At 67.8% G+C, this 164565-nt stretch carries 161 protein-coding genes, 1 tRNA gene and 4 pseudogenes (1 of these 166 cut by a window edge); 71 read left to right on the forward strand and 95 right to left on the reverse strand.

All coding sequences use genetic code 11. The features are described from left to right. The 3 genes from BLV97_RS05690 to BLV97_RS05700 form a co-directional block, all read left to right on the forward strand. Nucleotides 1-4, forward strand: the final stretch of a protein-coding gene (locus BLV97_RS05690; protein ID WP_035843463.1) for a toxic anion resistance protein. It extends 1193 nt beyond the left edge of the window; only the last 4 of its 1197 coding nucleotides appear in the window; the start codon falls outside the window, past its left edge; it ends in the stop codon at nucleotides 2-4. 95 nt (nucleotides 5-99) lie between these two features. Further along, nucleotides 100-1233, forward strand: coding sequence for an SPFH domain-containing protein (locus tag BLV97_RS05695; protein ID WP_035843458.1), 1134 nt, complete (start codon nucleotides 100-102; stop codon nucleotides 1231-1233). Nucleotides 1234-1372: 139 nt separating this feature from the next. Further along, a complete protein-coding gene (locus BLV97_RS05700) occupies nucleotides 1373-2527 on the forward strand; it encodes a TFIIB-type zinc ribbon-containing protein (protein ID WP_035843455.1) in 1155 nt (384 codons plus the stop codon). Between the two features lie 56 nt (nucleotides 2528-2583). On the opposite strand, the gene BLV97_RS05705 is transcribed toward BLV97_RS05700, so the two are convergent. Next, nucleotides 2584-4125, reverse strand: coding sequence for a helicase HerA-like domain-containing protein (locus BLV97_RS05705; protein WP_035843539.1), 1542 nt, complete (start codon nucleotides 4123-4125; stop codon nucleotides 2584-2586). Between the two features lie 512 nt (nucleotides 4126-4637). Here BLV97_RS05705 and BLV97_RS05710 point away from each other — a divergent pair. Then, entirely contained in the window at nucleotides 4638-5354 is a 717-nt protein-coding gene (locus tag BLV97_RS05710) for an invasion associated locus B family protein (protein ID WP_051646111.1), read from the forward strand. 139 nt (nucleotides 5355-5493) lie between these two features. On the opposite strand, the gene BLV97_RS05715 is transcribed toward BLV97_RS05710, so the two are convergent. Continuing rightward, nucleotides 5494-6639, reverse strand: coding sequence for a Ppx/GppA phosphatase family protein (locus tag BLV97_RS05715; RefSeq protein ID WP_035843454.1), 1146 nt, complete (start codon nucleotides 6637-6639; stop codon nucleotides 5494-5496). 247 nt (nucleotides 6640-6886) lie between these two features. Between BLV97_RS05715 and glpX the strand changes: the two genes are divergently transcribed. The 6 genes from glpX (at nucleotide 6887) to BLV97_RS05745 (ending at nucleotide 13054) form a co-directional block, all read left to right on the forward strand. Further along, nucleotides 6887-7855 carry a class II fructose-bisphosphatase gene (gene glpX, locus BLV97_RS05720; RefSeq protein WP_035843450.1) on the forward strand — a complete coding sequence of 323 codons (969 nt, stop codon included), beginning with the start codon at nucleotides 6887-6889 and terminating at the stop codon, nucleotides 7853-7855. Next, entirely contained in the window at nucleotides 7852-8403 is a 552-nt protein-coding gene (locus tag BLV97_RS05725; protein ID WP_035843447.1) for a cysteine hydrolase family protein, read from the forward strand. The genes glpX and BLV97_RS05725 overlap by 4 nt, the downstream gene beginning before the upstream one ends. A gap of 60 nt (nucleotides 8404-8463) precedes the next feature. Next, a complete protein-coding gene (locus BLV97_RS05730; protein ID WP_035843445.1) occupies nucleotides 8464-9564 on the forward strand; it encodes an alpha/beta hydrolase family protein in 1101 nt (366 codons plus the stop codon). Nucleotides 9565-9669: 105 nt separating this feature from the next. After that, nucleotides 9670-11499, forward strand: a complete 1830-nt coding sequence (locus BLV97_RS05735; RefSeq protein ID WP_035843444.1) for a M3 family oligoendopeptidase — start codon at nucleotides 9670-9672, stop codon at nucleotides 11497-11499. Between the two features lie 149 nt (nucleotides 11500-11648). Beyond that, nucleotides 11649-12560 (forward strand): pirin family protein, encoded by a 912-nt coding sequence (locus tag BLV97_RS05740; protein ID WP_035843443.1) that lies wholly within the window; start codon nucleotides 11649-11651, stop codon nucleotides 12558-12560. A 143-nt stretch (nucleotides 12561-12703) separates the two neighbouring features. Next, entirely contained in the window at nucleotides 12704-13054 is a 351-nt protein-coding gene (locus BLV97_RS05745) for a GNAT family N-acetyltransferase (protein WP_081825083.1), read from the forward strand. Nucleotides 13055-13177: 123 nt separating this feature from the next. On the opposite strand, the gene BLV97_RS05750 is transcribed toward BLV97_RS05745, so the two are convergent. The 3 genes from BLV97_RS05750 to BLV97_RS05760 form a co-directional block, all read right to left on the reverse strand. Beyond that, nucleotides 13178-13630, reverse strand: coding sequence for a GFA family protein (locus BLV97_RS05750; protein ID WP_035843441.1), 453 nt, complete (start codon nucleotides 13628-13630; stop codon nucleotides 13178-13180). A 150-nt stretch (nucleotides 13631-13780) separates the two neighbouring features. Next, on the reverse strand, nucleotides 13781-14020 hold the full coding sequence (purS, locus tag BLV97_RS05755; protein ID WP_035843439.1) for a phosphoribosylformylglycinamidine synthase subunit PurS: 240 nt from the start codon (nucleotides 14018-14020) through the stop codon (nucleotides 13781-13783). 10 nt (nucleotides 14021-14030) lie between these two features. Beyond that, nucleotides 14031-14792, reverse strand: a complete 762-nt coding sequence (locus BLV97_RS05760; RefSeq protein ID WP_035843436.1) for a phosphoribosylaminoimidazolesuccinocarboxamide synthase — start codon at nucleotides 14790-14792, stop codon at nucleotides 14031-14033. A gap of 342 nt (nucleotides 14793-15134) precedes the next feature. Here BLV97_RS05760 and BLV97_RS05765 point away from each other — a divergent pair, with 342 nt between their 5' ends. Together BLV97_RS05765 and bmt are read left to right on the forward strand one after the other, a co-directional pair. Continuing rightward, entirely contained in the window at nucleotides 15135-15449 is a 315-nt protein-coding gene (locus BLV97_RS05765; protein ID WP_035843434.1) for a DUF1476 domain-containing protein, read from the forward strand. Between the two features lie 326 nt (nucleotides 15450-15775). Beyond that, nucleotides 15776-16789, forward strand: a complete 1014-nt coding sequence (gene bmt, locus BLV97_RS05770) for a betaine--homocysteine S-methyltransferase (protein WP_035843432.1) — start codon at nucleotides 15776-15778, stop codon at nucleotides 16787-16789. 104 nt (nucleotides 16790-16893) lie between these two features. Here bmt and BLV97_RS05775 read toward each other — a convergent pair whose 3' ends face one another. Next, nucleotides 16894-18012 carry a PA0069 family radical SAM protein gene (locus BLV97_RS05775; protein WP_081825089.1) on the reverse strand — a complete coding sequence of 373 codons (1119 nt, stop codon included), beginning with the start codon at nucleotides 18010-18012 and terminating at the stop codon, nucleotides 16894-16896. 155 nt (nucleotides 18013-18167) lie between these two features. Between BLV97_RS05775 and BLV97_RS05780 the strand changes: the two genes are divergently transcribed. The 5 genes and pseudogenes from BLV97_RS05780 to BLV97_RS21520 form a co-directional block, all read left to right on the forward strand. Beyond that, nucleotides 18168-18863, forward strand: coding sequence for a corrinoid protein (locus tag BLV97_RS05780; RefSeq protein ID WP_035843430.1), 696 nt, complete (start codon nucleotides 18168-18170; stop codon nucleotides 18861-18863). A gap of 99 nt (nucleotides 18864-18962) precedes the next feature. Beyond that, nucleotides 18963-19130, forward strand: coding sequence for a hypothetical protein (locus BLV97_RS21150; protein ID WP_160169185.1), 168 nt, complete (start codon nucleotides 18963-18965; stop codon nucleotides 19128-19130). After that, nucleotides 19127-19762 carry a DUF1638 domain-containing protein gene (locus BLV97_RS05785; RefSeq protein WP_035843428.1) on the forward strand — a complete coding sequence of 212 codons (636 nt, stop codon included), beginning with the start codon at nucleotides 19127-19129 and terminating at the stop codon, nucleotides 19760-19762. Before BLV97_RS21150 ends, BLV97_RS05785 begins: the two co-directional genes overlap by 4 nt. A gap of 203 nt (nucleotides 19763-19965) precedes the next feature. Further along, nucleotides 19966-20496 (forward strand): annotated as a pseudogene (locus tag BLV97_RS05790) (tyrosine-type recombinase/integrase); the annotation flags it as partial. Continuing rightward, nucleotides 20489-21049 (forward strand): annotated as a pseudogene (locus BLV97_RS21520) (transposase); the annotation flags it as partial. The pseudogenes BLV97_RS05790 and BLV97_RS21520, both read left to right, overlap by 8 nt. 68 nt (nucleotides 21050-21117) lie before the next feature. Here BLV97_RS21520 and BLV97_RS05795 read toward each other — a convergent pair. The 8 genes and pseudogenes from BLV97_RS05795 to BLV97_RS05830 form a co-directional block, all read right to left on the reverse strand. Beyond that, nucleotides 21118-22484 (reverse strand): annotated as a pseudogene (locus BLV97_RS05795) (transposase). 283 nt (nucleotides 22485-22767) lie between these two features. Next, nucleotides 22768-23286, reverse strand: coding sequence for a peptide-methionine (S)-S-oxide reductase MsrA (gene msrA, locus BLV97_RS05800; protein ID WP_035843427.1), 519 nt, complete (start codon nucleotides 23284-23286; stop codon nucleotides 22768-22770). Beyond that, nucleotides 23283-23738, reverse strand: a complete 456-nt coding sequence (gene msrB, locus BLV97_RS05805) for a peptide-methionine (R)-S-oxide reductase MsrB (RefSeq protein WP_035843423.1) — start codon at nucleotides 23736-23738, stop codon at nucleotides 23283-23285. The genes msrA and msrB overlap by 4 nt, the downstream gene beginning before the upstream one ends. 221 nt (nucleotides 23739-23959) lie before the next feature. Then, entirely contained in the window at nucleotides 23960-24682 is a 723-nt protein-coding gene (locus BLV97_RS05810) for an RlmE family RNA methyltransferase (protein WP_035843528.1), read from the reverse strand. Nucleotides 24683-24875: 193 nt separating this feature from the next. Beyond that, nucleotides 24876-26084, reverse strand: a complete 1209-nt coding sequence (locus BLV97_RS05815) for a beta-ketoacyl-[acyl-carrier-protein] synthase family protein (RefSeq protein WP_035843421.1) — start codon at nucleotides 26082-26084, stop codon at nucleotides 24876-24878. A 3-nt stretch (nucleotides 26085-26087) separates the two neighbouring features. Further along, nucleotides 26088-26354 (reverse strand): acyl carrier protein, encoded by a 267-nt coding sequence (locus BLV97_RS05820; RefSeq protein ID WP_035843419.1) that lies wholly within the window; start codon nucleotides 26352-26354, stop codon nucleotides 26088-26090. Nucleotides 26355-26412: 58 nt separating this feature from the next. Next, entirely contained in the window at nucleotides 26413-27495 is a 1083-nt protein-coding gene (locus BLV97_RS05825; RefSeq protein WP_035843417.1) for a UDP-3-O-(3-hydroxymyristoyl)glucosamine N-acyltransferase, read from the reverse strand. Nucleotides 27496-27543: 48 nt separating this feature from the next. Continuing rightward, complete coding sequence (locus BLV97_RS05830) at nucleotides 27544-29061, reverse strand: L,D-transpeptidase family protein (protein ID WP_176992634.1); 1518 nt, start codon at nucleotides 29059-29061, stop codon at nucleotides 27544-27546. Between the two features lie 569 nt (nucleotides 29062-29630). Between BLV97_RS05830 and mepK the strand changes: the two genes are divergently transcribed. Beyond that, nucleotides 29631-30197 carry a peptidoglycan L,D-endopeptidase MepK gene (mepK, locus tag BLV97_RS05835; RefSeq protein WP_035843388.1) on the forward strand — a complete coding sequence of 189 codons (567 nt, stop codon included), beginning with the start codon at nucleotides 29631-29633 and terminating at the stop codon, nucleotides 30195-30197. A 114-nt stretch (nucleotides 30198-30311) separates the two neighbouring features. On the opposite strand, the gene BLV97_RS05840 is transcribed toward mepK, so the two are convergent. Beyond that, the gene (locus BLV97_RS05840; protein WP_035843387.1) at nucleotides 30312-30497 is read right to left on the reverse strand and encodes a hypothetical protein; all 186 of its coding nucleotides are present in this window, start codon (nucleotides 30495-30497) and stop codon (nucleotides 30312-30314) included. Next, the gene (hpt, locus tag BLV97_RS05845) at nucleotides 30494-31012 is read right to left on the reverse strand and encodes a hypoxanthine phosphoribosyltransferase (RefSeq protein WP_035843410.1); all 519 of its coding nucleotides are present in this window, start codon (nucleotides 31010-31012) and stop codon (nucleotides 30494-30496) included. Before hpt ends, BLV97_RS05840 begins: the two co-directional genes overlap by 4 nt. Before the next feature lie 99 nt (nucleotides 31013-31111). Between hpt and BLV97_RS05850 the strand changes: the two genes are divergently transcribed. From BLV97_RS05850 to BLV97_RS05860, 3 genes are all read left to right on the forward strand, one after another. Further along, nucleotides 31112-31582: a type II toxin-antitoxin system RatA family toxin gene (locus tag BLV97_RS05850; RefSeq protein ID WP_035843385.1), complete on the forward strand. Its 471-nt coding sequence runs from the start codon at nucleotides 31112-31114 to the stop codon at nucleotides 31580-31582. A gap of 179 nt (nucleotides 31583-31761) precedes the next feature. Then, nucleotides 31762-32229, forward strand: a complete 468-nt coding sequence (locus BLV97_RS05855) for a c-type cytochrome (protein WP_035843383.1) — start codon at nucleotides 31762-31764, stop codon at nucleotides 32227-32229. A 17-nt stretch (nucleotides 32230-32246) separates the two neighbouring features. After that, entirely contained in the window at nucleotides 32247-33137 is an 891-nt protein-coding gene (locus BLV97_RS05860) for a cytochrome c (RefSeq protein ID WP_035843381.1), read from the forward strand. Between the two features lie 387 nt (nucleotides 33138-33524). On the opposite strand, the gene lipA is transcribed toward BLV97_RS05860, so the two are convergent. Beyond that, entirely contained in the window at nucleotides 33525-34475 is a 951-nt protein-coding gene (gene lipA, locus BLV97_RS05865; protein WP_035843378.1) for a lipoyl synthase, read from the reverse strand. 357 nt (nucleotides 34476-34832) lie between these two features. On the opposite strand from lipA, the gene BLV97_RS05870 reads away from it, so the two are divergent. Further along, a complete protein-coding gene (locus BLV97_RS05870) occupies nucleotides 34833-35528 on the forward strand; it encodes a M48 family metallopeptidase (RefSeq protein ID WP_035843377.1) in 696 nt (231 codons plus the stop codon). A 9-nt stretch (nucleotides 35529-35537) separates the two neighbouring features. Here the strand turns inward: BLV97_RS05870 and BLV97_RS05875 are convergent, their stop codons facing one another. From BLV97_RS05875 to BLV97_RS05885, 3 genes are all read right to left on the reverse strand, one after another. Then, on the reverse strand, nucleotides 35538-36077 hold the full coding sequence (locus tag BLV97_RS05875; RefSeq protein WP_035843375.1) for an RSP_2648 family PIN domain-containing protein: 540 nt from the start codon (nucleotides 36075-36077) through the stop codon (nucleotides 35538-35540). Beyond that, nucleotides 36074-37285: an RSP_2647 family RNA methyltransferase gene (locus BLV97_RS05880; protein ID WP_035843373.1), complete on the reverse strand. Its 1212-nt coding sequence runs from the start codon at nucleotides 37283-37285 to the stop codon at nucleotides 36074-36076. Before BLV97_RS05880 ends, BLV97_RS05875 begins: the two co-directional genes overlap by 4 nt. Before the next feature lie 238 nt (nucleotides 37286-37523). Continuing rightward, the gene (locus BLV97_RS05885) at nucleotides 37524-37706 is read right to left on the reverse strand and encodes an RSP_7527 family protein (RefSeq protein WP_035843371.1); all 183 of its coding nucleotides are present in this window, start codon (nucleotides 37704-37706) and stop codon (nucleotides 37524-37526) included. 188 nt (nucleotides 37707-37894) lie between these two features. Here BLV97_RS05885 and edd point away from each other — a divergent pair, with 188 nt between their 5' ends. Next, nucleotides 37895-39700, forward strand: coding sequence for a phosphogluconate dehydratase (gene edd, locus BLV97_RS05890; RefSeq protein ID WP_035843369.1), 1806 nt, complete (start codon nucleotides 37895-37897; stop codon nucleotides 39698-39700). 266 nt (nucleotides 39701-39966) lie between these two features. Beyond that, nucleotides 39967-40608: a bifunctional 4-hydroxy-2-oxoglutarate aldolase/2-dehydro-3-deoxy-phosphogluconate aldolase gene (eda, locus tag BLV97_RS05895; protein WP_035843367.1), complete on the forward strand. Its 642-nt coding sequence runs from the start codon at nucleotides 39967-39969 to the stop codon at nucleotides 40606-40608. 24 nt (nucleotides 40609-40632) lie between these two features. On the opposite strand, the gene BLV97_RS05900 is transcribed toward eda, so the two are convergent. The 3 genes from BLV97_RS05900 to BLV97_RS05910 all read right to left on the reverse strand — a co-directional run bounded on the left by BLV97_RS05900 (nucleotide 40633) and on the right by BLV97_RS05910 (nucleotide 44191). Continuing rightward, nucleotides 40633-40908, reverse strand: a complete 276-nt coding sequence (locus tag BLV97_RS05900) for a hypothetical protein (protein ID WP_092163984.1) — start codon at nucleotides 40906-40908, stop codon at nucleotides 40633-40635. A 22-nt stretch (nucleotides 40909-40930) separates the two neighbouring features. After that, nucleotides 40931-43723, reverse strand: a complete 2793-nt coding sequence (locus BLV97_RS05905; protein WP_035843362.1) for a [protein-PII] uridylyltransferase family protein — start codon at nucleotides 43721-43723, stop codon at nucleotides 40931-40933. A gap of 81 nt (nucleotides 43724-43804) precedes the next feature. Further along, the gene (locus BLV97_RS05910) at nucleotides 43805-44191 is read right to left on the reverse strand and encodes a nuclear transport factor 2 family protein (protein ID WP_035843361.1); all 387 of its coding nucleotides are present in this window, start codon (nucleotides 44189-44191) and stop codon (nucleotides 43805-43807) included. A 190-nt stretch (nucleotides 44192-44381) separates the two neighbouring features. Between BLV97_RS05910 and BLV97_RS05915 the strand changes: the two genes are divergently transcribed. From BLV97_RS05915 to BLV97_RS05940, 6 genes are all read left to right on the forward strand, one after another. Then, complete coding sequence (locus tag BLV97_RS05915; protein ID WP_035843360.1) at nucleotides 44382-44852, forward strand: YbaK/EbsC family protein; 471 nt, start codon at nucleotides 44382-44384, stop codon at nucleotides 44850-44852. Nucleotides 44853-44986: 134 nt separating this feature from the next. After that, the gene (locus BLV97_RS05920; RefSeq protein ID WP_035843357.1) at nucleotides 44987-45412 is read left to right on the forward strand and encodes a DUF2852 domain-containing protein; all 426 of its coding nucleotides are present in this window, start codon (nucleotides 44987-44989) and stop codon (nucleotides 45410-45412) included. 59 nt (nucleotides 45413-45471) lie between these two features. Next, entirely contained in the window at nucleotides 45472-45948 is a 477-nt protein-coding gene (locus BLV97_RS05925; protein WP_051646107.1) for an RDD family protein, read from the forward strand. A 269-nt stretch (nucleotides 45949-46217) separates the two neighbouring features. Continuing rightward, nucleotides 46218-47255, forward strand: a complete 1038-nt coding sequence (gene obgE, locus BLV97_RS05930) for a GTPase ObgE (RefSeq protein WP_035843355.1) — start codon at nucleotides 46218-46220, stop codon at nucleotides 47253-47255. After that, nucleotides 47243-48376 (forward strand): glutamate 5-kinase, encoded by a 1134-nt coding sequence (proB, locus tag BLV97_RS05935; RefSeq protein WP_035843353.1) that lies wholly within the window; start codon nucleotides 47243-47245, stop codon nucleotides 48374-48376. Before obgE ends, proB begins: the two co-directional genes overlap by 13 nt. A 172-nt stretch (nucleotides 48377-48548) precedes the next feature. Continuing rightward, complete coding sequence (locus tag BLV97_RS05940; RefSeq protein WP_035843350.1) at nucleotides 48549-49814, forward strand: glutamate-5-semialdehyde dehydrogenase; 1266 nt, start codon at nucleotides 48549-48551, stop codon at nucleotides 49812-49814. A gap of 27 nt (nucleotides 49815-49841) precedes the next feature. On the opposite strand, the gene BLV97_RS05945 is transcribed toward BLV97_RS05940, so the two are convergent. Beyond that, on the reverse strand, nucleotides 49842-50486 hold the full coding sequence (locus BLV97_RS05945; RefSeq protein ID WP_051646106.1) for a histidine phosphotransferase family protein: 645 nt from the start codon (nucleotides 50484-50486) through the stop codon (nucleotides 49842-49844). Nucleotides 50487-50513: 27 nt separating this feature from the next. Between BLV97_RS05945 and BLV97_RS05950 the strand changes: the two genes are divergently transcribed. From BLV97_RS05950 to olsA, 3 genes are all read left to right on the forward strand, one after another. Continuing rightward, nucleotides 50514-50696 carry a DUF3553 domain-containing protein gene (locus BLV97_RS05950; RefSeq protein ID WP_035843348.1) on the forward strand — a complete coding sequence of 61 codons (183 nt, stop codon included), beginning with the start codon at nucleotides 50514-50516 and terminating at the stop codon, nucleotides 50694-50696. Between the two features lie 156 nt (nucleotides 50697-50852). Next, nucleotides 50853-51638: an L-ornithine N(alpha)-acyltransferase gene (olsB, locus tag BLV97_RS05955; RefSeq protein WP_035843343.1), complete on the forward strand. Its 786-nt coding sequence runs from the start codon at nucleotides 50853-50855 to the stop codon at nucleotides 51636-51638. Next, nucleotides 51635-52513, forward strand: coding sequence for a lyso-ornithine lipid O-acyltransferase (olsA, locus tag BLV97_RS05960; protein WP_051646105.1), 879 nt, complete (start codon nucleotides 51635-51637; stop codon nucleotides 52511-52513). The genes olsB and olsA overlap by 4 nt, the downstream gene beginning before the upstream one ends. A 49-nt stretch (nucleotides 52514-52562) precedes the next feature. On the opposite strand, the gene BLV97_RS05965 is transcribed toward olsA, so the two are convergent. Together BLV97_RS05965 and BLV97_RS05970 are read right to left on the reverse strand one after the other, a co-directional pair. Continuing rightward, nucleotides 52563-53183, reverse strand: coding sequence for a thiamine phosphate synthase (locus tag BLV97_RS05965; RefSeq protein WP_035843341.1), 621 nt, complete (start codon nucleotides 53181-53183; stop codon nucleotides 52563-52565). Between the two features lie 103 nt (nucleotides 53184-53286). Beyond that, entirely contained in the window at nucleotides 53287-53547 is a 261-nt protein-coding gene (locus tag BLV97_RS05970; protein WP_035843340.1) for a DUF7218 family protein, read from the reverse strand. A gap of 104 nt (nucleotides 53548-53651) precedes the next feature. Between BLV97_RS05970 and BLV97_RS05975 the strand changes: the two genes are divergently transcribed. Together BLV97_RS05975 and BLV97_RS05980 are read left to right on the forward strand one after the other, a co-directional pair. Continuing rightward, nucleotides 53652-55265, forward strand: a complete 1614-nt coding sequence (locus BLV97_RS05975) for a peptide chain release factor 3 (RefSeq protein WP_035843337.1) — start codon at nucleotides 53652-53654, stop codon at nucleotides 55263-55265. A gap of 81 nt (nucleotides 55266-55346) precedes the next feature. Next, nucleotides 55347-56078 carry a C40 family peptidase gene (locus BLV97_RS05980; RefSeq protein ID WP_035843334.1) on the forward strand — a complete coding sequence of 244 codons (732 nt, stop codon included), beginning with the start codon at nucleotides 55347-55349 and terminating at the stop codon, nucleotides 56076-56078. Here BLV97_RS05980 and BLV97_RS05985 read toward each other — a convergent pair. Next, complete coding sequence (locus BLV97_RS05985; protein WP_035843331.1) at nucleotides 56075-57223, reverse strand: pyridoxal phosphate-dependent aminotransferase; 1149 nt, start codon at nucleotides 57221-57223, stop codon at nucleotides 56075-56077. The genes BLV97_RS05980 and BLV97_RS05985 overlap by 4 nt on opposite strands. 458 nt (nucleotides 57224-57681) lie before the next feature. Here BLV97_RS05985 and BLV97_RS05990 point away from each other — a divergent pair, with 458 nt between their 5' ends. Further along, complete coding sequence (locus tag BLV97_RS05990; RefSeq protein WP_092163980.1) at nucleotides 57682-57984, forward strand: DUF1344 domain-containing protein; 303 nt, start codon at nucleotides 57682-57684, stop codon at nucleotides 57982-57984. Nucleotides 57985-58057: 73 nt separating this feature from the next. On the opposite strand, the gene BLV97_RS05995 is transcribed toward BLV97_RS05990, so the two are convergent. Beyond that, on the reverse strand, nucleotides 58058-59431 hold the full coding sequence (locus tag BLV97_RS05995) for a M20/M25/M40 family metallo-hydrolase (protein WP_035843325.1): 1374 nt from the start codon (nucleotides 59429-59431) through the stop codon (nucleotides 58058-58060). Between the two features lie 334 nt (nucleotides 59432-59765). Between BLV97_RS05995 and BLV97_RS06000 the strand changes: the two genes are divergently transcribed. The 5 genes from BLV97_RS06000 (at nucleotide 59766) to BLV97_RS06025 (ending at nucleotide 65736) form a co-directional block, all read left to right on the forward strand. Next, the gene (locus BLV97_RS06000) at nucleotides 59766-60374 is read left to right on the forward strand and encodes a hypothetical protein (RefSeq protein ID WP_035843321.1); all 609 of its coding nucleotides are present in this window, start codon (nucleotides 59766-59768) and stop codon (nucleotides 60372-60374) included. 135 nt (nucleotides 60375-60509) lie between these two features. Next, complete coding sequence (gene hemA, locus BLV97_RS06005; protein WP_035843317.1) at nucleotides 60510-61739, forward strand: 5-aminolevulinate synthase; 1230 nt, start codon at nucleotides 60510-60512, stop codon at nucleotides 61737-61739. Nucleotides 61740-61931: 192 nt separating this feature from the next. After that, complete coding sequence (locus BLV97_RS21525) at nucleotides 61932-63386, forward strand: helix-turn-helix domain-containing protein (RefSeq protein ID WP_035843314.1); 1455 nt, start codon at nucleotides 61932-61934, stop codon at nucleotides 63384-63386. A gap of 223 nt (nucleotides 63387-63609) precedes the next feature. Next, nucleotides 63610-64797, forward strand: coding sequence for a flavodoxin-dependent (E)-4-hydroxy-3-methylbut-2-enyl-diphosphate synthase (gene ispG / locus BLV97_RS06020; protein WP_051646103.1), 1188 nt, complete (start codon nucleotides 63610-63612; stop codon nucleotides 64795-64797). 87 nt (nucleotides 64798-64884) lie between these two features. Continuing rightward, nucleotides 64885-65736: a DUF1236 domain-containing protein gene (locus tag BLV97_RS06025; protein ID WP_081825081.1), complete on the forward strand. Its 852-nt coding sequence runs from the start codon at nucleotides 64885-64887 to the stop codon at nucleotides 65734-65736. 134 nt (nucleotides 65737-65870) lie between these two features. Here the strand turns inward: BLV97_RS06025 and BLV97_RS21930 are convergent, their stop codons facing one another. Continuing rightward, nucleotides 65871-66191: a YciI family protein gene (locus BLV97_RS21930; protein WP_425285084.1), complete on the reverse strand. Its 321-nt coding sequence runs from the start codon at nucleotides 66189-66191 to the stop codon at nucleotides 65871-65873. Between the two features lie 84 nt (nucleotides 66192-66275). Here BLV97_RS21930 and BLV97_RS21935 point away from each other — a divergent pair. Together BLV97_RS21935 and BLV97_RS06035 are read left to right on the forward strand one after the other, a co-directional pair. Beyond that, nucleotides 66276-66377: pseudogene (locus tag BLV97_RS21935) on the forward strand (hypothetical protein); the annotation flags it as partial. 84 nt (nucleotides 66378-66461) lie between these two features. Further along, the gene (locus BLV97_RS06035; RefSeq protein ID WP_244520972.1) at nucleotides 66462-67100 is read left to right on the forward strand and encodes a LysR substrate-binding domain-containing protein; all 639 of its coding nucleotides are present in this window, start codon (nucleotides 66462-66464) and stop codon (nucleotides 67098-67100) included. A gap of 271 nt (nucleotides 67101-67371) precedes the next feature. Here the strand turns inward: BLV97_RS06035 and BLV97_RS06040 are convergent, their stop codons facing one another. Next, nucleotides 67372-68154, reverse strand: a complete 783-nt coding sequence (locus BLV97_RS06040; RefSeq protein ID WP_035843312.1) for a DsbA family protein — start codon at nucleotides 68152-68154, stop codon at nucleotides 67372-67374. 256 nt (nucleotides 68155-68410) lie between these two features. Between BLV97_RS06040 and BLV97_RS06045 the strand changes: the two genes are divergently transcribed. Next, nucleotides 68411-68857 carry a GNAT family N-acetyltransferase gene (locus BLV97_RS06045; RefSeq protein WP_035843310.1) on the forward strand — a complete coding sequence of 149 codons (447 nt, stop codon included), beginning with the start codon at nucleotides 68411-68413 and terminating at the stop codon, nucleotides 68855-68857. Between the two features lie 28 nt (nucleotides 68858-68885). Here the strand turns inward: BLV97_RS06045 and BLV97_RS06050 are convergent, their stop codons facing one another. From BLV97_RS06050 to BLV97_RS06155, 22 genes are all read right to left on the reverse strand, one after another. Continuing rightward, nucleotides 68886-69770: a transglutaminase family protein gene (locus BLV97_RS06050; protein ID WP_035843309.1), complete on the reverse strand. Its 885-nt coding sequence runs from the start codon at nucleotides 69768-69770 to the stop codon at nucleotides 68886-68888. Nucleotides 69771-69773: 3 nt separating this feature from the next. Then, nucleotides 69774-72173 carry a circularly permuted type 2 ATP-grasp protein gene (locus tag BLV97_RS06055; protein WP_035843307.1) on the reverse strand — a complete coding sequence of 800 codons (2400 nt, stop codon included), beginning with the start codon at nucleotides 72171-72173 and terminating at the stop codon, nucleotides 69774-69776. Nucleotide 72174: 1 nt separating this feature from the next. After that, complete coding sequence (locus BLV97_RS06060; protein ID WP_035843389.1) at nucleotides 72175-75534, reverse strand: transglutaminase family protein; 3360 nt, start codon at nucleotides 75532-75534, stop codon at nucleotides 72175-72177. Nucleotides 75535-75700: 166 nt separating this feature from the next. Further along, complete coding sequence (locus tag BLV97_RS06065) at nucleotides 75701-77347, reverse strand: amidase (RefSeq protein WP_035843304.1); 1647 nt, start codon at nucleotides 77345-77347, stop codon at nucleotides 75701-75703. Between the two features lies 1 nt (nucleotide 77348). Continuing rightward, entirely contained in the window at nucleotides 77349-79151 is a 1803-nt protein-coding gene (locus BLV97_RS06070; protein WP_035843302.1) for a gamma-glutamyltransferase family protein, read from the reverse strand. A gap of 88 nt (nucleotides 79152-79239) precedes the next feature. Continuing rightward, complete coding sequence (locus tag BLV97_RS06075; protein WP_035843301.1) at nucleotides 79240-80109, reverse strand: ABC transporter permease; 870 nt, start codon at nucleotides 80107-80109, stop codon at nucleotides 79240-79242. Further along, nucleotides 80106-81050 carry an ABC transporter permease gene (locus BLV97_RS06080; RefSeq protein ID WP_035843298.1) on the reverse strand — a complete coding sequence of 315 codons (945 nt, stop codon included), beginning with the start codon at nucleotides 81048-81050 and terminating at the stop codon, nucleotides 80106-80108. The genes BLV97_RS06075 and BLV97_RS06080 overlap by 4 nt, the downstream gene beginning before the upstream one ends. A gap of 70 nt (nucleotides 81051-81120) precedes the next feature. Next, nucleotides 81121-82632, reverse strand: coding sequence for an ABC transporter substrate-binding protein (locus BLV97_RS06085; RefSeq protein WP_035843296.1), 1512 nt, complete (start codon nucleotides 82630-82632; stop codon nucleotides 81121-81123). Nucleotide 82633: 1 nt separating this feature from the next. Then, the gene (locus BLV97_RS21760) at nucleotides 82634-83755 is read right to left on the reverse strand and encodes an ABC transporter ATP-binding protein (protein ID WP_035843294.1); all 1122 of its coding nucleotides are present in this window, start codon (nucleotides 83753-83755) and stop codon (nucleotides 82634-82636) included. Beyond that, a complete protein-coding gene (locus BLV97_RS06095) occupies nucleotides 83752-84732 on the reverse strand; it encodes an ABC transporter ATP-binding protein (protein ID WP_092163981.1) in 981 nt (326 codons plus the stop codon). The genes BLV97_RS21760 and BLV97_RS06095 overlap by 4 nt, the downstream gene beginning before the upstream one ends. Continuing rightward, nucleotides 84729-85415, reverse strand: coding sequence for a FadR/GntR family transcriptional regulator (locus tag BLV97_RS06100; RefSeq protein ID WP_051646095.1), 687 nt, complete (start codon nucleotides 85413-85415; stop codon nucleotides 84729-84731). Before BLV97_RS06100 ends, BLV97_RS06095 begins: the two co-directional genes overlap by 4 nt. 231 nt (nucleotides 85416-85646) lie before the next feature. Continuing rightward, entirely contained in the window at nucleotides 85647-87398 is a 1752-nt protein-coding gene (ggt, locus tag BLV97_RS06105) for a gamma-glutamyltransferase (protein WP_035843164.1), read from the reverse strand. Between the two features lie 210 nt (nucleotides 87399-87608). Further along, nucleotides 87609-88604: a branched-chain amino acid ABC transporter permease gene (locus BLV97_RS06110; protein WP_176992635.1), complete on the reverse strand. Its 996-nt coding sequence runs from the start codon at nucleotides 88602-88604 to the stop codon at nucleotides 87609-87611. Between the two features lie 10 nt (nucleotides 88605-88614). After that, entirely contained in the window at nucleotides 88615-89508 is an 894-nt protein-coding gene (locus BLV97_RS06115) for a branched-chain amino acid ABC transporter permease (RefSeq protein WP_092163987.1), read from the reverse strand. A 65-nt stretch (nucleotides 89509-89573) separates the two neighbouring features. After that, entirely contained in the window at nucleotides 89574-90314 is a 741-nt protein-coding gene (locus tag BLV97_RS06120) for an ABC transporter ATP-binding protein (protein WP_051646094.1), read from the reverse strand. Further along, nucleotides 90311-91075, reverse strand: coding sequence for an ABC transporter ATP-binding protein (locus BLV97_RS06125; protein ID WP_081825075.1), 765 nt, complete (start codon nucleotides 91073-91075; stop codon nucleotides 90311-90313). The genes BLV97_RS06120 and BLV97_RS06125 overlap by 4 nt, the downstream gene beginning before the upstream one ends. Before the next feature lie 108 nt (nucleotides 91076-91183). Beyond that, nucleotides 91184-92401, reverse strand: a complete 1218-nt coding sequence (locus BLV97_RS06130; RefSeq protein ID WP_035843158.1) for an ABC transporter substrate-binding protein — start codon at nucleotides 92399-92401, stop codon at nucleotides 91184-91186. A gap of 436 nt (nucleotides 92402-92837) precedes the next feature. Next, nucleotides 92838-94475: an OFA family MFS transporter gene (locus tag BLV97_RS06135; RefSeq protein WP_035843156.1), complete on the reverse strand. Its 1638-nt coding sequence runs from the start codon at nucleotides 94473-94475 to the stop codon at nucleotides 92838-92840. A 584-nt stretch (nucleotides 94476-95059) separates the two neighbouring features. Continuing rightward, nucleotides 95060-97066: a sensor histidine kinase gene (locus tag BLV97_RS06140; RefSeq protein WP_035843152.1), complete on the reverse strand. Its 2007-nt coding sequence runs from the start codon at nucleotides 97064-97066 to the stop codon at nucleotides 95060-95062. Between the two features lies 1 nt (nucleotide 97067). Continuing rightward, nucleotides 97068-98444 carry a sigma-54-dependent transcriptional regulator gene (locus BLV97_RS06145; RefSeq protein WP_035843149.1) on the reverse strand — a complete coding sequence of 459 codons (1377 nt, stop codon included), beginning with the start codon at nucleotides 98442-98444 and terminating at the stop codon, nucleotides 97068-97070. A gap of 286 nt (nucleotides 98445-98730) precedes the next feature. Beyond that, nucleotides 98731-100557 carry an ABCB family ABC transporter ATP-binding protein/permease gene (locus BLV97_RS06150; RefSeq protein WP_035843146.1) on the reverse strand — a complete coding sequence of 609 codons (1827 nt, stop codon included), beginning with the start codon at nucleotides 100555-100557 and terminating at the stop codon, nucleotides 98731-98733. 381 nt (nucleotides 100558-100938) lie between these two features. Then, nucleotides 100939-102375, reverse strand: coding sequence for a LysM peptidoglycan-binding domain-containing protein (locus BLV97_RS06155; RefSeq protein ID WP_051646093.1), 1437 nt, complete (start codon nucleotides 102373-102375; stop codon nucleotides 100939-100941). A 102-nt stretch (nucleotides 102376-102477) separates the two neighbouring features. Here BLV97_RS06155 and BLV97_RS06160 point away from each other — a divergent pair, with 102 nt between their 5' ends. Beyond that, nucleotides 102478-103035 carry an LOG family protein gene (locus BLV97_RS06160; protein ID WP_035843144.1) on the forward strand — a complete coding sequence of 186 codons (558 nt, stop codon included), beginning with the start codon at nucleotides 102478-102480 and terminating at the stop codon, nucleotides 103033-103035. On the opposite strand, the gene rarD is transcribed toward BLV97_RS06160, so the two are convergent. The 10 genes from rarD to BLV97_RS06205 form a co-directional block, all read right to left on the reverse strand. Continuing rightward, nucleotides 102972-103904, reverse strand: coding sequence for an EamA family transporter RarD (gene rarD, locus BLV97_RS06165; protein ID WP_035843142.1), 933 nt, complete (start codon nucleotides 103902-103904; stop codon nucleotides 102972-102974). The two genes, BLV97_RS06160 and rarD, sit on opposite strands and share 64 nt — an antisense overlap. A gap of 264 nt (nucleotides 103905-104168) precedes the next feature. Beyond that, nucleotides 104169-104555, reverse strand: coding sequence for a VOC family protein (locus tag BLV97_RS06170; RefSeq protein ID WP_035843140.1), 387 nt, complete (start codon nucleotides 104553-104555; stop codon nucleotides 104169-104171). A gap of 195 nt (nucleotides 104556-104750) precedes the next feature. Then, nucleotides 104751-105350, reverse strand: a complete 600-nt coding sequence (locus BLV97_RS06175; protein ID WP_035843138.1) for a superoxide dismutase — start codon at nucleotides 105348-105350, stop codon at nucleotides 104751-104753. 194 nt (nucleotides 105351-105544) lie between these two features. Further along, entirely contained in the window at nucleotides 105545-105952 is a 408-nt protein-coding gene (locus tag BLV97_RS06180) for a hypothetical protein (protein WP_035843136.1), read from the reverse strand. Continuing rightward, a complete protein-coding gene (locus BLV97_RS06185) occupies nucleotides 105949-106518 on the reverse strand; it encodes a sarcosine oxidase subunit gamma (protein ID WP_035843133.1) in 570 nt (189 codons plus the stop codon). Before BLV97_RS06185 ends, BLV97_RS06180 begins: the two co-directional genes overlap by 4 nt. Beyond that, the gene (locus BLV97_RS06190) at nucleotides 106511-109525 is read right to left on the reverse strand and encodes a sarcosine oxidase subunit alpha family protein (protein WP_035843130.1); all 3015 of its coding nucleotides are present in this window, start codon (nucleotides 109523-109525) and stop codon (nucleotides 106511-106513) included. Before BLV97_RS06190 ends, BLV97_RS06185 begins: the two co-directional genes overlap by 8 nt. Next, nucleotides 109522-109845 (reverse strand): sarcosine oxidase subunit delta, encoded by a 324-nt coding sequence (locus tag BLV97_RS06195; protein WP_035843127.1) that lies wholly within the window; start codon nucleotides 109843-109845, stop codon nucleotides 109522-109524. The genes BLV97_RS06190 and BLV97_RS06195 overlap by 4 nt, the downstream gene beginning before the upstream one ends. A gap of 117 nt (nucleotides 109846-109962) precedes the next feature. Next, entirely contained in the window at nucleotides 109963-110130 is a 168-nt protein-coding gene (locus tag BLV97_RS21155; protein WP_160169184.1) for a hypothetical protein, read from the reverse strand. Nucleotides 110131-110298: 168 nt separating this feature from the next. After that, entirely contained in the window at nucleotides 110299-110679 is a 381-nt protein-coding gene (locus BLV97_RS06200) for a hypothetical protein (protein ID WP_051646092.1), read from the reverse strand. Between the two features lie 97 nt (nucleotides 110680-110776). Continuing rightward, nucleotides 110777-112021, reverse strand: a complete 1245-nt coding sequence (locus BLV97_RS06205; RefSeq protein WP_092163982.1) for a sarcosine oxidase subunit beta family protein — start codon at nucleotides 112019-112021, stop codon at nucleotides 110777-110779. Nucleotides 112022-112231: 210 nt separating this feature from the next. Between BLV97_RS06205 and ccmI the strand changes: the two genes are divergently transcribed. The 10 genes from ccmI (at nucleotide 112232) to BLV97_RS06255 (ending at nucleotide 120626) form a co-directional block, all read left to right on the forward strand. Further along, the gene (gene ccmI, locus BLV97_RS06210; RefSeq protein WP_051646091.1) at nucleotides 112232-113830 is read left to right on the forward strand and encodes a c-type cytochrome biogenesis protein CcmI; all 1599 of its coding nucleotides are present in this window, start codon (nucleotides 112232-112234) and stop codon (nucleotides 113828-113830) included. After that, entirely contained in the window at nucleotides 113827-114306 is a 480-nt protein-coding gene (gene ruvX / locus BLV97_RS06215; RefSeq protein WP_035843121.1) for a Holliday junction resolvase RuvX, read from the forward strand. The genes ccmI and ruvX overlap by 4 nt, the downstream gene beginning before the upstream one ends. Continuing rightward, complete coding sequence (locus BLV97_RS06220; RefSeq protein WP_035843118.1) at nucleotides 114303-114533, forward strand: DUF1289 domain-containing protein; 231 nt, start codon at nucleotides 114303-114305, stop codon at nucleotides 114531-114533. The genes ruvX and BLV97_RS06220 overlap by 4 nt, the downstream gene beginning before the upstream one ends. A 173-nt stretch (nucleotides 114534-114706) precedes the next feature. Next, entirely contained in the window at nucleotides 114707-115165 is a 459-nt protein-coding gene (locus BLV97_RS06225; protein WP_081825074.1) for a CAP domain-containing protein, read from the forward strand. 110 nt (nucleotides 115166-115275) lie between these two features. Beyond that, nucleotides 115276-115842: a CAP domain-containing protein gene (locus BLV97_RS06230; protein WP_051646089.1), complete on the forward strand. Its 567-nt coding sequence runs from the start codon at nucleotides 115276-115278 to the stop codon at nucleotides 115840-115842. Nucleotides 115843-115912: 70 nt separating this feature from the next. Then, nucleotides 115913-116332 (forward strand): PaaI family thioesterase, encoded by a 420-nt coding sequence (locus BLV97_RS06235; protein WP_035843115.1) that lies wholly within the window; start codon nucleotides 115913-115915, stop codon nucleotides 116330-116332. Nucleotides 116333-116432: 100 nt separating this feature from the next. Next, nucleotides 116433-117443, forward strand: a complete 1011-nt coding sequence (gene pdhA, locus BLV97_RS06240) for a pyruvate dehydrogenase (acetyl-transferring) E1 component subunit alpha (RefSeq protein WP_035843112.1) — start codon at nucleotides 116433-116435, stop codon at nucleotides 117441-117443. A gap of 13 nt (nucleotides 117444-117456) precedes the next feature. Further along, on the forward strand, nucleotides 117457-118863 hold the full coding sequence (locus BLV97_RS06245) for a pyruvate dehydrogenase complex E1 component subunit beta (protein ID WP_035843109.1): 1407 nt from the start codon (nucleotides 117457-117459) through the stop codon (nucleotides 118861-118863). A gap of 5 nt (nucleotides 118864-118868) precedes the next feature. Continuing rightward, on the forward strand, nucleotides 118869-119297 hold the full coding sequence (locus BLV97_RS06250; RefSeq protein ID WP_143037497.1) for a hypothetical protein: 429 nt from the start codon (nucleotides 118869-118871) through the stop codon (nucleotides 119295-119297). A 15-nt stretch (nucleotides 119298-119312) separates the two neighbouring features. Continuing rightward, nucleotides 119313-120626, forward strand: coding sequence for a pyruvate dehydrogenase complex dihydrolipoamide acetyltransferase (locus BLV97_RS06255; protein WP_035843103.1), 1314 nt, complete (start codon nucleotides 119313-119315; stop codon nucleotides 120624-120626). A 90-nt stretch (nucleotides 120627-120716) separates the two neighbouring features. Here BLV97_RS06255 and cysE read toward each other — a convergent pair whose 3' ends face one another. From cysE to fabD, 24 genes are all read right to left on the reverse strand, one after another. Then, nucleotides 120717-121541, reverse strand: a complete 825-nt coding sequence (gene cysE / locus BLV97_RS06260) for a serine O-acetyltransferase (protein ID WP_035843100.1) — start codon at nucleotides 121539-121541, stop codon at nucleotides 120717-120719. 184 nt (nucleotides 121542-121725) lie between these two features. After that, nucleotides 121726-122019, reverse strand: coding sequence for a DUF7742 family protein (locus BLV97_RS06265; protein ID WP_051646088.1), 294 nt, complete (start codon nucleotides 122017-122019; stop codon nucleotides 121726-121728). An 11-nt stretch (nucleotides 122020-122030) separates the two neighbouring features. After that, on the reverse strand, nucleotides 122031-125927 hold the full coding sequence (locus BLV97_RS06270) for a baseplate multidomain protein megatron (protein ID WP_035843095.1): 3897 nt from the start codon (nucleotides 125925-125927) through the stop codon (nucleotides 122031-122033). After that, nucleotides 125927-126364, reverse strand: coding sequence for an NlpC/P60 family protein (locus tag BLV97_RS06275; protein ID WP_035843093.1), 438 nt, complete (start codon nucleotides 126362-126364; stop codon nucleotides 125927-125929). The genes BLV97_RS06270 and BLV97_RS06275 overlap by 1 nt, the downstream gene beginning before the upstream one ends. After that, on the reverse strand, nucleotides 126361-127230 hold the full coding sequence (locus BLV97_RS06280) for a DUF2163 domain-containing protein (RefSeq protein WP_051646087.1): 870 nt from the start codon (nucleotides 127228-127230) through the stop codon (nucleotides 126361-126363). Before BLV97_RS06280 ends, BLV97_RS06275 begins: the two co-directional genes overlap by 4 nt. After that, nucleotides 127227-127859 carry a DUF2460 domain-containing protein gene (locus BLV97_RS06285; RefSeq protein WP_035843090.1) on the reverse strand — a complete coding sequence of 211 codons (633 nt, stop codon included), beginning with the start codon at nucleotides 127857-127859 and terminating at the stop codon, nucleotides 127227-127229. Before BLV97_RS06285 ends, BLV97_RS06280 begins: the two co-directional genes overlap by 4 nt. A 1-nt stretch (nucleotide 127860) precedes the next feature. Next, nucleotides 127861-128514: a phage tail tape measure protein gene (locus tag BLV97_RS06290; RefSeq protein ID WP_035843195.1), complete on the reverse strand. Its 654-nt coding sequence runs from the start codon at nucleotides 128512-128514 to the stop codon at nucleotides 127861-127863. Next, nucleotides 128429-128737, reverse strand: a complete 309-nt coding sequence (locus BLV97_RS21940; protein ID WP_092163983.1) for a rcc01693 family protein — start codon at nucleotides 128735-128737, stop codon at nucleotides 128429-128431. Before BLV97_RS21940 ends, BLV97_RS06290 begins: the two co-directional genes overlap by 86 nt. Beyond that, on the reverse strand, nucleotides 128734-129054 hold the full coding sequence (locus BLV97_RS06300; protein ID WP_035843190.1) for a gene transfer agent family protein: 321 nt from the start codon (nucleotides 129052-129054) through the stop codon (nucleotides 128734-128736). The genes BLV97_RS21940 and BLV97_RS06300 overlap by 4 nt, the downstream gene beginning before the upstream one ends. Nucleotides 129055-129068: 14 nt before the next feature. Beyond that, nucleotides 129069-129482, reverse strand: coding sequence for a phage major tail protein, TP901-1 family (locus tag BLV97_RS06305; protein WP_035843088.1), 414 nt, complete (start codon nucleotides 129480-129482; stop codon nucleotides 129069-129071). A gap of 77 nt (nucleotides 129483-129559) precedes the next feature. Then, entirely contained in the window at nucleotides 129560-129967 is a 408-nt protein-coding gene (locus BLV97_RS06310; protein WP_035843085.1) for a DUF3168 domain-containing protein, read from the reverse strand. Then, nucleotides 129964-130302, reverse strand: coding sequence for a head-tail adaptor protein (locus BLV97_RS06315; RefSeq protein WP_035843083.1), 339 nt, complete (start codon nucleotides 130300-130302; stop codon nucleotides 129964-129966). The genes BLV97_RS06310 and BLV97_RS06315 overlap by 4 nt, the downstream gene beginning before the upstream one ends. Nucleotides 130303-130310: 8 nt before the next feature. Then, nucleotides 130311-130913 carry a head-tail connector protein gene (locus BLV97_RS06320; protein WP_308430843.1) on the reverse strand — a complete coding sequence of 201 codons (603 nt, stop codon included), beginning with the start codon at nucleotides 130911-130913 and terminating at the stop codon, nucleotides 130311-130313. A gap of 144 nt (nucleotides 130914-131057) precedes the next feature. After that, nucleotides 131058-132263 carry a phage major capsid protein gene (locus BLV97_RS06325; protein WP_035843080.1) on the reverse strand — a complete coding sequence of 402 codons (1206 nt, stop codon included), beginning with the start codon at nucleotides 132261-132263 and terminating at the stop codon, nucleotides 131058-131060. A 33-nt stretch (nucleotides 132264-132296) separates the two neighbouring features. Continuing rightward, entirely contained in the window at nucleotides 132297-132854 is a 558-nt protein-coding gene (locus BLV97_RS06330; protein WP_081825073.1) for an HK97 family phage prohead protease, read from the reverse strand. Between the two features lie 18 nt (nucleotides 132855-132872). Further along, nucleotides 132873-133121, reverse strand: coding sequence for a GTA head formation protein, RCAP_rcc01685 family (locus BLV97_RS06335; RefSeq protein WP_035843073.1), 249 nt, complete (start codon nucleotides 133119-133121; stop codon nucleotides 132873-132875). After that, nucleotides 133118-134290, reverse strand: coding sequence for a phage portal protein (locus tag BLV97_RS06340; RefSeq protein WP_244520973.1), 1173 nt, complete (start codon nucleotides 134288-134290; stop codon nucleotides 133118-133120). The genes BLV97_RS06335 and BLV97_RS06340 overlap by 4 nt, the downstream gene beginning before the upstream one ends. Nucleotides 134291-134406: 116 nt before the next feature. Next, on the reverse strand, nucleotides 134407-135804 hold the full coding sequence (locus tag BLV97_RS06345; protein WP_081825072.1) for a DNA-packaging protein: 1398 nt from the start codon (nucleotides 135802-135804) through the stop codon (nucleotides 134407-134409). Next, on the reverse strand, nucleotides 135701-136186 hold the full coding sequence (locus tag BLV97_RS22075) for a hypothetical protein (RefSeq protein ID WP_051646086.1): 486 nt from the start codon (nucleotides 136184-136186) through the stop codon (nucleotides 135701-135703). The genes BLV97_RS06345 and BLV97_RS22075 overlap by 104 nt, the downstream gene beginning before the upstream one ends. 79 nt (nucleotides 136187-136265) lie before the next feature. Continuing rightward, nucleotides 136266-137453: an endolytic transglycosylase MltG gene (mltG, locus tag BLV97_RS06355; RefSeq protein WP_035843067.1), complete on the reverse strand. Its 1188-nt coding sequence runs from the start codon at nucleotides 137451-137453 to the stop codon at nucleotides 136266-136268. After that, entirely contained in the window at nucleotides 137453-138715 is a 1263-nt protein-coding gene (gene fabF, locus BLV97_RS06360) for a beta-ketoacyl-ACP synthase II (protein ID WP_035843064.1), read from the reverse strand. Before fabF ends, mltG begins: the two co-directional genes overlap by 1 nt. Nucleotides 138716-139113: 398 nt before the next feature. Then, on the reverse strand, nucleotides 139114-139347 hold the full coding sequence (locus BLV97_RS06365; RefSeq protein ID WP_035843061.1) for an acyl carrier protein: 234 nt from the start codon (nucleotides 139345-139347) through the stop codon (nucleotides 139114-139116). Nucleotides 139348-139535: 188 nt separating this feature from the next. Next, complete coding sequence (gene fabG, locus BLV97_RS06370) at nucleotides 139536-140273, reverse strand: 3-oxoacyl-[acyl-carrier-protein] reductase (RefSeq protein WP_035843060.1); 738 nt, start codon at nucleotides 140271-140273, stop codon at nucleotides 139536-139538. A 165-nt stretch (nucleotides 140274-140438) separates the two neighbouring features. Beyond that, entirely contained in the window at nucleotides 140439-141371 is a 933-nt protein-coding gene (gene fabD / locus BLV97_RS06375) for an ACP S-malonyltransferase (protein ID WP_035843058.1), read from the reverse strand. 593 nt (nucleotides 141372-141964) lie between these two features. Here fabD and rpsF point away from each other — a divergent pair. Genes rpsF through rplI form a run of 3 tightly spaced genes read left to right on the forward strand, consistent with a single transcriptional unit; the run spans nucleotide 141965 to nucleotide 143173 of the window. Beyond that, nucleotides 141965-142321: a 30S ribosomal protein S6 gene (gene rpsF, locus BLV97_RS06380; RefSeq protein WP_035843056.1), complete on the forward strand. Its 357-nt coding sequence runs from the start codon at nucleotides 141965-141967 to the stop codon at nucleotides 142319-142321. 24 nt (nucleotides 142322-142345) lie between these two features. Continuing rightward, nucleotides 142346-142573 carry a 30S ribosomal protein S18 gene (gene rpsR, locus BLV97_RS06385; RefSeq protein WP_035843054.1) on the forward strand — a complete coding sequence of 76 codons (228 nt, stop codon included), beginning with the start codon at nucleotides 142346-142348 and terminating at the stop codon, nucleotides 142571-142573. A 12-nt stretch (nucleotides 142574-142585) separates the two neighbouring features. Then, a complete protein-coding gene (gene rplI / locus BLV97_RS06390; RefSeq protein ID WP_035843052.1) occupies nucleotides 142586-143173 on the forward strand; it encodes a 50S ribosomal protein L9 in 588 nt (195 codons plus the stop codon). Nucleotides 143174-143283: 110 nt separating this feature from the next. Here the strand turns inward: rplI and BLV97_RS06395 are convergent, their stop codons facing one another. The 4 genes from BLV97_RS06395 to BLV97_RS06410 form a co-directional block, all read right to left on the reverse strand. After that, entirely contained in the window at nucleotides 143284-143631 is a 348-nt protein-coding gene (locus BLV97_RS06395) for a MarR family winged helix-turn-helix transcriptional regulator (protein WP_081825071.1), read from the reverse strand. Between the two features lie 357 nt (nucleotides 143632-143988). Beyond that, on the reverse strand, nucleotides 143989-144384 hold the full coding sequence (locus tag BLV97_RS06400; RefSeq protein ID WP_035843050.1) for a DUF3775 domain-containing protein: 396 nt from the start codon (nucleotides 144382-144384) through the stop codon (nucleotides 143989-143991). A gap of 119 nt (nucleotides 144385-144503) precedes the next feature. Then, entirely contained in the window at nucleotides 144504-145838 is a 1335-nt protein-coding gene (gene tig, locus BLV97_RS06405) for a trigger factor (protein ID WP_035843047.1), read from the reverse strand. A 22-nt stretch (nucleotides 145839-145860) separates the two neighbouring features. Further along, nucleotides 145861-145945: transfer RNA gene (locus BLV97_RS06410), tRNA-Leu, on the reverse strand. Nucleotides 145946-146133: 188 nt separating this feature from the next. On the opposite strand from BLV97_RS06410, the gene BLV97_RS06415 reads away from it, so the two are divergent. Beyond that, on the forward strand, nucleotides 146134-146613 hold the full coding sequence (locus BLV97_RS06415) for a Hint domain-containing protein (protein ID WP_035843044.1): 480 nt from the start codon (nucleotides 146134-146136) through the stop codon (nucleotides 146611-146613). Between the two features lie 181 nt (nucleotides 146614-146794). On the opposite strand, the gene BLV97_RS06420 is transcribed toward BLV97_RS06415, so the two are convergent. Further along, a complete protein-coding gene (locus tag BLV97_RS06420; protein WP_035843041.1) occupies nucleotides 146795-148441 on the reverse strand; it encodes a bifunctional ADP-dependent NAD(P)H-hydrate dehydratase/NAD(P)H-hydrate epimerase in 1647 nt (548 codons plus the stop codon). 176 nt (nucleotides 148442-148617) lie between these two features. On the opposite strand from BLV97_RS06420, the gene BLV97_RS06425 reads away from it, so the two are divergent. The 3 genes from BLV97_RS06425 (at nucleotide 148618) to BLV97_RS06435 (ending at nucleotide 151857) form a co-directional block, all read left to right on the forward strand. Further along, nucleotides 148618-148956, forward strand: a complete 339-nt coding sequence (locus tag BLV97_RS06425) for a P-II family nitrogen regulator (RefSeq protein ID WP_035843038.1) — start codon at nucleotides 148618-148620, stop codon at nucleotides 148954-148956. Between the two features lie 99 nt (nucleotides 148957-149055). Next, entirely contained in the window at nucleotides 149056-150462 is a 1407-nt protein-coding gene (gene glnA, locus BLV97_RS06430; protein WP_035843034.1) for a type I glutamate--ammonia ligase, read from the forward strand. Nucleotides 150463-150768: 306 nt separating this feature from the next. Then, nucleotides 150769-151857: a hypothetical protein gene (locus tag BLV97_RS06435; protein WP_035843031.1), complete on the forward strand. Its 1089-nt coding sequence runs from the start codon at nucleotides 150769-150771 to the stop codon at nucleotides 151855-151857. 40 nt (nucleotides 151858-151897) lie between these two features. Here the strand turns inward: BLV97_RS06435 and BLV97_RS06440 are convergent, their stop codons facing one another. Further along, nucleotides 151898-152698, reverse strand: coding sequence for a heme-dependent oxidative N-demethylase family protein (locus tag BLV97_RS06440; RefSeq protein WP_035843172.1), 801 nt, complete (start codon nucleotides 152696-152698; stop codon nucleotides 151898-151900). Between the two features lie 188 nt (nucleotides 152699-152886). On the opposite strand from BLV97_RS06440, the gene BLV97_RS06445 reads away from it, so the two are divergent. The 3 genes from BLV97_RS06445 to ndk all read left to right on the forward strand — a co-directional run bounded on the left by BLV97_RS06445 (nucleotide 152887) and on the right by ndk (nucleotide 155647). Continuing rightward, on the forward strand, nucleotides 152887-154137 hold the full coding sequence (locus BLV97_RS06445; RefSeq protein WP_035843028.1) for a bifunctional alpha/beta hydrolase/OsmC family protein: 1251 nt from the start codon (nucleotides 152887-152889) through the stop codon (nucleotides 154135-154137). Between the two features lie 138 nt (nucleotides 154138-154275). Next, a complete protein-coding gene (locus BLV97_RS06450; protein WP_035843025.1) occupies nucleotides 154276-155058 on the forward strand; it encodes a 23S rRNA (adenine(2030)-N(6))-methyltransferase RlmJ in 783 nt (260 codons plus the stop codon). A 166-nt stretch (nucleotides 155059-155224) separates the two neighbouring features. Further along, nucleotides 155225-155647 (forward strand): nucleoside-diphosphate kinase, encoded by a 423-nt coding sequence (ndk, locus tag BLV97_RS06455; RefSeq protein WP_035843022.1) that lies wholly within the window; start codon nucleotides 155225-155227, stop codon nucleotides 155645-155647. 56 nt (nucleotides 155648-155703) lie between these two features. On the opposite strand, the gene BLV97_RS06460 is transcribed toward ndk, so the two are convergent. From BLV97_RS06460 to BLV97_RS06470, 3 genes are all read right to left on the reverse strand, one after another. Continuing rightward, nucleotides 155704-156027, reverse strand: a complete 324-nt coding sequence (locus tag BLV97_RS06460) for a TfoX/Sxy family DNA transformation protein (protein ID WP_035843019.1) — start codon at nucleotides 156025-156027, stop codon at nucleotides 155704-155706. Nucleotides 156028-156061: 34 nt separating this feature from the next. Beyond that, nucleotides 156062-156256 carry a hypothetical protein gene (locus tag BLV97_RS06465; protein WP_035843016.1) on the reverse strand — a complete coding sequence of 65 codons (195 nt, stop codon included), beginning with the start codon at nucleotides 156254-156256 and terminating at the stop codon, nucleotides 156062-156064. A gap of 115 nt (nucleotides 156257-156371) precedes the next feature. Next, nucleotides 156372-156866, reverse strand: a complete 495-nt coding sequence (locus tag BLV97_RS06470; RefSeq protein WP_051646085.1) for an RrF2 family transcriptional regulator — start codon at nucleotides 156864-156866, stop codon at nucleotides 156372-156374. A 220-nt stretch (nucleotides 156867-157086) separates the two neighbouring features. On the opposite strand from BLV97_RS06470, the gene BLV97_RS06475 reads away from it, so the two are divergent. From BLV97_RS06475 to BLV97_RS06500, 6 genes are all read left to right on the forward strand, one after another. After that, nucleotides 157087-158154, forward strand: coding sequence for a dipeptidase (locus tag BLV97_RS06475; RefSeq protein ID WP_035843013.1), 1068 nt, complete (start codon nucleotides 157087-157089; stop codon nucleotides 158152-158154). Between the two features lie 186 nt (nucleotides 158155-158340). Beyond that, nucleotides 158341-159903, forward strand: coding sequence for an ABC transporter substrate-binding protein (locus BLV97_RS06480; protein WP_035843010.1), 1563 nt, complete (start codon nucleotides 158341-158343; stop codon nucleotides 159901-159903). Between the two features lie 88 nt (nucleotides 159904-159991). Continuing rightward, nucleotides 159992-161023, forward strand: coding sequence for an ABC transporter permease (locus BLV97_RS06485; RefSeq protein WP_035843007.1), 1032 nt, complete (start codon nucleotides 159992-159994; stop codon nucleotides 161021-161023). After that, nucleotides 161020-161982, forward strand: a complete 963-nt coding sequence (locus BLV97_RS06490; protein WP_035843004.1) for an ABC transporter permease — start codon at nucleotides 161020-161022, stop codon at nucleotides 161980-161982. Before BLV97_RS06485 ends, BLV97_RS06490 begins: the two co-directional genes overlap by 4 nt. Next, entirely contained in the window at nucleotides 161979-163025 is a 1047-nt protein-coding gene (locus BLV97_RS06495) for an ABC transporter ATP-binding protein (RefSeq protein ID WP_035843000.1), read from the forward strand. Before BLV97_RS06490 ends, BLV97_RS06495 begins: the two co-directional genes overlap by 4 nt. Then, nucleotides 163009-164370: an ABC transporter ATP-binding protein gene (locus tag BLV97_RS06500; protein WP_081825070.1), complete on the forward strand. Its 1362-nt coding sequence runs from the start codon at nucleotides 163009-163011 to the stop codon at nucleotides 164368-164370. Before BLV97_RS06495 ends, BLV97_RS06500 begins: the two co-directional genes overlap by 17 nt. Nucleotides 164371-164565 lie beyond the last annotated feature (195 nt).

Raw genomic sequence — 164565 nt, forward strand, 5'->3', positions numbered from 1 at the left:
CTAGCCCGCGCCCCACCGCCGGCGCGGAACGGATTGCATCGTCCCGGGCGGCGGGCCAGACTTGCCGCCGCCCGACCTGACCCCGAGGAGACAGAGAGCATGGCCATCTTCGACTTTCTCAAAGGCGAATTCATCGACGTCATCGCCTGGAGCGACGACACCCGCGACACCATGGTCTGGCGCTTCGAACGCGAGGGCCACGCGATCAAATACGGCGCCAAGCTGACGGTGCGCGAGGGCCAGTCGGCGGTGTTCATCAACGAAGGCCAGCTGGCCGATGTCTTCACCCCCGGCCTCTACATGCTGGAAACCAACAACATGCCGGTGCTGACCACGCTGCAGCATTGGGACCACGGCTTCCAGTCGCCGTTCAAGGCCGAGGTCTATTTCCTTTCGACCACCCGGTTCAACGATCTGAAATGGGGCACCAAGAACCCGATCATCTGCCGCGATCCGGAATTCGGCCCGGTGCGGCTGCGCGCCTACGGCACCTATTCGATGCGGATCAAGGACCCCGCCAAGTTCATGACCGAAATCGTCGGCACCGACGGCGAATTCACCTCGGACGAGATCAGCTTTCAGATCCGCAACATCATCGTGCAGGAATTCAGCCGGGTGGTGGCCTCCTCCAACGTGGCGGTGCTCGACATGGCGGCGAACACCGCCGATCTGGGCAAGCTGGTGACCAACGCGATCGCCCCGACGATCGCGGCCTACGGGCTGGAACTGCCCGAATTCTACATCGAGAACATCTCGCTCCCCGAAGAGGTCGAGAGGGCGCTCGACAAGCGCACCTCGATCGGCATCGTCGGTGATCTGAACAAATACACCCAGCTCTCGGCGGCCGAGGCGATGACCGCCGCCGCCGCCACCCCTGGCTCGTCCATGGCCGCGGGGCTGGGCGCGGGCATGGGCATGGGCATGGCCGCCCAGATGGCCCAGCAGGGCCCCTGGGGCGCAGTACCCCAACAGCCGCAACCGGCGGCCGCCGCGCCGCCACCACCACCGCCACCACCGGTGGAAAAGGTCTGGCACATCGCCGAGAACGGCCAAACCCATGGCCCCTACGGTCGCGGCCACCTGGGCCGGATGGTGGCCGAGGGCGGCCTCACCCGCGACACGCTGGTCTGGACCGCGGGCCAGGACGGCTGGCAGAAGGCCGGCCAGATCCCCGAACTGGCCCAGCTCTTCACCGTGGCGCCCCCGCCCCCACCCCCGCCACCAACCGCCTGACCCTCCTCTTCATCTTGGCGGAAATACTCTCGGGGGGTATGGGGGGCAGACGGCCCCCCATCGCAGCAAGACCGCGCGCCGCAGGCGCACCGCATCCCCCCGCGCAACATGAACCCCGCGCAACCCCCACGGCCCCGGCATGAGCGAGACCCAGCACAATTACCCCTGCCCCCAATGCGGCGCCGAAATGCGCTTCGCCCCGCGCGAAGGCATGCTGCGATGCGACCATTGCGGATATGAGGAACCCGCGGCCCTTCCCGGCACACCGCCACCGCCGCCGCAATCGCTTGCCAGCGTGCCCTCGACCCGCGCGCGCCACCACGCCACCAGGGCCGCGCTGACCGAGCACGACCTGCACGCGGCGCTCGCCAACGCCCTGCCCGCCGTCGCGATGGAGGAACGCCGCACCGTCACCTGCCCCTCCTGCGGCGCCACCTTCGAATTCGATCCCGCCACCCATGCCTCCGAATGCCCGTTCTGCGCGACGCCGATCGTCACCGACACCGGGGCCACGCGACAGATCAAACCCCAGGCCGTGGTGCCCTTCAAACTATCGCAAGAAGACGCGCGCGCGGCGATGAACCGTTGGCTTGGCAGCCTGTGGTTCGCGCCGGGTGGCTTGCAAGATTACGCCCGCAAGGGCCGGGCGCTGAACGGGATCTATGTCCCCTACTGGACCTTCGATGCCGATACCCGCACCGATTACACCGGCCAGCGCGGCGAGGCCTATTACGAAACCCAATATGTCACCGTGAACGTCAACGGCCAGATGCAGCAACAACAGCAGCAGGTGCGCCGCATCGCCTGGTATCCGGCCTCGGGCACGGTGGCGCGCAGCTTCGACGACGTGCTGGTGATGGCCTCGAACAGCCTGCCCGCGCGTTATGTCGAGGCGTTGGAGCCCTGGGATCTGGGCGCGCTGATGCCCTACAGCCCCGATTACCTGGCCGGCTTTCGCGCCGAGGGCTACACGATCGGGCTGGAGGACGGCTTCGCCACCGCGCGCCAGAAGATGCAGCCGGTGATCGAAGGCACGGTCCGCGACGATATCGGCGGCGACGAGCAGATGATCCAGTCGATGAACACCGAGACCTCGAACGAGACCTTCAAGCATCTGCTGCTGCCGATCTGGATGGCGGCCTACAAATACCAGGGCAAGACCTACCGCTTCGTCGTCAACGGCCAGACCGGGCGGGTGCAGGGCGAACGCCCCTGGTCGGCGTGGAAGATCGCCGGCGCCGTCGCCGCCGCGCTGATCGCGATCGCGATCTTCGTCCTGGTGACCCGCCGCTAGACGCGCACGCCCGATCCGGCCTGGCCCCGGCGGGCGGGGGCCCTAGCGCGTCGCCCCTAGCGCGCCTTGAACAGCGACCCCAGGATCCCGCGCACCAGCGCCCGACCCGACCGCGATCCCAATTGCCGCGCGAAGCTCTTGGCGAAGGCTGTGGCCACGCTGTCCGACCGGCTTGAGGCCGCGCGCCGGGGCCTTGACGCGGCCTTCGGATCGTAACGCCGGGCCGAGGTGAGGCCCTCGTCCGCGGCCGCCTCCGCCCCTGCGGGGGCCGCGGCCTTCTCGGCCGCTTCCGCCGCCGCCTTGGCGCGCCTTTGCAGCCGCTCGAAAGCGCTGTCGCGGTCGATCGCCGTGTCGTATTTCCCCGCCACCGGCGAAGCCGCGAGCGCCGCCGCGCGCTGGTCCGGCGTGATCGGCCCCAGATGCGAGGCCGGCGGCCGGATCAGCGTGCGCTCGGCCACGCCGGGCACGCCCTTGTCTTCCAGGAAAGAGGTCACCGCCTCGCCGGTGCCGACCTCCTTGATCGCGTCCTCGATGGAAAAACGCGGGTTGTCGCGGTAGTTCTGCGCCGCCATGCGCAATTCCTTGCGGTCCTTGGCGGTAAAGGCGCGCAGCGCGTGCTGCACCCGGTTGCCAAGCTGGCCCAGGATATCCTCGGGCACGTCGGCCGGGTTCTGGGTGATGAAATAGACCCCCACCCCCTTCGACCGGATCAGCCGCGCCACCTGCTCGACCTTGTCGACCAGCGCCTTGGGCGCGTCGTCAAAGAGCAGATGCGCCTCATCAAAAAAGAACACCAGCTTCGGCTTTTCCGGGTTGCCGACCTCGGGCAGTTCCTCGAACAGTTCCGACAGCAGCCACAAAAGGAAGGTGGCGTAAAGCTTCGGCGCCCCCATCAGCTTGTCGGCGGCCAGGATGTTGATCCGGCCGCGCCCATCCGCGTCGACGCGCATCAAGTCCGAAAGCTCCAGCGCCGGTTCGCCGAACAGCTGCGCCGCGCCCTGGTTTTCCAGCACCAGAAGCCGGCGCTGGATCGCGCCGATGGTGGATTTCTCGACATTGCCGTAGCGCAGCCCGATCTCGTCGGCATTCTCGCCGATGAAGACCAGAAGCGCGCGCAGATCCTTCAGGTCCAGAAGCGGCAGCTGTTCCTCGTCCGACAGCCGGAAGGCGATGTTCATCGCGCCTTCCTGCGCCTCGGACAATTCCAGCATCCGCGACAGCATCAGCGGGCCCATTTCCGACACCGTGGTGCGGATCGGATGACCCTGTTCGCCGTAAAGATCCCAGAAGGTCACCGGAAACGCGCGGTAATGGTAATCGGCATAGCCGATGGTGGCGGCGCGCTTCATGAAGGCATCATGCAGCTTGAAACTGTCCGAGCCCGCGACCGCCAGCCCCGCCAGATCGCCCTTCACGTCGGCCATGAACACCGGCACGCCCGCATCCGACAGCCCCTCGGCCAGGATCTGCAGCGTCACCGACTTGCCGGTGCCGGTCGCCCCTGCAATCAGGCCGTGGCGGTTGCCGAATTTCAGAAGCAAGCGCTGCGCCTCTTCATAGCCCGCGCCGCCGCCGCCCACGAAAATTCCATCGCCCATCTTGTCCCCCGAATTGTTCCCCGAAACCGCCGCCTCTGTCACGACTTCTTAACTCTTTTCGATCAATCTGGCCACGACCGGAACGCTACGGCACCGGTCATGACTTCCTCCCTGTTAGACTGGCCGCACCGTTTCCAACGGTGCGGCACCTTTCATTGTAAAGAGCCACCTTCATCACGACATTTCACTGTTGACGCGCGCCGATCAAGGCAATAGCGTGCCTGCAATACAAAGTCGGCCAGTCCGACGGGGAGAAAAAATATACCGGAGAGGGCCCTTCGCGGGCCCTTTTCTTATGGCCGCTCCCCTGCCCGCGCCGCGCCCGTCCGGGCCGTCGGCAGCCCCCTTTGCCGCCCCATCTGCCGCCCCATCTACCGCCCGGTCCGCCGCGCGCCGCTCACGTTGGCGAGAAACCGCGCGTCCGGCCGCGATCCGCGGGGAATTCTCCCCTGACATCGGCGGTGCCGCATGATACACCCGCCGCCGACCCAACGACCCTTACGGGAGCCAAGATGTCGAAATTCGCCCATGCCCTGACCCTCGTGCTGGCGCTGCCCTTCGCGCAGACCGCGATGGCCCAGACCGCAACCACCCCCGCCGCGCCCGCCGCGACCGGGACCGCGCCCGCCACTTCCGACGCCGCCGGCGCCCCCGCGACCGGCGCCGACAAGACCCCTGCCCCGGACGCCGCCGGCGCCAAGGCCGATTCCGGCGCGCTTTCAATGGGCAAGTCCGTGAAGAACAAGATGTATGTGAAGGACAAGCAGGGCGACTGGACGGTGCGCTGCTTCCGCGCCAAGGACAACAAGGACCCGTGCGAGCTGTATCAGCTGCTGACCGACGAGAAGGGCAACCCGGTCTCGGAATTCAGCATGGTGCCGCTGCCGCCGGGCGGCCAGGCGGTCGCCGGCGCGACCATCGTCACCCCGCTTGAGACCCTGCTGACCCAGGACGTGACCATCGCCATCGACGGTGGCGGCGCCAAGCGCTATCCGTTCATGCTGTGCAACCCGGTCGGCTGTTTCTCGCGAATCGGGCTGACCCAGCAGGATCTGGACGGCTACAAGAAGGGTGCCAAGGGTTCTTTGACCATCGTCGCCGCCAGCGCGCCGAACGCGCCGATCACGTTGCCGATCTCGCTCAAGGGCTTCACCGCCGCCTATGAGGAGGTGCAGAAGAACAACAAGGCCAATGGCATCAACACGGCGAAAGCCCCGGTGAAGAAATAAGCCCGGATCGCCGGCCGCGATCGGCGCCGGTCCACGCGAGGCCGGGTCCGGTCATGCGAACCGGCCCAAGACACCAACGCCGCCCTTCCTGGGGCGGCGTTCCGCGTTTCGACCGCCGCGCGGCGTCGGATGCGGGCCTCTAGTAGGGGCCTTCCTCCAGTACGCCATCGGCGCACATCTGCGCGTAAAGCAGCCCCTCGCGCAGCCCGCGGTCAGCGACCGAAAGGCGATCGGTCGGCCAGACCCGCATCAGCGCCTGCAAGATCGCCGCCCCCGACATGATCAGCGCGTGGCGGTCGCGCCCGATGCGCGGATCACGCCGCCGGCCTTCCGGCCCAAGCGCCAGATAGTCGCGGATCACGTTGTCGATCTGGGCCGAGGTCATGCGCAGCCCGTCGACCTTGTTGCGATCATAGCGCTTCAGCCCCAGGAACGAGGCCGCCACCGTCGTCACCGTGCCCGAGGTGCCGATGATCTGGAAATTCTCGCGCTTGGTCTCGGCGTTGTAGGGGCTGAAATCGGCCAGCTTTTCCTCGAAGAACCAGCTCATCAGCGCGAAGCGGGCCGAATCGTCCTCGACATCCATGAACTGGTCGCGCAGCGTCGCCACCCCCAGCGGCACCGAAATCCAATCCACCATCCGCGCCACCGGCCCGTCCTGCACCTTCGGAGAAAAGCCCGCATGCAGCCGCATGATCGAGCGCGCATGTTCGTGTGGCGGAACCTCGGACAGGTCCAGCCACACCAGCTCGGTCGAGCCGCCGCCGATGTCCACGACCAGCAATTCCTCGGTCCGCCGGCCGACCAGGGGGGCGCAGGACACCACGGCCAGGCGGGCCTCTTCCTCGGGGGCGATGATTTCCAACGTCAGCCCGGTCTCGCGCTGCACCGTGCGGATGAAATCGCGCGCGTTGCGGGCGCGGCGGCAGGCCTCGGTCGCGACCAGACGCATCCGCACGACGCCGTGCTTCTCGATCTTCTTCTGACAGATTCGCAGCGCCTGCACCGTGCGCCCCATCGAGCCGCGCGACAGCCGCCCCGAGGCCTCCAGCCCGATGCCAAGCTGCACCGTCTTGGAAAAGCTGTCCAGTACGTGGAACTGGCTGCCGCGCGGACGCGCGATCAGCATGCGGCAACTGTTCGTGCCAAGATCCAGCGCGGCATAGAGCGCGGGATCCGATAGCAGGGGCCGGGGGCGTTCGACCGGGTCGGGGCCAGCGACCGCAAGGTGCGGCTCATCCGAGTCCGGGAACGCGCCCTCCCCCTCGGGACGCTCGGGCGTCATCGCGTCGCCCTCCAACTCAAGTTGCGACCAAACTAGCCCCGACCGCCACGGGGCGCAAGCTCTGGCAACGGGGTGGCGCCCGATCTGCGCCGCCCTTGCGCCCCTGCCCGCGCGCGCCCTTTGCCAACCCGCCGCCCCGCCCCGTCATGGGCCTGTAGCAGATTTCCGTTAGCGTTACCGTCGTTGCCCGCCGCCCGTGCTCGGGCTAGGACGGGACCGACCCAATTGCGCACGAAGGACCCAAGCCATGGCCGATCCCGATATCTTCAACGACCGCATGCTGTCCCTGGGCCTCGCGCGGGTGTCCGAGGCGGCGGCCGTGGCCTCGGCCCGCCTGGTGGGTCGCGGCGACGAGAAGGCCGCCGACCAGGCCGCGGTGAACGCGATGCGCGATCAGCTCAACCAGCTTGACATCGCCGGCACAGTGGTCATCGGCGAGGGCGAACGCGACGAGGCCCCGATGCTGTACATCGGCGAAGAGGTCGGCACCGGCAACGGCCCGGCGGTGGACATCGCGCTGGACCCGCTGGAAGGCACGACGCTGACCGCCAAGGACATGCCCAACGCGCTGACGGTGATCGCGATGGGACCGCAGGGCTCGATGCTGCACGCGCCCGATGTCTACATGGAAAAGCTTGCCATCGGGCCGGGCTATGCGCCGGGCACCGTCGGTCTGGACATGCCCCCGGCGGAACGGGTGCGGGCGCTGGCGAAAGCCAAGGGTTGCGACGCGCAGGACATCACCGTGTGCATCCTGGAACGTCCCCGGCATCAGGAGATGATCGCCGAGGTCCGCACCACCGGCGCGGCGATCCGGCTGATCACCGATGGCGACGTGGCCGGCGTGATTCATTGCGCCGAGGCGGCAGTGACCGGGATCGACATGTACATGGGCTCGGGCGGGGCGCCCGAGGGGGTGCTGGCGGCGGCGGCGCTGAAATGCATGGGCGGGCAAATCTTCGGCAAGCTCCTGTTTCGCAACGATGACGAACGCGGCCGTGCGGCGCGCGCCGGGATCGAGGATTTCAACCGCATCTATACCCGCGACGAGCTGGTCACCAAGGACGTGATCTTCGCGGCCACCGGGGTCACCGACGGCTCCTTGGTACGCGGATTGAAGCGCGAACCGGGCTGGGTGACGACCGAAACCCTTCTGATGCGCTCGAAAACCGGGTCTGTGCGGCGGATGATCTACCGCACGCCGGTGGACAAGTGAGCCAGGCCGCACTGATCTTGATCGACATCCAGCGCGGGTTCGACGATCCGCGCTGGGGCGCGCGCAACAACCCGGGCGCAGAGGCGGCGGCGGGCAGGCTGCTGGCGCGCTGGCGGGCGGCCGGGGCGCCGCTGGTCCATATCCGCCATGTCAGCCTTTCGCCGGGCAGCCCACTGGGGCCCGGCCCGGGCGCGGCGTTCAAACCCGAGGTCGCCCCCCTGCCCGGCGAGACGATCATCGAGAAATCCGTGAATTCGGCCTTCATCGGCACCCCGCTGGAGGCCCATCTGCGCGGCCTCGGCGTCACACGGCTGGTGGTCTGCGGGCTGACCACGCCGCATTGCGTCTCGACCACCTGCCGGATGGCCGCCAACCTCGGCTTTGGCGTGGTCCTGGCCCATGACGCCTGCGCGGCCTATGACACCAGCGCCGATTGTTCCTGGGGCGGCGCGGCGCCGATGCCCGCCGAGGCGATCCATGCCAGCGCCGTCTCGCATCTGCATGGAGAGTTCGTCACCGCCCGCGCGGCGGATGAAATCGCGGCTTGACCAGAACCACGCGCTGGGTTTCAACCGGATTGGCGCCGTCGCGCCCGACCGGAGTCAGACATGAAAGTCCCGCTTCCCGCCCTGGTCTTCGGTGCCCTGTTGCCGGCCCTGGGATTGGCCCCCCTGGGCGCGCGAAGCGACACCGTCCCCGCCCCCGCCACCGCTCCGGCCGAGAACCCCGCGACCTCGGGCAGTTCGATCGTGGTGCCGGTGGGTGTGTTCACGGCGACCTATACCGATGCGGTGACCGGGCGGCAGATCGACCTGACGCTGTGGTATCCCGCCACCGGCCCGGGCACGCCGGTGACCATCGGCGGCAATGCGGTGTTCGAGGGCACCTCGGGCGAGCGCGGCGCACCGATCCCGCCGGGCCGCCACCCGCTGGTGGTGCTGTCGCATGGTGGGCTGCGGTCGTCATCGAACAACGGCGCCTGGTTGGCGAAACGGCTGGCGCGGGCGGGCTATGTCGTGGTCGCCGAACATGGGCCGATGCTGGGACCGAAGGATGCCCAGCTGGCGATCGAGGAGATCGCCAACCGCGCCCGCGACCTCAGCGGCGCGCTGAACGCGATCCTGGCCAATCCCGATTGGGACAAGAGCATCGCCGAGAACAAGATCGCGGCGGTGGGCCTGTTCCTGGGCGGCACCGCTGCGCTGTCGGTGGCGGGGGGACGCATCGATCCGGCCGCCTTCGCGCAAAGCTGCGACAAGGGCGGCCCCGGCATGGATTGCCCCTGGCTGAAAGCCGGTGGCATGGATCTTCACAGCGCCGATCTGACCCCACTGACCAAGCTGCGCCGCGATCCGCGGATCGGCTTCGCGATCGCGGTCGCGCCCGAATACGCGGCCAGCTTCGACGCCGACAGCCTGGCGAAGGCGCCGGTGCCGGTCGCGATCGTCGATCTGGGCAAGCCAGGCAGCAACCCCAAGGGGATGCAGGGCGCGGCCCTGAAAGGCGCCGGCGCCAATGTCAGCTATACCGACCTGCCGGGCGTAAGCCGCTATGACACCTTTCCCCAATGCACCCCCAAGGGTGGCGCGATCTTGAAGGATTCGGGCAGCGACGCGCCGATCTGCGGCGACAGCGGCAAGGCCCGCAGCGCCGCCCATGCCGCGCTGGCCCAGGCGCTGGTCAATCTTCTGGAAGTGCAGTTCCACTAGCCCCCCCGGCCCCGCGCCATCCGAAACGCCCGGATTTCCCCGCCCCGCCTTGAACCCCGGGGGGCTTCGCGCCTAGATGAAGGACGAACCGTAAAGAGGAACGCCATGACCCTGCCCCTGTCCCGCCCCGCCTTCGACGCCGAGCCCAAGGGGGCCAAGGCCCTGGGCACCCTGCCCGACTGGGATCTGAGCGACCTTTACGCCGCCCCCGACGCGCCCGAATTCTCCCGCGATCTGGCTTGGCTGGAAACCGAATGCGCCGCCTTCGCCGCCAGCTACGAGGGTAAGCTGGCCGATCTGGACGCGGCCGCCATGCTTGATTGTGTCAGGCGCTATGAACGTATCGACGTGGTCGCCGGGCGGATCATGTCCTTCGCGGGGCTGCGCTATTACCAGAACACCACCGATCCCTCGCGCGCCAAGTTCATGGGCGACGCGCAGCAGAAGGTGACCGATTACACCACGCCGCTGGTGTTCTTCGGGTTGGAATTCAACCGCCTCGACGAGGCCCACCTGGGGAACCTTCTGGCGGCCAATGCCGATCTGGCCCGCTACCGGCCGGTGTTCGACCGCATGCGCGCGCTGCGCCCCTATCAGCTGTCCGATGAGCTGGAAAAATTCCTGCATGATCAATCCTCGGTCGGCGCCTCGGCCTGGAACAAGCTGTTCGACGAAACCCTGGCCGGTCTGACCTTCGAGGTCGCGGGCGAGGACGAGGCCCTGAACCTGGAAGCCACGCTGAACCTCTTGACCGACAGCGACCGCGCGAAGCGCGAGGCCGGCGCGCGGGCATTGGCGGGCGTGTTCGAAGGGAACCTCAAGCTGTTTTCGCGGGTCCACAACACGCTGGCCAAGGAAAAGGAGATCGAGGACCGCTGGCGCAAGATGCCCACCGCCCAGACCGCGCGGCACCTGTCGAACCATGTCGAGCCCGAGGTCGTCGAGGCGCTGCGCGATGCCGTGGTGGCGGCCTACCCCAAGCTTTCGCACCGCTATTACCGGCTGAAGGCGAAATGGCTGGGGCTGGAGAAGCTGGAAATCTGGGACCGCAACGCGCCGCTGCCCACCGAGGCGCCGAAGACGGTGGCCTGGGACGAGGCGAAGGATACGGTTCTGACCGCCTATTCCGCCTTCGATCCGCGCATGGCCGAGATCGCCCGGCCGTTCTTCGACAAGGGCTGGATCGACGCTGCGGTGAAGCCAGGCAAGGCCCCCGGCGCCTTCGCTCATCCCACCGTGACCGAGGTGCATCCCTATGTGATGCTGAACTATCTGGGCAAGCCGCGCGACGTGATGACCCTGGCGCATGAGCTGGGCCATGGCGTGCATCAGGTGCTGGCCGCCGGACAGGGAGAGCTTCTGTCCTCGACGCCGCTGACCCTGGCCGAGACCGCCAGCGTCTTCGGCGAGATGCTGACCTTCCGCAAGCTTCTGGAAGGCGCCAGGACCCAAGCCGAGAAGAAGACCCTGCTGGCCGGCAAGGTCGAGGACATGATCAACACGGTGGTGCGCCAGATCGCCTTCTACGATTTCGAATGCAAGCTGCACGCCGCGCGCCGCGAAGGAGAGCTGACCCCCGACGACATCAACGCGCTGTGGATGTCGATCCAGGCCGAGAGCCTGGGCGACGCGTTCAATTTCATGGACGGGTATGAAACCTTCTGGGCCTATGTGCCGCATTTCGTCCATTCGCCCTTCTACGTCTACGCCTATGCCTTCGGCGACGGGCTGGTGAACGCGCTTTACGCCGTCTATGCCGAGGGCGACGCGGGCTTTCAGGAGAAGTATTTCGAGATGCTGAAAGCCGGCGGATCGAAGCACCACAAGGAATTGCTGGCCCCCTTCGGCCTAGACGCGTCCGACCCGAAGTTCTGGGACAAGGGGCTGAGCATGATCGCCGGCTTCATCGACGAGCTGGAGGCAATGGAGGACTGATCCTCCGCGCCTCGGCCTTTCCGGCCGGGGCTGTGACCCGCCGCACAGGATCTGCGCGCGCCCGGGGCTTGAGCGGCGCACGCCCCGCGCCCATCTTCGCCGCAAGGGTTCCGGCCGCTTTCCGGCCGGGCCATCAAGGAGACGCGCCGATGTCGATCAGACCGATTTCATACCAGACCACCGCCCACCCGACGCTGGAGGGCGCGGGCGTCCACCTGCACCGCGCCTTCGGCTTCGACAATCCCGACCGGATGGATCCGTTCCTGCTGTTCGACGATTTCCGCAACGACCGCCCCGAGGATTTCCGCGCGGGTTTCCCCTGGCACCCGCATCGCGGCATCGAGACGATCACCTATGTGCTTTCCGGCACGGTGGACCATGGCGACAGCCTGGGCAACGCGGGCTCGCTGGGCGCGGGCGATGTGCAGTGGATGACCGCCGGGTCGGGCATCCTGCATCAGGAGATGCCCAAGGGCAACGCGCAGGGCCAGATGCACGGCTTCCAGCTATGGGCCAACCTGCCCTCCGGCCTGAAGATGACCGCGCCGCGCTATCAGGACGTGCGCGGCACCGACATCCCCGAGGTGATCGACGACGACGGCACGCGGGTGAAGGTGGTGGTGGGTGCGTTCTGGGGCAAGCGCGGCCCGGTCGATGGCATTGCCGCCGACCCGCAATATCTGGACATCTTCGTGCCTGCCGGGGTGAAGAAGACCTTCCCGGTCGACACTTACCGGCGCGCCTTCGCCTATGTGTTCGAGGGTGCGGGCGCCTTTGCCGATGCGTCACAGCCAAAGGGCGTGCTGCTGGAGAAGGAGGTGATGGGCCAGGAGGTGAACATCCGCGACCTGTCGGGCAACCGCACGCTGATCCAGTTCGGCACCGGCGACGAGGTGACGGTGCAGGCAGGGCCCGAAGGGGTGCGCTTCCTGCTGGTGTCCGGCGCGCCGATCCAGGAGCCGATCGCCTGGCACGGGCCGATCGTGATGAACACCCAGGCCGAGCTGATGCAGGCGGTGGCGGAACTGCGCAACGGGACCTTCATCAAGCCGGCGCATTGATCTGAAACGCGGCAAGGGGCGTTGAAAGGACCCCTTTCGCCGGATGAGGGACGGAGGGCAACGGGCGGCCGCGCTTTGCCCATTGAAGACGCTGCGCGGGGTCCTAACGTTGTGCGGATTGGAACAGGCTATCCGGGCACATCATGATTAGAAGGGCAGCCACGGGTGATGAGGCCAACATTCGGGCCTGCACAGAGCAGGCCTATGACCGCTACGTTGCGACCATCGGTCGAAAGCCCGCGCCGATGGTCGCAGACTATGCAGCGCAGATCGCCGCAGGCGACGCGCATGTCGCGATCGACGAACAAGGGGCAATCCTCGGCTTCATGGTCTTCTTTCAGGAAGCAAACTACATGATGCTAGAGAACGTGGCGGTTCTTCCCCGCGCCGCCGGTCAGGGCGTGGGCAGGGCGCTTGTCGAATACTGCGAAGATGCGGCGCGCCGAAACGGGCTGGCATCGGTGCGCCTCTACACGAACGGAGGACGGCTTTGATCGCGTCTACTTCGAGAAGCCATTGCAATAGCCACCCCGCCGGGGGGTACTGCCGCATCGCCGTATGAGCGAACGACAGTTCCCGCGTCGTGGAGCGCGCCCGTTCTCGCGCGCCCGGCGCGATCACTGCTTCGCGTAGGCGTCCATGAGCGCCTGCAAGTCTTCCGCTGTCTGCGGAAACCTGGCGAAGCTAAATGCCGCCGGGACCTGCGCCCATGGCATCTTGTCCTCGGTCATCAACTCGACGAAGGGTGTGAAGGCCGCCGCGTTCTCTAGCACGCTGGTCCGAAGATTGACGCGCTGATCGGCGCCAGTGATCTCGGAAAAGATGAAATTCAGGCATGACTTGCAGAAGAAATGCCGCCGCCCGTGAGAGCAGAGACCGCCCCGGATCACCTCGCCCGTGAGAAAGAAGCCATCCATCGGGAACATCGTGGTCAGGGAATAGGCGCTTGCCGTCAGCTTCTGACAGTCGCGGCAATGGCACGCGAGCGTCAGAAGCGGGGGCGCGGTCACGCGGACCCGCACCGCCCCGCACAGGCAGGCGCCCTCGAAGGGAGGCTTGGGAGGCGTCATCGTCGGCCCTTCCTTTGTCCGTGATCACCCGCGGATGCCGCAAGCCTGGACCGAAACACCCGATGGCGGAAAGATCTGCGCCGCCGACACCCCGGGGCTATGCCTTCCAGCCCTCGCCACGGGCATGACCTCAGAGGTGCCGCACCAGCCTCAGACGATCTCGATGTCGTATTTCTCGATCACGGTGTTGGCCAGCAGCTTCTCGCACATCCGGGCGACCTCGGCCTCGGCGGCGGCGCGGTCGGTGGCGGTCAGGTCCAGCTCGATCACCTTGCCCTGACGCACGGCCTCGACGCCGGTGAAGCCCAGCGTGCCAAGGGCGTGTTTCACCGCCTCGCCCTGGGGGTCCAGAACCCCCGTCTTCAGCATCACATGCACCCGCGCTTTCATCACCCGTCCCTCAGTTGATCAGTGTCGGTTTCGTCGAATGGGTCACATTGGTGGGCAGCACGCCCAGCCGCCGCGCCACCTCGGCATGGGCTTCGGACAGAAGCGACGGATCCGCGGCCCCCGCATCCTTGCCGAAACGCTCGCCGGTGCGCATGTCCCACAGCCGGCACGAATCCGGGCTGATCTCGTCCGCGACGATCAGGCGCTGGAAATCGCCTTCCCAGATGCGGCCCACCTCGATGCGGAAATCCACCAGACGGATGCCCACGCCCATCATCACGCCCGACAGGAAATCGTTCACCCGCAGCGCCAGCGCCACCATGTCATCCAGGTCCTGCTGCCCGGCCCAGCCGAAGGCGATGACGTGTTCCTCGGTCACCAGCGGATCGCCCAGTGCCTCGTCCTTGTAGTAGAACTCGACGATCGGGCGCGGCAGGGCGGTGCCCTCGGCGATGCCCAGCCGTTCGGTCATCGCACCGGCGGCGAAGTTGCGCACCACCACCGCAAGCGGGATGATCTCGACCGCGCGGATCAGCTGCTCGCGCATGTTGATGCGGCGGATGAAATGCGTGGGCACGCCGATCGCGTTCAGACCGGTCATGAAGAATTCAGACAGGCGGTTGTTCAACACGCCCCGGCCCTCGACGATGTCCGGGCCGCCGGCCTCGGCCACCATGCCCTCGTCCTTGAAATACTGCACCAGGGTGCCCGGCTCGGGGCCTTCGTACAGGATCTTGGCCTTGCCCTCGTAGATCTTCTTGCGCCGTGCCATGGGCCCTCCGGGGATGCGCGAAAAGGGTGCCGACGCGCGATCGGCCCCAACCCTGCCTGCCCTATAGTCGAGCCGCGCCGCTGCCGCAAGGCAAAGCCCGCGGGGCCGGATCCGGAGGCCGCGATACCGGGGCCCGGCGGCTTGCGTCCCCCCAGGCCTTGGCCCAGATCCGACCCGTCCAGGCGCACAGGGCGCCGAATGCTTGCGCGGGCGTGGCCGTTCCCTCGCCCCGGCGCCGGGCAATCTGACCCACCCCCTCTGGCGGGTCTTGCGATAGCGCGGCCGTGGGGGCATATCAGAAAGTATAGGGTCATGTGACCCGCCAGATCCGAGAGGCCCCTGATGACCACATTCGACGACCGCGAAAACGCCTTTGAGAGCAAATACGCCCACGACGCCGAGATGCAGTTCAAGGCCGAGGCGCGGCGCAACAAGCTGCTCGGCCTCTGGGCCGCCGAAAAGCTGGGGATGAGCGGCGCCGAGGCCGACGAATATGCCCTGAGCGTGATCCGCGCCGATTTCCAGGAACCGGGGCACGAGGACGTGGTGCGCAAGCTGGTCGAGGATCTGGGCGGCAGGTCCAACGTTTCCGAGATCCGCCTGAAGATGGCAGAGTTCCTGTCCGTCGCCAAGGCGCAGCTGGTCACCGAGAACTGAATCCGGCACCGCCGGCCGGCGGCCGGGCAATGGGCGCCGGGCCGTTGGCATCAGGTCGTGGGCGCCGGGTCATCGGCGCCGGGTCGGGCGGGCCGGGTCGTGGGCTCCGGGTTGTGGGCGCCGGGGAATGGGCGCCGGGGAATGGGCGCCGGGCCGGGCGTGACGTGGCGGACGGGACGGCAACTTGTGGCCGCCCACATGATCTTCATGTGTAATATCCATTTGCCCCGGGCTGCCCGGCATGGCACACCCGGCCCGGCGCCAACGGCCCGGCCGCCGGCGCCGACCGATCGGCCCAGACCGCCCCAGACCCAAGGGAGACCCCGATGAGCGACCTTCTGTCCAAGCTGCTAAGCACGCGGGACTGGCTGATGGCCGACGGTGCCACGGGCACCAACCTGTTCAACATGGGCCTTGGATCGGGCGAGCCGCCGGAATTGTGGAATATCGACAAGCCCGACAACATCCGCAAGCTTTACAAGGGGGCGGTCGACGCGGGCTCGGACATCTTCCTGACCAATTCCTTCGGCGGCAACGCCGCGCGGCTGAAGCTGCACGACGCCCAGGGCCGGGTGCGGGAACTGAACCGCGTCGCCGCCGAACTGGGCCGCGAGGTGGCCGATGCCGCCGGACGGCCGGTGGTGGTGGCCGGCTCGATCGGCCCGACCGGCGAGATCATGGCGCCGATGGGCAATCTGACCCATGCGCTGGCGGTCGAGATGTTCCACGAACAGGCCGAGGGGCTGAAGGCCGGGGGTGTCGACGTGCTGTGGGTCGAGACGATCTCGGCCGCCGAGGAGTACAAGGCCGCGGCCGAAGCGGCGCGGCTGGCGGGCATGCCCTGGTGCGGAACGATGAGCTTCGACACCGCCGGGCGCACGATGATGGGGGTGACCTCGGCCTCGATGGCCGCGATGGTCGACGCGCTGGACAATCCGCCGCTGGCCTTCGGCGCCAATTGCGGTGTCGGCGCGTCGGACCTGATGCGCACGGTGCTGGGCTTCACCGCCCAGGGAACCGAGCGGCCGATCATCGCCAAGGGCAATGCCGGCATCCCGAAATACCACGACGGCCATATCCATTACGACGGAACGCCCGAGCTGATGGGCAAATATGCGGTGCTGGCGCGCGACGCGGGCGCGCGCATCATCGGCGGCTGCTGCGGCACCATGCCCGAGCATCTGGAGGCGATGCACCGCGCGCTGGTCGAGACGCCCCCGGGACCGCGCCCCACCCTGGACACCATTGCCGCGACGCTGGGGGGGTTTTCCTCGGCCTCGGACGGGACCGGGGACGAGGTCGGGCCGTCGCGCGAAAGACGCGGGCGGCGGCGGAGCTGAGGCGCAACGGGCGGGGGGCTGTCTGCCCCCCGCGTCCCCCCGAGAGTATTTTTGCCAAGATGAAGGAGGATCGGTGCCGCCGGGGCGCCGACGGTGCGGCCATGTCACAAACCGAGGCTCAACTGATCGCCGGGGCGCGGGGGCGGCGCGAAGAGGTCGCGGCGCAGCGGTGCGAGCTTGCCGTCAAGGCCAAGCCGTCGGGTGGCCCGGTCGAAGCGCTGGGCGGCGAGATCGGCCCAGACCCCCTGCCCGCGCATCCGCTGGCCCCATTGCGGATCGTAGTCCTGGCCGCCGTGCAGGTCGCGCACCCGTCCCATCACCCGCGCGGCCCGGTCGGGGTAGTGCGTGGCCAGCCAGTCGCGAAACAGCGCCGAGACCTCACGCGGGAGGCGCAGCATGATCCAGCTTGCCGCGCGGGCGCCGGCGTCGCGGGCGGCGGTCAGGATCGCCTCGGTTTCGGCATCGGTCAGGCCCGGCACCACCGGCGCCACCATCACCCGCACCGGAACCCCGGCCTCGGCCAGCCGCGCGATCACCTGCAGGCGGCGGGCCGGGCGCGGCGCGCGCGGCTCCAATTTGCGGCTCAGGCCGTCGTCCAGCGTCGTGATCGAGATGCCGACATGCAAGAGGCCCTGCGCCGCCATTGGCGCCAGCAGGTCGAGATCACGTTCGATCAGCGCGCCCTTGGTGACGATCGTCACCGGGTGGCGGAAGGCGGCAAGCACCTCCAGCAGTTCACGCATCACCCGATACTCGGCCTCGATCGGCTGATAAGGATCGGTATTGGTGCCGATCGCCACCGGTGCCGCGCTGTAGCCGGGTTTGCGCAGCTCGCGTTCCAGCACCGCGCCCAGTCCGGGGCGGGCGATCAGCCGGGTTTCGAAATCCAGCCCGGGAGAGAGGTTCAGATAGGCGTGGGTGGGACGCGCGAAGCAATAGATGCAGCCGTGCTCGCACCCGCGGTAGGGGTTGATCGAGCGATCGAAGGCAATGTCGGGAGAGGTATTGCGGCGCAGCGCCGAGCGCGGGGTTTCCTGCCGGACCTCGGTGCGCAGCACCCGGGCTTCGAGGGTCAGATCCCAGCCGTCGTCGAATACCTCGCGCCGGGTGGCCTCGAAGCGCCCGCAAGCATTCGACCCGGCACCACGGCCGCGGGCGTGCAGCCCAGAAGGCAGGCTGGTAGGCAGGCTGAGGGGCAGCTTGGCGCGCGCGTTGTCCGACATCGCGCCAGAATGGAACACACCATGAACATTTACAAGCCCCCGCGGCCGGCGTCCGGTGCCGCGGGTCGGAGAATGCGCGGGCTATGTCGCAATCCGGACAGTGCCCTGCGGGGAATGGACGCATGTAGACCGAAACACAGGCGCGGGAGTTAGCCATGGCCGATGACGACGACGAGATCATCCTGTCCGAGCTTGGGGATGACGAGCTTGTGCTGCAGATGCACGACGATCTTTACGATGGCCTCAAGGAAGAGATCGAGGAGGGTGTGAACATCCTGCTCGAACGCGATTGGGCGCCGTATGACGTGCTGACCAAGGCGCTTGTCGGCGGGATGAAGATCGTCGGCGACGACTTCCGCGACGGCATCCTCTTCGTGCCCGAGGTCCTGCTGGCGGCAAATGCGATGAAGGCGGGGATGTTCATCCTCAAGCCGCTTCTGGTCGAGACCGGCGCGCCGCGCATGGGCAAGATGGTGATCGGCACGGTGAAGGGCGACATCCACGACATCGGCAAGAACCTTGTGGCGATGATGATGGAGGGCGCGGGTTTCGAGGTCCTGGATCTGGGCATCAACAACTCGGTCGAGAAATACCTGGAAGCGCTGGAGGCCGAACGTCCCGATATCCTGGGCATGTCGGCGCTGCTGACCACGACCATGCCGTACATGAAGGTGGTGATCGACACGCTGAAGGAAAAGGGTATGCGCGACGATTACATCGTGCTGGTCGGCGGCGCCCCCCTGAACGAGGAATTCGGAAAGGCGATCGGCGCCGACGCCTATTGCCGCGATGCCGCGGTGGCGGTGGAAACCGCGAAAAGCTTTGTCGCGCGCAAGCACAACCAGACCTGACCGCCGGCCCCGACCGCTTCGCCCCGGCGTCTGCCTAGCGCGCCGGGGTTGTCATCTTGCCGCCCGGCCCCCAGATTCTTCGAAGAAAGGAGTTTCGCGATGTCAGCCTTCCGCTTCTCCTCGATCCTCATGCTGGTTTTCGCGGCCGCCGCCGCGACCCTCGGGGTGGCCTATTGGGTCCAGGGCGCCTTGGGGCTAGGGGGCGGTCTTTTCATTGCGATCGCGGCGCTTGTCTTCCTGCGCCTGGCCTTCGGGCGGGGCCGATGATCCCCGACGACCGCCACCTTGCGCAAGAGGGCCTCGCGCCCGCGCGCAAGGGCCGGATCCTGTTGCTTGCCTGCGGGGCGCTTGCGCATGAAATCCTGGCGCTGAAGCGCGCCAATGGCTGGGACCACATGGATCTGCACTGTCTGCCGGCCAATCTGCATCTGCGACCCGACCGCATCCCCACCGCCGTAGAGGCCGCGGTGACCGAGGCCAGGGGCCGGTACGAAACCATCTTCGTCGTCTATGCCGATTGCGGCACCGGCGGCCTTCTGGCGGCGAAATGCGCGGAACTGGGCGTCGAGATGATCCCCGGCCCGCATTGCTACGCCTTCTTCGAAGGCAACGCGGCCTTCGCGGCCCATGCGGAAGACGAGATCGCCGCCTTCTACCTGACCGATTTTCTGGTGCGCCAGTTCGATGCCTTCGTGTGGAAGCCCATGGGCCTCGACCGCCACCCGGAACTGCGCGACATGCTGTTTGGCAATTACGAAAAGCTCGTCTACCAGGCCCAGACCGACGATCCTTCCCTGGACGCCAAGGCCCGTGACGCGGCCCGCCGCCTCGGTCTTGCCTACGAGCGGCGGTTCACCGGCTATGGCGACCTTGCGACGGAACTGAAACGCCTCTCCTGAACCTCCAGCCCTTTGCAGAGAGCGGTGCACGTGAGAACCACGAAGGTTCGAAGCGCATGACTGCTCCGGACCCAGGGCCGAAGCCGCTCGCGCGGCATTGGCGCCTGTGGCTGGTGGTCCGCGATGATCTGAACGCTGTGCATTTGGGCCTGTCCGTTCTGTCCGACGATTGGGGTCGCTCAATTGTCAGACAGGAGGTTCGCATGGCGAAGGAGAGAACCACACTGCTTCGCGAGCGGATGATCGAAGGCATGCGTATCCGCGGGATGGGCGAGAAGGCCCAGCAGGCCCACATCCGGGCGATCAAGGACTTCGCGGGGTTCCTGAAGCGATCCCCTGATACGGCGACGCCGCAGGAGCTTCGCGCCTATCAGCTGTACATGACCGACGCCAGGATCACGCCGACCACGTTCAACGCGCGCATCGTGGCGCTGAGGTTCTTTTTCGGCATGACCTGCGGGCGCGAAGACATGAAGCGCTACATGCAGTTCCGCAGCCAACCACGGAAGCTGCCAGTCGTCTTCAGCGTCGAGGAGGGGTCCGATCCTCTGATGGCCGCGCCGGGGCCAGGTCTCAAGTACCGCGCGGCGCTCAGCATCTCCTACGGCGCCGGGCTCCGGGCGGCGGAGGTCTGCAACCTGAAGGTCAGCGACAGTGACCGGATGCTGATCCATGTCGAGCAGGGCAAGGGCCGCAAGGACCGCAAGGTCATGCTGCCGCCGGGGCTGCTGGACCAAGGCGCTCGGCGGCCATGTCGCCGCCCGCACGCGCTGCAGCCACAAGCGCATCGTCTGTAATTCCCGCAAGAACCGGCCTGACCCAAATGCCAGGGTGAGCCAATGGAACGCCAATGATCCGAGAGACATTGGCGAACGAAGCCGGCCTACGACCTGCTGCCCGCGCCTCGGCTGAGACGGTGCTGACCATTGCTGACGATCCGATGCGCCTTGGCGCAAAGGTCTGCCGGACGGCGGCCCTGCATGCCTGGGGCTCGGCGTCGTGCTGCAAGCACGCCTTGGGCGCGACGACCCACCATCCCCATGTCCGCATGTTCGTCCCCGGCGCGGGCTATCACTCGATGGCGCCCGCTGGGTCGCCTGCCGCCCCGGCTTCTTCCTGCATGTCCGGGTTCTCTCCCGCCTGTTCCGCGGCCTCTTTCTGTAGGGGCTGGCCACGCTCCATCGTACCGACAAGCTCACCTTCTTCGATGATCTCGCCGGGCTCGCCGAGCCCCAGACCTTCACCGCCTGGTTTGCCCCTCCCCGCAAGTCCGAATGGGTGGTCTATGGATAGTGTTGAAAAATTCGACCCGGATTTCCAACCGGCGCGCCATGCGGCGCGATCTTCCCGATGCCTTACGCCGTTGACTGTTTCAGCTTGGCGAGTTCGCGGAGGTTTTGGACGATTGCGGCGATGTGGAACCCGTCCTTGGCGGCGCTCGGAGGCGAAGACGGTCGAGACCGAGTATGCGCTTGAGGTGGGCGAAGAGCATCTCGACCTTCTTGCTGGCGCAACTGGAAGAGACATACGCATCGTTCGTGGCGATCTCCCGCGCCTTCTGGCGCGCGCGCTTCTGTCTTGACCGAGAGATTTTACGGGTCGCCTGGTTGGGTGTGCACCGGGGTTTCAGGGCACAGGCTGCCCAATCCCGCTTTCGGGCGAAGTATTTCTTGAAGCCGTCCTTGCCGAACTCCGGTCGCCCCTTCGAGATGTCTCGCCCATAGGGCTTCAGCGCATGGCTTCCGGGGGCAGCGGTATTCGTCTGCCGTTTCATCGAAGCTGAATCCAGTCGCCGGATACCCCCCGTCTTTGCGATCGGATTTGTCGAAGACCGGGATGTGCGGCTCTATGTCCTGGTCGTCGACCAGCCAGCCGGGCATTTCTGCGGCGCCGCAGGCGGTATCGGCGGCCAGCCGTGTCCGGGTGAAGGTCGAACCGTTCCCTGGTTCTCGTCAGCATGTCGCGGACGGCTCCGACCTCAGCCTGCCGGATCGGCACGGTGGCCTCAACGTCGACGATTATCGCGTTGTCCAGATCGACCAGGTAGTTGGTGCTGTAGGCGAAGAAGGGCCGGTCACCGTTGGCTCCGGTGAACCGCGCAGCGGGATCGGTGGGCGAGATCGCCTTCGGCTTTACCGGCGTCGCATCCCCGAATGCGGCGTCGTCGAGCATATCGAGGTATTCCTGCGTCGCTCGGCTGGCCCCATCTTCCGCCGGCCATTCCGAGAAGTCCGCCTTGGTGTAACGGCTGGCATCAGCCTTGATCAGCGAGGTGTCCGCCCCAAAGCTCTCGCCCCCCACGAGGCCCGCGGCGAGGCAGCGCGCCAGCACTGCCTGGAAGAGATGTCGGAACAGATTGCCCTCACGGAACCGCCCGCGCCGATTCTTCGAAAAGGTCGAATGATCGGGCACCGGGTCGGCCACGTCGAGCCGACAGAACCAGCGATACGCGAGGTTCAGATGGACCGCCTCGCAGAGCCGCCGTTCCGATCGAATGCCGAAGGCGTAGCCGACGATCAGCATCCGGACAGCATCCGGACCCTCAACTCGGGGGCGACCGATGGCCGCCCGGCTGTGCTGTGGAACGGCGTGAGATGGCGCCGCATATCGCCAAGAACGACAAAGCGGTCGACGCTTCTGAGCAGATGTCCGGCAGGGCATGGTCTTCTATCGTGAACTCGTAGAAGAGCGCCCCCTGCGCAACTTGCCGCGGCCCTATCATCGTCAATTCTCCCATGCCTCGGGAGAAGTGAAACACCAGCCGGGCCCTCGCTCAAGCGGAGCTTTTCAACACAATCTCCGCACAGCCGACATCCCTCGCAGACAGCCCCAGAAGATTCCGTCGGGAGCTGCTCTGTTCTACATGGTTTTCTGCCTACAAGACGTTCAGCCCCGAGCTGCACCATTCACTACAAACGCCTCTCCTGATCCTTTCATTGTTCCACAAATACGCCTGTGGCGCTGCAAATGCCGCAGGCGTATTTGTGGAACAATGAAAGCCAGGGCTATTCGGCCGCGTCGCGCCGCGGCAGCACCCAGTCGGGGCGCGGGTAGTGGCAGGTATAGCCGTTCGGGATCCGCTCCAGGTAATCCTGATGCTCGGGCTCGGCCTCCCAGAACTCGCGGGCGGGTTCGACCTCTGTCACCACTGGGCCGGGCCACAGCCCCGCGGCGTTGACATCGGCAATCGTATCCATCGCCACGGCCCTTTGCTCGGCGCCGAGATAGTAGATCGCCGACCGGTAGCTGAGCCCGCGGTCATTGCCCTGGCGGTTCGAAGTGGTCGGGTCGTGGATCTGGAAAAAGAATTCCAGAAGCCTGCGATAGCTGAGGGTATTGGGGTCGAATATCACCTCGATCGCCTCGGCATGGGTCCCGTGATTGCGGTAGGTGGCGTTGGGCACGTCGCCGCCGCAATAGCCCACCCGGGTGCGGATCACGCCGGGCAGCTTGCGGATCAGATCCTGCATCCCCCAGAAGCAACCACCCGCCAGAATCGCGGTTTCGGTATTGGCGTCGCTCATGTGGCGTCCTCCTGAAAAAGATGGCTAAAGGCACCGTAACCCTCGGCCTCCAGCTCCGCGGCCGGAATGAAGCGCAGCGCGGCGGAGTTGATGCAATAGCGCAGCCCCCCCCGCTCTCGCGGGCCATCGGGGAAGACATGGCCCAGATGGCTGTCACCATGGGCCGAGCGCACCTCGGTACGGATCATGCCAAGGCTGCGATCGGACAGTTCGACCACATGCTCGGGTTCGACGGGGCGGGTGAAGCTAGGCCAGCCACAACCTGAATCGAACTTGTCGCGGCTGGTGAACAAGGGCTCCCCGGAGACCACATCGACATAGAGGCCTTCGCCCTTGAAATCATGAAATTCGTTGGCAAAGGGCCGTTCGGTCCCGCTCTCCTGCGTCACCCGGTACTGCTCGGGGGTGAGGCGGGCGATGGCCTCGGCGGATTTGGCATAGGTCTTGGTCATGGCGCTTCCCTTCCCTGCTGGCCCATATGTGGGGCGACACGGCGGCTTCGTCCAGTGCGGATGCCGCAAGACAAGGAGGCCGCCCGCGCCGCGCCCAACCTCGTGCGAGGCGATCGCGCCGCCCGTGGGGTATTTTTCCCAAGGTGAAAGCAGAAGATGTCTTGCTGCCCTTCATCTTGGCGAAAATACTCCGGGGGTGCAGGGGGCAGCGCCCCCGCCGCCTATTCGGGACGACCGCGAAAGCCCTGGGCGACCACGAACTTTTCCGAACTGTCGGCGCGGCTGGCGGGCGGCTTCACGTTCACGACCTTGCGGAAAGCGCGCTTCAACTTGGCCTGCAGCGCGTTTTCTGCCCCGCCGGCCAGAACCTTGGCGACAAAGGTGCCGCCCTCTTCCAGAACGTCGAAGGCCAGCTCCGCCGCCGCCTCGCACAATGCCACGATACGCAGATGGTCGGTCTGCTTGTGCCCCGAGGAGGCCGCCGCCATGTCCGACATCACCACGTCCGCGCGGCCGCCCAGCCAGGCCTTGACCTTGTCGTCGGCGCCGTCCTCGAGAAAATCCAGTTGGTGGATCTCGGCGCCGGCGATCGGCTCGACCTCTTGCAGATCGACGCCCAGAACGGTGCCCACCGGCTTGCCCGACATTTCACCCAACGCATTGACGCGCGGCACCGCCACCTGGCACCAGCCGCCCGGCGCACAGCCCAGATCGACGATCCGTGCCCCGGGCACGAGGAAATTGAACTTCTCGTCCAGCTCCAGGATCTTGAAGGCGGCGCGCCCGCGAAAGCCCTCGGCCCGGGCGCGCTTGACGTAGGGGTCGTTCAACTGACGTTCCAGCCAGAGGGTCGAGCTGAGCTTGCGGCCCCGCGCGGTCTTGACCTTGACCCGCAGATCGCGCGCGCCGCGCCCGCTAGAGCCCTTGCCCGCGGTTCCGCCTATCCCCTTGCCGCCCTTCTTCGCGCTCACGTTCTTTCCCTTCGCCGCTGCCGCCGCCTACTAGCGCAAAGCCGCGCGGACAAGCCCCAAGCTAGCCCATATCGGCGCCCGGGTCGAAAAAATCCAGGCCCTGGCGCAGCGCCACCCGCCGGGGCCAGGGCCCGACGCCCGATGCCGGGCGCCCTGCCCCCGCCGATCACACCCGGCGCAGCGCCAGCACCGCGTTCATGCCGCCAAAGGCGAAGGCATTCGACAAGACCACCTCCACCTTCGCCTCGCGCGCCTCGTTCGGGACCACGTCCAGCGCGCATTCGGGATCGAATTCCTCGTAGCCGATGGTCGGCGCGATCACGCCCTCACGCAGCGCCATGATGCAGGCCAGCAATTCCACCGCCCCCGTGCCGCCGATCAGATGGCCATGCATCGACTTGGTGGACGAGATCATCAGCTTGTCGGCATGGTGGCCAAAGACATCGGCGACCGCGGCGCATTCGGTCTTGTCGTTCGCCGCCGTGCCGGTGCCATGGGCGTTGATATACCCCACCTCCTCACCGTTCAGGCGCCCGTCGCGCAGCGCCCCCGAGATCGCCCGCGCCGCCCCCTGCATCGAGGGCATGACGATATCGCCCGCGTCCGAGGTCATGGCGAACCCCACCACCTCGGCCAGGATCTCGGCGCCGCGGGCGCGGGCGTGTTCGTATTCCTCGAACACGAAGATCCCGGCGCCCTCGCCCTGGACCATGCCGTTGCGGTTGGCGCTGAACGGACGGCAGGCGTCGCGCGACATCACCCGCAGCCCTTCCCAGGCCTTGATGCCGCCAAAGCACAGCATCGATTCCGACCCGCCGGTGACCATCACCTTGGTCAGCCCCGAGCGGATCATCATGAAGGCCTGGCCCATGGCGTGGTTGGAACTGGCGCAGGCCGTGGCCACGGTGAAGCTGGGGCCCTTCAGGTTGAACGCCATCGACACATGGCTGGCGGCCGCGTTGTTCATCAGCTTGGGCACGACAAGGGGATGGACGCGGTTCTTGCCCTCTTCATAGACGGCGCGGTAATTCTCGTCCGAGGTGGTCAGCCCGCCGCCCGCCGTGCCCAGCACGACGCCTGCCTCGTAGCCCAGCCTGCCGTCGAAATCGAGCCCCGACTGGGCGATCGCCTCGCGCGCGGCCAGCAGGGTGAACTGGGTGAAGCGGTCGTAAAGCACGATCTGCTGGCGGTTGAAATGCGCCTCGGGGTCCCAGTCGTGGACCTGACCGCCGATGCGGATCGACAGCCGCTCGACATCGCGCAACTCCAGCGCGCCGATGCCGCAACGCCCCGACCGGAAGGCCGCCAGCGTGCCCGGCACGTCATGCGCCAGCGCATTGATCGTGCCCGCCCCGGTGATGACAACCCTGGCCACGCGTCAGCCCTTCTGGGCCTGAACCAGCCCCTCGACCGCCGCGATGATCGACGCGACGGAGGAAATGTCGAACGCGCTCTTGTCGGGTTCGTTGGCGTTGAAGGGAACCGTGATGTCGAAGCTTTCCTCGATCGCAAAGATCGATTCCACCAGGCCCAGGCTGTCGATCCCCAAGGTTTCGAGGGTCGACTCCATCTTCACGTCGCCGGGTTCCAGCACAGCCTGCTCGGCAATGATCGCGATCACCCTGTCCCTGACGCTCTCGGCCATGTTCTTCCTGTCCTTCCCTGCCCTGCATGCGCCCCGCGGCAGGCCCCGTTTACCCAGCCTAGCCGTCCTTTGAAACAGCTTTTTGCAGCTTCGCAACCTGCGCAAACAGGCGCGGCAGACGGCGCAGCGCCTTGTAGGCCTCGATGTTGGTTTCCATCTTCATCGCCGGATAGCCCATCACCGCGCGCCCCGACGGCACGTTCGACAACACCGCCGAGCCGCCGGCGCAGATCACGTCGTCGCCGATCAGCAGGTTGTCCGCGATCCCCGCCTTGCCGCCCATCACCAGCCGGTCGCCGGTGCGGGTGGATCCGGCGATGCCCGACTGCCCGGCCAGCAGGCAGTCGCGCCCCATGATGACGTTGTGGGCGATGTGCACCAGGTTGTCGATCTTGCAGCCCGATCCGATCTGGGTGTCGCGGATGGTGCCGCGGTCGATGCAGGCGTTGGCGCCCACCTCGCAATCATCGCCGATGGTGACGGCGCCCAGCGAATGGATGCGGGTCCAGCTTTGGGGGCGGATCTCGGTGCGCTCGTGCAGGGTGGCGCGAACCTCCTCGACGCCGGAACGTTCAGGGGTGACGAAGGAAAAGCCGTCGGCGCCGATCACCGCGTTGGGATGGGCGATGAAGCGCGCGCCGATCCGCACATGATGGCCGATGCGCACCCCGTCGAGCAACAGCGCGTCGTCACCGATCCGCGCCCCGGCCCCGATCGAGACATGCGCCGCGATGCGCGCGCGCGCGCCGATCACCGCGCCGGCCTCGACCACCACGAAGGGGCCGATGGCCGCATCTGCCCCGATCACCGCGTCGGGGGCGACGATCGCGGTCGGATGGATGCCCGGCGCGATCGCGGGGCCGGGATCCATCAGCCGCGTCAGCCCGGCCAGCGCATAGCGCGGCCGCGGCACATAGATCGCCGCCGCCAGCCCCAGCGCGCGCCAGTCCGCGCCCTCCCACAAGATCGCGGCGCGCGCCCGGCCCCGCGCCAGGCCCTCGGCATATTTGGGATCCATCGCCAGCGCGATCTCGTCCGGGCCGGCGGCGGCGGGTTCCGCCGGCCGCGTCACGATCAGGGCGGTGTCGCCCTCGGCCCGCGCGCCCAGGGCGGCGGCGATGTCTGCGATGCGGTAACCCATGGCTGTCCTCTTGCGCGGGGCGGGGCGTGGCGGCCCGTTGCGCAGGATTTAGCCCTGAACGTCGCCAAGCGCCACCCCGGCCTCGGACAGAGCGTTCCAGATCAGCGCGTCGCGGCCGTAGATGTCGTGCCGGTAGGTCATGCCGCCCTTGGGCGTCGGCCAGGCGGTGAAATAGGTCAGATGCACCGGCACCGGCTTTTCCAGCATGATCGTGGTTTCGCGGCCGGTGCGCAGCGCGCGCTGGAACACGCCCTTGGGGTCGCTGGTCTGGGGCGCCAGCAGCGTATAGGCCAGATCGAAGGGATCGTTCAGCCGGATGCAGCCGTGGCTGAAGGCGCGGGTTTCATGCCGGAACAGCGATTTCGCCGGGGTGTCGTGCAGATAGATGTTGAAGCGGTTGGGGAACATGAACTTCACCAGCCCCAGCGCGTTGCGCCGCGACGGCGGTTGCTTGATCTCGTAGGGAAAGGTCTTCTGGGTGTATTGGGAAAAGTCGATCGTGCTGCGATCGACGACCTGCCCCTTGGCGTTGACGATGTTGAGATAGCTCACCGCGTTGGGGTTCTTCTGCAGCATCGGCAGATATTCCTTGGTCGCGATCGAGCGCGGCACGTTCCACACCGGATTGACGATCATGAACTTGATCGAATTTGAAAATTCCGGGCTGCGGGTATCGCCGTCATTCTTGCCCACGATCGCCCGGGTCGAGAAGACGGTCTTGCCGTCATCCACCACGCGGGCGGTGAAATCGGCCTCGTTCACCCAGACATAGCGCTTGCCCCAGGGCATGTTCAGCCAGCGCAGGCGTTCCAGCGCGACGACGATCGATTTCAGCCGGTCGGTGGCCGAGGTGTTGATCTCGCGCAAGGTGTCGGGCCCGGCCACGCCGTCGGGGTCAAGCCCGTGATCGTCCTGGAACAGCTGCACCGCGGCCTGCAGGTCGCCGTCATAGCTGGCCAAGGCCGTGCGGCCCAGATAGCCCATCGCCATCAGGCGGTTGCGCAGCGCCACCACCGCCGGGCCGGTATCGCCCGGGCGCAGCTTGTCGGCATGCACGGTCGGGCCCCAGCCGCCCTCGGCGATCAGCCGCTGCATGTCCAGCTTGGCCTTCACCAGACGGCGGTATTGCGGCATCTGCGGCGGCAGTTCCGCCAGATAGGCCGCCGGGTCGGAGGCGGCGAAATTCTCGATCGTCTTCAGCGGATCGCGCAGCGGCACATCCATCGCCAGATCCGGGCTGACCGAGGCCGGACGCAGCACCCCGGTCTGCACGTCATGGGCATAGCGCAGGAAGGCGCGGCTCATCCGGGCCTCCAGCCGCGCGCGGTCGCCCTCGGTCTGGACGGCGCGGAAATCCTGGGCCAGCTTGACCGGATCGTAGCGTTCCTGCGGCAGGCCCTGGGCGCCGGCGGTGGCGATCGCGTCGAAGAAGGCCTGACGGCGGGGCGCGTCGCCCATGCCCGTCCAAAGCGGGCGGTCGTCGCGGGCGCGGTAGAAATCGACCAGCACCCTGTCACCGGCGATCGCCACGGCCAGCGCCTGCCGGAAGGCGGAAATCCGGGGCATCGCCTCGGATCCCGGCACACCGGCTTGGGTCAATCCGGATTGCGCGGACACCTGGCCAACCCCATCCGCCGCCAGGGCCGGGCCGCCGGCTAGCAGGGTGCACAACGCAAACGCTGCGGTCCGGCGGCTGAAGAGGGAAGCGCGGATCGACATGGCGGCCTCGCTGAAAGGTTCAAGTTCGTCAGCGCAGAGTCCGGCATTTACGCGGCCAAGTCCATGGCTTACGGGCCGTGGCTGCTTGCGCTGTCGCGTTTTCGCAACGCCCGCCGGCAGATGCGCCCCGGGGGCGGCGTGCCCGGGCAACTGCCATGGCCGACGACCCGGCTGCCCGGCCAGATGCGCCGATTGCGCATCCGTCGTCGCCCCTTGGTGAGCGCGACCGGATAGGGCTACTGCTTTCGGGTTAAGCAAATTTTTGCCGATTCGGCGCTAGGGTGCAAAAATATGGAAACCCCGTGTTGGGAATGCAAGATCTCTGTGTCATACCAGTGTCGCGACTTGGGGAAAACGGCCACAGACCCTGAAACAACAGGGCCTTGACGACTTAGCAGACTGGACAGGCGATCCACATGACCAAACAGAATTCGGGCCTCACCCGGCGAGGCTTGCTAGGTGCGTTCGCGCTGACGACCGTTGCCGCCGCACCGACCTATGCGAACGCTTTCGGCCTGTTGCGCGGGGCCGGTGACGTCCGGCGGATAAAGATGTATTCCGGGCGCACCGGCGAAAGCATCGATACGATCTATTGGGTGGATGGCAAGTACATCCCCGAAGCTCTGGACGAAATCACCTATTTCATGCGCGACTGGCGCACCGACACGATCAAGCGCATCGATCCCCGCACCGTTGACATCGTCGCGGCCACCCATGCGCTGCTGGATGTAGACGAAAGCTATATGCTTCTGTCGGGGTACCGATCGCCGCAGACCAACGCGATGCTGCGCCGCCGGTCGCGTGGCGTGGCCAAGCATTCACTGCACATGAAGGGCGAAGCCGCCGATCTGCGCCTGCAGGACCGCACGGTCGCCCAGATCTACCGCGCCGCACTGTCATGCCGGGCGGGGGGCGTGGGCAAATACACCCATTCCGACTTCGTGCACATGGATTGCGGCCCGGTCCGCACCTGGGGCGCCTGACGCGTTCGTCCGCCCCAACCTACACATCGGGCGCCCTTGGGCGCCTTTTTTCTTGCCCCGCGACCCTGCCGGCGCCGACACCGCGCGATACGCGCCTCCGTCGCGGGCGGCCCGTCAAGGCCGGTGCCAGCCTCCGCGCCAGCCGCCATGCAGCCGCGCCCAGTCAGGCCACAGCCCGGACCGCGCCAACGCCACGATCACCAGGCAGATCACCACCACGGCGATCACGAACACCACCTGCCGCCCGCCCGGCGGATGCCGCGCCCAACGCGCCAGACGGATCAGCCAGAACGGGTTCATTCCCCGTCCCCGGTGAACCGCACCTTGCCGATATAGGGCAGGTTGCGGTTGCGCTGCGCAAAGTCGATACCGTAGCCCACGACAAATTCATCGGGGATCTCGAACCCGGTCCAGGTGGCGCGCACATTCGCCTCGCGCCGCGAGGGCTTGTCCAGCAGCGCGCAGACCTCCAGCCGCGCCGGTTCGCGGCTGCGCAGCAGCCCCACCACATGCTGCAACGTGAATCCGGTGTCGACGATATCCTCGACCACCAGCACGTCGCGCCCATGAACTTCGCCCCGCAAGTCCTTGAGAATACGAACCTCGCGAGAGCTTTCCATGCCATCCCCATAGGATGAGGCCTCAAGAAAATCGACCTCGACCGGCAGGTCGATCTCGCGTACCAGATCGGCGATGAAAACGAAGGAGCCGCGCAACAACCCCACCACCACCAGCTTGTCCGTACCCTGAAAATGACGCGTGATCTCGCGCGCCAGGGCTTCGACCCGGGCGGCGATCGCCTTGGCCGAGATCATCTCGTCTATCACATAGGGTTTCGACACTGGAACCGCCCCTTGATTTCGGGGGTAGAACTAAAGACATTCCCCCCTCACGTCACGAAGAACGATTGCCACATGCCGACACATCAGGAAACCCGGGTCCTGCCCTACAGCGCGCAGGAAATGTATGATCTCGTCGCCGATGTGGGCTCTTACCCGAAATTTCTGCCCTGGACGGCGGCGGCGCGAATCCGCAAGCGCTGCCCGCGACCGGACGGATCCGAGGTAATGGAGGCCGATCTGGTCATCGCCTTCAAGGTGTTTCGCGAACGCTTCGGCAGCCGCGTGGTGCTGTGGCCCGAGCAGATGAAGATCGACACCGAATATCTGGATGGCCCGTTTCGCTACATGAAAAGCAACTGGGCCTTCCGCGACCGCCCGGGCGGCGGCTGCGAGGTGGATTTCTTCGTCGATTTCGAATTCAAGAACGCGATCTTGCAGAAGGTGATCGGCGTGGTCTTCAATGAGGCCGTGCGGCGCATGGTGCGCGCCTTCGAAGCCCGCGCAGAGGTCCTGTACGGCAAGCGCCCCGCCCCCGAAGACTAAGCGCCGCCGCCCCTGCCCGCCGGGTTTTGCCCCCCCTGCCCGCCGCCCCGTTACCACGCGGGGCGCACATCGCCTGTGCGGGCATGCACAATGCCGCGCCGCGTAATGTGATCGGGGCTTTCCCAGTGCCTGTTAGACTATGCGGACCGGACCGGATCGGATGACAGGGAGGATCTGCAATGAAGCTTCTGAACCCCGCGATCATCGTGGCGGCTGTCCTTACCGCGGGCAGTGCCATGGCCGGCCCCTTCGACCGTGCGATCGAGGCGCGTCAGGGGCTGATGGACAACCTCGCCTTCAACCTTGGCATCCTGGGCGGAATGGCCAAGGGGGCGATCCCGTATAACGCCGCCGCGGCCAAGACGGCGGCGGACAACCTGGTGACGCTGACCACGTTGAACATGGGTGCCTACTGGCCCAAGGGCAGCGACGACGAAGCCCTGAAGAACAACGACGTCAAGACCCATGCCCTGCCCGCGATCTGGGAAAAAGAGGGCGCGTTCATGGATCATTACAAGACCCTGCATGATGCGAGCCTGAAGATGCAGGCCGCGGCCGGCTCTGGCCAAGCGGGCATCCAGGGTGCGATCCGAGCGGTGGGCGGAGCCTGCGGCGCCTGTCACAAGGCCTTCCGCGCGCCCGAATAAGCCGAAGGGTGCCCGCGATGCGCCGCCTGCTTGTGCTGCTGGCCTCGCTTTTGCTTCTGGGCCTGGTGGCGTTCTGGTACGTCACCCGTCCCGATCCGCTGCCGCCCCGGGCGATGGCGGGGCTGACCGGGGATCCGCAGCATGGAAAGCTGGTGTTCTGGGCCGGCGGCTGTGCGTCGTGCCACGCGGCCAAGGGGGCCACGGGGGCCGATCTGTTGAAGCTGGGGGGCGGACGGGCGCTGGTGACGGCCTTCGGGACGTTCCATGTGCCCAACATCTCTCCGGACCCGAAGGACGGGATCGGCGACTGGACCTTGCAGGATTTCGGCAATGCCCTGCTGCGCGGGCTGCGCCCCGACGGCGCGCATCTGTATCCCGCCTTTCCCTATACCAGCTACAACAAGATGACGCGGCAGGACGTGGCCGATCTTTGGGCCTATCTGCGCACGCTGCCGGCGATCGCCAAGCCCGACAAGCCGCACGACCTGCGCTTCCCCTTCAACATCCGGCGCCTGGTGGGGGGCTATGATTTCCTTTACGCGTCGAAGGCCTGGGTGGTGACCGGCGAACTGACCCCGCAAGAGATGCGCGGCCGCTATCTGGCCGAGGCGGTGACCCATTGCGGCCAGTGCCACACCCCGCGCAACATGCTGGGCGCGATGGAAACCTCGCGCTGGCTGGCGGGCGCGCCGAACCCCGACGGCCAGGGCCGCATCCCCAACATCACGCCGGCACATCTGAAATGGTCGACGACGGATATCGAGGCCTTCCTGACCACCGGCCTGACGCCGGATTATGACAGCGCCGGCGGCCAGATGGCCGATGTGGTGCAGAACCTGGCGCATCTGCCGAAATCCGACATCGCCGCGATCGCCGCCTATCTGAAGAAGGTGCCGCCGGTGAAGTGAGGCGCCGTCGTCGGATCGGCGCAGGTCGGTCTGTTTCGCGCAGTGTCGCGAAGCCGAAGGGCCAAGCCCATACCCCGGCTTTTCGAGACTTTTGCATCGCGCGTCACGGGGAACGGCGCACAGGCTGCGCCGGCCGTAAAACCAGCGCGATCTTGAGCAACGGTATGGTTATTCCATTTGAACTTGTCGTTCCGGGCCACCCTCATCTGAAAGGGTTCCTTTCGCGCCCCGCCCGCGCTTGGCGCGCATCAGACCCTGCGTTTGAAGATCAGGGTCGAGCCGGCCGACGCATAGCCCGCCCGGCCGTCCCCAAAGCATCGCGCGCTCTGCACACATATGCAGCCAACCCGTCCTTCCGTGGGCCGCGGGGCGTGCCGGCCCCCGTGCCTAGGCCTGCCCCAGCTTCTTCAGACGGGTCTCGCGCATGCGGGCGAAATCATCGCCAGCGTGATAGCTGGACCGGGTCAGCGGCGTGGCCGAAACCATCAGGAAACCCTTGCCCCAGGCGGCCTTCTCATAGGCCTTGAATTCCTCGGGCGTGATGAAGCGCGCCACCGCGTGGTGCTTGGGCGTGGGCTGCAGATATTGCCCGATGGTCAGGAAATCGACCCCGGCCGAGCGCATGTCGTCCATCACCTGGCGCACCTGCGCGGGTTCCTCGCCCAGGCCCACCATCAGGCCCGACTTGGTGAACATCGCCGGGTCCAACTCCTTCACCCGCTGCAACAGGCGCAGGCTGTGGAAATAGCGCGCCCCGGGCCGGACCGACGGATAAAGCCCCGGCACGGTTTCGAGATTGTGGTTGAAGACATCGGGGCGCGCCTCGACCACCATTTCCAGCGCCGAGGGCGCACATTTCAGGAAATCCGGCGTCAGCACCTCGATCGTGGTGCCGGGTGCGCGGTGGCGGATGGCGCGGATCGTCTGGGCGAAATGCTCGGCGCCGCCGTCTTCCAGATCGTCGCGGTCGACCGAGGTCACCACCACATGTTTGAGGCCCAGTTGTTCCACCGCATGGGCCACCCGGCCGGGCTCGAACGCGTCCAGCGTGTCTGGGCGTCCGGTGGCGACGTTGCAGAAGGTGCAGCCGCGGGTGCAGATCTCGCCCATGATCATCATGGTGGCGTGGCCCTGAGACCAGCATTCGCCTACATTGGGACAGCCGGCCTCTTCGCAGACGGTGACCAGCTTTTGGTCGCGCATGATGTCGCGGGTCTTCTTGTAGCCCTCGCTGGTCGGGGCCTTGACGCGAATCCAGGCGGGTTTCCTGGGCTGGGCGTTGTCGGCGCGGTGGGCCTTTTCGGGATGGCGCTGGCCGGGGATGCTGAGGTCGCGCATCGGGCGCTCCTGATCGCTGGGGGTTCGCGCCAGACATAGGCCCTTTGGCAGCAAAGGGCAATTGCGCGGCGCGCATGGCGGGTGGCCGGCGAAAGGGGGGACACCTGACACCAAGCCCAATGCAGCCCGATGCACGCCGGGACACGCCGGGACACGCCCCGCACAAGCGTGCCTCCGACGCGGTCGGCTGGCGCTTCGATGCTCTCGAAACCGCCCGGGCGAAGGGGGATGCTGAACCATACATGGCGAAGCGCCCCCGCCGAGGCGCGCTACCCCACGGGCATGCGCGCGCCCTGCTCGCTCCAAGCCCGGAACTCCACACTGGCGTCAGCGTCCGCGAGGCGCCATATCTTGTCCATGATCCGATTTCTTCCGCTTCTGATCGCCCTGATCGTCGGCTATGCGACCTGGCGGCTGTCGGCCTGGCAGACGGCCAAGACGCTTGACCGCCAGTCCGAACCGCTGCGCGACCCCACCCTGGCGCCCCTGCTTGAACGCATGGCGCAGGCGCTGGGGGTCAAGCGCATCGCGGTGAACATGTACCGCATCGCGCCGGTGAACGGCCTGGCGGCGCCGGACGGGCGGATCTTTCTGACCCAGGGCTTCGTCGACCGCTACCGGGCCGGCGAGGTGACGGCCGAGGAACTGGCCAGCGTCATCGCGCATGAGCTGGGCCATGTCGCGCTGGGGCACGCGCGCCGGCGGATGATCGATTTCTCGGGCCAGAACGCGATGCGCATGGCGCTGGGGATGGTGCTGTCGCGGATCCTGCCGGGGGGCGGGATGTGGCTGGCGAACATGGCCACCCGGCTGCTGGCCGCCACGCTGAGCCGCAAGGACGAATACGAGGCCGACGCCTATGCGAGCGCCCTGCTGACCAAGGCCGGGATCGGCACCGCGCCGCAGAAATCGCTGTTTCGCAAGCTAGAGGCCCTGACCGGCGGCCCGGGCGGCGGCCCGGTGCCCGCCTGGCTGATGTCGCATCCCCACACCCGGGATCGCATCCGCGCCATCGAGGCGATGGAGGACCGCTGGGCCAAGGTCACGGGCTAGGCCAGCGCTTCAGGCCAGCGCCTTGCCCAGCCGCGGCAGCCGCGCGCGCTTCATCAGCGGGCGCAGGGGTTGCGAGGTGCCCGACAGGCGTTCGGCCTCGGCCCGGACAGCTTCGACCACCTCGTCCACCGCATCCGGCGCGGCCTCGTGCAGCGCCAGCAGGAACTGGTCGGGATCGCGGCGGTCAAGGCCTTCCTCGGCCAAGGTGGCGCGGGGGAAATCGCGCGCGTTGAAGGTGACGATCAGATCGGCATTGCCGGCGATCGCGGCCCCCAGCACATGCACGTCATCGGGATCGGGCAGGTAAAGGCGCCGCTCCAACCCCGGCGCGGCGACCACCTCGGCCCCCGGAAACCGGACCCGAAGGGCGGCGATCTCGCCCCGCGCGACGGTCTCGGCGCCGGGGCCCAGCTTTACCGTGGCGCGGGCCCATTCCTCAAGGATGCGCGCCGACCACAGCGGCGTATAAAGGCCGCGCGCGGCGCAACCGGTCAGGATCTCTCGCAGTACCGTGGGGTAAAGTACGCAGGCGTCCAGCACCGCCCTCACGGTAGCAACCGGTAGAACAGCGCCTTGAGATACCCCGATTCCGCCAGATGCGGCATCAGCGGATGGTCCGGCCCGGCGAACCCGGTGTAGACGATCTGCCCGGTGCGGCCCGCGCGCCCGATACCACGGGTGCAGGCGGTCCGGAAAGCCCCCAGATCGGCGGCATGGGAACATGAACACAGCCCCAAAACGCCGCCCGGCGCCACCAGCGGCGCGGCCAGCTTCGCCACCCGCTCATAGGCGCGCAAACCTGCCTCCAGCGCCTGTTTCGAGGGTGCGAAAGCCGGCGGGTCGCAGATCACCAGATCGAATTGCGCACCCTCCGCGGCCAGGGCCTCCATCTGCGCGAAGGCGTCGCCCTGGCGGGTGGTAAAACGCGCCTCTGCGCCCATCGCCCGCGCCCCCTGCCCGGCCAGATCCAGCGCCGGCGCAGAGCTGTCGACCGCGGTCGCGGCCTCGGCCCCGGCGGCCAGCGCGGCCAGCGAGAAGCCGCCCACATGGGAAAACACATCCAACATGCGCGCGCCCTTGGCAAAGCGCTGCGCGAAGGCGTGGTTGGGGCGCTGGTCGAAGAACAGCCCCGTCTTCTGCCCACCCGTCACATCGGCCATGTAGGTCGCGCCGTTCATCGCCACCGGCACCGGCCCGGCGACCGCGCCTTGCAGCACCACGGTCTCTTCCGCCAAGCCTTCCAGCGTGCGCGACCGTCCGGTGCCGTTCTTGACGATGGTGGAAACGCCGGTGACCTCGGTCAGGGCCTCGGCCAGCGGCGCGATCAGGCGCTCGGCCCAGGCGGCGTTGGGCTGGATCACGGCAGTGTCGCCAAAACGGTCGATCACCACGCCGGGCAGGCCGTCGGCCTCGGCATGGACGAGGCGATAGAAGGGCGCGTCGAACAGCGTCTCGCGCAGCGCCAGCGCCCGGGTCAGGCGCCGGGCGAACCAGGCCCGGTCGATCTCGGCGCCGGGGTCGGCATCCAGCATCCGCGCGATGATCTTCGAATTCGGATTGACGGTGACCAACCCCATCGCGCGCCGGTCGGCATCCTCGAGCACCGCCAGCACGCCGGGTTCCAGCGCCCGGCTGCGCCGGTCGAGGACCAGCTCATCGGCATAGATCCAGGGAAAGCCGTGCCGCACGGCCCGCGCCCCCGCCTTGTTGGGACGCAGTCGGACGATAGGGCGGGCGGGGTGGGTTGCTTCGTTCATGGCCCCGTCCTAGCTGCTTCCGCCAGCGGCGGGAAGAGGTGGCATGATCTGCCTGGCCCTGCCCGCACAACAACGTGTCGCCCCCATGCCGGTTTCCACCGGAACGGCCCCCCGTCGCTCGCGCCTTCATCTTGGCAAAAATACTGAACGGGGCCGCCATTTGGCGCGCCATTGGTCCGAGCGACACTGGCGACGGGGTGTGAAACCCCCTGCCCCGCGCAGGCAGAGATCCCGCCGCCTAAGCCGCGCGCGGCTTACTTGCGATCGGCCTGGCAACCGGCGCAGTTCGCGCTGCGCGGTGGGCTGCCATACGGGCACGAAGCCCGGCGATCATCTCGGCCAAGGCCCGGGCGCGCAATTGCCGCGCCTCGCGCTCGATCGCAGCGTAATCCCGGCTGCGAAGAGTGTCAAAGCTGTTCATCGCAATTCTCCTGTGGAGTTCTCGCCTCCCTGGGCGCAATTTAGGTCATAATTGCTGACCTTGCTACGGCCCAACGGACAAGCCCGCCATGCAGTTCCCACATGGCGGCGCGACTTTCGCTTGCGCCCGCCTCAAGGATTTGTTAGCGCTAACGTATCCCAACAGACCTGCGACCCCAGGAGGATGCCATGCCGCTTCAATCCACGATCGCGCGGGTGACCGATCGGATCCGCGCCCGGTCGGCCGGACCGCGCCGGGCCTATCTCGACAAGATCGCCCGCGCGGCCCAGGAAGGCCCCCGCCGCGCCCATCTGAGCTGCGGCAACCAGGCCCATGCCTATGCGGCGACGGGGCCCGACAAGGACGCCCTCGCCCGGGGCCGCGCGCCGAACATCGGCATCGTCACCGCCTATAACGACATGCTCTCGGCGCACCAGCCGTTCGAGCGGTTCCCCGCGCTGATCCGCGAGGCCGCCCGCCGCGCCGGCGCCACCGCGCAGGTCGCGGGCGGGGTGCCGGCGATGTGCGACGGTGTCACCCAGGGTCAGCCGGGGATGGAGCTGTCGCTGTTCTCGCGCGACGTGATCGCGCTGGCGGCAGGCGTCGCGCTAAGCCACAACACCTTCGACGCGGCGCTTTACCTCGGCGTTTGCGACAAGATCGTGCCGGGGCTGGTGATCGCCGCGGCCACCTTCGGCCATATCCCGGCGCTGTTCCTGCCCGCCGGCCCGATGACCTCGGGCCTGCCCAATGACGAGAAATCCGCCGTCCGCCAGCGCTTCGCCGCCGGCGAGATCGGGCGCGACGAACTGATGGCGGCCGAGATGGCAAGCTACCACGGCCCCGGCACCTGCACCTTCTACGGCACTGCCAACACCAATCAGATGCTGATGGAATTCATGGGCCTGCACCTGCCCGGCGCCAGCTTCGTCAATCCGAACACGCCCTTGCGCGACGCGCTGACCGTGGCGGGCACAGAACGCGCAGCCGCGATCACCGCGCTGGGCAACGCCTATACGCCGGTGTCCGAGGTGCTGGACGAACGCGCCTTCGTCAACGGCATCGTCGGGCTGATGGCGACGGGCGGCTCTACCAATCTGGTGATCCACCTGCCCGCCATGGCCCGCGCCGCCGGGGTGATTCTGGATATCGAGGATTTCGCCGAGATCTCGGCGGTGACGCCCTTGATGGCCAAGGTCTATCCCAACGGCCTGGCGGATGTGAACCACTTCCACGCCGCCGGGGGCCTGGCCTATATGATCGGCGACCTGCTGGACGAAGGCCTGCTGCACCCCGACACCCGGACCGTGGCGGGCGAGGGCCTGGCGCTCTACACCCGCGAGCCGAAGCTGGCGGGCGGCGCGCTGGCCTGGCACGAGGGGCCGCGCGAAAGCCTGAACGACAAGATCCTGCGCCCGGCCGCGACGCCGTTCCAGCCCGAGGGCGGGCTGAAACAATTGTCGGGCAACCTCGGGCGCGGGGTGATCAAGGTCTCGGCCGTGGCGCCCGAACGCCATGTGATCGAGGCCAAGGCGCGCGTCTTCCACGACCAGGCCGAGGTAAAGGCCGCCTTCCAGGCCGGCGCGTTCACCGAGGACACGATCGTCGTCGTCCGCTTCCAGGGGCCGCGCGCCAACGGCATGCCGGAACTGCATTCGCTGACCCCGATCCTGTCGGTGCTGCTCGACCGCGGGCTGAAGGTGGCGCTGGTGACCGACGGGCGCATGTCCGGCGCCTCGGGCAAGGTGCCCGCGGCGATCCATGTCTCGCCCGAAGCCGCCACCGGCGGGCCGATCGCACGGCTGCGCGATGGCGACCGCGTGCGCCTTGACGCGGCCGCCGGAACGCTGATGGTGCTGGAACCCGATTTCGACGCACGCCCCCCCGCGACCGCCGATCTGTCGGATTACCACTCCGGGCTCGGGCGCGAATTGTTCGATACATTCCGCGCCAACGTCGGCCCTGCGACCGAAGGCGCCGGCGTCGTCGTCTGATCGTGCGGCACCGCCGGGACGCCCAAGGTTTACCGCCTTTGGCGAGGATCGGAGACCAGGATGAAAGGCATGGCAGCAAGGGCTAGCACGGCAACACGGGCGGAAAGACCGATGACAGCCCAAAAGGAATGCTTGCACTATCCCGCGCGCCCCGGGACAGGTCGAGCACCGCCGGCCCGCACTTCACCTTTCATCTTGGCACAAATACTCTCGCCGAAGGCTTCCGCCGTCACAACCCGCCCGCATTTCCGACGAAAGGCCCCGACATGACACCCCACGATGCCTCAACCCGAGCCGCCGAGATCTGCCGGCGCGCGCCCGTCATTCCCGTGCTGGTGATCGACGATCCCGCCCATGCCCGCCCGCTGGCCGAGGCGCTGGTCGCCGGCGGATTGCCTGTGCTGGAGGTGACGCTTCGCACCCCGGCCGCGCTTGAGGCGATCGCCGAGATGGCGCGCGTGCCCGGCGGCATCGTCGGCGCGGGCACGCTGATGGGCCCCGCCGATGTCGCCGCCGCGCAGGCCGCGGGCGCGGTCTTCGGGGTGTCGCCCGGGGCGACCGACCGGCTGCTGGACGCCTGCGAGGGCGCCGATCTGCCGTTGCTGCCCGGCGCGGCCACCGCAAGCGAGGTCATGGCCCTTTATGAGCGCGGCTACTTCATTCAGAAATTCTTCCCCGCCGAAGTGGCCGGCGGGGCCAAGGCGCTGAAGGCCCTGGGCGCACCGATCCCGCAGGTCAGCTTCTGCCCTACCGGTGGCGTGGCGCCGGCCAACGCGCGCGATTATCTGGCGCTGGAGAACGTGATCTGCGTCGGCGGCTCTTGGGTGGCCCCGAAGGCCATGATGGAAAGCGGCGATTGGGCCGGGATCACCGCCCTTGCGCGCGAAGCCGCCCGCCTTCCGGCCTGAGCCGCTTTCTCCGCCGACGCGCCCTCAGACCGGGTGGGAAGTGCGCCCGCCGCGCCCTCCCCGGCGGCGCGGCGCGGGGCCGTCCTGCAGCCCCTCGGTCAGCACCTTGGTCATCGGGTGGTCGGGGGTCTCCAGCCCATAGGTGGCAAGCAATACGCGCATTGCCTCGCGCGGATCGACCTGCGCATCCAGGCTCAGCGCCCAATCCACGAAGATCGAGCGGCACTCGCTGTCCGTGATCGTCTCGATCCGGTAACTTTCGCGCACCAGCCCCTTCGGGTCCGCCAAGTCGAGCCGCATCATGCCATGTCCCATCTGGTCCTCATCCGTCATCTTCCGCCCCCGGCAAGAGCCCAGAAATCGCACGGTCCGCCGCCGCCGTCCGCTCTGCCAGCGCCGCCGCAAGGTCTGATATCGACGCCGCGCCGGTTTCGCGCAGCAGAAAGGCACGCGCGCCGTCGCCGATCGTCCCGGGGTCAAGCGGGCGGGCGGTCAGCAGCCGATGCGCGGCGGTGATCCGCCAGCACAGCCGGTAGGCCGCCAAAAGCGCGCCTTCGGCCGCGGCGTCGATCAGCCCGGCGCGGCGCGCGGCGGCGATCTGCATCTCGACCCGGCGCGCCGGGCTGCCGGCGATCAGCGCGCCCATCTGCGCGGCCAGTTCCACCTCCATCATCCGCCCCGGGCCCAGCCGCGCCTCCCAGGCGCCCCGGCCCGGCTTGGCCGCGCGCAGCCGGGCGCGCATGTCGGTCACGTCGCGCCGCACCGCGCCGCCCTGCCCCTTTGCCGCCAGCAATTCGCGGCGGAAGGCCTCGATATCCGCGCCCAGGCCGGCGTCGCCCGCGATCGGGCGGGCGCGGGTCAGGGCCAGATGTTCCCAAGTCCAGGCCTCGGTCTGCTGATAGTCGCGAAACGCGGCCCAGGAGGTCGCCACCGGCCCCTGCCGCCCCGAGGGGCGCAGCCGCATGTCGACCTCGTATAGCCGGCCTTCCGCCATCGGCGCGGTCAGCGCGGTCACCAGCGCCTGCGTCAGCCGCGCGTAATAGGGCCGCACCGCCAGCGGGCGGCGCCCGTCCGAGGCCTCGGCGCCCTGGGCGTCGTAGATCACGATCAGGTCCAGATCGGAGGCCGCGTTCAGCCGCCCGGCGCCCAGGCTGCCCATGCCCAGCACCGCCGCCCCCCGGCCCGGCGGCGCACCATGCTTGGCCGCGAAATTGGCCACGCAGGCGGGCCACAGCGCGGCCAGCACCGCCTCGGCCAGTTCGGCATATTGCTTGCCGGCCTCGACGGCGTCGATCAACCCGCGCAGATGATGCACGCCGACGCGGAAATGCCATTCCTTGGCCCAGCGGCGCGCGGCATCAAGCTGACCCTCGTAATCCGCGGCCGTGGCCAGCCTTTCGGACAGCTCTGCCCGCAAGGCCGCGCCCCCAGGCCACGGCGCGAAAAAGCCGCCCCCCAGCACCGCGTCCAGCACACCCGCGTTGCGCGACAGGTACATCGCCAATTGCGGCGCGGTCGCGCAGATGTCGACGATCAGGTCGATCAGCGAGGGGTTGGCCTCGAACAGCGAAAACAGCTGCACCCCGGCGGGCAATCCGGCAAGAAAGCCGTCGAATGCACGCAGCGCTTCGGCGGTGTTCGCGGCCTGGGTCAGCCGCTGCAGGATCACCGGGCGCAGGCGATCGAAGATCTGTACCGCGCGAGAGGACCGCAGCGCCGGGTAATTCGCCCAGCCCTCGGCGATCTTGGCGTCCTCTGGGTCAAGCGGCGGCGCCTCGGGGCCGTCGTCAGGGGCAAAGAAGCCTTCGGTCAGCGTATCGACCCGTTCCAGCCGTTCGCGCAGCGCCGCGCGGAAGCGGGCGGTATCGGCCTGGCCGCACATGCACGCCAGACGGTCGAAGCCCTCGGGATTTGTGGGCAGCAGATGGGTCTGGGCATCCTGGACCATCTGCACGCGATGTTCGATTTCGCGGTGGGCGCGGTACTGGGCGGCCAGGTCCTGGCCGTCCTCGGCCGGCACCCAACCCGCCGCGACCAGCCGCGCCAGGCCCTCGACCGAGCCGCGCACCCGCAGGCTGGGGTCGCGCCCGCCGGCGATCAACTGGCGCGTCTGGGTGAAGAACTCGATCTCGCGGATGCCGCCGCGGCCAAGCTTCATGTCATGGCCTTCCAGCGCGATCGGCCCGGCCAGGCCCTTGTGGGCGCGGATCCGCAGGCGCATGTCATGGGCGTCCTGGATGGCGGCGAAATCCAGATGCTTGCGCCACACGAACGGGGTCAGCGAGGTCAGGAACCGCGCGCCCGCCGCCAGGTCGCCGCCGCAGGGACGGGCCTTGATATAGGCCGCGCGTTCCCAGGTGCGCCCGACGCTTTCATAATAGCTTTCGGCGGCGGCCATGGACAGGCAGACCGGGGTGACCGAGGCGTCGGGGCGCAGCCGCAGATCGGTGCGGAAGACATAGCCCCCGGGGGTGAGGTCCGACAGAAGCGCGGTCATCTTGCGGGTGACGCGGATGAAGGCCGCGCGGGCTTCTTGCGCGGCGACCGCGTCGTCGAAACGGGTCTCGTCGTAAAGGCAGATCAGGTCGATGTCGGAGGAATAGTTCAGCTCTGCCGCGCCCATCTTGCCCATCGCCAGCGCGACCATGCCCGCGGCGGTTTCGGCATCCTGCGCGCGGGCGCCGGGGATCTTGCCGCGCCGGATCTCATCGGCCACCAGGCGTTTCAGCGACAGATCCACCGCGCGGTCGGCCAGCCGGGTCAGCGCGCCGGTCACCTCCTGCAGCGCCCAGACCCCGCCCAGATCGGCCAGCGCCACCAGCAGCGCGATCCGCCGCTTGGCCTGGCGCAGTGCCTCGGCCAGCGCGTCCAGGGGCACGGCGCCAAGTGCGCGCAACTCGTCGTCGAGCGCGGCTTCGGGGGCGGCGAGAAGGGCGGCGCGGATCCAGTCGGCCTCGCGCGCGAGAAGGCCGCGCAGAAAGGGGCTGCAGCCGGCGGTGCCCGCGATCAGGTCGCCGATCTCGGGGGTCAGGTCGGCAAACGGCGCGCGCGCCTCCTGCCCCGCCTGGGGGTCGAAGGGGATCGGGCAGCGGGTCAGGCGGGCGGCGAATTCCATGCCGGCAAGATGGCGGCCGGGACGGATGGGGTCAATCGGGATCGGGGCGTTCCTTGGACCTGCTGCGACCGGCCGCCGCCCTCAAACCGGAGCAAGCCCGCCCTCCGGGGTGTCCTGGCTGAAGATGTTGCGCCAGCCTTGCGCGCCCCGCCGCCAGACCGAGGCCACATACATTGCCTCTGGCGTGCTTTGCCCGACCCGCGTGAATTCCGCCCGGTAGGCATGCAGCACCACGCCCGGCGCCAGTTCCAGCACCCGCGACCCGGAAAGTGCGTAGCGCAGGACGGTCGGGCCGTTGGCAAGCTGGCCCACATGTTCGGCCTTGTCGGCGAAACCAGTGGTATAGAGGCCAAGGAACCCGTCCTCCAGCAGTTCCGCGTCCACCGCGGCATCCCCCGCGACCAGAGCCGCCCACACCCGGCGCTCGAGGCCGAGGATCGTGTCGAAGATCTGTTCGGAATTCGTCATCGGCCCTCCTGCGCCCTGCCCCCGCTGGCCGATCCTAGGCGGTCAAGCCCGGCCTCGCCGTCACCCTACGCAAAGCCGGCGCAAGGCGCCCGCCCTGAACGCTCCGGGTTTCGTGAGCACCGCGTGCGCCGCGTCCCCTTGCCCTGCTCGCCCCGTCCGCGCAGGCTGACGTCGCAACAAGGAGACCGCGATGAGCAAAAGCCTGAAACGCGTGCGCGCCGCGCTGGACGCCGCGGGGGTGGCCTATGACCTGCGCGAGATGTCCGCGCCGACCCGTACCGCGCAGGAAGCCGCCGATGCCGCTGGCTGCCATATCGACCAGATCGCCAAGTCGATCATCTTCCGCGGCGAGACCTCGGGCCATGTGAAACTGTTCCTGACCGCCGGCGGCAACCGCGTCAGCGCCGCCAAGGCCAGCGCGGTGGCGGGCGAGCCCCTGGGCAAGGCCGATGCCGACCTGATCCGCGCCCAGACCGGATTTGCCATCGGCGGCGTCGCTCCGGTCGGTCATCTGACCCCGGTCACCGCCTATCTGGATCCGCGGCTGATGGATTTCGATCTGGTCTGGGCCGCCGCCGGCACCCCGCGCCATATCTTCTCGATCGCACCCGCCGCGTTGAACGACCTTGCCGGCGCGGCGATTTCGGATTTCACGGATTGATCGTAACGGACTGACCGGAAACGCTGATTCGCCCCCATGTGAAAAACGTTCACATGGCCACTTGAAAAATTCGGCGGTGCCTCCGATCTTGGATATGTGAAACGCATTCACATCCCTTTTGACGGAGTTCGCACATGACCGCCCTCACCGCCTGGCCCGGCCAGGCCCAGGACTGGCTTGATGAACGCGGCAAGCCCGCCTGGATCGCCGCCATGGTTCTTGGCTTCATCTTCTTCTGGCCCGTCGGCCTTGCCCTTCTGTTCTACATGATCTGGAGCAAACGCATGTTCACCGGTTCCTGCCGCCATTCCCGCCATCACGGCCATCACCGGCACGGTCGCAGCTATGGCATGCCGTCCTCGGGCAACAGCGCCTTCGATGCCTACAAGGCCGATACGCTGAAGCGCCTCGAGGAAGAGCAAGAGGCCTTCTCGGCCTTCCTGCAGCGTCTGCGCGAAGCCAAGGACAAGCAGGAATTCGACGCCTTCATGGACGATCGCGCCCGCGCCGCGCGCGACGGCGCCGGCCCCGATACGCCCTCCGCCGACCCCGCCGCTTGATACCGGCACCGCCAGGGCGGGCCCTTCCCCGGCCCGCCCCAAGCACCTATGTTCCCCCCATGACCTGGTCCGATCCCTTCCCGCCCCGTCGTCCCGGCCCCGCCGGCTTGCCCGACCCCGCGCTGAACGCGGGGTTCTATGCCGATGTCGCCCCCAAACGCCTGCTGGCCTGGGTGGTGGATACCGTCCTGGTCGTGCTGGCGACGCTGGCGGTGGTGGTGCTGACCGCGCTGGTGGGGCTGTTCTTCCTGCCGATCATCTTCCTGACGCTCAGCTTCCTTTACCGCTATGTCACGCTGGCGCGCGGCTCTGCCACCTGGGGGATGCGCCTGGCGGCGATCGAGTTCCGCACCCTTCAGGGCACCCGGCTCGACGCCGCCACGGCCTTTGCGCATACGTTGGGCTATACGCTGTCGATCGCCTTCGTGCTGCCCCAACTTGCGTCGATGGCATTGATGCTGACCACCCCGCGCGGCCAGGGGTTGAGCGATCTTGTACTTGGTACCGCCGCCATCAATCGCGCCGCGCGGGACTGATCGGCGGCGCCCCTTGCCGGCGCCGCATGAGTATTTGGACCAAGATGAAGACAAGACGTCTTTCCCTTCATTGCGGCGCAGATGCTCCGCCGGGGGCGCCGTGGTCGTGCCGCGGCCATCCTGCCCCGACCGCAGCCGCGAGCCATGGTGCCTTTGATCGCCGGCGCGGCAGGGTATGACGCCCCCGCCGTCTGGGCCCGGCCCCACGCCACCCTTGTGAACTGTCCCGAAACCGCCTATTTCAGCGCGCTGAACCAAGGGGCCGTACCATGAAATTCCTCGATCTCGCCAAAGTCCATATCCGCTCTGGCGGCGGCGGCTCGGGCTGTGTCTCTTTCCGGCGCGAGAAATTCGTCGAATTCGGCGGCCCGAACGGCGGCGACGGCGGCAATGGCGGCTCGGTCTGGGCCGAGGCGGTCGACAACCTCAACACGCTGATAGACTTCCGCTATCAGCAGCATTTCTTCGCCAAGTCCGGCCAGGCCGGAATGGGCAGCCAGCGCACCGGCAAGACCGGCGAGGATATCGTCCTGAAAGTGCCCACCGGCACCGAGATCCTTGACGAGGATCAGGAAACACTGATCGCCGACTTGACCGAACCGGGCCAGCGCGTGCTGCTGGCCAAGGGCGGCAACGGCGGCTGGGGCAATGTGCATTTCAAGACCGCGACCAACCAGGCGCCGCGCCGTGCCAACCCGGGCCAGGAAGGGGTGGAACGCACGCTTTGGCTGCGGCTGAAGCTGATCGCGGACGCGGGCCTTCTGGGCCTGCCGAACGCCGGCAAGTCGACCTTCCTTGCCGCTACCTCCAACGCGCGCCCGAAGATCGCCGATTACCCGTTCACGACGCTGGTGCCGAACCTCGGCGTGGTCGGCGTCGACGGGCGCGAATTCGTCATCGCCGATATCCCTGGCCTGATCGAGGGCGCCTCCGAGGGCCGAGGCCTGGGCGATCTGTTCCTGGGCCATGTGGAACGCTGCGCGGTGCTTCTGCATCTGGTCGACGCGACCTCGGAAAGCGTCGTCGAGGACTGGCGCACCATCCTTGCGGAATTGGCCGCCTATTCCCCCGAACTGGCCCGGAAACCCCGGATCACCGCGCTGAACAAGATCGACGCGCTCGACGCCGACACCCTGGCCGAGCGCCGCGCCGCGCTGGCGGCGGCGATACGGGCCGATGACGACGGCCCGCTGCTGGAGATGTCGGGCGTCACCGGTGCCGGCGTGACCGAGGTGCTGCGCGCCCTGCAGGCGCGCATCGCGCCGCCCCAGGCCGCCCCCGCGGAGCAAGAGCCATGGCAGCCCTGATCCCCGATCTCGCCCGCGCCCGGCGGCTGGTGATCAAGATCGGGTCGGCCCTGCTGGTCGACGGCCGCGCCGACACGCGCGAGGCCGGGGGCCTGCGCGCCGGCTGGCTGCGCGCCCTGGCCGAGGACGTGGCCATGTTGCGCGCCCGTGGCACCGCGGTGATCCTGGTCTCCTCGGGGTCGATCGCGCTGGGGCGGGGCGTCTTGCAGCTGCCCGCGGGCGCGCTGCCGCTGGAACAGAACCAGGCGGCAGCAGCGGTGGGCCAGATCCGGCTGGCCCGCGCCTATGAAGAGGCTCTGGCCCCGCACGGCATCACCGCCGCGCAGGTGCTGATAACGCTGGAGGACACCGCCGACCGGCGCCGTTACCTGAACGCGCGCGCGACGCTGGAAACGCTGCTGGCCCTCGGTACGGTGCCGATCGTGAACGAGAACGACACCGTGGCCACCGACGAGATCCGTTTTGGCGACAACGACCGTCTTGCGGCGCAGATCGCGGTGACGGTGGGGGCCGACCAGCTGGTGCTGCTGTCGGATGTCGACGGGCTTTACACCGCCAACCCGATGACCGACCCGGCCGCGCGCCATCTGGCGGTGGTCCCCGAGATCACGCCCGAGATCGAGGCGATGGCGGGCGATCCCGTGTCGGGCATGTCGAAAGGCGGCATGAAGACCAAGCTGATGGCGGCGCGCGTGGCGGTGGCGGGCGGCTGCGCCATGGCGATCACCACCGGCGCGGTGCCGCGGCCCCTGAAGGCGGTCGAGGACGGCGCACGCTGCACCTGGTTCCTGGCCCAAGACGACCCGCAGGCCGCGCGCAAACGCTGGATCGCCGCGATGAAGCCGCGCGGCAGCATCACCGTGGACGCGGGGGCGGCGCTGGCGCTGGCACACGGCAAGTCGCTGCTGCCCGCCGGTGTCACCGCCGTCAACGGCTCCTTCGGGCGCGGCGAGCCGGTCACCGTCCACGCCCCCGACGGCGCCACCATCGCCAAGGGCCTTTCCCGCTATACCGCCGACGAGGCGCGCCAGCTGCTGGGCCACCACTCGGGAGAGATCGAGACACTGCTGGGTTATGCCGGCCGCGCCGCGCTCATCCACCGAGACGACATGGTGGTGTGAGCGCCCGCTTCGCGCTATATCCCCTCGGCACGGGCCCGACGGGCGGGACGCCTCCGGCGGGAGTATTTCGGCCAAGATGAAGGGAAAGGCCCTGTCCTTCATCTTGGTCCAAATACTCCGGGGGGTTTAGGGGGGCGGCGCCCCCCCTGCGGCGAATGCAAGGACCGATGACATGAAGGACGGACACGATATCGCGGGGCTGATGGCCGGAATCGGAGCGCGCGCGCGCGCGGCGGCGGCGGAGCTGGCCTTTGCCCCGGCGGCGGCGAAGCGCGCCGCGCTGGAGGCCGCGGCAAGGGCGATCGAGGCGCGCGCGGCCGAGATCGCCGCCGCGAATGAGCGCGACATGGATTTCGGCCGCGACAAGGGGCTGAGCCCGGCGATGCTCGATCGGCTGATGCTCGATCCCGCGCGCATCGCGGGCATCGCCCAAGGGCTGCGCACGGTCGCGGCGCAAGACGATCCCGTGGGCGCGGTGATCGCGGAATGGGACATGCCCTCGGGGCTGCATATCCGGCGCGTGCGCACGCCGCTGGGCGTGGTTGGCGTGATCTTCGAAAGTCGCCCCAATGTCACCGCCGATGCCGGCGCGCTGTGCCTCAAGGCCGGCAACGCGGCGATCCTGCGCGGCGGCTCGGAAAGCTTCCATTCCTCGCGCGCGATCCACGATTGCCTGGCCGAGGGGTTGCGCGCCGCGGACCTGCCCGAAGACGCGATCCAGCTGGTCCCCACCCGTGACCGTGCCGCGGTGGCCGAGATGCTGAAGATGACCGGGATGATCGACGTGATCGTGCCGCGCGGCGGCAAGGGACTGGTGGGCCTGGTGCAACGCGAGGCACGGGTGCCGGTCTTCGCCCATCTTGAAGGCATCGTGCATGTCTATGTCGACGCCGCCGCCGACCCGAAGAAGGCATTCGAGGTGGTGCTGAACGCCAAGACCCGCCGCACCGGCATCTGCGGCGCCGCCGAATGTCTGCTGATCGACCGGCCGCTGGCCGTGGGGCTGGGCGCCGACCTGATCGCCGCGCTGGTCGAGGCCGGTGTACGGGTGCATGCCGACGAGACCCTCGCGGCCCTGCCCGGCACCCTGCGCGCGACCGAGGCGGATTGGGGCCGCGAATATCTGGACATGGATATCGCCGCCAGGATCGTCGATGGCGTCGATGGCGCGATCGACCACATCCGCCGCTATGGCTCGCAGCATACCGACGCGATCCTGACCGAGGATGACGCGGCGGCCGAGCGCTTCTTCACCCGGCTCGATTCGGCGATCTTGATGCGCAATGCGTCGACGCAATTCGCAGATGGGGGCGAATTCGGCATGGGGGCCGAGATCGGCATCGCCACCGGAAAGATGCACGCGCGCGGGCCCGTCGGCGCCGAGCAACTGACCAGCTTCAAGTATCTGGTCACCGGCGATGGTGCGGTACGAAATTAAGGTATCGGATCAAAAACACGCCACAACCTACCAGGCAATAACGATTTCCTGCCCCGTTCTTTGAACCGAAATCCGGCATCCCTGCGCCCCGGCCTGGGCCCGCGCCAGGGCGAATTGAGCCTGTGCGGGGGTGATCTTGTCCGCGACGCTATCGGCCCCCGTTGCAGTCCCGCCAAGCCAGTCCCACAGCGGCGCCTCGATGCGCAGCTTTTCATGGCTGGCCCGCGCAGTCCAAACCCCGCCTTCGCACCCGATGACGATGCGACCGCCGAAGGCCAGGGCGCTTTCGCAGCACAGCACGATCAGGAAGCCAAGCTTTGCCTCGGGACGAGAGACATCGCCGACGGCGGACCAGTCCACCGTGACCCGCCCGCCGCGGGTCAGGTCGTCGAGGATGGCGACGATCTCGGCCCGGCTTAGCCGCGCATCGGCCCCGGCCTGGCCGAAGGCGATGCGGAAGAACCGCACGCGGGCCTTGGCGCTGGCCACGCTTTCCTCGATCAGCGCAAGTTCCGGCCCCGTCGCGCCTTCCGCCATCGCCAGCAATTCCAGCCCGTTGGCGACCGCGCCCAGCGGGCTGACCAGATCATGGCAGATGCGCGAGCCGACCAGCGCCGCAAGATCCATCGGCGGCTCGGCGGGAGAAACGGAAAGCGCGGGATCGACAGTCATGCAGGCACCTCTTACAACGATCGGGACATGAACGGATTCAATGATCTTTTCGAACCAGGGATGCTGGTGCGCCATCCGGACAGGCCGGACTGGGGCCTGGGGCAGGTCCAGTCCAGGATCGGCGACCGCATCACGGTGACCTTCGAACATGAGGGCAAAGTGGTGATCGATGGCAACCGCATACAACTTTTGCCTGAATTTCGCCGATGAAGCAATCTTCTGGTGGATCGGGGCGTCCTGGGCGGCCAGCCGGCTTTTGGTTGCAATGTGCCGGCGCAGCGCCTAAAAGCCGGCGATACGCCCGGCGCCGCGCCGCCGCCCCCCCTGCCGGAAGCCCCCGCCGCAAGGCCCGACGCCCCCCTGCCCATGATTTCTGACGACACGCATTTCCAGCTGCGCCTTGCCCGTGACGAGGAAGACCTTCTCGCCGCGCAGCGCCTGCGGTATCGGGTGTTCGTCGAGGAGCTGGGCGGATCGGGCAGCCTGGTCGACCATCAGCAAAGGCTGGAACGCGACGCCTTCGACCCGGTCTTCGATCATCTGATCCTGGTCGACACGCGGCGCGACCGGGCGTCTCTTGATCACGTCGTCGGGGTCTACCGATTGCTGCGCAGCGACGTGGCGGGTGAATTCGGGCGCTATTATTCGGAAACCGAATATGACCTGACGCCGCTGAAGGCCAGCGGTCGGCGGATGCTGGAACTGGGACGTTCTTGCGTGGCGGCCGGGTACCGCGGCGGCACCGCGATGTATCATCTGTGGAACGGGCTGGCCGATTACGTCCTGGAACACCGGATCGAGGTGCTTTTCGGCGTGGCCAGCTTCCACGGCACCGATATCGAGGCATTGCGGATGCCGCTGGCCTATCTGCATCATCACCACCTGGCGCCCGAATCGATTCGCGTCCGCGCCCAGCCGGATCATTTCCAGCGCATGGATCTGGTGGCGGAACAGGATCTGGATCGCACGGCCGCCATGGTCGGCACGCCGGCGCTGATCAAGGCCTATCTGCGGCTGGGCGGCTTCGTCGGCGAGGGCGCCTTCATCGACCACGAATTCAACACCACCGACGTGTGCCTGTTGATGGATACCGACAAGATGTCAGCCCGCCACAAGGGTTTCTACACCCGCAAGCACGGAGCCAGGGGATGACCTGGCGCGGCGGCGACGATCCGCCCGCGGGGCGGATCGGGCTGGCGGGATGGGTGCGCGTGGCACGGCGCGGCACGGTCCTGGCGCTGGTCACCTATGGCGGGCTGGCGCTGTTGCTGGCGCTGCGGCTGGTCGAGCGCCCCCTGTGCGGGATGAACCGGCCCTGGACGCCGCATATCACGCAGATGGTCTGCCGCGCCGCGCTGCGGATCCTGGGGCTGCGTCTTAGCGCGCGGGGCAAGCCGATGCGGAAGAAGGGCGCGGCGGTGGCCAATCATGCCTCGTGGCTGGACATCTTCACCCTGAATGCGGCGCAGCGGATCTATTTCGTGTCGAAATCCGAAGTCGCGCGCTGGCCCTTCATCGGCTGGCTGGCGCGGGCCACGGGCACCGTGTTCATCAATCGCCGCGGGCGCGAGGCCAGGGCCCAGAAGGAGATCTTCGAGGCCCGCCTGCGCCAGGGCCACAGGCTGCTGTTCTTCCCGGAAGGAACCAGCACCGACGCGCTGCGAATTCTTCCTTTCAAGTCAACGCTTTTCGAGGCTTTCTTCAGCGAAAACCTCAAGCACGTCATGCATCTTCAGCCGGTCACGGTGATCTATCATGCGCCGCCGGGCGAGGATCCGCGATTCTACGGCTGGTGGGGCGACATGGATTTCGGACGCCATCTGCTGAAAGTGCTGGCCGCCCCGCGTCAGGGCCGGGTCGAAGTCGTGTTCCACCCGCCCGTCGCGGTCGAGGCCTTCACCGGACGCAAGGCGCTGTCGGCGCATTGCGAGCGTCTGGTGCGCGTGGCCTTTCCCCGCGACCGCCTGCCGCAAGATCCCGGCCCCGCATCGCCCGCCTGCGCCGCCGGCCTGTCCAGAGACCATTGAAGGCCGCGTCCACGGCCCCGCCGGCATCGCCGCCGCGCCCCGGATCCCGTCAGGCCAGGGCCGCGGACAATTCCCTGAGCGCGGCCAGAGGATCTTCGGCGCGCCAGATCTCTTCGCCCAAGGCAAAGAAATCGGTGACCGGTGCCAGCGCCGCGACGCGTTCCGGCGTCAGCGCGCCTTCGGCCACGACCGGCACCTCGATCATCTCGGACCACCAGGCGAACAGATCGTCCGGGGCCTGGCTGCCGTCGCCCAGGGGCGAGGCGCCGACCGGCCCGAAGGAGACATAATCGGCCCCCGCCTCGCCCGCGTTAATGCCGTCATGGCGCGAGGCACCGCAGAAGGCGCCGACGATGGCGTCCTCTCCCAGTTCCTTGCGCGCCTTGCGCACCGAGCGCGCCCCGTCGGGCAGATGCACCCCGTCGAGGCCGTGGCGCGCCGCCAGCAGGAAATGCCGGTCGATCACCAGCGCCACGTCGCGGGCATGGGCGACGGCGCGGACGGCATCGGCGGCGCGGCCAAGCTCTTGCTCGTCGCCAGTCGCAAGCGAAAGCCGGACGCAGGCGATCTCGGCCCCGTCAAGGACGCGGGCCAGGCGGTCGGGGAAGTCTACCAGCGACGGCGCCGGCGGGGTGATCAGGTAAAGCTGCGGGCGATCGGGATCGGCCATGGAAAACCTCTTTCCGGGATTCCCGCCCCTTACCGGGTTTTGCCGCGCTTGGCTACCGGCGGCGTCACCGCGGCGCGGGGCCGCCGCCGGCCGGATCACGCCCCTAGTGGTCGCGCAGCGCCGCGATCAGTTCGTCCTTGCGCATATGCGAGCGCCCCTTGATCCCGATCTCCCGTGCCCGGGAATAAAGCGCGTCCCTGGTCCATTGCTCATAGGGGGGCTGCTTGCCGCCCTTGTGCGACGGGTGCATGTCCGGGTTGGCCTTGGCATTGGCGATCCGGGCGGCCTTTTCCTTGGAATAGCCGCGCTCCCGCAGGTCTCCGTACAGCTTGTCGTCCTTGATGCTGGGCCCGTGGTCGACCATGGCCTTTCTCCCTTGTCGCTGATCCGGGGTCTTGGGGAAAACCCTCGACCACGGCCCCCGGTTCCCCATGGACAGCCGCCCCGGCTGGCCTTATGAGGCGGCCCATGCTCGACACCAACCGCCCCGCCCTGCCCCCGGAAATCGGCCGCCGCCGGACCTTTGCGATCATCTCGCATCCCGATGCCGGCAAGACCACCCTGACCGAGAAGTTCCTGCTGTATGGTGGCGCGATCCAGATGGCCGGCCAGGTCCGCGCCAAGGGCGAGGCCCGGCGCACGCGCTCTGACTTCATGAAGCTGGAGCAGGACCGCGGCATCTCGGTCTCGGCCTCGGCTATGTCGTTCGACTATCATTCCGGCCAGCGCGATTTCCGCTTCAACCTGGTGGACACGCCCGGCCACTCGGACTTCTCCGAGGACACCTACCGCACGCTGACCGCGGTGGACGCGGCGATCATGGTGATCGACGGCGCCAAGGGGGTGGAAAGCCAGACGCGGAAGCTGTTCGAGGTCTGCCGGCTGCGCGATCTGCCGATCCTGACCTTCTGCAACAAGATGGACCGCGAAAGCCGCGACACCTTCGAGATCATCGACGAGATCCAGGAGAACCTGGCGATCGACGTCTCTCCGGCATCCTGGCCGATCGGGGTGGGGCGCGAGTTCCTGGGTTGCTACGACATGCTGCGCAACCGGCTGGAACTGATGGACCGGGCCGACCGCAACAAGGTGGCGGAATCGATCAAGATCGAGGGGCTCGATGACCCCAAGCTTGCCGATCACGTCCCCGCAGATCTGCTGGCACGCTTGCGCGAAGAGGTCGAGATGGCGCGCGAACTGCTGCCCGCCTTCAACGCGCAAAGCTTCCTGGAAGGCCATCTGACACCGATCTGGTTCGGCTCGGCGATCAATTCCTTCGGGGTGAAGGAATTGATGGACGGGCTGGCGAATTACGGCCCGCCCCCCCAGATCCAGAAGACGGACAGCCGCCAGATCGCGCCCGAGGAAGACAAGGTCACCGGCTTCGTGTTCAAGGTGCAGGCCAACATGGACCCAAAGCACCGCGACCGGGTGGCCTTCGTGCGCCTCGCCTCGGGGCATTTCCAGCGCGGCATGAAGCTTTTGCATGTGCGGTCGAAAAAGCCGATGGCGGTGTCGAACCCGGTGCTGTTCCTGGCCGCCGACCGGGAATTGGCCGAAGAGGCCTGGGCCGGCGATATCATCGGCATTCCGAACCACGGGCAGTTGCGCATCGGCGACGCCCTGACCGAGGGCGAGGCGCTGCGCTTCACCGGCATCCCCAGCTTCGCGCCGGAACTGTTGCAGGGCATCCGCGCGACCGATCCGATGAAGGCCAAGCATCTGGAAAAGGCGCTGATGCAATTCGCCGAGGAAGGTGCCGCCAAGGTATTCAAGCCGATGATCGGCTCGGGCTTCATCGTCGGCGTGGTGGGGGCGCTGCAATTCGACGTTCTGGCCAGCCGGATCGAGCAGGAATATTCCCTGCCGGTGCGCTTCGAGGCGTCACAATTCACCTCGGCCCGCTGGGTCACCGGGCCGAAGGCCGAGCTGGAGAAGTTCATCAACGTGAACAAGGGCCATCTGGCGACCGACCATGACGGCGACAGCGTCTACCTGACCCGCCTGCAATGGGATATCGACCGGATCGAGCGCGATTATCCCGACCTGAAGCTGAGCGCGACCAAGGAGATGATGGTCTAGCGCCGCCCCTTTCCCCCCGCGCGCCCTTTTCTTGTGTCCCCATCCGGCCCATGTTCGGCGCGGGCGGCAAGGGAGGACATCATGCAGCGCGTCAGCACCTGGCTGGGCAATGCGATCGCACGATACCTGCAGGTGCCGTCGCGCGATTACGTGCCTTTCAACGTCACCCCCGCCAACCGGCTGCGCGCCGCGCTGGTGCCGGGCGACGTGCTGCTGGTCGAAGGCAATTTGCGCATCTCCCGCGCGATCAAATATCTGACCCACTCGACCTGGTCCCATGCCGCGTTCTACACCGGCGGCCCGCCGGGGGCGGAACTGATCGAGGCCGATCTGACCGAGGGCGTGCAGCGTGTCGGCCTGTCGGAATACAGCCACCTCAACACCCGCATCTGCCGCCCCGTGCGCCTGCTGCCCGAGGACCTGGCGCGCGTGATCGACTACATGGAGGCCAGCCTGGGGCGCAGCTATGACCTCAAGAACGTGATCGACCTGGCGCGCTATCTGTTCCCCACACCGCCGGTGCCCGTGCATTTCCGGCGCCGGATGCTGGCGCTGGGGTCGGGCGATCCGACGCGGGCGATCTGCTCGACCCTGATCGCCGAGGCCTTCCAGGCGGTGCGCTACCCGATTCTGCCCGAAAAGCACTACATCACCGACGGCGCGGCGCGGCGCGAACTGCTGCACATCCGGCACCATTCGCTGTTCACCCCGCGCGATTTCGATCTGTCGCCCTATTTCGAGGTGATCAAGCCGACCCTCGCGCTGGGCTTCGACTACCGCCAGGTGGAATGGGATGGCGGTCCACCCGGCTAGCGCCGCGCCGCCATGAACGCGGCCAGCCGGCGCAGGCCTTCTTCGATATCCGCCGTGGCCCGGGCATAGGAAAACCGCAAGCTGCGCGCCCCGCGCACCGGATCGAAATCCAGCCCCGGGGTGACGGCAACATCGGCCTCGCGCAGGATCTCGGCGGCGAAGGCCAGCGAATCATCGGTGAAATCCGAAACGTCCGCATAGATGTAGAAGGCCCCGTCCGGTGGCGCGATCCGGGTGAAACCGGCCTTGGGAAGCCCCGCCAGCATCAGCGCGCGATTCTTCGCATAGACGGCAAGGTTCGCCTCCAGCTCGTCGATCGATTCCAGCGCGCCCAGGGCCGCCACCTGGCTTGCATGCGGCGGGCAGATGAACAGGTTCTGCGCCAGCCGCTCGATCCCGCGCACATGGTCCTCGGGCACCACCATCCAGCCGATGCGCCAGCCGGTCATCGAGAAATACTTGGAGAACGAGTTGATCACATAAAGATCGTCCGAAACCTCCAGCGCCGAGACCGCCCGGTCGCCGTACTGGATGCCATGATAGATCTCGTCAGAGACGAAGCTGATTCCGCGCTCGGCGCAATGGCCGATCAGCGCCCCCAGCGCCGCGCGGTCCAGCATGGTCCCCGACGGGTTGCCCGGCGAGGCGACGATCAGCCCGTCCAGCGCCCCCGCCGCCGCCAGATCGGCGGGCACCGGCTGATAGCGGTGTTGCAGGGCGGTCGGAATGCCCACCGGCTCCAGCGACAGCGCCTTCAGGATCTGCCGGTAAGAGGGATAGCCCGGCTCGCCCAGCCCCACCCGCGCGCGCGCGTCAAAGAGCGCGGTGAAGGCCAGCACGAACCCCGCCGAGGAGCCCGAGGTGACGATCACCCGGCCGGGATCCAGATCCACCCCGTACCAGCGCGCGTAAAGCCCGGCGATGGCGGCGCGCAGTTCGGGCAGTCCCAGCGCGACCGTATAGCCCAGCGGCCCCGCTTCCATCGCCCGCGCCAGGCGCTTGCGGGCGCCCTCGGGCGCGGCAGTGCCGGGCTGGCCCACCTCCATGTGGATGATATCGCGGCCCGCGGCCTCGGCCGCGCGCGCCTGGTCCATCACGTCCATCACGATGAACGGGTCCACCGCGCCGCGCGCTGACAATTCCATATGCCACCTCCGTTTCGGCCGTTGTGGCGGCGCGCTCGCCGAAGGTCAACCCGGCCCCGGCGCCGCCGGTTTCACACCCCGCCGCCATCGTCACTCAGGGTTGCCCACGGATGCGCCATCCCGTTCTGGCGCCTTTCGCGACGGCGCGGCGATGACACCCCCGTGGGGTGTTTTCCAGCCCGAAGGCAAGGCCCTCGCGCTGCTTTCATTGTTCGACAAATACGCCGGGGGCGCAGGGGGCGGAGCCCCGGCAAGACGCTGTCTCAAACACGCGCGACTCACCGCAGATCACACCGGCGTGTAGACGCTTGATCCCTCTTTATCGGCGCCGCGATTGGAGTATGAGCAACTTTGCATCCGGGGCGTCCGGGGTGGCCCGCTGGTTCGGGCCGCGGGCCCGAACCGCCACGACGGATGTGTTGCCCGCAGCCGATGGCCGGGCTTTTTGGAGCTACGCGATGCGTAAAGTTCTGCTTCCCCTTGCCACGATCGCGGCCCTCGGCTTCGCCGGTGCCGCCATCGCCAAGACCGAAATCACGAAGGGCGACGTCAAGGCCTTCGACGCCAAGACCCACACGCTGACGCTTGCGGACGGGATGAAGTTCCGTCTCAAGCAGCGCTACAAGCCGCATGCCTTCAAGGCCGGCGAGAAGGTCGAGGTGAAATGGGAGATGAAGGGCAAGACCCACGAGGCCCTGCACGTCTACGCCCTCAAATCCGCACCGATGAAGAAGAAACCGGCACCGGCGAAGAAAAGCTGAGACCGTTTTTCAGGGTCGCTTGCGAACGGGGGCCGTTGCGCCCCCGTTTTTTGTTGCCGTGGCCGCCGATCGGCTAGCCGGCGATGCGATCCAGGATGCGGGCCCAGCTGCGGATGCCGTGGTGGAAACTCGCCAGGTCGTATTTCTCGTTCGGCGAATGGATCTGGTCGTCGTCGCGGCCAAAGCCGATCAGCATCGCGTCCATCCCCAGGATCTGCTGGAAGAACCCCGCGATCGGGATCGAGCCGCCGCAGCCCACATAGGCCGCCGGCACGCCCCATTCCTCGGACAGCGCGGCGCGCGCCGCCTCGAAGGCGGGGTTGGTGATCGCCATGGTCGAGGCCGGGCTGCCCTCGGGTTCGGACCAGACCAGTTCGCAATCGGCGGGCAGTTGCGCCGAAATCCAGTCGCGGAAGGCCGACAGGATCTTTTCGGGATCCTGGCGCGACACCAGACGGAAGCTGACCTTGGCATGCGCCTCGGCCGGCAGCACGGTCTTGAAGCCCGCGCCGGTATAGCCGCCCCAGATGCCGTTGATCTCGGCCGTAGGGCGCGACCAGATCATTTCCAGCGGGGTGCGGCCGGCCTCGCCCGCCGGCTCGGACAGCCCGACGCCGCCCAGAAAGGCCGCATGATCGAAGGCCAGCGCCTGCCATTGGGCGCGCACCGTGTCGGGCAATTCGTCCACATCGTCGTAAAAGCCCGGCACCTGACAGCGGCCCTGATCGTCGAACAGCCCGCCCAGGATCCGCGTCAGCACCCGGATCGGGTTCTGCGCCAGCCCGCCATACATGCCCGAATGCAGATCGCGGCTGGCGGCCTTGACGGTGAATTCCACCTTGGCCAGACCGCGCAGCATGGTGGTGATCGCGGGGATCGCGGATTCGAACAATCCGGTGTCGCAGATCAGCGCCAGATCGGCCTTCAACTCATCCCCGTGCTCCTTCAGATAGGGGATCATCGAGGGCGAACCGCTTTCCTCCTCTCCCTCGAAGAACAGGGTCAGGTTGCCGGGCAGCGTGCCGTGGACATCCTTCCAGGCGCGGCAGGCCTCGACGAAGGTCATCAACTGGCCCTTGTCGTCCGAGGCACCGCGGGCGCGGATCACCTTGCCGTTGGGTCCGTCCTGCAATTCGGGATCGAAGGGGTCGCGGTCCCAAAGCGACAGCGGGTCGACCGGCTGCACGTCGTAATGCCCGTAGAACAGGATATGCGGCCCCGCGCCGCGGTGGTGTGCCACCACCATCGGATGGCCGGTCGTCGGACGGGCGCTGGCCTCGAACCCCAGATCGGTCAGCTCCTTCACCAGCCAGTCGGCGGCGCGGGCAGTGTCGGCCTTGTAGGCGGGATCGGTGGAAATCGACGGGATCCGCAGCAGCGCCATCAATCGCTCGACCGCCTCGGGCATGGTTTCGTCGATCCGCGCTAGCACCTTGTCGATGGGCATCGAAGCCTCCTGTCAGCCTGTATCGCGCGAACCCTAGCACCGGGCGAAGCGCTGTCCAGAGGCGGCGCCGGGGGTTTCACACCCCGTCGCCATCGTCGCTCGGACCGGTGGCGCCAAATGGCGACCCAGCGGAGTACTTGCGCCAAGATGAAGGAACACAAGCCTTGACGGGGCTTCTTGCCGGCGGGGAATGGTCGGGGAGGCGCCCGTGTCGCGCGCCGGCCGGGGCAAGACGGCGCCGCGGGCCGGCCCCGGCGGGGCGCCTGCGGTCGCGGGGGGCTGTTGTTCGGGGGGCGACTCGGCCTAGACTTGTGCCAGCAAGACGGAGGGCAGCATGCGCAACGTGATCTTCACCCTGGTTCTGGCCGTCGCGGCCCCGACGGCGCAGGCCGCCCTGGCCGCGCCGCTGCACGGCCGGGCGGCCGCGAAGGCGCTTTACGCCCCCCAGGGCGCGCAGGTTCGCGTGCTGAAGGTGAAGGGGGTGACCGCGAAGGACGCCCGCATCCTGAAGCAGGTTGGCGCGATGCAGAAATACTATGGCGCGATCGCGTTTTCGCCCGGCGACGGGCTGGTCAATGCCGCCACCGTCGCCGCCGCCAATTTCCATTCCCTCGAAGCCGCCGAACGTTCCGCCCTGAAGGCCTGCGACGCGCGGCGCAGCGCCAAGGCGCCCTGCGTCGTCGCCGCCCTGATCGAGCCCAAGGGCTATCGCCCGGGCGGCGCGCTCGGTCTTTCGTCGGAAGCCACCGAAGTCTTCGATCAGGTCTACCGCAAGCAGCACGCGCCGAAGGCGATGGCGATCTCGCGGTCGACGGGGCAGTTTGGGGTGGCCCAGGGCCGTGACGCCGAACGCCGGGCGCTTGCGACCTGCCGCGCCAAGGTCGAGAAAGCTGAGAAAACGGCCGGAACACGCCCCGATTGCACAATTGTGATCGCAGATTGACGCACATTTGCGGTCCCTTCACGCGGAAAGCGGCATTTTGTACACTGGCCAGCGCCGGATTTGATGAATATCAAGGCAACACGCGAAAAGGACCGATAGGCCCGCACCCAGCCGCCCAGGGCAAGGGAGATGACGATGGACTATTCGAAGGCACTCGACGGGGCGTTGCAGGCCCTGCATGACGAGGGGCGCTACCGCGTCTTCATCGACATCGCCCGCGAGAAAGGCGCCTTTCCCAAGGCCTGCTGGACCCGCCCGGACGGGTCGAAGAAGGACATCACCATCTGGTGCGGCAACGATTATCTGGGCATGGGCCAGAACCCGGCCGTGCTGGCCGCGATGCACGAGGCGCTGGATGCGACCGGCGCCGGATCGGGCGGGACGCGCAACATCTCGGGAACCACGATCTATCACAAGCGGCTGGAGGCGGAACTGTCCGACCTGCACGGCAAGGAGGCCGCGCTGGTGTTCTCGTCGGCCTATATCGCCAATGACGCGACGCTATCGACCCTGCCGAAGCTGTTCCCCGGGCTGATCATCTATTCGGACGCGCTCAACCATGCCTCGATGATCGAGGGCATCCGGCGCAACGGCGGCGCCAAGCGGATCTTCAAGCACAACGACATCGCCGATCTGCGCGCCAAGCTGGAAGCCGACGACCCGGCGGCGCCGAAGCTGATCGCCTTCGAATCGATCTATTCGATGGATGGCGATTTCGGCCCCATCGAGGCAATCTTGGATCTGGCCCGGGAATTCGGCGCCCTGACCTATATCGACGAGGTCCACGCCGTCGGCATGTACGGCCCCCGCGGCGCCGGCGTGGCCGAACGCGACGGGCTGATGGGCCGGATCGACATCATCAACGGCACCCTGGGCAAAGCCTTTGGCGTGTTCGGCGGCTATATCGCGGCCAGCGCGAAAATGGTCGATGCGATAAGGTCCTACGCGCCTGGTTTCATCTTCACGACCTCGCTGCCGCCGGCCGTCGCCGCGGGGGCCGCGGCCTCGATCGCCTTCCTGAAATCGGCAGAGGGCCAGAAACTGCGCGATGCCCAGCAATTGCATGCCAAGATCCTGAAGACACGGCTTCGGGCATTGGGCATGCCGACCATCGACCACGGCAGCCACATCGTGCCGGTGCATGTCGGAGACCCGGTACATTGCAAGCAATTGTCCGATCTTCTGCTTGAGGAATTCGGCATCTACGTCCAGCCGATCAACTTCCCCACCGTGCCGCGCGGAACCGAACGGCTGCGCTTTACCCCCTCGCCGGTGCATAACCCCGGCGAGATCGACCACCTGGTGCGCGCGATGGACGCGCTCTGGGCCCGCTGTGCGCTAAATCGCGCCGACATGACCGCCTAAGACCCCATTGCTGGTGTTAATCTACCTTACCTGTGCTAGACTTGATCACAATAGCTCGACTGGGGATGAGTCGGGCGGGATGAGCTAGCGGATAAGCGTGGACGAAGCGCAACATGCCGTAGGTTGATCCGGCTTTGACGCGAATGTCGGGCAGATCCTGAAGGGCGTGCAGGCAGGCATGGGGCAGGTTGTATGATCGGGCGAAGGGGAACTCCTTCGGCGGGAGACGGGGTAAAACCCAGAGGGTTCGACGATTTCGAACTGCGCCTGGGCGATGTCATGCGCGGAGAACGCGCGACACTCGGCAAGTCGCTTCTAGATGTTCAGCGCGAATTGAAGATCAAGGCGACCTATGTCGCGGCGATCGAGAATTGCGATGTCTCGGCCTTCGAGACACCTGGCTTCGTCGCGGGCTATGTGCGTTCCTACGCGCGCTATCTGGGAATGGATCCGGAATGGGCCTATGGCCGGTTCTGCGAAGAGGCCGACTTTTCCGTCGCCCATGGCCTTTCCGGTGCCGTCGGCGGCAAGACCAGCACGGCCGGCGGCGGCGCGACGGGCTGGGGCGCGAAGGCCGCGAATTCCAAGCCGGGGGCCAAATCGGGGACCAAGGCACTGCCCGGATCGCTGGGCGGATTTGGCTTGGGCGGGCGCGGCGCACCGAAGGACGGCGCGAAATCCGTGCGCGCGGCCCCACAGGCCAAGCGCATGACCCATCGCGACCCGTTGGCCAACCCCAATGCCACCTTCGTTCCACGCTCTCCGGCGCTGCTGACCGAATTCGAACCCCGCGCGCTGGGTTCGCTTGCCGTGCTGATCGCGCTGATCGCGGGCCTGGGCTACGGCGGCTGGGCGGTATTGCAGCAGGTGCAGCGCGTGCAGCTTGCCCCGGTCGATCAGGCCCCGGGCGCGGTGGCCGATCTGGACCCGCTGGCCAATGTCGCCGCCGCCCCGGACCAGCCCCAGGGCAAGACCGCCGACGTGACCCTGCCCTCGAACGACCAGATGGACCGGCTTTATCGTCCGCAGGCGCTGCAGGTGCCGGTGATGGTGGCCCGCGACGGCCCGATCGCCGCGATCAAGCCCGGCTCTCTGGGGGCGCTTTCGGCCTCGGCGGATGATTCCGCAATGGATCTGGCCGATGGCGCGTCTACTACCTCTGCCACTACCTCTGCCACGCAGACCGCCAGCGGCCAGGATGCCGTCGCGGCCGCGGCCAATGCCGCGGTGGCCTCGCTTGCTGCCGGCGCGGCAGTGGGCGACGGACAGATCAAGGTGGTCGCCGACGCCGCCCCCGCCGTGCAGGTACTGGCGGTGCGCCCGGCCTGGGTGCGGGTGCGTGCCGCCGACGGCACCGTGCTGTTCGAGAAGATCCTCGACGCGGGCGAGCGCTACACCGTCCCCCAGAATGCCGAGCCCGCGACCCTGCGCGCCGGCAATTCCGGCGCGGTCTATTTCATCCTCGACGGCAAGGCCTATGGTCCGGCCGCCCCGGGCGCGCAGGTGATCAAGAAGCTGACACTGACGGCCAAGAACCTCGAGGACAGGTACAAGATCGCCGACCTGGCCCGCAACCCGGATCTGGCCGGGGCCGTCGACGTGGCCCAGGCACAGCCGCAAAAGACGCCGGGCCAGGCCTCGCAATAGGGTCTGGCGCGCCGCCGGGGTCTTCGACCGCCACCCTGGGCGCGCTCGGCGTGGTGATTTACCTGCCGGGTGAACGCGCCCGGGGCCGTGCTCCGGCCCGGGCCATGGCGGTGGCAACATTCACCCAAAGAATAAGAGCACGGCGGATGGCAAGGCCCGGTTGATGGCGGCGCCGTGCCGGGCTATCTGGGGGGCAGCGCCGCCGCCATTGCAGGAGCCCGACATGAGCCACAACCCCGTCCGCCCCTGGCGCGACATCGCGCGCCGCAAATCGCGCCAGATCATGGTGGGCAATGTCGCCGTGGGCGGCGATGCGCCGATCTCGGTGCAGACCATGACCAACACCGTCACCTCGGACGTCAAGGCCACCATCGAACAGGTGCAGCGCTGCGCCGACGCGGGCGCCGACATCGTGCGCGTCTCGACCCCCGACGAGGCCAGCACCCGCGCCCTGCGCGAGATCGTGGCCGAAAGCCCGGTGCCGATCGTCGCCGACATCCATTTCCACTACCGTCGCGCGATCGAGGCCGCCGAGGCCGGCGCCGCCTGCCTGCGCATAAACCCCGGCAACATCGGCGACCAGAAGCGCGTGAAGGAGGTCATCAAGGCCGCCCGCGACCACGGCTGTTCGATCCGCATCGGCGTGAATGCCGGCAGCCTGGAAAAGCACCTGCTGGAGAAATACGCAGAGCCCTGCCCCGACGCGATGCTGGAAAGCGGGCTCGACCATATCAAGATCCTGCAAGACAACGATTTCCACGACTTCAAGATCTCGATGAAGGCCTCGGACGTGTTCATGACCGCCGCCGCCTATCAGCAGTTGGCCGACGCCACCGACGCGCCGATCCACCTGGGCATCACCGAGGCCGGCGGGATGCTGTCGGGCACGGTGAAATCGGCGATCGGGCTGGGCAACCTGCTGTGGATGGGGATCGGCGACACGATCCGCGTGTCGCTGTCCGCCGACCCGGTGCAAGAGGTCAAGGTCGGCTACGAGATCCTCAAGAGCCTGGGCCTGCGCCACCGCGGCGTCACCATCATCTCCTGCCCGTCCTGCGCGCGCCAGGGCTTCGACGTGATCAAGACGGTGGCGGAGCTGGAGGACCGGCTGGCACATGTCACCACCTCGATGAGCCTGTCGATCATCGGCTGCGTGGTGAACGGCCCGGGCGAGGCGCTGATGACCGATCTGGGCTTTACCGGCGGCGGGGCGGGCAGCGGCATGGTCTATGTCGCGGGCCGGCAGAGCCACAAGATGTCGAACGACCGGATGATCGACCAGATCGTCGAGATGGTAGAGAAGCGCGCCGCCGAGCTGGAGGCCGAAGCCGCCGCCGAGGCCGCCAAGACCGCCGAAGCCGCGCCGGATGCGGATCCGGTCGCGCGGGTTCCGCAGAAATCCGCTCTCTAAGGGACTATTTCGCGCCGGACGGCGGGAACCTGCCGGGTCCGCCCCCGCGGGACCGGCAACTTGGCGCCGATCCGCCGGGGGCCTGCCATGGACCCGGATCCGGGGCAGCCGGTCGCCGGTTGTGGCAGCATCGAGGCGCGGATGTTCCGTCGCCTGAAACGGAGGATGCTAGTTATGTCCACGATGTCAAAAAAGAATATCCTGCTGGCCACCGCGGCCGTCTCGGCGATGGCGCTGTCGGGCGTTTCCGTCGCCCAGGCAGAGACGGTGAACATCACCCAGCATGCAGACGGCAGCACCACCTCGCGCACCGTCAACAATGACGGCTCGGTCACCACCACGACCACGACCCGCGCCATGGTGGTCAGTCCCTCGGTGATCATGGCCGGCCCGGGTACCACCTATACCCAGATCGAATCCGTGCCCTCGAACGCCGATCTGGCGCTGCAGGGCTGCCTGGCCAGCAATGACTGGTGCGAGGTCAGCTATGGCGGCAAGACCGGCTGGGTCTCGGCCCAGAACATCCAGGTGGTGTCGGACGGTCAGGCCTATGCCGTAGGCCAGGCGCCTTCGAAGGTGCAGATCGAGACGCTGCACTACAACAAGAAGCGCGTGCGCAACGACGCTGCCGCCGGTGCGATGGCGGGCGCGGTGACCGGGGCTGCCGTCGGCGGGCCTGTCGGCGCGGCCGTGGGCGGGCTGGTCGGTGCCGCGACCGGCGCGATCGCGACCGGTCCGGACAAGACGGTGACCACCTATATCACCGAGCACCCGGTTCCCGCGGCGCAAATCTCGGGCACCATCCGCGAAGGTGTGGAAATTCCCTCGGGCGTCGCGCTGACGCCGGTGCCGCAATCGAACTACGCCTATTTCTATGCCGACGGGCGGCCGGTTGTGGTGAACCCGCAGACCCGCACCGTGGTGCGCGTGATCCACTGATCCGCCCCGCGGAAGCAAGACAGGAATGCGTCGCGTCGGACCCGGACGCTTGCGGCGGAAGCCCAAGGCCCCACCCCCGCGACAGCATTCCCAGCTGAACAGCTTGGCCGCCGAGACAGTCTCGGCGGCCATTTTCATGCTGCACCCTGGTGAACCCGGTTCCAGGCAAGGATCCGGTGCGTCGCGCGCAAGCCCGAGGGCCAGAACGGATCCCGGCGGATCAGGGTTTCGATGTCCCGCGCGTCGTCGGCCTCTACCAGCCACAGGCCGCCCGCCGGATTGCCGGCTTCGGCCAGCGGGCCGGCGGCCTTGATCTGCGGGTTGGCCTGCAGAAACTTCAGATGCGCCGCCATATGTCGGCGCCGCAGGTCGGATGGCGCATCCGGATTGTCCTTGAAAAGCACCACATAGATCATCTTGCATCCCTTCGCGTCGGCGGCAGTTTCCGAAAACATCGCACTGCATGAACGCAGCTTGAAGAAGCTTTCGTGCAGTTGCAGACTGCGTTGATGCAGGATTGGGACGATCTCAGGCTGATCATGGTTGTTGGGCGACGCGGCGGGCTGGCGCCGGCCGGGCGCGATCTTGGCCTGCATCCGACGACGGTCGCGCGCCGGCTCAATGCGCTCGAAGCGCGTCTCGGAGCGGCGCTGACCATCCGCGCGCACGACGGGCATATCGCGCTGACCGATGCCGGCCGCAGCCTTGCCGAACATGCCGCGGTGATGGAGACCGAGGCGCGCAAGGCTCATGAGGCGCTTGGCCGGTCCGTCGCGCGGATCGAGGCCGTCGTGCGCCTCACCGCCGTTCCCGTCCTGACGGACAGGTTCCTGGCACCACGTATTGGGACGCTCCTGGCGGCGCATCCCGGGCTGCGCGTGGAACTCGTCGCCGATGCCCGCGACCTCAACCTGACCCTGCGCGAGGCCGATCTTGCGATACGCCTGGCGCGGCCCACGGCGGGTGGGGCACAGGTTACGGCGCGCCGCATCGGCGATCTGACCTATGGGGTCTTCGGCACCCCCGATGCACCGGCCAGGTGGATCAGCTATGACCCGTCGCTTGCACATCTTCCGCCCGCAGGCTTCATCGCGGCGCAGGGCGGAACGTCGGCCGCTGTGGCGGTGACAGACGCCAATACCGCCCAGGAAGCCGCGGCCGCCGGGCTTGGCTGGGCGGTCCTGCCGGTGATCGTCGGCGCCGCCGATCCAAGGCTGGTGCGGATCGCCGCGGCGCGCCCGCCGGCGCGCGAAGTCTGGCTTCTGTCGCATGTCTCGCAAAAGGGGCTGGCGGGCGTCGCCGCCGTGGCCGACTGGCTGGCAGGGCTCGACTGGTCCGCGCGCCAGATGACATCCGGCGCGTAGAGGCGCGCCGCAGCCGCCCCTGGACACGCCCCGGGCCGGGCACACCGCGGTTCGCCGACGGCGCCTTGGCAAGCCGCCCGGATCAAGGGCGACGCCGGCCCTTCCGGGGTGCCAGCGACCTGTCCCGCCAGAGCCGGCCTTTCAATGCCCCCTTCCCCCGCTGCGCCGCGCTCGACGCCGCGCCGGTGGTCACACCCGTCCGCGGGATCCTTCCGCCCCGGGGGAATGCGCCCGACGATCTTGGCTGCCAGCCTGCGGGCGAGATGCCCCGTCAGCCGTCCTCGCGCCGGGTCTGGGCGATCAGACCCCGCAGTTGCGCATAGGGCACATAGCCACGCAGCAGCTGGTCGCCCAGCACGAAGGTGGGCGTTCCGTTGATCTGCAACCGATCCGCCAGGGCGCTGTTGCGCGCCAGGATATGCGCCACCTCCGGGCCCGCCATCGCCGTCTTCACCGCGTCGAAATCGACGCCGATCTTGCCGGAAAGACGTGTCAGCGCGGCGTCGTTGATTGGGCCGGTCAGTACCATCAGCGCATCATGGGCCTTGGCATAGGCCGCGTCCCCCGCCACCTGACGCACCGCCAGCGCATAGCGTGCGCCGACCACCGAATCCGGCGTCAGGATCGGCAATTCCTTGACGATGAAGCGAACCTTGCCATCCGCCTTCAGCAGCCGGGTGATGTCGGGAAGCGCCTTGCGGCAATAGCCGCATCGGTAATCCATGAACTCGACCAGCGTGACGTCGCCATCCGGATTGCCGCCGACCCAGGAGGTCGGGTCGTCGAAGATCGCCTTGGCATTGGCCTTGATCAGCGCCGCGTCATCGGCGGCCTGGGCCTCGGCCTGGCGCGCCTGCAGCTTGTCGATCGCCTCGACCAGCACTTCGGGATGTTCGAACAGATAGGCCCGCACCGCCCGGCCGAAATCGGCCTTCTGTTGCGGGGTCATATGCTTGAGATCGAACCCGTCGGCGGCCGCGGCGGCCCCGGCCGACAAAGCCAGTCCCAGTGCCGCGGCCAGCAGCGCGCGGTGGGGGGGCCGGAAACGGATCATGCGCTTTCTCCCTCTTGGTCGCGTCCGGGACAGCCAGGCCCGAATCCGCCTTTTCCCAAGCATCGCAGATCGGCGGGACAGGACAATCCCTGCGCGGCTTTGCCGCAAAAGCGCACCCCCGGCATCCGCCTTCGCGCCCCCCCCCGCGCACTGCCCCATTTGCCCCACGGCTTTCTGTGGTGCCCCAGCACCCTGCCCGGCCCTTGCCGATCCCGCCGCGTCCGCCTAGCAAGGGCCAAACCACCGGAGGGAGACCATGCCGCAGACCGAGATCCGCTTTGCCGAGGCCGGGGACGAAGCCGCCTGGCGCGCGCTGTGGGCCGCCTATCTGGCGTTCTACGACACAAGACTGCCCGAAGCCGTGACCGACGCCACCTGGGCGCGCATCCTTGACCCCGCCCATCCGATGGGGCTGCGGCTGGCACTGGTCGACGGGGCGCCTGCAGGCTTTGCGCTGCACCTGCCGCATGCCTCCAGCTGGTCGCCGGGCGACGATTGCTATCTAGAGGACCTGTTCGTCGATGCAAGCGCGCGCGGCCGGGGCCTGGGCCGGGCGCTGATCGAGGATCTGGTTGCATTGTGCCGCGACCGGGGCTGGGCGCGGCTTTACTGGCTGACCGATCGCGACAACCAGCGTGCCCGCGCGCTGTACGACAGCTTCACGCCCAGCGACAATCACCTGCGCTACCGGCTGAAACCCTGATCGGCCCCCCGGCGCGCGCAACCGGCCGCTAGGCCGGATCCAGCGGCACCACATCCACCGCATGTTCGGTATGCTGCCCGCCGGTGGACCGCAGCGTGCCCCGCACCGGCGCGACATCGGCATAGTCGCGCCCATAGGACACCACGATGTGGTCGTCGCGCACGAAGGTGTCGTTGGTGGGGTCGAATTCGACCCAGCCCATGTCGGACCCGCACCAGGCGCGCACCCAGGCATGCATCGCATCCGCGCCCTCCAGCCGCGGCTGGCCCGGCGGCGGCAGGGTGCGCAGGAACCCCGACACATAGCCCGCCGGAATGCCCAGGCCCCGCAGGCAGGCGATCATCACATGGCTGAAGTCCTGGCACACCCCGCGGCGCTGCGCGAAGGCCTCGGCGGTGGGCGTGCGCGCATCGGTCGCCGCGGCGTCGAAGGCCATTTCCCGGTGCAGCGCGCCCCCCACCGCCTGCACCGCCTGCAGCGCGCTTTGCCCGGCGCCGGCATGGTCGCGCGCGAAGGCGGTCATCTCGGGGTCCGGCGCCACCCGGGCGGAACGGCCGAGGAAATGGTGCGGCGCCTCGGGGCCCAGGTCCTGGCAGGCGCCGATCTCGGCCTCCAGCCCGGCCAGGCGCGGCGACAGGTCCATCCCCATCGCCGGGGTCGTCTGCACCGTCTGCGCCTTGAGCGAAAGCGAAATGCTGTCGATCGGCTCGTGATAGGCGATCCAGGTGGCGCCATTGCCGAAGAAATCGAGACCGTCCCAGCGCTCTTGCGGGGCGGGATCGACCGTCAGCAGGCTTGCGACCACGCCTTGCCGCCCCGGCACGACCCGCGGCAGCAGATGCAGCAGGTTGCGCGCCTGGTCCGAGGCGAAATCATAGGCGTAATCGACCCGCAGCGTGATGTCGTAGCGCATGGCCTACCTCAGATACTCCGCCGACAGCAGGTCCGACACTACCGCCAGCTCATTGCGCAGCCCCGAAAGGGCCTCATCCGTCAGCGCGTCGGGCGCGGCCACGGCAAGGCGGGCCTGCAGGGGCAGGATCGCCCGCATCAGTGCCGAGGGGCGGCCGTCGCGCCCGGCCCCGGGCATCCGGGCGGCGAGGTCGAGCATCTCCGTCAGTTGAAACAGGATCGCGCGGGGGTTGTTGGGGTCCAGCGCCAGCAGGTCGATGACGCTGTCGCGCGTAGCCTCGCCACGGTAGCGGCGGCGGTGGGTCATGACGCTGTCGCCCAGTTCGACCACGATCTCGGCCGCGCCCTCGGGCGCCCCCTCGGCGACCAGGCCGGCCAGGATCGCCGCCAGCGCATCGCAACGCTCGACCGCGCGGCCGAAGGCCAGGAAGCGCCAGCCGGCGAAGCGGTACATGTTCTCGTGCACCAGACCCGCGAAACCGGTGAGCTTGCGCAACAGCACCCCGGTCGCGCGGGCGGCGTCATCGCCCGGCCGCACCGTGGCCGCCATCTGATCCAGTGTGCGCGACAAATCCTGCAGCGCCGCCCAGCCGTCGATCGAGAAACGGTCGCGCACCTTGCCCGCGCAGGCCCCCGCCGCCGCCAGCGCCGCGGCCACGCCCGAGGGGATCGCCTGGGCGGCGTCCAGGTCCACCTCTGCCATGAAGGCCGACAGATGGGCCGGATGCGGATCGTCCGGGCTGCCCGCTTCCAGCAGGCGCAGCTGATAGGCGCGCGCCAGCCGCAGCGCGGTCTCGGCGCGTTCGACGTAGCGGCCCAGCCAGTAGAGGTTTTCCGCCGCGCGGCTGGGCAGCGATTCGGGATCGGCCAGCTGCCGGGTGCCGGGCGGCAGCAGCGTCTCGTGCGGGACCGGGCCGTCGGCGACGATCCAGACATCGGCCACCGCGCCGCCGCGCTGCATCGCCAGCGCCGTCGCGTCGTCCGAAGCCCCGATCCGCGCATAGCCGCCGGGCATGAAGGTCCAGCCTCGCGGCGTGCGCGCCGCCGTCACCCGCACGGTCATCGGATGCGGCACCAGCCGCCCCTCGTACCAGGCCGGCGCGGTCGACAGCGTCACCAGTTCCTGCCCGACCAGCAGCGCGCCCTCCTCGTCGATCCAGGCGTCGATCGAATCGCGCGCGCCCGAGCGGAACTCGCCCCCCACCGCCGTCGTCGCGCCGATATCCAGCGGCAGGTCATGCGCCAGGGCGCCAGCGATCATCATGCGGCCGGCGTTTTGCTTGACATAGGCGCGCTCGGTGGGCTGGCCGCACCACCAAGTGGCGATGTTGGGCAGGCGCAGGGCCTCGCCGGTCAGCACCGTGCAGACCTTCGGCAAGAAGGCCATCAGCGCGCGCATCTCCAACACGCCCGAGCCCAGCGCATTGATCAGGTTCACGCGGCCCAACCGCGACGCATTCACCAGCCCCGGCGTGCCAAGCTGGGATTCCTCGTGCAGTTCCAGCGGGTCCGTGTAATCGGAATCGACCCGCCGCCACAGCGTTCCCAGCGGCTGCGGCCCCTCGATCGTGCGCACCATCACCTGGCCGTCGCGCACGGTGATGTCCTCGCCCTCCAGCAGCAGGGCGCCCAGATAGCGCGCGATATAGGTATGTTCGAAATAGCTGGCGTTGTTCGGCCCCGGGGTCAGGATCGCGGTGCGGCGGTTGGCGGTGCCGGGCAATCCGTCCATCGCGTCGCGGAAGGCGCGGAAGAAGCCGGCCAGCCGGTGGATGTTCTCGCGCGGGAAGAGGTCATTGAAGATCCGCGTGGTGGCCATGCGGTTTTCAAGCGCGAAGCCCGCCCCCGAGGGCGCCTGCGTGCGATCCCCGATCACGAACCACGATCCATCGGGATTGCGGCTGATCTCGAACGACACGAGATGCAGGAAATGCCCCGAGGCCGGCCGCACCCCCACCAGCGGGCGCAGCCATTCAGGGCTGCGCGCCACCAATTCCGCCGGCAGATGCCCCTGGCGCACCAGATCGGCGGGGCCGTAGAGATCGGCCATCACCGCTTCCAGCAGATCGGCGCGCTGGGTCAGCCCGTCGCAGATGTCGGCCCATTCGCCTTCATGGATCAGCACCGGCACCGGGCTGAGCGGCCAGTCGCGTTCCGGCGCGGGCGTGGTGGCATATTGGCGGAAATAGACGCCCGCGTCGCGCAGATAGGTTCGGCCGCGCGCGAAATGTTCCTCGATCTGTTCAGGCGTCAGCTTTGCCAGATGGTCGATCAGCGGCCGCCAGACCGGACGCAGGCCGCCGCCGGCGTCGAACAGTTCATCCGCCACCCCGGGCTTGGGAACATAGCCCGCCAGCAGGGGCGGCAGATCGGGGGCCGGGCTTGGCGCGTTCCCCCCGGTCATATCAGTTCAGTCCCGGCGCGCGGCGCAGATCGAGGGTCATCGGAAACTCCGGATGCGTCCGCTCCGGCAGGGGGCGGTAGCTGCCGGCAGAGTGACCGAACGCCTCGAACCGCGCAAGACGGCGCGCGCCGGCCTCGTTGCCGTTCACCGGGAAGGTATCGTAATTGCGCCCGCCCGGATGGGCGACGTGATAGGTACAGCCGCCGATCGCCCGTCCCGACCAGTCGTCGTAGATGTCGAAGGTCAGAGGCGCGTTCACCGGCAGCACCGGATGCAGCGCCTCGGGCGGCTGCCAGGCCTTGAAACGCAGGCCGCCGACCGCCTCGCCCGCCGTGTCAGTACGGGTCAGCGGCACCGGGCGGCGGTTGCACATCACCCTGTAGCGGTCGGGATACTGGGTGGTCAGCTTCACCTGAAGCCGCTCGACCGAGCTGTCGGTATAGCGCACGGTGCCGCCGATCGCGCCGGTTTCGCCCAGCACATGCCAAGGCTCCAGCGCCTGTTTCAGCTCCAGCTTGGTGCCCTCGGCCTCGACCTCGCCGCAGAAGGGAAAGCGGAATTCGGCCTGGGCCTCGTACCAGATCGGATCCATGGGGTAGCCGTGGGCGGAAAGATCGGCCAGCAGATCCAGAAAATCCCGCCACAGGAAATGCGGCAGCATGAAGCGGTCGTGCAGCAAGGTGCCCCAGCGCACCGGGGTGCCGGTGATGGGCGCCTTCCAGCAGCGCGCGATGATTGCCCGGATCAGAAGCTGCTGGGCCAGGTTCATGCGGGGATGCGGCGGCATCTCAAACCCGCGGAACTCGACCAGGCCCAGCCGCCCGGTGGGACCGTCGGGGGAAAAGAGCTTGTCGATGCAGATCTCGGCGCGGTGGGTGTTGCCGGTCACGTCGGTCAGCATGTTGCGCAGCAGGCGATCCACCAGCCAGGGCGGCGGCGTCTTGGCCGCGTCCGCCGGCGCCGGGATCTGGGCCAGCACGATCTCCAGCTCGTAAAGCGTGTCGTGGCGGGCCTCGTCGATTCTGGGCGCCTGGCTGGTCGGGCCGATGAACAGGCCCGAGAACAGGTAGCTGAGCGACGGGTGCCGCTGCCAGGTCAGGATCAACGAGCGCAGCAGGTCCGGGCGACGCAGGAAGGGGCTGTCGTTGGGGGTCGCGCCGCCCACCACCACATGGTTGCCGCCCCCCGTTCCGGTGTGGCGGCCGTCGATCATGAACTTGTCGGCGCCCAGGCGGCACAGGCGCGCCTCATCGTAGACCGCCTCGGTGGTGGCGACGCAATCTTCCCAGCTGTGGGCGGGGTGGACGTTCACCTCGATCACGCCCGGATCGGGGGCCACGCGGATCACGTTCATCCTTGGATCATCGGGCGGTGCGTAGCCCTCGACATGGACCTTGAGGCCGGCGTCGCGGGCGGCGTCCTCGGCGGCGGCAAGCAGATCGAGGTAATCCTCAAGCGATTCCACCGGCGGCATGAAGACGCAAAGCCGCCCGGCGCGCGGCTCTACCGACAGCGCGGTGCGAACGGCGCCCGCGCCCAATTCCTGCGCGACGATGTCCTGCACCGGGCGGGTGGGCGCCGGGGCCGAGACCGGCTGGCGGTGTTCGGGGGTGGCCTTTGGCAGGCCGCCTTCGGTGCCGGCCTCGGCGTGGTAATCGGGCAGCGGACCGCGCGGTGCGCTGGGATCGGTGATATAGGTATAGGGGAATTGCGCCGGCGGCACATGCGGCAGCGTGCCCAGCGGCAGCCGGTAGCCCACCGGGCTGTCGCCGGGGACCAAATAGAGGTGGCCACGCCGCGGTTTCCATTTCTCGGACCGCCAGCGCGGGCCCGTGGCCTTGGCCTGCCAGCGCTGGATCGGCAGGATGTAGCCCGAGGGTTCGGTCAGCCCCCGTTCGAAGACCCGGGCAATGCGGGCGCGTTCCTCGGGGTCCTTGAGCTTGCTGTTCTCGGGGGTCACGTTCTCGGGCAGGTTGCCTTCCTTGATGATCCACTCGGCCGGATCCTCGTAGGCCGGCACCACCAGATCCGGCGCCACGCCCAGCCGTTCGGCCATGCCCGCCAGCAGTTGCGCGGCCTGATCCGGGCCGGCGCCGGTCTGTTCGGCTTCCCGCGCGATCAGGCCTTCGTCGCGCCACACGGGCCGGCCGTCGCGCCGCCAGTAAAGCGAGAAGGTCCAGCGCGGCAGGCTTTCGCCCGGATACCACTTGCCCTGGCCGTAATGCAGAAAGCCGCCCGGCGCGAAGCGGTCGCGCAGGCGCCGGATCAGCCGGTCCGCCAGCCCCCGCTTCATCGGGCCGACAGCATGGGTATTCCACTCGGCGCTCTCGAAATCGTCGATCGAGACGAAGGTGGGCTCTCCGCCCATGGTCAGGCGCACGTCGCCCGCCGCAAGATCCGCATCGACCTTGCGGCCCAGATCGTTCAGCCGCGCCCAGGCCTCGTCCGAGAACGGCCTGGTGATGCGCGGATGTTCCGCGACCCGCCGCACCTGCATGTCGAAATCGAACGTGACCTCGGGGGTGCCCGCGCTTTGGTAGCCGCCCGAAATCGGCGCGGCATTGCGAAAATGCGGCGTCGCGGCCAGCGGGATATGGCTTTCGCCGGCCAGCAGGCCGCTGGTCGGATCAAGGCCGACCCAGCCCGCGCCGGGGATGTAGACCTCGACCCAGGCGTGCAGGTCGGTAAAGTCGTGATCCGTCCCCGAGGGCCCGTCGAGCGCCTTCACATCCGGGGTCAGCTGGATCAGGTAGCCCGACACGAAGCGCGCGGCAAAGCCCAGATGGCGCAGCGCCTGCACCAGCAGCCAGCTGGAATCGCGGCACGATCCGCGCCCCGCCGTCAGGGTTTCCTCGGGGGTCTGCACCCCCGGCTCCATCCGGATGGTGTAGTCGATGCTGCCGGCCACATGGCCGTTCAGCGCGACCAGGAAATTCACCGTGCCGCGTTCGTCCTTCGGGACGGTTTCAAGGAACTGCGCCAGCTTCGGGCCCACGGGTTCGGGCGCGCGGTAGATCGTCAGATCGTCGCGCAGATCGTCGGGATAGTCGAACGGCCAGGTCTCGGCCGCCTCCTCGACGAAGAAGTCGAACGGATTGTAGACGGTCATGTCCGCGACCAGGTCGACCTCTATCTTCAGTTCGCGCACCGGCTCGGGGAAGACGAAGCGCGCCAGCCAGTTGCCATAGGGATCCTGCTGGTGGTTCACGAAATGCCCGCCGGGCGAGACCTTTAGCGAATGCGACAGCACCCTTGTGCGGCTTTGTGGTGCCGGACGCAGGCGGATGATCTGCGGCGAAAGCCTGACCGGGCGATCATAGCTGTAATGCGTCCGGTGGTAGAGACTTGCATAGATGGCCATGATCCGCCGCCGATCGGGTTGGTGAGCCCTCCCTGTATGGGCGAAATCGCGGCGTTCGCCCATAGCGGCCTGCGGTTCTTTGCCGACCGGGATCGTTTTGGCGGCGAAGATGCCTGCGGATCGATCATTTCGCCGGATCCGGGCCGGCCCCGGCGACCGATGGCGATCACTCCGGCAGGCCCGGCCGTTGCGCCGCCACGCCCAGGCGGGCCTCCAGCGCGCGGCCCAGGCGCAGGATCGTGCCCTCGTCGAACAGCCGCCCCCAAAGCGAGATGCCATGCGGCACCCGGTAGGGCGGCCCCGGCGCGATCATCCGCGCCTGCGCGCCCAGCGTGTTGCGCGGCCGTGTCCCCGATTGCACGAAGCCCGCGCGCAGATGCAGGCAGGGATGGCCGGTCATGTTGGTGATCAGCAGCATCGGTCCCGTGTTGAACGGTCCGATCACCGCATCGACATCGCGAAACACCGCGTCCATCGCCTGCATGACCCGATAGCGCAGCCGGTCAAGCTGTACGTGATCCACCGCCGACAGGAACCGCGCCATGCGGAACCGGTTGGGCCAGGCGCCCGCGTCCTGGCGCGTCAGCTGGTCGTCGACATCGCCCAGCGTCAGATCCTCGAAGATCGCGGCGGCCTCGGCGCTGAGGATCTCCATCAACGCGGCATAGGGCAGATCGGGCAGCCGGATTTCCTTCAGCGTCACGCCCAGGCCGCGCGCGGCCTCCAGCGTGGCGCGGTCCAGCTCGATCGCGCCCGCCGCGTCGTCGAAGGCCTCGGGCAGATAGCCCAGGCGCAGGCCTTCCACCCCTGCCCCGGCGTCGTAGGAAAACGGCGCCTCGATGCCGTCGCGATCGCCCGGCTCGGCCCCGTTCAGCGCCGCCAGCACCATCGCCGTGTCCTCGACGCCCCGGCAGATCGGCCCGATCTTGTCGAGCGAGGGACACAGCGCCATCGCGCCGCGGCGCGGCACCCGGCCGAAGGTGGGCCGCAGGCCGGTGGCGCCGCAGCGCTCGCTGGGGTTGGTGATCGACCCCAGCGTCTCGGTCCCGATGGCAAAGCCGCACAGCCCCGCCGCGACGGCCGAGGCCGACCCCGCCGACGACCCGCCCGAGCCTTCGTTCAGGTTCCAGGGGTTGCGTGTCGTGCCGCCGTACCAGACATCGCCCATCGCCAGCGCGCCGAGGGTGGATTTGCCCAACAGCACCGCGCCGGCGTCGCGCAGCCGTTCCACCACCGCGGCATCGCGGTCGGGGATGCAGTCGCGGAAGGGCTCGGCGCCCCAGCCGGTGGCGATGCCCTCGGTGTCGAACAGATCCTTCAGCGCATAGGGAATGCCATGCAGCGGCCCCAGATCCGTGCCGGCGGCGCGCAGCTGGTCGGCGCGGTCGGCCTCGGCCAGCGCGCGGTGCGGGGTGACGGTGGCAAAGCAGAACAGCCGCGGGTTCAGCGCCTCGATCCGGGTCAGGTAGATCTCGGTCAGCGCGCGGCTGGTCAGCGCGCCCCGCGACAGCCAGGCCGAAAGCACCGGCAGGGGGGCGAAGGCGATATCCTCGGGGTCGTCGGGCAGCGGGCCGGGATCGACCTGCGAGAACCGCAAGGGCCCGGGATCTGGCATGCGGAAATCGCCCAGCCGCGGGTCGAAGCGCAGCGCCGGCGGATCGGCATTGTCGAAACGCACCGCGCGGCGCGCGGCGGCGGACAGGATCTGCGCCTCGATGCCTTCCGCGATCAGGGCGCGCTCGTCCTCGGTATAGCTGACGCCGGCCAGCACCTCGGAGGCGGCGATGTCCCTTGTCCCGATCCTGCCCGCCATGTCAGCGCCCCACCGCATAAGCCTGCATCAGCCGCGGCGTGGCGGCGGCGCGCATCAGGCCGGAGGCATCGCGCTGCGCCGCGGTCAGGCGGCCCACGGTCCAGGGTTCGGCCACCTCGACGCGGTGGCCGCGGGCGCGCAGATCGGCGATCGCGGCCTCGCCCAGCGCCGGTTCGACCATCAGATGCCCGGGGTTCACCCCGCGCGGGTAGAACGAGGCCTGGAAGCTGGTGGTGTGGAACAGCGGCGCGTCGATCGCCTGCTGCAGATTGGCGCCCGAATGCACCAGCCGCAGCAGGAAGATCAGCTGCCACTGGTCCTGCTGATCGCCGCCGGGGGTGCCGAACGCCAGCCGCGCCCCGCCCGGCCGCGCCGCCATCGAGGGCGACAGCGTCGTGCGCGGCCGCGCGCCGGGCTTGAGCGAGGTCGCCAGCCCCTCGTCCAGCCAGAACATCTGCGCGCGCGAATTCAGCGGCATCCCCAGCCCCGGCACCACCGGAGAGCTTTGCAGCCACCCGCCCGAGGGCGTGGCCGAGACCGCGTTGCCCCAACGGTCGATCACGTCGATATGGACGGTGTCGCCCCTCTTCTCGGTCGGGTGCTTTTCGGTCAGATGGGCCATCGTCGGCTCTCCCGCGCCGACGCCGGCCTCCAGCGTCTCGCGCGCCGCGCGCGCCACCGCCGCCGCGGCCCAGGCCTCATACCCCGCGATCGCGCCGGGGCGCTGTTCCAGCGAAGCGGACGCGCCGATCAGCGCGCTGCGGCTGCGGGCATAATCGCGCGACAGCAGCGTCTCGACGGGGATCTCGGCGAAGTCCGGGTCGCCGTAATAGGCCTCTCGGTCGGCGAAGGACAGCTTCATCGCCTCGGCCACGGTATGGACGAACTCGGCGCCGTTGGGATCCATCGACGCAATCTCGGTGCCTTCCAGCGTGCGCAGCGATTGCAGAAGGCTTGGGCCCTGCGACCAGGGGCCGGGCTTGAACACCTCCCAGCCGTGGTAATCGACCGAGACCGGGGCCTCGTAGCTGGCCTGCCAGCCCGCCATGTCCTGGCCCGTCAGCACGCCCTTGCGGCGCCCGCCGGCGGCATCCATCACGCAGGCGTCGCGCATCCAGCCGTCGATCGCCTCGGCGATGAAGCCCTGGGAAAACGCCGCGCGGGCCGCGTCGATCTGGGCGGCGCGGGCGGATTTGGCCTCGGCCTCCGTCAGCAGGCGCTCCCAGGTGTCGGCCAGGTCGGGGTTGCGAAACAGCGCCTCGGGCCGGGGCACCTGCCCGCCGGGCAGCCAGGTGGCGTAGGACGTGGGCCATTCCTCGCGGAAGAAATCGGCCAGACCGGCGATGGTGTTGGACACCCGCGGCAGCATCGGATGGCCGGCGCGGGCGTAGTGGATCGCCGGTTCCAGCACCTCGCGCAGCGACAAACGGCCATGGTCGCGCAAGATCAGCATCCAGCCGTCGAAGGCACCCGGCACCACCGTGGCCAGAAGGCCCGAGCCGGGGATCATCTGCAGCCCCTCGGCGCGGTAATGGGCGATGGTGGCGCCGGCGGGCGCCGTGCCCTGGCCGCAGACCACGGTGGGGCGATCGTCCTCCGCAGGCCAGATCAGCGCGGGCAGATCGCCCAAGGGCCCGTTCAGATGCGGTTCCACCACATGCAGCACGAAGGCCATGGCGACGGCCGCGTCGAAGGCGTTGCCGCCCTGTTCGAGCATCCGCATCCCCACGGCGGAGGCGATCCAGTGGGTCGAGGTGGCGACGCCGAAGCTGCCCAGGATCTCGGGTCTTGTGGTGAAGCTCATGTTCTGTGTCCCTGCGTCTGCCGGCCGGTGGATCGGGTTTCGTCCCGCCTTGGTTCCCCGGCCGCTTGGTTCGGTCTTTCGGTTCGGGTCAGGTATCGCGCGGGTCGAGCGCGTCGCGCAACCCGTCACCGACCAGATTGAAGCCCAGCACGACCAGGAAGATCGCGATGCCGGGCCACAGCGCCATCCACGGCGCCTGATCGAGAAAGTTCTTCGCCACGTTCAGCATCGACCCCCAGGACGGCGCCGGTGGCTGCTGGCCAAGGCCCAGGAACGACAGCGACGCCTCGGCGATGATCGCGGTGGCGATGGAAAGCGTCGCCTGCACCAGGATCGGCGGAAAGATGTTGGGCAGGATGTAGCGCCAGATCAGCGCGGCGTGACCGATGCCGATCGCATGGGCGCTTTCGACGTAATCCTCGGTCAGCACATCCATCGTCTGGGCCCGCGACAGCCGGATGAACACCGGCATCGCAGAAAGGCCGATGGCGATCATCGCATTGGTCAGCGACGGCCCCAGGAAGGCCGCCAGCGCGATCGCCAGGATCAGGAAGGGCGCGGCCAGCAGCGCCTCTGTCATGCGGCTGATGGTGGCGTCGGTCCAGCCGCGCAGATAGCCCGAGACCACCCCCAGGGGCACCCCCAGCACCACCGCGATCGCGACCGAGATCACCCCCGCCAGCAGCGAGGCGCGCGCGCCCCAGATCATCCGCGACAGGATATCGCGGCCGATGTCGTCGGTACCCAGCCAGTGCAGGGCCGAGGGCGGCTTGCGGATCTGCGACCAGTTGGTGGCGATCGGGCTGTCGATCGGCAGGATCGGCGCGGCGATCGCGATCAGGATGAAGAAGGCCACCAGCACGAAACCCACCATGGCCGCCGGATTGGCGCGCAGCTTCTTCCAGGCGCGGTTTTCACGCCGGGGCAGCGGCGCAAGCTCGGTCGAAACGGTGCTCATTGGTCCCTCATGCGCGGGTTCAGCAGCCGATAGGCGATGTCGGCCAGCAGGTTCATGGCGATGAAGGCGACGCCGGTGCATAGCACGATCCCCTGCACCACCGCGTAGTCGCGGGTAAAGACCGCATCCACCACCAGCTTGCCGAAGCCGGGGATGGTGAAGATCTGCTCGGTCAGCACGGCGCCACCCAGGAGTTCCCCGAACAACAGCGTGGTCACCGTGACCACCGGCACCAGCGCGTTGCGCAACGCGTGCTTGATCAGCACCGTGCGTTCCGACAACCCCTTGGCGCGGGCGGTGCGGACGTAATCGGATTTCAGCACCCCCAGCATCGCCGACCGCGTGTGCCGCATCAGCGAGGCCGCAAGTCCCGTACCCAGCACGAAGGCCGGCATCAGCATGGTCTCGATCGAGCGCCAGGGATCCACCCAGGGCGACACATAGCCCGACGCCGGCAGCCATCCCAGCCGGACCGAGACCAGCAAAATCAGCATGATCCCCAGCCAGAAGTTCGGGATCGACAGCCCCGACAGCGCCACCGCGTTCGACAGCCAGTCGACCCAGGTGTTGCGCCGATAGGCCGAAAGCACCCCCGCCGGCAGGCCGATCACCAGCGCCACGATCATCGCCATGATCGCCAGCTGGATCGTCACCGGCAGCTTTTCCTCGATCAGCTGCAAGACCGGCTGGTTGGTGCGCAGCGAGATCCCCAGATCCCCCCGCGCCGCGTTCAGCACCCAATGGACATATTGCACCGGCACCGGATCGTTGAGGTGATATTTCTGGCGCAGGAAGGCGATGGTCGCCGGGTCGCGCTCTTCCCCCGCCATGGCCAGCACCGGATCCCCGGGCAGAAGCTTTTGCAGGCTGAACACGAAGACCGAGATCATCAGGATCGTCGGGATCGCGATCAGAAGGCGGCGCAGGATGAAACCGAGCATGGGGCGTTTCTCGAAACTCTTAGGAAAGGGCCCGGCGGCGGGGCTGCCGCCGCCGGGTCCGGTCGCGTGATCAGCCGGTGAACTTGACGCCCTTGAGGCGGATCATGCCGTCGGGATAGGGGGTGAAGCCCTCGATCTTCTTGTCCAGCGCCCAGATCCACACCGGATGGTAGAGGTAGATGATCGGCAGTTGCTTCAGCAAGATCGCCTGCGCCGCGTCATAGGATTGCTTGCGCACCGCGTCGTCGGTGGTCAGCCGCGCCTTGTTCAGCAGCGCATCCACCTGCGGGTCGGAATAATGCCCATCGTTCAGGCCCGCCCCGGTGACGACGAAGCCGTAGATGTTGCCGTCCGGGTCGATCCGGCCCGACCAGCCGATCTGGCTGGCCTCGAAATCGCCGGTGGTCTGGTCCTTCAAGAGGGTCGCGAATTCCTTGGCGACGATCTTGATCTTGATCCCGGCCTGCGCGGCCATCGCCTGGATCACCTGCATCAGCTGCATCTGCACCGGGTTGTTGGTGACCTGCACCGTCAGCTCGGGATGGGGATCGCCGGCTTCCTGCAGCAGTTTCTTGGCCTCGGCGATGTTCTGCGGCTGGACCGGGAAGGCCTTGTCATACCATTTGGAACCCGGCGGGAACGGCTGGTTGCCCGGCTCGAACGCGCCGTTGAACACCACCTGGTTGATGGCATTGCGGTCGATCGACAACGACAGCGCCTGACGCAGCTTTTCCTTTTCGCCGAAGGGGGTCTTCGCTTTCGGGCCGTTGCCGATGTTGAAGGTGATGCCCTGGTAGCCCAGCGATGTCGCCTTCTTCACCTGCAGCTTGGGGTCCTTCTCGGCGGTCTTCACGTCGGTCGCGGCGAGGCGCTCGATCATGTCCAGATCGCCGGCGCGCAGGTTGGCCAGACGCACGGTGGTGTCGGGGATCGGCAGGAAGGAGACCTTGTCGAAATGGTAATCCTTCGCGTCGTAATAGCTCGGGTCCTTGACCAGCACGATCTTGTCCTGGGCGACCCGGCTTTGAAACTTGTAGGGGCCCACACAGACCGGATGCAGGCCGAACTTGTCGCCCTCCTTCTCGGCCACCTTCGGCGCCACCATCATGCCGGCGCGGTCGGCCAGCTGCGCCAGCAGCGTCGCGTCCGGGGCCTTGAGGTGGAAAACCACCTGATAGGGGCCCTTGACCTCGACCGAGGCGATCGACTTCACCTCGTTCTTGCGGCGGCTTTCGGGCAGGGTCTGGCTGCGGTGGATGTTGTATTTCACCGCCTCGGCGTCGAATTTCTCGCCGTCCTGAAAGGTCACGCCCTTGCGCAGGTCCATGGTCAGCGCCTTGCCGCCATCGGACCATTTCCAGCTGGTCGCCAGCGCCGGGATGATCTTCAACTCTGGCGTGATATCGACCAGCTTGTCGCACATCGAGGCAAAGACGATGCGGCCGACGAAGGTGCGCCCCTGATCGGGATCTAGCGTGTCAGGGTCGTCCTGCAGCCCGATGCGCAGATCGGCGGCATGGGCGAGATGGCCCATCACCACCAGGGCCGAGGCAAGCCCGAGGGTTAGCGAATATCGTCTCATGTCAATCTCCTTGCTGGATGGGGCCGCCTTCTGCGGGCGGTTGATCGGTTTGCGCCTGGGCCGCGCGGGCCTGGCGATAAAGGTCGAACCGCTTGCGGGCGGCGGGGCTGCGGGCGGCGGCGACACTGCCCAGCCCGGCCAGCGCCAATTCTTCCGCGCGGTGGCAGGCCACCTGGCGGCCGCCAGCGTCGCGGGGTGACAGTTGCGGCGCGTCGGTCCGGCAGCGACCGATCGCGTAGGGACAGCGCGGGTGGAAACGGCAGCCGGCGGGCGGCGCAGTGGGATCGGGCAATTCGCCCGCCACCCGCGCGCGGGCCCGCCGCGCGCCCGGATCGGGCAGCGGAATGGCCGAAACCAGCGCCTCGGTATAGGGATGGCGCGGCACCTCGAACAGATCGGCGGCAGGGGCCAGTTCGACGATCTGGCCCAGATACATCACCGCCACGCGGTCGGCCATGTGCCGGATTACCGCCAGGTCATGGGCGATGATCACCAGCGTCAGGCCGAATTCGCGCTTCAGATCCGCCAGCAGGTTCACCACCTGCGCCTGGATCGACACGTCCAGCGCCGAAACCGGTTCGTCCCCCACCACCACCTTCGGCCCCGAGGCCAGCGCCCGGGCGATGCCAATGCGCTGACGCTGCCCACCCGAAAATTCATGCGGATAGCGGCCGGCGGCCTGCGCCGGCAGACCCACCCGTTCCAGAAGCTGCGCGACGCGGGCGCGGCGCTCGGGCCCGGTGCCGATGCGGTGGATGCGCAGCGGTTCCTCGATCAGCGCGCCCACCGTCATGCGGGGATTGAGCGACGAGAACGGGTCCTGAAAGATGAATTGCACTTCGCGGCGCAACGCCCGGATCTGGGCCGGTTTCAGCCCGCCCAGATCGCGGCCGGCATAGCGCACCGACCCGCCCGAGGCCGGGATCAGCCGGGTCAGCACCCGCGCCAGCGTGGACTTGCCGCAACCCGATTCGCCGACGATGGCAAAGGTCTCGCCCTCTTCCACCGCCAGATCGACGCCGCTGACGGCATGCACGACGGTGGCCTCCCTGAACAGCGGCCTGGCGGTGACGAAGCGCCGTTCCAGCGCGCGGGCCTCGAGGATCACCTGACGCGGGCTCATGCGGTGACCTCCAGCGCATCGAGGGGCGCGCGCCAGCAGGCGGCCTGGTGATCGCCCGCCTGCACCAGCGGCGGCGGCGCCTCGCACCGCGGCAGGCGGAACGGACAGCGGCTGGCGAAACGGCAGCCCGGCGGCATGGCCGAAATCGGCGGCACCATGCCGGGGATGGTCACCAGCCGGCCCGCGCCGGCGCCGAAGGCGGGCATCGAACTCATCAACCCGATCGTGTAGGGATGCTGGGGATCGCCGAAAACCTGCGCCATGGTGCCAGTCTCGACCACGCGGCCAGCATACATCACCGCCACCTTGTCGGCCATCTCGGCCACCACGCCCAGATCATGGGTGATCATGATCAGCGCCGTACCGGCCTCGTCGCGCAGGCGCCGCATCAGATCGAGGATCTGCGCCTGGATCGTCACATCCAGCGCGGTGGTAGGTTCGTCCGCCACGATCAGCGCCGGATCGTTGGCCAGCGCCATGGCGATCATCGCGCGCTGCCGCATACCCCCCGACAGCTGATGCGGAAACTCGTCAAGCCGGGTTTCCGGCGCCGGTATACGGACCTTTTCCAGCATCTCCAGCGCCCGGGCGCGCGCCGCGCGATGCGAAGCGCCGCGATGCCTGCGCACCGATTCCGCGATCTGCTCGCCGATGCGCAGCGCCGGGTTCAGCGCGCTCATCGGTTCCTGGAAGATCATCGCCAGGCGATCACCGCGCAGTCGCGAGAACTGCGCCCGTGTCAGCCCCAGCAGATCCTGGCCCTGAAACAGCGCCTTCCCGCCCGCGATCTCCAGCGGAGGGCTGGCCAGCAGGCCCATCAGCGCCAGCGCCGTCAGGCTTTTGCCGCAGCCGGATTCTCCGACGATGCACAGCGTTTCTCCCGGCATAACGCCGAAGGACACGCCGTCGACCAGATTGCGCCCCGTCCCGCGGATCCGAATTGCCAGATCCTGCACCTCCAGCAAGGGTTGGCTCATTGCGCGGCCTCCTGTGCGCGATCGTCAAGCGTACCCGCCAGGCGGCGCAGGTGGGCCTCCATCCTGCGGCGCGCGCGCGCGCCGTCGCCGGCCTCGATCGCATCGATCACCGCGCGGTGCTCGGTATCCGACAGGTGCATGGATTCAGGCGATCGCGCGCGATCGCGCAGCGCCTGCCAATCCTCGCGGATGCGCACCTCGTCGATCAGCTGAAAGGCGGTCAGGAGGATCGGATTGCCCGCCACGCGCGCGATCATCCGGTGCAGCGCGCCATCCCACAATTCGGCGGCCTCGGTGTCAGGGGTCATCGCGATGTGATCCACCAGCCGCCGCATCTGCGCGATATCCTCGGTGCTGGCGCGGGCGGCGGCCAGCGCGGCCAGCGCCGGTTCCACGCAAATCCGCGCCTCCATGATCGCGGCGGCATCCGCCACGCGCACGATATCGGCAGCGATCTGGCCATGGGGGTCCGGCGGCTGGCCGATGAAGGTGCCCTTGCCCTGCCGGCGCCACAAAAGCCCCTCTTCCTCCAGCACCTCAAGCGCGGCGCGCAGGGCCCGCCGCCCGATCCCCAGTTGTCCGGCCAGGGCACGCTCGGTCGGCAATTGGCCGCCCTCTCCCAAGGTGCTGGAGGTGATCAGACGACGCAATTTCGTCAGTGCTTTCTGGGCATCTGCTGACATGGGGGTCCCGGCGCTATGGGAAGAACGGTGATTGGGTTCGGGCGACTCGCTACGTTCTGGATCAATATTGAATTGGTTTGCAAACCATTGAGGAAAAGGTTCGCGGACCTGTCAAGCTTTGATCCGGCTTCTTCGCGCGGAGCGGCATGGATGTTGAAAAATTGTTCAGATGCGGCCGCAATGCCGCGCAATGCCGCGCCCTGTCCACCCGCGCGCCGCGGCGATTCGGGGTCAGTCGCCCTTCGCCAGGCCCGCGGGGCGACGGCTGTCGTTGGCGCCTTCCCACAGGCCGGTCGCGGGGTTGCGCAGGATGGCCTCGTCGGCGCCCCAGGGCGCGCGCGAGGTGAAATGATGCCCCATCGCCTCCAGCGCGGCACGGGTTCGGGGCATCAGATAGCCCGGCTCGACAAACACCGTATCGGGCAGCCATTGGTGATGCAGGCGCGGCGCATCCACCGCCTGCTGCATGTTCATCCCGAAATCCACCACGTTGAGGATGCTTTCCAGCGTGGTCGAGATGATCGTCGATCCCCCGGGACTGCCGGTGACCATGAAGACCCGGCCACCCTTCAGCACGATTGTCGGCGTCATCGACGACAGCGGCCGCTTGCCCGGCGCGACCGCATTCACGTTGCCCTGGACTAGGCCGAAGGCGTTGGGCACCCCGGGCTTGGCAGTGAAATCGTCCATCTCGTTGTTGAGGAAAAACCCGGTGTCGCCGGCGATCCGGCCCGTGCCGAAGAAGAAGTTCAGCGTGTAGGTCAGCGCGACCGCGTTGCCCTGGGCGTCGACGATGGAATAATGGGTGGTGTGCTGCCCCTCATCGGCGCCGAGGCTGCCCTTGACCTGCGACGACGGCGTGGCGCGGTCGGGCCGGATGGTCGCGCGCAGCGCTGCGGCATGGGCAGGAGAGATCAGTCTTGCCACCGGGTTCTTCACGAAGGCCGGATCACCGAGATAGGTATTGCGGTCGGCGAAGGCGCGGCGCTCGGCCTCGATAAGATAATGGCTCGCCTTGACCGAGGCATAGCCCCAGTCGCCCAACGGATAGGGGCGCAGGATCTGAAGGATCTCGCACAGCGTGGTGCCGCCAGAACTGGGCGGCGGCGCAGACACGATCCGGTAGCCGCGATAATCGCAGGCGACGGGGGCGGTCCAGGGCGCGGTATAATCTGCGAAATCGCGCATCGTCAGCAGGCCGCCGCCCGCCTGGCTGGCGGCGACGATCGCGCGCGCGATCGGACCGCGATAGAAGGCGCGGCTGCCCCCCTTTTCGATTCGCTCCAGCGTCTTCGCCAGATCGGGCTGCACCAGCCGGTCGCCGGCCTTCAGCGGCGCGCCATCGGGGCCCAGGAAGGTTCGCGCCACGTTCGGACGGCTTGCGAACAACTTGGCGCGCAGGGCCAGCAGCCGGGCGTCGGCGGCATTCAGCACGAAGCCCTCGCGCGCCAGCCCGATGGCCGGGGCCATCACCTGGGCGCGGCTTAGGCTGCCATAGGCGGCGCGTGCCTCTTCCAGCCCCATCACCGTGCCCGGCACGCCGGTAGCAAGCCAGGAATCGCGGCTCAGCTTCGGGTCGGCCTGGCCGCTTGCGTCCAGAAACATCCCCGGCGTCGCCGCCAGCGGCGCTTTTTCGCGGAAATCGAGAAACAGGTTGCGCCCGTCGGCCAGATGCAGCGTCAGAAAGCCGCCGCCGCCCAGATTGCCGCAACAGGGGTGGACCACGGCCAGCGCATATCCCACCGCCACTGCCGCATCGACGGCATTGCCACCTTCGCGCAGGATCTGCAGCCCGACATCGGTGGCCAGATGCTGGGCGGTCACCACCATCGCATGCGGCGCCGTCACCGGCCTTGCGCGGGCCAGTTTTGCCCGCGTCACTGCCGCCATGCCCAGATCGGGCAGCGCCGCACCGGGCGTCCCCTGCGCCGCCGCCGCATGTCCCAGCAAAAGGGCAATGAGAAGACTTCCGGCGCGGCGCATCAAGACCTCTCCTATAGTGGCGTGAGGTCAGTCTAGCGCGACCGCCCGGAAGCGAAACCCCGAAGCAAGGACCATGTTGCCAGCATCCGCGCCGGGGGTTTCACACCCCCGGACCCCCGTGGAGTACTTTTTCCAAGATGAAAGACGAAGACAGCGCTCTTCATCTTGGCATAAATACTCCGGGGGTGCAGGGGGCAGCGCCCTCGCCCGTCAGAGCGAGCCGACCTTCAACCACCGCGCCAGTTCTCCCACCACACCACGGCGGAACAGCAGCACGCAGGCGATGAAGGTCGCCCCGATCACCACCTGCACCCAGGAGCCGATGGCGCTGAGGAATTGCTGCAGCGCGACCACGATGAACGCCCCCACCACCGGGCCGAAGATCGTGCCAAGGCCGCCCAGCAGCGTCATCAGGATCACCTCGCCCGACATCTGCCAATGCGCGTCGGTGAGCGAGGCGAACTGGAAGACGATGCTTTTCGTCGATCCGGCCACCCCGGCCAGCGTCGCCGACAGCACGAAGGCGATCAGCTTGTAGCGGTCGGTGTTGTAGCCCAGCGACAGCGCGCGCGGCTCGTTCTCGCGGATCGCCTGAAGGACCTGGCCGAAGGGCGAATGGATGATGCGGTAGATGATCAGGAAGCCGACCAGGAATACCGCCGCGACGAAGTAGTACATGTTGAGCGTCTGGTTGAGGTCGATCAGCCCGAAGAGATGGCCGCGCGGAATGCCCTGAAGGCCGTTCTCGCCGCCGGTGAAGGGCAGTTGCAGCGCGAAGAAATAGACGATCTGCGCCAGCGCCAGGGTAATCATCGCGAAATAGATCCCCTGGCGGCGGATCGCCAGCGCCCCGACCACATACCCCAGCGCCGCCGAGAAGGCCGCGCCCAGCAGGATGCCGGGGATCGGTGGCACGCCCCAGGCGGTCAGGGCGTGTCCGGTGATATAGGCCGCGCCACCGAAGAAGGCGGCATGACCGAAGGACAGAAGGCCGGTGAAGCCGATCAGCAGGTTGAAGGCGCAGGCGAACAGCGCAAAGCACAGCAACTGCATCACGAAGACCGGATACAGCATCGTGGGCGCCAGCAGCACGAAGCCGATCAGCAGCACCCAGAACACCGCCTGCAGGACGCGCCCGCGCGTCTGGCCCGCGGGGCCGGACAGCGCATCGAATTCGGCGATCTCGGAATGTGTCGTCACGTTCATCGTCCCTGCCCTACCGCGTCCGTCCGAAAAGGCCCGCCGGACGCACCAGCAGCACCACGACCATCAGAAAGAAGATCACCGTATTGGCGGCGGGGGCGTAGAACACCTTGGTCACCCCCTCGATCAGCCCCAGCGCGATGCCGGTGGCCACCGCCCCCATGATCGAGCCCATGCCGCCGATCACCACAACCGCGAAGATGATGATGATCAGATCCGCCCCCATCAGCGGCGAGACCGAATAGATCGGCGCCGCCAGCACCCCCGCCAGTCCCGCCAGACCCGAGCCGAAGCCGAAGGTCAGGGTGATCATCAGCGGCACGTTGATGCCGAACGCCTTGACCAGTTCCGGGTTCTCGGTGCCCGCCCGCAGCATCGCGCCGATCCGGGTGCGTTCGATCACGAACCACACCGCCAGGCAGACCACGATCGAGAACACGATCACGAACAGCCGGTACTTGGGGAACATCATGAAGCCCAGGTTGACCACGCCGCGCAGGCTTTCGGGCTGGCCCGGATAGGGCGTGCCCGAGGCGTTGAAGAAGTTGATGAACAGGCCCTGCAAGACCAGCGTCACCCCGAAGGTCAGAAGCAGGCTGTAGATCGGATCCAGCCCGTACAGCCAGCGCAGCATGTAGCGTTCCATCAACATGCCGAAGCAGCCGACGATGATCGGCGCCAGCACCAGCGCGGGCCAAAAGCCGATGTGCAGCCAGCTCATCCCGATCCAGATGCCGAAATAGGAATACAGGATCAACGCCACGAAGGCACCGGTCATGTAAAGCGCGCCATGGGCGAAGTTCACCACGTTCAGCAGCCCGAAGATGATCGCCAGGCCAAGGCTGAGCATGGCGTAGAACACGCCGTTGTTCAGCCCCAGCATGCCCTGCGCGAGGATCAGTCTCATCATAGGATCCATGTCGCCCTCCGCCCGCTTTCGATGTTGGTCTTGTGCTTGGTCACGCCATCCCCCTAGACGCTGAGGTAATGGTTCAGCCGGTCCATGCTGGCGCCGACCTCGGCGGCCTCGATCCGGTCGATCACCGTGCCGTGCTCGATGATGTAATGCCGGTCGGCCAGCGGCGCGGCAAAGCGGAAGTTCTGCTCGACCAGTACGATGGTATAGCCGCGCTCCTTCAGCTTGCGGATCGCGGTGCCCATTGCCTTGACGATCACCGGCGCCAGGCCCTCGGTGATTTCGTCCAGCAGCAACAGCCGCGCCCCGGTGCGCAGGATACGCGCCAGCGCCAGCATCTGCTGTTCGCCCCCCGACAGCCGCGTACCCATCCGGTTGCGGACCTCGCGCAGGTTGGGGAACATCTCGAAGATCTCTTCCAGGCTCATGCCGCCCTCGCCCACCGCCGGCGGCAGCATCAGGTTCTCGCCCACCGTCAGGCTGGCGAAGATGCCGCGTTCCTCGGGGCAATAGCCGATGCCGCCCAGCGGCGCGATGCGATGCGCGGGCTTGGCGATGAATTCCTGCCCGCGGATCTGGATGGATCCGGTGCGGCGATCCACCATGCCCATGATCGCGCGCAGCGTCGTGGTGCGGCCGGCGCCGTTGCGGCCCAGCAGGGTAATCAGCTGGCCCTCGGCCAGTTCCAGATCAATCCCGTGCAGGATGTGGGATTCGCCGTACCAGGCGTGCAGGTCGCGGATGTGCAGCAGCGGCGCGGCCGCGGCAGCCGTGGTCTGTTCCATCGTCTGGCTCATGCCTCGGCCTCCTCGGCGCTGACGCCCATGTAGGCCTCCATCACCGCCTGGTTCTTCGAGACCACCTCATAGGGTCCCTCGGCCAGAACCTCGCCGCGGTTCAAGACGGTGATCGTGTCGGCCAGTTTCGACACCACCCCCAGATTGTGTTCCACCATGATGATCGTGCGCCCCTTGGACACCTTGCGGATCAGATCGGTCACGGAGCCCACGTCCTCGGTGCCCATGCCCTGGGTGGGCTCATCCAGCAGCATCAGCTCGGGCTCCAGCGCCAGGGTGGTGGCGATCTCCAGCGCGCGCTTGCGGCCATAGGGCAATTCGACCGCGCGCAGATGGGCAAAATCCTTCAGCCCAACCTGATCGAGCCGCGCGACGGCCTCCTGGTCAAGGCTTTCGAGCACCTTCTTCGAGCGCCAGAAGTGATAGCTGACGCCCAGCCGGCGCTGCAGTGCCAGGCGGACGTTTTCCATCGCCGTCAGATGCGGGAAGACGGCCGAGATCTGGAACGAGCGCACGATGCCGTGGTTGGCGATCTCGGCGGGTTTCCAGCTGGTGATGTCGGTGCCGTTGAACAGGATCCGGCCGGCGGTGGGGGCGTGGAACTTGGTCAGCAGGTTGAAGACCGTGGTCTTGCCCGCGCCGTTCGGGCCGATGATCGCGTGGATCGTGCCGCGGGCGATCTTCAGGTTGACGTTCTTCACGGCCAGGAAGCCGCCGAAGCTGATCTGAAGGTCCCGGGTCTCAAGGATAATGTCGGTCATGCGCGCGTTGGTTCCCTGCAGGGAAGGCGGGGGCCGCCTTCCTGACACCTCATGCGGTGCGGTGCCGGACGCGGCGGCAAGGTGCCGCCGCGTCCGTGTCCGCAAGCGTTACGATTTCACCAGCGGGCAGCCGCCCTTGGCCAGGGTGAAATAGGCGTCCTTGCCGGGGATCGTGCGCACCACCTTGGCCACGTCCCACGGCCCGTCCTTGGGCTGTTGCACCTTCAGCAGGTACATGTCGTGCACCAGAAGGCCGTCCTGACGGATCTGGCCGCCCTTGGCGAAGAAGTCGTCGATCTTCATCTTGCCCAGCTCGGCGCGCACCGCGTCGGCATTGTCGGTGCCCGCGGCCTTGATCGCCTTCAGATAGGCCATGGTCAGCGAATAATCCGCCGCATGCGGGAAGGTCGGCGCCGCGCCGTTCGAGAATTTCTCGTATTCCTTCATCCACTTGCGCGAGGCCGCGTCCTGGTTCCAGTACCAGGCCGAGGTGAACTGCAACCCCTTGGCGACATTGGTGCCCAGGCTTTTCACGTCCGAAATCAGCACCAGCATGCCGGCCAGCTGCTGGCCGCCCTGAACGATGCCGAACTCATGCGCCTGCTTGATCGCGTTGACGGTGTCCTGGCCGGCATTGGCCAGACCGATCACCTGCGCGCCCGAAGCCTGCGCCTGCAGCAGATAGGATGAGAAGTCGTTGCTTCCCAGCGGCACGTCCGAGGCCCCCACGACCTTGCCGCCCAGCGCCTTCACCACCTGGGCGGTGTTGTTTTGCAGCGCATGGCCGAAGGCGTAATCGGCAGTGATGAAATACCAGCTCTTGCCACCGTTCTTGACGATCGCCGTCGCGGTGCCGACCGGCAGCGCATGGGTGTCATAGCCGTAGTGGATGCCGTATTTCGTGCAGGCCTTGCCGGTCAGCGCGCTGGTCGCGGCGCCGGTCGTCATGGTGATGACATGTTTATCGGACGCCAGCTTCTGCACCGCCAGCGCCACGGCCGAGTTGGTCAGGTCGGCGATCATGTCGACGTGATCCTCGTCGATCCACTTGCGCGCGATGGAAGAGGCCACGTCGGCCTTGTTCTGGTGATCGGCCGAGATCACCTCGATCGGCTTGCCCAGCACCTTGCCGCCGAAATCGCGCACCGCCATCTTCACCGCGGCCACGGCGCCCGGGCCGCTGAAACCGGTCGAATAGACGCCGGACATGTCGCCCAGCACGCCGATCTTGACGACGCCGTTGGAAATGCCGCCCGCCGCCAGCGCGCCGGTCGCCGAAAAGGCGACCATCGCCGCCGTGGCGCAAAGTTTGGTAATGGCTTTCATTGATTTCCTCCCAGTCCTGCCGCCTATCGCGGCACATTGGTCTCTCGAACGCGCGCCCCCGATCGAGGCTGAACGCGCCAGGCTATGGTGTCACGACCTCCTGCCCGGCACGCCGGGAGGGGAATCGAAATCTGGGGATACAACACACCGACCGCACAACGATACTTGGCGAAAACGGGTGCGGCGGCCTCCCCCCTACGCGCCGAACGGAACCACCTCTTGCGCGCGCGGCCCTCGGGTCGCGAATCGGTCAAGGCGGCATGGCGTCTCTGCGCGACCCTTTGCCGGTGGTCGGGTTAATGCGATCTTTCCGGCATGTCCAGAGCGATTGCACCCGGTGCGGCGCGCGAAACATGTCGCGCCTTTGCGGCTGCGGGCGACACAGAGGCGCCGGGCGGGATCACCGCCCGGCGCCTTGATCATCGGCAACGCGACGTCAGAACAGCGCGGCGCCCTTCGACAGCGCGATCCACACCCCGATCAGGAACGGGATGCCGACGGCCAGCCAGAACACCACGCCCAGCGCGCCGAACTGCCCGCGCGCCGCGGTCGAGGCCACGGCCCCGCGCGCGGTGTTGTCGTGCTGCAACGCGCGCTCCTGTGCCAGTTCTTCGTCGCTCATGTAGTGCTTGTCGTCGACCGGCTTGATCATCGCGTTGAAGATCAGGCCCAGCAGCAACAGCCCCGCCATGATGTAGAGCGTGCGGTCGTAGACCAGGTTGTGCGGCACGCCGTGGTCAAGCTGGTACTGGCGCACGCTGGCGATCAGCACCGGGCCGATGATACCCGCCGCCGACCAGGCGGTGATCAGCCGGCCATGGATGGCGCCGACCATCTGCGTGCCGAAGATGTCGGCCAGATAGGCCGGCACGGTCGAGAAACCGCCACCATACATCGTCAGGATGATGCAGATCGACAGCACGAACATGCTGGCCATCCCCAGGTGGCCCCAGGTCGGCAGCAGGATGTAGAGCGCCATGCCCAGGATGAAGAAGGTGGCATAGGTCGTCTTGCGGCCGATCTTGTCGCTGAGCGAGGCCCAGAACAGCCGCCCGAGAGAGTTGAACAGGCTGATCAGGCCGACCAGACCAGCGGCGGCGGCGACGATCGCGGCCTTCTGCGCGGTGGGGCTCATCCCCGCGCCCTCGTTGCCCAGCAGGTGATTGCCGAACACGTCCTGCAGCATCGGGCTGGCCATCGAGATCACGCCGATCCCGGCGGTCACGTTGAGGCACAGAACCAGCCAGATCAGCCAGAACTGACGCGTGCCCGCGACACGGTTGAGGTGCACATGGCGCTTGGTGATCATCGCCTTCGAGCGCGCAGCGTCGGCGTCGGACCAGCCCTCGGGGCGCCAGCCGGTGGGCGCCACGCGGAACGAGAACGCGCCGATCGACATCACCGCGACGTAGATCAGGCCAAGGATGACCATCGCCTGCCAGACGCCCTGCACGCCGTTATGCGAGAACTTGCCCATCAGCCAGACCGCCAGCGGCGCGCCGACCATGGCGCCGCCGCCATAGCCCATGATGGCAAAGCCCGTGGCCATGCCGCGCCGGTCGGGGAACCATTTGATCAGCGTGGAAACCGGGGTGATGTAGCCAAGCCCCTGCCCAATTCCCCCGAGTACGCCGGTACCGAGGTAAAACAGCCAAAGCTGGTGCCACATGACGCCAAGTCCGCCCAGCACCATGCCGCCGCCCCAGCACAGCGCGGCGATGAAGCCCGCCTTGCGTGGCCCGGCATGTTCCAGCCAGCCGCCCCAGATCGCGGCCGAGATGCCGAGAATGGCGATGAAGGTTTCAAAAACATGCGTTTCAGCCGGCACCGACCAGTTGCACTGGGTGGTGGTCAGCATGCCGAAGAAGCCCAGATTGCCGCAATCGGCGGCCGGCTGGGCGATCAGATGCGCCATCGGCAGCCAGAAGACCGAAAAGCCATAGGCCATGCCGATGCTCAGATGGATACAAAGCGCGGCTGGCACCACGAGCCAGCGGTTATACCCGGGCCCTGCGATGGTTGCCTCGCGGCTAAGAATGGACGACGCGGGTGCGCCGTCGGCGATGGAAGCCATGGAGTCCCTCCCTGTTACCCTTGCACCCGCCCCGGTCCGCGCTGTTGCCGCGCGGTGGGGCTCCCCGGATGCCGGCGGCACCTGCCGCCGGGGCGCACAATGCTGCGTGACCTCTGCATCGTCAAATATTTTTTTGTTTGTTTTCAATGCGATAGATGGACTTTCTGTCCAAATGGTGCGGCTGGAAAGGCGGTGATCTGGACATTCTGTCCATCCCGCATCCGCAGGACGGCCTGAATTGGGACATTTTGTCCATTTCGGGGGAAGTCGGGCGGGCGGCCTGCGCCACGGAACCCGTTCCAGCTTTGTGCCGTTCCGCGCACCCGGCGGCAAGGGGAAAGCTGGCGATGCGCGCTTTCTTGCCAGGTGCAAGCTTGGGGCGCGGGCCCAGCCCGGCGCACCTTGCCCGCAGGGGGGAGGCGACGCCGCCCAGGGACCCGCAGCCCTTCGCCTCGGCGGGGTCGGCGGCGTCAAAGCGCCTGCCCGTCCTGCCCGAAGCCGCCGCCATTCGTCGGCACGCCTCCGGCGCGACGGGACGGGTACGCGCGCCGTTTGCCTGCCGTACCTACCGGGCGGGCGCCCCCTTATTCGGCCGCGGGCAGCCAGAGGGTGAAGCGCGTGCCCTGCCCCGGCGTGCTTTCGACCTCGATCGCGCCGCCGGCCTCGTCGATCAGCATGCGGCTGATCGACAGGCCCAGCCCGGTGCCCTCGGCCCGCTTGGTGGTGAAGAAGGGATCGAAAATCCGGCCCAGCGCCTCGGGCGCGATGCCCTGGCCGGTATCGGCGACGATGATCTCGGCCCCGGCGCGGCCGGTGTGGCCCTCGCGCGGGGCGTCGCGGGTGGTGATGGTCAGTGTCCCGCCCCCGGGCATGGCGTGCAGCGCGTTGACGATCAGGTTGATCAGCACCTGCTGCAGCCCGGTGCGTTCGATCCGCATCCGCCGCGTGGCGCTGTCCGCGCGCCGGACCTCGACCCGCGCATCCCGCAGCCGGTGCCGCGTCAGCGCCAGGCAATCCGAAACCACCTCGGCCGGCGCCACCCGGTCGGCCGAGCCTGAAAATTCCGCCGGCCGCGCGAATTGCAGCAGCTTGGTCACGATCGAGGTGATCCGGTGGACCTGTGCGTCGATCAGGTCGAATTCGGTCTTCGCCGGCGCCGCCGCCGGGCCCAGGGTCTGGCGCGCGACATCCAGGTTGCCCTGGATCACCGCGACCGGGTTGTTGATCTCATGCGCGATGCTTGCGGTGATCTCGCCCACCGCGGCCAGCTTTTCCGACATCACCAACTGCTGGGTGGTCTGTTCCAGCCGGCGGTTGACCTCGCGCAGGTCGCGGGTGCGCTCGTCGACCTTGTCGTTCAATTCGGCCGCCCAGTCGCGCAGCCGCTGGTCGCGTTCCTGCACCTGATCCAGCAGATGGTCCAGATGGCGCGCGACGCGGCCGATCTCGTCCTCGGCCTGTGCCTTGCCGATGCGGGCCGACAGATCCCCCGCCTCGACCCTGGCGATCGTGTCGGTCATGCTTTCCAGAGGGCCGAAGATGCGCCCCGCCCAGCGCAGGAACACCGGCACCGAGATCGCCGCGATCGCCAGGAAGGCCAGCAGCGACAGGATCATGGATTGCGCCTTGGCCTGGGCGAAGGGCCTGGCCAGGAAGCCGACATACAGCATCCCCACCCGCCGGCCCAGACTGTCGGTGATCGGCTCATAGGCCGAGATGTACCAGTCGTTCACCACGAAGGCCCGGTCGAGCCAGACCTTGCCCTCGCCCAGCACCCGCTTGCGCACCACCGCCGACACCCGGGTGCCCAGCGCACGGACGTTTTCGAACAGCCGCACGTTGGTCGACACGCGCACGTCGTCGAGAAACAGCGTCGCCGTGCCGACCGATCCGGCGGGCAGGCTGCGGCTGCGGTAGACCAGCGCGTTGATGCGGTCGATGAAATGCAGGTTGCGGTTCAGCAGGATGCCGCCCACCAGCGCGGCGCGGGTGCCGTCGGGCAGCACCACCGGCGCGGCGGCGTGCAGCACCATGCCGTCGTCCTCGACTTTGCGGGTGGTGGGGCGCGCGGCGCGGGTCGGCACCAGCGGGATGCGCGCGCGCGCGGCCAGCGCCGGCGACAGCGCCGCCAGGGTCTTGGGCCCAAACACGTCGACCGCCGCCATGCGCTTGCCCGCCAGGGCGCTGTCGACCACCTTCCAGTCGCCCGGCACCCTGGGCGCCACCGGCGTGGTCGAGGCGATCACCCCGCCCCCCGGCCGCGCGACATAAAGGAAATCCAGCCCCAGCGCGCGGCGCTCGCGCTCCAGATAGGCGCGGGCGCCGGGGGCCTCGACATGCCGGGCGAAGGAGACCGAGTTGCCCAGCGCCGCGATCCGCTCGCCGGAATTGGCCAGCAGTTGCGCCATGTATTGATGCGCGATGGTCAGGTCGCCGTTGACCTTGACGATCAGCAGGTTGTCGACCTTGCGCGCCCAGCGCAGCGTGGTGAAACCCAACAGCGCCGGCAGCAGCACCAGCATCGGCAACAGCGCGATGACCAGCAGTCGCAGCCGGACCGAGCCGCGCCTGGGCCGCCACAGCCGCCGCATCCTAAAGGCCCCAGGCCGCGCATTTGCGGTCGATCGTCTTGCGCGACACGCCCAGCCGGCGGGCGGCCTCGGACCGGTTGCCGCCGGTGGCCTCCAGCGCGGTCAGGATATGGCGGCGCTCGAGGCTGTCCAGCGGCTCGATCTCGGCCGCCGCCGGGGGGCTGAGCGTCTCTAGCGGGAAGCGGTCGAAGATCAGCGCGCGTTCGATGAAATTCGACAATTCGCGGATGTTGCCGGGCCAGCCGTGGCGCAGGATGGCGCCGCGCGCCGCCGGGGTGAAGGCCAGCGGGCGCAGGCGCAGCTGGGCCGAAAGTTCATCCATGAACAGTTCCGCCAGATCGAGCACGTCATGGCCGCGCTGGCGCAGCGGCGGCATCTGCACGTCGATCACGTTGATGCGGAAGAACAGATCCTCGCGGAAGCGGCCGGCGGCGACCTCGGCCGACAGGCTGCGCGAGGTGGCGAAGAGATAGCGCAGATCGAACGGCGCGCCGGCGGCGCGGTCCTCCAGCAGCCGCAACAGCGCAGGCTGGGCGGCTGCGGGCATCTCTGCGACCTCGTCGAAGAAGATCGTCCCGCCCCGGGCCGAGGCCAGCAGCCCATCATCGCGCCCGCCCTCCGGCGCGCCATCGCGCCCGCCGCCGGAACTGGCGCCGCCCGAGGCCTTTCCGAACAGCTCTTCCTCCAGCAGATCGGCGGGAACCGCGGCGCAGTTGATCGCCACGAAGGGCCGCGCGGCGCGCGCCGACAGCGCATGCAGATGCCGCGCCGCCACCTCCTTGCCGGTGCCGGATTCGCCGCGGATCAGCACCGGGGACGGCATGTCCGCCACCCGCGCCAGCAGCGCGCGAAGCGCTTCGATCTGGGGGGAATTGCCGATCAGCCGGTCGCGCCGGGGCCGCCAGATGCCGGTGGCGCGCAATTCGTGGCGCAAAAGGGCGTTTTCCTGGCGCAGATGGGCGAATTCCAGACAACGCCGCACCGCGTTCAGTACCTGGTTGGACCGCACCGGTTTCAGCACGAAATCCGCCGCCCCCGCGCGCATCGCCTCGATCGCGGTTTCCAGGTCGGCATAGGCGGTCAGCATGATCGTGTCGGCCAGGCTGCCCTGGCGGCGGCGCCCGGCCAGCCATTCGATGCCGCTTTGCCCCGGCATCATGTTGTCCAGGATGACCACGTCGAAATGGCGCTCGGCCAACAGCGCCTCGGCGGCGGCGGTGCTGTCGGCCTCGGCCACATGCCGGCAATGCGGCGCCAGGGTCTTGCGCAGGAAATTCCGCATCCCCGGTTCGTCGTCGACCACCAGGATCGCGGCACCGGCCAGCCGCGCGGTGAGCCCGCCGGCTTCGACAGCCCCCTCGGGTTGCGCTTGCTCCATTCGTTCCTCCGCCGGGCCTCCGCCGGGCCTCCGCCGAGCCTTGTCTCGCGTCGCGTCCGGGCTGGCCCCTGTAGCACCGCGCCGCCCGCCGGCACGCGCGGCCGTTTCCTGCCCCCTTGTCGCCGGGCGGGGAACGGCTTGGCAAGAACCAATTGACGGCAAAGGCCGCGGCGCGCGGTGCAAGGGCGCAAGCCCGGCCCAGGGGCGCCAGACATCACCCCCCCCTGTCGCCGCCTCACCGTCGCCCCGCCTGTTGTCGGGGGCGCGGAAGAGGCCAGAGGCGCGCTCAGGCTGCCTCTTCCTCTTCCTCCTCGGCCGATTGACGCTGCCACATCGCCGCGTAGCGGCCGTTATGGGCCAGCAATTCCTCATGCCGGCCCTGTTCGACGATCTCGCCCTTTTCCAGCACGATGATCCGGTCGCTGTCGGCGATGGTCGACAGCCGGTGGGCGATGGTCAGCACCGTGCGTCCCTCGCCGACCTTGTGCAACGCCTCCTGGATGTCGCGTTCGGTCTGGGTGTCAAGCGCGCTGGTCGCCTCATCGAGCAGCAGGATCGGCGGGTTCTTGAGGATCGTGCGCGCGATGCCCACGCGCTGCTTCTCGCCGCCGGACAGCTTCAGCCCGCGCTCGCCCACCATGGTGTCGTAGCCCTCGGGCAGGCCTGCGATGAATTCGTGGATATGGGCGGATTTCGCCGCCGCCACGATCTCGGCCTCGGTCGCGTCGGGGCGGCCGTAGGCGATGTTGTAGCGCACCGTGTCGTTGAACAGCACCGTGTCCTGCGGCACCACGCCGATCATCTGGTGCAGGCTGTCTTGGGTGACGTCGCGCACGTCCTGGCCGTCGATGCGCAGCGCGCCGCCGGTGACGTCGTAGAACCGGAACAGAAGCCGCCCGATCGTCGACTTGCCCGCCCCCGACGGCCCGACCACCGCGACCTTCTGGCCCGGCTTCACCGTCAGCGTCAGATCCTTCAGGATCGGCCGCGCCGCATCATAGCCGAAGGCCACATGGTCGAATTCCACCTGCCCGCCGGTGACATTCAGATCCCGCGCACCGGGCTTGTCGTTCACCTCGGTCGGCTGTTCGAGCAGGTCGAACATCTCTCCCATGTCGGTCAGCGCCTGGCGGATCTCGCGGTAGACGGTGCCGAGGAAACCCAGCGGCTGGGTGATCTGCATCATGTAGGCGTTGACCATGACGAAATCGCCGACGCTCAGCTTGCCCTGCTGCACGCCCATCGCCGCCATCACCATCACGATCACCAGCCCGGTGGTGATCAACAGCGACTGGCCGAAGTTCAGCAAGCTCAGCGATTGGCCGGTCTTGACCGCAGCGCGTTCATACCCCGCCATGGCGACGTCGTAGCGGCCGGCCTCGCGCTTCTCGGCGCCGAAATACTTCACCGTCTCGAAGTTCAGCAGGCTGTCGATCGCCTTCTGGTTGGCGTCGGTGTCCTGGGCGTTCATCTCGCGCCGGATCTGCACCCGCCATTCGGTCACCTTGAAGGTGAACACGATGTACAGCGTGATCGTCACCACCACGACGGCGGCGTACCAGACGTTGAACAGCGTCAGGAACACCACCGTCACCATGATCAGTTCCAGCAACAGCGGGCCGATCGAGAACAGCGTGAAGCGCAGCAGGAAATCCACCCCCTTCACGCCGCGCTCGATGATCCGGCTCAGGCCGCCGGTCTTGCGGGTAATGTGGTAGCGCATCGACAGCCGATGCATATGGGTGAAGGTTTCCAGCGCCAGCGCCCGCAGCGCCCGCTGCCCGACGCGCACGAACAGCGCGTCGCGCAACTCGCCAAAGCCCACGTTGCCGAGCCGCGCCACGCCATAGGCCACCGTCAGCCCGACAGCGCCCAGCCCCAGGGTCCAGCCGTCGCCCTTGTGGGCATTGGCCAGCCCGTCCACCGCGCCCTTGTAGAACCACGGGATGATCAACGAGAACACCTTGGCCAGCACCAGCGCGCCGAGCGCCAGCACCACGCGGCGCTTGACCCAGGTTTCGCCCTTGGGCCAGAGATAGGGGATGACCCGGCGGATCGTGCGCAGGCCCTGCGCCCGCTCACCATCCTTCACGGAAGCTGTGGTCTTTGTCATTCGTGATCCCTCGTGTTGCCCCCCACATAGGGCGGCAAAGGGGATTTGGCCAGAGCCGCCCCCGCGCGGGAGGCCGGCATGCAGGCGCCGGGCGACGCCTTCCCTGGGTCCGGCGCCGGCCGGCCGGACGGGCCGATGCGCCCGATCCAGCGCCCTTTTCGCCACGCACGCGCAGCGGTGCCCGGCAGGCGCCCGCCCATCGCGACGGGCAGGCGCGCAAAGGCCCAGTCACGGCGGCGGCCCAGTCACGGCGGCGGCGCAGGCACGGCGGCGGCGCAGGCAATCCCAACGCACCAGGGCGGCCCCAAGGACGGCGACGCTTCCCGGCCCGGGGCGCCGCCCTACGGGTCGCGACCGCCCGGCCGGCCGGCGCAAGGCCGGTCAGGGCCTTGGCGGGACCGAGAAGACCTGACCGGGATAGATCAGGTTGGGGTCGCGGATCTGCCCCTTGTTGGCCGCGAAGACCTTCACATAAAGCAGCCCGTCGCCATAGTTGCGCTTGGCGATGCCCCACAGCGTATAGCCGGGCTGCACGGTGATGATCTCGGCCCGCACGGCGGCGGAACTGCCTTCCGCCCCCGGCCCGCCGCCGCCCTGACCGCCGGATGCCGCCTTGCCGCCCGGCGCGAGGGCCGCGGCCGCCAGCGCCGCCGGCGCCTCACGCTTGAAGGGCGTCTCGAACCGCGCAGTCACCTGGCCGCCGGGGTCCAGCTGATCGGCGCGCAGCTTGTAAAGCCCCGCGCCAATTCCGCTTAGCTTGGCCGACCAGCTTCCATCGGCGCCGACCGGCGTCGTCGCGACCGACCTGTTGTCCAGATAGATCCGAACCGTGTCGCCCTTCGCGCCCCGGCCGGTCAGCTCGACCTCGCCGTCCGCCCCGTAGGAGATCGCCGAAATCTCGACCTCGCCCGCGGGCGCCGCGCCCAGACTGCCGCCCGATTGCAGCACCTTGACGCCGTCGCGCCCGGCCAGCAGCACCGTGGGCACCTGCGGCCCGGCGCCCAAGCCCACGGCCGGCGGCGGCGGCGGCGCCTGGCTCGCGGGCATGGATCGGGGGATCTGCGCGCCCTGCCCGGCCGAAGGCGCCTCGGCCACCGCCTCGGGGGCGGGCGGCGGCACCTGGGGTTCCGGCGTGGGCGACAGGATCACATCGCCGGACGAGGCCTGGGCCTTGCCGTTCTTGCCGGTGGCCTGCAACCGCATCACCCGCGGCTTGTCGGACTCGGGCAGCGAAAAGATCGACACGAAGCGCCCCTGGCGGTCGGCCGCGACCGAGGCCACCTGCTTGCCGCCCACCTCGATCCCCACCTTGGCGCCGGGCGCGGCCCGGCCGGCCACCAGGGCCTCGCCGTTGGGGCTGACGCGGACCACGTCGAAGGACGGAACGTCGGGCGCAGCCGGCGCGGCCGGGGTCTTGGGCGCCGCCGGGGCCGGGGCCAGGGCCGCCGCGACGCCGGCTGTCTGCCCCGCCGCGCGCGTCTCGGACGGAGTCGCCCCGGGCACGGGCGCCGCCCCCGACGCGGCTTCGCCCGAGGTGCCATTCTGCGCCGTGCCGGCCGCCGGCTTGGCTGCCGCGGGCTGCGTCTTCGAAACGGCCGCGCCGCCTGTGCCCGGGGCGATACCCGTGCCAGCGCCAGCGCCCGCAGCCGTGCCGGATCCGCCGCCTTCGCCGCCGACCGGGCCTGCGGTCACGGCAACCTTCACCGGCTGCTGACGGGTCGCATACCACGCCCCGCCCAGCACCGCGGCGGCAACTACCGCAATCCCGGACACCAGGGCGGCCTTGCCACCCTTTCCCAGCTTGTCCCAGCCTGCCATCCCAACTCCCCGTTGCGGGGCGCCTTTTCCCGGGCCCGCGCTTGAGTGACCATAGCAACCCCGATATCACGGGTCAAAGAAACCCTTCACGCGGAAGTTCCCATGCCCCGTCCGACCCGTTCGATCTGTGTCTTCTGCGGCTCGCGCAGCGGGACGCGCCCCGAATATGCGGCCCAGGCCCATGCCCTGGGCAGCCTGATCGCCGCCGAGAACTGGCGCCTCGTCTACGGCGCCGGCGATGTCGGGCTGATGGGCGAGGTCGCCCATGCCGCCCAGGCCGCGGGGGCGGAAACCTTCGGCGTCATCCCGGTGCATCTGCTGGGGGTCGAGCGCGGCAGCCGGGATCTGACCACCTTCATCGTGACCGAGGACATGCACGAGCGCAAGAAGGTGATGTTCATGAATTCCGACGCGGTGGTGGTGTTGCCCGGCGGCGCGGGATCGCTGGACGAATTCTTCGAGGTGCTGACCTGGCGCCAGCTGGGGCTACACGCGAAACCGATCCTGTTGCTGGACACCGAGGGCTACTGGCAGCCGCTGATGGGGCTGATCGACCATGTCATCGCCGAGGGCTTCGCCGATCCGGGCATCCGCGATTACGTCACGCTGATCCCCGACATTCCGGCGCTGGCGGCGGCCCTGCGCGCCGCCCTGTCCTGACGCAGCGCGGCGGCCGAATAGATCGCCAGCGCCGTCCAGATCAGCGCGAAGGCGATCAGGTGCCAACGCGTGAACGGCTCGGCGAAGACCAGAGTCGCCACCACGAATTGCAGCGTCGGGTTGATGTATTGCAACAGCCCCATCGTGGCCATGTTCACCCGCCGCGCGGCATAGGAAAACAGGATCAGCGGCCCGCCCGTCAGCACGCCCGAAAACGCCAGCAGCAGCGCGGTCCGCGCATCTGCGCCGAACACCGGCGCCGGCCCGCCCGGCCAAAGCCCCGCGCCCAGCCCCGCCAGATAGGCCAGCGCCAGCGGCGACAGCATCAGAACCTCGGCGGTGACCGAGACCACCGGACCGGCATCGAGCCACTTCTTGATCAACCCGTAGCAGCCGAAACTGCCCGCCAGCGCAAGCGAGATCCACGGCGTGACCCCAAGCCCCAGCGCCAATACCAGCACCGCCGCCCCGGCCAGCGCGACCGCCAGCGCCTGGGCCATGCCGATGCGTTCGCGAAACACCACCACACCGATCAGCACGGCGACCAGCGGAAAGATGTAATAGCCCAGGCTGGCCTGCATCACATGGTTGATCTGCACCGAGAAGATGAACAGGAACCAGTTGGCCGATATCATCAGCGCGGCGGTCAGCGTGATCGCCGCGCGCCGCCCGCGCAGCAGCCGCGCCACCTGGCCCAGCCGACCCTGAAAGGCCAGCACCACGCCGAAGAACAGCGCCGACCACAGCGTGCGATGCGCCAGTACCTCGATCGCCGGAAGACCGTCCAGCAAGCGGTAATAAAGCGCCGAAGCCCCCCAGAATGTACAGGCGGCGATCATCGCCAACACGCCTTTTCCCGCCTCGCTCATCGTTTGCCCCCTGCTCTTGCGCAGGCCTGCTCTAGCCCTTCGCGGGGCGGAAGGTAAGGGGGCGCCGCACCGGACCGGCCGGCGCGGGCGTGGCGATGGCGCGCCACCGCCCCCAAGCCCCCGCGTCGGACTTTCGCCAGACCGGCAAGCCAAAAGAACCCCTGGCCCTTCACCTTGGCGCAAATACTCCGCGGGGGCCGCCATGCGTCGCGTCATTGGTCCGAGCGACGATGGCGTCGGGGCAGCGCCCCCGCCGCCGCGGCCTTAGCTTGCCGGACGGTAGAGGCCGCAGATCTTGTTGCCGTCGGGGTCGCGGAAATAGCACAGCCACATCCCGTGCGGACGCTGGCCCGGCGGGGATTCGATCGAGACGCCGCCATTGGCCACCGCGGCGTCGTGCAGCGCCTGCAGTTGCTCGGGCGAGCCGCATTTGAACGCGACCGTGCCGCCGTTGGCCACCGTCGCCGCATTGCCGTCGATCGGTTCGGTGACCGAGAAGGTGCTGCCGTCGTGGCGGTAGAACAGCCGCTGCTGACCGGTGGCGTTGGTATTGCGCGCGGGTTCCCCCGCGCCCAGCACCCCAAGCACCGCGTCGTAGAACGACTTGGACCGCTCGATGTCGTTGGTGCCGACCATGATGTGATTGAACACTGCGTGTTTCCTTTTCGCTTCGGTATGACGTCCTGCGCCGGCGCCGGACGCTATCCGCGCCCCCCCGCGACCGCAATCGTGGCGCCGCACGGGGCCGGCCGGCGCCGATCACGACCGCGTGCGCCCACAATGCCGCGCACAACAAAAAGGCCGGGGAAAACCCCCGGCCCGTGCCGTTGAAACGTCGTCCTGGGATCAGAGCCGCGAGGCCACGTTTTCCCAGTTCACCAAATTGTCGAGGAAGTTCGTCAGATACGCCGGGCGCTTGTTGCGGAAGTCGATATAGTAGGAATGCTCCCACACGTCGCAGCCCAGCAGCGCGGTCTGGCCAAAGCACAGCGGGTTCACGCCGTTTTCGGTCTTCGTCACCTTCAGGCTGCCGTCCGCGTCCTTCACCAGCCAGCACCAGCCCGAACCGAACTGGCCCGCGCCGGCGGCAGAGAATTCGTCCTTGAACTTCTGTACCGAGCCGAAGCTTTCGGTGATCGCACTCTCCAGCTCACCCGGCATCGCCTGGCTGCCCGGGCCCATCATCTCCCAGAACTGGGTGTGATTCCAATGCTGCGAGGCGTTGTTGAAGATGCCGTTCTGCGCCACGGCGCCCTTCTGGTAGGTGCCCTTGACGACATCTTCCAGCGGCTTGCCTTCCCATTCCGTGCCGGCGATCAGCTTGTTGCCATTGTCCACATAGGCCTTGTGGTGCAGGTCGTGGTGGTATTCCAGCGTCTCCTTCGACATGCCGAAGGCGGCGAGCGCATCATGGGCGTAGGGAAGATCGGGGAGTTCGAAAGCCATGGCTTTGTCCTTTCGCGCTTTGGTCAGGGTTCAGGTCTTGAGGGGAATAAGAGCGCGGATCGGTCCCACGTCAAGGGCCGATCGGCGGTGATGAGCGAAGCTTCGCGGGCGTTGCGCCCGACACTGCCGCCCGATACCGCCCTCCGGTACTGCAACTTGGCGCTCCCCCCGGTATTGCCCCTCCGGTGTGGCGCTCAGGGCGCGGGCTGCGGCCAGCACTGGCCGCGGGCGCGATAGGTGGTGCCCGCGCGCCCCGCCCGCGCGGTGATCGCCAGCGCGCCGTCGCGCAGCCGCGCGTCGTAGTGCAGCACCCGCGGCGCCGCGCCGGCGCGCTGCACGCCGTCCAGCCGCCAGCTCAGGCGCCAGCCCTGGCCCGCGCGCGCCAGCCTCGCCGCTACCGGACCGCCGGCATAGAACCGGGTCAGCGGATCGGCCACCTGCGCGGTGCCGCGATCGGGGTCCAGGCGCAACACCAGCGGCCCCGCGATCGCGCCGCCGGGCGGCGCCTGCGTCAGCCCGCAACGATAGGTCGGCGGCGCCGCGCCCGCCGCCCCCGCCAGCAGCAAGGCGGCCAGCACGGCGGTCGGCGCCGCGCGGATCACGCGAAGACCCCGACCTCGCCGCCCGGCGCGGCGGCCGCCGTCAGCAGTCCCATCACATAGCCCGCGACCGATCGGAACGCGATCAGGGTGAATTCTTCCTCGCCGCTCATCCAGATCGCGGCCGCGACCTGGGCGGCGCGGGTGCGGCGCATCTCGCCCGGGCCGAAGGCGTCGGGGGCCAGATCCACGGGGCAAAGCTTGGCAAGAACCTCGCGCGCGCCGGCGCCCGACACGGTGAGGACCGCCCGCGCATCCGACACGTCGACCACCAGCGCATGTTCCCCCGCCAGCGCCTCGGTCAGCCGGGTCCGGACGGCGGCAAGTTCGGCATGCGGCAGGATCAGCAACACTTCGTCGGGCGACATCCAGGCCAGGGAACGATCGCCCTCGGTCACGATGGCGCGGACCTTCGGCATCGCGACACCTACACTTGTTTTTACCGCATTTACAAATACTTGCGATGCAAAGTTGCCGCGCAGGGTGAGCATCCCGACGGGGCCTGCCTCCTGTACCTTGCAGAACCCCTGATACGCCGCGCCGCCCAAGGCCGAAACCGGTTCAGACATTCTGCTTCTCCCCTTGCTTGTCGTAGAAGACCGGATCGACGATCCGCGCCTTGATCACCGCGCCGCCGGGTTGGGGGAAGTCGATCACCTCGCCCATCCGTTCCGGCCCGCGCCGCACCAGCCCCATCGCGATCCCCTTGCGCAGCGTCGGTGACCAATAGGTCGAGGTCACCCGTCCTTGCGTGTTGCGCTGGCCATTGGCGTTCACCCCCTCGGCCGCCGCGTAAGAGCCGTCGGGCAACACCGTGCCGTCCAGCGTTTCCAGCCCCACCAGTTTCCAGCGGTCGGGCGACGACAGATAGCTGCGCTGCTGTCCCCGCTTGCCCAGGAAATCCTCTTTCTTCTTCGAGATCGCCCAGTCGAGGTTCAGATCCTGCGGCGTCACCGTGCCGTCGGTCTCGTCACCGATCATGACAAAGCCCTTCTCGGCGCGCATGATGTGCAGCGCCTCGGTGCCGTAGGGCGCGATGCCGAATTCCTGCCCCGCGTCGTGCAGCGCCCCCCACAGCGCGCGGCCCTGGCCCGCCGGCACCGCGATCTCATAGCTCAGTTCGCCCGAGAACGAGATCCGGAAGATCCGCACCGCGAAACCGCCCAGGTGGCCATCCTGCCATTCCATGAACTTGAAGTTCTCGGCGGAAACGTCCATTCCGCCAAGCTTTTCCAGAACCGCGCGCGCCTTCGGGCCGACCACGGCAATCTGCGCGAATTGCTCGGTCAGGTTGGCGGTGTAGACCTTCCAGTCCCACCATTCGCATTGCAGCCAATCCTCCATCCAGGCGTGGATGCGGTCGGCGCCGCCGCTGGTCGTGTGGCACAGCCAGCTGTCCTCGTCGATGCGCGCCACCACGCCGTCATCCATCAGAAAGCCGTTTTCCGAACACATCAGCCCATAGCGGCACCTGCCCGGCTTCAGGTTGCTCATCATGTTGGTGTAGAGCATATCCAGAAAGCGCCCCGCGTCGGGCCCCTTGACCAGGATCTTGCCCAGCGTCGAGGCGTCCAGCAGCCCGACCTTTTCGCGCGTATTCAGCACCTCGCGGTTGACGGCGGCGGATGTTGCCTCGCCCGGCTGGCGGTAGCAGAACGGGCGCCGCCAATGGCCGACGGGTTCCCATTCGACGCCGTGCGCGGCGTGCCAGTCGTGCATCGGCGTGCGGCGCAGCGGCTGGAAGATCTCGCCCCGCGCCTCGCCCGCCAGCGCGCCGATCGTCACCGGCGTGTAGGGCGGGCGGAAAGTGGTGGTGCCGACCTCTGGGATCGGCAGGTTAAGTGCGTTAGAAAGTGTCGCCAATCCGTTGATATTACTCAACTTACCCTGATCCGTTGCCATGCCGAGCGTGGTGTAGCGCTTGGTGTGCTCGACGCTTTCATAGCCCTCGCGCGCGGCAAGCTGCACGTCGGAAACCTTCACGTCGTTCTGGTAATCCAGCCACATCTTCATACGCAGATCCGGCCCGGCGCCCTGCGGCATGATCCATACCGGCAGAAGCGGCGCCTCGGCCTCGGCATGGGACTCGGGGGTGGCGGGGGCGCCGGCCTGCTTGCCCATCGCCGTCAGGGCCGCCTCGGCCGCCGCGGTCGCGTCGCCCATCACCTGGTCCGCCAGCAGCGCGCCGTTGGCGGAACCGGCGGCGAAGACGAAGCCGGTGCCATCCGCGCCCAGCGGCGGGCGCGCGGGATCGGGGCGGAACATCGCCGCGCCCTCGTCCCACACCAGCTTGCCGCCGCAATGCGACCACAGATGCACCACCGGCGACCAGCCGCCAGACATCGCCACGGCCTCGCAGGCGATTTCCTGTGTGACTGCGCCGCCCTCGCCAGCCTGGGGGCAAAGCTGCACACCGCTGACCCGCCCGCGGCCCTTGACGCCGGCCACGGCGGTGCCCGTCAGCACCGTGATCCCCGCGGCGCGCGCGGCTTCGGGCAGCGCGCCGCGCGCCTCGGGCCGGGCGTCGATCACCGCGGGCACCGCAAGCCCGGCCTGTTTCAGCGCGATCGCCGTGCGGTAGGCATCGTCGTTGTTGGTCACCACCACCGTGCGATCGCCCGGGCTGATCGCCCAGTTCACCACATAATCGCGAACCGCCGAGGCCAGCATCACGCCGGGCACGTCGTTGCCCGCGAAGGCCAGGGGCCGCTCGATCGCGCCCGTCGCGGTGACGATCCTGCCCGCCCGGATACGCCAGAGCCGGTGCTTGGGGCGCCCGTCGCCCGGCGTGTGATCGGCCACCTTCTCGTCGGCCAACACATAGCCGTGATCATAGACCCCGGCCCCCGTCACTCGGGTCCGAACGGTGACATTCTCCATCCTTTCAAGGGCTTCGACGGCGTTCCTGATCCAGTCGTCGGCAGGTCTTCCATCGATCTGCACCCCATCCACCGGAGCGCGGCCACCCCAATGCGCGGTCTGTTCCAAGACCAGCACCCGCGCGCCCGCCGCCCCGGCCACCAGCGCCGCCTGCAGCCCGGCGATGCCGCCGCCGATCACCAGCACATCACAGAAGGCATAGAAATATTCATAGCGGTCGGCGTCGCGTTCCACCGGCGCGCGGCCCAGGCCCGCGGATTGGCGGATCAGCGGCTCGAACAGGTGTTTCCAGGCCGCGCGGGGGTGGATGAAGGTCTTGTAATAGAAACCCGCAGGCAGGAAGCGCGCCACCAGCCCGTTCAGCGCGCCGATGTCGAATTCAAGGCTGGGCCAATGGTTCTGGCTGGTGGCCGACAGCCCGTCGAACACCTCGGTCGTGGTGGTGCGCTGGTTCGGCTCCAGCCGAGAGCCCTGCCCGAGGTTGACCAGCGCATTGGGCTCCTCGACGCCCGCCGCCACCAGCCCGCGCGGGCGGTGGTACTTGAAGCTGCGACCCAGCAGCATCTGGTCCGCGCCCAGCAGCGCCGAGGCCAGCGTATCGCCCGAAAAGCCGCGCAACCGCTTGCCGTTGAAGGTGAATTCCAGCGCCTTCGTGCGGTCGATCAGGCGACCGCCAGAGGACAGACGGGTGCTCATTCGTAGCCCTCCCAGTGGGGTCGTTTCGCCTTGATCGCCGCGATCAATTCGGCGGGGGGCGCCTTGGTCTGGGCCGGATAGGTGCCGAAGACCTCCAGCGTGGCGGTGTCGCGCGCGGCCAGGAACCACTTGCCGCAGCCATGGGCGTGGCGCCAGCGCTCGAAATGCACGCCCTTGGGGTTCTTGCGGGCGAACATGTAGGCCTCGAAGTCTTCGTCGCTCGCGCCCGCGCCGAAGCGCTTCAGATGGGCCTCGCCGCCCGGGGCAAGTTCGGATTCCTCGGCGCGGACGCCGCAGCAGGGGCATTCAAGGATCAGCATGGGCGGGCCCTCAAGTATGACGAATAATCTGGGCATGACGAAAGGGCCGAGGGGCGCTGACGCCCCCGGCCCTTCGCGGTGGATTTAACGATTTGAGGCGCCGGGGCGCCTGCGCACCTAGCCGCCCTTCTTGACCGAAGGCAGCTCGATGGTGATGGAATTGTTCTTGTGCTGAGGCGAAAAGCTGTCGCCGTTGTACAGGTACCACACGATCCCGCCGACGACGACGACAACCGCCCCCAGGACGAAGCCGATAGCGGTGTTGGATTTACGCTGAATGGCCATGCGAATGCCTCCGGTTGCTGTGCAATCGCTTTGGTAACGCAGCGGTTACCACATTGGTTCCATTGCGAAAACTCAATTTCTAGACGGATCGGCGCGCGGATCGGGGCGGACATGCGGAAGGCGGGTGCCGTCTGGCACCCGCCCCGCGCGGCCGGCTTTTGCGCCGCGCTAGTTGCTGCCGGTCGACGAGGAAGCCCCGGCCTGAGCGCCGCTGCCGCCGGCCGAAGCGCCGGCCTGCGCACCACCGCCGCTGCTTGCGCCCGCCTTGGCGGCGCTGCCGGCCGCGGGTTTCGTGCTGCCCGAGCCGCCCGAGCCGCCGACATTGACGCTGACCGAACTGGAGCTTTTGCCGCCCCCGTCAGGTCCCATCTTGCCGCTGGTATGGTCGCCCATGCCGCCAAACAGCAGCCAGGCGATGAGGCCCACCGCGACGACGAGGCCGCCGACGATAAAGGCGAGGCCGGTGCCGCTGCTGCCGGTTCTGGTTTCGCGAATCTCGGTGCGCTCGCGCACCGTGCTGTCATGACTGTCGTGGTTGTGTTCAACCATGTCGTCGCCTCCAATCGAACTGTCTTCGAAAGGAGAACTCGGACCCGTGCGCGCCGGTTCCCGCCACCGGCGAGGGCTTGTGTGACCTTGCCAGCCATCAGTGCGCCACCCCCGCCGCGACGCTTTCGTCGATGAAGCGGCCCTCGCGGAAGCGGTTCAGGCCGAATTCGGCGGCCAGCGGCGAATGGCCCTTGGCCATCAGTTCCGCCATCGCCCAGCCCGAACCGGGGATCGCCTTGAAGCCCCCCGTACCCCAGCCGCAGTTGATGAACACGTTCTCGACCGGCGTCTTCGACAGGATGGGCGAACGGTCGCCCGTCATGTCCACAATGCCGCCCCATTGGCGCAGCATCTTCAGGCGGCTGATCATCGGGAAGGTCTCGACCAGGGCGCGCAGGGTTTCCTCGACATGGTGGAAAGAGCCGCGCTGGGTGAAGTTGTTGAACCCGTCGGTGCCGCCGCCGATCACCATCTCTCCCTTGTCGGATTGCGACATGTAGCCATGCACGGTGTTGGCCATGACGACCACGTCCATGCAGGGTTTCACGGGCTCCGACACCAGCGCCTGCAGCGCCACCGCCTCGATCGGCAGCCGAAAGCCCGCCATCTCGGCCAGCTGCCCCGAATGGCCCGCCACGATCATCGCAAGCTTGCCGCAGCCGATATACCCGCGCGAAGTCTCGACGCCCGCGACCTTGCCGGCCTCGGTGCGCACGCCGGTGACCTCGGTCTTTTGCAGAATGTGCATCCCCATGGCCGAACAGGCCCGCGCATAGCCCCAGGCCACCGCGTCGTGGCGCGCGGTGCCGCCGCGCCGCTGATAAAGCGCGCCAAGCACCGGATAGCGCGGCCCGTCGATATTGATGATCGGCACGATCTCCTTCACCTTGGCGGGCTCGATCCATTCGGTCGCCACGCCCTGCAGGGCATTGGCCTGCACCGTGCGCAGATAGCCGCGCACCTCGTGATGGGTCTGGGCCAGCATCAACAGGCCGCGCGGGCTGAACATGACGTTGTAATTCAGGTCCTGGCTGAGGTTCTCGTACAGCTTCAGCGCCTTGTCGTAGATCGCGGCCGAAGGATCCTGCAGGTAGTTCGAGCGGATGATCGTGGTGTTGCGTCCGGTGTTGCCGCCGCCCAGCCAGCCCTTTTCGATCACCGCGACATTGGTGATGCCGAAATTCTTGCCCAGGTAATAGGCGGTGGCCAGGCCGTGGCCGCCGGCGCCCACGATCACCACGTCGTAATGCGCCTTGGGTTCGGGCGACGCCCAGGCACGTTCCCAGCCCATGTGGTGGCGCATGGCCTCGCGGGCGAGGGCGAAGACGGAATAGCGTTTCATCGGCGGGACCTTCTTCGGGGGGCGGCTTCCTACCCGGGTTCTATCGGGCATGAGGCTTGCCCCACTGCCGGCAGCGGCACAATAGGGCAAAATGCGACATCGCGCGCGCCGGCGCCGGGCGCCCCCCGGGCCCCGGCTGCGGCGACAAGGGCCTTTCGTCTGCGGCCACGAAGCCTTAGATGAAAGAACGCCGCGGCGAAGGGAGAGGTCATGGGACTCACCGGCATTCTGGATGATTGGGGCTTTTGGCTGGCGGCGGCCTTCATGGTTGCGGCGGTCTCGGCGCTGATGCTCCTGGCGCTGGTGCGCGGCCGCCACCGTTCCGACCCGGCCGCCGCCTACGATCTGCAGGTCTACCGCGACCAGCTGCGCGAGGTTGATAAGGACCTTGCCCGCGGCACGATGTCCGAGGCCGAGGCCCAGCGTGTGCGCACCGAGGTCTCGCGCCGAGTGCTGGGGGCCGACCGCGCCCTGGCCGCGCCCGGCGGCCCCCGCCCGGCGCCGCGCGTTGCAAGCTGGATTGCGGGGGGCGTGATCGTGGCTTCGCTTGCGGGGGCCTTCGCGCTGTACCTGCGGGTCGGTGATCCGGGGCGGCCCGACGATCCGATGGCCGCGCGGCTGGCGGAATCGCGCAAGCTGGCCGTCGACCGCCCCAGCCAGGCCAAGATCGAGGCGCTGGCCGCCAAAAGCCTGATCCCGCCCACGCCCGACCCGCAATATGCCCGCCTGATCGACCAGCTGCGCGCCGTGGTCAAGCAGCATCCCGTCGATCTGAAGGGGCAGGAGTTGCTGGCCCAGAACGAGGCCCGGCTGGGCCATTTCATCGCCGCCTATCACGCCCAGGAGGCGGTGATCCGGATCAAGGGCAATGCGGCCACCGCCCAGGACCACGCCAAGCTGGCCGAGCTGATGGTCTATGCCGCGGCGCGCTATGTGTCGCCGGCCGCCGAACGCCAGTTGAACATCGCGCTGAAGATGGATCCGCAGAACCAGACGGCGCGGTTCTTCATGGGGGTGATGATGTCCCAGATCGGCCGCCCCGACATCGGCTTCCAGATCTGGGAAACCCTGCTGCCGCAGCTTCCCGCGGGATCGCCGTGGATCGCGCCGCTGCGCGCGCAGCTGCCGCAGATGGCCGAACTCGCGGGCGTGCGCTATGAACTGCCGCCGCCGAAAGGGGTCGGGCCTGGCCCCTCGGTGGCGCAGATCGACGCCGCCAAGGACATGACCCCCGCCCAGCGCAAGGACATGATCCGCGGCATGGTCGAGGGCCTGGCCGAGCGGCTGGATACCAAGGGCGGCACGCCGCAGGAATGGGCCCGGCTGATACGCGCCTATGGCGTGCTGGGCGAGGCCGGCAAACGCGACGCGGCGCTGCAAAGGGCGCGCGCGGACTACAAGGGCAATCCCCCCGCGCTGCAGATCATCGACGCGGCCGCGGCGGTGCCCGGCGCCGGCACCACGCCCGCCGGCGCCACCTCTTCCGGCGCCGCGCCCGCCGCCCTGCCCGGCCCCAGCGCCGACGATATCCGTGCCGCCGGCCAGATGAGCCCGGCCGAACGCCAACAGATGATCGAGGGCATGGTCTCGCGCCTGGCCGAGAAGCTGGCAACCCAGGGCGGCCCGGCGCCCGAATGGGCGCGGCTGATCGGCGCCTATGGCGTGCTGGGCCGCAAGGACCGCGCGCGCGCGATCTGGGACGAGGCCCAGACCCGTTTCAAGGATCATCCGACGGAACTGGCGCAGATCCACGCGGCGGCGGCCAGGGCCGGGGTCGCGCCGGATGGCGCCTCGGGGGTCACGCAATGAGCGTGATCGAGCCGATCGAGGAGTTCGCCGCCGCGCTGCCGCCCCGGCGGGCGCTGGCGGGGCTCGACTTCGGCGACAAGACCATCGGGGTGGCGGTGTCGGACGCGATGCTTGGCGTCGCCTCGCCGCTGGAAACCATCCGCCGGGTGAAGTTCACCCGCGATGCCGAGGCACTGATGGCGATCCTGACCAGACGCGCGATCGGCGGGATCGTGATGGGACTGCCGCGCAACATGGACGGCTCGGAAGGGCCGCGCTGCCAGAAGAGCCGGGCCTTCGCGCGCAACCTTTCGGGCGTGACGGACCTGCCGATCACCTTCTGGGACGAGCGTCTTTCCACCGTCGCGGCCGAGCGCGCGCTGCTGGAGGCCGACACCTCGCGCAAGCGCCGCGCCGAGGTGATAGACCATGTCGCCGCGGCCTATATCCTGCAAGGCGTGCTGGACCGGCTGCGCCACCTTCGGGGCGCGGCATGAGCGACGAGATCTGGCGCCGCGACGAGATCGAGAGCCCCTGCGTGAAGATCTGCGTGCTGCACCCGGAGGCGAAAATCTGCATCGGCTGCCACCGCAATGCCGACGAGATCGCCGCCTGGTCGCGGATGTCACCTCAGGAACGCCGCGCGGTGATGGCCGAATTGCCCGGCCGGGCGCCGCTGCTGGCCCGCCGGCGCGGCGGCCGCGCCGGGCGGCGGCGTGGCTGAGCCGCGGCTTTCCGGCTGGTTGCGCGGCCGCGGGCGGGGGCGATGCCCCCTGCACCCCCGGCGTACTTTCGGAACAATGAAAGGGCGCCGGGGTCGTCGGGATCTGGTGTCGTCGACCGGCGCGTCGCGGGAAACGGCTGACAGGCGGGGTGGTGCTGCGTTAGGTTGGGGTCATGCGATGTCTTCTACCCCTGCTCCTGCTATTGCTCGGCGGCCCGGCGCTGGCCTGTGTTCCGGCCCGGGGCAGCGCCGCGATTTCGCGGAGTTTTCTGACGCAGGTCAATGATTTGCGCGGACAGTCGGGGTTGCGGAAGTTGCATGTCGAGGCGCGTCTGGCGCGCGCCGCCCTGGCCCATGCCTGCGACAACGCCAGGCGGCGCAGCTATGGCCACCGCGGCGGCGACGGTTCGACCCTTGCGCAACGGCTGGCCCGGGTGCAGTACCCCTATCGCGCGGCGGCCGAGAACACCGGTTGGGGGTTTCGCAGCGCCACAAGCGCGCTGCGCTGGTGGTTGCGTTCGCCCCCGCACCGCGCCAATCTGATGAACCCCGCCCTGCGCGACATCGGTATCGGCATCGCGCTGGGCGGCGATGAGAAATTGTACTGGGTGCTGGATCTTGGCACCCGCTAAGGGGTTGTCACTTCGGTGACACCCATGTGCATTGCACCGCGTGCCGGCCACCGATAACGTCCGGCGCCAACGAGGTGTCACGACACGCCGTTCAGGAGATCAAGAGGCCAATGAAGAAGACCCCCAGCGCCCGGACCAAATCCCGGCTTGCCACCGCCACGCTATTTCTTGCGGCGCTCAGCGCCTGCGCCCCTGCGCCCAAGCCCAAGCCGACCCCCCCGGCGCCGCCGCCGATCGTCGGCTCGACCCCCGGGCATTGCTCGGTCCCCGCCGATATCGACATCTTCCGCGAGAAGCTGCTCGCCGGTATCAACGCCGAACGGGTCAAGAAGGACCTCTCTCCGCTGAGCGTCTCGCCCAAGCTGGAGCAGATCGCCCAGCAGCAGGCATGCGACGACGCCGTGCAGGGGATCTACAGCCACACCGGGCTGGATGGGTCCAGCTATGCCGACCGGCTGAAGCGGATCGGCTATCCCACCAAGGGCGCGCATGAAAACACCGGCATGGGCGCGCCGGCCGAGGGCAACGACACCGTCAAGACGATCGTCGGCTTCTGGATGCTGTCGATCTACCACCGCAACAACATGCTCGACCCGAAGATCACCCAGGCCGGCATCGGCCGGGCGCATGGCTCGAACGGCAACGACTTCTGGGTGGTGGACTTCGGCCGCCCCTGACGATCCCGCGCCGGCGGCCCCGCGCGGGGCCGCCGGCCTGCCGGCCGAACCGAAGAAGGCAGGACCCGCGATGACACCCGACGACCTTCTGTCCTTTGCCAGGCGCATCTTCGCGGCACAGCCGTTCTCATCCTATCTGGGGGCCGAATTGCGAAGCGTGGGCCCCGGCCGCGCCGAGATCACCCTTGCCCTGCGCCCGGAACTGACCCAGCAGCATGGCTTCGCCCATGGTGGGGTGATCAGCTATCTGGCCGACAACGCGCTGACCTTCGCCGGCGGCCTGGCCCTGGGCGGCGACGCGCTGACTTCTGAATACAAGCTCAACTACCTGCGTCCGGCCAGGGGGCTGTCGCTTCTGGCCCGGGCGGAAACCCTGTCGGTCGGCAAGCGGCAGGCGGTCTGCCGTTGCATCGTGCTGGCATGTGACGACCGGGGCGACGAGACCGCCTGCGCCGCGGCGCAGGGCACGATAATCCGCGCCGTCCCCTGACCGGGGCGCGGCGGGGATTTCCACTCGCAACCCGCCCCCCTTTCCTGTATAGGGTAGTTTAATATTGAACTATCCCCATTCCGCCGTGGAGGAGACGCCGATGGCCACCCGGAAAACCCCTGCAAAATCGAATACTTCGAAAGAGGATCTGCTGCATTTCTACCGTCAGATGCTGCTTATACGACGATTCGAGGAAAAGGCGGGGCAACTGTATGGCATGGGGCTGATCGGCGGCTTTTGCCACCTCTACATCGGGCAAGAGGCCGTGGTCGTCGGGCTGGAGGCCGCCGCCGATGAGGGCGACAAGCGGGTGACCAGCTACCGCGACCATGGCCATATGCTGGCCTGCGGCATGGACCCCAAGGGGGTGATGGCCGAACTGACCGGGCGCCGCGACGGCTATTCCAAGGGCAAGGGCGGCTCGATGCACATGTTCTCGAAAGAGAAGCATTTCTACGGCGGCCACGGCATCGTCGGCGCCCAGGTGCCGATCGGCGCGGGGCTGGCGCTGGCCGACAAGTACAAGGGCACTGACCGGGTCACCTTCACCTATTTCGGCGACGGCGCCGCGAACCAGGGCCAGGTGGCCGAGACCTACAACATGGCCCAGCTGTGGGATCTGCCGGTGGTCTTCGTGATCGAGAACAACCAGTATGCGATGGGCACCAGCGTCAAGCGCTCGACCCGCTCGCCCGATTTCTGGGAACGTGGCGCGGCCTACGGCATCAAGGGCGAGGCGGTCGACGGCATGGACGTGCTGGCGGTGAAGGCCGCGGGCGAGAAGGCCGTGGCGCACTGCCGTTCGGGCAAGGGCCCCTATATCCTGGAGGTCATGACCTACCGCTACCGCGGCCATTCGATGTCGGACCCGGCCAAGTACCGCACCCGCGAAGAGGTGCAGAAGATCCGCGAGGAGCGCGACGCGATCGAACATGTGCGCGAATTGCTGTTGCAGGGCAAGCACGCCACCGACGACGAGTTGAAGGCGATCGACAAGGAGATCAAGTCGATCGTCAACGAGGCCGCCGAGTTCGCGAAGGAAAGCCCCGAGCCGGATGTCTCGGAGCTTTGGACCGACATCTACGCCGAAGAAGCGCCGCAGGAAGCCTGAGGGGGGAACGGATATGGCAACGGAAATTCTCATGCCGGCACTCAGCCCCACGATGGAAGAGGGCACGCTGGCGAAATGGCTGAAGGCCGAGGGCGACACGGTCAGCGCCGGCGACATCATCGCCGAGATCGAGACCGACAAGGCGACGATGGAATTCGAGGCCGTCGATGAGGGCGTGCTGGGAAAGATCCTGATCGCCGAGGGCACCGAGGGCGTGAAGGTCAACACACCGATCGCCGTGCTGGTCGAAGAGGGCGAAGACGTGGACGCCGCCGTGGCCGATGCCCAGGCCGGATCGGATGGCGGATCGGATGGCGGATCGGGTTCCAAGGCCTCCGCCCCGGCGGAAAGCGCGGCGAAACCCGCCGCCGCCTCTGCCCCCGCCGCCCCCGCCGCGCCGCGATCGAAGGCCAGCCCCGATTGGCCCGAAGGCACCGTGATGAAGGAGATGACCGTCCGCGAGGCGTTGCGCGAGGCCATGGCCGAAGAGATGCGCCGCGCCGAGAACGTCTTCCTGATGGGCGAGGAGGTCGCCGAATATCAGGGCGCCTACAAGATCAGCCAGGGCCTGCTGGATGAATTCGGGCCCGCGCGGGTGCGCGACACGCCGATCACCGAACACGGCTTCGCCGGCGTCGCCGTCGGCGCGGCCTTCGGCGGCCTGCGCCCGATCGTCGAATTCATGACCTTCAACTTCGCCATGCAGGCGATCGACCAGATCGTCAACTCGGCGGCCAAGACGCTTTACATGTCCGGCGGCCAGATGGGTGCGCCGATGGTGTTTCGCGGCCCCAACGGCGCCGCGGCCCGCGTCGGCGCCCAGCACAGCCAGGACTACGCCGCCTGGTATGCGCAGATCCCCGGCCTCAAGGTCGCGATGCCCTATTCGGCCTCGGACGCGAAGGGGTTGCTGAAGACCGCGATCCGCGATCCGAACCCGGTGATCTTCCTGGAAAACGAGATCCTCTACGGCCACAGCTTCGAGGTGCCGCAGCTTGACGATTTCACCGTGCCCTTCGGCAAGGCCCGGATCTGGCGCGAAGGCTCGGACGTGACCATCGTCAGCTTCGGCATCGGCATGCAATATGCGCTGGAAGCGGCCGAACGGCTGGCCGGCGACGGGATCGAGGCCGAGGTGATCGACCTGCGCACGCTGCGGCCCATCGACTACGACACGGTGCTTGCGTCGGTGATGAAGACCAACCGCTGTGTGACCGTGGAAGAGGGCTTCCCCGTGGGGTCGATCGGCAACCACCTGGGCGCCACGATCATGCAGCGTGCGTTCGATTACCTCGACGCGCCGGTGATCAATTGCACGGGCAAGGACGTGCCGATGCCCTATGCCGCGAACCTTGAAAAACTGGCGCTGGTGACCACCGACGAAGTCGTCGAGGCGGTCCACCAGGTGACCTATCGGTGAACGACATGGCAAATCTCTCGAGCTCTCGTAAGAAGGTGAATATTTCTACGGCCATTATGGGTCCACCTGTAGTGATGCTGATAATCGACTGGTTTGCGCTGATGGTACCGGTAGTTACTCTTTATGGCGCTGAAATCGTCGTTTCTTGGCTCGGAGCAATATATGGCTGCATAATTGCTGGCGGCTTGCTCAGCGGCCCACTTACTTCAATGAAAGATTTCGAAGACTACGAACCTAATGACATCGCCTGGCTAGCCACGGGGATTGCGGTTGGAGTCTTCGTACCGTTCGCGGTCGTTCCGCTGATGCAGTTGACGAGCAACTTTCACAGCCTTCTGGCCTATTTCTTGGTAGCAGTCTTCGCCGCAACCGCTCCGAGCGATTGCATCACTATCGTGCGCTCCATTGCGAAGCGTCTCGCGAAGCATTCTTGAACAGCGGAGGAATACATGGCCACTGAAATCCTGATGCCCGCGCTCTCGCCCACGATGGAGGAAGGGACGCTGGCGAAATGGCTGGTGAAGGAGGGCGACACCGTATCGTCCGGCGACATCCTGGCCGAGATCGAGACCGACAAGGCGACGATGGAATTCGAGGCGGTGGACGAAGGCACCATCGGCCGCATCCTGATCGCCGAGGGCACCGAGGGCGTGAAGGTCAACACCCCGATCGCCGTGCTGCTCGAAGAGGGCGAGGACGCCTCGGCCATCGACAGCGCCTCCAACCCCTCCGAGCCCGCGAAAGCGGCGGCGAAGGCCCCTGAGGCGGTCCCCGATGCCCCCGCCAAGGAGGCCCCGAAAGACACCGCCGCCGCCAAGGCCCCATCCGCGCCCAGCGCCGACGGCAAGCGCATCTTCGCCTCGCCGCTGGCGCGCCGGATCGCCGCCGACAAGGGCCTCGATCTGTCGCAGCTGACCGGTTCGGGCCCGCATGGCCGCATCGTCAAGGCCGATGTGGAAGCTGCCAAACCCGCCGCCAAGGCGGCCGAGGCCCCCGGCGCCAAGGCCCCTGCCCCCGCCGCGGCACCGGCCGGCCCGTCGACCGACGCGGTGCTGAAGATGTATGCCGACCGCGACTTCGAGGAGGTCAAGCTTGACGGCATGCGCCGCACCATCGCCGCGCGGCTGACCGAGGCCAAGCAGACGATCCCGCATTTCTACCTGCGCCGCGATATCCGGCTGGACGCCTTGCTGAAGCTGCGCGCCGATCTGAACCACCAGCTTGCGGGCCGCGGGGTGAAGCTGTCGGTGAACGACTTCATCATCAAGGCTTGCGCGCTGGCGCTGCAGGAGGTGCCCGATGCCAACGCCGTCTGGGCCGGCGACCGGATCCTGAAGCTCAAGCCCTCGGACGTGGCGGTGGCCGTGGCGATCGAGGGCGGGCTGTTCACGCCGGTGCTGCACGACGCGCAGCAAAAGACGCTCTCGGCGCTGTCGGCCGAGATGAAGGACCTGGCCGCTCGCGCCAAGGAGCGCAAGCTGGCGCCGCATGAATATCAGGGCGGCAGCTTCGCGGTCTCGAATCTGGGCATGTTCGGCATCGACAATTTCGACGCGGTCATCAACCCGCCGCATGGCTCGATCCTGGCGGTCGGCGCGGGGGTGAAGAAGCCCGTCGTGACCGAGGCCGGCGCGATCGAGGTGGCGACGGTGATGTCGGCCACGCTTTCGGTCGACCACCGGGTGATCGACGGCGCGCTCGGCGCCCAGTTCCTCAAGGCGATCGTCGAGGCGTTGGAGAACCCGATGCTGATGCTGGCCTGACCCCCCCTGGGGGAAACCGACAAATCAGAACGCCCGGACCAAAAGGCCCGGGCGTTTCTCGTTCCGGTTCAAGGCTGTCGGCGCCAACCCTTACCCCTTGAAGCAGTCGCAATCCTTGTCGAGCGTCTGGTCCATCCGGACCGAGGGCTGATCGCAGCCCGCGTCGCCCACCACCCGCGCCGGCACCCCGGCAACCGTCTTGCAGCAGGGCACGTCCTGCAACACCACCGATCCCGCGGCGATGCGGCTTCGGTCGCCCACCTGAATGTTGCCCAGCACCTTCGCCCCGGCGCCGATCAGCACCCCGTCGCCGATCTTCGGATGACGGTCGCCATCCTCCTTGCCGGTGCCGCCCAGCGTCACCGAATGCAGCAAGGAAACGTTGTCGCCCACCACCGCCGTCTCGCCGATCACGATCGCATGGCCGTGGTCGATCATCAGCCCCTTGCCGATCGCCGCCGCCGGGTGGATGTCGATCGAGAACACCTCCGACACCCGCATCTGGATGAACAGCGCCATGTCGCGCCGCCCCTGGCGCCACAGCCAATGCGCCACCCGATAGGCCTGCACCGCCTGGAACCCCTTGAAATAAAGGATCGGCTGCAGGTAGCGGTGGCAGGCCGGATCGCGCTCAAAGATCGCGACCAGATCGGCGCGGGCGTTCTCGCCCAGGGTGCGGTCGCTGCGATAGGCCTCGTCGGCGATCTCGCGCAGGATCTGCTCGCTCAGTTCGTTCGAGGCCAGCTTCAGCGCGAAGCGATAGCCCAGCGCGCTTTCCAACGTCGCATGGTGCAGCAGATTGTAATGCAGCATCCCGCCCAGCAGCGGCTCTTCCTCTAGCGCTTGCTGCGCCTCCTCCAGCACGCGGCTCCAGACGGGGTCGAGGGCGGCGATCTGCGGTCTCAGGCGGGCCATGGCTGTCTCCGGGTTCTGGCGCGAATGCATAGCGTTTTTATCAGATAGAACGAAAAACGCACGCTCAAAGAGGCGCGAGGTGCTTTTTCGCGCAGCCCGTTCCGGCGCCAGCTCCCTTACACCCCCAGTCTCCCTTGCGATATCTCGCCCAGACGGAACGACTTCGGCCAGATCCTCCATTCTCTCATTGTTCCCCAAATACGCCCGCGGCCTCTGCCCGCGTCCGTAGCGCCACGATCACCCTCCCCAAAGCATCCAGCCACTCCGGATCGCTCAGGAACGGCTCTGCCCCCGGCCCCCGCGCCAGCGCCGCCGCCATCAGGCTGCCATTGCCGAAACGCGGATGCGCCCGCCCGGTGTGCCCGCGCCAGCGGTCGGCCAGATCCGCCTCGGCGATCAGGGTGGCAATCGCGGCATCGCGCGCCGCTGGCGGCTGGGCGCGCAGCACCCGTGCCGCCGCCAACACATCGCCGATCATCACTGGCCGCATCACGTCGCCACGGTGACCTCGGCGAAGGGTCCCGGCCCGAAACTGTCCGACACCTGCGCCACGGACAGCGTAAACGGCGCCGCCACGCCGTCCGCCGTCTGGGCCGCGGTGGAATAGCTCCAGCCCGGCGCCGCCACGCCTTCATCGCGCAGTATGGCGCCTCCGGCGATCACCCGCACCAGATAAGCCTCGCGCGCCTCGCCCAGCGGCACCTCGACCCCATTCCAGCTGTCGCCGTCGATCCGGGTGCGGCGGATCCAGCGCAGATCCACCGCCCCGTCCGCCGCCCGCGTCACCCCCAGATGACAGGGCGCATAGGGCCGCAGCCCGATGCCCTCAAACGCCGCCACCTCATGCAGATAGCTCGGGTCATCATAGGGCCGCGCCGCCGCCCCAATCCGGTAGTGCCGCGCCAGCCCGCGTGCCGACAACGCCAGATCCGGCTGCACCGCCGCCCCGTTCAGCAGCACGAAGCGGCTGCCGATCGGCCAGACCGCCGGCATCAACGCATCGCTTCCCGCCTGGCCCCGCAGCCGCAGCGCCAGATCATAGGTGTCGGGCGCCACCAGCGTGGCCTCGGCGAACTGAAACACTTCCCAATTGTCCGACGACCCATCCCCGATCGCCGCCACATTCGCGCCGTTCAGCACATCCAGCATCGCCGCCGAGGCCAGCCCCCCGCCATAAACCTTCACCCGAAGCGCCGGGCCGCGATCCCAAAGCCCGGCCGAGGCGCGTTCCAGGATCGACAGCGTCTCGCCGATGACCGAGGGCGCCGGGATCAGCTTGTTCAACTGATAGCCCGCATCCTGGGCCGCGCTATAGCAGGCCACGGTCCCGGGCCAGGGCGTCGCCGTCACCGCAAGATGGGGCTCGTAGGGAACCTCCTTCCCGGTCAGCAGCGGCAGATCCAGAAATTGCGCGAAGACCGGCACCGGCGGGGTGAAGGGGCGCGGCACCACGCGCTCTTCCACTGCGTCCGAGGCGATGTAGATCCCCGGCTCCACCCGAACCGCCTCGACCAGCCGCGCGCCGGCTTCCTCGACCCGGTCGATGCGGAAATCGGTGCCGCGCAGCGACACCACATCGCCCGCGCCAAGATCCAGATCCGACGGCGGCAGCGCGAATTTCACGCTGTCGCGCGCCACCCGCGCCTCAGCCAACCAGCGCTCGGTTACCTGCCGCGCCTCGGCCCCGGTCAGGACCAGCGGTGCCTCGCTTTGCGACACCGGCAGTTGCGCCGATTGCGGAAACACCGCCTCGGCCACGCGGGTGTCGAAATCGCCGCCCGCGCCGACATAGGTCAGCCGCACCCGCCCCGCGACCTCGGCCGCCGCCGCGCGCTGGGTCTCGACCGCGCTGTCCATGCCCTGGGTCAGCGCCAGCCGCGCCTCGTCCAGCACCCGCGCGCGCAGCCCGTCGCGCAGCCGGAAGCGCAGCGCGCCGCCGCGTTCGGTCGCGTCGAACCCGTAGACCAGCGACAGCGGCTGCAACGCCTCACGCGCGCTGCCGGTCTGATCCACGACATAGCCGCGCAGCAGCCCGTACAGCCGCGACACGTCGGTCTGCGCGACCCCCGCCGCCGCGCAGAAATCACGCACCACGCCCCCCAGGGGTTGCGCCGTCGCCCGCCCCGTCAGCCAGTGGCCGCGGGCGTAATTGTCGCCGTCCGACCACAGGTCGATCTGGTTGGGAAAGGCCGGAAAGGGCCGCGCGTCCCAGGCCCAGACATGGGCATAGCGGGTCTCGACCATCGGGCCGGGGTAAAGATCCGAGGCCGGGTTATGCTCGGCCTTGCCCCAATAACCCGCCATGGCGCGCAGATATTGCTGCTGGATCAGATCGTCCCGGGTCCCGCGCGACGCCCTTGGCAGGCCGGATTCCGACGACCGGACGTCAAGGAACTTGTTGGGCTGATTGGTGCCCTTGTCGATCGCCGCGCAGCCGATCTCGGTGAACCGGATCGGTTTCGATCCCGGCACCCAGGGCGTGGGCGTCACGGCCCGCACCCCGCCCGGGCGCGGAAAATGCACGTTCTCCCACCAGCCGCGGATATCCTTGGTGCGATAGACCCAGGGCTCGCCATAGGCGCCATCGGTGATCGGCGTGCGGATCTGCAACTCCGCGGCCTCGGGGCTTTCGTAATACCAGTCGAAATACTCGCCACCGCCGATATTGGCCATCAGGTAGTCGAGGTTGTAGATCGACCCCCATTCCGCATCCGCGTGATCCGGCCCGTCGCGCCAGTCCGAGATCGGCAGATAATTGTCGATACCGATGAAATCTATGTTGTCATCGGCCCAAAGCGTGTCCAGCGGAAAGGTCAGATCGCCCTCCGGGGTGACATGGCTGCCGTATTCCGACCAGTCCGCGGCATAGGTCAGCTTCACCCCCGCGCCCAGCACCGCGCGCACATCCGCGGCCAGCGTCCGCATCGCCTCGGCGAAGGGAAAGCCGCCACCGGCACCCCGCACCCGCGACAGCCCGCGCATTTCCGACCCCAGGCAGAAGGCGTCGACGCCGCCGGCCAGCTTCGCCAGCCAGGCGCAGGACAGGATGAAACGCCGATAGCCCCAATCCCCCGCTGGGCCCGCATAGCTGAGCTGGCCGCCCGCGATCGAGAAATCCGCCGGCGCGGCCGCACCGAAGAACGCCGCCACCTCGGCCTCGGCCGCGACGGTCCCGTCGGCCGATCCCGCCTGTCCCGGCGCCAGATCCAGCGTGATCCGCCCGCGCCAAGGCAGCGCCGGCTGCTCGGCCTCGCCATAGGGGTCGGCCAGGCCATTGCCGGCCAGTTGCTCCATCAGCACGAAGGGATAGAACATCACCTCTCGGCCGGCGGCCCGGATCGCCTGGATCGCCTCGACGACCGAGCCATCGGCCGGCGTGCCCCCGTAGATCGACTTGCCGTCCACCTTCGCCACCGCCTGGGCGGCGGTCCGGGTGATGCCGCCGGCGCGCCAAGCCATGCCCTGGCCCTCATAGGTGGTCTGCTCGACCTTGGGGCGCAGGCTGCACTGGCCGCAGCGCAGATCGTCGCCAAACCAGCTGACCACCAGCGACACCGACCCGCTGTTGGGCAACTCGGTCTCCAACTGATCCAGCGAAACCGAGAAATCCGTGCGCCCCCCCGGCACATGCACATTGGCCGAGGATTTCGCCCCCGGACCGGTGCCATAATGCACCGGGGTCGTGGCCAGCGCATATTCCCCGGTCCCCGGGATCAGCGCCACCGCCTGCACCGCCTCGGGCAGCAGCGGCGGCTCGCCCGCCACCGGCTGCACCGGGCGGATCACCTCGAAACTGAATTGCGGCACCCGGTTGCCATAGGGCGCCAGCGGCAGATCCTCGAACACCACATAGGCCAGCCCGCGATAGGCCGGCGCCTTGCCGGCGCCCTCGATGGCCTCGATCTTGGCGTCGGGCAGCTGATCCTCGCCGCCCAGATAGACCCGGATCGGCAGATCCGTCGCCGCGACCTCGACCCCGTCGGCCCAGATCCGGCCGATGCCCGCGATCTCGCCTTCGCACAAGGCCACCGCCAGGCTGACGGAATAGCTGTATTCGGTCACCGCCGGCTGCGGCGCGCCCTTGCCGCCGCCCTGCTGGGTGACCTGCTCGCGAAACCCCGAGGCCCAGATCACCTGGCCGCCCAGGCGCGTCCGCCCCCAGACCCGCGCGATGGCCGCGCCCTCGCTGGCCCCCATCAGCCGAAAGCGATCGACCCGGCCGGTCTCGACCGCGTCGGAACCGGCCCCCAGCAGCCGCTGGTCGATCACCCGACCCAGCGTCGCGCCGACCGCGCGCCCGATCACCGCGCCCGACAAGCCCAGCACCGTGCCGCCAAAGCCCGCGCCAAGGGCCGACCCCACGGCGGAAAGAACGATCGTCGCCATCAGGCGCCCTCCTTCGGAAATTGAAACCGCGCCGCGATCCGGCGGCGCCAGGGGGCCGACAGCGGGCTTTCAACCACGCTGTGCCCCGAATAGGCGTGTATGAATGTGGCCCCCGCCCCCACCTCGGCCGCGATGCCCAGATGTTTCGCCACCCCCCCGGCACGCATCCGAAACAGCAACACATCGCCCGGCGCCGGGGCGCCGGCGGGCCGCATATGGCGCAGCGCCGCCGCCAGCAATACCTCCTGGGCGCCCGGCTCGGCCCAATCCGGCGTATAGGCCGGCACCGGTTCCGGCTCGGCGCCGTACAATTCGCGCCAGACCCCGCGGATCAGGCCCAGGCAATCGGTGCCCGCGCCGCGCGCGCTGGCCTGATGACGATAGGGCGTGCCCAGCCAGCCCCGCGCGATCGCCACCGCGCGCGCGCCCTGGGTCATGGCGCCGCGCCGCCCGCCCGCTGGGGTGTGGTGGTCAGCCAGTCCTCACCTGGGATATCAGGAAACCCCCTGAAATTCAGCAGGTTGTGGAATTTCAACCGGCAGGTTTCGGCGCGCTTGTCGCAGCCCGCCGTGATCCGCAGAAGATCCCCCGCAGCCACCGGCACGGGCAGCGATTCCCACAGCTCGATCGCGCGGCCGGCGGCGGAAAGGCGGTCATTCTTCACCACCGCCACCAGCCCCTTCGCAGCACCGCTCAGGACCTCCAGCCGGCCCTTCTCGAACCAGCGGTCATCGAAGCCGGTGAAATCGGCGAAGTGAAAGATCCGGCCTTCCTCGACCCGTTCCGCCGGCCGATCCGAGACATAGCCCGGCGCGGCCAGATCCACCTTGCAGGCCGCGTCGCCCAGCACCGCGCTGCAGCCCGCCTGATAGACCCGCCCCTGCGGCTGGTTCAGCGCCTCGGTCAGCCCGCGCAATTCCGCCGTGAACGCGCCGCCGCTGCGCGTCAGCTCTCCGATCTGGCCGCGAAACAGCATCTGCCGCGCCGCGACATCGGTCCAGTCCACCAGCCAGGCGCGCACCTCGGCCCCATCGAAGCGCCCCGCGACGATGTCGGCCTCGGTCACCGCGCTGTCCGACAAGGCCCCCAGCGCCTCGGTATTGTCCACCGACAGCCCCGTGCTCTGCGTCAGCGCCCGCGCGCTCATGCCGCTGTCGGCGCGAAAGTCGATCCCGTCGAAGGCCAGGTCGCGATCGTGATCGGTGAAGCCGAAGACCGTGCCATCGGTGCGCTGGACCGCCCAGCACCGGCACAGCGCCGCCGCTCCCTGCTGCAGCCGCGCCGTCAGAAGATCGGCACTCATATCCGCACCTCGATCACCGGCACGCTGGGCACGTCGCCCGCCTGAAAGCTGGCCACCGAGGTCTGTATCCGGTCGGTATCGAAGCGCACCGGCACGTCGAATTCATAGCCCGCCGTCACCGGCGCGCCGACATCGGGGGGCTCGGTGAAGCTGACCATGCCGGTCGTCGGATCGACGCTGAACTGCAGCCCCTCGACCAGCGGATCACCGGCGATACCCACCCGCACGCTGCCCGCGACGGGCTTGGTGATCGGGCGCGCATAGCTTTGATCGCCCGAGCGATAGACCTTCACCAGCGGAAAGGTCACCGTCTCGCCATCACCCAGCGCGATCACCTGATCGTCGAACGCCACCTCGCGCGAGGCCGGGCAGGACCTGTAATCCGTCCAGTCCTTCCAGCGGAAACCGTTCAGCTGCCCGCGGCGGGCCTCGAAAAAGGCCACCAGGGCTTCCATGTCATCGAGCGACCGCAACCCCACACCGGCGTCGAACCGCCGCCGCGATTGCGCCCAGGGGGTGTTGCGTTCCTCATAGCCGTTGGCCAGCGTCACGATCTCCGTGCGCCGCTCTGGCCCGCCCAAAGAGCCAAAGCTCAGATTGGCGGGAAATCTCACCTCGTCGAATGCCATCTTACCTGTTCCTCTGCCCGCGCTGGATCGCCCGGCCCAGCTGCGCCGCCACCTGGGACTGACTTTGCCGGAAGCCGCGCACATCCGGCGTCGTGATGTTCATGACCACGTTGACGGTGCGGCCCCCGCCCTGCGCCTGCACCCCCAAACGCCCGTCCGGTCCCCGCGCCAGCGGCATGATCGCCTCGGGTCCGGCCTCGCCCATCAGGCCGCGCCCGCCGCGCATCGCGAACCCGGTGGGCTGCGCCACCACGCCGCCCTTGGCAAAGGGCATCACCCGCCCCTGCGCGAAGGGCGCGCCCTGGGCGAAGGGCTGGATCGACGACATCACCCCTTGCAGCCCGCTGGCCAGCGCGCCGCCGACCGCGTTCTGCACCGGCTTCATCGCGATCGCATAGACCGTATCGACCATGGTCTTCGCCACACCCCGCAGCGCGTCCGACAGCTTCATCCCGTCGAACACCAGCCCGTCGAACGACCGCCGAAGGCCGCGCCCGATCCCGCGCGAAAGCACATCCACCTCGCGCCCGGTGAACACCAGGCTGTCGCGCATCCGCCCGAGTTCGCGGTCAAAGGTCGCCGCCATTCCGGCCGACGCCCCCAGGCTGACCTCCAGCGCGTCGATCTCGGCCGTCAGCTGCGTCACATCCACCATCATCCTGCCCTTTCGCCCGGCCGGTTCCCGCATCGGGATAGGCCCGTACCAAATCTTCCAGCCGCGCCCGGGTCAGCGGCGCCCGCGCGCCGCCCAGCCCCAGCATCAGCATCAGCTCCACCGGCGTGAGCCGCCAGAACGCCTCGGGCGGCAACTGCAGCTCTCGCAGCCCCGCGCGCATCAGCCCGGGCCAGTCCAGGCCCAGTGGCGCCCCGTCGCTCATGGCGCGTCCGGCAGCGCGAAGGCACGCGCCAGCAACTCGGCCGCCACCCGGGCGGCCTCTAGCGGGCCGCCGCCGATCTCGGCGCTGCGCAGATCCGCCGCGCCGCCGGCCCAGCCGCCGCCACGCAGCCCCGCCACCACCAGCGCCAGCACGTCGCGGGTGGAAAACCGCCCGCCTTCGAAGCGTTCGACCAGGGCGATCAAGCTGTCCTCGCCCAGGCCGGCCTCCAGTTCCGCCAGGGCGCCCAGGGTCAGCTTGCAGACATGGCGCTGACCGTCGACGATCAGCGCCACCTCTCCGGCCCAGGGATTCACCATCGGAGAATCCGCCATCACAGCGCCGTGAAGATCAGTGCCCCGGCCGAGGCCATCGACATCTCGAACGTGGCCTCGCCGTCATGGGTGCCGGCATAATCGATCGCGGTGATCTGGAACGGCCCCTCGACCGTGCCGAAACCGGGGATCACCACCTGAAATCCGGGCGTCGCACCGTCGAAGAATATCTGGCGCGCGCGCTCGTCCGTCGTGGCATCCTTGAAGATCCCCGACCCAGACAGAGCCGCCGATTTCACCCCCGCGCCGGCCAGCAGCTCGCGCCAGCCTCCCTGGCTTTCCAAAGAGGTCACATCCACCGTCTCCGCGTTGAAACTCAGCCGCGAGGCACGCAGCCCCGCGATCGTCTCGAACTGGCCACCGCCGGTCATGTCGAGCTTGATGAGAAGATCCTTGCCGTTCTGGGCCACCATGGCGAATTCTCCGAATTGTACATGATATCGCGACAATCCCCTGGAATCGTCGGGGATTTAAGTTGGATTTGTGAAAGTCATTCCTCGACCCTGGCGCGAAAGACCAGGTCGATCCTGCGCGCCGCGCCGTTCTCCGTCCGCTCTGCCTTGGCGGTCAGAAAGCCGATCCCGACCAGTTGGCCCACGCTCAGCACCAAGGGCGCATCGACCAGCGCCGCGGCCACCGCGGCCGCCGCCTTCTTGGCCTCCTGGAACCCGGCGGCGGTGGAATGGACGCTGATCGTCAGCCGGTGTTCCGCCCCCTGGCCGGTCGAATCCGAACGGTCCCGCACCTGTTCCGGTCCCAGCACCACGAAAGTCGCGGGCTTGTCGCCCGCCGGCACCGCGTCATAGACGCCGCCGCCGACCAGCGCCGACAGCGCCGCATCGCCCGAAAGCTGGGCAAAGACCGCGCTTTGCAGCGCCGCGGATGTCGCATAGCTCATGCCGCCACCTCCTCGCGCGCGAAACAGGTCAGGTACTGCCCCTCCGGGTCGCGCTCGGCCACGGCGAGGATGGTGAAGATCCGCGTGCCCTCGCGCAGGCGCTGCCCCGGTTCGGGCCGCGACGGCGCCCCCGGCGGGGCCGCGCGCAGGGTGATCCTGAAGGGCACGCGGGCGAGCGTCACCGCGTCGCCGAAGCTTTCGCGCCCGGTGCCGGGCCGCAACTCGGCCCAGACGACGCCCTGCGCCGTCCAGGTCTCGGTGAATCCGCCGGCGCCGTCGGGCGCCACGACGGGCGCCTCCAGCACCAGCCGGCGGTTCAGCCGCGGCGTGTCCATCGCCCGGCTCATGCCTGGCCCCCACCCAGCACGCGCACGGTGCGCCAGCGCTCGATCAGGGCCATCACCCCGAACGGCATCGCGTCACGCGGGCCGCCGGCGTCATGGCGGTTCTCGTAATAGCCCGTAGCCAGCAGCAGCACCGCCTGGCGCAGATCGGCGGGCACGTCGGTCCAGGCCGGGCCGAACCCCGCGGTGAACGTGATCCGCGCCTCGCCGCCCGTGGGGATCGTCGGCAGCGCCAGCCCCGTCGCCGCGATCCTCGGGCGCTGGCTGTCCTTGACCAGCCGATAGGCCGCCGGATCCGCCGGGGTCTGGATCCCGGCCGCATCGACCAGCACCAGGGCCGCAACCGCGCTGACCGGCGCCAGCGGCAAGGCCTGCCCCTCGGGGTCGCGCCAATAGCTGACACCCCATGAAAAATCTCGCGAAATCAGCGCCTTGCCGATCCGCCCTTCGATCGCGGCCAGGGCCGAGCGCAGATAGCCCTCGGCCAGCCCATCCTGCACCGCATCATCCGCGAAGCCGGTGCCCAGGCGCAAATGGTCCTTGAACTCGGCCACCGGCAGCACCGCCACCGGCACCGGGCTCTGTTCGATCAGCGTCATCATCCGCACATCCCCTGCAAACCTCCGCCATCCCGGGCGCGCGCCCCCGCCCCGCCCGGGCGGAGGGAGACAATTGCGCGGCGCGGGCGCCCCTAAGGGCCCGGCACGCGCCCGGCACCCGGCGCGAACGCCGGGCCTTCGCCCCGTTTAGGACAGGGCGAACTTCAGCAGCTTGATCGCGGCGAAATCGCTGACGTCGCCGCCGACGCGCTTGGTGGCGTAGAACAGCACATGCGGCTTGGCCGAGAACGGATCGCGCAGCACCCGCAGATCGGGACGTTCGGCCACCGTGTAACCCGCGCGGAAATCGCCGAAGGCCATCGAAAGGCTGCCCGAGGCGATATCGGGCATGTCCTCGGCGATCAGCACCGGATAGCCCATCAGCCGCGCGGGCTCGCCCGCCGCCAGCCCGTCCGACCACAGGAAGCGCCCGTCGGCATCCTTCATCTTGCGCACCGCGCCCGCGGTCTTCGAATTCATCACGAAGGTCGCGTTGGCGCGGTAATCGGCATCCAGCGCGTAGACCAGATCGACGATCGAATCCACGGCGTTGGTGGCGGCGAAATCGCCGTCGGCGCCGGTCGCCACATAGCCCAGGCTGCCCCAGGCCCAGGTCGCCTCGGCCACAGCGGGGTGGCTGAGGAACCCCGTCGGCTTGTCGATTCCGTCGCCCGAGATGAACGATTGCGCCTCGGCGCGGGCGAACTTGTGCGCGATGCGGCCGGCCAGCCAGCCCTCGATGTCGAAGGCGCTGTCGTCCAGCAGCCGCTGGCTGGCTTTCGGCAGGGCGCTGAGTTCATGCAGCGGGATCGAGATCCGCTCGATCAGCGGCGTGCCGGTCTCGGCCACCGGGCCGGCCTCGGTCGCCCAGCCCGAACCCACATCGGTATGGTCGATCAACACGTCGAAGCTGGTGGCCTCGACATTCACCACATTGGCGATCGCGCGGATCGAGGCGGTCGAGGCCAACGTCGAGCGGATCGTCTCGGCGGTCTGGGGATCGACCAGATAGCCGCCCTCGGCTGCGACGGATTCGTTCAGCGCCTTGCCCTCGAGCACCAGGCCGCGAAGGCCCGCGTCATCGCCCACGCGCAGATAGGCATCCAGGGCCTTGCGATGCGGCGCGCCGTCGTCGACGGCATGGGAAAGGGCCGGGCGCGCCCGGGTGATAGACTTGCGGTCCAGCATGGTCAGTCGCTCTTCCTGTTGTTGCAACGTTGTCTTCATATCGTCCCGGAAGTTCTTGAATTCCCCCAGGAAACCGTCCAGCGCGGTCTTCATCTCCGCGCCCTCGTACAGGCCGCCGGACACACCCGTCCCGGCCGCCCGAGCCTTCGTCTCGGTCGTCTTCATTTCCAATTCCTCTCTTGGGTGGTCGGCCGAAACCTAGCGCTCGGCCAGCATCCGGCGGGCCTCATCGAAAGCCGCCGCAAGATCGGCGAGCAGCGCCTCGGGCAGCGCCTCCGGCGCCTCGCCCTTCGCCGCCACCCGCGCCTCGGGGAGCATCGGGAAGGTCACCAGCGACACTTCCCACAGATCCAGCTCCGACAATTGGCGCCGGCCCTTCGCGTCACGCTCGGCCACGATGGTACGGTAGCCGATCGACAGGCCCTCGATCGCGCCCGCCTCCAACAGCGCCAGCGCCTCGCGGCCGCGCGCCACATCGGTCAGCACCCTTCCCTTGACCCACAGGCCATGGCCGTCCTCGCGCACCTCGTCCCACACGCCGATCGGCTGCGCCGGATCATGCTGCCAAAGCATCTTCACCCGGCCGCCGCGCGCCGCCAGCGCCTTCAACGAGCGCGCATACGCGCCGGCCCGGACGACATCGCCCCCCTGATCCTCTCGCCCGAAGACCGAGGCATAGCCCTCGACCACCGCCCCGGCACCGACGCTTAGCGCGGCCTCCGCGGGGCACAACTTCAACTCCAGCCCATAATCCATTGCGATTCTTGCCTTTCCTCATTTCAGCAGCGAATCCACCACCAGCCCCGCGCCCTGCGCCAGCATGAACAGAAGCGCGCCATACACTGCCATCCAGATCCGCCGTTCCATGCGATCCAGCATCGCCTCGATCTGGCGCAGCCTGGTTTCGATCGCCTGCCAGCGCTCCTCGGCCACGCGCTCATTGGCCTCGATGCGCGCGTGCGCGGCGTCGAAACTGTCGTAAAGGAACCGCGACCCCCCGCCCGGCGGCCGCCGCCCCGTCATTCTGGCTCCGCAAGCCGCGGCAGGCCCAGCAGCGCGCGCTTTTCCGCCTCGGTCAGGAACTCGGCCGCGCCGACCCGCGCCCATTGCTGATCGCGCTCGGCCGCCAGCGCCGGGACCTGGTCCAGATCCGGCCGGATCTCGACCTCCGCCCCCGAGAACCCCGCCAGCCAATGCGCGATCGCCGCCGTCACCCGCGACACCAGCGGCACCACCGTCAGCCGATAGAAGGCGCGGTTCGCCTCCTGATAATTGGCATAGGTCGCGTCGCCCGGAATGCCCATCAGCATCGGCGGCACACCGAAGGCCACGGCGATCTCGCGCGCGGCCCCCTCCTTGGTCTTCAGGAACTCCATGTCCGAGGGGCTGAACCCCATCGGCTTCCAGTCAAGACCGCCTTCCAGCAGCATCGGCCGCCCGGCATTGCGCGCGCCCTGATGATAGCTTTCCATCTCGGTGATCAGCCGGTCGTATTGATCCGCGCTCAGGCTGCCCTGACCGTCGGACCCCTTGTAGACGATCGCCCCGGAAGGCCGCGCGGCATTGTCCAGCAGTGCCTTCGACCAGGCGCTTGCCGAATTGTGCACATCCACCGCCACCGCCGCCGCCTGCAGCGGCGAAAAGCCGTAATGGTCGTCCTGCGGATGGAACATCTTCACATGACAGATCGGCGCCACCGCCCCGGTCATGTCGAACCGATGCTTGCGCCCGCCCACCTGATACTCGTAGGCCACCGGCCAGCCATCCGCGCCAGGCACCAGCCGCATCCGGTCCGAGCGCAGCACATGCAGCTCCGCCGGCAGCCGCGCGCCGCCCGGGACGGCCTCCAGATAACCGTTGCCGCTCAGCAGAAGCTGGCCATACAGGGCCTCCAGCAATTCCGCCCGGCCCTGCGCCGGATTGGGCCGGCGCAACAGGTCCACCAGCGGATGCGCCTCGTAACGCCGATCGGCGTCCTGAAACACCAACGGCAAGGCCGCCGCCGCTTCGACGATCATCCGCACCGCCCGAAACCCGACGGGATTGCCCTGAAACCCCGACCGGATCAGCGAAACCGTGTCGCGCGGCCCCCAGGCCACCCGCCCCGCCCCCGCCCAGGCGATCACCGGCCCCGAGGCCGAAGCCTTCCGCTCGGCCACCGCCGCCTCCTTGCGCCGCAGGAACTCAAACATCCGCCTCTCCTCATCCATGCCAGGACAGACCGCCGCCCGCAGGCCCGACCCATCCTTTCATTGTTCGCCAAAATACGCCCGCCGGAGGCATCCCGCCCCCGGCCACGGGCGCCGCGTTAAAGCCCCCGCACCCGCGGCCGTCGCCAGGCCTGCGCCGGTGCGATCATCAGATCCGTCAGCGCCCAGACCAGCGCATCCACCCGGTCGGGCGATCCCCGCCCCTGAAATCCCTGGCCCGTCATCTGCGCCATCTGATCCTCCAGCGCCGCCAGACCGCGCATATGCGCGACCCGTCCCTGTTCGTACAGCGCCGCCACCGGCTCGGCCCGCGCAAGCTTGCCCCGCGCCGCCCGGACCGCCCGGTAGGGCACCAGCGGATCGACCTGCCGCAACACGCTTTCCACAAGATCCCCGCCCTGATTGACCTCGGCCACCAGACGCTCGGCGCCATGACGCTCCATCGCGGCAATCGCCGCCCGCGCCCATTGGTCCGGGCTCGCCCCCGACAGGCTTGCATCCTCCAGCACATAGGCCCGCCATTCCTGCGGCGCGCCTTCCGCGACCACCCCGGCCACCACAATACCGCATTCGTCCGACGAACTGTGCCCGGTCACCGGCGGATCCACCGCCACCACCACCCGGCTCAGCCGCGGAACTTCGTCGACCCGGCTAGCCTCGATCGCGGCATTGCTCCACAGCGCCCCCTCGGCCTCTTCCAGCAGCGCGCCGTCCAGCTCCTGCCGTCCCAGCCGCGTGCCGCCGTAGCGCGCGCGCACCTCCTCCAGGAAAGAGGCCGCCAGATAGGCCCGGTTCGCCTCGGTCGGCGCATGTGTCACCACCGTCGACGGGTTGCGCAAGATCGCCTTCAGCGCCTCGACATTGCGCGGCGTCGTCGTCACCACCTGGCGCGGCTGCGGCCCCAGACGCAGCGCGAATTGCAGCATGTCCCAGGCCTCGCCGGCGCGCTTCCACTTCGCCAGCTCGTCGGCCCAGGCCGCATCGAACTGCGGCCCCCGCAGGCTCTCGGGCTCATGCGCCGAGAACAGCCGCGCCTCGGCACCGTTGGGCCAGACCAGCCGCTTGCGCGTCGCCTGCCATTCGGGGCGGCGATCGGGCGGCGTGCAGGCCAGGATGCCGCTTTCGCCGAAAACCATCACCTCGCGCGCCTGGTCGATCGTCTCGCCGACCAGCGCCACATGCTTCGCCATCCCCGGATCGCGCGGCCCCGCCCCTTCCACCTGGGCACGCACCCATTCGGCGCCGGCGCGCGTCTTGCCGGCGCCGCGTCCGCCCATGATCACCCAGCTGCGCCACACGCCCTCGGGCGGCAGCTGATGCGGCAGCGCCCAGAATTCGAACATCCATGGCAGCGCCATCAGCGCCCCGTCGCTCAGGCTTTCCAGAAAGGCGTCAACCGTCTGCGGCGTCGCGGAGGCAAGCCAGGCGGCGCCCGATCTCAGCGCGGGCGGCGGCGAAGTCAAGCTCTGCCGGGTCGCCTCCTCCTTCGCGCCCATGCTCTTTGCGGAGTTTTTCAAGGATCGTCCTTTCGGTCAGCACCGCCTGCAAGGCTTGGCGAAGCTCGCGTGCATAGCCCGGCGCCCGCTTCGCCTCATCCAGCGCGCCGCCTTGCAGCTCGCGGATCATCTGGGCGAAAACTTCGGCCGCGGTCGTGTAGAGAAGCGAGGCCTCCGAAACCAGGGGCCTCGGTGCCTCCCCCTCCTCGGCGGGGGTGTCTAATGTCATCTGGTCGTGAACCTGCCCTCGAAGGCGGCCGCGGATCGCCCCGCGGCCTATGGCTGCTGGCGACATGAAAAAGCGGCACCGGGTTGCCCCGTGCCGCTTGCCCACTTTTCCCAGCTTGTCATAAGGGATACATCGGACCGTCCGCAAAGTCAATCGAAAAATTCATTTCCTTCAATGACTTGCGAACTTTGCCTTAACCCTTCGTTAACCAGACGGCGCCGCGAGGCCGGCTTCAATTGCCATTCTTCGGGGCACCGGTCTGCTGCTGTTTTTGCTGCTCTGCCTGGATCTTGCGCCATTTCTCGACGTTCTTGTTGTGCTCGGCCAGGGTTTGCGAAAAGTCGTGCCCACCGGTGCCGTTGGCCACGAAATACAGATACTTGGTGGTCGCCGGATGCAGCGCGGCCTCGATCGCCTCCTTGCCCGGATTGCAGATCGGCGTCGGTGGCAGCCCGTCGATCTGGTAGGTATTGTAGGGCGTCTTGGCGCGCAGCTCGCTTTGCCGCAGACCCCGGCCCAGCACGCCATGCCCCTTGGTGATGCCATAGATCACCGCCGGGTCGGTCTGCAGCCGCATGCCCTTGTCCAGCCGGTTGACGAAAACCGAGGCCACCTCGGCGCGCTCCTGCGCCACGCCGGTCTCCTTCTCGATCAGCGAGGCCATGATCAACGCCTGTTCGGGCGTCTTGTAGGGCAGGTCCTTCGCGCGGTCCTTCCATGCGGCCGCGAGGATCTTCTTCTGCCGGCCCTGCATCTCTTGGATCAGGCTGTCCAGCGCCTCGCCCTTGGTCACGACATAGCTGTCGGGCGACAGGCTACCTTCGGGCGGGGTGTCTTTCACCTTGCCCGACAGGAAATCTACATGCCGCAGCGCATTCAATACATCCCAACTGGTCACACCTTCGGCCAGGATCACCCGATAGCGCGTGTCGGGCTCGGCCTCGGCGCGGGTCAGATCCGCGGGCGGGGTCTTGGTGGTGACCGGGTCGTAGCTGGCCACCTGCGTGTATTGCCCGGCGACGGGGTCAAGCGCGCGCACCTCCAGCGTGCTCGCGGTCACGCCGATGCGGTAATTCACCTCGGTGCCACAGGTGCTCTGGCCGCCCTTGGTCACGATCGCCAGAATGCCCTTCATCGATTCCGATTTGGGAATCAGATAGCTGCCGAACTTCAGCTTATTGCCCTTGTCAGTATAGCTCGCCCCCACCCGAAACAGCATCGCATGGCTGATCGCGCCCTTCTTCTCCAGCTTGCCGGACAGCGAGGCCAGGCTTTCGCCGCGGTCGACGCGCAGGCAGATCGGCTGGGCCAGCGGGCCCGGTCCGGTGAATTGCTGACGGCTCCATTCCAGGAAGCCGGCCACCGCGACCAACAGAACGATGAACAGCGTCAAGGCGTTCGAGGCGACAGAGCGGCCCATTACCGTGCAACTTTCCCCAGCACGAGGCTGGCATTGGTTCCCCCGAAGCCGAAGGAATTCGACAGCGCCACGTCAACGCGCCGCTTCACCGCCCGGTTCGGCGCCAGATCCAGCCTGGTCTCGACCGCGGGCGTGTCAAGGTTGATGGTCGGCGGCGCCACCTGATCGCGGATCGCCAACGCGCAGAAGATCGCCTCGACCGCGCCGGCGGCGCCCAGAAGATGGCCGATCGACGACTTGGTCGACGACATCGTCGCCCCGGCTGCCGCGTCGCCCAGCAGGCGCTCTACCGCGCCCAGCTCGATCGTGTCGGCCATGGTGCTGGTGCCGTGGGCGTTGATGTAATCCACCGCGTCGGCGCCGATCCCCGCGCGCTTCAGCGCCGCCTGCATGGCACGGAAGCCGCCCTCGCCATCCTCGGACGGCGCGGTGATGTGATAGGCGTCGCCCGACAGGCCATACCCCAGCACCTCGGCGTAGATCTTGGCGCCGCGCGCCACCGCGTGTTCGTATTCCTCCAGCACCACGACGCCGCCGCCCTCGCCCATGACAAAGCCGTCGCGATCGGCATCATAGGGGCGGCTGGCCGTCCGGGGCGCGTCGCCGCGCTTGGTCGACAGCGCCTTGCAGGCGTTGAAGCCGGCAATGCCGATCTCGCTGATCGGGCTTTCGGCGCCGCCCGCCACCATCACGTCGGCGTCGCCCCACTGGATCAGCCGCGCAGCATCACCGATCGCATGCGCCCCGGTCGAACAGGCCGTCACCACCGCGTGGTTCGGCCCCTTGAAGCCGTAGCGGATGCTGACCTGGCCGGAGATCAGGTTGATCAGCGCGCCGGGAATGAAGAACGGGCTGACCCGCCGGGGCCCGCGCTCCTTCAGCAGCACCGCCGTCTCGGCGATCGATGACAGCCCGCCGATGCCCGAGCCGATCATCACCCCGGTGCGCAATTTCTCTTCTTCGGAAGGGGTGTCCCAGCCCGCGTCACGCACCGCCTGCACCGCAGCCGCCATGCCGTAAAGGATGAAATCATCGACCTTGCGCTGTTCCTTGGGCTCCATCCAGTCGTCGGGATTGAAGGTTCCGTCCGACCCGTCGCCACGCGGGATCTCGCAGGCATAGGTGGTGGCCAGATGGCTTGCGTCGAAGCGCGAGATCGTCGCGGCGCCCGACTGGCCGTCGAGAAGGCGGCTCCAGGTTTCTTCCACTCCGCAGGCCAGCGGCGTGACCATTCCCAGACCCGTAATCACAACCCGGCGCATCTGTTCTCCTCATTCATGTCGCGGCATCCCGCGCACAGTTACACGCGCCCGCGCGCGCGCGCAACGCCAAGCCCGGCCGCGCGCGGCCCGCCGCGCATCACCCGAACCCGGTGGCAGAAGGTGAAACCCCGGCCCGCCGGGTGCGCGCGCCCGGCAGGTTCTGGTACGTTGGGGGGCGCGCCCCCAGCCCCCAGCGATAAATGAGCCGGAAAGAAAGGTCATAGCCGCGCCTTCCCCGACCCGAGCCAGGACAGGCCGGCGTCCCGACCGCGGTGGCGGGTGGTGCCGGCCCGGCCGAAGCGCGCGCGCCGCAAACGTCGGACCCACAAAGAGCGCCCGGCATAAAAGAAAGCGGCGCCCCGCGGGACGCCGCTTCCGCAGTCGCGATTTCGAAAGGTTCAGGCCGCTTCCGAGATGAACTTCACCGCATCGCCGAAGGTCTGGATCGTCTCGGCGGCGTCGTCGGGGATCTCGATCCCGAACTCTTCCTCGAAGGCCATGACCAGCTCGACCGTGTCGAGGCTGTCAGCGCCCAGATCGTCGATGAACGACGCGTTTTCCGTCACCTTGTCTTCTTCGACGCCGAGATGCTCGACCACGATCTTCTTCACGCGGTTTGCGATGTCGCTCATGTCACTTCCTCATCGTGTTTCGGGTCTCGGACCCTGTCTTGTATCCGGTTGCTCATAACGAGCGGCTGCTTGCCCGCCCCCGGGCAGGCCCCGCCCCCGGGACAGCCCCCGGACGGGTCAAATCTGAGCCGCCTATAGCATAGTCTTTGGCCAAGGCAAACGCTTTCGCCTTCCCCCCTGCGGGGTGGTCAGATCATCGTCATTCCGCCGTTGACATGCAAGGTCGCCCCGGTGACGTAGCTTGCCTCGGGGCTGGCCAGATAGACGGTGGCGGCGGCGATATCGGCCGGCACACCCATCGCCCCCGCGGGGATCTCGACCAGGATCTTCTCCTTCTGCTCGTCGGTCAGCTTCTCGGTCATCGCCGTCGAAATGAAGCCCGGCGCGATACAGTTCACCGTCACGTTGCGGCTTGCCACCTCCTGGGCCAGGCTCTTGGACAGGCCCACCATGCCGGCCTTGGCCGCAGCGTAATTCGCCTGCCCGCCGTTGCCTGCGATCCCGACCACCGAGGTAATGTAGATGATCCGCCCCCAGCGCGCCTTCATCATCCCCCGCAAGACCCCGCGCGACAGTCGGAAGGCCGATGTCAGGTTCACGTCGATCACCTGCTGCCAGTCCTCGTCCGACATCCGCATCAGCAGGCCGTCGCGGGTGATGCCGGCATTGTTGACCAGGATATCGACCGCCCCCATGGCCTCGGCGGCCTGGCGTGCCAGCGCATCGACGGCGGCGAAATCGGACAGGTCGCAAGGCAGCACATGCGCCCGCGGCCCCAGCTCCTCGGCCAGCGCCTGAAGCGGCGCGGCGCGTGTCCCCGACAGCCCGACATTTGCCCCCCGCGCGTGCAATTGCCGCGCGATCTCGCCGCCGATCCCCCCCGAAGCGCCCGTCACGAGGGCCGATTTACCCGTTAGATCAAACATGTCCATCTCCTGCGGGGCACCGCCCCTGCTTGCACTCTGGTCTCATTCCGTCGTGGGCCCGCGGCCCAGCCCCGCCGCCGGGAATGCGGGGGCCAGCGGCACAGCCACCCGCGCCCCCAAGCGACGACGATGTCGGTCGCGCCGCGCGCGCCCGGCGCAGCCCCTTCAACCGGCGACCGCCGCCGCCACCTCCTCGGGCGTGCCCACAGCCCGTGTTTCGGCCGACCGTGCGATCCTGCGGATCATCCCCGACAGCGCCTTGCCCGCGCCGATTTCCCAGAACTCGGTCACGCCGGCCGCCACCATCCATTCCACGCTTTCACGCCAGCGCACCGATCCGGTGACCTGGGCCACCAGAAGATCGCGGATCTCGGCATGATCCTCGACCGCCTCGGCACGCACGTTGGCGACCAGCGGCACCTTGGGCTCGGATATCACCACGCCGGCCAGCGTGTTCACCATCACCGAGGCCGCGGGCTGCATCAGCGCGCAGTGGAACGGCGCGCTTACCGGCAGCAGCAGCGCCCGCCTGGCGCCGCGCGCCTTGGCGATCTCGACCGCACGCTCCACCGCCGCGCGATGGCCCGAAACCACCACCTGCGCGGGGTCGTTGTCGTTCGCCGCCTGGCAGACCTCGCCCTGCGCGGCCTCGGCGGCGACCTCGGACACCGCCTGGAAATCCAGCCCCAGGATCGCCGCCATCGCGCCCACGCCGACCGGCACGGCCTCTTGCATGGCCTGGCCGCGCACCCGCAAAAGCCGCGCCGTGTCGGCCAGGCTCAGCGCCCCCGCCGCGCACAGCGCCGAATATTCCCCCAGGCTGTGACCCGCCACGAAGGCCGCACTCTCGACACCGACGCCCTCGGCCTCCAGCGCGCGCAGCGCCGCGATCGAGGTCGCCATCAGCGCGGGCTGGGCATTCGCGGTCAGGGTCAACTCTTCCGCCGGCCCTTCCCAGATCAGCGTGCTCAGCGCCTCGCCCAGCGCTTCGTCGACCTCATCGAAGACCGCCTTCGCCGCCGGATAGGCATCGGCCAAGGCCTTCCCCATCCCGACCGATTGCGCGCCCTGCCCAGGGAAAACGAATGCCCGCGTCATGTATCCTCCATCAAAAACTGCTCCGCCATACAGCCCTCGGGCACATCGCGCAACTGCGCCGCAAACCCCGGCCCGCGGCTGGCCGGCGCTCGTGCCCCGCCAATACCACACGAAAACGTGAACTACACGACCCGAATGACCCCGTCGGCGTTGACACAAATCAATCGGTTGACGCTGCGGCAAGTACAATCTTCCGGCATCCGGGCAGCCGCCGGGGCGCGCCATGTCGAAACATACCGTGAAAGAGAAGCTTCTCCTTGCCGTGCGCCCAGGTCTTGCCTGGGTGTTTCTCCACGCCGCCTCGCATCAGGCCGCCGCCTGTCCGGCACCACCTCGGTTTGTGCCCAATGACGACCTCCCCCCATGGCGCGCCCTCCCCTTTCATCGTTCCCCAAATACGCCCGCCGGAAGCGCCACCAAAGCCGCGCCCCCAGCGGTATCCGGCCCGCGGCGGCGCTTGCATCCCCGCGCAGCCACTGTATAAGGCCCCATCCTTCCGCAAGATCACGAAACCGGCGCAGCCTCTCGTGAGCGGGCCGCGGAAGGCCCTTCGCCCGCTCTATGAAATGCGCCTTGACATGAATGGAGTCCGCATGCCGCTTTACGAGCATGTCCTCATCGCGCGTCAGGACCTGTCCAACGCGCAGGCCGAAGGCCTGATCGAACATTTCTCCTCGGTACTCTCCGACAACGGCGGCAAGGTCGTCGATCACGAGTATTGGGGCGTCAAGACCATGGCCTACAAGATCAACAAGAACCGCAAGGGCCACTACGCCTTCCTGCGCACCGACGCCCCCGCGCCGGCCGTCCAGGAGATGGAGCGCCTGGCGCGGCTGCATGACGACGTGATGCGCGTACTGACCATCAAGGTCGACGAGCACGCCGAAGGTCCGTCGATCCAGATGCAGAAGCGCGACGACCGCGACCGCGACCGCGGCCCGCGTCGTTGATCGGTCAGAGGAAAGGAACAACCCATGGCTAACAAACCGTTTTTCCGCCGCCGCAAGGTCTGCCCCTTCTCCGGCGACAACGCGCCGAAGATCGACTACAAGGACGTGCGTCTGCTGCAGCGCTACATCTCGGAACGCGGCAAGATCGTGCCGTCGCGCATCACCGCCGTCTCCGCCAAGAAGCAGCGTGAACTGGCCCGCGCCATCAAGCGCGCGCGGTTCCTGGCGCTGCTCCCCTACGCCGTGAAGTAAGGAGCCAGACCCATGCAAGTCATCCTACTCCAGCGCGTGTCCAAGCTTGGGCAGATGGGCGATGTCGTGACCGTCAAGGACGGCTACGGCCGCAACTTCCTGCTGCCGCAGGGCAAGGCGCTGCGCGCGACCGAGGCCAACATCGCCTCGTTCCAGGACCGCAAGGCCCAGCTCGAGGCGCATAACCTCGAAACCAAGAAGGAAGCCGATGCGCTGGCAGAAAAGCTCGACGGTCAGACCTTCGTCGTGATTCGCCAGGCTTCGGATTCGGGCGCCCTTTACGGTTCGGTCACCACCCGTGACGCCGCCGATGCGGCCACCGAGGCCGGCTTTACCGTCGATCGCGGCCAGGTCGTTCTGGTCCGCCCGATCAAGGATCTGGGTCTGCACCAGGTCAACGTCGTGCTGCACCCCGAGGTCGAGGTCTCGATCACCCTGAACGTGGCGCGCTCGGCCGAAGAGGCCGAACTGCAGGCCTCGGGCAAGTCGATCCAGGAACTGGCCGCCGAAGAGGAAGCCGCCGCCGAGTTCGAGATTTCCGAACTCTTCGACGACATCGGCAGTGCCGGCCAGGACGAGGACCAGGCCGAAGAGGCCTGAGCACCGTCTTCTGACGCCCCCCAAGACAGCAAAGGCCGCGCCCTGAGGTGCGGCCTTTCGCATTCCGGCAGACAGGCGGCGGCCCGTGATCGCGGGCCGGGCCGCGTGCGTCAGCCCTTTGGGCCGGCCTTTGCGCCGCGGGTGTGGATCACCTTCTGCACCAGCGCCACGAACTGGTCTCGTTCAGCCACGGAAAGCCCGGCCAGCGAGGCCGCATTCTCGTCTATCGCCGCGGCGGTCGCGGCCCCTTTCAACGCCCGCCCCCGGCTGGTCAGCCAGACCCGTTGAACACGGCCGTCGTTCTCGTCCCTCTTGCGGGTGACAAGGCCGTCGCGCTCCATTCGCGTCAAGGTATTGGCCATCGTCGCCTGTTCGATATCCAGCCGCTCGACCAGTTGCTTCTGCGACAACCCGTCGGTCTCCCACAATTCGAGCAAGGCGGGAAACGTTCCGGTCATCAGGCCCGCGGGCTGATCCGCGCCGCGCGGCCCGCGATCGCGAGCGCCGCCATCTCCGGTTTCCGGCTGGCGCGGAACGGGCGCGGGCCCGCCTTGGCGCGCAAACGCGGACGAATGCCGTTCATCGCCGCAAATGGCATCCTGGTTCTGGTTCCCGCGGCGCTCTATCTTTCGGCCAGCGCGCGGGCGGTGAACTTCGGCATATGGTTCGACGCGGTACAGACGCTGGGGCTTTGCGCAGGCGCGGTGAACATCACGCTGCTTGCGCTGAACATGCGCGACGGCCTGCGCCTGACCTGGGCACGGCGCCAAATGGCGGCCCGCCAGGCCCGGCCCCGCGCAAAACCGGCACGGCCGTCAGTCCAGTTCGCCGCTTTCGCGCATCCGCTCCAGCCCGGCTTCCAGATATTCGGTGACCATGGGCTGGCCCAGCAGATAGGTGCTGACCGAGCCGGAATGGCTTTCGGCTGCCAGTTCCATCATCTCGTCCCATTCCTCGGGGTCGCCATCCTCGCGGCCGATCCAGAACAGCGCCACCAGCGCGTGCTGCTGTTCCTCGTTCATGCCCTCGATCTCGTTGATCAGTTCCTCCTCGGTCATCTCGCCTTCCAGCGCCTGCAGCACGTCGGGCCCCTCGTCGTCGGTCGGATTGCCACCCGGATCGTCGACATCGGCGGCCTCCTTGGCCATCACCGCGTTGAACCTCAGGACCAGTTCCTCGATTTCCTCGTCATCGAACGGCAGATCGGCCATGACGCGCTTCCTCCTGTCTCCTCTTGCCTGTCGGGGCCGAACGCGGCAGGGCCGCCGCGGTTCCCAACACGAAAAGAGCCGCCCGAAGGCGGCCCTTCCCGGCAAATCTAGGCCAGAGTTCAGGCTTCGTCGAGCGCCTCGACGGCCTTCTGAAGATCGTCCTTCGAGGCCTCCTTCTCGTCGACCTTGGCGTGGCCGATGATGTGATCCACCACCTTGTCCTCGAACAGCGGCGCGCGGATCTGGCTCTGGATCTCCTGGTTCTGCTGGACGAAGTCGAAGAACGCGCGTTCCTGCCCCGGGTACTGGCGCGCCTGGGTCAGGATCGCCTGGGTCATCTCGCTGTCGGTCACCTCGATCTCATGCTTGCGGCCCATCTCGGCCAGCAGCAGGCCCAGCCGCACCCGGCGGGTGGCCAGCTTGGTGTGCTCGTCGGTCACCTCGACATCGCCATGATCATGGCCCTGATGCTCGGGGTTTTCCTCGTGCCACAGCTGATGCGCGATCTGCTTGGCCTCGGCCTCGACCAGGCTGGGCGGCAGCTCGAAATCCACCAGCGCGTCCAGCTGATCAAGCAGCGACCGCTTCATCACCGCGCGGGTCGCGTCCTTGTATTCCTCTTCCAGACGCTCGCCGATCTGGGCCTTCAGCGCGGCCAGATCCTCGGCGCCGTATTTCTTGGCCAGCTCGTCGTCCACCTCGGCCGGCTTGGGCTCTTTCACCGCCTTCACGGTGCATGCGAAGACCGCGTCCTTGCCGGCCAGGTTCGCCGCGCCGTACTCCGACGGGAAGCTTACCTTCACCTCGACTTCGTCGCCGGCCTTGGCGCCGACCAGCTGCTCCTCGAAGCCGGGGATGAAGCTGCCCGAGCCCAGCACCAGCGGGTAATCCTCGGCGGCACCGCCCTCGAAGGCCTCGCCATCCACCTTGCCCAGGAAGTCGATCACCACCTGATCGCCGTCCTTCGCCTTCGAGCCCTTCTTGCGGTCCTCGAAATTCTCGGCCGAGGCGGCAAGGTTCTGCAGCGCCTCGTCGACCGAGGCCTCGTCGGCCTTCACCATCAAGCGTTCGAGCTTGAGCTTGTCCAGATCCACCTCGGGGATCTCGGGCAGCGCCTCATAGGACATGTCGACGACCACGTCGTCGCCTTCCGTCCAGCTGTCGCCGTTTTGCATCTTCACGTCGGGCTGCAGCGCGGGACGATCGCCCGAAGCCTCGAAATGCTCGCGCATGGCGCCGTCGACGCTGTCCTGGATCGCGTCGCCGATCAGGCGCTGGCCGAACTGCTTGCGCAGCATCGCCAGCGGCACCTTGCCCTTGCGGAAACCCTTCATCTCCACCTCGGGCTGCGCCTCGATCAGCTTTTCCTGCACCTTGGCGTCCAGCTCGGCCGCAGTCACCGTGATGGTGTAGCCGCGCTTCAGACCGTCCTTGAGGGTCTCGGTGACCTGCATGTGTTCGTCCTTCTTTCACCTTTGGTGCGGGTGGAGGGACTTGAACCCCCACGCCTTGCGGCGCCAGAACCTAAATCTGGTGCGTCTGCCAATTTCGCCACACCCGCATGTGCCAAGGGCGCCCCGACCGTCTCCTCCGGCCGGACCGCCCCGAAATCGGCGCCCTTCTAGCAAAGGCGCGGGGCGGATGCGAGAGGAAAAACAGCCCCACAAAAAGCCTGCGCGTAACCCATTCTTGACACATTCTCGGCCAAAACTGTCTTCACGACCCGCCACAGCCGCCACAGGAACGATCATGCCGACGCAGTTTTCGCCCCCGCCGCAGCCATCCGAAATCGCCCAGACCGGCGGGATCGCGGCGGGCAGCATCGTGTTGACGACCGATGGCGCGCTGCCGGTGGAACACCTGACCGCGGGCGACCGGATCATCACCCGTGACGGGATACGCCAGCTGCGCGGCGTCTCGGTGCGTTGCCTGCGCCGTGCCCGGGCGGTGCGGATCGGCGCCAGCACGCTGGACCGCGACTGCCCGGAGGCGGATCTTCTGGTCGCGCCCGATCAGAAGGTGCTGGTAAGCGACTGGCGCGCCAAGGCGCTGTTCGGCGCGCCGCGGGCGATGGTCGAGGCCCGGCGGCTGATTGACGGCGAATTCATTCGCGCCGAGACGGTGGAGACCCTGCGTGTCTTTGATCTGGACCTCGGCCGCCCGGCGGTGATCTACGCCAACGGGCTGGAGCTTGGGCTTGATCCCGCGGCCGTGTCCGCCGAGGCCTGACACCCTTCCCCTGATGATCGCGGATCCCGGCGCCGGGGGTTTCACACCCCCGGACCCCCGTGGAGTATTTGACCCAAGATGAAGCAGCAGGAGCATCCCCGCTGCTTTCCGGTCCAGATATTCCGGGAGCAGACATTTCGGGGCACCAATAGAGCACCAATGGTCGGCGCGCCGAGGCGGCCTATAGCCCCTGCGCGCGCAGAACCTCTGGCAGGATTTCAGGCAGATCCTCGGCGATCAGGCCGGGGCCGAAGCGGCGGGCGGCCTCGACATGTAGCCAGGCCGCGGTTTCGGCCGCCTGCATCGGTTCGAACCCGCGCGCGAGCAGCCCGGTGATCAGCCCGGCCAGCACATCGCCCGACCCGGCCGTCGCCAGCCAGGGCGCCGCGCGCTCGTACAGGGCCGCGTGCAGGCTGCAGCGGCCATCGGGGGCCGCGATCACCGTGTCCGGGCCCTTCATCAGCACCACGCAGCCCGCCCGCGCCGCCGCCGCCCGCGCCGCATCGACCCGCGAATAGGCCGGCCCTGCGGTTGCCGGCGCCTGGAGCCGGTCGGAGATATCGGGAAACAGCCGCGCGAATTCGCCGCCATGCGGGGTCAGCACGACGCGCTGGCCGCAGGTCGCGTCGAACAGCGTCTCGGGGGTCTCGGCGAAGACCGTCAGCGCATCGGCATCCAGCACCGTCGCCCGGCCCGCCGCGCGCGCGCCCAGCGCCGCGCGCGTCAGATCCCGGCTGCCGGCGCCGACCCCCAGCCCCGGCCCCAGGCAGAGCGCGCCGATGCGCCGGTCGTCGAGCGTGCGGGCAAGGTCGTCCGCGCCGTCGATCGCGCGCAGCATCACCGCGTTCAGTTGCGCCGCGTTCTCGGCCAGGGCGGGCGTCGGGCAGCCCAATGTCACCAGCCCCGCGCCGATGCGCAGGGCGGCGCGTGCCGCCAACCGCCCGGCGCCGCCCCGCCCCGCCCCGCCGGCCAGCACCAGGGCGTGGCCATGGGCGTATTTGTGCAATTGCCACGAGGGTTTGGCCAGCAGCCCGGGCGAGATCGGATCGCAGCCGACGGTGGCGCGCCGGTCCGCAGCAAGCCGCGCCCGCGCCTCGGGCGGCAGGCGCTGGCGGTCGGCCCGCGGCAGGCCGATATCGGCAACCACCAGTTGCCCGCAGCGCAGCGGCCCGCCGGCCAGGCCCGGCGCCGGATGGGTCAGCAGATGGCCCAGCTTGGCGGCATGGAAGGTCACCGTCAGCGCCGCCATCATCGCGCCGCCCAGCACCGCGCCGCTGTCGCTGCAAAGCCCCGAGGGCAGATCCACCGACACCGTGCGCGGCCCGCCGCCCTGGCGCCAGCGCGCGGAGAATTTCAGAAACAGCGCCAATCCGGATTTCGCCATCTCGATCGGCCGCGTCAGCCCGATCCCGAACAGCGCGTCGATGAACAGATCCGCCCCGAAGGTGGCCAGCTCTCCGACATCGGCCACCGCCTGGGCCGGGGTGACGCGGCCGGTCTCGCACCAGCGGTCGTACATGGCTCGGGCGGGGTCGGGCAGCCGCTCGGGCGCGCCATAGAGATAGACCGCCACCGTCCAGCCCCGCGCGCGCAGCAGCCGCGCCACGACGAAGCCGTCACCGCCGTTGTTGCCCGGCCCGCACAGCACGATCGCCCGCCGATCGCCCGCTTCCAGCGCCGGCCAGTTTGCCAGAATCGCCGCGACCACGCTTTCGCCCGCGCGCTCCATCAGCTCCCCGGCCGAGACTTTCCCCGAGGCGACGGCCACAGCCTCGACCGCCCGCATTTGCGCCGCTGTCAGAACCTCGGTCCCGTTGCGCTCAACCATGTCACCCTTGACCTTTCGCACAACGCCCAATCAGACGCCAAGTTGCACATTATTTCATCACTTGCGGCGGAATTCGGCCTGCCGCCCCGGGCCCCGCCTGCGGCTCGATTGTCCCTGGGGGACGAAAATGATGAGACCGGTGGCGGAGAGGCATCTGGCACAGGGAGTCGCCGTCGATGAAGAAGATCGAGGCTATCATCAAGCCCTTCAAGCTCGACGAGGTCAAGGAAGCGCTGCAGGAAGTCGGCGTTCAGGGATTGTCGGTGATCGAGGTGAAGGGTTTCGGGCGGCAAAAGGGCCACACCGAATTGTACCGCGGTGCCGAATATGTGGTGGATTTCCTGCCCAAGGTGAAGATCGAGGTCGTGTTACCCGACGACATGATCGAAACCGCCGTCGAGGCGATCATCTCGGCCGCGCGCACCGACAAGATCGGCGACGGCAAGATCTTCGTCAGCCCGGTGGAAGAGGCGATCCGCATCCGCACCGGCGAATCCGGCGACGAGGCGCTCTGACCGGACGCCACGACAGGCGCGCGCGACCCGCGTATCCATAGGAACACCGAGGCGGCACGCCGCCCGCAAGACATGCTCAACAGAAGGGATCATGGTCACATGAGCAAGGATAAGGTTCTCAAGACCCTCAAGGACGAGGACGTCGAATACGTCGACATCCGCTTCACCGACCCGCGCGGCAAGCTGCAGCACGTCACGGTGTTGGCCGACCAGGTCGACGAGGATTTCCTCGACGAGGGCTTCATGTTCGACGGCTCGTCCATCGCCGGCTGGAAGTCGATCGACCAGTCCGACATGAAACTGATGCCCGATTGCGACAGCGCCTATATCGACCCGTTCTATGCCGAGAAGACGCTGTGCCTGCATTGCAACGTGCAGGAGCCCGACACCGGCGAGGCCTATGACCGCGATCCGCGCTCGACCGCGGTGAAGGCAGAGGCCTACCTGAAGGCCACCGGCATCGGCGACACCGCCTATTTCGGCCCCGAGGCCGAATTCTTCATCTTCGACGACGTGCGCTTCTCGGTCTCGATGAACAAGGTCAGCTATGAGGTCGACGCGATCGACGGCGCCTGGAACACCGACACCGAATACGAGACCGGCAACACCGGCCACCGTCCGGGCGTCAAGGGCGGCTATTTCCCGGTGAACCCGATCGACGACGCGCAGGACCTGCGCTCGGAGATGCTGAGCACCATGAAGCGCATGGGCATGAAGGTCGACAAGCACCACCACGAGGTGGCCTCGTGCCAGCACGAGCTGGGCCTGATCTTCGGCACGCTGACGACCCAGGCCGACAACATCCAGAAGTACAAATACGTGATCCACAACGTGGCCCATGCCTATGGCAAGTCGGCCACCTTCATGCCGAAGCCGATCAAGGGCGACAACGGCACCGGCATGCATGTCAACATGTCGGTCTGGAAGGACGGCAAGCCGCTGTTCGCGGGCGACAAATACGCCGACCTCAGCCAGGAGGCGCTGTATTTCATCGGCGGCATCCTCAAGCACGCCAAGGCGCTGAACGCCTTCACCAACCCCGGCACCAATTCCTACAAGCGCCTGATCCCGGGTTTCGAGGCCCCCGTGCTGCGCGCCTATTCGGCCCGCAACCGTTCGGGCTGCGTGCGCATTCCGTGGGCGGAAAGCCCGAAGGCCAAGCGCGTCGAGGCCCGCTTCCCCGACCCGTCGGCAAACCCCTATCTGGCGTTCTCGGCGCTTCTGATGGCCGGCCTCGACGGCATCAAGAACAAGATCGACCCGGGCCCCTCGTCCGACAAGGACCTCTACGACCTTCCGCCCGAGGAACTGGCTTCGATCCCGACCGTCTGCGGCAGCCTGCGCGAGGCGCTGGAGGAACTGGAGAAGGACCACGATTTCCTGCTTGCCGGCGACGTGTTCACCAAGGACCAGATCGAGGGCTACATGGCGCTCAAGTGGGAAGAGGTCTACGCCTACGAGCACACCCCGCACCCGGTGGAATACCAGCTTTACTACAGCTGCTGATCCCGCCGCCCGATGCCCCCTGGACCGGGGGTATCGGCACGCCGGTTCGACCGACCGCAAGGGCGCCCTCGTGGCGCCCTTGCCCGTTATGTGGCGGAAAATACGGGAAACAATCTTTTCCCCGACCGGCACCGCAGAAGCAGCAATTTTTGCGACAATCGCATCACTTTCCCCCGAATCCGCGCGTACTGCTGACGCAGCGGAAACGACTCCGGGCGGTTAACCATGAAATTTCCACATTTCACGCCCAAATGAGGCACATTCGCAGACCATCGTTAACCTTGGGAACGAACTAGGGATTCCGTCATGTACGACGCGATGAATCTGCAAGCGACAAGCACGAGCGTTTCGCTCCTGTACAAGGAGCGCCCGGTCTTGAATTTCGCGGCCTATGTCACGCGAATGGAAAAGGCGTTGCGCGGAACGTTCGAAGACACGATGCAGCTGAGCTGGGACCATGATGATGTCGTCGTGATCGACATCGACGGCTCGCGTGTCTTGCTGGGCTATTGGGAAGCCACGGAAGCGGGCGACATCCAGCGCGAGGGCTGCGCGGCGGCGGTTGTCCTGTCGGTCGGCCCCGGCCCGGACTGGCGTGCCGAGACCCGGCTGTCGCGCTACCGCAAGGCGCTGTGCAAATCGGTGGCCGCAGGGATCATCGAGCGCCATCCCGCCGATCTGGTGCTGTGGAAGGATCTGCAGGGCGTCTTCACCATCGAGGATTTCGACCTGATGATCGACCAGGCGGTCGACACCTGGCACGGGCAGGAAACCGAAGCGATCATCCCCGGCGGAATGGACGACATCCCCGGGGCCGAGGCAGAGATCGCGATCGAGGCAGAGGCAGAGGCAAAGGCGATGGCCGCCGATAACGGCGATGTGGACGCAGAAACCCCACGCCGCGGCGCGGGCCGATTCGGCGCGATGCCGGTGCGGCGGCTGATGGAGCGGCTGGAAACCGAAATCCCCGACAATGCGCCGATGCGATTGCCGGACATGCCCGCGCCGCTGGCCGAATCCGCTGACCAGGCCGACGACACCGAAAGCCCGTCCGCGCTGGAAATTGCCGCGCGCGCCGATTTCGCCAAGCTGATCGCCAACGACATGCCCGACCTGCCCGCCCCGGATCTTCCGCAACTTGACCGGATCCGCGACGCGCTTTATCCGGCGGATGTCGAAGAGGACCGCCCCGAGCTGGTGCAGCGTCTGGCGATCTACACCGCCAACACCACGCTGATGCTGGTGGCGCTGCCGGTTGGTGCCGCATTGATGACCTACAACGTGCTGGGCCGCGAAGATGCGAAGCTGACCGCGCGCGCCATGGCGCTGACCGGGGCCGCGATCGGGTTGATGCATTCCAGCTTCGGACTGGCGCTGATGCATTTGGTCAGCTGACGGGCGCCACCACCGGCGCTCGTCCTCGCGCGGAAACCGCCTATTGCGCGCGCTCGACCGGGTGCTCTGCCAATGCCTGGGCCTGTTCGGGCGTCAGGTCGCTGGTGCGCAGCAGATAGGTGTGAATCGAAAACACCACCGCCCCGGTTCTCGGCAACCGCAGCAGGCATTGCCGCTCTGATCGCAGATAGGGGGCCTCGCTCACCGGTCTTTCGCGTGGCGCGGCCTCGCTGCGGGGGTGATGCAACGCAGCATCCGCGTAAAGCAGCGCATTTTGCCGCCACAAGCCCTGCCCCGGCCGGATCGCATCGAAAAGCCGCTGCACGCGCCGGGCCAGATCCGCGTCATAGGGCACGACGGGTGTGTGAATCGCAGTCAACGGCCGGCCGATCTTTTCCGCCAGCGTCCAGCTGGCCGGAAAGCACAGGATCGCGCCGGTCAGCACATGTTCCCCGCCGCCCTCTTCGTCGCGCTGCAACAGGCAGAAATCCTCCTGGCAAAGCCTGCCAAGTGTGCGCAGCGGCGCCGAGCGATCCAGCACGACAGCAACCCCGTCGGGCCGGGTCACGGCCTCGGACCCGAGGTGATAGCCCGGGAATTTCGCCAGCTCCGCCAGCACCTGATCCAGCAATTCCCCGGCCGCGGCACGCGCCGTCGGGGTCAGGGCGTGGACAGCCTCGGGGCGATCGGCGATCAGCCGGTCCCGCTCGGCCATCTGGCCGGCGAAGGCTTCGTCCACCCGCAGCCAGTCATCCGTGGGCAGCGGCTGGATCCCCGGCAGGCGGCGGCTGCGCGGATCGGTCCAGGGCGCGAAGGGAAGGCTGTCGTGCAAGATCTCCATGTCCGGTTTCTTAACCGCCGCGGCCTGCCGCGCGAAAGCCCAATCTTCCTGCCGCCCCACCGGCCAGGCGGGCACCGCGCGGACGGCGGGCAAGCCTGACGGGTACTCACCTTAGCGTCAGTTTTTGTATCAGGGGCTTGCCGCGCGGCACCGCGCGGGCCACTTTCGGGGCAGAGGGGACGAACAGAATGCCGACCGAGAAGTTCAGCTTTTCGGGCCATGCCGGTGATCGCCTCGCCGCGCGGCTCGACCTGCCGGAGGGGCCGCAGCTTGCGACCGCGCTGTTCGCGCATTGCTTCACCTGCGGCAAGGACATCGTGGCGGCCGGCCGCATCGCGCGGCGTCTGGCGCAGCTGGGCGTCGCCGTGCTGCGCTTCGATTTCACCGGCCTGGGCCATTCGGACGGCGAATTCGAAAACACCACCTTCACCTCGAACGTCGCCGATCTTGAGGCCGCGGCCGCGGCCCTGGTCGATCGCGGCATGGCGCCTTCGCTGTTGATCGGGCATTCGCTGGGCGGCGCGGCGATGCTGCGCGCGGCGCGCAGGATCTCGTCTTCGCGGGCGGTGGCGGTGCTGGGCGCACCCTTCGACCCCGCGCATGTGACCCATAATTTCGACAATGCGCTGGACCGGATCAACGCCGAAGGCTGGGCCGAGGTAGACCTTGGCGGCACGCCGATGCGCATCGGCCGCGCCTTTATCGAGGATATCGGCGCCCAGACCCTGTCCGAGGATATCGCCCATCTGGGCCGGGCGCTCTTGGTGATGCACGCGCCGCGCGACACAATCGTGGGGATCGACAACGCCACCAACATCTTCCGCGCCGCCCGGCATCCCAAAAGCTTCGTCACCCTCGACGATGCCGACCACCTGATCAGCGACCCCGGCGATGCCGAATATGCCGCGGAGGTCATCGCCGCCTGGGCCGCGCGCTATCTGGATCTGCGCCCGCCCGCGCCGCCGCCCGGCGCCCCCGAAGGCGTCACCCGCGTGTCCGAGGCCGATCCGCGCGGCTTCTTGCAGGATGTGATGGCTGGCCCCGTGCATCACCTTCTGGCGGACGAGCCCAGGGCCTATGGCGGCACCAACCGCGGCATGTCGCCCTATCAGTTCCTCGCCGCCGGGCTGGGCGCCTGCACGTCGATGACGATCCGCATGTATGCCCGCCGCAAGGGCTGGCCGCTGGGCCATGTCCGGGTTGATGTGACGCATGACAAGGTCCATGCCCAGGATTGCGCCCATTGCACCCCGGATGACAAGCTGGACCGCTTCGTCCGGCTCATCACCCTGGAAGGCCCCCTGGGGCCCGACCAGCGCAAGCGGCTGATGGAAATCGCCGACCGCTGCCCCGTGCACCGCACGCTGCGCCACAGCGCCCGGATCGAAACCCGGCTGACGGGCGACGCGGGCCAGTTGACCGCGCAGAAAGACGCGTGATGCCCCGATGCCCCCCAGGGGCGCGCGCGCTGCTTGGGCCGGAAGCGAATCCCGCCCCCCCGCCCGCGGTGGCGCTTGCCTTCGGTGGGCCCGGCGGCTAGGCCTTCTGGCCACCCCCCGCCCCTGCCCGAGGCCTTGATGCTTTCCTACCAGCACATCTATCACGCCGGCAATCTGGCTGATGTCCACAAGCACGCGCTTCTGGCCTGGACGATTGACTACCTGACGCGAAAGCCCAAGCCGGTCAGCTATCTCGAAACCCATGCCGGACGCGGGATCTACCGCCTGACCGCCCCCGAGGCGCAAAAGACCGGCGAGGCCGCGCAGGGCATCCTGCGGGCCGAGGCCGACGGCTGGTTCGCCCCAGACCACCCCTATATGCGCGCGCTGACCCTTGCGCGGGGGCGCTTCGGGCCCGAAGCCTACCCCGGCTCGCCCATGATCGCTGCGCTCGGCCTGCGCCCCGAGGACAGCCTGACACTGGCCGAGTTGCATCCCCGCGAACATCAGGCACTGACCGAGGCGATGCTGTTCGGACAGGCCGTGGTTAAGCGTCAGGACGGGCTGGAGATGGCGCTGTCGTCCACGCCGCCCACGCCGCGACGCGGGCTGATGCTGATCGATCCCAGCTATGAGGTGAAGGCGGATTACGCCGCCCTGCCGCGGCTGCTCGCGCAGATCCACCGCAAATGGAACGTGGGCATCGTGATGCTCTGGTATCCGATCCTGCAAGGCCGCCTGCACGGTCCGATGCTGGCCGAACTGGCCGCCGCCTTCCCCGACGCGCTGCGCCACGAGGTCGGCTTTCCCCCCGCCCGCGAAGGCCATGGCATGATCGGGTCGGGCATTTTCGTGGTGAACCCGCCCTGGGGCCTGGCCGAAGAGGCCGCACGCCTCTCGGCCCGCTTCGCGGCACTCTGACATCCCGCCCGCGCCATGGCCTTCCCGGGGCCGCCCGCGCCCGCGCCTCAACCATCACCCGCGGCCCGCGACGCCATGATCGCGGCTTTTCAAGCTTCGCGCCCCGTGCTAGCAGGGCGCCGGAAAGCCGCGGGCCGTGCCCTCGGCGCGCAACGAGGAACGACACATGGCCACTGAACGCACCCTTTCGATCATCAAACCCGATGCCACCCGGCGCAACCTGACCGGCAAGATCAACGCCAAGTTCGAGGAAGCCGGCCTGCGCATCGTCGCGCAAAAGCGCATCCAGCTGACCATGGATCAGGCCGGCAAGTTCTACGAGGTCCACAAAGACCGCCCGTTCTATGGCGAATTGTGCGAATTCATGGCCTCCGCGCCGGTGGTGGTGCAGGTGCTGGAAGGCGAAAGCGCGATCGCGAAGAACCGCGAGGTCATGGGCGCGACCAACCCCGCCGATGCCGCCGACGGCACCATCCGCAAGGACTTCGCGCTTTCGGTGGGCGAGAACTCGGTCCACGGCTCGGACGCGCCGGAAACCGCCGCCCAGGAAATCGCCTTCTTCTTCTCGGGGCTTGAACTCGTCGGCTGAGCCGGGCCAAAAGTCTTCTCAAGACTCTTGGAAAATTCCTTCAAAAGGAATTTGACCTAGCGCCGCGGGATCACGCCGATCGCATCCAGGGCCGCCTCGATTTCGGAGCGGCCCTTGTCGCGCGCGGCCTTCAGGGCGTCGAACCGCACCCTCAGGGCATCCTTCTCGGCGCCCCGGCAATCGTTCCACGGCCGCCCCTGCAGCCCCATCACCAGCGCATAGAAGCCGATGAAATGCGGCGCCTCGCCGGCCTGCAGCAGCCGCGCATAAGCCGCGTCGGCGCCCAGCGCGTGGACCTCTTCGGCGGATCTCACCCCCGCCCTTTCAAACGCCGCCTCGGTCGCGGGACCGAGGTTGCGGATCGTGCGGATCGCCGTCATGCTTCCCCCAGTTCAGGGGCAGATTAGCAAGGCCTCAGATCGAGGCCCAGTCCGTAAACAAGAAGGCCCCCTGCACCCGACCGTCATGCCCGGGGGTCACCGGGGCCTTGGGGCGAATGCTGTCGCCGGGGCGGCTGGCGGAGGCGTTCTTCGCCGCCGTCGCGTCCTGCTTGCGATTGGATTTGCGCGGGACTTTCTGCACCTGCGTCTGAGGAAATTGACTGGCCATGTTGCACCTCCGGCCTCTTGGGTTGCTCGTTGACTGCCTCCTCAGGCACTAACGAGGCTGACCCTCCAAACAGGCGATGCGTTGACGTGAATGTGACCTGACTGCGGCAAAAAGCTCAATTGGCTGCGGCAAAGATGCCGCTGTGGGTGCAAGGCGTCGACAGCGCGACGATCGGTTCGTCGAAGTCCAGAAACTGGACGAGCCCGTCGTTGTCGCGGATCATGTCGGCCAGGCTATATTGGTCGAGCACCCCGTAGAAGGCCTCGACCGCCGCCTTCAATGCGCCGCGCAGCCGGCAATGACGCACCATCGGGCAGCAGGTCTTGGCGTGGTCGATGCAGAACCCCAGCGCGGTGCCGGCCTCGAAGGCCCGCGCCACCGCGCCGATCCGGATCTGCTCGGGCGCGCGTGCCAGGCGCATTCCGCCCTTGCGCCCCCGCACCGTCTGTAAATATCCAAGCCGCCCCAATGTGTTGATCACCTGTGCCAGGTGATTGCCCGAGGCGCAGAAAGCCTCGGCAAGCTCGTGCTTGCGCAGCACGCGTCCGGGGTTGACGGCGCAGGCGGTCAGCGTGCGAATGGCAAGATGGGTGCGGATTGTCAGTCTCATGGGTATTCCCTCGTGGTCGGGGCCGCCGGATCGGAATGGGCCGGGTCGGCAAAATATGCAGTACGGTTGCACGAAATCGCGGGCATGGAATTGACATGGGTCAAGTCGGCGCGACCGATCGGCCGCCCGACCGGCAAGGCGACGCTCTGGCACCCGGCATGAGACTGTGCGAGCCTTCCTTCGCAGCCAGGGCGCGAACGGGCGATGAGGGAGCTTTCCGATGGCAGAAGCGATTCCGGTTTTCGACGGCCACAACGATTTCCTGCTGCGATTGCTGAGCGCGCCCGCGCGGCGGGCCGAGACCTGGCTGCAAGATACCGGGCGGGGCCATCTCGATCTGCCGCGGATGCGGCGCGGCGGCTTTGCCGGTGGGTTGTTCGCGGTCTACATCGCCTCGCCCACGCCGCCGGACGCCGAGGATTTCGAAGCCCTGATGAACGACCCGCCCTACGATCTGCCGCTGCCGGCGCCGATTGCGCTGCGCCGTGCCCAGCCCGTGGCGCTGGCGATGGCGGGCCACCTGGCCTGGATGGAAAGGGCCTCTGACGGCGCTTTCCGGCTGTGCCGCAGCGCCGCCGAACTGCGCGCGGCACTGGCCGAGGGGGTGGTCTCGGGCGTGATGCATTTCGAAGGCGCCGAGGCGATCGGCGCCGATCTCGATGCGCTCTACCTCTATCATGCGATGGGGCTGCGCTCTCTCGGGCCGGTCTGGAGCCGGCCGACCGTCTTCGGCCACGGGGTGCCGTTCCGCTTTCCCGCGACGCCCGATACCGGGCCGGGCCTGACGCCGGCGGGCAAGGATCTGGTGCGGCTGTGCAATGAATTGCGCATCATGATCGACCTCAGCCATATGAACGAAAACGGCTTTGACGATGTCGCGGCCCTTAGCGACGCGCCGCTGGTCGCGACCCATTCCAACGCCCATGCCGTCACCCCGCACGCGCGCAACCTTACCGACCGCCAGCTTGACGTAATCGCCGAGCGCGGCGGCATGGTCGGGCTGAACTATGCCACCGTCTTCCTGCGCCCCGACGGCCGCCAATGCGCCGACATGGGATGGGAGCCGATGCTGCGCCATCTCGATCACCTGATCGCCCACCTGGGCGAGGATCACGTCGGCCTGGGATCGGATTTCGACGGCGCTCTGGTGCCGCGGGTGATCGGCGATGTCACCGGCCTGCCCGCCTTCCAGCAGGCGATGCGCGCCCATGGCTACGACGACGGGCTGATCGCAAAGCTTTGCCACCGCAACTGGCTGGACGTGCTGGAACGCATCTGGGGCGGCTGACCCCCGATGTGCGCCTCCTCCACGGGCGACGGAACGGTCTTCGCGGATGCGCCGTCAAGTATTCGTGAAAGACCGCGTGGTCTTGTGATCCGCGCGTCGCTTGACGCAGTCGGGGGCAAGGTTTGAGGTCGCTGCCCAAGCTGGCCCGGGGAGGACCGGCGCAAACGATGGGGAGAGAGACCTGAGATGAAACCCGAGCGAACCAGTTTAAGGCTGCTGACCGCGGCCACCGCCCTCACCGCGCTGACCGCGGGCGGAATGCCCGCCTTCGCGACCTCGCAGACCCCCGCGAATACGCTGATCGACGGCACCACCGACACCGTCACCGCGCTTGATCCCGCCGGCCAGTACGATTTCGGCTCGGACACCGCCGACCGCGAGATCTTTCAGCATCTTCTGGTGATTCCGCCGGGCGGCGGCGTCCCGGTGCCGGAACTGGCCACCAAATGCGCCGCCGGCCCGACCGAGGCCGTCTGGACCTGCGAATTGCGCCAGGGCGTGACCTTCCAGAACGGCGACAAGTTTACCGCGACGGATGTGAAATATTCCTTTGACCGGGTGAAGAAGATCAAGGATTCCTCGGGGATCTGGACGCTGTTGAAGAACCTCAAGAGCGTCACCATCGACGGCCCCTACAAGGTGACCTTCCACCTGAAGAAGCCGCAGGCGACCTGGAACTACATCCTGGGCACCTCGGCGTCCTACATCGTCGATCACAAGGTCTATCCGGCCGACAAGATCCTGCCCAGCACCGACAAGCAGGTCGGCACCGGGCCTTACCAGCTGGTGAAATACGCCCCCGGCCAGACCGCCGTGTTCCGCGCCTGGAAGGGCTATTGGGGCGAACAGCCCAAGACGCCCAACCTGATCATCAGCTATTTCTCGAAATCCTCGACGATGAAGCTGGCGCTGCAGCGGGGCGAGCTGGACATGGTGTTCCGCTCCTTTTCCCCGACCGAGTTGCAATCGCTCGAGACGCAGAAGGATCTGAAGGTCTGGAAGGGCCCCGGCGTGGCGATCCGCTATCTGGTGTTCAACACCCAGCGCAAGCCCACCAGCCAGTTGGCCGTGCGTCAGGCGATCGCCGCGCTGATGCCGCGCGAACAGATCGCCCAGGGCGTCTATCACGGCTTTGTCCAGCCGCTCTATTCGATGGTGCCCAAGGGCCTGCCGGGCCATGTCGACGCGTTCTCCAAGGTCTATGGCGCCAAGCCCGACCTGGCCGAGGCGAAGAAGTTCCTGACCGATGCCGGCATCAAGACCCCGGTCGACATCACGCTGTGGTGGACGCCGTCGCACTACGGGTCGGCCTCGGCCGAGGAATACACCACGATCAAGCGCGCGCTGGAGGCCAGCGGCCTTTTCAAGGTGACACTGAAATCCTCGGAATGGGCGACCTATGCCAAGACGCTGGGACGGCAGTACAATGCCTATCAGCTGGGCTGGTTCCCCGACTATCCGGATGCGGAAAACTACCTGCTGCCGTTCTATGCGACGAAGAACTTCCTGGCGAACGGCTATTCCGACCCGAAGATGGACAAGCTGCTGACCGAAGAGCAGACCGCCAAGACCCATGAAGAGCGGATGAAATACGTCGAACAGGCGCAGATGCTGGCCGCCAAGGACGTGCCGATCATCCCCTATTACCAGGGCGCGATGATCGCGGTGGCGAACAAGGATGTACACGGCATCCAAAGCACGCTCGACACCGCCTTCGTGATGCGCTTCTGGATGCTCAGCAAGTCCTGAGCGGCGCGGGCAGCGGCATCGCAACATGTCCCGAAACAGGGCCGTGCGCAGGCAGGCGCTCGGCCCCCCTGAACCTTGAGGTTGGAACATGGCTGGCGGAGGATCCTCCCTCAAGTCCTATCTACTGGTCCGGGTGGCGCTGGTCATCCCGACCATCCTGATCCTTCTGACGCTGGTCTTCGTGCTGATGCGCGTGGCGCCCGGCAACCCGGTCTCGGCCGCTCTGGGGGGGCATGTGCCCGAGGCGGTGATCAAGGAACTGACCCACAAGCTGGGTTATGACCGGCCGCTGATCGTGCAGTTCGGCAGCTATCTGTGGCATCTTCTGCAGGGCAATTTCGGCACCACGATCACCGACAAGCGGCAGGTCAGCCAGATCATCCTGGTCAACGGCGCCGCCACGCTGGAGCTGACCCTTGCCGCCACGCTGGTGGCGCTGCTGGTGGGCGTGCCGATCGGTCTGGTGGCCGGGCGTTTCCGCGACCGTCCCGTCGATGCCGCCAGCCGGATCTTCGGCATCGTGATGTATGCCACGCCGGTCTTCGTGCTGGGCCTTCTGGCGCAGATCGTGTTCGGATCGTGGCTGAACTGGCTGCCGATCTCGGGGCAGGCCAGCCCGCTGACCTCGGCGCTCTTGACGACGCATACCCATCTGCTGCTGGTCGATGCGGTGATCGACGGCGACTGGCCCGCCTTCTGGGACGTGCTGCGCCACCTGGTGCTGCCGGCCGCGACGCTGGGCCTGGTCTTCGCCGGCGTGTTCATCCGGCTGGTGCGGGTCAACGTGATCCGCACGCTCAAGGACGATTACATCGAGGCCGCCCGCGCCCGCGGCATCCGCGAACGCGCCGTCGTCTACCGCCATGCCTTCCGCAACGCACTGGTGCCGGTGATCACCGTGATCGGGCTGGAGATCGCGCTGCTGCTGGGCGGCGCGGTGCTGACCGAGACCACCTTCAACTGGCCCGGCATCGGGCACGCGCTCTATATCTACCTGCAAAACCGCGATTATGCCGCGGTGCAGGGCATCGTCATCGTCTTCGGCCTGGTGATCGTCGCCGCCAGCCTGATCGTCGATTTCGTCAGCGCCCTGATCGACCCGAGGATGCGCTACCAATGACCGACAAACCCCCTACCCCCGCCCGCGCGGGCCGTCTGGGCCCGGCGCTGCGCCGCGCCTTCCGCCCGGTGGCCGAGGCCAGAGGCTTCGCCCGCGCGATGCTGTGGTCGGGCGCGGTGCTGACCGGTCTTTTCGTGCTGATGGCGCTGTTCGCGCCCTGGCTCTCGCCCTACCGGTTCGACCAGTACCGCGCGAACGGCACCGATTTCCCGCAGCTCGCGCCGCCCTCGGCGCTGCATCTGCTGGGCACCAACGTGCAATCGACCGACGTGCTGGCCCAGGTCATCTGGGGCGCGCGGACCGAATTGATGGTGGTGGCGCTGGCGCTGGTCTTCGCGCTGACCATCGGGGTGCCGCTGGGCCTGATCGCGGGCTATTTCGGCGGCATCTTCGACCGCATCATGGTGCTGGTGATGGACGCCATGTTCGCGATCCCCTCGCTCTTGCTGGCGCTGGTGATCGCGTTCCTCCTGGGGTCGTCCATCACCTCGGGGATCGTGGTCGCGGCCTGCGCCATCACCATCGTCTATGTGCCGCAATATTTCCGGGTGCTGCGCAACCACGTCACATCCGTGCGCGAGGAACCCTATGTCGAGGCCGCCCGCGCGATCGGCGCCGGGCCCTTCACGATCCTGGGCAAGTACATCTTCTTCAACGTGATCCAGACGATCCCGGTGCTGGCCACGCTGAACGCGGCCGACGCGATCCTGACGCTGACGGGCCTGGGGTTCCTGGGCTACGGGGTGCAGCCCAGCCAGGGCGCCGAATGGGGCTATGACGTCTCCCGCGCGGTGGGCGACGCGGCCTCGGGCATCTGGTGGACGACGCTGTTTCCGGGCCTTGCCATCGTGCTGCTGGTCACCGGGCTGACGCTTCTGGGCGAGGGCCTGAACGAGACCCTCAATCCGGTGTTGCGCCAGCGCGCCGCGACCAGGCTGAAGATGGAGGATCTGGAATGAGCACCCCCAACCCGCGGCCCGACACGCCCGTCGTCAGTGTCCGCGACCTGCGGGTCTATTACGGCACGCCCAAGGGCCCGGCGCGTGCGGTCGATCGTGTCTCGCTCGACATCCGCGCGGGCGAGACGCTGGGCGTGGTGGGCGAATCCGGTTCGGGCAAATCCACCCTTGGCCGCGGCATCCTGGGCCTGTTGCCCGAGGGCACCGGCCTTGCGGGCGAGGTGCTTTATCAGGGCCAGAACCTTGTGGGCCTGCCGAAGGACGAGTTGCGCAAGATGCGCGGCCCGGAACTGGGCCTGATCTTCCAGGAACCGATGACCCGGCTGAACCCGCTGTTGCGCATCCAGGAACATTTCGAGGAAACCCTGCGCCAGCACCACCCGAAGCTCACCAAGGACGAGATCCGCAAGCGCGCGCTCAATGCGCTTGGCCGCACCGGCATCCCGCCGACGCGCTACAAGCAGTATCCGCATGAATTCTCGGGCGGGATGCGGCAGCGCATCATGATCGCGCTGGCGCTGGTGCTGGAGCCCACGCTTCTGATCGCGGATGAACCCACCACCGCGCTCGACGTGATCGTCGAGGCGCAGATCATCCGCCTGCTGGCGGATCTGAAGCGGACCTCGGGCACGGCGGTGATGCTGATCACCCACAACCTTGGCATCGTGGCCGAGGCCTGCGACCGCGTGGCGGTGATGTATGGCGGCAAGATCGTCGAAGAGGGCAACGCGCGGCAGGTCTTCGCCGATCCGCAGCACCCCTACACGCGGGAATTGCTGGCCTCGACCATCGCGCTGGAAACCAGGGAATTGCACACCATCCCCGGCGTGCCACCCAGCCTGATCACCCCGCCGCCGGGGTGCCTGTTCCATCCGCGCTGCCCCGACGCGATGAAGATCTGCGCCGCCCTGGCGCCGCCCGAAGAGCACCTGGAAGGCCGCCGCCGGGTGCAATGCTGGCGCCACGCCGCCCCGGGAGGGATCCCCGCGGGCCAGGACGCGCCGCTGGAACGAGAGGAGATCTCCGTTGCCTCCGAAGCCTGACGTCACGACCGAAGCGCCCGGCGCCGCCACGCCCTTCATCTCGGTGAAGAACCTCAGGACCTATTTCGAGATCCGCGGCAGCGTGGTCGACCGGCTGATGGGCCGCGACGCGGGCACCGTGAAGGCGGTGGATGACGTCAGCTTCGATCTGGCGAAGGGCGAGGTTCTGGGGTTGGTGGGCGAATCCGGTTCCGGCAAGTCGACGCTGGGGCGCAGCCTTCTGGGCCTGGTGCGCGCCACCGGCGGCAGCGCCACCTTCGAGGGGCAAGAGATCGTGGGTCTTGACGAGCCCGCCCTGCGCCGGCTGCGCGCGCGCATGCAGATGGTGTTCCAGGACCCGCATGCGGCGCTGAACCCGGCGATGACGATCGAGCAATCGGTGGGCCATCCGCTGAAGATCCACAAGCGTGTGAAAGGCCCCAACGATCTGCGCCGCCAGGTGGTCGCGGCGCTCGAACGCGTGGGCCTGTCGCCGGCCGAGACCTATCTGGACAAGTACCCCGGCGATCTGTCGGGCGGGCAGAAGCAGCGCGCGGTGATCGCGCGGGCGATCGTGCTGGACCCGGTGCTCTTGGTCGCGGACGAACCGGTGTCGATGCTCGACATGTCGGTGCGCTCGAAGATCCTGAAGCTGATGATCGACCTGAAGGATTCCCTGGGCCTCACCTATCTTTACATCACCCATGATCTGGCGACGGCCAAGTTCTTCTGCGACCGCATCGCCATCCTCTACCTCGGCCGGATCGTCGAGATCGGCGAGGCGCGCGCGCTGTATGCCGACCCCAGGCATCCCTATACCCAGGCCCTGCTAGAGGCGATCCCCGACCCCGACCCCAATCACACCCTGCCGCGCAACCTGCCGCGCGGCGAGATCCCCGATGCCGCGAAGCCGCCGCACGGCTGCGCCTTCCACCCCCGCTGCCCGCGCGCCTTCGCGCCCTGCGGCTGGGAGATCCGCGACCTGATGGGCCTGCTAGAGGCCCGCTGGGCCGGCATGGCGGAAGCCGATCACCGGGCCGAACGCGCGCTGATCGGCACGCCCAAGATCCCCGACGGGCCCGAGCCCACCAGCCGGTTGCCCGCCGCCTCGGGCGACGGCGCGGCGCTGCTGGCGCTCTTGGAAGGGATCCGCGCCGAGAACCCGGACGAGCCGTTCTGGACCGGGGTCAAGGCGCTGCGCGCGGGCGCGGGACAGGTCGAGATCGACTGGCACGCGCCGGTCACGCCGCGGCTGCGGCACGATGGCAAGACGGCGGCGGCCTGTCACCTGCTCGACCCCGAGCTCTGGCCCCAAGCGGCGGGCGCGCTTTCGGAAGCCGACCCGTCAGCGACGGCACCGGCATGAGCCGAGTCGCGATCCACATCGGTTCGCGGGCGGAGTCGGGCAAGATGATCCGTAGGTGACCCGGGTATCCCGGGTCGCCCTCGGCGCTGCCCCCGTTGCCTGAGCTACCCCCCGAAATTCGGACACTGACATAAGCTACGATTTGCAGTCTGCTGATCTTCGACGAGAAGGAGATCAGAGATGTCGAAACGCAAG

Source organism: Allgaiera indica (assembly GCF_900106675.1).
In the GTDB taxonomy this organism is placed as follows: Bacteria; Pseudomonadota; Alphaproteobacteria; order Rhodobacterales; family Rhodobacteraceae; genus Acidimangrovimonas; species Acidimangrovimonas indica.

Excerpts from the sequence above, each read along its gene's own strand:
- BLV97_RS06120 (WP_051646094.1), bottom strand. The coding sequence starts at position 90,314 with ATGAGCCAGACGATGGAACAGACCACGGCTGCCGCGGCCGCGCCGCTG.
- msrB (WP_035843423.1), bottom strand. The coding sequence starts at position 23,738 with ATGACCAAGACCTATGCCAAATCCGCCGAGGCCATCGCCCGCCTCACC.
- BLV97_RS06415 (WP_035843044.1), top strand. The coding sequence starts at position 146,134 with ATGCCGACGCAGTTTTCGCCCCCGCCGCAGCCATCCGAAATCGCCCAG.
- BLV97_RS06305 (WP_035843088.1), bottom strand. The coding sequence starts at position 129,482 with ATGGTGGCCCAGAACGGCAAGGATCTTCTCATCAAGCTCGACATGACC.
- BLV97_RS06130 (WP_035843158.1), bottom strand. The coding sequence starts at position 92,401 with ATGAAAGCCATTACCAAACTTTGCGCCACGGCGGCGATGGTCGCCTTT.
- BLV97_RS06000 (WP_035843321.1), top strand. The coding sequence starts at position 59,766 with ATGCGCAACGTGATCTTCACCCTGGTTCTGGCCGTCGCGGCCCCGACG.
- hemA (WP_035843317.1), top strand. The coding sequence starts at position 60,510 with ATGGACTATTCGAAGGCACTCGACGGGGCGTTGCAGGCCCTGCATGAC.
- BLV97_RS06495 (WP_035843000.1), top strand. The coding sequence starts at position 161,979 with ATGAGCACCCCCAACCCGCGGCCCGACACGCCCGTCGTCAGTGTCCGC.
- BLV97_RS06265 (WP_051646088.1), bottom strand. The coding sequence starts at position 122,019 with ATGATCGGCGATGTGTTGGCGGCGGCACGGGTGCTGCGCGCCCAGCCG.
- proB (WP_035843353.1), top strand. The coding sequence starts at position 47,243 with ATGGCAGCCCTGATCCCCGATCTCGCCCGCGCCCGGCGGCTGGTGATC.
- ispG (WP_051646103.1), top strand. The coding sequence starts at position 63,610 with ATGAGCCACAACCCCGTCCGCCCCTGGCGCGACATCGCGCGCCGCAAA.
- fabF (WP_035843064.1), bottom strand. The coding sequence starts at position 138,715 with ATGCGCCGGGTTGTGATTACGGGTCTGGGAATGGTCACGCCGCTGGCC.
- BLV97_RS06200 (WP_051646092.1), bottom strand. The coding sequence starts at position 110,679 with ATGGTTGAACACAACCACGACAGTCATGACAGCACGGTGCGCGAGCGC.
- BLV97_RS05820 (WP_035843419.1), bottom strand. The coding sequence starts at position 26,354 with ATGGCCGAGAGCGTCAGGGACAGGGTGATCGCGATCATTGCCGAGCAG.
- BLV97_RS06280 (WP_051646087.1), bottom strand. The coding sequence starts at position 127,230 with ATGAGTGCCGATCTTCTGACGGCGCGGCTGCAGCAGGGAGCGGCGGCG.
- tig (WP_035843047.1), bottom strand. The coding sequence starts at position 145,838 with ATGCAGGTCACCGAGACCCTCAAGGACGGTCTGAAGCGCGGCTACACC.
- rarD (WP_035843142.1), bottom strand. The coding sequence starts at position 103,904 with ATGAGCGAGGCGGGAAAAGGCGTGTTGGCGATGATCGCCGCCTGTACA.
- BLV97_RS06245 (WP_035843109.1), top strand. The coding sequence starts at position 117,457 with ATGGCAACGGAAATTCTCATGCCGGCACTCAGCCCCACGATGGAAGAG.
- BLV97_RS05920 (WP_035843357.1), top strand. The coding sequence starts at position 44,987 with ATGACCGCCCTCACCGCCTGGCCCGGCCAGGCCCAGGACTGGCTTGAT.
- BLV97_RS06450 (WP_035843025.1), top strand. The coding sequence starts at position 154,276 with ATGCTTTCCTACCAGCACATCTATCACGCCGGCAATCTGGCTGATGTC.
- BLV97_RS05740 (WP_035843443.1), top strand. The coding sequence starts at position 11,649 with ATGTCGATCAGACCGATTTCATACCAGACCACCGCCCACCCGACGCTG.
- BLV97_RS21155 (WP_160169184.1), bottom strand. The coding sequence starts at position 110,130 with ATGGCCATTCAGCGTAAATCCAACACCGCTATCGGCTTCGTCCTGGGG.
- BLV97_RS05760 (WP_035843436.1), bottom strand. The coding sequence starts at position 14,792 with ATGGCACGGCGCAAGAAGATCTACGAGGGCAAGGCCAAGATCCTGTAC.
- BLV97_RS06310 (WP_035843085.1), bottom strand. The coding sequence starts at position 129,967 with ATGAGCTATGCGACATCCGCGGCGCTGCAAAGCGCGGTCTTTGCCCAG.
- glnA (WP_035843034.1), top strand. The coding sequence starts at position 149,056 with ATGAGCAAGGATAAGGTTCTCAAGACCCTCAAGGACGAGGACGTCGAA.
- BLV97_RS05825 (WP_035843417.1), bottom strand. The coding sequence starts at position 27,495 with ATGGGTTACCGCATCGCAGACATCGCCGCCGCCCTGGGCGCGCGGGCC.
- BLV97_RS06115 (WP_092163987.1), bottom strand. The coding sequence starts at position 89,508 with ATGAGACTGATCCTCGCGCAGGGCATGCTGGGGCTGAACAACGGCGTG.
- BLV97_RS05945 (WP_051646106.1), bottom strand. The coding sequence starts at position 50,486 with ATGACTGTCGATCCCGCGCTTTCCGTTTCTCCCGCCGAGCCGCCGATG.
- BLV97_RS06185 (WP_035843133.1), bottom strand. The coding sequence starts at position 106,518 with ATGTCTGAACCGGTTTCGGCCTTGGGCGGCGCGGCGTATCAGGGGTTC.
- rpsR (WP_035843054.1), top strand. The coding sequence starts at position 142,346 with ATGGCTAACAAACCGTTTTTCCGCCGCCGCAAGGTCTGCCCCTTCTCC.
- BLV97_RS06025 (WP_081825081.1), top strand. The coding sequence starts at position 64,885 with ATGGACCCGGATCCGGGGCAGCCGGTCGCCGGTTGTGGCAGCATCGAG.
- BLV97_RS06480 (WP_035843010.1), top strand. The coding sequence starts at position 158,341 with ATGAAACCCGAGCGAACCAGTTTAAGGCTGCTGACCGCGGCCACCGCC.
- BLV97_RS06335 (WP_035843073.1), bottom strand. The coding sequence starts at position 133,121 with ATGACGGGGCGGCGGCCGCCGGGCGGGGGGTCGCGGTTCCTTTACGAC.
- BLV97_RS06100 (WP_051646095.1), bottom strand. The coding sequence starts at position 85,415 with ATGTCAGCAGATGCCCAGAAAGCACTGACGAAATTGCGTCGTCTGATC.
- ndk (WP_035843022.1), top strand. The coding sequence starts at position 155,225 with ATGGCCACTGAACGCACCCTTTCGATCATCAAACCCGATGCCACCCGG.
- BLV97_RS06465 (WP_035843016.1), bottom strand. The coding sequence starts at position 156,256 with ATGGCCAGTCAATTTCCTCAGACGCAGGTGCAGAAAGTCCCGCGCAAA.
- BLV97_RS05970 (WP_035843340.1), bottom strand. The coding sequence starts at position 53,547 with ATGGTCGACCACGGGCCCAGCATCAAGGACGACAAGCTGTACGGAGAC.
- pdhA (WP_035843112.1), top strand. The coding sequence starts at position 116,433 with ATGGCCACCCGGAAAACCCCTGCAAAATCGAATACTTCGAAAGAGGAT.
- BLV97_RS06300 (WP_035843190.1), bottom strand. The coding sequence starts at position 129,054 with ATGGTGAATCCCTGGGCCGGAGAGGTGGCGCTGATCGTCGACGGTCAG.
- BLV97_RS05900 (WP_092163984.1), bottom strand. The coding sequence starts at position 40,908 with ATGCGGCTCGACTTGGCGGACCCGAAGGGGCTGGTGCGCGAAAGTTAC.
- BLV97_RS06150 (WP_035843146.1), bottom strand. The coding sequence starts at position 100,557 with ATGACAAAGACCACAGCTTCCGTGAAGGATGGTGAGCGGGCGCAGGGC.
- BLV97_RS05870 (WP_035843377.1), top strand. The coding sequence starts at position 34,833 with ATGATCCGATTTCTTCCGCTTCTGATCGCCCTGATCGTCGGCTATGCG.
- BLV97_RS06125 (WP_081825075.1), bottom strand. The coding sequence starts at position 91,075 with ATGACCGACATTATCCTTGAGACCCGGGACCTTCAGATCAGCTTCGGC.
- BLV97_RS06075 (WP_035843301.1), bottom strand. The coding sequence starts at position 80,109 with ATGAGCACCGTTTCGACCGAGCTTGCGCCGCTGCCCCGGCGTGAAAAC.
- BLV97_RS06060 (WP_035843389.1), bottom strand. The coding sequence starts at position 75,534 with ATGGCCATCTATGCAAGTCTCTACCACCGGACGCATTACAGCTATGAT.
- hpt (WP_035843410.1), bottom strand. The coding sequence starts at position 31,012 with ATGATCTCGGCCAAGGCGATCGCCGCCCGGGTCGAAGCCCTGGCGCGC.
- BLV97_RS06225 (WP_081825074.1), top strand. The coding sequence starts at position 114,707 with ATGCGATGTCTTCTACCCCTGCTCCTGCTATTGCTCGGCGGCCCGGCG.
- BLV97_RS06270 (WP_035843095.1), bottom strand. The coding sequence starts at position 125,927 with ATGGCGACGATCGTTCTTTCCGCCGTGGGGTCGGCCCTTGGCGCGGGC.
- olsA (WP_051646105.1), top strand. The coding sequence starts at position 51,635 with ATGACCTGGCGCGGCGGCGACGATCCGCCCGCGGGGCGGATCGGGCTG.
- BLV97_RS05910 (WP_035843361.1), bottom strand. The coding sequence starts at position 44,191 with ATGACGAATTCCGAACAGATCTTCGACACGATCCTCGGCCTCGAGCGC.
- BLV97_RS06420 (WP_035843041.1), bottom strand. The coding sequence starts at position 148,441 with ATGGTTGAGCGCAACGGGACCGAGGTTCTGACAGCGGCGCAAATGCGG.
- BLV97_RS05985 (WP_035843331.1), bottom strand. The coding sequence starts at position 57,223 with ATGGAATTGTCAGCGCGCGGCGCGGTGGACCCGTTCATCGTGATGGAC.
- BLV97_RS06045 (WP_035843310.1), top strand. The coding sequence starts at position 68,411 with ATGCCGCAGACCGAGATCCGCTTTGCCGAGGCCGGGGACGAAGCCGCC.
- BLV97_RS05695 (WP_035843458.1), top strand. The coding sequence starts at position 100 with ATGGCCATCTTCGACTTTCTCAAAGGCGAATTCATCGACGTCATCGCC.
- cysE (WP_035843100.1), bottom strand. The coding sequence starts at position 121,541 with ATGGCCCGCCTGAGACCGCAGATCGCCGCCCTCGACCCCGTCTGGAGC.
- BLV97_RS06485 (WP_035843007.1), top strand. The coding sequence starts at position 159,992 with ATGGCTGGCGGAGGATCCTCCCTCAAGTCCTATCTACTGGTCCGGGTG.
- BLV97_RS06220 (WP_035843118.1), top strand. The coding sequence starts at position 114,303 with ATGAGCGACGAGATCTGGCGCCGCGACGAGATCGAGAGCCCCTGCGTG.
- BLV97_RS06050 (WP_035843309.1), bottom strand. The coding sequence starts at position 69,770 with ATGCGCTACGACATCACGCTGCGGGTCGATTACGCCTATGATTTCGCC.
- BLV97_RS06065 (WP_035843304.1), bottom strand. The coding sequence starts at position 77,347 with ATGGCGGGCAGGATCGGGACAAGGGACATCGCCGCCTCCGAGGTGCTG.
- edd (WP_035843369.1), top strand. The coding sequence starts at position 37,895 with ATGCCGCTTCAATCCACGATCGCGCGGGTGACCGATCGGATCCGCGCC.
- BLV97_RS05735 (WP_035843444.1), top strand. The coding sequence starts at position 9,670 with ATGACCCTGCCCCTGTCCCGCCCCGCCTTCGACGCCGAGCCCAAGGGG.
- BLV97_RS06325 (WP_035843080.1), bottom strand. The coding sequence starts at position 132,263 with ATGAAGACGACCGAGACGAAGGCTCGGGCGGCCGGGACGGGTGTGTCC.
- BLV97_RS06285 (WP_035843090.1), bottom strand. The coding sequence starts at position 127,859 with ATGGCATTCGACGAGGTGAGATTTCCCGCCAATCTGAGCTTTGGCTCT.
- obgE (WP_035843355.1), top strand. The coding sequence starts at position 46,218 with ATGAAATTCCTCGATCTCGCCAAAGTCCATATCCGCTCTGGCGGCGGC.
- BLV97_RS05700 (WP_035843455.1), top strand. The coding sequence starts at position 1,373 with ATGAGCGAGACCCAGCACAATTACCCCTGCCCCCAATGCGGCGCCGAA.
- BLV97_RS21940 (WP_092163983.1), bottom strand. The coding sequence starts at position 128,737 with ATGAGCGACGGGGCGCCACTGGGCCTGGACTGGCCCGGGCTGATGCGC.
- BLV97_RS05775 (WP_081825089.1), bottom strand. The coding sequence starts at position 18,012 with ATGTCGGACAACGCGCGCGCCAAGCTGCCCCTCAGCCTGCCTACCAGC.
- BLV97_RS06255 (WP_035843103.1), top strand. The coding sequence starts at position 119,313 with ATGGCCACTGAAATCCTGATGCCCGCGCTCTCGCCCACGATGGAGGAA.
- BLV97_RS06140 (WP_035843152.1), bottom strand. The coding sequence starts at position 97,066 with ATGCGGCGGCTGTGGCGGCCCAGGCGCGGCTCGGTCCGGCTGCGACTG.
- BLV97_RS06085 (WP_035843296.1), bottom strand. The coding sequence starts at position 82,632 with ATGAGACGATATTCGCTAACCCTCGGGCTTGCCTCGGCCCTGGTGGTG.
- BLV97_RS06195 (WP_035843127.1), bottom strand. The coding sequence starts at position 109,845 with ATGCTGATCCTTGAATGCCCCTGCTGCGGCGTCCGCGCCGAGGAATCC.
- BLV97_RS05995 (WP_035843325.1), bottom strand. The coding sequence starts at position 59,431 with ATGCCCATCGACAAGGTGCTAGCGCGGATCGACGAAACCATGCCCGAG.
- BLV97_RS06095 (WP_092163981.1), bottom strand. The coding sequence starts at position 84,732 with ATGAGCCAACCCTTGCTGGAGGTGCAGGATCTGGCAATTCGGATCCGC.
- fabG (WP_035843060.1), bottom strand. The coding sequence starts at position 140,273 with ATGTTTGATCTAACGGGTAAATCGGCCCTCGTGACGGGCGCTTCGGGG.
- BLV97_RS06340 (WP_244520973.1), bottom strand. The coding sequence starts at position 134,290 with ATGTTTGAGTTCCTGCGGCGCAAGGAGGCGGCGGTGGCCGAGCGGAAG.
- BLV97_RS06330 (WP_081825073.1), bottom strand. The coding sequence starts at position 132,854 with ATGGATTATGGGCTGGAGTTGAAGTTGTGCCCCGCGGAGGCCGCGCTA.
- BLV97_RS05925 (WP_051646107.1), top strand. The coding sequence starts at position 45,472 with ATGACCTGGTCCGATCCCTTCCCGCCCCGTCGTCCCGGCCCCGCCGGC.
- BLV97_RS05750 (WP_035843441.1), bottom strand. The coding sequence starts at position 13,630 with ATGACGCCTCCCAAGCCTCCCTTCGAGGGCGCCTGCCTGTGCGGGGCG.
- BLV97_RS06205 (WP_092163982.1), bottom strand. The coding sequence starts at position 112,021 with ATGAAACGCTATTCCGTCTTCGCCCTCGCCCGCGAGGCCATGCGCCAC.
- ccmI (WP_051646091.1), top strand. The coding sequence starts at position 112,232 with ATGGGACTCACCGGCATTCTGGATGATTGGGGCTTTTGGCTGGCGGCG.
- BLV97_RS06460 (WP_035843019.1), bottom strand. The coding sequence starts at position 156,027 with ATGACGGCGATCCGCACGATCCGCAACCTCGGTCCCGCGACCGAGGCG.
- BLV97_RS06470 (WP_051646085.1), bottom strand. The coding sequence starts at position 156,866 with ATGAGACTGACAATCCGCACCCATCTTGCCATTCGCACGCTGACCGCC.
- BLV97_RS06035 (WP_244520972.1), top strand. The coding sequence starts at position 66,462 with ATGGAGACCGAGGCGCGCAAGGCTCATGAGGCGCTTGGCCGGTCCGTC.
- BLV97_RS06345 (WP_081825072.1), bottom strand. The coding sequence starts at position 135,804 with ATGGGCGCGAAGGAGGAGGCGACCCGGCAGAGCTTGACTTCGCCGCCG.
- mltG (WP_035843067.1), bottom strand. The coding sequence starts at position 137,453 with ATGGGCCGCTCTGTCGCCTCGAACGCCTTGACGCTGTTCATCGTTCTG.
- BLV97_RS06435 (WP_035843031.1), top strand. The coding sequence starts at position 150,769 with ATGTACGACGCGATGAATCTGCAAGCGACAAGCACGAGCGTTTCGCTC.
- BLV97_RS21150 (WP_160169185.1), top strand. The coding sequence starts at position 18,963 with ATGTCAGCCTTCCGCTTCTCCTCGATCCTCATGCTGGTTTTCGCGGCC.
- BLV97_RS06110 (WP_176992635.1), bottom strand. The coding sequence starts at position 88,604 with ATGAACGTGACGACACATTCCGAGATCGCCGAATTCGATGCGCTGTCC.
- BLV97_RS06155 (WP_051646093.1), bottom strand. The coding sequence starts at position 102,375 with ATGGCAGGCTGGGACAAGCTGGGAAAGGGTGGCAAGGCCGCCCTGGTG.
- olsB (WP_035843343.1), top strand. The coding sequence starts at position 50,853 with ATGATTTCTGACGACACGCATTTCCAGCTGCGCCTTGCCCGTGACGAG.
- BLV97_RS05965 (WP_035843341.1), bottom strand. The coding sequence starts at position 53,183 with ATGGCCGATCCCGATCGCCCGCAGCTTTACCTGATCACCCCGCCGGCG.
- BLV97_RS05705 (WP_035843539.1), bottom strand. The coding sequence starts at position 4,125 with ATGGGCGATGGAATTTTCGTGGGCGGCGGCGGCGCGGGCTATGAAGAG.
- mepK (WP_035843388.1), top strand. The coding sequence starts at position 29,631 with ATGACCAAACAGAATTCGGGCCTCACCCGGCGAGGCTTGCTAGGTGCG.
- BLV97_RS06425 (WP_035843038.1), top strand. The coding sequence starts at position 148,618 with ATGAAGAAGATCGAGGCTATCATCAAGCCCTTCAAGCTCGACGAGGTC.
- BLV97_RS05950 (WP_035843348.1), top strand. The coding sequence starts at position 50,514 with ATGAACGGATTCAATGATCTTTTCGAACCAGGGATGCTGGTGCGCCAT.
- BLV97_RS05715 (WP_035843454.1), bottom strand. The coding sequence starts at position 6,639 with ATGACGCCCGAGCGTCCCGAGGGGGAGGGCGCGTTCCCGGACTCGGAT.
- purS (WP_035843439.1), bottom strand. The coding sequence starts at position 14,020 with ATGAAAGCGCGGGTGCATGTGATGCTGAAGACGGGGGTTCTGGACCCC.
- glpX (WP_035843450.1), top strand. The coding sequence starts at position 6,887 with ATGGCCGATCCCGATATCTTCAACGACCGCATGCTGTCCCTGGGCCTC.
- BLV97_RS05745 (WP_081825083.1), top strand. The coding sequence starts at position 12,704 with ATGATTAGAAGGGCAGCCACGGGTGATGAGGCCAACATTCGGGCCTGC.
- BLV97_RS21930 (WP_425285084.1), bottom strand. The coding sequence starts at position 66,191 with ATGTTTTCGGAAACTGCCGCCGACGCGAAGGGATGCAAGATGATCTAT.
- BLV97_RS05850 (WP_035843385.1), top strand. The coding sequence starts at position 31,112 with ATGCCGACACATCAGGAAACCCGGGTCCTGCCCTACAGCGCGCAGGAA.
- BLV97_RS05915 (WP_035843360.1), top strand. The coding sequence starts at position 44,382 with ATGAGCAAAAGCCTGAAACGCGTGCGCGCCGCGCTGGACGCCGCGGGG.
- BLV97_RS05975 (WP_035843337.1), top strand. The coding sequence starts at position 53,652 with ATGCTCGACACCAACCGCCCCGCCCTGCCCCCGGAAATCGGCCGCCGC.
- msrA (WP_035843427.1), bottom strand. The coding sequence starts at position 23,286 with ATGAGCGACGCCAATACCGAAACCGCGATTCTGGCGGGTGGTTGCTTC.
- BLV97_RS06080 (WP_035843298.1), bottom strand. The coding sequence starts at position 81,050 with ATGCTCGGTTTCATCCTGCGCCGCCTTCTGATCGCGATCCCGACGATC.
- BLV97_RS05990 (WP_092163980.1), top strand. The coding sequence starts at position 57,682 with ATGCGTAAAGTTCTGCTTCCCCTTGCCACGATCGCGGCCCTCGGCTTC.
- BLV97_RS05840 (WP_035843387.1), bottom strand. The coding sequence starts at position 30,497 with ATGAACCCGTTCTGGCTGATCCGTCTGGCGCGTTGGGCGCGGCATCCG.
- BLV97_RS06315 (WP_035843083.1), bottom strand. The coding sequence starts at position 130,302 with ATGGACACGCCGCGGCTGAACCGCCGGCTGGTGCTGGAGGCGCCCGTC.
- BLV97_RS06040 (WP_035843312.1), bottom strand. The coding sequence starts at position 68,154 with ATGATCCGTTTCCGGCCCCCCCACCGCGCGCTGCTGGCCGCGGCACTG.
- BLV97_RS06400 (WP_035843050.1), bottom strand. The coding sequence starts at position 144,384 with ATGGCCGATCTGCCGTTCGATGACGAGGAAATCGAGGAACTGGTCCTG.
- BLV97_RS06160 (WP_035843144.1), top strand. The coding sequence starts at position 102,478 with ATGCCCCGTCCGACCCGTTCGATCTGTGTCTTCTGCGGCTCGCGCAGC.
- BLV97_RS05780 (WP_035843430.1), top strand. The coding sequence starts at position 18,168 with ATGGCCGATGACGACGACGAGATCATCCTGTCCGAGCTTGGGGATGAC.
- lipA (WP_035843378.1), bottom strand. The coding sequence starts at position 34,475 with ATGCGCGACCTCAGCATCCCCGGCCAGCGCCATCCCGAAAAGGCCCAC.
- BLV97_RS05980 (WP_035843334.1), top strand. The coding sequence starts at position 55,347 with ATGCAGCGCGTCAGCACCTGGCTGGGCAATGCGATCGCACGATACCTG.
- BLV97_RS05880 (WP_035843373.1), bottom strand. The coding sequence starts at position 37,285 with ATGAACGAAGCAACCCACCCCGCCCGCCCTATCGTCCGACTGCGTCCC.
- BLV97_RS05940 (WP_035843350.1), top strand. The coding sequence starts at position 48,549 with ATGAAGGACGGACACGATATCGCGGGGCTGATGGCCGGAATCGGAGCG.
- BLV97_RS05885 (WP_035843371.1), bottom strand. The coding sequence starts at position 37,706 with ATGAACAGCTTTGACACTCTTCGCAGCCGGGATTACGCTGCGATCGAG.
- BLV97_RS06070 (WP_035843302.1), bottom strand. The coding sequence starts at position 79,151 with ATGAGCTTCACCACAAGACCCGAGATCCTGGGCAGCTTCGGCGTCGCC.
- BLV97_RS06320 (WP_308430843.1), bottom strand. The coding sequence starts at position 130,913 with ATGATGACGCTGATCGAACAGAGCCCGGTGCCGGTGGCGGTGCTGCCG.
- BLV97_RS06135 (WP_035843156.1), bottom strand. The coding sequence starts at position 94,475 with ATGGCTTCCATCGCCGACGGCGCACCCGCGTCGTCCATTCTTAGCCGC.
- BLV97_RS06190 (WP_035843130.1), bottom strand. The coding sequence starts at position 109,525 with ATGAGCACCCGTCTGTCCTCTGGCGGTCGCCTGATCGACCGCACGAAG.
- rplI (WP_035843052.1), top strand. The coding sequence starts at position 142,586 with ATGCAAGTCATCCTACTCCAGCGCGTGTCCAAGCTTGGGCAGATGGGC.
- BLV97_RS06175 (WP_035843138.1), bottom strand. The coding sequence starts at position 105,350 with ATGGCTTTCGAACTCCCCGATCTTCCCTACGCCCATGATGCGCTCGCC.
- BLV97_RS06235 (WP_035843115.1), top strand. The coding sequence starts at position 115,913 with ATGACACCCGACGACCTTCTGTCCTTTGCCAGGCGCATCTTCGCGGCA.
- BLV97_RS05785 (WP_035843428.1), top strand. The coding sequence starts at position 19,127 with ATGATCCCCGACGACCGCCACCTTGCGCAAGAGGGCCTCGCGCCCGCG.
- ruvX (WP_035843121.1), top strand. The coding sequence starts at position 113,827 with ATGAGCGTGATCGAGCCGATCGAGGAGTTCGCCGCCGCGCTGCCGCCC.
- ggt (WP_035843164.1), bottom strand. The coding sequence starts at position 87,398 with ATGCGCCGCGCCGGAAGTCTTCTCATTGCCCTTTTGCTGGGACATGCG.
- BLV97_RS05855 (WP_035843383.1), top strand. The coding sequence starts at position 31,762 with ATGAAGCTTCTGAACCCCGCGATCATCGTGGCGGCTGTCCTTACCGCG.
- BLV97_RS06365 (WP_035843061.1), bottom strand. The coding sequence starts at position 139,347 with ATGAGCGACATCGCAAACCGCGTGAAGAAGATCGTGGTCGAGCATCTC.
- BLV97_RS05830 (WP_176992634.1), bottom strand. The coding sequence starts at position 29,061 with ATGCCCCGGATTTCCGCCTTCCGGCAGGCGCTGGCCGTGGCGATCGCC.
- BLV97_RS05860 (WP_035843381.1), top strand. The coding sequence starts at position 32,247 with ATGCGCCGCCTGCTTGTGCTGCTGGCCTCGCTTTTGCTTCTGGGCCTG.
- BLV97_RS05730 (WP_035843445.1), top strand. The coding sequence starts at position 8,464 with ATGAAAGTCCCGCTTCCCGCCCTGGTCTTCGGTGCCCTGTTGCCGGCC.
- BLV97_RS06250 (WP_143037497.1), top strand. The coding sequence starts at position 118,869 with ATGGCAAATCTCTCGAGCTCTCGTAAGAAGGTGAATATTTCTACGGCC.
- fabD (WP_035843058.1), bottom strand. The coding sequence starts at position 141,371 with ATGACGCGGGCATTCGTTTTCCCTGGGCAGGGCGCGCAATCGGTCGGG.
- BLV97_RS05905 (WP_035843362.1), bottom strand. The coding sequence starts at position 43,723 with ATGGAATTCGCCGCCCGCCTGACCCGCTGCCCGATCCCCTTCGACCCC.
- BLV97_RS06490 (WP_035843004.1), top strand. The coding sequence starts at position 161,020 with ATGACCGACAAACCCCCTACCCCCGCCCGCGCGGGCCGTCTGGGCCCG.
- BLV97_RS05765 (WP_035843434.1), top strand. The coding sequence starts at position 15,135 with ATGACCACATTCGACGACCGCGAAAACGCCTTTGAGAGCAAATACGCC.
- bmt (WP_035843432.1), top strand. The coding sequence starts at position 15,776 with ATGAGCGACCTTCTGTCCAAGCTGCTAAGCACGCGGGACTGGCTGATG.
- BLV97_RS06395 (WP_081825071.1), bottom strand. The coding sequence starts at position 143,631 with ATGACCGGAACGTTTCCCGCCTTGCTCGAATTGTGGGAGACCGACGGG.
- rpsF (WP_035843056.1), top strand. The coding sequence starts at position 141,965 with ATGCCGCTTTACGAGCATGTCCTCATCGCGCGTCAGGACCTGTCCAAC.
- BLV97_RS21760 (WP_035843294.1), bottom strand. The coding sequence starts at position 83,755 with ATGAGCCCGCGTCAGGTGATCCTCGAGGCCCGCGCGCTGGAACGGCGC.
- BLV97_RS06230 (WP_051646089.1), top strand. The coding sequence starts at position 115,276 with ATGAAGAAGACCCCCAGCGCCCGGACCAAATCCCGGCTTGCCACCGCC.
- BLV97_RS06440 (WP_035843172.1), bottom strand. The coding sequence starts at position 152,698 with ATGGAGATCTTGCACGACAGCCTTCCCTTCGCGCCCTGGACCGATCCG.
- BLV97_RS06475 (WP_035843013.1), top strand. The coding sequence starts at position 157,087 with ATGGCAGAAGCGATTCCGGTTTTCGACGGCCACAACGATTTCCTGCTG.
- BLV97_RS06275 (WP_035843093.1), bottom strand. The coding sequence starts at position 126,364 with ATGACCCAGGGCGCGCGCGCGGTGGCGATCGCGCGGGGCTGGCTGGGC.
- BLV97_RS06445 (WP_035843028.1), top strand. The coding sequence starts at position 152,887 with ATGCCGACCGAGAAGTTCAGCTTTTCGGGCCATGCCGGTGATCGCCTC.
- BLV97_RS06290 (WP_035843195.1), bottom strand. The coding sequence starts at position 128,514 with ATGGTGGATGTGACGCAGCTGACGGCCGAGATCGACGCGCTGGAGGTC.
- eda (WP_035843367.1), top strand. The coding sequence starts at position 39,967 with ATGACACCCCACGATGCCTCAACCCGAGCCGCCGAGATCTGCCGGCGC.
- BLV97_RS21525 (WP_035843314.1), top strand. The coding sequence starts at position 61,932 with ATGATCGGGCGAAGGGGAACTCCTTCGGCGGGAGACGGGGTAAAACCC.
- BLV97_RS05710 (WP_051646111.1), top strand. The coding sequence starts at position 4,638 with ATGTCGAAATTCGCCCATGCCCTGACCCTCGTGCTGGCGCTGCCCTTC.
- BLV97_RS06055 (WP_035843307.1), bottom strand. The coding sequence starts at position 72,173 with ATGACCGGGGGGAACGCGCCAAGCCCGGCCCCCGATCTGCCGCCCCTG.
- BLV97_RS06145 (WP_035843149.1), bottom strand. The coding sequence starts at position 98,444 with ATGGAGCAAGCGCAACCCGAGGGGGCTGTCGAAGCCGGCGGGCTCACC.